The organism is Phreatobacter sp. GW821-FHT04C01 (assembly GCF_059420385.1).
The window spans coordinates 1-225075 of record NZ_JBWKTP010000001.1; the positions used below are offsets into that span (position 1 = coordinate 1).

The 225075-nt window shown below is 67.2% G+C and carries 219 protein-coding genes, 1 tRNA gene and 1 pseudogene; 91 read left to right on the forward strand and 130 right to left on the reverse strand.

Annotated features, from left to right (window positions below; translation table 11 throughout):
* Together AC07WJ_RS00005 and AC07WJ_RS00010 are read right to left on the reverse strand one after the other, a co-directional pair.
* A partial coding sequence (locus AC07WJ_RS00005) for an ABC transporter permease (protein WP_494932474.1) occupies positions 1 to 887 on the reverse strand: 887 nt, incomplete at its 3' end.
* Between the two features lie 85 nt (positions 888 to 972).
* Positions 973 to 2574, reverse strand: coding sequence for an ABC transporter substrate-binding protein (locus tag AC07WJ_RS00010; protein WP_494932475.1), 1602 nt, complete (start codon positions 2572 to 2574; stop codon positions 973 to 975).
* Between the two features lie 474 nt (positions 2575 to 3048).
* Here AC07WJ_RS00010 and AC07WJ_RS00015 point away from each other — a divergent pair, with 474 nt between their 5' ends.
* From AC07WJ_RS00015 to pcaG, 5 genes are all read left to right on the forward strand, one after another.
* Positions 3049 to 3909 carry a CoA transferase subunit A gene (locus AC07WJ_RS00015; protein ID WP_494932476.1) on the forward strand — a complete coding sequence of 287 codons (861 nt, stop codon included), beginning with the start codon at positions 3049 to 3051 and terminating at the stop codon, positions 3907 to 3909.
* An 11-nt stretch (positions 3910 to 3920) separates the two neighbouring features.
* On the forward strand, positions 3921 to 4688 hold the full coding sequence (locus tag AC07WJ_RS00020) for a CoA-transferase subunit beta (RefSeq protein WP_494932477.1): 768 nt from the start codon (positions 3921 to 3923) through the stop codon (positions 4686 to 4688).
* Positions 4689 to 4734: 46 nt separating this feature from the next.
* Positions 4735 to 5940, forward strand: coding sequence for a 3-oxoadipyl-CoA thiolase (pcaF, locus tag AC07WJ_RS00025; RefSeq protein WP_494932478.1), 1206 nt, complete (start codon positions 4735 to 4737; stop codon positions 5938 to 5940).
* 96 nt (positions 5941 to 6036) lie between these two features.
* Entirely contained in the window at positions 6037 to 6747 is a 711-nt protein-coding gene (pcaH, locus tag AC07WJ_RS00030; protein ID WP_494932479.1) for a protocatechuate 3,4-dioxygenase subunit beta, read from the forward strand.
* Complete coding sequence (gene pcaG, locus AC07WJ_RS00035; RefSeq protein ID WP_494932480.1) at positions 6737 to 7348, forward strand: protocatechuate 3,4-dioxygenase subunit alpha; 612 nt, start codon at positions 6737 to 6739, stop codon at positions 7346 to 7348. Before pcaH ends, pcaG begins: the two co-directional genes overlap by 11 nt.
* Positions 7349 to 7614: 266 nt before the next feature.
* Here the strand turns inward: pcaG and AC07WJ_RS00040 are convergent, their stop codons facing one another.
* Both AC07WJ_RS00040 and mutY read right to left on the reverse strand, forming a co-directional pair.
* Entirely contained in the window at positions 7615 to 8229 is a 615-nt protein-coding gene (locus AC07WJ_RS00040; protein ID WP_494932481.1) for a LysE family translocator, read from the reverse strand.
* Between the two features lie 78 nt (positions 8230 to 8307).
* Positions 8308 to 9396, reverse strand: coding sequence for an A/G-specific adenine glycosylase (gene mutY / locus AC07WJ_RS00045; RefSeq protein WP_494932482.1), 1089 nt, complete (start codon positions 9394 to 9396; stop codon positions 8308 to 8310).
* A 61-nt stretch (positions 9397 to 9457) separates the two neighbouring features.
* Here mutY and AC07WJ_RS00050 point away from each other — a divergent pair, with 61 nt between their 5' ends.
* Together AC07WJ_RS00050 and AC07WJ_RS00055 are read left to right on the forward strand one after the other, a co-directional pair.
* Positions 9458 to 9955: a DUF721 domain-containing protein gene (locus AC07WJ_RS00050; RefSeq protein WP_494932483.1), complete on the forward strand. Its 498-nt coding sequence runs from the start codon at positions 9458 to 9460 to the stop codon at positions 9953 to 9955.
* A 194-nt stretch (positions 9956 to 10149) separates the two neighbouring features.
* Positions 10150 to 10440 carry a hypothetical protein gene (locus tag AC07WJ_RS00055; protein ID WP_494932484.1) on the forward strand — a complete coding sequence of 97 codons (291 nt, stop codon included), beginning with the start codon at positions 10150 to 10152 and terminating at the stop codon, positions 10438 to 10440.
* 21 nt (positions 10441 to 10461) lie between these two features.
* Here AC07WJ_RS00055 and AC07WJ_RS00060 read toward each other — a convergent pair whose 3' ends face one another.
* A complete protein-coding gene (locus AC07WJ_RS00060) occupies positions 10462 to 11046 on the reverse strand; it encodes a histidine phosphatase family protein (protein ID WP_494933796.1) in 585 nt (194 codons plus the stop codon).
* A gap of 154 nt (positions 11047 to 11200) precedes the next feature.
* Between AC07WJ_RS00060 and lspA the strand changes: the two genes are divergently transcribed.
* The 3 genes from lspA to AC07WJ_RS00075 all read left to right on the forward strand — a co-directional run bounded on the left by lspA (position 11201) and on the right by AC07WJ_RS00075 (position 12741).
* Positions 11201 to 11710 carry a signal peptidase II gene (gene lspA, locus AC07WJ_RS00065; RefSeq protein WP_494932485.1) on the forward strand — a complete coding sequence of 170 codons (510 nt, stop codon included), beginning with the start codon at positions 11201 to 11203 and terminating at the stop codon, positions 11708 to 11710.
* A 64-nt stretch (positions 11711 to 11774) separates the two neighbouring features.
* Complete coding sequence (locus tag AC07WJ_RS00070) at positions 11775 to 12479, forward strand: hypothetical protein (protein WP_494932486.1); 705 nt, start codon at positions 11775 to 11777, stop codon at positions 12477 to 12479.
* Positions 12480 to 12501: 22 nt separating this feature from the next.
* Positions 12502 to 12741 (forward strand): DUF2093 domain-containing protein, encoded by a 240-nt coding sequence (locus tag AC07WJ_RS00075; RefSeq protein ID WP_494932487.1) that lies wholly within the window; start codon positions 12502 to 12504, stop codon positions 12739 to 12741.
* On the opposite strand, the gene lpxK is transcribed toward AC07WJ_RS00075, so the two are convergent.
* From lpxK to AC07WJ_RS00105, 6 genes are read right to left on the reverse strand one after another with little or no spacing between them, the layout of a single operon-like run.
* Positions 12719 to 13726: a tetraacyldisaccharide 4'-kinase gene (gene lpxK / locus AC07WJ_RS00080; protein ID WP_494932488.1), complete on the reverse strand. Its 1008-nt coding sequence runs from the start codon at positions 13724 to 13726 to the stop codon at positions 12719 to 12721. The two genes, AC07WJ_RS00075 and lpxK, sit on opposite strands and share 23 nt — an antisense overlap.
* A gap of 38 nt (positions 13727 to 13764) precedes the next feature.
* Complete coding sequence (locus AC07WJ_RS00085) at positions 13765 to 15072, reverse strand: 3-deoxy-D-manno-octulosonic acid transferase (RefSeq protein ID WP_494932489.1); 1308 nt, start codon at positions 15070 to 15072, stop codon at positions 13765 to 13767.
* Complete coding sequence (locus tag AC07WJ_RS00090; RefSeq protein WP_494932490.1) at positions 15065 to 15892, reverse strand: lysophospholipid acyltransferase family protein; 828 nt, start codon at positions 15890 to 15892, stop codon at positions 15065 to 15067. Before AC07WJ_RS00090 ends, AC07WJ_RS00085 begins: the two co-directional genes overlap by 8 nt.
* Before the next feature lie 20 nt (positions 15893 to 15912).
* Positions 15913 to 16149 carry a DUF4170 domain-containing protein gene (locus AC07WJ_RS00095; protein ID WP_494932491.1) on the reverse strand — a complete coding sequence of 79 codons (237 nt, stop codon included), beginning with the start codon at positions 16147 to 16149 and terminating at the stop codon, positions 15913 to 15915.
* 53 nt (positions 16150 to 16202) lie between these two features.
* Positions 16203 to 16976 carry a 3'(2'),5'-bisphosphate nucleotidase CysQ gene (locus AC07WJ_RS00100; protein WP_494932492.1) on the reverse strand — a complete coding sequence of 258 codons (774 nt, stop codon included), beginning with the start codon at positions 16974 to 16976 and terminating at the stop codon, positions 16203 to 16205.
* A complete protein-coding gene (locus AC07WJ_RS00105; RefSeq protein ID WP_494933797.1) occupies positions 16963 to 18312 on the reverse strand; it encodes a TldD/PmbA family protein in 1350 nt (449 codons plus the stop codon). The genes AC07WJ_RS00100 and AC07WJ_RS00105 overlap by 14 nt, the downstream gene beginning before the upstream one ends.
* 371 nt (positions 18313 to 18683) lie before the next feature.
* On the opposite strand from AC07WJ_RS00105, the gene AC07WJ_RS00110 reads away from it, so the two are divergent.
* The 3 genes from AC07WJ_RS00110 to AC07WJ_RS00120 all read left to right on the forward strand — a co-directional run bounded on the left by AC07WJ_RS00110 (position 18684) and on the right by AC07WJ_RS00120 (position 20907).
* Positions 18684 to 19268 carry a DUF6101 family protein gene (locus tag AC07WJ_RS00110; protein WP_494932493.1) on the forward strand — a complete coding sequence of 195 codons (585 nt, stop codon included), beginning with the start codon at positions 18684 to 18686 and terminating at the stop codon, positions 19266 to 19268.
* Positions 19269 to 19376: 108 nt separating this feature from the next.
* The gene (locus tag AC07WJ_RS00115; protein WP_494932494.1) at positions 19377 to 20069 is read left to right on the forward strand and encodes a thioredoxin domain-containing protein; all 693 of its coding nucleotides are present in this window, start codon (positions 19377 to 19379) and stop codon (positions 20067 to 20069) included.
* Between the two features lie 136 nt (positions 20070 to 20205).
* Positions 20206 to 20907, forward strand: coding sequence for a DsbA family protein (locus tag AC07WJ_RS00120; RefSeq protein WP_494932495.1), 702 nt, complete (start codon positions 20206 to 20208; stop codon positions 20905 to 20907).
* A gap of 87 nt (positions 20908 to 20994) precedes the next feature.
* On the opposite strand, the gene AC07WJ_RS00125 is transcribed toward AC07WJ_RS00120, so the two are convergent.
* From AC07WJ_RS00125 to smc, 8 genes are all read right to left on the reverse strand, one after another.
* Complete coding sequence (locus AC07WJ_RS00125) at positions 20995 to 21480, reverse strand: F0F1 ATP synthase subunit B family protein (RefSeq protein WP_494932496.1); 486 nt, start codon at positions 21478 to 21480, stop codon at positions 20995 to 20997.
* 10 nt (positions 21481 to 21490) lie between these two features.
* The gene (locus AC07WJ_RS00130) at positions 21491 to 22051 is read right to left on the reverse strand and encodes a F0F1 ATP synthase subunit B (protein WP_494932497.1); all 561 of its coding nucleotides are present in this window, start codon (positions 22049 to 22051) and stop codon (positions 21491 to 21493) included.
* A 105-nt stretch (positions 22052 to 22156) separates the two neighbouring features.
* The gene (locus AC07WJ_RS00135; protein WP_136960505.1) at positions 22157 to 22384 is read right to left on the reverse strand and encodes a F0F1 ATP synthase subunit C; all 228 of its coding nucleotides are present in this window, start codon (positions 22382 to 22384) and stop codon (positions 22157 to 22159) included.
* 68 nt (positions 22385 to 22452) lie between these two features.
* Complete coding sequence (locus AC07WJ_RS00140) at positions 22453 to 23199, reverse strand: F0F1 ATP synthase subunit A (protein ID WP_494932498.1); 747 nt, start codon at positions 23197 to 23199, stop codon at positions 22453 to 22455.
* Between the two features lie 72 nt (positions 23200 to 23271).
* Entirely contained in the window at positions 23272 to 23628 is a 357-nt protein-coding gene (locus AC07WJ_RS00145) for an AtpZ/AtpI family protein (RefSeq protein WP_494932499.1), read from the reverse strand.
* A 300-nt stretch (positions 23629 to 23928) separates the two neighbouring features.
* On the reverse strand, positions 23929 to 24327 hold the full coding sequence (locus AC07WJ_RS00150) for a BrnA antitoxin family protein (RefSeq protein WP_494932500.1): 399 nt from the start codon (positions 24325 to 24327) through the stop codon (positions 23929 to 23931).
* Complete coding sequence (locus AC07WJ_RS00155; protein ID WP_494932501.1) at positions 24260 to 24559, reverse strand: BrnT family toxin; 300 nt, start codon at positions 24557 to 24559, stop codon at positions 24260 to 24262. The genes AC07WJ_RS00150 and AC07WJ_RS00155 overlap by 68 nt, the downstream gene beginning before the upstream one ends.
* A gap of 155 nt (positions 24560 to 24714) precedes the next feature.
* The gene (smc, locus tag AC07WJ_RS00160; protein ID WP_494932502.1) at positions 24715 to 28170 is read right to left on the reverse strand and encodes a chromosome segregation protein SMC; all 3456 of its coding nucleotides are present in this window, start codon (positions 28168 to 28170) and stop codon (positions 24715 to 24717) included.
* A 270-nt stretch (positions 28171 to 28440) separates the two neighbouring features.
* Between smc and AC07WJ_RS00165 the strand changes: the two genes are divergently transcribed.
* Positions 28441 to 28569, forward strand: a complete 129-nt coding sequence (locus AC07WJ_RS00165; protein WP_494932503.1) for a hypothetical protein — start codon at positions 28441 to 28443, stop codon at positions 28567 to 28569.
* Between the two features lie 96 nt (positions 28570 to 28665).
* On the opposite strand, the gene AC07WJ_RS00170 is transcribed toward AC07WJ_RS00165, so the two are convergent.
* The gene (locus tag AC07WJ_RS00170; RefSeq protein ID WP_494932504.1) at positions 28666 to 29250 is read right to left on the reverse strand and encodes a L,D-transpeptidase; all 585 of its coding nucleotides are present in this window, start codon (positions 29248 to 29250) and stop codon (positions 28666 to 28668) included.
* A 326-nt stretch (positions 29251 to 29576) separates the two neighbouring features.
* Between AC07WJ_RS00170 and AC07WJ_RS00175 the strand changes: the two genes are divergently transcribed.
* Positions 29577 to 29756, forward strand: coding sequence for a hypothetical protein (locus tag AC07WJ_RS00175; RefSeq protein ID WP_494932505.1), 180 nt, complete (start codon positions 29577 to 29579; stop codon positions 29754 to 29756).
* 108 nt (positions 29757 to 29864) lie between these two features.
* Here the strand turns inward: AC07WJ_RS00175 and AC07WJ_RS00180 are convergent, their stop codons facing one another.
* Positions 29865 to 30497 carry a LysE/ArgO family amino acid transporter gene (locus AC07WJ_RS00180; RefSeq protein WP_494932506.1) on the reverse strand — a complete coding sequence of 211 codons (633 nt, stop codon included), beginning with the start codon at positions 30495 to 30497 and terminating at the stop codon, positions 29865 to 29867.
* Between the two features lie 175 nt (positions 30498 to 30672).
* On the opposite strand from AC07WJ_RS00180, the gene corA reads away from it, so the two are divergent.
* Positions 30673 to 31650 (forward strand): magnesium/cobalt transporter CorA, encoded by a 978-nt coding sequence (corA, locus tag AC07WJ_RS00185; RefSeq protein WP_494932507.1) that lies wholly within the window; start codon positions 30673 to 30675, stop codon positions 31648 to 31650.
* A gap of 68 nt (positions 31651 to 31718) precedes the next feature.
* Here corA and AC07WJ_RS00190 read toward each other — a convergent pair whose 3' ends face one another.
* On the reverse strand, positions 31719 to 32153 hold the full coding sequence (locus AC07WJ_RS00190) for a hypothetical protein (RefSeq protein ID WP_494932508.1): 435 nt from the start codon (positions 32151 to 32153) through the stop codon (positions 31719 to 31721).
* Between the two features lie 136 nt (positions 32154 to 32289).
* Here AC07WJ_RS00190 and AC07WJ_RS00195 point away from each other — a divergent pair, with 136 nt between their 5' ends.
* A complete protein-coding gene (locus AC07WJ_RS00195; RefSeq protein WP_494932509.1) occupies positions 32290 to 33102 on the forward strand; it encodes a helix-turn-helix domain-containing protein in 813 nt (270 codons plus the stop codon).
* A gap of 286 nt (positions 33103 to 33388) precedes the next feature.
* Here AC07WJ_RS00195 and AC07WJ_RS00200 read toward each other — a convergent pair whose 3' ends face one another.
* Positions 33389 to 34126, reverse strand: a complete 738-nt coding sequence (locus AC07WJ_RS00200; RefSeq protein WP_494932510.1) for an SDR family NAD(P)-dependent oxidoreductase — start codon at positions 34124 to 34126, stop codon at positions 33389 to 33391.
* A gap of 100 nt (positions 34127 to 34226) precedes the next feature.
* Here AC07WJ_RS00200 and AC07WJ_RS00205 point away from each other — a divergent pair, with 100 nt between their 5' ends.
* Positions 34227 to 35600 (forward strand): ethanolamine ammonia-lyase subunit EutB, encoded by a 1374-nt coding sequence (locus AC07WJ_RS00205; RefSeq protein ID WP_494932511.1) that lies wholly within the window; start codon positions 34227 to 34229, stop codon positions 35598 to 35600.
* 5 nt (positions 35601 to 35605) lie between these two features.
* Positions 35606 to 36376 (forward strand): ethanolamine ammonia-lyase subunit EutC, encoded by a 771-nt coding sequence (gene eutC, locus AC07WJ_RS00210; protein ID WP_494932512.1) that lies wholly within the window; start codon positions 35606 to 35608, stop codon positions 36374 to 36376.
* Positions 36377 to 36385: 9 nt separating this feature from the next.
* On the opposite strand, the gene pdxH is transcribed toward eutC, so the two are convergent.
* On the reverse strand, positions 36386 to 37003 hold the full coding sequence (pdxH, locus tag AC07WJ_RS00215) for a pyridoxamine 5'-phosphate oxidase (protein WP_494932513.1): 618 nt from the start codon (positions 37001 to 37003) through the stop codon (positions 36386 to 36388).
* 125 nt (positions 37004 to 37128) lie between these two features.
* Between pdxH and AC07WJ_RS00220 the strand changes: the two genes are divergently transcribed.
* Entirely contained in the window at positions 37129 to 37719 is a 591-nt protein-coding gene (locus AC07WJ_RS00220; protein WP_494932514.1) for an RT0821/Lpp0805 family surface protein, read from the forward strand.
* A gap of 116 nt (positions 37720 to 37835) precedes the next feature.
* On the forward strand, positions 37836 to 38813 hold the full coding sequence (locus AC07WJ_RS00225) for a DnaJ C-terminal domain-containing protein (RefSeq protein WP_494932515.1): 978 nt from the start codon (positions 37836 to 37838) through the stop codon (positions 38811 to 38813).
* A gap of 51 nt (positions 38814 to 38864) precedes the next feature.
* On the opposite strand, the gene AC07WJ_RS00230 is transcribed toward AC07WJ_RS00225, so the two are convergent.
* Together AC07WJ_RS00230 and AC07WJ_RS00235 are read right to left on the reverse strand one after the other, a co-directional pair.
* Positions 38865 to 40097 carry a hypothetical protein gene (locus AC07WJ_RS00230; RefSeq protein WP_494932516.1) on the reverse strand — a complete coding sequence of 411 codons (1233 nt, stop codon included), beginning with the start codon at positions 40095 to 40097 and terminating at the stop codon, positions 38865 to 38867.
* Between the two features lie 106 nt (positions 40098 to 40203).
* The gene (locus AC07WJ_RS00235) at positions 40204 to 40935 is read right to left on the reverse strand and encodes an autoinducer binding domain-containing protein (protein WP_494932517.1); all 732 of its coding nucleotides are present in this window, start codon (positions 40933 to 40935) and stop codon (positions 40204 to 40206) included.
* 234 nt (positions 40936 to 41169) lie between these two features.
* Between AC07WJ_RS00235 and fabI the strand changes: the two genes are divergently transcribed.
* From fabI to AC07WJ_RS00265, 6 genes are all read left to right on the forward strand, one after another.
* A complete protein-coding gene (gene fabI, locus AC07WJ_RS00240) occupies positions 41170 to 41979 on the forward strand; it encodes an enoyl-ACP reductase FabI (RefSeq protein WP_494932518.1) in 810 nt (269 codons plus the stop codon).
* Between the two features lie 115 nt (positions 41980 to 42094).
* A complete protein-coding gene (locus tag AC07WJ_RS00245; RefSeq protein WP_494932519.1) occupies positions 42095 to 43180 on the forward strand; it encodes a BMP family ABC transporter substrate-binding protein in 1086 nt (361 codons plus the stop codon).
* 166 nt (positions 43181 to 43346) lie between these two features.
* Complete coding sequence (gene proB, locus AC07WJ_RS00250; protein ID WP_494932520.1) at positions 43347 to 44474, forward strand: glutamate 5-kinase; 1128 nt, start codon at positions 43347 to 43349, stop codon at positions 44472 to 44474.
* A gap of 141 nt (positions 44475 to 44615) precedes the next feature.
* On the forward strand, positions 44616 to 45377 hold the full coding sequence (locus AC07WJ_RS00255; protein WP_494932521.1) for an SDR family NAD(P)-dependent oxidoreductase: 762 nt from the start codon (positions 44616 to 44618) through the stop codon (positions 45375 to 45377).
* Positions 45378 to 45403: 26 nt separating this feature from the next.
* Positions 45404 to 46570: an acyl-CoA dehydrogenase family protein gene (locus AC07WJ_RS00260; RefSeq protein ID WP_494932522.1), complete on the forward strand. Its 1167-nt coding sequence runs from the start codon at positions 45404 to 45406 to the stop codon at positions 46568 to 46570.
* A gap of 144 nt (positions 46571 to 46714) precedes the next feature.
* Entirely contained in the window at positions 46715 to 48760 is a 2046-nt protein-coding gene (locus AC07WJ_RS00265) for a hypothetical protein (protein WP_494932523.1), read from the forward strand.
* 39 nt (positions 48761 to 48799) lie between these two features.
* On the opposite strand, the gene rpoN is transcribed toward AC07WJ_RS00265, so the two are convergent.
* The 5 genes from rpoN to AC07WJ_RS00290 form a co-directional block, all read right to left on the reverse strand.
* Entirely contained in the window at positions 48800 to 50326 is a 1527-nt protein-coding gene (gene rpoN / locus AC07WJ_RS00270) for an RNA polymerase factor sigma-54 (RefSeq protein ID WP_494932524.1), read from the reverse strand.
* Between the two features lie 126 nt (positions 50327 to 50452).
* Complete coding sequence (gene lptB / locus AC07WJ_RS00275) at positions 50453 to 51346, reverse strand: LPS export ABC transporter ATP-binding protein (RefSeq protein WP_494932525.1); 894 nt, start codon at positions 51344 to 51346, stop codon at positions 50453 to 50455.
* 22 nt (positions 51347 to 51368) lie between these two features.
* The gene (locus AC07WJ_RS00280; protein WP_494932527.1) at positions 51369 to 52061 is read right to left on the reverse strand and encodes an LptA/OstA family protein; all 693 of its coding nucleotides are present in this window, start codon (positions 52059 to 52061) and stop codon (positions 51369 to 51371) included.
* 17 nt (positions 52062 to 52078) lie between these two features.
* Positions 52079 to 52825, reverse strand: a complete 747-nt coding sequence (gene lptC, locus AC07WJ_RS00285) for an LPS export ABC transporter periplasmic protein LptC (protein WP_494932528.1) — start codon at positions 52823 to 52825, stop codon at positions 52079 to 52081.
* A gap of 149 nt (positions 52826 to 52974) precedes the next feature.
* Positions 52975 to 53592 carry a ribonuclease D gene (locus tag AC07WJ_RS00290; RefSeq protein ID WP_494932529.1) on the reverse strand — a complete coding sequence of 206 codons (618 nt, stop codon included), beginning with the start codon at positions 53590 to 53592 and terminating at the stop codon, positions 52975 to 52977.
* A gap of 95 nt (positions 53593 to 53687) precedes the next feature.
* Between AC07WJ_RS00290 and AC07WJ_RS00295 the strand changes: the two genes are divergently transcribed.
* On the forward strand, positions 53688 to 54113 hold the full coding sequence (locus AC07WJ_RS00295) for a DUF2948 family protein (protein ID WP_494932530.1): 426 nt from the start codon (positions 53688 to 53690) through the stop codon (positions 54111 to 54113).
* A gap of 7 nt (positions 54114 to 54120) precedes the next feature.
* Here the strand turns inward: AC07WJ_RS00295 and AC07WJ_RS00300 are convergent, their stop codons facing one another.
* Positions 54121 to 55005 carry a LysR family transcriptional regulator gene (locus tag AC07WJ_RS00300; protein WP_494932531.1) on the reverse strand — a complete coding sequence of 295 codons (885 nt, stop codon included), beginning with the start codon at positions 55003 to 55005 and terminating at the stop codon, positions 54121 to 54123.
* 119 nt (positions 55006 to 55124) lie between these two features.
* Here AC07WJ_RS00300 and AC07WJ_RS00305 point away from each other — a divergent pair, with 119 nt between their 5' ends.
* The 9 genes from AC07WJ_RS00305 to AC07WJ_RS00345 all read left to right on the forward strand — a co-directional run bounded on the left by AC07WJ_RS00305 (position 55125) and on the right by AC07WJ_RS00345 (position 65520).
* Complete coding sequence (locus tag AC07WJ_RS00305) at positions 55125 to 55940, forward strand: putative hydro-lyase (RefSeq protein WP_494932532.1); 816 nt, start codon at positions 55125 to 55127, stop codon at positions 55938 to 55940.
* Complete coding sequence (locus AC07WJ_RS00310; RefSeq protein WP_494932533.1) at positions 55937 to 56353, forward strand: cupin domain-containing protein; 417 nt, start codon at positions 55937 to 55939, stop codon at positions 56351 to 56353. The genes AC07WJ_RS00305 and AC07WJ_RS00310 overlap by 4 nt, the downstream gene beginning before the upstream one ends.
* A 20-nt stretch (positions 56354 to 56373) precedes the next feature.
* Positions 56374 to 57453, forward strand: coding sequence for a TRAP transporter substrate-binding protein (locus AC07WJ_RS00315; RefSeq protein ID WP_494932534.1), 1080 nt, complete (start codon positions 56374 to 56376; stop codon positions 57451 to 57453).
* Positions 57454 to 57488: 35 nt separating this feature from the next.
* Positions 57489 to 58109, forward strand: a complete 621-nt coding sequence (locus AC07WJ_RS00320; RefSeq protein ID WP_494932535.1) for a TRAP transporter small permease subunit — start codon at positions 57489 to 57491, stop codon at positions 58107 to 58109.
* Complete coding sequence (locus AC07WJ_RS00325; RefSeq protein ID WP_494932536.1) at positions 58106 to 59482, forward strand: TRAP transporter large permease; 1377 nt, start codon at positions 58106 to 58108, stop codon at positions 59480 to 59482. The genes AC07WJ_RS00320 and AC07WJ_RS00325 overlap by 4 nt, the downstream gene beginning before the upstream one ends.
* 312 nt (positions 59483 to 59794) lie before the next feature.
* On the forward strand, positions 59795 to 61957 hold the full coding sequence (locus AC07WJ_RS00330) for an FAD-dependent oxidoreductase (RefSeq protein WP_494932537.1): 2163 nt from the start codon (positions 59795 to 59797) through the stop codon (positions 61955 to 61957).
* Positions 61958 to 62165: 208 nt separating this feature from the next.
* On the forward strand, positions 62166 to 64001 hold the full coding sequence (locus tag AC07WJ_RS00335; protein WP_494932538.1) for an ABC transporter ATP-binding protein: 1836 nt from the start codon (positions 62166 to 62168) through the stop codon (positions 63999 to 64001).
* Entirely contained in the window at positions 64001 to 65065 is a 1065-nt protein-coding gene (locus tag AC07WJ_RS00340; RefSeq protein WP_494932539.1) for an MBL fold metallo-hydrolase, read from the forward strand. Before AC07WJ_RS00335 ends, AC07WJ_RS00340 begins: the two co-directional genes overlap by 1 nt.
* Positions 65066 to 65199: 134 nt before the next feature.
* Positions 65200 to 65520 (forward strand): hypothetical protein, encoded by a 321-nt coding sequence (locus AC07WJ_RS00345; protein WP_494932540.1) that lies wholly within the window; start codon positions 65200 to 65202, stop codon positions 65518 to 65520.
* 2 nt (positions 65521 to 65522) lie between these two features.
* Here the strand turns inward: AC07WJ_RS00345 and AC07WJ_RS00350 are convergent, their stop codons facing one another.
* Positions 65523 to 66566 carry a YeiH family protein gene (locus AC07WJ_RS00350; RefSeq protein WP_494932541.1) on the reverse strand — a complete coding sequence of 348 codons (1044 nt, stop codon included), beginning with the start codon at positions 66564 to 66566 and terminating at the stop codon, positions 65523 to 65525.
* A gap of 69 nt (positions 66567 to 66635) precedes the next feature.
* On the opposite strand from AC07WJ_RS00350, the gene AC07WJ_RS00355 reads away from it, so the two are divergent.
* Complete coding sequence (locus AC07WJ_RS00355) at positions 66636 to 67523, forward strand: LysR family transcriptional regulator (protein WP_494932542.1); 888 nt, start codon at positions 66636 to 66638, stop codon at positions 67521 to 67523.
* Positions 67524 to 67541: 18 nt separating this feature from the next.
* Here the strand turns inward: AC07WJ_RS00355 and cysN are convergent, their stop codons facing one another.
* The 11 genes from cysN to AC07WJ_RS00410 are packed head-to-tail and all read right to left on the reverse strand — an operon-like array spanning position 67542 to position 79012.
* A complete protein-coding gene (cysN, locus tag AC07WJ_RS00360) occupies positions 67542 to 69479 on the reverse strand; it encodes a sulfate adenylyltransferase subunit CysN (RefSeq protein WP_494932543.1) in 1938 nt (645 codons plus the stop codon).
* A complete protein-coding gene (gene cysD / locus AC07WJ_RS00365; protein ID WP_494933798.1) occupies positions 69479 to 70420 on the reverse strand; it encodes a sulfate adenylyltransferase subunit CysD in 942 nt (313 codons plus the stop codon). Before cysD ends, cysN begins: the two co-directional genes overlap by 1 nt.
* A gap of 20 nt (positions 70421 to 70440) precedes the next feature.
* Positions 70441 to 70968, reverse strand: a complete 528-nt coding sequence (locus AC07WJ_RS00370; protein ID WP_494932544.1) for a DUF934 domain-containing protein — start codon at positions 70966 to 70968, stop codon at positions 70441 to 70443.
* 4 nt (positions 70969 to 70972) lie between these two features.
* The gene (locus AC07WJ_RS00375) at positions 70973 to 71734 is read right to left on the reverse strand and encodes a phosphoadenylyl-sulfate reductase (RefSeq protein ID WP_494932545.1); all 762 of its coding nucleotides are present in this window, start codon (positions 71732 to 71734) and stop codon (positions 70973 to 70975) included.
* Positions 71721 to 73379 carry a nitrite/sulfite reductase gene (locus tag AC07WJ_RS00380; protein ID WP_494932546.1) on the reverse strand — a complete coding sequence of 553 codons (1659 nt, stop codon included), beginning with the start codon at positions 73377 to 73379 and terminating at the stop codon, positions 71721 to 71723. The genes AC07WJ_RS00375 and AC07WJ_RS00380 overlap by 14 nt, the downstream gene beginning before the upstream one ends.
* A 13-nt stretch (positions 73380 to 73392) precedes the next feature.
* Complete coding sequence (locus AC07WJ_RS00385) at positions 73393 to 73719, reverse strand: DUF2849 domain-containing protein (protein WP_494932547.1); 327 nt, start codon at positions 73717 to 73719, stop codon at positions 73393 to 73395.
* A gap of 9 nt (positions 73720 to 73728) precedes the next feature.
* Positions 73729 to 75147 carry a siroheme synthase CysG gene (cysG, locus tag AC07WJ_RS00390; protein ID WP_494932548.1) on the reverse strand — a complete coding sequence of 473 codons (1419 nt, stop codon included), beginning with the start codon at positions 75145 to 75147 and terminating at the stop codon, positions 73729 to 73731.
* Between the two features lie 9 nt (positions 75148 to 75156).
* A complete protein-coding gene (locus AC07WJ_RS00395) occupies positions 75157 to 76293 on the reverse strand; it encodes a sulfate/molybdate ABC transporter ATP-binding protein (RefSeq protein WP_494932549.1) in 1137 nt (378 codons plus the stop codon).
* Complete coding sequence (gene cysW / locus AC07WJ_RS00400; RefSeq protein WP_494932550.1) at positions 76220 to 77098, reverse strand: sulfate ABC transporter permease subunit CysW; 879 nt, start codon at positions 77096 to 77098, stop codon at positions 76220 to 76222. The genes AC07WJ_RS00395 and cysW overlap by 74 nt, the downstream gene beginning before the upstream one ends.
* A complete protein-coding gene (gene cysT, locus AC07WJ_RS00405; RefSeq protein WP_494932551.1) occupies positions 77091 to 77951 on the reverse strand; it encodes a sulfate ABC transporter permease subunit CysT in 861 nt (286 codons plus the stop codon). Before cysT ends, cysW begins: the two co-directional genes overlap by 8 nt.
* On the reverse strand, positions 77948 to 79012 hold the full coding sequence (locus AC07WJ_RS00410) for a sulfate ABC transporter substrate-binding protein (protein ID WP_494932552.1): 1065 nt from the start codon (positions 79010 to 79012) through the stop codon (positions 77948 to 77950). The genes cysT and AC07WJ_RS00410 overlap by 4 nt, the downstream gene beginning before the upstream one ends.
* A gap of 929 nt (positions 79013 to 79941) precedes the next feature.
* Between AC07WJ_RS00410 and AC07WJ_RS00415 the strand changes: the two genes are divergently transcribed.
* Together AC07WJ_RS00415 and AC07WJ_RS00420 are read left to right on the forward strand one after the other, a co-directional pair.
* Positions 79942 to 80616 (forward strand): response regulator transcription factor, encoded by a 675-nt coding sequence (locus AC07WJ_RS00415; RefSeq protein ID WP_494932553.1) that lies wholly within the window; start codon positions 79942 to 79944, stop codon positions 80614 to 80616.
* Positions 80613 to 81965 carry an ATP-binding protein gene (locus AC07WJ_RS00420; RefSeq protein WP_494932554.1) on the forward strand — a complete coding sequence of 451 codons (1353 nt, stop codon included), beginning with the start codon at positions 80613 to 80615 and terminating at the stop codon, positions 81963 to 81965. The genes AC07WJ_RS00415 and AC07WJ_RS00420 overlap by 4 nt, the downstream gene beginning before the upstream one ends.
* A gap of 6 nt (positions 81966 to 81971) precedes the next feature.
* Here the strand turns inward: AC07WJ_RS00420 and AC07WJ_RS00425 are convergent, their stop codons facing one another.
* The 6 genes from AC07WJ_RS00425 to AC07WJ_RS00450 all read right to left on the reverse strand — a co-directional run bounded on the left by AC07WJ_RS00425 (position 81972) and on the right by AC07WJ_RS00450 (position 86970).
* Positions 81972 to 82469: a flavin reductase family protein gene (locus tag AC07WJ_RS00425; RefSeq protein ID WP_494933799.1), complete on the reverse strand. Its 498-nt coding sequence runs from the start codon at positions 82467 to 82469 to the stop codon at positions 81972 to 81974.
* 115 nt (positions 82470 to 82584) lie between these two features.
* Positions 82585 to 83445 carry an ATP-binding cassette domain-containing protein gene (locus tag AC07WJ_RS00430; RefSeq protein WP_494932555.1) on the reverse strand — a complete coding sequence of 287 codons (861 nt, stop codon included), beginning with the start codon at positions 83443 to 83445 and terminating at the stop codon, positions 82585 to 82587.
* Positions 83442 to 84296: an ABC transporter permease subunit gene (locus AC07WJ_RS00435; RefSeq protein WP_494932556.1), complete on the reverse strand. Its 855-nt coding sequence runs from the start codon at positions 84294 to 84296 to the stop codon at positions 83442 to 83444. Before AC07WJ_RS00435 ends, AC07WJ_RS00430 begins: the two co-directional genes overlap by 4 nt.
* 8 nt (positions 84297 to 84304) lie before the next feature.
* Positions 84305 to 85477: an FMNH2-dependent alkanesulfonate monooxygenase gene (ssuD, locus tag AC07WJ_RS00440; RefSeq protein WP_494932557.1), complete on the reverse strand. Its 1173-nt coding sequence runs from the start codon at positions 85475 to 85477 to the stop codon at positions 84305 to 84307.
* A gap of 74 nt (positions 85478 to 85551) precedes the next feature.
* Complete coding sequence (locus AC07WJ_RS00445) at positions 85552 to 86508, reverse strand: aliphatic sulfonate ABC transporter substrate-binding protein (RefSeq protein ID WP_494932558.1); 957 nt, start codon at positions 86506 to 86508, stop codon at positions 85552 to 85554.
* A gap of 276 nt (positions 86509 to 86784) precedes the next feature.
* Positions 86785 to 86970: a hypothetical protein gene (locus AC07WJ_RS00450; protein ID WP_494932559.1), complete on the reverse strand. Its 186-nt coding sequence runs from the start codon at positions 86968 to 86970 to the stop codon at positions 86785 to 86787.
* Positions 86971 to 87394: 424 nt separating this feature from the next.
* Between AC07WJ_RS00450 and cysE the strand changes: the two genes are divergently transcribed.
* The 3 genes from cysE (at position 87395) to AC07WJ_RS00465 (ending at position 90081) form a co-directional block, all read left to right on the forward strand.
* A complete protein-coding gene (gene cysE, locus AC07WJ_RS00455) occupies positions 87395 to 88252 on the forward strand; it encodes a serine O-acetyltransferase (RefSeq protein WP_494932560.1) in 858 nt (285 codons plus the stop codon).
* Between the two features lie 81 nt (positions 88253 to 88333).
* On the forward strand, positions 88334 to 88873 hold the full coding sequence (locus AC07WJ_RS00460; protein ID WP_494932561.1) for a cupin domain-containing protein: 540 nt from the start codon (positions 88334 to 88336) through the stop codon (positions 88871 to 88873).
* A 107-nt stretch (positions 88874 to 88980) separates the two neighbouring features.
* Positions 88981 to 90081, forward strand: coding sequence for an alkene reductase (locus tag AC07WJ_RS00465; protein ID WP_494932562.1), 1101 nt, complete (start codon positions 88981 to 88983; stop codon positions 90079 to 90081).
* 56 nt (positions 90082 to 90137) lie between these two features.
* On the opposite strand, the gene AC07WJ_RS00470 is transcribed toward AC07WJ_RS00465, so the two are convergent.
* The 5 genes from AC07WJ_RS00470 to AC07WJ_RS00490 all read right to left on the reverse strand — a co-directional run bounded on the left by AC07WJ_RS00470 (position 90138) and on the right by AC07WJ_RS00490 (position 94164).
* Positions 90138 to 91238: a DUF2218 domain-containing protein gene (locus tag AC07WJ_RS00470; RefSeq protein ID WP_494932563.1), complete on the reverse strand. Its 1101-nt coding sequence runs from the start codon at positions 91236 to 91238 to the stop codon at positions 90138 to 90140.
* A 254-nt stretch (positions 91239 to 91492) separates the two neighbouring features.
* Complete coding sequence (rnk, locus tag AC07WJ_RS00475) at positions 91493 to 91924, reverse strand: nucleoside diphosphate kinase regulator (RefSeq protein ID WP_494932564.1); 432 nt, start codon at positions 91922 to 91924, stop codon at positions 91493 to 91495.
* Between the two features lie 443 nt (positions 91925 to 92367).
* Positions 92368 to 92625, reverse strand: coding sequence for a hypothetical protein (locus AC07WJ_RS00480; protein ID WP_494932565.1), 258 nt, complete (start codon positions 92623 to 92625; stop codon positions 92368 to 92370).
* Between the two features lie 271 nt (positions 92626 to 92896).
* On the reverse strand, positions 92897 to 93526 hold the full coding sequence (locus tag AC07WJ_RS00485; protein ID WP_494932566.1) for a response regulator: 630 nt from the start codon (positions 93524 to 93526) through the stop codon (positions 92897 to 92899).
* Positions 93527 to 93906: 380 nt separating this feature from the next.
* On the reverse strand, positions 93907 to 94164 hold the full coding sequence (locus tag AC07WJ_RS00490; RefSeq protein WP_494932567.1) for a hypothetical protein: 258 nt from the start codon (positions 94162 to 94164) through the stop codon (positions 93907 to 93909).
* Between the two features lie 253 nt (positions 94165 to 94417).
* Between AC07WJ_RS00490 and AC07WJ_RS00495 the strand changes: the two genes are divergently transcribed.
* The 4 genes from AC07WJ_RS00495 (at position 94418) to AC07WJ_RS00510 (ending at position 100083) form a co-directional block, all read left to right on the forward strand.
* Positions 94418 to 94954 (forward strand): RNA polymerase sigma factor, encoded by a 537-nt coding sequence (locus tag AC07WJ_RS00495; protein ID WP_494932568.1) that lies wholly within the window; start codon positions 94418 to 94420, stop codon positions 94952 to 94954.
* A 63-nt stretch (positions 94955 to 95017) separates the two neighbouring features.
* Positions 95018 to 95962: a FecR family protein gene (locus AC07WJ_RS00500; protein WP_494932569.1), complete on the forward strand. Its 945-nt coding sequence runs from the start codon at positions 95018 to 95020 to the stop codon at positions 95960 to 95962.
* Between the two features lie 129 nt (positions 95963 to 96091).
* The gene (locus AC07WJ_RS00505; protein ID WP_494932570.1) at positions 96092 to 98665 is read left to right on the forward strand and encodes a TonB-dependent receptor; all 2574 of its coding nucleotides are present in this window, start codon (positions 96092 to 96094) and stop codon (positions 98663 to 98665) included.
* 371 nt (positions 98666 to 99036) lie between these two features.
* Entirely contained in the window at positions 99037 to 100083 is a 1047-nt protein-coding gene (locus AC07WJ_RS00510; RefSeq protein WP_494932571.1) for an MBL fold metallo-hydrolase, read from the forward strand.
* Between the two features lie 11 nt (positions 100084 to 100094).
* Here AC07WJ_RS00510 and AC07WJ_RS00515 read toward each other — a convergent pair whose 3' ends face one another.
* The 9 genes from AC07WJ_RS00515 to AC07WJ_RS00555 form a co-directional block, all read right to left on the reverse strand.
* Positions 100095 to 101237 (reverse strand): ABC transporter ATP-binding protein, encoded by a 1143-nt coding sequence (locus tag AC07WJ_RS00515; protein WP_494932572.1) that lies wholly within the window; start codon positions 101235 to 101237, stop codon positions 100095 to 100097.
* A 19-nt stretch (positions 101238 to 101256) separates the two neighbouring features.
* Positions 101257 to 102048: an ABC transporter permease gene (locus tag AC07WJ_RS00520; RefSeq protein WP_494932573.1), complete on the reverse strand. Its 792-nt coding sequence runs from the start codon at positions 102046 to 102048 to the stop codon at positions 101257 to 101259.
* Between the two features lie 13 nt (positions 102049 to 102061).
* Positions 102062 to 102916 carry an ABC transporter permease gene (locus tag AC07WJ_RS00525; protein ID WP_494932574.1) on the reverse strand — a complete coding sequence of 285 codons (855 nt, stop codon included), beginning with the start codon at positions 102914 to 102916 and terminating at the stop codon, positions 102062 to 102064.
* Positions 102917 to 102988: 72 nt separating this feature from the next.
* Entirely contained in the window at positions 102989 to 104020 is a 1032-nt protein-coding gene (locus AC07WJ_RS00530; protein ID WP_494932575.1) for an ABC transporter substrate-binding protein, read from the reverse strand.
* 527 nt (positions 104021 to 104547) lie between these two features.
* On the reverse strand, positions 104548 to 105309 hold the full coding sequence (locus AC07WJ_RS00535) for an amino acid ABC transporter ATP-binding protein (RefSeq protein ID WP_494933800.1): 762 nt from the start codon (positions 105307 to 105309) through the stop codon (positions 104548 to 104550).
* 65 nt (positions 105310 to 105374) lie between these two features.
* Positions 105375 to 106064 carry an ABC transporter permease subunit gene (locus AC07WJ_RS00540; protein ID WP_494932576.1) on the reverse strand — a complete coding sequence of 230 codons (690 nt, stop codon included), beginning with the start codon at positions 106062 to 106064 and terminating at the stop codon, positions 105375 to 105377.
* The gene (locus AC07WJ_RS00545; protein WP_494932577.1) at positions 106054 to 106767 is read right to left on the reverse strand and encodes an ABC transporter permease; all 714 of its coding nucleotides are present in this window, start codon (positions 106765 to 106767) and stop codon (positions 106054 to 106056) included. The genes AC07WJ_RS00540 and AC07WJ_RS00545 overlap by 11 nt, the downstream gene beginning before the upstream one ends.
* An 87-nt stretch (positions 106768 to 106854) precedes the next feature.
* Entirely contained in the window at positions 106855 to 107652 is a 798-nt protein-coding gene (locus AC07WJ_RS00550; protein WP_494932578.1) for a transporter substrate-binding domain-containing protein, read from the reverse strand.
* 350 nt (positions 107653 to 108002) lie between these two features.
* A complete protein-coding gene (locus AC07WJ_RS00555) occupies positions 108003 to 108944 on the reverse strand; it encodes a LysR substrate-binding domain-containing protein (RefSeq protein ID WP_494932579.1) in 942 nt (313 codons plus the stop codon).
* 185 nt (positions 108945 to 109129) lie between these two features.
* Here AC07WJ_RS00555 and AC07WJ_RS00560 point away from each other — a divergent pair, with 185 nt between their 5' ends.
* Together AC07WJ_RS00560 and AC07WJ_RS00565 are read left to right on the forward strand one after the other, a co-directional pair.
* A complete protein-coding gene (locus AC07WJ_RS00560; protein WP_494932580.1) occupies positions 109130 to 109918 on the forward strand; it encodes a maleate cis-trans isomerase family protein in 789 nt (262 codons plus the stop codon).
* A 61-nt stretch (positions 109919 to 109979) separates the two neighbouring features.
* Positions 109980 to 110984, forward strand: a complete 1005-nt coding sequence (locus tag AC07WJ_RS00565) for a 2-hydroxyacid dehydrogenase (protein ID WP_494932581.1) — start codon at positions 109980 to 109982, stop codon at positions 110982 to 110984.
* 419 nt (positions 110985 to 111403) lie between these two features.
* Here the strand turns inward: AC07WJ_RS00565 and AC07WJ_RS00570 are convergent, their stop codons facing one another.
* Positions 111404 to 112030: an SRPBCC family protein gene (locus AC07WJ_RS00570; RefSeq protein ID WP_494932582.1), complete on the reverse strand. Its 627-nt coding sequence runs from the start codon at positions 112028 to 112030 to the stop codon at positions 111404 to 111406.
* A 75-nt stretch (positions 112031 to 112105) separates the two neighbouring features.
* On the reverse strand, positions 112106 to 113377 hold the full coding sequence (locus tag AC07WJ_RS00575) for an ArgE/DapE family deacylase (RefSeq protein WP_494932583.1): 1272 nt from the start codon (positions 113375 to 113377) through the stop codon (positions 112106 to 112108).
* A 450-nt stretch (positions 113378 to 113827) separates the two neighbouring features.
* On the opposite strand from AC07WJ_RS00575, the gene AC07WJ_RS00580 reads away from it, so the two are divergent.
* Genes AC07WJ_RS00580 through AC07WJ_RS00590 form a run of 3 tightly spaced genes read left to right on the forward strand, consistent with a single transcriptional unit; the run spans position 113828 to position 117533 of the window.
* Positions 113828 to 114694 (forward strand): FAD binding domain-containing protein, encoded by an 867-nt coding sequence (locus tag AC07WJ_RS00580; protein WP_494932584.1) that lies wholly within the window; start codon positions 113828 to 113830, stop codon positions 114692 to 114694.
* Entirely contained in the window at positions 114694 to 115185 is a 492-nt protein-coding gene (locus AC07WJ_RS00585; RefSeq protein WP_494932585.1) for a (2Fe-2S)-binding protein, read from the forward strand. The genes AC07WJ_RS00580 and AC07WJ_RS00585 overlap by 1 nt, the downstream gene beginning before the upstream one ends.
* Positions 115182 to 117533, forward strand: a complete 2352-nt coding sequence (locus AC07WJ_RS00590; protein ID WP_494932586.1) for a xanthine dehydrogenase family protein molybdopterin-binding subunit — start codon at positions 115182 to 115184, stop codon at positions 117531 to 117533. The genes AC07WJ_RS00585 and AC07WJ_RS00590 overlap by 4 nt, the downstream gene beginning before the upstream one ends.
* A gap of 218 nt (positions 117534 to 117751) precedes the next feature.
* On the opposite strand, the gene AC07WJ_RS00595 is transcribed toward AC07WJ_RS00590, so the two are convergent.
* The 5 genes from AC07WJ_RS00595 to AC07WJ_RS00615 all read right to left on the reverse strand — a co-directional run bounded on the left by AC07WJ_RS00595 (position 117752) and on the right by AC07WJ_RS00615 (position 122962).
* Positions 117752 to 119230 carry a pyridoxal-phosphate dependent enzyme gene (locus AC07WJ_RS00595; protein ID WP_494932587.1) on the reverse strand — a complete coding sequence of 493 codons (1479 nt, stop codon included), beginning with the start codon at positions 119228 to 119230 and terminating at the stop codon, positions 117752 to 117754.
* A 161-nt stretch (positions 119231 to 119391) separates the two neighbouring features.
* The gene (locus AC07WJ_RS00600) at positions 119392 to 120078 is read right to left on the reverse strand and encodes a GntR family transcriptional regulator (RefSeq protein ID WP_494932588.1); all 687 of its coding nucleotides are present in this window, start codon (positions 120076 to 120078) and stop codon (positions 119392 to 119394) included.
* A gap of 92 nt (positions 120079 to 120170) precedes the next feature.
* Positions 120171 to 120503, reverse strand: coding sequence for a cupin domain-containing protein (locus tag AC07WJ_RS00605; protein WP_494932589.1), 333 nt, complete (start codon positions 120501 to 120503; stop codon positions 120171 to 120173).
* Positions 120504 to 120540: 37 nt separating this feature from the next.
* Entirely contained in the window at positions 120541 to 122181 is a 1641-nt protein-coding gene (locus tag AC07WJ_RS00610; RefSeq protein ID WP_494932590.1) for a thiamine pyrophosphate-binding protein, read from the reverse strand.
* 25 nt (positions 122182 to 122206) lie between these two features.
* Entirely contained in the window at positions 122207 to 122962 is a 756-nt protein-coding gene (locus tag AC07WJ_RS00615) for an SDR family oxidoreductase (RefSeq protein WP_494932591.1), read from the reverse strand.
* Between the two features lie 207 nt (positions 122963 to 123169).
* Between AC07WJ_RS00615 and AC07WJ_RS00620 the strand changes: the two genes are divergently transcribed.
* Positions 123170 to 124636 (forward strand): aldehyde dehydrogenase family protein, encoded by a 1467-nt coding sequence (locus AC07WJ_RS00620; protein WP_494932592.1) that lies wholly within the window; start codon positions 123170 to 123172, stop codon positions 124634 to 124636.
* 181 nt (positions 124637 to 124817) lie between these two features.
* Here AC07WJ_RS00620 and fdhD read toward each other — a convergent pair whose 3' ends face one another.
* Positions 124818 to 125615 carry a formate dehydrogenase accessory sulfurtransferase FdhD gene (gene fdhD, locus AC07WJ_RS00625; protein WP_494932593.1) on the reverse strand — a complete coding sequence of 266 codons (798 nt, stop codon included), beginning with the start codon at positions 125613 to 125615 and terminating at the stop codon, positions 124818 to 124820.
* 98 nt (positions 125616 to 125713) lie between these two features.
* The gene (locus AC07WJ_RS00630) at positions 125714 to 126094 is read right to left on the reverse strand and encodes a YidH family protein (protein WP_494932594.1); all 381 of its coding nucleotides are present in this window, start codon (positions 126092 to 126094) and stop codon (positions 125714 to 125716) included.
* A gap of 524 nt (positions 126095 to 126618) precedes the next feature.
* On the opposite strand from AC07WJ_RS00630, the gene AC07WJ_RS00635 reads away from it, so the two are divergent.
* The 9 genes from AC07WJ_RS00635 (at position 126619) to AC07WJ_RS00675 (ending at position 137630) form a co-directional block, all read left to right on the forward strand.
* On the forward strand, positions 126619 to 127296 hold the full coding sequence (locus AC07WJ_RS00635; RefSeq protein ID WP_494932595.1) for a response regulator transcription factor: 678 nt from the start codon (positions 126619 to 126621) through the stop codon (positions 127294 to 127296).
* Positions 127283 to 128638 carry a sensor histidine kinase gene (locus AC07WJ_RS00640; RefSeq protein WP_494932596.1) on the forward strand — a complete coding sequence of 452 codons (1356 nt, stop codon included), beginning with the start codon at positions 127283 to 127285 and terminating at the stop codon, positions 128636 to 128638. Before AC07WJ_RS00635 ends, AC07WJ_RS00640 begins: the two co-directional genes overlap by 14 nt.
* Positions 128639 to 128762: 124 nt before the next feature.
* The gene (locus AC07WJ_RS00645) at positions 128763 to 128981 is read left to right on the forward strand and encodes a hypothetical protein (protein WP_494932597.1); all 219 of its coding nucleotides are present in this window, start codon (positions 128763 to 128765) and stop codon (positions 128979 to 128981) included.
* A gap of 439 nt (positions 128982 to 129420) precedes the next feature.
* Positions 129421 to 129885 (forward strand): hypothetical protein, encoded by a 465-nt coding sequence (locus tag AC07WJ_RS00650; protein WP_494932598.1) that lies wholly within the window; start codon positions 129421 to 129423, stop codon positions 129883 to 129885.
* A 270-nt stretch (positions 129886 to 130155) separates the two neighbouring features.
* Positions 130156 to 131103 (forward strand): RNA polymerase sigma factor RpoH, encoded by a 948-nt coding sequence (gene rpoH / locus AC07WJ_RS00655; RefSeq protein ID WP_494932599.1) that lies wholly within the window; start codon positions 130156 to 130158, stop codon positions 131101 to 131103.
* Between the two features lie 188 nt (positions 131104 to 131291).
* Positions 131292 to 132659 (forward strand): sensor histidine kinase, encoded by a 1368-nt coding sequence (locus tag AC07WJ_RS00660; RefSeq protein ID WP_494932600.1) that lies wholly within the window; start codon positions 131292 to 131294, stop codon positions 132657 to 132659.
* 545 nt (positions 132660 to 133204) lie between these two features.
* A complete protein-coding gene (locus AC07WJ_RS00665) occupies positions 133205 to 134542 on the forward strand; it encodes an HlyD family secretion protein (protein ID WP_494932601.1) in 1338 nt (445 codons plus the stop codon).
* The gene (locus AC07WJ_RS00670) at positions 134539 to 136125 is read left to right on the forward strand and encodes a DHA2 family efflux MFS transporter permease subunit (protein WP_494932602.1); all 1587 of its coding nucleotides are present in this window, start codon (positions 134539 to 134541) and stop codon (positions 136123 to 136125) included. Before AC07WJ_RS00665 ends, AC07WJ_RS00670 begins: the two co-directional genes overlap by 4 nt.
* Before the next feature lie 2 nt (positions 136126 to 136127).
* On the forward strand, positions 136128 to 137630 hold the full coding sequence (locus AC07WJ_RS00675) for an efflux transporter outer membrane subunit (protein ID WP_494932603.1): 1503 nt from the start codon (positions 136128 to 136130) through the stop codon (positions 137628 to 137630).
* Positions 137631 to 137791: 161 nt separating this feature from the next.
* Here AC07WJ_RS00675 and AC07WJ_RS00680 read toward each other — a convergent pair whose 3' ends face one another.
* Both AC07WJ_RS00680 and AC07WJ_RS00685 read right to left on the reverse strand, forming a co-directional pair.
* Entirely contained in the window at positions 137792 to 138781 is a 990-nt protein-coding gene (locus AC07WJ_RS00680) for an MBL fold metallo-hydrolase (RefSeq protein ID WP_494932604.1), read from the reverse strand.
* A 377-nt stretch (positions 138782 to 139158) separates the two neighbouring features.
* A complete protein-coding gene (locus tag AC07WJ_RS00685) occupies positions 139159 to 141456 on the reverse strand; it encodes an FdhF/YdeP family oxidoreductase (protein WP_494932605.1) in 2298 nt (765 codons plus the stop codon).
* Positions 141457 to 141919: 463 nt separating this feature from the next.
* On the opposite strand from AC07WJ_RS00685, the gene AC07WJ_RS00690 reads away from it, so the two are divergent.
* From AC07WJ_RS00690 to AC07WJ_RS00720, 7 genes are all read left to right on the forward strand, one after another.
* Positions 141920 to 142786, forward strand: a complete 867-nt coding sequence (locus tag AC07WJ_RS00690) for a formate/nitrite transporter family protein (RefSeq protein ID WP_494932606.1) — start codon at positions 141920 to 141922, stop codon at positions 142784 to 142786.
* A 65-nt stretch (positions 142787 to 142851) separates the two neighbouring features.
* Positions 142852 to 143448 carry a hypothetical protein gene (locus tag AC07WJ_RS00695; RefSeq protein WP_494932607.1) on the forward strand — a complete coding sequence of 199 codons (597 nt, stop codon included), beginning with the start codon at positions 142852 to 142854 and terminating at the stop codon, positions 143446 to 143448.
* A 29-nt stretch (positions 143449 to 143477) separates the two neighbouring features.
* Complete coding sequence (locus AC07WJ_RS00700; RefSeq protein WP_494932608.1) at positions 143478 to 144662, forward strand: efflux RND transporter periplasmic adaptor subunit; 1185 nt, start codon at positions 143478 to 143480, stop codon at positions 144660 to 144662.
* Positions 144659 to 147769: a multidrug efflux RND transporter permease subunit gene (locus AC07WJ_RS00705; RefSeq protein WP_494932609.1), complete on the forward strand. Its 3111-nt coding sequence runs from the start codon at positions 144659 to 144661 to the stop codon at positions 147767 to 147769. The genes AC07WJ_RS00700 and AC07WJ_RS00705 overlap by 4 nt, the downstream gene beginning before the upstream one ends.
* Before the next feature lie 167 nt (positions 147770 to 147936).
* Positions 147937 to 149163 carry an oxalate decarboxylase family bicupin gene (locus tag AC07WJ_RS00710; RefSeq protein WP_494932610.1) on the forward strand — a complete coding sequence of 409 codons (1227 nt, stop codon included), beginning with the start codon at positions 147937 to 147939 and terminating at the stop codon, positions 149161 to 149163.
* Between the two features lie 364 nt (positions 149164 to 149527).
* Positions 149528 to 149779 carry a hypothetical protein gene (locus AC07WJ_RS00715; RefSeq protein ID WP_494932611.1) on the forward strand — a complete coding sequence of 84 codons (252 nt, stop codon included), beginning with the start codon at positions 149528 to 149530 and terminating at the stop codon, positions 149777 to 149779.
* A gap of 256 nt (positions 149780 to 150035) precedes the next feature.
* Complete coding sequence (locus AC07WJ_RS00720; protein WP_494932612.1) at positions 150036 to 150284, forward strand: hypothetical protein; 249 nt, start codon at positions 150036 to 150038, stop codon at positions 150282 to 150284.
* A 654-nt stretch (positions 150285 to 150938) separates the two neighbouring features.
* Here AC07WJ_RS00720 and AC07WJ_RS00725 read toward each other — a convergent pair.
* From AC07WJ_RS00725 to AC07WJ_RS00780, 12 genes are all read right to left on the reverse strand, one after another.
* The gene (locus AC07WJ_RS00725) at positions 150939 to 152357 is read right to left on the reverse strand and encodes an LLM class flavin-dependent oxidoreductase (protein WP_494932613.1); all 1419 of its coding nucleotides are present in this window, start codon (positions 152355 to 152357) and stop codon (positions 150939 to 150941) included.
* Positions 152358 to 152365: 8 nt separating this feature from the next.
* Positions 152366 to 153592, reverse strand: coding sequence for an acyl-CoA dehydrogenase family protein (locus tag AC07WJ_RS00730; protein ID WP_494932614.1), 1227 nt, complete (start codon positions 153590 to 153592; stop codon positions 152366 to 152368).
* Between the two features lie 65 nt (positions 153593 to 153657).
* A complete protein-coding gene (locus tag AC07WJ_RS00735; RefSeq protein ID WP_494932615.1) occupies positions 153658 to 155037 on the reverse strand; it encodes an LLM class flavin-dependent oxidoreductase in 1380 nt (459 codons plus the stop codon).
* An 89-nt stretch (positions 155038 to 155126) separates the two neighbouring features.
* Positions 155127 to 156134, reverse strand: coding sequence for a PhnD/SsuA/transferrin family substrate-binding protein (locus AC07WJ_RS00740; RefSeq protein WP_494932616.1), 1008 nt, complete (start codon positions 156132 to 156134; stop codon positions 155127 to 155129).
* A 31-nt stretch (positions 156135 to 156165) separates the two neighbouring features.
* Positions 156166 to 156912: an ABC transporter ATP-binding protein gene (locus AC07WJ_RS00745; protein WP_494932617.1), complete on the reverse strand. Its 747-nt coding sequence runs from the start codon at positions 156910 to 156912 to the stop codon at positions 156166 to 156168.
* Positions 156899 to 157798, reverse strand: coding sequence for an ABC transporter permease (locus AC07WJ_RS00750; protein WP_494932618.1), 900 nt, complete (start codon positions 157796 to 157798; stop codon positions 156899 to 156901). Before AC07WJ_RS00750 ends, AC07WJ_RS00745 begins: the two co-directional genes overlap by 14 nt.
* 33 nt (positions 157799 to 157831) lie before the next feature.
* A complete protein-coding gene (locus tag AC07WJ_RS00755; RefSeq protein ID WP_494932619.1) occupies positions 157832 to 159520 on the reverse strand; it encodes a rhodanese-like domain-containing protein in 1689 nt (562 codons plus the stop codon).
* A 94-nt stretch (positions 159521 to 159614) separates the two neighbouring features.
* Positions 159615 to 160457 carry an ABC transporter permease gene (locus AC07WJ_RS00760; protein ID WP_494932620.1) on the reverse strand — a complete coding sequence of 281 codons (843 nt, stop codon included), beginning with the start codon at positions 160455 to 160457 and terminating at the stop codon, positions 159615 to 159617.
* Positions 160454 to 161497 (reverse strand): ABC transporter permease, encoded by a 1044-nt coding sequence (locus tag AC07WJ_RS00765; protein ID WP_494932621.1) that lies wholly within the window; start codon positions 161495 to 161497, stop codon positions 160454 to 160456. The genes AC07WJ_RS00760 and AC07WJ_RS00765 overlap by 4 nt, the downstream gene beginning before the upstream one ends.
* Positions 161498 to 161502: 5 nt before the next feature.
* A complete protein-coding gene (locus AC07WJ_RS00770; protein WP_494932622.1) occupies positions 161503 to 163092 on the reverse strand; it encodes an ABC transporter substrate-binding protein in 1590 nt (529 codons plus the stop codon).
* A gap of 891 nt (positions 163093 to 163983) precedes the next feature.
* Positions 163984 to 164691, reverse strand: coding sequence for an outer membrane protein (locus AC07WJ_RS00775; protein ID WP_494932623.1), 708 nt, complete (start codon positions 164689 to 164691; stop codon positions 163984 to 163986).
* Positions 164692 to 164875: 184 nt separating this feature from the next.
* Positions 164876 to 165427 carry a TetR/AcrR family transcriptional regulator gene (locus tag AC07WJ_RS00780; RefSeq protein ID WP_494932624.1) on the reverse strand — a complete coding sequence of 184 codons (552 nt, stop codon included), beginning with the start codon at positions 165425 to 165427 and terminating at the stop codon, positions 164876 to 164878.
* A 62-nt stretch (positions 165428 to 165489) separates the two neighbouring features.
* Between AC07WJ_RS00780 and AC07WJ_RS00785 the strand changes: the two genes are divergently transcribed.
* Entirely contained in the window at positions 165490 to 166227 is a 738-nt protein-coding gene (locus tag AC07WJ_RS00785) for a hypothetical protein (RefSeq protein WP_494932625.1), read from the forward strand.
* Positions 166228 to 166333: 106 nt separating this feature from the next.
* On the opposite strand, the gene AC07WJ_RS00790 is transcribed toward AC07WJ_RS00785, so the two are convergent.
* The 10 genes from AC07WJ_RS00790 to AC07WJ_RS00835 all read right to left on the reverse strand — a co-directional run bounded on the left by AC07WJ_RS00790 (position 166334) and on the right by AC07WJ_RS00835 (position 175507).
* Positions 166334 to 166873, reverse strand: a complete 540-nt coding sequence (locus AC07WJ_RS00790) for an NADPH-dependent FMN reductase (protein ID WP_494932626.1) — start codon at positions 166871 to 166873, stop codon at positions 166334 to 166336.
* Between the two features lie 47 nt (positions 166874 to 166920).
* Positions 166921 to 167577, reverse strand: a complete 657-nt coding sequence (locus AC07WJ_RS00795; protein WP_494933801.1) for a flavin reductase family protein — start codon at positions 167575 to 167577, stop codon at positions 166921 to 166923.
* A gap of 124 nt (positions 167578 to 167701) precedes the next feature.
* The gene (locus AC07WJ_RS00800) at positions 167702 to 168613 is read right to left on the reverse strand and encodes a fumarylacetoacetate hydrolase family protein (protein ID WP_494932627.1); all 912 of its coding nucleotides are present in this window, start codon (positions 168611 to 168613) and stop codon (positions 167702 to 167704) included.
* Positions 168614 to 168625: 12 nt separating this feature from the next.
* On the reverse strand, positions 168626 to 169759 hold the full coding sequence (locus AC07WJ_RS00805; RefSeq protein ID WP_494932628.1) for a cupin domain-containing protein: 1134 nt from the start codon (positions 169757 to 169759) through the stop codon (positions 168626 to 168628).
* A gap of 51 nt (positions 169760 to 169810) precedes the next feature.
* The gene (gene kynU, locus AC07WJ_RS00810; RefSeq protein WP_494932629.1) at positions 169811 to 171100 is read right to left on the reverse strand and encodes a kynureninase; all 1290 of its coding nucleotides are present in this window, start codon (positions 171098 to 171100) and stop codon (positions 169811 to 169813) included.
* Positions 171097 to 171867, reverse strand: a complete 771-nt coding sequence (locus tag AC07WJ_RS00815; protein ID WP_494932630.1) for a tryptophan 2,3-dioxygenase family protein — start codon at positions 171865 to 171867, stop codon at positions 171097 to 171099. The genes kynU and AC07WJ_RS00815 overlap by 4 nt, the downstream gene beginning before the upstream one ends.
* Before the next feature lie 167 nt (positions 171868 to 172034).
* Positions 172035 to 173309, reverse strand: coding sequence for an ABC transporter substrate-binding protein (locus AC07WJ_RS00820; protein ID WP_494932631.1), 1275 nt, complete (start codon positions 173307 to 173309; stop codon positions 172035 to 172037).
* 73 nt (positions 173310 to 173382) lie between these two features.
* Entirely contained in the window at positions 173383 to 174432 is a 1050-nt protein-coding gene (locus AC07WJ_RS00825; protein WP_494932632.1) for an aldo/keto reductase, read from the reverse strand.
* Positions 174429 to 174791: a TIGR04076 family protein gene (locus AC07WJ_RS00830; protein WP_494932633.1), complete on the reverse strand. Its 363-nt coding sequence runs from the start codon at positions 174789 to 174791 to the stop codon at positions 174429 to 174431. The genes AC07WJ_RS00825 and AC07WJ_RS00830 overlap by 4 nt, the downstream gene beginning before the upstream one ends.
* Positions 174788 to 175507: a GntR family transcriptional regulator gene (locus tag AC07WJ_RS00835; protein WP_494932634.1), complete on the reverse strand. Its 720-nt coding sequence runs from the start codon at positions 175505 to 175507 to the stop codon at positions 174788 to 174790. Before AC07WJ_RS00835 ends, AC07WJ_RS00830 begins: the two co-directional genes overlap by 4 nt.
* 80 nt (positions 175508 to 175587) lie before the next feature.
* Between AC07WJ_RS00835 and AC07WJ_RS00840 the strand changes: the two genes are divergently transcribed.
* The 5 genes from AC07WJ_RS00840 to kynB are packed head-to-tail and all read left to right on the forward strand — an operon-like array spanning position 175588 to position 179531.
* Complete coding sequence (locus AC07WJ_RS00840; protein WP_494932636.1) at positions 175588 to 176343, forward strand: ABC transporter ATP-binding protein; 756 nt, start codon at positions 175588 to 175590, stop codon at positions 176341 to 176343.
* On the forward strand, positions 176340 to 177077 hold the full coding sequence (locus tag AC07WJ_RS00845) for an ABC transporter ATP-binding protein (protein WP_494932637.1): 738 nt from the start codon (positions 176340 to 176342) through the stop codon (positions 177075 to 177077). The genes AC07WJ_RS00840 and AC07WJ_RS00845 overlap by 4 nt, the downstream gene beginning before the upstream one ends.
* Positions 177074 to 177964, forward strand: coding sequence for a branched-chain amino acid ABC transporter permease (locus AC07WJ_RS00850; RefSeq protein WP_494932638.1), 891 nt, complete (start codon positions 177074 to 177076; stop codon positions 177962 to 177964). The genes AC07WJ_RS00845 and AC07WJ_RS00850 overlap by 4 nt, the downstream gene beginning before the upstream one ends.
* A complete protein-coding gene (locus tag AC07WJ_RS00855; RefSeq protein ID WP_494932639.1) occupies positions 177964 to 178914 on the forward strand; it encodes a branched-chain amino acid ABC transporter permease in 951 nt (316 codons plus the stop codon). The genes AC07WJ_RS00850 and AC07WJ_RS00855 overlap by 1 nt, the downstream gene beginning before the upstream one ends.
* Positions 178911 to 179531: an arylformamidase gene (gene kynB / locus AC07WJ_RS00860; RefSeq protein WP_494932640.1), complete on the forward strand. Its 621-nt coding sequence runs from the start codon at positions 178911 to 178913 to the stop codon at positions 179529 to 179531. Before AC07WJ_RS00855 ends, kynB begins: the two co-directional genes overlap by 4 nt.
* 258 nt (positions 179532 to 179789) lie before the next feature.
* Here kynB and AC07WJ_RS00865 read toward each other — a convergent pair whose 3' ends face one another.
* From AC07WJ_RS00865 to AC07WJ_RS00875, 3 genes are all read right to left on the reverse strand, one after another.
* Complete coding sequence (locus AC07WJ_RS00865) at positions 179790 to 180620, reverse strand: phosphotransferase family protein (RefSeq protein ID WP_494932641.1); 831 nt, start codon at positions 180618 to 180620, stop codon at positions 179790 to 179792.
* A 235-nt stretch (positions 180621 to 180855) separates the two neighbouring features.
* Positions 180856 to 180945: transfer RNA gene (locus tag AC07WJ_RS00870), tRNA-Ser, on the reverse strand.
* 149 nt (positions 180946 to 181094) lie between these two features.
* Positions 181095 to 181799 carry a L,D-transpeptidase family protein gene (locus AC07WJ_RS00875; protein ID WP_494932642.1) on the reverse strand — a complete coding sequence of 235 codons (705 nt, stop codon included), beginning with the start codon at positions 181797 to 181799 and terminating at the stop codon, positions 181095 to 181097.
* Positions 181800 to 182139: 340 nt separating this feature from the next.
* Here AC07WJ_RS00875 and mepA point away from each other — a divergent pair, with 340 nt between their 5' ends.
* Positions 182140 to 183072, forward strand: a complete 933-nt coding sequence (gene mepA / locus AC07WJ_RS00880; protein ID WP_494932643.1) for a penicillin-insensitive murein endopeptidase — start codon at positions 182140 to 182142, stop codon at positions 183070 to 183072.
* A gap of 16 nt (positions 183073 to 183088) precedes the next feature.
* On the opposite strand, the gene AC07WJ_RS00885 is transcribed toward mepA, so the two are convergent.
* The 6 genes from AC07WJ_RS00885 to ppdK all read right to left on the reverse strand — a co-directional run bounded on the left by AC07WJ_RS00885 (position 183089) and on the right by ppdK (position 190583).
* Positions 183089 to 184330 carry an MFS transporter gene (locus AC07WJ_RS00885; protein WP_494932644.1) on the reverse strand — a complete coding sequence of 414 codons (1242 nt, stop codon included), beginning with the start codon at positions 184328 to 184330 and terminating at the stop codon, positions 183089 to 183091.
* A gap of 180 nt (positions 184331 to 184510) precedes the next feature.
* Positions 184511 to 184753, reverse strand: a complete 243-nt coding sequence (locus AC07WJ_RS00890; protein ID WP_494932645.1) for a hypothetical protein — start codon at positions 184751 to 184753, stop codon at positions 184511 to 184513.
* A 168-nt stretch (positions 184754 to 184921) separates the two neighbouring features.
* Positions 184922 to 186445 carry a cell wall hydrolase gene (locus AC07WJ_RS00895; protein ID WP_494932646.1) on the reverse strand — a complete coding sequence of 508 codons (1524 nt, stop codon included), beginning with the start codon at positions 186443 to 186445 and terminating at the stop codon, positions 184922 to 184924.
* 101 nt (positions 186446 to 186546) lie between these two features.
* A complete protein-coding gene (locus AC07WJ_RS00900) occupies positions 186547 to 187488 on the reverse strand; it encodes an ArgK/MeaB family GTPase (protein ID WP_494932647.1) in 942 nt (313 codons plus the stop codon).
* Between the two features lie 39 nt (positions 187489 to 187527).
* On the reverse strand, positions 187528 to 187812 hold the full coding sequence (locus AC07WJ_RS00905; protein ID WP_494932648.1) for a hypothetical protein: 285 nt from the start codon (positions 187810 to 187812) through the stop codon (positions 187528 to 187530).
* A 92-nt stretch (positions 187813 to 187904) separates the two neighbouring features.
* Positions 187905 to 190583 carry a pyruvate, phosphate dikinase gene (gene ppdK, locus AC07WJ_RS00910; protein ID WP_494932649.1) on the reverse strand — a complete coding sequence of 893 codons (2679 nt, stop codon included), beginning with the start codon at positions 190581 to 190583 and terminating at the stop codon, positions 187905 to 187907.
* 193 nt (positions 190584 to 190776) lie between these two features.
* Between ppdK and AC07WJ_RS00915 the strand changes: the two genes are divergently transcribed.
* Positions 190777 to 191361: a glycosyltransferase gene (locus tag AC07WJ_RS00915; protein WP_494932650.1), complete on the forward strand. Its 585-nt coding sequence runs from the start codon at positions 190777 to 190779 to the stop codon at positions 191359 to 191361.
* Positions 191362 to 191690: 329 nt separating this feature from the next.
* On the forward strand, positions 191691 to 192647 hold the full coding sequence (locus AC07WJ_RS00920) for a DUF2336 domain-containing protein (RefSeq protein ID WP_494932651.1): 957 nt from the start codon (positions 191691 to 191693) through the stop codon (positions 192645 to 192647).
* Positions 192648 to 192651: 4 nt separating this feature from the next.
* On the opposite strand, the gene hemA is transcribed toward AC07WJ_RS00920, so the two are convergent.
* The 4 genes from hemA to AC07WJ_RS00940 all read right to left on the reverse strand — a co-directional run bounded on the left by hemA (position 192652) and on the right by AC07WJ_RS00940 (position 196825).
* Positions 192652 to 193881, reverse strand: coding sequence for a 5-aminolevulinate synthase (gene hemA, locus AC07WJ_RS00925; RefSeq protein WP_494932652.1), 1230 nt, complete (start codon positions 193879 to 193881; stop codon positions 192652 to 192654).
* 175 nt (positions 193882 to 194056) lie between these two features.
* Positions 194057 to 194773 (reverse strand): aldolase, encoded by a 717-nt coding sequence (locus AC07WJ_RS00930; protein WP_494932653.1) that lies wholly within the window; start codon positions 194771 to 194773, stop codon positions 194057 to 194059.
* Between the two features lie 162 nt (positions 194774 to 194935).
* Positions 194936 to 195475 carry a translation initiation factor IF-3 gene (infC, locus tag AC07WJ_RS00935; RefSeq protein ID WP_246088796.1) on the reverse strand — a complete coding sequence of 180 codons (540 nt, stop codon included), beginning with the start codon at positions 195473 to 195475 and terminating at the stop codon, positions 194936 to 194938.
* A 126-nt stretch (positions 195476 to 195601) separates the two neighbouring features.
* Positions 195602 to 196825, reverse strand: a complete 1224-nt coding sequence (locus AC07WJ_RS00940) for a glycosyltransferase (protein ID WP_494932654.1) — start codon at positions 196823 to 196825, stop codon at positions 195602 to 195604.
* 62 nt (positions 196826 to 196887) lie between these two features.
* Here AC07WJ_RS00940 and AC07WJ_RS00945 point away from each other — a divergent pair, with 62 nt between their 5' ends.
* The 4 genes and pseudogenes from AC07WJ_RS00945 to AC07WJ_RS00960 all read left to right on the forward strand — a co-directional run bounded on the left by AC07WJ_RS00945 (position 196888) and on the right by AC07WJ_RS00960 (position 199298).
* Complete coding sequence (locus AC07WJ_RS00945; protein WP_494932655.1) at positions 196888 to 197652, forward strand: alpha/beta hydrolase; 765 nt, start codon at positions 196888 to 196890, stop codon at positions 197650 to 197652.
* 27 nt (positions 197653 to 197679) lie between these two features.
* Entirely contained in the window at positions 197680 to 198270 is a 591-nt protein-coding gene (locus tag AC07WJ_RS00950) for a helix-turn-helix domain-containing protein (protein ID WP_494932656.1), read from the forward strand.
* Positions 198267 to 198776, forward strand: a pseudogene (locus AC07WJ_RS00955) (GNAT family N-acetyltransferase); the annotation flags it as partial. The gene AC07WJ_RS00950 and the pseudogene AC07WJ_RS00955, both read left to right, overlap by 4 nt.
* On the forward strand, positions 198771 to 199298 hold the full coding sequence (locus AC07WJ_RS00960) for a GNAT family N-acetyltransferase (protein WP_494933802.1): 528 nt from the start codon (positions 198771 to 198773) through the stop codon (positions 199296 to 199298). The pseudogene AC07WJ_RS00955 and the gene AC07WJ_RS00960, both read left to right, overlap by 6 nt.
* A gap of 2 nt (positions 199299 to 199300) precedes the next feature.
* On the opposite strand, the gene AC07WJ_RS00965 is transcribed toward AC07WJ_RS00960, so the two are convergent.
* The 5 genes from AC07WJ_RS00965 to AC07WJ_RS00985 form a co-directional block, all read right to left on the reverse strand.
* Entirely contained in the window at positions 199301 to 200038 is a 738-nt protein-coding gene (locus AC07WJ_RS00965; protein WP_494932657.1) for a M48 family metallopeptidase, read from the reverse strand.
* A gap of 123 nt (positions 200039 to 200161) precedes the next feature.
* Positions 200162 to 201514 (reverse strand): polyhydroxyalkanoate depolymerase, encoded by a 1353-nt coding sequence (locus AC07WJ_RS00970; RefSeq protein ID WP_494932658.1) that lies wholly within the window; start codon positions 201512 to 201514, stop codon positions 200162 to 200164.
* A gap of 240 nt (positions 201515 to 201754) precedes the next feature.
* Positions 201755 to 202552: an ABC transporter permease gene (locus tag AC07WJ_RS00975; protein WP_494932659.1), complete on the reverse strand. Its 798-nt coding sequence runs from the start codon at positions 202550 to 202552 to the stop codon at positions 201755 to 201757.
* Positions 202553 to 202562: 10 nt separating this feature from the next.
* On the reverse strand, positions 202563 to 203240 hold the full coding sequence (locus AC07WJ_RS00980) for a phosphoribosylanthranilate isomerase (RefSeq protein WP_494932660.1): 678 nt from the start codon (positions 203238 to 203240) through the stop codon (positions 202563 to 202565).
* Positions 203237 to 203980, reverse strand: coding sequence for an ABC transporter ATP-binding protein (locus tag AC07WJ_RS00985; RefSeq protein WP_494932661.1), 744 nt, complete (start codon positions 203978 to 203980; stop codon positions 203237 to 203239). The genes AC07WJ_RS00980 and AC07WJ_RS00985 overlap by 4 nt, the downstream gene beginning before the upstream one ends.
* Before the next feature lie 137 nt (positions 203981 to 204117).
* On the opposite strand from AC07WJ_RS00985, the gene AC07WJ_RS00990 reads away from it, so the two are divergent.
* Entirely contained in the window at positions 204118 to 205080 is a 963-nt protein-coding gene (locus AC07WJ_RS00990) for a ribokinase (protein ID WP_494932662.1), read from the forward strand.
* Positions 205080 to 205862, forward strand: coding sequence for an HpcH/HpaI aldolase family protein (locus AC07WJ_RS00995; protein ID WP_494932663.1), 783 nt, complete (start codon positions 205080 to 205082; stop codon positions 205860 to 205862). Before AC07WJ_RS00990 ends, AC07WJ_RS00995 begins: the two co-directional genes overlap by 1 nt.
* On the opposite strand, the gene AC07WJ_RS01000 is transcribed toward AC07WJ_RS00995, so the two are convergent.
* Entirely contained in the window at positions 205863 to 206399 is a 537-nt protein-coding gene (locus AC07WJ_RS01000) for a gluconokinase (protein WP_494932664.1), read from the reverse strand.
* The gene (gnd, locus tag AC07WJ_RS01005) at positions 206396 to 207379 is read right to left on the reverse strand and encodes a phosphogluconate dehydrogenase (NAD(+)-dependent, decarboxylating) (protein WP_494932665.1); all 984 of its coding nucleotides are present in this window, start codon (positions 207377 to 207379) and stop codon (positions 206396 to 206398) included. The genes AC07WJ_RS01000 and gnd overlap by 4 nt, the downstream gene beginning before the upstream one ends.
* A gap of 153 nt (positions 207380 to 207532) precedes the next feature.
* Here gnd and AC07WJ_RS01010 point away from each other — a divergent pair, with 153 nt between their 5' ends.
* On the forward strand, positions 207533 to 208534 hold the full coding sequence (locus AC07WJ_RS01010) for an adenosine kinase (RefSeq protein ID WP_494932666.1): 1002 nt from the start codon (positions 207533 to 207535) through the stop codon (positions 208532 to 208534).
* 15 nt (positions 208535 to 208549) lie between these two features.
* On the opposite strand, the gene AC07WJ_RS01015 is transcribed toward AC07WJ_RS01010, so the two are convergent.
* From AC07WJ_RS01015 to hisB, 6 genes are read right to left on the reverse strand one after another with little or no spacing between them, the layout of a single operon-like run.
* The gene (locus AC07WJ_RS01015; RefSeq protein WP_494932667.1) at positions 208550 to 209173 is read right to left on the reverse strand and encodes a LysE family translocator; all 624 of its coding nucleotides are present in this window, start codon (positions 209171 to 209173) and stop codon (positions 208550 to 208552) included.
* A 19-nt stretch (positions 209174 to 209192) separates the two neighbouring features.
* A complete protein-coding gene (hisF, locus tag AC07WJ_RS01020; protein WP_494932668.1) occupies positions 209193 to 209990 on the reverse strand; it encodes an imidazole glycerol phosphate synthase subunit HisF in 798 nt (265 codons plus the stop codon).
* A complete protein-coding gene (gene hisA, locus AC07WJ_RS01025; RefSeq protein WP_494932669.1) occupies positions 209987 to 210733 on the reverse strand; it encodes a 1-(5-phosphoribosyl)-5-[(5-phosphoribosylamino)methylideneamino]imidazole-4-carboxamide isomerase in 747 nt (248 codons plus the stop codon). The genes hisF and hisA overlap by 4 nt, the downstream gene beginning before the upstream one ends.
* Positions 210721 to 211371 (reverse strand): imidazole glycerol phosphate synthase subunit HisH, encoded by a 651-nt coding sequence (gene hisH / locus AC07WJ_RS01030; protein WP_494932670.1) that lies wholly within the window; start codon positions 211369 to 211371, stop codon positions 210721 to 210723. Before hisH ends, hisA begins: the two co-directional genes overlap by 13 nt.
* Entirely contained in the window at positions 211368 to 211880 is a 513-nt protein-coding gene (locus tag AC07WJ_RS01035; protein WP_494932671.1) for a DUF2628 domain-containing protein, read from the reverse strand. Before AC07WJ_RS01035 ends, hisH begins: the two co-directional genes overlap by 4 nt.
* Positions 211880 to 212467, reverse strand: coding sequence for an imidazoleglycerol-phosphate dehydratase HisB (gene hisB / locus AC07WJ_RS01040; protein WP_494932672.1), 588 nt, complete (start codon positions 212465 to 212467; stop codon positions 211880 to 211882). The genes AC07WJ_RS01035 and hisB overlap by 1 nt, the downstream gene beginning before the upstream one ends.
* Positions 212468 to 212603: 136 nt before the next feature.
* Here hisB and AC07WJ_RS01045 point away from each other — a divergent pair, with 136 nt between their 5' ends.
* Genes AC07WJ_RS01045 through hslU form a run of 3 tightly spaced genes read left to right on the forward strand, consistent with a single transcriptional unit; the run spans position 212604 to position 214869 of the window.
* Positions 212604 to 212948, forward strand: coding sequence for an MmcQ/YjbR family DNA-binding protein (locus tag AC07WJ_RS01045; protein ID WP_494932673.1), 345 nt, complete (start codon positions 212604 to 212606; stop codon positions 212946 to 212948).
* Positions 212949 to 213007: 59 nt separating this feature from the next.
* Positions 213008 to 213562: an ATP-dependent protease subunit HslV gene (hslV, locus tag AC07WJ_RS01050; protein ID WP_494932674.1), complete on the forward strand. Its 555-nt coding sequence runs from the start codon at positions 213008 to 213010 to the stop codon at positions 213560 to 213562.
* Complete coding sequence (hslU, locus tag AC07WJ_RS01055; protein WP_494932675.1) at positions 213559 to 214869, forward strand: ATP-dependent protease ATPase subunit HslU; 1311 nt, start codon at positions 213559 to 213561, stop codon at positions 214867 to 214869. Before hslV ends, hslU begins: the two co-directional genes overlap by 4 nt.
* A gap of 216 nt (positions 214870 to 215085) precedes the next feature.
* Here hslU and AC07WJ_RS01060 read toward each other — a convergent pair whose 3' ends face one another.
* The 3 genes from AC07WJ_RS01060 to AC07WJ_RS01070 all read right to left on the reverse strand — a co-directional run bounded on the left by AC07WJ_RS01060 (position 215086) and on the right by AC07WJ_RS01070 (position 216927).
* A complete protein-coding gene (locus AC07WJ_RS01060; protein WP_494932676.1) occupies positions 215086 to 215859 on the reverse strand; it encodes a M15 family metallopeptidase in 774 nt (257 codons plus the stop codon).
* 6 nt (positions 215860 to 215865) lie between these two features.
* Positions 215866 to 216156: a YARHG domain-containing protein gene (locus tag AC07WJ_RS01065; RefSeq protein ID WP_494932677.1), complete on the reverse strand. Its 291-nt coding sequence runs from the start codon at positions 216154 to 216156 to the stop codon at positions 215866 to 215868.
* Between the two features lie 108 nt (positions 216157 to 216264).
* Positions 216265 to 216927, reverse strand: a complete 663-nt coding sequence (locus AC07WJ_RS01070) for a response regulator transcription factor (protein WP_494932678.1) — start codon at positions 216925 to 216927, stop codon at positions 216265 to 216267.
* 184 nt (positions 216928 to 217111) lie between these two features.
* On the opposite strand from AC07WJ_RS01070, the gene AC07WJ_RS01075 reads away from it, so the two are divergent.
* The gene (locus AC07WJ_RS01075) at positions 217112 to 218539 is read left to right on the forward strand and encodes a helix-turn-helix domain-containing protein (protein ID WP_494932679.1); all 1428 of its coding nucleotides are present in this window, start codon (positions 217112 to 217114) and stop codon (positions 218537 to 218539) included.
* Here the strand turns inward: AC07WJ_RS01075 and glpK are convergent.
* On the reverse strand, positions 218536 to 220038 hold the full coding sequence (gene glpK / locus AC07WJ_RS01080; RefSeq protein ID WP_494932680.1) for a glycerol kinase GlpK: 1503 nt from the start codon (positions 220036 to 220038) through the stop codon (positions 218536 to 218538). The two genes, AC07WJ_RS01075 and glpK, sit on opposite strands and share 4 nt — an antisense overlap.
* A 125-nt stretch (positions 220039 to 220163) precedes the next feature.
* Here glpK and glpD point away from each other — a divergent pair, with 125 nt between their 5' ends.
* Together glpD and AC07WJ_RS01090 are read left to right on the forward strand one after the other, a co-directional pair.
* Positions 220164 to 221660, forward strand: a complete 1497-nt coding sequence (gene glpD / locus AC07WJ_RS01085; RefSeq protein WP_494932681.1) for a glycerol-3-phosphate dehydrogenase — start codon at positions 220164 to 220166, stop codon at positions 221658 to 221660.
* A complete protein-coding gene (locus tag AC07WJ_RS01090) occupies positions 221657 to 222901 on the forward strand; it encodes a BaiN/RdsA family NAD(P)/FAD-dependent oxidoreductase (RefSeq protein ID WP_494932682.1) in 1245 nt (414 codons plus the stop codon). The genes glpD and AC07WJ_RS01090 overlap by 4 nt, the downstream gene beginning before the upstream one ends.
* On the opposite strand, the gene AC07WJ_RS01095 is transcribed toward AC07WJ_RS01090, so the two are convergent.
* The 3 genes from AC07WJ_RS01095 to AC07WJ_RS01105 all read right to left on the reverse strand — a co-directional run bounded on the left by AC07WJ_RS01095 (position 222902) and on the right by AC07WJ_RS01105 (position 224812).
* Positions 222902 to 223519: a TadE/TadG family type IV pilus assembly protein gene (locus tag AC07WJ_RS01095; protein ID WP_494932683.1), complete on the reverse strand. Its 618-nt coding sequence runs from the start codon at positions 223517 to 223519 to the stop codon at positions 222902 to 222904.
* 25 nt (positions 223520 to 223544) lie between these two features.
* Positions 223545 to 224165: a TadE/TadG family type IV pilus assembly protein gene (locus AC07WJ_RS01100; protein ID WP_494932684.1), complete on the reverse strand. Its 621-nt coding sequence runs from the start codon at positions 224163 to 224165 to the stop codon at positions 223545 to 223547.
* A 116-nt stretch (positions 224166 to 224281) separates the two neighbouring features.
* Positions 224282 to 224812 (reverse strand): pilus assembly protein N-terminal domain-containing protein, encoded by a 531-nt coding sequence (locus AC07WJ_RS01105; RefSeq protein WP_494932685.1) that lies wholly within the window; start codon positions 224810 to 224812, stop codon positions 224282 to 224284.
* Positions 224813 to 225075: the final 263 nt, after the last annotated feature.

Consider the following 225075-nt stretch of genomic DNA (forward strand, 5'->3'; position numbering starts at 1 on the left):
ACCAGCACGTAGACGAAGGAAAACAGCAGCACCAGGCCCTGGATCACCGGATAGTCGCGCCTGAGAATGGCATCGACGGTGAGCCGGCCGAGGCCCGGAATGGCGAAGACGCTCTCGGTGACCACGGCGCCGCCGATCAAGAGCGCGATGCCGATGCCGATGACGGTGACGATCGGCACCGCCGCGTTCTTCAGGGCATGCAGGAACAGGATGCCGCCCTGGCTGACGCCCTTGGCCCGCGCCGTGCGCACATAGTCCTGCTGCAGCACTTCCAGCATGGTCGCACGCGTGATGCGGGCGATCAGCGCGATATAGACGCAGCCGAGCGCGATCGAGGGCAGGATCAGGTTCTCGAACCACGGCCACAGCCCCTGCGCGATCGGCGTATAGCCCTGTACCGGCAGCCATTCGAGCTCGAGCGCGAAGAAATAGGCCAGGAGATAACCGACCACGAAGACCGGCACCGAGAACCCGAACACCGCAAACGCCATGATCGCCCGGTCGATCCAGGTGCCGACCTTCCAGGCCGCCATGACGCCCAGCGGCACCGCGATCGACACCGCAAGGATCAGCGTCACGATCATCAGGGACAAGGTCGGCTCGATCCGCTGCGCGATCAGCTGGGTCACCGGCAGCCCGGTGAAGATCGACGTGCCCAGGTCGAAATGAACCAGCCGCCAGACCCATTCGCCGAACTGGACCAGGAACGGCCGGTCGAGCCCCAGGCTCTGGCGGATCTTCTCCACATCCGCCGGAGACGCCTGGTCCCCGGCGATCACCGCCGCGGGATCCCCCGGCGCGATATAAAGCAGCGAGAACACGAACAGGGCGACAACCGCCATCACGGGGATGGTCGAGAGAATGCGCCGGGTGACGTAGACAAACATCAGGACCGTCTTTTCATGAAGCGCTCGAAGCGCGACGGATCAAGGTCCGCCGCGCCCAAGCTGATGCCGATCAACTCTATGCCGGTCAACTCTTGGAAACACCCCAAAAGAACGGCAGCGGCCCCTTGACGATGCCGCTGACATTGCTGCGCCAGGCGGTGTAGCCGAGAAAGAAGCCGGGCGGGACGAAAACGACGTTGTCCAGCGCGGCCTTGTTGAGCGCGCGCATCGCCACCTTTTCCTCATCCAGATTCTTGGCGTCGAACCAGTTGGTCACCTGCTGTTCGACCGCCGGTATGTTGGGCCAGCCGAACCAGGCGCCGTCGCCATTGGCCCGGATGGCGGTGTAGCTCGCCGGATTGATGCAATCGGCACCGGCATGCCAGGAGAAGAAGATGTTCCAGCCGCCCTGGGCGGGCGGCGCCTTCACCGCGCGGCGCTGGCCGGTGGTGCCCCAGTCGGTGGCGACGAAATCGACGTTCATGCCGAGCTTTTTCAGGAGATCGGCGGCGACGTCGCCCTGCGCCTTGGTGATCGGCTGGTCCTGGGCCACCACCATGGTGACCGGCTGGCCCGCATAGCCGCTCTCGGCCAGCAGCTTCTTGGCGCCCTCGATATCGCGCGGGCCTTTCAGGATCTCGCCGCCCTCTTCGTTGTAGAGCGGCGTGCCCGGCGTGAAATAGCCGGGCAGCGGCTTCCACAGATTGTCGTCCGAGCCGACGATCGCCCGCATGAAGTCTTCCTGGTTCAGCGCCATCAGCAGCGCGCGGCGCGCCCTGACGTCGTTGAACGGCGGATGCAGGTGATTCAGGCGGAAAGCGCCGATATTGCCCAGGGGATCGCCAATATCGACCTTGATATTGCGGTTGCGCTTGAGCACCGGCACGAGATCGGCGATCGGGTTCTCCCACCAGTCGACCTCGCCGTTCTGCAGCGCGGCGGAAGCGGTGGCCGGATCCGGCATGATCAGCCATTCGATCCGGTCGACCAGCATCTTCTTGCCGCCGGCGAGCCAGGAGGCCGGCTCGGCGCGCGGCACATAGTCGGCGAAGCGCTCGAACACCGCCTTGGCGCCGGGCACCCAGTCGCCACGGACGAATTTCATCGGGCCGGAGCCGATATATTCGGTGATCTGGGTGAACGGATCGGTCTTGGCGATGCGCTCGGGCATGATGAAGGTGCAGGGCGCGTTGTTCTTGCCCAGCGCCAGCAGCATTTTCGGATAGGGCTTCTTCAGCTTCCAGCGGAACGTGGTGTCGTCGACCGCGACCAGTTCCTCCTGGATCGCCTTGAGCATCAGCCCCATCGGATCGCGCGCCGACCAGCGCGCGAGGCTCGCCACGCAGTCGCGGGCGAGCACCGGCGTGCCGTCATGGAATTTCAATCCGGAGCGCAGCTTGAAGGTCCAGGTCAGGCCGTCGGAGGAAACCTCCTCGGATTCGGTCATCTGGCGTTGCGGCACCAGCTTGTCGTCGACGCCGTAAAGCGTGTCCCAGACCATGGCCGCGGCATTGCGGACCACATATTGGGTGCCCCAGATGGGGTCGAAATTGGCGAGGTTGGCCTGCGGCACGAAACGGAGCGTCTTGGCGGCGGCGCCCTGGCCGAGCGCCGGCGCCGACAGGCCGCCGCTCGCGGCGAGCGCGCCCATGCCGGCGCCCGCCTTGATGAAGTCTCTGCGATCCATAATCAATTCTCCCCTCGAACTGCGCGCCGTCGGTGTCCCACTCTGCCTAAAGCCTGGGCTGTTGCCGCCCTTTGAACAGGCCTTTCGGATCAATCCAGCCTTCGCCGGACCGCCCACGGTAACGCTTGGCAAGGCCTGTGCCATAAGGGGTTTTCCGGATACGGCGGCGGCGCCGGGACGGTTCGGCCTTCCCTGGCAAGGCAGGCGACAACAAACGGCTGCAAAAGCCGCCGGTCGGAGAATGATCAACCACGCGCCGTGCCTGCGATGTGGGCGGGCCATCACTGTGCCTGGCACGGCGGACATCCCTGGCCGCGCGCGCAGGCAAGGCCGTCGCACCGGCAGCAAGGGAGCTATGCCTCGCTCTATTGTGCGCTTATCGCCCCAATGTCTGAATATCGCCCTTGACAGGATCAGCGGGCGGCGCGAGGACAGTGACCCTCACGGAAGCGCAAACCCCCGGAAGGATGGACCATGGCGACATTCATGTCCCTGTCCGACGCCATCGCCGCCAATGTCCACGACGGCGACACCATTGCGATGGAAGGCTTCACCCATCTCATTCCCTATGCGGCGGGCCATGAGGTGATCCGGCAGAAACGCCAGGATCTCACCTTGATCCGCATGACCCCGGACATTCTCTACGATCAGCTGATCGGCATGGGCCAGGTGAAGAAGCTGATCTTTTCCTGGGCCGGCAATCCCGGCGTCGGCTCGCTGCACCGGATGCGCGAAGCGGTCGAGAGCGGCTGGCCGCGCAAGCTCGAGATCGAGGAACATTCCCACGCGGCCATGGCCAATGCCTTCGAGGCCGGCGCCGCCAACCTGCCCTTCGCGGTGTTTCGCGGCTACAAGGGCGTCGACCTGCCGAAGGTCAATCCGCGCATCAAATCGGTGACCTGTCCCTATACCGGCGAAGTGCTGGCCACCGTGCCGGCCGTGCGTCCCGACGTGTCGATCATCCATGCGCTGAGGGCCGACCGCGAAGGCAATGTGCTGCTCGAAGGCATTGTCGGCGTGCAGAAGGAGGCGGTGCTGGCCGCCAAGCGCTCGGTGATCACGGTGGAAGAGATCGTCGACGATTTCGGCCCGCGCAACGCCAATGCGGTGATCCTGCCGGCCTGGACGGTCGGCGCGGTGGTCAAGGTGCCGGGCGGCGCCCACCCGTCCTATGCCCAGGGCTATTACAAGCGCGACAACGCCTTCTATATCGCCTGGGACGCGATTGCCCGCGACCGCGCGACCTTCCTGAAATGGATGGAGGAGCACGTCCTGTCGAAAGGCCCGGAGGCCTTCGCCGCCCATGCCCAGCGCTTCGCGATCGCGGCCGAGTGAAGGAGCCGATCATGACCGACTATACCCCCTCCGAGATCATGACCATCGGCGCGGCGCGGCTGCTCGGCAATGACGATGTCTGTTTCGTCGGCATCGGCGCGCCCTCGGCCGCCTGCAATCTCGCCCGCCTGACCCATGCCCCCAAGATCACCCTGATCTACGAATCCGGCACGCTGTCGACCCGGCCGACGGTGCTGCCCTTGTCGATCGGCGACGGCGAATTGTGCGACACGGCGCTGACCACCGTGCCGGTGCCGGAAATGTTCCGCTACTGGCTGCAGGGCGGCCGGATCACCGTCGGGTTTCTGGGCGGCGCGCAGATCGACCGCTTCGCCAATCTGAACACCACGGTGGTCGGCCCTTATGACAATCCCAAGGTGCGCCTGCCCGGCGGCGGCGGCGCCCCGGAAATCGCCATTCATTGCGGCCAGATCTTCATCATCATGGCCATGGGCCAGCGCGCCTTCATGGACAAGCTGCCCTTCATCACCTCGCTCGGGCACGGCACCGGCAAGGGCTCGCGCGAGGCGCTCGGCGTCAAGACCCGCGGGCCGACCCAGCTGATCACCGATCTCTGCATCTTCGAGCCGGATGAAGCGACCAGCGAACTGACCGTCACCCGGATCCACCCGGGCGTCACCCGCGAGCAGATTCAGGCCAATTGCGGCTGGCCGGTGAAATATGCTGATAAAGTCGGTGAGACGCCGGCGCCGACGGCTACCGAGCTCGCGGTACTGCGCGACCTGCATGCCCGCACCAAGGCGGCGCATGCGGCCTGAGGCCGCGACCGGCCGACGACATCTGGTTTGTGACGAGGAAACGACCATGGCTGATGTGTTCATCTGCGACGCCGTGCGCACCCCGATCGGTCGCTATGGCGGCGCGCTCGCCAAGGTCCGCGCCGACGACCTCGCCGCGGTGCCGCTGAAGGCGCTGCTGGCCCGCCACCCGGCCATCCGGGACGCCATCGACGAGGTGATCTTCGGCTGCGCCAACCAGGCCGGCGAGGACAATCGCAACGTCGCGCGCATGGCGAGCCTGCTCGCCGGGCTGCCCGAGGCGACGCCGGCACTGACCGTCAACCGGCTCTGCGCCTCCGGCCTCGACGCGGTCGGCGCCGCCGCCCGCGCGGTGAAGGCCGGCGACATCGACCTGGCCATCGCCGGCGGCGTCGAAAGCATGACGCGCGCGCCCTTCGTGATGGGCAAATCGGCCGAGCCGTTCCAGCGCACCTCGGAAATCTTCGACACGACGATCGGCTGGCGTTTCATCAATCCGCTGATGAAGGCGCAATATGGCGTCGATTCCATGCCGGAGACCGGCGAGAACGTCGCCGACGAGTTCCAGGTCTCGCGCGACGCGCAGGACGCCTTCGCCTTGCGCTCGCAGCACCGCGCCGGCAGGGCGATCGCATCCGGCTATTTCGCCGAGGAGATCGTGCCGGTCGAGATCGCCGGCGGCAAGGCCGGCCCGACCATCGTCGACAAGGACGAGCATCCTCGCCCCGAGACCACGGCGGAAGGCCTCGCCAAGCTGAAGGCCTTCGTGCGCCAGCCGGGCACGGTGACCGCCGGCAATGCCTCGGGCGTCAATGACGGCGCCGCCGCCATGATCATCGCTTCGGAAGCGGCGGTGAAGAAATACGGCCTGACCCCGCGCGCCCGGATCCTCGGCCTGGCGTCGGCCGGCGTGCCGCCCAGGATCATGGGCATCGGGCCGATTCCGGCGGTGAAGAAACTGGTCGAGCGGCTCGGCATCAAGGTGTCCGATTTCGACGTGATCGAGCTCAACGAGGCCTTCGCCAGCCAGGGCATCGCGGTGCTGCGCGGCATCGGCGTGCCCGAGGACGCCGACCACGTGAACCCCAATGGCGGCGCCATCGCGCTCGGCCATCCGCTCGGCATGTCGGGCGCCCGGATCGCGGCGACCGCGGTGCATCAGCTGGAAAAGACCGGCGGCCGCTACGGCCTCGCCACCATGTGCGTCGGCGTCGGCCAGGGCGTGGCGCTGGCGGTCGAACGGATCAGCTGAACCGGCGGGACTTGATCGACATCAAACCGGCCGGGCCAAAAGCCCGGCACACCGACAAGAAGCCTCGAAGCTTCAGGCAACCAAGGGAGCGAGCCGATGTCGTTGGAGTTTCCACGCAAGTCGACGCTGGCGCATCCGCCGAGCCTGCATCCGGCCTATACCAGCACGGTGCTGCGCGCGCCGAAGAAGCCGCTGATCATCGTGCCGCATACGCTGTCCGAGCTCACCGGACCGGTCTATGGCCACGACAAGGTGAGCGAGGCCGACAGCGACCTGACCCGCCAGCATGACGGCGAGCCGCAGGGCGAACGCATCATCGTCACCGGCCGGGTGCTCGACGAGGACGGCCGGCCGGTGCCGAACGCGCTGGTCGAGCTCTGGCAGGCCAACGCCGCCGGGCGTTATGTCCACACCCGCGACCAGCACCCAGCCCCGCTCGACCCGAACTTCACCGGCGCCGGCCGCTATGTCACCGGCGAGGACGGGCGCTACCGCTTCACCACCGTGAAGCCGGGTGCCTATCCCTGGCGCAACCACCACAATGCCTGGCGGCCGGCGCATATCCATTTTTCGGTGTTCGGCCCGTCCTTCCTGTCGCGCCTGGTGACCCAGATGTATTTTCCGGGTGACCCGCTGTTCCCGTTCGACCCGATCTTCAACGGCATTCACGACGCCAGGGCGCGCGAGCGGCTGATCTCGCGCTTCGACCTCGACACGACAGTGCCCGAATGGGCGCTCGGCTATCAGTTCGACATCGTGCTGCGCGGCCGCGAGGCCACTCCCATGGAAGAGCCCCATGACCACTGATCGTCTGACCACTGATCGTCCGGACGGCATTTCACCCTCGCAGACCGTCGGGCCGTTTTTCCACTACGGCCTGACGCCCGGCAGCGCCTATGCGCAGGTGCCCGTCACGGTCGACGGCCAGGTCGCCGCACCCGGCACGCCGGGCGAGCGCATCGTCGTCACCGGCCGCGTCTTCGACGGCGAGGGCGCGCCGGTGCCCGATGCCATGATCGAGATCTGGCAGGCCGATAGCGAGGGCCGCTACGCCCATCCCGCCGATGGCCGGGCGCGCGCCAGCAACACCTTCATGGGTTTTGGCCGCTCCGACACGCTGGCCGACGGAACCTACCGGTTCGAAACGGTCAAGCCCGGCCGCGCGCCCGGCCTGAACGGCGCCGAACAGGCGCCGCATCTGCTGGTCGCGGTGTTCGGCCGCGGCATGCTGAAACACCTCTATACGCGGATCTATTTCGACGGCGAGGCGTCGAACGCGACCGACGCCATCCTCAACCTGGTGCCGGCCGAGCGTCGGCAGACCCTGATCGCCAGGCGCGAGGGCGCGACCTACCGGCTCGACATCCGCCTGCAGGGCGACGACGAGACGGTGTTCTTCGAGATCTGAGACGAGTATCGCGGCGCAGTGATTATGACTCTTTGACTGGGTCGGCGCGGCGACGTTTTTCGCTGGCCTGAAGTCGTGGATGGCCGGGACAAGCCCGGCCAAGACGAGAATTGCCCTTGAGCGACGGATCCTGGATCGACTGCGCAGGACCGGCACCGGGGCCCATGATACCGTGAGCTCAACATATCGTCCTGCCCGGGCTTGTCCCGGGCATCCACGAATTGCTTGCACCAAAATCAACCGGTCATAATCACTGAGCAGCGGCACTACCCCCGGGCGGCAACCGCCAGCGCCGCGCCGGCCATGACCGCGCCGGTGCCGCGATTGACCAGCTTCATCGCCCGGGGGCTGGTGATGAACCGGCGCGCCCGGGCGGCGGCGAGCGCATAGGTCCACATCGCCACCGACAGGATCGTCATCATCACCAGGCCGAGCTCGACCGCCATGACCGGGCCGAGGCTCGCCAGATCGACCACCAGCGGCAGGATGGACACGAAGAAGACCATGACCTTGGCATTGCCCATGGTCAGCGCCAGGCCGCCGAGAAACAGCTTGAAGCCCTCGCCATTGGCCTGTTCGGCCGCCCGCGGCGCCTCGGCCGGGGCGGTCCACAGCTTGTAGGCGAGAAAAAGCAGGTAGGCGGCGCCGGCATATTTGATGATCAGGAACAGCGTGTGGAAATTCTGCGCCAGCGCCGCAAGCCCGAGCGCCACCAGCGCGAACCAGACGAGATCGCCGGCGACGATGCCCCAGATGAACGGCGCCGTGCGCCTGAGGCCGGTGCCGAGCACCCGCGCGACGACCGCGGCGACCGCCGGACCCGGCGAAAAGGTCGCCATGGCATAGACGCCGCAGAACAGCAGGAAGCCGGAGAGATCCATGGGCGCGGTCCTCACGCGAAGGGCCGGCCATGAAACATCCGGCCGGGGCCCGTGTCGAGCCCAGGCTGCGCCTCGCCGTCACAGCGCGTGATCGATCACCTTGCGCATGACGGTTGGAAAGGCCTCGCCGGCGATCTCGTCGAGCCCGATCCAGCGCATGCCCGACGGCGCCGCCGTACCGGCCGGGGCGCGCCCGCGGAAAACCGCGAGCTCGAGCGGGAAATGGGTGAAGACATGGGTCACCACCCCGGGCACACGGCTGAAATCGAGCGCCAGCGGGGCATCCGCCTCGGCGGTCGCGACGGCGAAATCGGCACTCCAGGCGCCGCCGGGGATTTCGGTCATGCCGCCGAGCAGGCCCCGGGGCGGCCGGGTCCTGACCAGGAGATGGCCGTCGGCCCTGAGCACCACGAAGGCCGCGCCGCGCCTGAGCTTGCCGGTCGCCTTCGGGACTTTGCGTGGATAGCTCTCCTGGGTCCCGGCCTTGCGGGCGAGGCAGAACCGCTCCCAGGGGCAGAGCGAGCAGGCCGGCCGTTTCGGCGTGCAGATGGTCGCGCCGAGATCCATCATGGCCTGGGCGAAATCGCCCGGCCGGTCCGGATCGAGCAAGGCCGCGACCCGCGCCTTGATCGCCGGCTTGGCGCCCGGCAGTTCCGCCTCCATGGCATCGAGACGCGTCACCACCCGCTCGACATTGCCGTCGACCACAGCCTCCGGCTGATCGAAGGCGATGGCGGCAATGGCCGCCGCCGTATAGTCGCCGATGCCGGGCAGGCTCCTGAGGCCGTCGACGGTCGCCGGAAACCGGCCGCCATGCCGCTCGGCGACGACGAGCGCGCAGGCGTGCAGGTTGCGCGCCCGCGAATAATAGCCGAGCCCGGCCCAGGCCTTCATCACCTCCTCGATCGGGCTTCGCGCCAGGGCCTCGACGGTCGGCCAGCGTTCGGTGAAGCGGGCGAAATAGGGCCCGACCGCCTTGACGGTCGTCTGCTGCAGCATGATTTCCGACAGCCACACCCGGTAGGGGTCGACGCCAGCGCCGGGCAGCGCGCGCCAGGCCAGCCGGCGGCGATGCCGGTCATACCAGGCGAGCAGTTCAAAAGCCTGATCGGGCGGCGCATCGGCCTCACGCCGGCGGGCCGGGCGTGCTAAGGTCCCTGACGTCATGGTGCGACTCGCATGGATCGACCCTGACGCGAGGCGAGCGCGCTTTCAACGGTCAACGATCATGAACACACAGCCGTTCCGCCGCAGGGGGCCGCGTCCGCTGGCCGACCTGGTCTCCGCCCAGATCGCCGAGACCCTTCAGAAGGCCGGCTTTGCCGCCACCGAGGTGGTCACGCGCTGGGACGAAATCGTCGGCGAGGATCTCGCCCGGCGCTGTTCGCCGATCAAGATCGCCTGGCCGAAGCGGACCCAGGCGACGGCCGAGCCGGAGCCCGGCACCCTGCACGTGCGGGTCGAAGCGCCGTTCGCGCTGGAGGTCCAGCACATGGCCCCTGTGGTGATCGAGCGGGTCAATGCCTTTTTCGGCTGGCGCTGCGTCGCCGCGATGCGGCTGACCCAGGTGCCGATGGCACCGAAGCGGCGCCCGGCCGGCCCGAAACCGGCTCCGGCCGACGAGCGGCGGCTCGCCGAGGCGCTGGCCGGCTTCGAGGACGAAGGGCTGCGCCAGGCGGTCGCCCGTTTCGGCCGGGCGGTCGGACGCAAGACCGCGGCGCGATGAGGCGCTAGCGTCACGATAACCCTCTTCGTCGGCGCGCGATGACGAGGGCGGCGATTGCTGATAGTTTCACATGAATCAAGCTCGGGCATATTTCCGCCTCACGTGGCGCGGAACATGGCTCGTCTCGCAGTTGCATTTTCGCCGCGCGAAGCGCTTTTCACGTCGCCTGGAAATGCCGTCATTCAGGAAGTGCCATGATCCGCTCGACCGTGATCCGCTCGACCGCCTTCGCCGCCTTGCTCGCCCTGGCCGCGGCCATGCCGGCCCATGCGCAATCGGGCCTGGACGACGAAACCCGCGACCGGGTCCTGCTCATTCACCAGAGCCGCGGCACGCTGGCGCCGGGCACCCGGCCGAAATGCTTCCCGGCGCGCATGGATGAAACCGTCGCCTCGGCGCAGTTCCAATGTCCCTGGGGCCGGCCGAACGGCCAGCCCAATCTGCCCACCGCCCGCAGCTTCTGGGGCCTGGTCGGCAATTACTGAGCTGGCCGGCCTCTTCGGATCTTAGGGCGTCTCCAGCCGGAAGCCGCCACCCTCGAAGACATAGATGACGCCCTGACGGACAAAGGTTTCCGCCGCGTCCGGCTTGGAGAGGCCGCCGGCCAGCGCCATCAGCGCACGGCCGACGCCGCCATGGGCGACCACCACGCTGTCGCGCTCGATCAGCCGCAGGAACGCCTTCAGCCGGTCGGCGACCGCTTCGTAATTCTCACCCGACGGCGGCGTCACATGCCATTTGTCGGCGATCCGCGCCGCGGCGAGCTCGGGGTTCGTCTGCTCGACATTGGACCAGGTCAGGCCTTCCCACTGGCCGAACGCGATCTCCTTCAAGCGGTCGTCGGTGCGATAGGCGCGCGCGGCGAGACCGAGCTTGATGCGCATCAGCTCCATGGTCTCGCGCGCCCGCGACAGCGGGCTCGCCCAATAGGCCAGATCCTCGAAGCGGCCATCGAGCCTGGCCAGCACGCCGGCGACCTCCTCGGCCTGCACCCGGCCGAGATCATTCAACGGAATGTCACGCTGGCCTTGCAGGCGGCCCTCGGCGTTCCAGTCGGTTTCGCCATGGCGGATGAAGTAGATGACGGGCATCATGTCGGACATTTCGGCTGGCGTGTCGACGGCGGATATGACCCGTCGCGCATGGCTTGTCGAGGCGAAATCCGGGCGAGCGTCGAAATGAAAAGGGCTTGACCCGGACGGCGCGGCACGCCAACTGCGCCTGAGCTCGACTGGAACCACGCCCGTGACCGCATCGCCCTACCTTCGGCTCGGCCTCATCGCCGTCGTCGCGACACTTGCCATCGACCAGGCCTTCAAGGTCTTCATGCTGCAGGTCGTCGATATCGAAGCCCGCCAGTCGATCACCGTCGCGCCGGTGCTCGACCTGGTCATGGCCTGGAACTACGGCGTCTCGTTCGGCCTGTTCCAGCAGGAAAGCGCCTGGGGCCAATGGGCCCTCGTCGCGTTCAAGATCGGCGCCGTCGCGCTGATCGGCTGGTGGCTCTACCGCGCCGAAAGCCGCCTGACGGCCTTGTCTCTCGGCCTGATCGCCGGCGGCGCGCTCGGCAACGGCCTCGACCGCATCCTCTATGGCGCGGTCGCCGACTTCTTCGCCTTCCACATCATCACGCCGACCTGGCAGTTCCGCTGGTACATCTTCAACCTGGCCGATGTCGCCATCGTTGCGGGGGTTGGCCTGCTTCTGTATGAGTCCCTCTTCGGTGGCCGGCCGCACGCCTCGAAATCGGCGTGATTGGGCTGAATAAGGCCGCAACGACGATGCCCACGGGCGTCGCCGACAACACAAGGTGACGATCATGACGCGCTTCCATGTCGCGCTCCTCGCCACGGCGTTCGGCCTGTCCGCCTCGGCCGCCCTGGCGCAACAGGCTCCGCCGCCCGCACAAGGCGAAGGCGCGCTCGAACGCAACATGTTCCAGGGGCTGCTCAGCGGCCTCGGCATCGTCGACGGCGAGCGTCCGGTGATCGATTATCGCGAGCGGGCGCCCCTGGTGCTGCCGCGCAACAGCGCCTTGCCGGCGCCGCAGGATTCCGCCGCCTCGCGCAATCCCGCCTGGCCGAACGACCCCGATGTCGCCCGCGCCCGGGCGCTCGGCCTGTCCGACAACACCCCGATCGTGCGCGACGACCTCGGCCGCACCCTGACCAATGGCGAGCTCAGGGCGCGCCAGGGCGGCGGCTGGTTCGGCGGCGGTCCGGTCGACACCACCCGCCAGCAGTCGCAGCAGGAGATCTCGGGCCCCGCCGGCGCCGCCGCCATGGGCGTCCGTCCGATCTGGCAGCAGGTCGGCTCGCTGTTCGGGCCGGCCCAGCAGGACGCCGTCGTGCCGTTCCCCGGCGAGCCGACCCGCCGCCGGCTGGTCGAGCCGCCGCCTGGCTATCGCACCGCCTCGCCGGACGCCCCCTACGGGCCGGTCGGACGGCGGCCGGAAGATCCGAGCGCGGCCTATAACCGCCAGACCAGCGGACAGGATCCCGCGCGCACCGGCGGCTCGCAGTGATCCAGCAGGATGTGAACCGGCCATGCTCAACCGCCTGACCCCGGGCCGTCCAGCCGATGGCGAAGCCGAGCTTCGCTATCTCGACGGCGACTATCGCATCGTCAGGCCCGGCGCCTTCGTGCGCTGCGCCGTGACCGGCCAGGCGATCGTTCTGGACGACCTGAAATATTGGAGCGTCCAGCTTCAGGAAGCCTATGCGAGCCCGGAAGCGGTGCTCGCGCGGCAGCATCCCGCCCGCTTCAAGATGCTGTCGGGCGGCTGAACGGCCGAAGCAGCCGGTCGAGCGCGGCCGGCTCGTCCGGCGTCAGCCGGACCGGCACGACGGTGGCCGCCGCGCCGAGCGCGGCAAGTGCGGCCGAGCCATGCAATTTGACCGCGTCCTTTTCGGTGGTGACCAGCGGCAGGCCGGTGCGTGAGGCCTCGTCGAGCAGCCGCCGCGCATCGCCGTCCCCATAGGCGTGATGATCCGGAAACGGGCGGAGCACGGCATTGCGCGCGCCCGCCTCACCCAGCGTCTCGATGAATTTCGCCGGCCGTCCGATGCCGCAGAAGGCCAGGACGTCACGCCCCGCGAGCCAGGCGGCAACGGCCGGATCCGGTACCAGCCGGGCCGTGATGACGACGTGCCCCTGTTCCGCCGCGCGAGCCGCGAGATCCTCACCAGCCGGGCCCGAACCGACGACCAGCAGCGCCTGCGCCCGGGCCAGCTGGGGCGCGAAAGGCGCCCTGAGCGGACCCGCCGGGATGATCCGGCCATTGCCGAGGCCAGCGGCGGCATCGACGACGAGAACCGCGAGATCCTTGATCAGGGAGGGATTCTGGAAACCGTCATCCATCACCACGATGGTCGCGCCCTGGCTTGCCGCGCATGCGGCGCCGGCGACCCGGTCACGCGCGACGACGGTGAGGAAGTTTCGGGCGTGAACCAGCGCCTCGTCGCCTACCGCCGGGGCGTCGTGCCGGCCTGGATCGACTTGCAGCGGGCCGGAAAGCCGGCCGCCATAACCACGGGTCAGGATCGCCGGCCGATGGCCGAGCGTCGCCAGCCGGCTCGCGACCATCAGCGTCGCGGGGCTCTTGCCCGAGCCGCCGACGGTCGGATTGCCGATACAGATCACCGGTAGGGCGGCGCGCGCACCCGGCCCTGCCATGCGCCTGAGCGTCACCGCCCCGACAATGGATCCCAGCGGCGAAAGAAGACGCCCGGCAATGTCGGCCGGATCGGACCAGAAGCCCGGCGCCTTCACGCGCAGGTCCTCACGACGCGTTTCTCACGATGCATTTTTCACGACGCATTTTTCATGGCCAACGCCAGGAAATAGGGCTCGATGGCGGCAAGCGTCCGCTCCAGGGCGCCGCCGAGCGATGCCACGGTCTCGCCGGCGGCCTGCCGCTGGGCGGCCCGCTGCCCCGGGTCGGTCAGCAGCAGGGTCACGGTCGCGGCCAGGCTCTCCGCGGTGTCGACCTGCCTGACGCCGCCCTTTTCAGCAAGCGCCGCATAGACGGCGGCGAAATTATGCACATGCGGCCCGTGCAGGATGGCGGCGCCGAGCTTGGCCGGCTCGATCGGGTTCTGGCCGCCGTGCCGGATCAACGAGCCGCCGAGCAGGGCCACCGGCGCCATGCGGTAGAACAGCCCCATCTCGCCCAAGGTGTCGGCGACATAGACGGCGGTCCCGACATCGGGAAGCCCGCCGGCCGAACGCTGGGCCGTTACCAGCCCCTCGCTCTCCGCGAGCCCGGCGATGGCGCCGCCGCGCTCGGGATGGCGGGGCGCGATGATGGTCAAGAGATTTGGCAGGCGCGGCGCCATCAGCCGGTGCGCCTTCAGCACGATCTCGTCCTCGCCCTCATGGGTCGAGGCGGCCAGGAAGACCGGCCGGCTGCCGATCGCCTGGGTCAGGGCGGTGGCGGCCGCCGGCTCCGCCGCCGGCGCCGGTACGTCGAATTTCAGGTTGCCGGTGGTCGACACCCGCGGCGCGCCGAGCGCCTCGACGCGGCGGGCGTCATCGACCGTCTGCATCAGGCACAGCTCGAAACGCGACAGAAGCGATCCGATCGAGCGCGGCACGCGCATCCAGCCCTTGAACGATCGCTCCGACATGCGCCCGTTGACCTGGATCAGCGGCGTGCCGCGCGCGGTGGTGCGCATGATCAGGTTCGGCCAGAGCTCGGATTCGGCGAAGATCGCCAGATCCGGCTGCCAATGGTTGAGAAAGCGGTCGACGAAGGACGGCACGTCCCAGGGCATGAACTGGTGAATGGCGCCCGGCGGCAGGCGCTTGGCGGCCAGTGCCGCCGCGGTCCGCGTCACCGTGGTGACCAGCACCGTGACGCCGCGCGCCTGCAAGCGCTGAACGAGCGGCACGATCGACAGGAATTCGCCGACGCTCGCGCCATGGAGCCAGACCAGCCGGCCCGGCGGGCGGGCCACGGTCGCCGTGCCACGGCGTTCCTGGACCCGGGCCGGGTCTTCCTTGCCCTGGCCGAGACGCCGGCGGGCCAGGAGATCGGCGGCTGGTGCCAGCAGCGCCGTGGCCCGCGCGTAACTGCGCAACAATGCGGTCGTGCGATAGCGCTGCCACTCAGCCATTGCCGGCCCCGGCGCGGTTTTGCGGTTCCTGCGGCGCGCCGGCTTCGGAGCCCCGCCGCGAGGCGTCCGACCGGTCGCGGGCACTGATCAGCGCGGCGACCTCGTCATCCGACCACAGCGCCGGCGCGGCACGACCCTCGGCAATCTCATAGGCCCTGGCCGTTGCCCGGTTCATCTCGTCTTCCACCGCTTGCCGCCAGATTTCCAGCGCCGCGTCGTCGACATCGGCAGGCACCCAGATCGGCTTGCCGGCGACCACTGCACCCCGGGACAATGGCAGATTGATGCTCGCCTTGTCCCAGGACTTCAAGTCGATGCGCCGCGCGGTGGCGATGGCGATCGGCAGGATCGGCCGGCCCGAATGCTTGGCCAGCATGACGATGCCCAGCCCGGCTTTCCTGGCAACCTTCGGCACGTCGGCGGTGACCGCCACCGTGGTGCCGGATTTCAGCGTCTCGAGCATTTCGAAGAAAGCGCCGACACCGCCCTTGCGGGCGAACTGGCCGCGATGGTCGCCCGAGCCGCGGATCGTCCTGATGCCGAGCTTCTCGGCGGCGATGGCGTTCATTTCACCGTCGGCCGAGCGCGAGATCAGCACCGCCGCCTCGATCTCCGGCTTGCGCACGAAGGGGGTCAGGAAATGCTGACCGTGCCACATGGCGAAGATCACCGGCAGGTTGGCATCGGCATAATCGTAGAGATTGGGCGGGTCGAAGGCGAACCGGCCGGTGTTCCAGACCAGCTTGAGATAGCCGGCCAGGAAGGAGCCCGCGGCCGAGCGCACGCGCGCCGACCGGCCGAGGCGTTTCAGGAAGGACATGGGACGAGCGGTCGCCGGCGTCAGGCCGCGTCCGGATCGAGCAGGCGATGCAGATGGACGATGAAGAAGCGCATATGCGCATTGTCCACGGTCTGCTGGGCCTTGCCCTTCCAGGCGGCGTGCGCGGTGGCGTAATTGGGGAAGATGCCGACGACCTCGAGCTTGGACAGGTCCTTGAACTCGGTGCCGTCGAGACGCGTCAGCTCGCCGCCGAAGACGAGATGCAGAAGCTGCTTGGTTTCGCTGGTGCCGGACATGGCGACAGTCACTCCGTCAATTCGTGACCGTTCGCGGCGGCCGATCGAGCACGCTACCGGATTGTGCTGGTCAACAGCCCGTGCAGCGGAAAACCGGCGCAAACGAGCGGAACATGCACGGGAGCGGGCCGGTTATAGATGGGCACGGCACCGTCGAAGCCGGTCAATGATGCGCCTGCTTCGTGCACCAAAAGATCGGCCGCCGCAAGGTCCCAGTCATGGCTGCGGCCACCGGCGAAGCCGGCATCGATCTCGCCGGCCGCGACCTTGGCGAAGCGCAGGGCCAGGGAATGGATCTTCGGCAGCAGGATGGCGCCTTGCGCCTGGGCCCTTTCCAGCATCGGCTTCGGCCCGGCGAGACGGGCGCCGCTGAGGCTGCCGCGCGTGCCCGCGGCGATCCGCCGGCCGCCAATGGTCGCGCCGTGGCCGAGAGCGGCGGCAAAGACGCGCCGGGCTTCCGGTTCGGCCAGGGCCGCGGCCACCGGCCGGCCGTCGCGCACGACCGCCAGCGACACCGTCCAGTCCGGCAGGCCGCCGGCGAAGGCGCGGGTGCCGTCGATCGGATCGACGATGAACACATGCCGCTTGCCGAGCCTGGCGGGGTCGTCGGCGGTTTCTTCGGAGAGCCAGCCGAACTCGGGCCGCGCGGCGCCCAGGCGCTCCTTCAGGAAGGTGTCGATGGCGATATCGGCCTCGGTGACCGGCGAGGAATGTTCCTTCGTCCAGGTCTTCATGCCGCGCTTGGCGAAGTCGACCGCGATCGCGCCCGCTTCCGTCGCGAGCGCGACCAGCAGATCGCGCAGCACCAGATCGTCAGCGTCCGGCAATGGTCAGGCCTTCGACCAGCACGGTCGGTGCGTTGGTGCCATATTTGAAGCTGAGATCGTTGGCCGGCGTCAGATTCAGGAACATGTCGACCAGGTTGCCGGCAATGGTGATCTCGGCCACCGCGAAAGCCAGCTCGCCATTCTCGATCCAGAAGCCGGAACAGCCGCGGGAATAGTCGCCGGTGACCATGTTGACGCCGCTGCCGATCATGTCGGTGACATAGAGCCCGTCCTTGATCGACCGGATCATCGCCTCCGGCGTCTCGGTGCCGGCGGCAAGGTGAAGATTGGTGCTGCCGGGCGCCGGCGGACCGCCGACGCCGCGGCTGGCATGGCCGGTGGTCTTCAGGCCGAGCTCACGGGCCGTCGCCGTGTCCAGGAACCAGCTGGTCAGGATGCCGTCCTCGATCACCGCCAGGCGGCTGGCGGCAACGCCCTCGCCGTCGAACGGCCGGGAGCCGAGGCCGCGCGGCCGCAGGGGATCGTCGATGATGGCGACGCCCGGCTTGAAGACGCGCTGGCCGAGCTTGTCGCGCAGGAATGAGGTCTTGCGCGCCACGGCCTGGCCGTTGACGGCCCCCGCCAGATGGCCCGGGAAACTCGCCGCGGTGCGTGGATCGAAAATGACGGGCACCTTGCGGGTATCGACCTTGCGCGGATTCAGGCGGCGCACCGCCCGCTCGCCGGCGCTGATGCCGATGGCCTCGGGCGAGTCCAGGTCGGCGCGATGACGCACCGAGGAATAATCATAGTCGCGTTCCATGCCGGTGCCCTCGCCGGCGATCGCGGTGACCTGGAACGAGGTCCAGGAGCCGAGCGAGGCGCCCTCGAAACCGGTCGAGGTGACCAGCGCGAAACCGCCGAGACCGGCGCTTGCCCCCGCCCCACCGGATTTGCTGACACCGGTCACGGCCAGCGCCGCGGCTTCCGTGCGGCGGGCGAGCTCCTCGAGTTCGGCGACATCGGCCAGCATCGGATCGAGCAGATCGAGATCGGGCCAGCGCTTGGCGAGCTCGGCCGGATCGGCGAGGCCGGCCACCGGATCCTCGGGGGCGACGCGGGCGATGGCGATCGCCCGCTCGGCGAGCGCCGCGACATCCTCGCGCGGGTCATTGGACGAGACCGAAGCGCTGCGCCGGCCGACAAAGACGCGCAGGCCCACGTCGTCGCCTTCGGCCCGGTCGGTAGCCTCGACCTTGCCGTCGCGCAGCTGGATGCCGACCGACATGCCGCGTACCGCCACCACGTCGGCGGCATCGGCACCGGCCTTGCGCGCGGCCGCCGCCAGGCGGCGCGCCCGATCGATGAGAATCTCGGTATCGAGCAGATCGGACATGAGCATGCCTGTGGCCATCGGAAGGGTTGTCCCGGTGTAGGGGGCGGAACGGCCGGTTTCAAGGCGCCATGGCCGATTCATCCGGTGGCCCGCCGCACGATCGCGCGAGCAGAGCTTCGGTCGAATCGCAGCGAATTCCGTAATGATTGATTCATCCTGCCTCTGAAGCTTTGCGAAAGCACGTCTCCCAAGCATTCCGAAAGCAAGCACGCCAAGCCTTTCTCAAGCATAGCCAAACAACCGCATATGTCCGGATTGGATTGAGCTCCGCTTAACCGTTCCGCTTAAGCTCGCAGACAAGAAATGCTGCGACAGTCGGGATAACGACGGGGCGAGAGCTGCTCATGAAGCGGCCGAAGACCCCAGGGAGCATGCAAGTGTCGCGTCAAACGGAATCCGGCGGAGCCTCCGCCGGGATCGAGGCCCTGCGCCTCGATCCCACCCGCCTTCCGGCCCGCTTCTCCGTCCCCGACGCCGGGGCGGACGGCGGTGCCCGGTCGATCGACCTCTTCGACGATCGCCTGGTCATCCGCAGGACCGCCGGCGGCGCCAAGATGAAGCTGCAATTGCCCGTTGCCGCCTATCGCGGCGTCGCGGTGCGGGTCGGCGACGGTGCCATCCATGGCACGGACAGGGTCGAGGTCGTGCTGGTTCACGCCGATCCGGACCTCAACGTGCCGCTCTTCGTTGCCGCCGACGGCGACGAGGTTGTCGCCGAATGGCAGTTCTGGGCGCGCGCCTTCGCCTTGCCGCTGCTGGTGATCGAACAGGACGGCCTGATCCGCGAGGCTTTCGACCGGCTCGGCCAGGTTACTCTCGGCCGGCCCGGACCGCGCCGGCGGCGCCATTCCGCGCTGCGCGCCCGCCGCCCGATGGCGCTGATGCGCCGCAAGGCCGGCGGAGCGGTCGCCGGACGGCCGGTCCATCGCGAACGGGAAATCATCGCGCGGTCGTGACCGGGCTTTGCGCGACCATGGCGGACTGACGCATTGCATCTTCGCCGAGCCCTGGCGCAAAGTCCGGCCATTCCCGCGGCAAGGATCGCGGGGCCGGAGAGCACTGTCATGCCGATATCGCGACGCGGCATCCTCGCCTCGAGCGCGCTGGCCGGATCGGCCGCCGCCTTCGGCGCCGCGCCGGCGCGCGCCCAGATGACGCTGCGGGCACAGGCGCCCGACGCGGCGACGACGAGTGTCGACATCGTCCAGCTGATGGTTCCCGGCCCGCTCGGCGACTGCACGCTCGGCGCGCCCGACGCCGCCGTCACCCTGGTGGAATATGCCTCGGCGACCTGCCCGCACTGCGCGCAGTTCCACATCGCCACGCTGCCCGGACTGAAGCAGAAATTCATCGACCGCGGCCATATGCGGCTGGTGTTCCGCGAATATCCGCTGAACCAGCTCGACCTCGCCGCCTATATCTTCGCCCGCTGCACGCTCGGCTCGCAGGGCCGGGCACTCGGCGACCAGGAGCGCTATTTCGTCTATCTCGACGCCCTGTTCCGCCAGCAGCGGCAGTGGATGGGCGCCGACAACCCGATCGTCGCGCTGGCCAGGATCGCCACCAGCGTCGGCTATGCGCAGGAGGATCTCGAGCGGTGCCTGCGCGATCAGGCGATCCTCGACGCGGTCCTGCACAGCCGCGACCGCGCGGCCGGCCGCTTCGGGGTCAATTCGACGCCGACCTTCTTCGTCAACGGCCGCAAGGCAACCGGCAGCGATGCCGATCTCGAGGCCTTGATCGGCACATTGCTCTAACGTCACCCGGCCGCGCGGTTTCTCGCGGAACCGTGACTATCGCGGCCAGGTCAAGTGATCGTCGCGATGTTGCCATGCTGGAACGCGACGGGTATTGGCGTTGACATGCTTTGACTGGGCACAAGGAAAAATCGACATGTCATTGTCGCGTAGAGAACTTCTCGAGGGGACGGCCGGCCTGGCACTGACCGGCGCGCTGGCGCTGGCATCGACCGGCCCCGCGCTCGCCCAGGGCCCGCGGCGCAGCGCGGCCGAAACCGTCGACGTCAAGGAGCTGATGACGCCCGGCCCGCTCGGCGATTGCGTCCTCGGCAATGCCGATGCACCGGTGACGCTCGTCGAATATGCCTCGTTGACCTGCGGCCACTGCGCGCATTTCCACACTGCCATCCTGCCGGGACTGAAGGAAAAATATATCGATACCGGCAAGGTGAAGCTGGTGTTCCGCGAGTTCCCGCTGAACCAGCTCGATACCGCCGTCTATATGCTGACGCGTTGCGCGCTCGGTGCCGACGGCATGTCCAGCGGCGACCAGTCGCGCTATTTCGCGATGATCAACGTGTTCTTCCGGGAACAGCGCAACTGGGCCTTCACCAATGACCCGCTGACCGCCGTCACCGGCATCGCTCGGCAGGCCGGCATCACCCAGGCGGCCTTCGAGGCCTGCCTGAACAACCAGGCGATCCTGGACGCGCTGAACGCGGTGCGCGATCGCGCCACCAGCGTGTTCGGCGTCGATTCGACCCCGACCTTCTTCGTCAATGGCCGCCGGGTTCTCGGTGCCCAGCCGTTGGAGGAATTCGAGAAGGTCATCCTGCCGCTGCTGCCGCCGGCCTGACCGGCGCCCCCCTCGGAGACTCAAGAAAAAGGCCGCCGGGAGCGATCCCGGCGGCCTTTTTGATCGTCTTGAAGGGCCTGGCGCCGATCAGTTCAGCTTTGCCTTGACCTCGGCGATGCCGGCCTTGATCAGGTCGTTGCCACCGGCGCCCCTGGCGATATCGGCGAGCACCGCGCCGGCAGCAGCGGTCGCGACATCGGCCGCGGCAGCCCGCACATCGGCAACCGCCTGCGCTTCGGCCTGGGAGATCTTGGCTTCGGCCATCTTGGTGCGACGGGCGACGAAGTCCTCGACCTTGGTCTTGGCTTCGGCCGCGAGCCGCTCGGCGTCGGCCTTGGCCGCCGCGACGATGGCGACCGCTTCCTTCTCGGCCGCGACCTGCTTGGCCTTGTAATCGGCGACGATGGCCTGGGCTTCCTCACGCAGGCGCTTGGCCTCGGCGAGTTCGCCCTGGATCTTGCGACCACGGTCGTCGATGGCGTTCAGCACCAGCTTGTGGACACCGAAATAGCCGAGGATCCCGACAAAGATCAGAAAGGCGACGGCGACCCAGGTTTCAGCTTCGAAGAACATGGTGCTTTCCTCAGCTCTTCAGGGCCGCGTCGACGGCCTTCTCGACATCGTCAGCGGCCGGCGCCTTGCCGGTCAGCTGCAACACGATGCTCGGGGCCGTCTCGATGGCGATACCGCGGACATTGGTCATCGCCTGGGTCTTGGCGGCGGCGATCTGTGCTTCGGCCTTCTGCAGCTTGGCGGTCAGATCGGCCTCCAGGGCCTTGCGGGTGGTCTCCGCCTCGGCCGCGACCTTGGCATGGGTTTCGGCGGCGATCGCCTGGGCATTGCCGCGGGCATCGGCCAGAGACTTCTCGTAGGCCGCACCGGCGGCTTCCGACTCGGCCTTCAGCCGCTGCGCTTCCTCGAGATCGCGGGCGATCCGCTCGCTGCGGTCCTGCAGGATGCCGCCAATGCGCGGCAAAGCCACCTTGGACAGCAGCCAGTAGAGCAGGCCGAATGCGATCACCAGCCACAGGATCTGCGACAGGAAGGTATCGCCCTGGAAGGGCGGGAACCCTACGCTACCGTGTGCATCATGCGGCACGGAGGTTCCGGCGGAATGCGCGCCGGTTGTCGTGGGAGAAGCCATGACCGATCCTCAGGATCCTAAAGCAAGCCGAGAAGGGCCCGGCGCCATTGGCGCCGAAGCCCCGGGATATCGGGGGCGGCGCGATGGCCGCCCGGCCGGCTCGTATCAGACCGCGAAGAGCAGCAGGAGCGCGATCAGGAGCGAGAAGATCCCGAGCGCTTCGGTCACGGCGAAGCCGAAAATCAGACGCGGGAACTGGCCGTCAGCGGCGCTCGGGTTGCGCAGGGCGCCCGAAAGGAACTGACCGAAGATGTTGCCCACGCCAATGGCGGCGCCGGCCATGCCGATGCAGGCCAGGCCCGCGCCGAGATACTTCGCTGCAACCGGATCCATGATGAACTCCTTGGAGGTGTCGATGAAGGGGAATGATGGTTTGGAAGGGTGACGCGCGACGACCGGGATCAGTGACCCGGATGCAGCGCGTCGTTGAGGTAGATGCAGGTCAGGATGGTGAAGACATAGGCCTGCAGGAAAGCGACCAGCAGTTCCAGCGCGGTCAGGCCGACGGCCAGCGCCAGCGGCAGCGGCGCGAAGATCGCCCAGATGCCGGCACCCAGCATTGAGGCGACGAAACCGGCGAAGATCTTCAGCGCGATGTGTCCGGCCAGCATGTTGGCGAACAGACGAACCGAGAGCGAGATCGGCCGCGACAGGAACGAGATGACCTCGATGACGACGACCAGCGGCAGCACGTAGCCCGGCACGCCCGACGGCACGAAGAGGCGGAAGAAATGCATGCCGTGCGCGGCGAAGCCGTAGACCACCACGGTCAGGAACACCAGCATGGCCAGCAGGAAGGTGACGATGATGTGGCTGGTGACGGTGAACGTGTAGGGGATCAAGCCAACCAGGTTGGCGATCAGCACGAACATGAACAGCGAAAACACCAGCGGGAAGAACTTCATGCCTTCATGGCCGGCCGATTGTCGCACCGTATTGGCGACAAATTCGTAGGACATCTCCGCCAGCGACTGCCACCTGGACGGCACCAGCGCGCGACCGCGCGTCGAGAGCAGCAGGAAGCCGATGATGATCGCCACCGCGACAAACATGAAGGCGGCGGAATTGGTGAATGCGATCGGCGACTGACCGATCTTGCCGAGTGCAATGAGCGGCTTGATCTCGAATTGTGCGATCGGGCTCGCCATCGGACGGCTGCTCCAGTTCTCTTTATGCCACAGTCGCGGGGCCAAGGCCTCGCGGCGAACCGCCATCGCGTCCTATTGGTCGCGCTGCCGGCGTTCGCGTTCGGCGAGCCTGAGGAGGTTGAAAACCCCCGCGACGAAGCCGAGCACGACGAAAATCATCAGACCCCAGGGCCGCGTGCCGAGCAGGCGATCGAACAACCATCCGATGCCGCAACCGACAAGAACCGCCGAAACGAAATCGGCCGAGTAGCGGAAGCCGCTCCCCATGCCCGACTTATCGCCCGACTGGTTGGCAGAACCGCGCGTCTCGGCTCGTTTTTGCTCGAGGGCTTCGAGCTTCGATCCGAGAGCGCGACGACGCGCGTCGAGGTCGGCTTCTTCGGACGACCGCCCGCCTTCCGTCCCGTCGTTCCGCCTGTCTTTCGCCATGACCCGCCTTTTCGGCCGGCCCGGTCAGATCTTGCGAAACCACGGAAGGACGCCGGTCTGCCACCCCCCGTAAGCCGGGCACACCTATAGTGACGGGGCGAAACTGTGTCAAGGACGCCCGATTTTAGTTTAACCTACTGATTTTTTGAATGATTTTCGAAAGATAATCCGATTGTCCTATCACCCCTGCATGGCCGAGCGACAGTCGGCCGCATGGGTTCGGGCGCGGATCGGCCACCCAACGGGAATGATCGGAGTGCCAAGCGCCGCAAGGGCGCCCGTCCGGCGCGCGGCGACGGCTTACTCGGCGGCGGATTTCGGCATGGATTTGCGCCGCGCCGGGCGGCTCTTGACCATGGCCTTGCCGCCGCGCGCCTTGGTCACCGACGTCATGTAGGATCGCAGCACCGCGTTGATATGGGTCTGATAGGGGCCCTTCGCCGCCTTGAAGAAGGCCAGGACGTCCTCGTCGAGGCGGATCGAAATAGCGGCCTTGCGCGGCGGCGGCGTCCAGTCGGCGACGATCCCGACATAGATTTCGGTGGGGTCGTCGACCATCGTATCGGCGTCGGGATCCTCGGCGATCGCCCGCTCGACATCTTCGTCGGTCATGGCCCGCACGCGTGCCCAGTCAGTCTGGTCCGGTAACTTGCCGGATCGGATCTCGTCCATGGTGACGCGCGTAATTTTCTCTTTCATCGGGTCTAGCCCTTCGCGCGGAGATAATCCGAATCGCCGCCCCTCTCGTCGTCCAGGCCACCGCGACAAGTTGGCCGTTCACCGATCCGACGGACGTCCAACGTTCCTCGTCAGATCTGTCCGAACGATAGGAAATCGACGATCCTTCAAAAAGCGTCGCGGCAATTCGAAAGTCGATGCCATGCTTCGCCATATTCGACAGACGCTTATTCTCGTCCCATTCGAATTCCATGCTGGCACCCAACTTGATTGGCCAGCCTCGCTCGCGCGGAAATCGCAATCAAGCCAGGGACTATCGCCCATGGTAGCAGTGGCCCCTTCAATACGGAGGCCTTTGCCGCAGATATGTATATACTGATGTAGCTACCGCGCCAAGCATGTATCTGGCTATTCCGCCGCGATCAGGTGCTCGGCGCGGTCGAGATCAACGCTGACCAGGGTCGAGATGCCGCGTTCGGCCATGGTGACGCCGAACAGCCGGTTCATCCGGCTCATGGTGATCGGATTGTGGGTGATCACCACGAAGCGGGTCTGGGTGGTGCGCGTCATGTCCTGCAGCAGGTCGCAATAGCGCTCGACATTGGCGTCGTCGAGGGGCGCGTCGACCTCGTCGAGCACGCAGATCGGCGCCGGATTGGTCAGGAACACCGCAAAGATCAGGGCGATCGCGGTCAGCGCCTGCTCGCCGCCCGACAGGAGCGACAGGGTCTGCGGCTTCTTACCCGGGGGTTTCGCCAGAATGTCGAGGCCGGCCTCCAGCGGATCGTCCGATTCGACCAGCTGCAGCTCGGCGGTGCCGCCGCCGAACAGGGTGGAGAACAGCCGCTGGAAGTTTTCGTTGACGATGGCGAAGGAGGCGAGCAGCCGCTCCCGGCCTTCCCGGTTCAGCGAGCCGATGCCGGCCCTGAGCTTCTTGATCGCCTCGACCAGATCGTCGCGCTCGGCGATCATGCCGTCGAACTGCGCCTGGATCTCGGTCAGTTCATCATCGGCGCGCAGATTGACGCCGCCGAGCTTTTCACGCTCGCGCTTCAGCCGGTCCAGCGCCTCTTCGAGGTCGCGGGCGGCAGGCATTTCGGCGTCCGCCGCGAGACCGGCGATCTTGAGCAGCGCGAGCGGCTGCACCTCGAACTTCTCGGTGATCTCCAGCTCGATCTCGCGCTTGCGCCCCTGGGTCGCCTCGAGCCTCGCTTCGGCCCGGACCAGCGCTTCGCGCGCGCCCGACATGGCCTCCAGCGCCGAGCGCGCCGAGCGGTCGGCATCGGCCAGCGCGGTCTCGCCGATCGACAAGGTATCGGCGGCCTCCTTCTGGGCGGCCTCGGCGTCATGGATCCGGCTGATCAGCGCGCGGCGCTGCTCGATGAGGGTGTCCGGGGCGTCGGCCAGCCCCTGAGCTTCGGTCCGGGCTTCGGCCAGGCGGCGTTCGAGATCGGCGATCTGCCGGCCGGCATTGGCCTGGCGGGTCAGCCAGGCCCTGCGGTCATTGCCGATCTCGGTGACCCGGCGGCCGCGCATCTCGGCCTCGCGGGCGAGCCCCTGGGCATTGGCGCGTGCCTCGGCGAGCACGGCGCGATGCTGGGCAACCTCCATGCGGCTCTCGGCCAGGACCGCTTCGAGCTGGGCCGTCTTGCCCATGTTGTCCAGCGCGCGCAGGGCGTCGGCCTTGACCCCCGCCGCCTCCTCGATGCTGGCGGTCAGCCGCGAGCGCGCCTCGACCAGCGCCGCGAGCCTGGTGATGACGCTCGCCGCCGCGCGTTCGGCGCTCGCCAACTGGTCGCGCAGGCCGTCGCCGGCGCGCTGGGCGGCACGCCAGCCGTCGCGAGCGGTCTGCTCGCGGGCCGCCGCCACTCTGGCCGCGGTGGTCGCGGCTTCCGCCTTCGCCTTCAGCCCGGCGACCTTGGCCTGGGCGAGCACCAGATCCTTTTCGATGTCGCCGAGCCGGTTGCGCTCGGCCAGGCGGCGGGCGGCGGCGGTCGGCGCATTGGCGGCCACCACGAAGCCGTCCCAGCGCCACAGGTCGCCTTGCTTGGACACCAGCCGCTGGCCGGGCTTCAGGTCGGCGGCGAGGCGGGCGCCGTCGGCGCGCGCGACGATGCCGATCTGGGCCAGGCGCCGGCTGAGCTCGGCCGGCGCCGTCACATGAGCGGACAGCGGCTCGGCGCCATCAGGCAAGGCCGCGTCACCGCTGGCGTCGGCGCCGCCCCAGTGCTGGGGCGAAGCGGTCGCGGTCGGCACGTCGAGATCGTCGCCCAGTGCCGCGCCCAGCGCGGTCTCGTAACCCTTGCCGACCCGGATCGCCTCGACCACCGGCGGCCATGCCGACTTGTGCGAGACATTCAGCACCTTGGCGAGCGTACGGGCCTCGGTGTCGAGATGCTGCACCTGGCGTTCGGCGTCGGCGAGCGGCCGGCGCGCCTCGGCCTCCTGGTCGCGGGCACTGGCATGGGCCTCCTCGGCGGCCACCGCCTCGATCTCCGCCTCCTCGAGCGCCGCGGCGGCCTCCTCGAGCTGCAGCTTCAGGCCTTCGAGCCGGGCGGCATGATCGGAGCTTGCCTCCAGCTTCGCCGTCTCGGCGACAATCTCGGCCAATTGGCCTTCCAGCCGCTGCAGCCGCTCGGCGACGTCGCGGATCGCGCGATCGAGCTGATTGCGCCGGGCAACCGCCTCGGCCAGCGCCGAGGTCGCCTCCGAAAAGGCTTTTTCGCTGCCCGCGAGCGTCGTTTCGGCCGCGGCCACCTTAGCGCCGGCCTCGACTTCGGCGCCCTTGGCGCCGTCGATGGCCTCGCGCAGCTCGTATTCTTCGGCGCCGAGACGTTCCAGGACGCCTTCGGCATCGGCGCCGAGCGCTTTTTCGCGCTCGACGTCGCCGTCGAGCTGGGCGACGCGGCGGGTCAGCTCGGCGATCCGCTCGCGGGCGCGCCGCTCCTCGCCGTCGAGCTGCTCGCGGGCAACCACCAGGCGCTGCAGCACGGCACCGGCCTTCGCCGCCGCGTCACGCAGAGCCGGCAGCTGATGGGCCGCGATCGCCTGGTTCTTGGCGGCCTCGGCCTGGCCCGTCGTGCGCTCCGCGACCACCCGCGTTTCCAGCTCGACCAGGCGTTCGGCCTCGCGCACCGCCTCTCCGGCCTCACGGAACTTCAGGAAGACCAGCGTCGCCTCGGCCTTGCGGATATCGGCGGAGAGGCCGCGATAGCGCACCGCCTGGCGCGCCTGGCGCTTCAGGTTGTCGAGCTGGCCCTCGATCTGGGCGAGCACCACTTCGAGCCGCTCGAGATTGGTCTCGGCCGCCCTGAGCCTGGTCTCGGCCTCGTGCCGGCGGGCATAGAGGCCGGCAATGCCGGCGGCCTCTTCCAGGATGCGGCGGCGCGCCTGCGGCTTGGCGTTGATGATCTCGCTGATCTGGCCCTGGCGGACCAGCGCCGGCGAGCGGGCGCCGGTGGACGCGTCGGCGAACAGCATCTGCACGTCGCGGGCACGAACTTCCCGGCCGTTGATCTTGTAGACAGAACCGGCCTCGCGCTCGATCCGGCGCGAAACCTCGAGCACGTCGTGATCGTTGAACTGGGCCGGCGCCAGGCGCTGGCTGTTGTCGACGGTCAGCGTCACTTCCGCCGTGTTGCGCGCCGGCCGGCTGCCCGAGCCGGAAAAAATGACGTCGTCCATGCCCGACGCGCGCATGTTCTTGAACGAATTCTCGCCCATGACCCAGCGCAGCGCCTCGACGAGGTTCGATTTGCCGCAGCCATTCGGCCCGACCACGCCGGTCAGACCCGGCTCGATCAGGAACTCCATCGGCTCCACGAAGGTCTTGAAGCCGAGAATGCGCAGACGGGAGAACTTCATGGTCCCAGGGCTTCGAGCGGGTCGGGTTTGGCGAGGCGTTCAAACTGCCACGAATTATACGCCAATGCCACATCTAGCGTGACAAACCTGTGGAGCCCTCAAGATGTTGGATCGCTCGACGGCTTGACCAAGGGCCGCCGGCACCCTCTCTCGCCGCGCCGCACGCGCCGAATGTTGCGTCGCACGACTGCCCCCTTCGGCTCGGCGGCACGAACGTGTTACATTGGCCGGACAAACACAGGGACGGGAAAAACCGTTCAGGAGGAAGCAATGGTTTCGAAGACCCCACGGGCGCAGCCGAACGGCGGTGTTCGCCTGGAAGACCGCTACGGCAAGGTGGCCATCAAGGCGGTCGCCGGCGCGCTCGGAACCCCGAAACCACCCAAGGCCGGACAATAAAGGACGACCGGCGGACAAAGAAAAAGGCGGCCAAGGGCCGCCTTCGTCATGTCAGCCCGGTCGCGATCGCTCGATCCCGCCGGCCTGGGCTTCGTGTCAGCGCACGATCACCTTGGTTCCCACCGGCACGCGGTTGAACAGGTCGACCGCATGTTCGTTGTGCATGCGGATGCAGCCCGACGACACCGCCTCGCCGATCTGCAGCGGCGAATTGGTGCCATGGATGCGATAAAGCGTGTCGCGGCCGTTCTGGTAGAGGTAGAGCGCGCGCGATCCCATCGGGTTTTGCGGGCCACCTTCCATGAAGGCGGGCAATTGCGGCCAGCGGCGGCGCATCTCGGCCGGCGGCGTCCAGCTCGGCCATTCGGCCTTGCGCTGAATGATCGCCGCACCAGTCCAGCCAAAGGCTTCGTTGCCGACAGCCACCTGATAGCGAATGGCGGAACCGCCCTCCTCGACCAGGAACAAATGCTTCGACGCGGTCTCGACGATGATCGTGCCGGGCGCTTCGGTGGTGCGATAGGGCACCCGGAGCGGCATGCGCCAGTAGTCCATCTCGACCTGCGGCCCTTGCGCCATCAAGGTCGCGTCACGCTCGGAAATCGGCCGGACGGCGTTGACCGTCTGGTTGTTGCAGCCCGCCAACGCCAACGCAGCCAATGCGAGGAAGCCCCACCGCATGCCGATGTCCTTTCAAAATGCAACAGGACGCGAGGCGGCGACCGGGCCAGCGCGCGAATTCATGGTGAGCAGTCTGTAATTCTTGTGGCGAAGACGTGACTTTTGGTCAACGGGCCAGATTACGAAAGGCCGGCTAATGCCCGGCTCTGTTGCATTTCTGCCATGCCGCGCCACGTCAAGCATGCGCCCGTTGCCGCGAAGAGAGCCTTGGGCCGCCACGATCCCTCCATGATCGGAACCAATGGCCGCCTCATCGCCCTCCTAGAACTCGGCCCGTCGGCGCTGCCCCATGCAAGCACGTGCCGCGCAAATGGAGATCGGACCCGATGACTTCCGCCCCGACGGCCGTTGTTGCCGCTGCCGAGGCCTCAGGCGACAAGCTCGCCGCGCACTATCGTCGGATCGGCATATCGGCCGTTTCCGCCGCCACTTCTTCGGCGAAAGCTTCGAAACCTGCAGCACCGGTGACGCCGGCGCCGCGTAAATTCGAAGACTTCGTCGACTGATTGGGATTGATCTTCGAAGACCCGGTTTCGGCCGGCCGCAGTGCCTACCTCCCATATCTCTCCTGAACCACTCCCAAGGCCGGTCGCAAGACCGGCCTTTTTTTTCGCTCAGGCCCCGCGCCAGCTCGCGACGAGGCTCAGGGCGATCGCCCACATCACCAGCGCGATCAATCCGTCGAGCACGCGCCAGGCGCCGGGACGGGCGAAGACCGGGGCGACCAGGCGGGCGCCGAAGCCGAGGCCGTAGAACCAGAGCGCCGAGGCGATCATCGCGCCGGCGGCGAAGGCCCATCTGGCGGCTCCGGAAAACTGGCCCGACAGGCTGCCGACCAGAACCACCGTGTCGAGATAGACATGCGGGTTCAGGAAGGTGAAGGCGAGGGCGGCGGCGAGCGTCGCCTTCAGCCCCTTGCCGGATCCGTCGCCAGCCGCGACCAGCACACCGGGATGAAGCGCGCGGCGCGCGGCAAGCAGGCCATAGACGGCGAGGAAGGCCGCACCGCCGAGCGTCGCAACCGTCAGCAGCCTGGGCGAGGATTGCACCAGCGTGCCGAGGCCGGCGACGCCCGCGACGATCAACAGGGCGTCCGACAGCGCGCAGACCGTGGTCACCGCCAGGACATGCCGGTGCATCAACCCCTGGCGCAGGACGAAAGCGTTCTGGGCGCCAATGGCGACGATTAGCCCGAGGCCGATCAGGAAACCGGTCAGGGCCGCTTCGAGAAGAGGGTATGCCTGCATGATCCGCCCCGATTACGGGCCGGGAGCGGGGCTTGCAACCCAGCGCGCGCCGGATCGATTTGCCGGCGCGGCTGTCATGGTGGCGTCATCGTCACGCTTTCTTGTCCCGCGCGGGTTCCCAGGCCGGCGCGAAGTGCGCTAGGCAAGCCCAGCCGACGCCTTCGGAGCTTGAGCCATGTTTAATGCCTATGGAGTGGAGAACGAGGCTCTCGTTCGGATCGAGGCCACCGCCGACGCGGTGCCGCCCAATGTCAAATGGGTCGACCTGCTGCAGCCGGTGCAGGGCGAAGACAAGCTTTTGGAAAAGTGCCTGGGCATCGAGATCCCGACACGCGAGGAGATGCTGGAGATCGAGCCGTCGAGCCGGCTCTATGTCGATCACGGCGTGCGCTACATGACGGCGACGCTCCTGTGCAATACCGAGCTCGGCGCCCCCAAGCTGACCCAGATCTCCTTCGTGCTGTCGCCGACACGGCTGATCACGGTGCGCTACGATACGCCGAAGCCGATCAACCTGTTCCTCAACCGGGCGCAGAAGCAGGGCGCGGTGCAGGCCACGCCCGAAGCGATCATGACCGGCTTGCTCGACACCATCGTCGACCGCATCGCCGACATCCTGGAGCGGGTCGGCGAGGAGATCGAACAGGCCTCGGGCCGGATCTTCACCGGCCGCCAGGCTCACACGCGGGCGGCTTCCGAAACCTTCCAGGACGTGCTGCAGACACTGGGCACCAAGGGAGAGCTGGTCTCGAAGGCGCGTGAAAGCCTGGTCTCGATCAACCGGCTGCTGCTGTTCCTGGCGACCGAGATCGAAGGCAACAAGGTCTCGAAGGACGTCCGGGCGCTGTTGAAGAGCCAGAGTCGCGACGTCGAATCGCTGACCCAGCATTGCGATTCGCTGGCCAACAAGATCACCTTCCTGCTCGATGCCGTGCTCGGCCTGATCGGCATCGAGCAGAACAACATCGTCAAGATCTTCGCCGTGCTGTCGGTGGTGTTCATGCCGCCGACACTGGTCGGCACGATCTACGGCATGAACTTCAAGCAGATGCCGGAGCTCGGCTGGGACCTGGGCTATCCGATGGCCATGGTGCTGATGGTGGTCTCCGGCGTGCTGCCCTATATGTGGTTCCGCAAGAAGGGCTGGCTCTAGCCCGGAACGGGCAAGACCGGGTCCGCCGCGGAACCGGCCCGGCGCCGGCTCCGCGGGATCGGCCGGCATCAGCCTCGGGCGTGGAGCTTCAGGCCCATCACCTGGAGTTCGGCCATCACGGCGACGAACACCGCCTGCGCGGTGACGAAGGCCATGCCCAGGAGGTTCGGGCTGATCGCGCCGGCAAACATGAGCGCGAAGCTCTCGATCACCCACAAGGCGTTGATCGCGACGATCGCCCAGATCGCCTTGCGGCTGAGTTCGGCGCGAGCGGCGACGAAGCCGACACCCAGCGCGAACGGCACGAGGATCGCGCCCGCCACCATCAGGTGGAGCTTCGGAATGGCGAGCAAGGACTCGAGCAGGCCGGCGCCGAGGATGAGCATGACGCCCATGGCGCCGCTGCTGACGGCATCGACCGCGAGCACCCGGCGCAGCAGGGTCACCGGGTTGCCGGTGCGGAAGATCGAATTGAGGACCGAGGCATTGGCGACGGACGACATCGTGGTCTCCTGAGGTTTTCTGTTGCGGACCGGCCCGCCGATCCGTTGACCAGGCCATCCTCGGGACAAAGCCGCCGCAGGTCGATTACCTCCGGGGTCATTGGTTCGGCCGGACCGGCGCGGCTATGGTGGCGCCATGAACGTACAAAGCTCCGCCGCCCGCCCCATCGGTGATCACCTGCGCGAATGGCGCCAGCGTCGTCGCCTGAGCCAGCTCGATCTCGCCTCGGAGGCCGACATCTCCACCCGCCATCTCAGTTTCGTCGAGACCGGACGCGCCGCGCCGAGCCGCGAGATGATCCTGCATCTGGCCGAGCAGCTCGAGATTCCCCTGCGCGAGCGCAACGTGCTGCTGGTGGCGGCGGGTTTCGCGCCGATCTTCCCGGAGCGCCGGCTCGACGACCCCGCGATCGCCGCCGCGCGCCGGGCGATCGATATCGTGCTGGCCGGCCACGAGCCCTATCCGGCGGTCGCCATCGACCGGCACTGGACCCTGGTCGCCAGCAACAATGCCATCGCCCCCTTCCTCGAAGGCTGCGACGAGGCCTTGATCACGCCGCCGATCAACGTGCTGCGGCTCGGCCTGCATCCGCGCGGGTTGGCGCCGCGAATCGAGAATTTCGCGGAATGGCGGGCCCATCTCCTGGCGCGCCTCAGGCGCCAGATCGAGATCACCGCCGATCCGGTGCTGGAGGAGCTGAACCGTGAGGCCTCGGCCTATCCGGTGCCGCTGGCGCCGCCGCGCCCGGGCCGCGGCCAGGAGGCGCACGAGCTGTTCGTGCCGCTGCGGCTGAAGACCTCGGCCGGCACGCTCAGCTTCGTCAGCACCACTACGGTGTTCGGCACGCCGATCGACGTGACGCTGGCGGAACTGGCGATCGAGGCCTTCCTGCCGGCCGACGCGGCCACCGGCGAGGCCCTGCGCCGGCTCGCCGAGGAGGCGGCTTAGTACTGCTGCACATTGATTGTGAGCGGTCGATTTCGGTGCGAACAAGTCGTGGATATCAGGGACAAGCCCGGGCAAGACGATGGGTGGGCCTCACACCGTCCCAGACCAAGCCATGCCTGTTGTAACGGTCGGTCCAGCCCCCCTCGAATGCACTTCTCGTCTCGGCCGGGCTTGTCCCTGATATCCACGACGTCAGCCCGGCTGCGCATAAAGAACGGCCATTCGGCATGCATGCAACTTCAATTGGCGATTCCCCCCAAGGCCCATCGGCGCAGCGCCGACCCGGTCAGACGTGCTGGCCGCCATTGATGTGGATCTCGGCGCCGTTGAGATAGCTCGAGGTCTCGGTGCACAGGACATAGATGATCTTGGCCACCTCGTCGGGCGTGCCGAGCCGGCGCATCGGGATCTGTTCGACGATCTTGTCGGTGCCCGGCGACAGGATGGAGGTGTCGATCTCACCCGGCGCGATGGCATTGACCCGGATGCCGTGCGGCGCGAAATCGGCCGCCATTTCGCGGGTCAGGCCGGCCAAGGCGGCTTTCGAGGTGGCGTAAGCCGCGCCGGCGAAGGGATGCACCCGGGAACCGGCGATCGAGGTGACGTTGACGATCGAGCCCTTGGCTTCCTTCAGCTCGGCCAGCAGGCCGCGCGCCAAAAGGATCGACGAGAAGAAGTTCACCTGGAACACCTGCTGCCAGACGGTCAGCGGCGTGTGCAGCGAATCGAGCCGGCCACCGGCCTCGGCCTTCGGCGAAATGCCGGCATTGTTGACCAGGGCCTCCAGCCGGCCGCCGGTCAGCCGCGCCCGGATATCGTCGATGGCGCGCTCGGTATCGGCGGGATCGGCGAGATCGACCTGGATGTGATCCTCCGGACCCATTTCCCAGGGGCAGTTTTCCGGAAAGGCCTGGCGTGAACAGGTGATCACCCGCCATCCCGCGGAGGAAAAGCGCTTGACGGTCGCGTGGCCGATGCCGCGGCTGGCACCGGTCAGGAGAAGGGTTCGACGAGGCTGGTTCAAGGTCGCGTTCCCTGAGCATTCTGGAATGGACCGAGGCGGTCGGTCGGCTACACTCCATAGAGCATATTGGCGACAGGTGGATACACGATCAGGAGATGCAATGGCGTTTCGCGCGACCATCGGCGGCACCGGCCATGTCTTCGCCGATCTGCGGGATCTCATGGCCAAGGCGACGCCGATCCGCTCGGGCGATCAGCTCGCCGGCATCGCCGCGGCGAACCAGGAGGAATGTGTCGCGGCCAAGCTGGCGCTCGCCGACGTGCCGCTGAAGGCGATCCTGGCGGAACCGCTGATCCCCTATGACGACGACGAGGTGACCCGGCTGATCCTCGACAGCCATGACGGCCGCGCCTTCGCCCCGGTTGCCAGCCTGACGGTGGGCGCATTCCGCGACTGGCTTCTGTCCGACCAGGCGACATCCGCCGTGCTGGCCGACCTTGCCCCCGGCATCACGCCCGAGGTGGCGGCGGCCGTATCGAAGCTGATGCGCAACCAGGACCTGATCCTGGCCGCCCGGAAATGCCGGGTGGTGACCCGCTTCCGCAACACCATCGGGCTTGCCGGCACCATGGCGGTGCGCCTGCAGCCGAACCATCCGTCGGACGATGTCGACGGCATCGCCGCCTCGATCGTCGACGGCCTGATGTATGGCGCCGGCGACGCCACCATCGGCATCAATCCGGCCTCCGATTCGCTGCCGGTCATCGGCGATCTCCTGAAACTCATCGACGACATCATCCAGCGCCACGCCATCCCGACCCAGGGCTGCGTGCTGACCCACGTCACCTCGTCGATCGAACTGATCAATCGCGGCGTGCCCGTCGACCTGGTGTTCCAGTCGGTCGCCGGCACCGAGCGCGCCAATGCGACCTTCGGCGTCACGCTGGCGGTGCTGAAGGAGGGGCTGGAGGCGGCACGCTCGCTGAAACGCGGCACGCTCGGCGACAATGTCATGTATTTCGAGACCGGCCAGGGCACCGCGCTGTCGGCGGGCGCCCATCACGGCGTCGACCAGCAGACCCTGGAGGCCCGCGCGCAGGCGGTGGCGCGCGCCTTCTCGCCCTTGCTGGTCAATACCGTGGTCGGCTTCATCGGCCCGGAATATCTCTATGACGGCAAGCAGATCCTGCGGGCCGGGCTGGAGGACCATTTCTGCGGCAAGCTGATGGGCGTGCCGCTCGGCTGCGACGTCTGCTACACCAACCATGCCGAGGCCGACCAGGACGACATGGACACGCTCCTGACCTGCCTCGCGGCCGCCGGCGTCTCCTATATCATGGGCGTTCCGGGCGCCGACGACGTCATGCTGAACTATCAGTCGACCTCGTTCCACGACGCGCTTTATGTCCGCGAGGTGTTCGGGCTGAAACGCGCTCCGGAATTCGAAGCCTGGCTGCAATCGCTCGACCTGACCGATGCGGCCGGCCATCTGCTGCCGGCCCGCCCCGGCCATCGGCTGATCGCCGCGGAGTAACCGGCATGGCACGCGATCCCTGGTCGCATCTGTCCGCCCGCACGCCGGCGCGCATCGCCATCGGCCGGACCGGCGGCTCGCTGCCGACCAGCGAAGTGCTGGCTTTCGCGCTGGCCCATGCCAAGGCGCGCGATGCCGTGCATGCGCCGTTCGAGCCGCAGCGGATCGTTTCCGGCCTCACGGCTCTCGGCCTGACGGCCATCGTGGTGGAAAGCCTGGCGCGCGACCGCGCAGCCTATCTCCGGCGTCCGGACTGGGGTCGCCAACTCGCCGCCGCGTCGGGGCTGGCGCTCGATGCCGCGGCCGCGGCGCCGGCGGATCTCGCCCTCGTCATCGCCGACGGCCTGTCGGCGACCGCCGTCGAGGCCAACGCGCTGGCGCTGGTCGCCGCGCTGCTGCCGCGCCTGGCATCCGCCGGCATCAGCCTGGCGCCGGCGGTGGTGGCGGCGGGTGCACGGGTGGCGCTCGGCGACGTCATCGCCGCGCGGCTCCGCGCCAAGGCGGTGCTCGTGCTGATCGGCGAGCGGCCGGGATTGTCGGCACCCGACAGTCTCGGCGCCTACCTCACCTTCGACGCCAGGGCTGGCCGCCACGATGCCGAACGCAATTGCGTCTCGAACATCCGGGCCGGCGGATTGCCGGCGGACAACGCCGCCTTCAAGCTCACCTGGCTCATTGCCGAGGCGCTCAGGCGGAAACTCACCGGCATCCGCCTGAAGGACGAGAGCGATCTCCTGCTCTCGCCGGGCGGCACGCCGCCGGCGCTCATCGGCTGAGCCGCCGGGTCAGGGATAGAGCCGCTCTTTGGTCGTCCACGGCCCTGCCGGCCGATCGCGGCGGAACACCACGCGGTCGTGCAGGCGGAACGGCCGGTCGTGCCAGAACTCCAGATAGGTCGGCAGAATGCGGAAACCGGTCCAGTGCGGCGGGCGCGGCACCTCGCCAATGGCATATTTGGCGGTGTAGAGCGCCACGGCCTTTTCTAGGGCGAAGCGGGTTTCCAGCGGCCGCGACTGCTGGCTCGCCCAGGCGCCGATCCGGCTGGCGCGCGCCCGCGATGCGAAATAGGCATCGGCCTCGGCGTCGGAAACCCGTTCGACCGGGCCACGCACCCGGACCTGGCGGTGCAGGGACTTCCAGTGAAACACCACCGCCGCCTTGCCGGCGCCCAGGAGCTCGACGCCCTTCTGGCTTTCGGTGTTGGTGTAGAAGACGAAGCCGCTGGAATCGACGCCCTTCAGCAGCACCATGCGGACATTGGGCAGGCCGTCGGCATCGACGGTCGAGAGAGCCATGGCATTGGGATCATTGGGCTCGGACCTGACGGCGTCGGCCATCCATCGGGCGAACAGGTCGAAGGGTTCATCGGCCTCGCTGAATTCCGCTTGATCCGAACCTGACATTAACCAACTCCGTTGTTCACTCCGCCCAGAGCGGTATGGGGCTCCGGAGTCGAAAGCGTATGGGCGAGACGTTTGGCGTTCGCCAAGCATATAGCGTCAGGGAAGGGGCTTGCCCAAGCCCCCGCATGCGCTCCCTCCTATGCGAAAGCCGCCTCGCGCGCCTCGCGGCGATCGCCGTTGCCCTGATGGCCTTGCCGGGTTGCGCGATGACCTTGCCTTCGCTGTGGGAGCGCACGCAGACCCCGCCGCCGGCAGCCGCCCAGGCGCCCGAATCGAGCCAGGCCACCGGGACCCAGACCGCCGGCGCCCCGGCCGCGGCGCCGGAAACCGCCGCGACCCAGGCCGCCGCCGCGGCCCAAGCGACCGACCCGGTCACGACGGGCTCTATCCGCCGCGGCACCGAACCCGCACCGGCGAACGCCGCCGCCGGTGCCCTGCCGATCCCCGAGGCCGACTGGCAGGCCGCCAAGCGCGTGCTGCTGGAGGCGCTCGCCGACCGCGCCGACACGCCGAGCATTCCCTGGGAGAACAGCCAGAGCGGCATGCGCGGTACGGTGACGGCGCTGCAGCGTTCGACCGGCACGTCCGGCCACACTTGCCGGGATTTCCTCGGCAGCGCCATCAAGGACGGCAAGGAAGTCTGGTTCGACGGGCGGGCCTGCCGCACGACGGGACCCTGGGCGGTGCTCGAACTCAGGCCGTGGCGGCGAAGCTGAACCGGCAAAGCCTCGGCGCGCATTGTCATCATCAGCCGCAATCCCCACATTGAGGCCAACTGAAACCATCGACGGATCGCATGGCCTCACCGGCGTGCCGATCTTCAAGGACCATCATGGCACGCGATCCCTATGACGTGATCGGCGTCGCGCGCACCGCGGGCGCCGACGACATCAAGAAAGCCTTCCGCAAAAAGGCCAAGGCCCTGCATCCGGATGCCAATCCGAAAGACCCGAAGGCGCAGGACCGTTTCGCCGAGCTGAACAACGCCTATGAGCTGTTGTCGGACGAGGCGAAGCGCAAATCGTTCGACCGCGGCGAGATCGACGCCGAGGGCAAGCAGCGCTTTACCGGCTTCGAAGGCTTCGGCGGCAGGCCCGGCGGCGGCGCACCCGGCGGCGACACGATCTTCGAAACCTTCAGCTTCGGGCAGGAGGGTTTCCGGCGGTCCGGCGGCCGCAAGGCCGGCGGCGGACCGAGCTCCGACGACTTCTTCGACATCCTCTCCGGCATGACCGGACGTGGCCGGCAGCAGCGCGGCGCCGACCCGTTCGGGCCGGAACCGCAACCGGCGGGCGAAGACCTGACGCTGACCGTGCGCGTGCCGTTTCTCGACGCGGCGCGCGGCGCGACCCAGCGCGTGCTGCTGCCGTCGGGCGAAACGGTCGACATCAAGATCCCGCCCGGAACCCGCGAGGGCCACCGCATGCGGCTGCGCGGCAAGGGCAAGCCGGCCAGTCTCGGCCGGCCGGCCGGGGACGCCTATGTGGTGGTGACGGTCGAGCCGCACCCGGCGTTCCGCGCCGAGGGCAAGGATGTCCGCCTCGAGCTGCCGATCGCGCTCGACGAGGCGATCCTGGGCGGCAAGGTGCGGGCGCCGACGCTCGACGGCGAGGTGGAGCTGACCCTGCCGGCCATGACCCCGTCGGGCAAGAGCTTCCGGCTGCGCGGCAAGGGGCTGGCCAGCGCCGACGGGCCGGGCGATCTCTATGTCACCACCCGCATCGTGCTGCCGGAACCGAGCGCCGACCTCGAGGGTTTCGCGCGCGTCCTGAAGGAGCGGCGCAAGACCGATCCGCGCGACGGATTGTGACGGCGGATCAGGCCGGCGAACTGGCCGACCCTTGCCGGGCCGGCCAGGCGGTCACCACGTCAGGTAGAAGGCGCCGCGATCACCGGCGCCGAAGACAATGGCATTGCCGCCGTCGAGCGCGGCCTTGACCGCGCCGGTAGGCCTCATGTCCCAGGAACCGGTCGTGCCGCCGCCGCCCGCATCGGCGAAATGGACGGTCTCGTAGCGCAGATTGAGATCGGCGACCTCGGTGGATTTCCTGATATTGATCGTGCCGCCGTCGAAGGCCGATCGCAGCGCCTGCGCGTCGGCGGTCCGGCCGCTGTCCTCCAGGCTGATGACCTGGCCGGCGATCTGCAGGTTCACCGCCTGCTGAAAGCTCTCGTCGTCGCTCGGGACCCGGCCCGGCGAGAGGAAAACCTCCTGCCCGGCCTGCATCTGCCTGGCGAAGCCGACCCATTTGTCGATGTCGCCGAAACCGGATTGCAGCAGCCCGATATTGTCGGCGCGTGCCTGGGCCGCCCATGTCTCGGCCAGCGGCAGGTTGCCATATTTGCGCAGGATCGCCGCGCCGGGATCATCGGGCGCGCTCCTGGCCGCCGCCTTCGACGCCGCCCGGTCGGCCTGGGCCTTGACCGCCTCGGCCTGCGCGGCGCGATCGCTGCGCGGGTCGGAGGCGATCACATAGTCCATCGCGGCCGACGAGAGCTTGCCCTGTTTCAGACTGAAGCTGCCCGACAGCTTCTGGATGGCCTGCGAACGGGTCGCGTGGCGATCGAAGGCGGCACTTTGCTCATCCTTGTTGCGCGCCGCCTTCTGCTCCTCGTTATAGAGCTCGAGCGCCTTCTGCGTCGCGCGCAAGGCGTTCAGCGACGCGATCGCCTTGAATTCCTTGGCGGCCTCGGGATTGTCCTCGAAATATTTCGCGATCGCCTTCTTGTAGGGACTGTCCGTGGTGATCCGCCCGGACTTGTCGACCTGCAGCGAGATCGCGTCGTCGAGCGGGATCTGCAGGGCGGCGAAGGCCTTGTTGAGCGTCGCGGCGAAAGCGTCGGTGCGTTTCTGCACCATCGCGTCGAGAGAGACCGGCAGGTCCTGCGCCACCTGCAGGCCCGCCTGCAGCTGTTTGAGCCGCGCCTTCGCCTGATCGGACAGAACGATGCTGACGGCAGGGTCGTTGCCGCCTTTGGCGGCAGCGGAGGTGTCGGACGCGGCGCTCTTGGATGGCGAGACGGCATCCGCGGCGGAACCGGAGCGGAGCCAGGCCGAAGCATCGGCCGTCGTATTCGCCGCGATCGTACTCATGAGCTCCCTCGCCCCTTGCCGAAGACGCCAGCCAAGATCATGCCGGATTGCCCGGGATTCGAGCAATCTGTCGAAACGAAATGTTACGAAGGACTTTTCTTAACGATCAGTTAATCCCGTTATATTCGATCAACTCGAGCACGGTGGCCCTGACCGCGCTTTGCTCGACTGTGGCGCAGCCCAGTTTGCGGCAGGCCGACTTGAGATAAAGCCGGACGGCGCTCGCGGAGACCTTCAGATCATGGGCGATCTCGCCGGGTGTCCGGCCCAGCGCCACCTGCCGCAGGCATTGCCGCTCGCGGCGCGACAGCGGACGCATCGCCGGATCGGCGCGCAGGCCGGCGATCTCCATGGCCCGATCATGCAGATAATGCGCGATGAGATGGAAATCGCGCAGGTAGGCATGGCGCCACCTGTGCCAATGCCGGTCGGTCTCGTTCGACGTGACGGTGAACAGCGCGCGCTCGCCGCGCGGCCCCCGGATCGGCGAGGTGAAGCCGTGCCGGCCGACACCGTGGCTTTCGGCCTCGGCGAAGAAATGCCGCGCCGCCGAGGTCTCGTGATCGACGCTCAGCCAGTCGACCGGCAAGAAGCCGGCCCGACCGGCGGCGACGACCGGATCGATCCGGAAATAGTCCTCCGCCAGGTAGCGCTTCACCCATGCCTCGTCATAGGTCAGCAACAATACCGGATTGGGTCGGTCCGCGGCCGGGACATGGGTGGCGTGATAGACGATATGGGCCAGCCCGCTGCCGTCGCGCCATTCGACGAGAAGCGCCGACAGCTGCGCAAGCGTCCTGGCGCGCTCGATTGCGACGATCGCCGGCTCGAACTCCATGCGGCCCCCCGATCCCGACACTATCGGAGGACGTGGCGATCGCAAGGCATCCCGCGCAGGCCAGCCGGGACGGCTTGCCCGCCGGGATGAGTTGCCTGCTTGTCTGGCCCGATGTCTTGCCGGCTCGCTGAATTTCAGCCGGAGGCGCCGCCGGACGGGGCCGCGCCTTGCACCGCCCGGCTGGCAATGGCATAGCTCCCGGCTCATTTTCTGGAAATGCCGGGCGAGGATCACATGGCGGGCATCATGCAGGGCAAGCGCGGCCTCATTCTCGGGGTGGCGAACAACCGATCTATTGCCTGGGGCATCGCCAAGGCCTGCCGCGCCCAGGGCGCCGAGCTCGCCTTCACCTATCAGGGCGAAGCGCTGGAGAAGCGGGTCAGGCCGCTCGCCGCCGAACTGGGCGGCCACGTGGTCGGCCATTGCGACGTCACCGACAATGCTTCGGTCGACGCGGTCTTCGCCGAAACCCAGAGGGTGCTCGGCGGCCTCGACTTCGTGCTGCACGCCATCGCCTTTTCCGACAAGGACGAGCTGACCGGCCGCTATGTCGACACCACCGAAGGCAATTTCACCAAGTCGCTGCTGATCTCCTGCTATTCCTTCACGGCGATCGCCCAGCGCGCCGAGAAGCTGATGACCGATGGCGGCTCGCTGTTGACGCTGACCTATTACGGCGCCGAGAAATGGATGCCGCATTACAACGTCATGGGCGTCGCCAAGGCGGCGCTGGAGGCCAGCGTGCGCTATCTCGCCGCCGATCTCGGCGAGAAGAACATCCGCGTCAACGCCATCTCGGCCGGCCCGATCAAGACGCTCGCGGCCTCCGGCATCGGCGACTTCCGCTATATCCTGAAGTGGAACGAGTACAATTCGCCGCTGCGCCGCACCGTCACCATCGACGAGGTCGGTGACGCCGGCATGTATTTCCTGTCGAATCTTTCGCGCGGCGTCACCGGCGAGATCCACCATGTCGACGCCGGCTATCACGTCGTCGGCATGAAGAACCCGAACGCGCCCGACATCACCGTCGCCAAGGACTGACGCCGGTTCGGCCGCACATGACGCAGCCGATGGCGCTTGATCATCGTGCGCGGCCGCGCCACGATCCCGTCCGACGACCGGGCAGCAACCGGCCGCACGAGACGGGACAGGACCCATGAAGCTCAGGACACTTCTCGCAGCGGCCGTGGCCGCGGTCGGCGTCACCGTCGGCCTTGCCGCGGCCTATGCCCAGGACAAGCTCAAGATCGGCTTCGTCTATGTCGGCCCGGTCGGCGACCATGGCTGGACCTACCAGCACGACGTCGCGCGGCGCCAGCTCGAACAGACCTATGGCAACCGGATCGAAACCACCTTCGTCGAGAAGGTCGCCGAAGGGCCGGATGCCGAACGGGTGATCGAGCAGCTCGCCCGTACCGGCCACCGGCTGATCTTCACCACGTCCTTCGGTTTCATGGACCCGACCGTCCGGGTCGCCCAGCGCCATCCCAATGTCCGGTTCGAACATGCCACCGGCTTCAAGCGCTCGGCCAATCTCGCCACCTATGCCGGCCGGTTCTACGAAGGCCGCTACATTCTCGGCCAGATCGCCGCGCGCATGTCGAAGACCGGCACGGTCGGCTATATCGGCTCCTTCGCCATTCCCGAGGTGGTCTCCGGCATCAATGCCTTCATGCTCGGCGCCCAATCGGTGCGGCCCGACCTGAAGATCAAGATCGTCTGGGTCAATTCCTGGTACGATCCGGGCAAGGAAGCCGACGCCGCCAAGGCGCTGGCCGACCAGGGCGCCGACATCATTTCGCAGCACACCGATTCGCCCGCCGCGATCCAGATCGCCGAGCAGCGCGGCATCTTCGCCTTCGGCCAGGATTCCGACATGATCCGCTTCGGTCCAAAGGCCCAGCTCACCTCCATCGTCAACGACTGGGTGCCCTATTACACCGCCCGGGTGAAGGCCATGCTCGACGGCACCTGGACCTCGGGCGACGTCTGGGGCGGGTTGAATACCGGCCTCGTGCACATGGCGCCCTATACCAACATGCCGGCCGAGGTGAGGGCGCAGGCGGAGGCGACCGAAGCCGCCATCAAGGCCGGCACGCTGCAGCCGTTCCGCTGTCCGGTCGTCCGCGCCGACGGCCAGACCGTCGAATGCAAGGGCAATGGCGTGCTGTCGGACGAGCAGATCCTGGGCATGAATTTCTACGTGCGCGGCATCGACGAACGGATGCCCGCCGCCAACTGAGCCGGGCCGCGCCGGCGCGGCGCCGATGTTGCGGCGGGCATCCGCCGCAACGGCGAGCGCGGCCATGGCCGCCCGGCGAAATCCGGGCTAAGACCACCCAGCCGCATGCGCGGCATCCCTTGTCCTGCCGCCGCGCCGCCGCGCCGCGGGCTTCGTGTTTCAGGCCGTGACCGCAACGCCCATCCTTTCTGGTTTCCGCCGCATCGTCGTGAAGATCGGCTCATCGCTCCTGGTCGACGCGGCGAAGGGCGAGCTGAAGCGCGCCTGGCTGGAGACGCTCGCCGCCGACGTCGCCCGCCATGCCGCGCGCGGCGCCGACATGCTGATCGTGTCGTCCGGGTCGATCGCGCTCGGCCGCACCATCCTGAAACTGCCGAAAGGCCCGCTCGATCTGGAGCAAAGCCAGGCCGCGGCGTCGGTCGGGCAGATCGCGCTGGCGCGGGCCTGGTCGGAGGTGCTCGGCGCCCACGCGATCATCGCCGGCCAGATCCTGCTGACCCTGCACGACACCGAGGAGCGGCGGCGCTACCTCAACGCCCGCAACACCATTCAGACCCTGCTCGGCTTCAAGGCCGTGCCGGTGGTCAACGAAAACGACACGGTGGCAACCGACGAGATCCGCTACGGCGACAATGACCGGCTGGCGGCCCGCGTCGCCACCATGATCGGCGCGGACTGCCTGGTGCTGCTCTCCGATATCGACGGGCTCTATACGGCGCCGCCGCATCTCGACCCCAAGGCGACCCTGATCCCGGTCGTGCCGCGCATCACGCGCGAGATCGAGAGCGTGGCCGGTGGTGCCGCCTCCGAACTGTCGCGCGGCGGCATGACCACCAAGGTCGAGGCCGGCAAGATCGCCACCACGGCCGGCACCACCATGGTGATCGCCTCGGGCAAGTTCGACAATCCGCTCGGGCGGGTCGAAGCCGGTGGGCCCTGCACCTGGTTCCTGACGCCGACCCAGCCGATCACCAGTCGCAAGAAATGGATCGCCGGTTCGCTCGAGCCACGCGGCGTGCTCTGGCTCGACGCCGGCGCGGTGGAGGCGCTGCGCGCGGGAAAAAGCCTGCTGCCCGCCGGCGTGCGCAAGGTCGAGGGCACTTTCGAGCGCGGCGACGCCGTGGTCATCCGCGGCGCCGACGGCGCCGAGATCGGCCGTGGCCTGGTCGCCTTCGACGGCATCGAGGCGGCCCAGATCATGGGCCGCAACTCGCATGCCATCGAGGAGATCCTCGGCTACAAGGGCCGCGCCGCCATGGTGCACCGGGACGATCTGGTGCTCGGCGCCGAATAGCCGGACGCCACCGCCATCCGCCGCTCGGTGGGATTGACCGCCGGCCCGGGCTGCGGGCACCCTGCCCGGCAGTAGACACACTCAAAGATGGTTCTGTCGTCGTCCCTCTCGATGCGGCCGGCGCATGCGAGGACATAAGCGATGGATGCAAAGGGTATTGCCGCGATCGTCACGGGCGGCGCTTCGGGGCTCGGCGGCGCGACCGCCTCACGGCTCGCCAAGGCCGGCGCCAAGGTGACGATCTTCGACCTGAACGAGGAGCTCGGCCGCGAGAAGGCGCGCGAGACCGGCGGTCATTTCGTCAAGGTGAACGTGGTCGACGAGGCGGCCGTAGACGCCGCCCTCGCCGAGGCCGAAGGGCTGCACGGCAAGGCCCGCATCCTGGTCAACTGCGCCGGCATCGGGCCGCCGGCCAAGGTCATCAACCGTGACGGCTCGGCCCTGCCGCTCGGCGACTTCACCAAGATCATCACCATCAACCTCTCGGGCACGTTCAACGTGCTGTCCAAGTTCGCTGCCCGCCTCGCCACCGCCGAGCCGGTCGGAGAGGAACGCGGCGTCGTCGTCAACACGGCGAGCGTCGCGGCTTTCGACGGTCAGATCGGACAGGCGGCCTATGCCGCCTCCAAGGGCGGCATTGTCGGCATGACGCTGCCGATCGCGCGGGAACTGGCCCGCTACGGCATTCGCGTGGTCACCATTGCCCCCGGCCTGTTCCTCACGCCCCTGCTGGCGTCCTTGCCGCAGGAGGCCCAGGATTCGCTCGGCCGGCAGGTGCCCTTCCCCGCCCGCCTCGGCCATCCCGACGAATATGCCCAGATGGTCGAATCGATCATCACCAACCCGATGCTGAACGGCGAGACCATTCGCCTCGACGGCGCCATCCGCATGGCGCCGAAATGAGCCCCGCTCCGGGGCACGGGGCCGGCATGATATCCGAGCGCGCGACGGCCATCGCCGCCAGGGTCGAAGCTTTCGTACGCGAGGTCGTGGCGCCCTACGAGCGCGACGGCCGCTGCGGCCCGCATGGCCCATCCGAGGGCCTGGTCGAGGAATTACGCGGCAAGGCGCGGGCGGCGGACGTGCTGACGCCGCATATCCTGGCGGATGGCGACCACCTCAGCCAACGCGAGACGGCGCTGGTGCTGCGGATGAGCGGCCTCTCGCCGCTCGGGCCGATCGCCTGCAACACCGCGGCGCCCGACGAGGGCAACATGTATCTGCTCGGCAAGGTCGGCAGCGAGGCGCAGAAGCAGCGTTTCCTCCAGCCCCTGGTCGAGGGACGGGCGCGGTCCGCCTTCTTCATGACCGAACCGGCGCTCGAGGGTGGCGCCGGCTCCGACCCTTCGATGATGAAGACGCGCTGCCGGCTCGATGGCAATCATTGGGTCATCGACGGCCGCAAGGCCTTCATCACCGGTGCGGAGGGCGCCAAGGTCGGCATCGTCATGGCGAAGTCGGATGACGGCGCCTGCATGTTCCTGGTCGATCTGCCGGACCCGGCGATCCGCATCGAACGGGTGCTCGACACCATCGACAACTCGATGCCCGGCGGCCATGCGGTGGTCGCGATCGAGGGCTTGCGGGTGGCCGCGGACCAGATGCTCGGCGCCAGCGGCGAGGGTTTCAAATATGCCCAGGTGCGCCTGTCGCCGGCGCGGCTGTCGCACTGCATGCGCTGGCTCGGCGCCTGCATTCGCGCCAACGAGATCGCCACCGATTATGCCTGCCGCCGCGAGGCCTTCGGCAAGGTTCTCGTCGACCACGAGGGTGTCGGCTTCATGCTGGCGGAGAACCTGATCGACCTGAAACAGGCCGAGCTGATGATCGACTGGTGCGCCGGCGTGCTCGACGGCGGCTCGCTCGGCACCGCCGAGAGCTCCATGGCCAAGGTGGCGGTGTCGGAGGCGCTGATGCGGATCGCCGACCGCTGCGTCCAGGTGATGGGCGGCGCCGGCGTCTCCGGCGACACGATCGTCGAGCAGGTGTTCCGCGAAGTCCGCGCCTTCCGCATCTATGACGGCCCGACCGAAGTGCACAAATGGTCGCTGGCCAAGAAGATCAAGCGCGACTTCAGATCGTCGCCACCATCGTGATCGCTCGACGCGATCCGGTGCGAGCGCGGGATGCCGGACGGGTTTTTCGCGCGTCACGGACGGATTGAGGCAGGGATTTACGTCTTCGGATCAGAAAGCCGGGTAATGTGCCGGAAGCCTTGACCTGACACGCCGAGGGATGGTTTGGCCGACCTGGTGAGACTTGCCGCCGAACTCCGAGACTGTCTCGACGCCGTTGACCCGGATCAGGCGCTGGTGGCGTTCGCCGGGCAACCACGCGAGCTGGACGTGCTCGAACCGGCGCAGACACCACCCCCGCTGGTCGGCCTCGCGGCGATGCTGAGCGCGGGCGCATTGCTGCGTCGAGGGATGCCGGATCGCGTCGCCGCCTTGTTCAATGAGCTGAGCGACGCCCTGGCTCCCGCCGGCCGCAAGGGCGAGGGCAACTGGCGCATGCTGGTCGCCTTTCATTGTCTGTACGGACCGCTGATCGACGCCGCGCTGGCGTTGAAGGACCAAGCCCAGGCCGTGCGCCTGTTGAACCAGTGCCGCGCGGACATGCGCACCCGCGGCGAAGACGGATCGACGGCCGAACCGGCGGTGGCCGCCCTGATGGCGCATCCCGGGACCGGCGATTACGGGCCGTTCCGCATCGGCCCGGCCTGGCTGCTCAGCCGTTACGAGCAAACGTCGGCGCTCGGACCGCTCGATCATCGCCTGGCCGAAGTGCAGACATTCCATGCCGGTCTTGTCGAAAGCGCGCTGCTGGCGGAAGCGCCGCGGCGGGCGATGCCGCTGATCGAGCAAGAGCTGCACTGGTACCTGGCCAGCGCCGCGATCGACACCAGCCATTTCGAATTCAATGCCATCTGCGTCCTGGCGGTGCTGGGGCGCTTCGACGAAGCGCTGGCGGCGGCAAGGCAGCTGGTCCGCCGCGGCTATCACCTGATGTGGCGTTTCAGCCTGGAATCTGCCCGGCAAATGGCCTGGACGCAGGAGATGCGGCAGAATGAATGGCTGGAGGCATTGGCGCGGACACCGGACTATCGGCGCTTTCTCATGGAGGATTTGCCGGGCCCGCTCCTGGGAGATGATCCCGCCATCAATCCGCTCTGCATGGTGAAGGACGGCGTCTGGACCGGCAAGGCCAACAAGCGCTGCTGCATTTCTCGCCAGCCGATCAGGCCGGGCGCTCCGGTGGTGCGGTTCCGGCGGCTGTTCAACCGCGCTTCGGACGGCGACCTGGAAATGGCCGCCAGCGAAGCCTTCGGCGGGTCCCCGTGGCAAGCGGCGCGCTTGCAGTTCGAAACCGATGCCATTCCCGTCGCGCTGTTGTTTCCGCGCAATTTCACCCGCGACGCTCAGCTGAACGATGCGCCGCATATCCACGCCTTCGCCTATGATGTCGCGCGCGATCCCGAGGCCTTCGATATCGCCCGGGCGGTCGAACTGATCGCGGACCATGCGCCACCGCCCATCGAATATACCTGGGACAAGGGCAGCCGCGACAACCGCTGGGAGCCGGCATTTCCCCGGTTCGGCGGGGCGGACGGGCATGGCGATGCCGTCAGTCTGGCCTGGCGCGCGGTCAAGGCCGGTTTCCGCGATGCGATGCTGAAACAGGTTTCGGCCTTGCCGGACGCCAAGGCCGACAAGGTGTTCGCGATGCTGGGCACATTCGAGGACCTGCGCTTGCGCGGGGCCGCCGCCGCGCATTTCGAGCTGCCCGATCTGCCGCCGGCGATGGCCGTGGTCTTCAAGGATCGCCTGTCTCTCGAGGATCACGAAGCACTGGCGGCTTTCGGCAGCCGCAACAGCCGCTATCGCGCCGGGCTCGCGGCGGCGATGCAGGCCTATGGTCTGCACCTCTATTCCAACTATCGGCCGAAGGCGGACTGGTTCCTGGCCGGGCTGGAGCGCTACGCGATGGCCGGCGGTTCGGCGCTGTTATATCTGCTGATCGATCATCCTGAAGACGATGCGGTCCTGAAGACGGTCGTCGAACAGAGCTGGCTGCCCGACAAGTCCAGCGGCAGCATCGTCGACTATGGCAATGCGCGGCCATTTTATGCGCGCACGACGCTTTTCCACCTCGCCCGCAACCAGCCGGCCCGGCTGGACTCCTGGCTGACGCCGCAGGTCGCGGCGCGCTGGAACGACTCGTCTTATGGTCGCGAGACGCTGCGGCTGATCAACAAGCATCGGACCGGAAAGGCGCGCCCGACCTGAACCGCCGCGGACGAGCGGGAGACGATCAGGCGCCGTGATCTAGCTCGCCATGGCCTGTTTCTCGCGCCGGCGCTGCACCGACGAGGGGATGCGCAGGGCCTCGCGGTATTTGGCGACCGTGCGGCGGGCGATGTCGATGCCGGATTCGCGCAGCTTGTCCATGATCGCATCGTCGGACAGCACGTCGGCGATGTCTTCCTGGTCGATCATCTGCTTGATGCGGAAGCGCACCGCCTCGGCCGAATGGCTCTCGCCGCCCTCGGAACTGGCGATTGCCGAGGTGAAGAAATACTTCATCTCGAAAATGCCGCGGCTGGTGGCGATCGACTTGTTGGAGGTGACCCGCGACACGGTCGATTCGTGCATGCTGATGGCGTCGGCAATGGTCTTCAGGTTGAGCGGCCGGAGATATTGGACGCCGAGCGCGAAGAAGGCGTCCTGCTGGCGGACGATTTCGGTCGCGACCTTCAGAATGGTGCGGGCGCGCTGGTCGAGCGCGCGGGTCAGCCAGGTCGCCGTCTGCATGGCGTCGGCCAGGAACGTCTTGTCGGTCTCGGACTTGGCGGTCTTCGAGATGCGCGCGTAATAGGTCTGGTTGACCAGCACCTTGGGCAGCGTCTCGGTGTTGAGCTCGACCAGCCAGCCGCCATCCGGGCCGGCCCGCACCATGACGTCGGGGACCAGGGCCTGGACCGGTGCGAAACCGAAGGCGAGGCCGGGTTTCGGATTGAGCCGGCGGATCTCGGCGACCATGTCGGCGATATCCTCGTCGTCGATCGCGCAAAGCCGTTTCAGCGCCTGAAAGTCGCGCTTGGCGAGCAGGTCGAGATGGCCGACCAGGATCTGCATCGCCGGGTCGTAGCGGTTCTTGTCGCGGAGCTGGATCGCCAGGCATTCGGCGAGATTGCGCGCCGCCACCCCTGACGGTTCGAAGCCCTGGATCAGGCCGAGAATGCGCTCGACCTCGGCCAGGTCGGCATCGAGCCGCTCGGCGACCTCCTCGGTGGAGATCGTCAGGTAGCCGGCATCGTCGACCGCATCGATCAGCATCTGGCCGATCAGCCGCTCCTGCGGTGTCTCCACCGCCAGCGCCAGCTGGTTCGACAGATGGTCGGCCAGCGACAGGTCGGCCGAAACGAAGGCCTCGAGATTGTAATCGTCCTCGTCGCGCCCGCCGGAGCCGACATTCGACCAGGACGAGGTCATCGGGTCGGAGGCCGCGTCGGCATGCTTGATCTCCGGACCCTTGTCGTCCGGAAAGACATTCTCCATGTCGGTGCCGAGCCGCTCCTCGATCGCGGTCCGGCTGCTGTCGAGATTGTCGCCGAGCCAGTCGCCGGCCTGGGCATCGCCGTCGGACGGCGGCGGCGGGAGCGGTTCGCCGTCGGTGATCGGCTCCGCCGCCGGTTCCGCCCGCTCGAGCAGCGGATTCTTCTCGAGTTCGGCCTCGACATAGGCGACCAGGTCGAGATTGGACAATTGCAGGAGCTTGATGGCCTGCATGAGCTGAGGCGTCATGACCAGCGACTGGCCGACGCGAAGCTCTAATCGTGCAGACAGGGCCATCGGGATCCTTGGCACCGCAGGGTTGAACCACCCTGTTCAATAGAGCGGGGTGCGGCGGTTAGCAAGGTTCATGCCATAGCTTGGATGACCGATCCGTTAAAGCCATTCCGCAACGTCAGGCCCGGATCAGAGGCGGAACTCCTCGCCCAGATAGAGCCTGCGGACGTCCGGATTGGAGACGATCTCATCCGGCGTGCCCTCCATCAGGACCTGGCCGGAATGGATGATATAGGCCCGGTCGATCAGGCCGAGAGTCTCGCGCACGTTGTGATCGGTGATCAGCACGCCGATGCCGCGTTCCTTCAGATGGCGCACCAGGTTCTGGATGTCGCCGACCGCGATCGGATCGATGCCGGCAAAGGGTTCGTCCAGCAGCATGAAGGACGGCCTCGTCGCCAGTGCACGGGCGATTTCGAGGCGCCGCCGCTCGCCGCCCGACAGCGCGATCGCCGGGCTCTTGCGCAACCGGGCGATGTTGAACTCGTCGAGCAGTTCGTCGAGTTCGTATTCGCGCTTCTTCTTGTCGCGCTCGGTCACTTCGAGCACGGCGCGGATATTGTCCTCGACATTGAGGCCGCGAAAGATCGAGGCTTCCTGCGGCAGGTAGCCGATGCCGAGGCGCGCGCGGCGATACATCGGCAGCGAGGTGATGTCGTGGCCGTCGAGCTCGGTCCGGCCCTTGTCGGCCTCCACCAGGCCGGTGATCATGTAGAACACGGTGGTCTTGCCGGCGCCGTTGGGGCCGAGCAGGCCGACGGCCTCGCCGCGGCGCACGTCGAGGCTGACACCGCGCACCACGGCGCGGCCCTTATAGCTCTTCCAGACGCCGTGAACGCCCAGAACGCCGTCGCCGGAGCGCGGCTCGTGCTGATCCTGAACCACCGGCTCGGGCGGCGGAGGCTCGAGTGCCGCCACCTCGTCGGCCATCTGCCGCACCAGCCAGTCGGCGTCGATCGCCGGCGCCGGCTGAGCCGGGGCGCGACGCCCGAAAAGTCCTGCCATGCGATCGAGCACCGTCATGCCTCGTCCTGCGACCAGCGCGTCAGCCACGCGGCGTGCGCGGCGGAGCAGCGCGCGCCGGAGCCGTCGGCGCGCAGTCGGGATTGTTGACGCCGCTGCCGCCCGACGCGCCGCCGCTGGAATTGGACAGCACGCCGGAGACCCGGCCGGCCGTCGACGGGCCACCGTCGAGGCGAACCCTGTTGGCGGTCAGGTCGGCCTGCAGCCGGCTGCCGCGCAGCACGTTGTCGCACTGGGTCAGCACGACATTGCCCTCCAGGATCGCCTCGTTGCGGCGGGCGTCGAAGGAGCCGCGCTCGGCGGTGGCGTTCTGGTTCTTGGACTGAACCGTGACGCCGCCCTGCATCTCGAAACGACGGACGTTCTGCTGGCCGGGCTGGCCCGAGGCGCCGGGCACCGAGGCGGGCCGGCCCTGGGCCGGACGGCCGGCGGCCGAATTGTCTTCGTAGAGAATGACCAGGCGACCGGTGGCCAGCCGCGACTCGCCCTGGCGAATGCGGACATTGCCGGTCAGCACGGCCTTTTTCTCATTGTCGAAGACCTCCGCCCGGTCGGCCTCGAAATTGATCGGCTGATCGCGGTTCTGCGAAAAGCCGACAAAGGGGCTGCCGGCCTGCTGGGCCAGGGCGGGAAGGCCCGTGAGGCTGACGACGAACGCAGCCTGGAGAAGCACCGCCAGGCGGCGCGGGGGCAGGACAAGGCCGGCCAGCGTCATGAAAGTCGATCTCCGGATCAGCGTGGTGTGGGGTCGGCGCGGGGAGCCGCGGGCGGGGATGGGGTGTCGGCGGTCGAGCCGGTGACCGAGGGATCGGGCGGCTCGGGCATGAAATTACCACGAACCGAGCCTTCGAGCAGGATGACTTTGCCGTTGTCCTGAACTTCCATCCGGTCGCCGGCGATCTGGCCGCGCGGCGACGACAGCTCGACGGGCCCCTGGGCGGTGATCTTGCCGGTACGGGTGTCGACCACGGCGCTGCCGAGCCGGCCGGCCTGGCCGTTGGAGGTGGTGATCGACACCGCGGAGGTCAGTTCGATGACACCGCTCTTGGTATCGAGCACGCCGCTCGAAGAAATCACCCGGGCGGTGCCGCCGCCTTCGAGCTCCATCTCGGCGTCGATGGCGGAAAGGCCGACGACATTGGAATGGGCGATGTCGTGCTCGGCGCGGGTCGCGGTAACCCGGTAGAACCGGTTGTCATTGGTATAGCCGGTGAGGCGCGGCGCCTCCATGGTCACCTTCGACCCGGACAGCGACAGGGCACCGATGGACACCGGCAGATTGAGCACTTTCAGCGGATCCCACCAGCTGACGAAGCCGACCACGGCGACGATCAGGCCGGCCGCGACAGGCACGACGACACGCAGGCGGCGGACCCGCCGCGAGTGCCGGAAGGCCGCCTTGAAGGCTTCGTCGCGCGCGACGACGCCGAATGCGCCACCGGCGGCGCTTCCGAAATCGTCGAGGGGACGTGCGGCCATTGTCGTTCCTTTACGGGAGAGTAGCGCCGACCTGGCGGGTCGGCCACCTCAAGCGGGCGCACTCTACCTTATTCTATGGCCCGAGCATGGCGAGGGCCGGGCGACCGGCCAACCCGCATGTATGAACCCGATCTGTTTCCCGCCAGGGTTTACGAATGCGCAAAAATATCGGTTTCCGGCCAGCCGGCAAGGTCGAGTTCGGCACGGACGGGCAGAAACCGGAAACAGGCCTCGGCCAATGCCGTGCGGCCCTCGCGGGCGAGCATGAAATCCAGCCGCTCTTTCAGGGCATGCAGGTGCAGCACGTCGGAGGCGGCATATTCGAGCTGTGCCGGGCTCAGCGTCTCGGCCGCCCAGTCGGAACTCTGCTGCGCCTTGGACATGTCGAGACCCAGGAGGTCCCGCGACAGATCCTTCAGGCCATGCCGGTCGGTATAGGTGCGCACCAGCCTGGAAGCGATCTTGGTGCAATAGACCGGCGCCGTCATCACGCCGAAGGCATGTTGCATCACGGTGATGTCGAAGCGGGCGAAGTGGAACAGCTTGACGATGCCGGGATCGGCCAGCAGCGCCATGAGATTGGCCGGTTTCGGCTGGCCCGGGCGGATCTGCACGACGTCGGCGCTGCCGTCGCCCGGCGACAGCTGGACCACGCAGAGCCGGTCACGTTGCGGAATCAGGCCGAGCGTCTCGGTATCGATCGCCACCACGCCGACGCGGTAATGATCGAGATCGGGCAGGTCGCCCACATGCGAACGGATGGTCATCGGTTTCGGATCTCGAAATCTGGACGGGTGCGCAACGCACATATGGACGACGCGGCGGTTCTCCCGTCCTATAGGACCAACGCATGAGAAATCCAATGACCGCGACACCGCTCAAACTCTTCGCCTTCGATGCCGACGATCTCGGCATCGTCTCCGCCCATCTCCAGGATGCCGTCGTCAAGGCCTCCGACCTGGCCTTCATCGCCAAGACCCGGCAATTCGCCTTCATCTGCAACCGGTTCGACTGGTCGGCCGCGGAAGACGGCGCGCGCCAGCGGCGACGCACCGGCGTCCGTTTCGAACGGGTCAGCGCGGTCGCCGCCAAGGGCGTGCCGAAGGGCGCCGATACCGTGCTGAACCTGCTGGCGCTGCGCTTCCAGCCGAGCGACGAGCCGGCCGGCACCATCGAACTGGTGTTTGCCGGCGGCGCCGGCCTGAAACTGACGGTGGAGTGCATCGAGGCCGCCATGGACGACCTCGGGCCGATGTGGGCGACCGAGCAGAAGCCTGATCACGGCTGAAAACGGGTCAGCCGTCGGCCGCGACCGTCCCGGCGAGATCGGCGACCGCCTCGATGGTCGCCGTGTCGGGCGTCGACCGCCAGGCCGCGACGAAGTCGAGATCCGGCAGCAGAACCATGGTGTCGACACGCTTGAGCTGGCCGGCGGTGAGCCGGTCGGCGGCGATCGGGCTTGGAATGGCGGCGACCCCGAGCCCGTCCTCGGCCATGCGCAGAATGGTGGCGAGCGAGGCCGAAGCGTGAATGTGGATCGGCGGCAGGCCAGGCGCCGAAAACAGTTCGCGGATCGCAAGATAGGGCCGGGTATCGCGCGAGAAGGTGACGACCGGATGCGCGGCGAGCGCGGCAAGCGTCACGCCCGCCGGCGGCAGGCCGAGCGCGTCGCTGGCGAAAAAGCCGAGCGGATAGGTGCAGAGCGGCCGGTTCTTCAGGCTCGGCGCGACCAGCGGGCCGAGCATGAAGGCCAAATCGATCTCCTGGGCCACCAGCCGGTCGCGCAGGTTCGGCGAAATGTCCACCTCGATCTCGAGGGCGAGCTTCGGATAGGCCTTGGCCATGCGCTCGACGAAACGCGACAGCCAGGTGTGGACGATGGTCTCGGCCACGCCCAGCCGCAGCGTGCCGCGAATCGCCGAGCGGTCGGCAATGCCGTGCAGCATCTCGGCGCGCAGCCGAAGCAGGCGCTCGGCATAATCGAGCACGTGGCGGCCGGCCTCCGTCGGGATGACGTTGCGCTTCTCGCGCTCGAGCAGGCGCGCGCCGATTTCGGTTTCCAATTGGGCAATGCGCTGCGACACCGCCGGCTGGGTGGTGTTCAGTTTCACCGCTGCCCGGTGAAAGCTGCGGAGCGTCGCCACCCAGACCAGGGTTTCGAGCGCCTTGAAATCAATCATTCTCCCATCGCTTCGATAAGTAGAATTTATCACTCCCGATCCAAACTTCGTATTGGACCCAATGCAAGAGGAATGTTGCACTTGGCTGACTTTTGGGAATTCGTGCTTGGGGGAGCTCGATGGCTGTCGCTGCGATGAAGGCGTTCGATGCCGCTGGTCCGGCCGATCCGGTGGCTGTCAGGCATGCCGCCAGGGACGGCCGCCTGACCGGCCAGACGGCGGGGCTGGCGCGCGGCCACGTCCAGGGCAATCTGGCCATCCTGCCTCGCGATCTCGCCGCCGATTTCCTGCGTTTCTGTACGCTCAATCCCAAGCCCTGCCCGGTCATCGGCATGTCCGAACCGGGAAATCCGGCCATTCCGGCGCTCGGCGCCGATCTCGACATCCGCACCGATCTTCCACGCTACCGGGTCTGGCGCCGGGGCGAACTCGTCGACGAACCGACTGACATCCGCTCGGTCTGGCGCGACGATCTCGTCGCCTTCGTGCTCGGCTGCTCGTTTTCCTTCGAAGAGGCGCTGCTCGACGACGGCCTGCCGCTGCGTCACATCAGCTGCAATCTCGGCGTGCCGGTCTACCGCACCTCGATCGCCTGCGCCCCGGCCGGGCCCTTTGCCGGGCCGCTGGTCGTCTCGATGCGGTCGTTCAAGCCGGCCGACGCGATCCGCGCCGTGCAGATCACCTCGCGCTTTCCCTCGGTACACGGCGCACCCGTGCATATCGGGCTGCCCGAGGCGATCGGCATCCGCGATATCGGCCGGCCGGACTATGGCGACGCCGTCGAGGTCAAGGCCGACGAATTGCCGGTGTTCTGGGCCTGCGGCGTCACCCCGCAGGCGGTGATCGCCGCCAGCAGGCCGGAATTCGCCATCACCCACGCGCCCGGCGCCATGCTGGTGACCGATCTCAGGAACAGCCGGCTCGCCGCGCTGTGACCGGGACAGAGGGGGTTGCCGATCCGGGTTTCGGCGCTTTCGCCAAGCGGCACCGGGAATTCTTCGACGCACTGGACGAGACGGGCTGGACCCCGGTCGCCGGCTATGCCGGCGTCGAGGAGAAGATCCTGTCCGGCCGGCTCGACCAGGCCGCGGGGACCGGCGCGGTCACCCGGCTCGCCCGCTGGGCCGCCGGCGCGACCGTCGACCACCCGGTCAGGCACGACTGGTGCGAGGAGGTGTTCATCGTCTCCGGTTCGCTGTCGATTGGCACGCCGGATGCAAAGCAGGACGCCGTCGTGCTGCCGGCGGGCACCTATGCCTGCCGGCCGGCCGATGTCGTGCACGGCCCCTTCTTCAGCGAGGCGGGCTGCCTCCTGATCGAGTTCATGTACTACCCGCCACCGCTTTGACCGCCCAAGGAGGGCCCCGCATGACCCTGTTCCGATCCGCCGCCGCGACGGTCATCGCGCTTTGCTTCGGCGGTGCCGCCCCCGCGCTTGCCCAGGCCCTGCCGCCGGGACCGCCGGTGAGCGTCCAGATGGTGACCCAGCCCGGCCCGGCCTTGCCGCAATATTCGCGCGTCGACATTCCCATGCTGCGCGACGGCCTGCCGCAACGTTCGGGCGGCCGCATCTCGGTGACCCTGGCCAGCTGGCCGGAACGCAATCTCAACGGGCCGGAGATCCTGCGTCTGGTCCGCTCTGGCCAGGTCGATATCGGCGCGGTGCCGCTCAACACCGCTTCCGGCGACGTGCCGCTGGCCGATGTCGTCGATCTCGCCGGCCTCAACCCGACGCTGCGCCAATCGCGCCGGGTCGCCCAGGCCATGCTGCCCGAGCTGAACAAGGAACTCGAGCGGTTCGGCGTCAAGATCGTGGCCATGTACCCGTTCCCGGCCCAGGTGTTCTTCTGCCGCGACCGCATCACCAGCCTCGCCGACCTGCGCGGCAAGCGCATCCGCACCGGCGGCGGCTCATCCAACGACTTCGTCTCGACCATCGGCGGCCAGCCGACCGCGATCGGTTTCCCTGAGGTCTATGCCGCGCTCGAGCGCGGCGTCGTCGATTGCGCCATTACCGGCACGGCTTCGGGCAATGGCGCGCGCTGGTACGAGGTCACCCAGAGCCTCTATACGCTGCCGCTTTTCTGGTCGATCTCGGCCTATGTGGTGAACATCGCCTGGTGGAACCGGCTCGATCCGGCGGTCAGGACCATGCTCGAAACCACCATCACCGAGGTCGAAGAGGCGCAATGGCAGCTCGGCCGCGTCGCGACCGAGGACGGCATCGCCTGCAATACCGGCAAGCGCGAGGGCTGCAATCTCGGCCGGCTCGTCGATGCGAAGCCGATGACCGCCTTCGAGCCGACGCCGGCCGATAGCGAGGCGCTGCGCACCGTGCTGACCTCGACGGTCCTGCCGGCCTGGGTGAAGCGTTGCGGCGCACGCTGCGGCGAGATCTACAACCGCGTGGTCGCACCGATCACCGGTGTCCAGCTCGCCACCAACTGACAAGTCGCCGACGTTTCGAACCGAGGACCGGCCCCATGCTCAATACGACGATCGAGGCGGCGGCGACCTGCCGCCGCGGGCTGGCCGCGGTCGGCCGGTGGATGGGTTATGCCGCCGGCTGGGGGTTCATCGCCATTTCGGCGCTGATCACCTTCGACGTGCTGGCCCGGCGCTTTCTCGGCTTCTCATCCCAGGCGACCACCGAATTGTCGGGTTATGCGCTCGCCTTCGGCATTGCCTGGGGCCTGGCCCATACCCTGTCGATGCGCGCCCATGTGCGCATCGACCTCCTGGTCAACCGGTTCCCCGAGGCGATCCGCTACTGGCTGCACGTGGCGAGCCTCGCCTTTCTCTGCGTGTTCGTCGGCTACATGTTCTACGGCGCCTGGCTGCTGGTCGACGAATCCGTGCTGTTCGGCGCGACCGATATCTCGATCCTGCGCACGCCGCTGGCCATTCCCCAGGGGCTCTGGGCCTTCGGCATCGGCGTCATGCTGCTCCTGATCGTCGCCATGCTCCTGGAGACGACCTGCCTGGTGCTGGCCGGCCGCGGCGCCGAGGCCGAGGCCATGCTGCACACCCGCACCTACGAAGAAGAGGCCGCCGAAGCGCTCGAAGCCGTCGGCGATACGCCCGCCAAGGAGTTCCGGTCATGATCGCGATCGTCTTTCTCCTGATCCTCGCCGGGACCATGCTGGGCCTGAGCTTCACCGGATCCGGCCCGGCCAGCGGCCTGGTCGGCGAGATCCTGCTGCTCGTCGGCCTGTTCGCGGTGTTTTTCGGCATGGGCATCTATGTCGGCGCGGCGCTCGGCGTGCTCGGCCTGATCGTCGGCTATGCTTTTTCCGACCGGCCGTTCTGGCTGTTCCTCGGCCAGACGATCTGGAACCCCTCGTCCAGCTTCGTGCTCGTCGCGGTGCCGCTGTTCCTGCTGATGGGCGAGATCCTGCTGCGCGCCGGCCTGTCCGACCGACTCTACCGGACCTTGAACATCTGGCTGAACCGCATGCCCGGCGGGCTCCTGCACACCAATATCGCTTCGTCGGCGATCTTTTCGGCGATCTCCGGCTCGTCGGTCGCCACCGCCGCCACCATGGGCTCGGTGGCGCTGCCCTTCTTCAAGGGCAAACCCTACGACCCGCGCATGGTGCTGGGCTCGCTCGCCGCCGGCGGCGCGCTCGGCAATCTCATCCCGCCAGGCATCACCTTCATCATCTACGGGCTGATCACCGAGACCTCGGTCGGCGCGCTCTATATCGCCGCCGTCGGCCCGAGCATCCTGGTGGTCGTGCTGTTCACCCTGGTGATCCTGTTGAGCGCCAAGCGGGCGGCGCCGCGCGATCCCAACGCCCCGCGCATCCCGATGCGCGAAAAACTGGCGAGCCTGGTCGACCTGACGCCGACCGCGGCGCTGATCCTGATCGTGCTCGGCACCATCTATGGCGGGCTGGCGACACCGACCGAATCGGCCGCGCTCGGTGTCATCGCGGCCATCGTGTTCGCCGCGATCGGCGGCAAGCTGACCTGGAAAATGCTCAACGACTCGGCGGAAGCAACCGCCCGCAACACCGCGATGATCGGCCTCATCCTGTTCGGCGCCTATGTGCTGAACTTCGTGTTCACCGCGCTCGGCGTGCCGCAGGCGCTGGCCAAGCTCGTCTCGGAAATGCCGCTGCCGCCCTGGGCGATCATGATGATGATCATCGGCTTCTACCTGGCGCTGGGGACCTTCATGGAAGGTTTCTCGATGATCGTCACCACCATCCCCGTGATCTTTCCCGTGGTCACCGCGCTCGGCTACGACCCGATCTGGTTCGGCGTGATCGTGGTCATGCTGGTCGAGATCGCGCTCATCTCGCCGCCAGACGGCACCGTGCTCTATGTGCTGCAGGGCATGCGCAAGGACGGCGGCCCGATATCGGATGTGTTCTCCGGGGTGATGCCGTTCATGGGGGTCTATATCCTGGCCATCGCCATCCTGATGGCCTGGCCCGGCATCGCGCTCTGGCTGCCCTCCGTCATGAAGTAAGCCGGCTCGCAAATATCGCCCGTCGCGGCGCCACCCGGGCTGACGTTGCGCGTCAGCTCGCGAAAGCGAAAAGCCGAGCGCAACCAAGCGGTTCACATTGCGTTCAGATGGTGGCATGCATTGAGGCAGCCACACTCCTTTTGGGGTGGTGCGAGCGGAGCCGTCCGGCAATTGTTTCGCCAGTTTTCCGGCGGGTGTGTCTTTATTAACCGGCGTGGCCTCGCTATAGCACCAACCCAAAGCTCACCCGATGATTGCCGGGGATCGCAGCGCCTGCGCTGATGGTTCCGGCCAAGAGACGAAAGCTCGGATATGACGCGTGTCGCGATCGTGGGTGGCGGGCCGGGCGGCCTGTTCACCAATTATCTCCTCGACCGGTTCTGCGATGGCCTGTTTACCGCGACGCTGTTCGAAGCGTCCGACCGCCTCGGCGGCAAGGTCGTCACCGACCGGTTCGAAAAGGGCAATTCGCTGTTCGAGCGTGGTGTCGCCGAATATTACGACTATTCGCATTTCGGGCCGGACCCGCTGAAGCGCATCATCACCGAGGTGATGGAACTCGATGTCGTGCCGATGGACGGCAAGGGCGTCATCCTCGGCGACGCGATCCTCAACACCAAACGCGACATCAAGAAGCACTTCGGCGAAGCGACCGTGAAGGCGCTCGACGCCTTCATCGCGGAATGCCACGAGCTGTGCTCGCCCGATGAATATTACGAAGGCTATTCCGGCGACGACAACAAGCACCCCTGGGCCGGCAAGAGCTTCCGCGACGTGCTCGACGCCATCCCGGACGAAACCGCCCGGCGCTATATCGAGGTCGCCGCGCGGTCCGACGTCGCCACCGAGGCGCAGCTGACCAATGCGCTGAACGGCTTGAAGAACATCCTGATGGATGACCCGAAATATCTCAGGCTCTATTCGATCGTCGGCGGCAATGACCGGCTGATCGAAGGCCTGAAGAAGCGCATCTCGGCCAAGGTGATGCTGCAGAGCCGGGTCGCCAAGATCGCCCGCAACGAGGACGGCACCTACAGGCTCTCGGTCCGCCGCAACGGCAAGACCGAGATCCACGAGTTCGACCATGTCGTGGTGGCGCTGCCGAACTATTGGGTCAGCCAGATCGAGTTCGAGGGCCGCGAGGCCCGCATGGCGATCCAGAAGCATCAGTCGCGCTACGACAATCCCGCCCATTACCTGCGCGTCACGGCGCTGTTCAAGAAGCCGTTCTGGAACGAGCACTTCCAGGGCAGCTACATCATGTCGGACGCGTTCGGCGGCTGCTGCATCTATGACGAAAGCGCGCGCCATCCCTCCAAGCACGGCGTGCTCGGCTGGCTGATCACCGCCACCGAAGCCCTGGCCCTGTCCAATCTCGACGACGAGACGCTGATCCAAAGGGCGCTCGACTCGCTGCCGTCGGAACTCCTGCCGCTGGCCAAGAAGCAATTTGTCGAGGCCAAGGTGCAGCGCTGGGTCGGCACGATTTCCGGCCTGCCGGGCGGCAATCCGGCGCCCGAACTGCGCGATCGCCACCAGCCGGACGGCAAGGTGCTGCCCAACCTCTACCTGGTCGGCGACTACCTGTTCGATTCCACCGTCAACGGCGCCTATGACTCGGCCAATTTCGTCGTCGACATGATGATGGGCAAGTTGCGCGGCGCCGCCTATTCGGGCGCCCAGAAGAAGGCCGACGCCAGCAAGCTGAAGGGCGTGGTCGAAGAGGGCTTCGTCGAATCGACGCTGACCAACGACTATCACGACGAATATGCGGTCGGGCTGTCCTACGAGGAATCGTTCCGCGAATATTTCGACGAACAGTACAATGCCGATCTCTATGAGTGCATTTTCGGCATCAAGGCGCCCTACAACCTGCTCGACGTCGGCTCGGCCAGCGGCCTGACGCTGGAGTGCTTCGCCAATATCGGCATCGACGCCTGGGGCATCGAGAACAACCGTCACGTGCACGCCCAGACGCCGAAGAACTGGCTGCACCGCAACCTGCTCGGCGACGTCACCAAGCTGCCCTTCGAGGACCAGTCGTTCGACGTCATCTACGACACGTGCCTGTGCTACGTGCCCGAGGACCTGATCGACGAGGCGATCAAGGAACTCTACCGGGTCACCCGCATCGGCATCTTCTTCGGCGGCATCACCGCCGACATGACCCGCGAAGTCATCGAATATCACGACGTCTTCGACGGCGTGCTGACGCTGGAGACGACCTGGCAGTGGTCCGAGCGCTTCCAGCGCCACGGCTGGCGGCCGGCGGTGCACGACCAGAAGATCCTCAAGAAAGCCTGGAAGATCGAGTGCGACGCCAATGAGGGCGACTTCCCCTGGTATCCCGACATGGAGACCATGCGCTACTGCTTCTACGCCAAGCCGGATGCGGCCCAGTGGGTCGCCAAGCTGATGGCCGGCCGTGAAAAGGGCCCGACCAGCAAGATCCGGACGGCGGCGGCGGCGCGCTGATCGCCAAGGCCCTGTCGAGGGCCGAGCGGCGGCTCGCCTATTCTGACGATTGCGTTACCATGGCCGGGACGGTATCGCCTCCCGGCCATTCGCTTGGGTTCCAGCGCGCGGCCGGCGCCGGGCGCGCCTTGGGTGAACAACAGTCTGCCGCGAGGCGTTCAGTGAAACCACGATATCGACGCGTCTCGAGCCGGCCGTTGCTGACACCATGATCAGCGACAAAACGATGATCGATCCGGACGACGAGCTGGACGAGGAAGAGGAGGACGTCAGCGCCGACGACGTCAAGGCGATCATCGCCTTCCTCGCGCCCTTCGGCAAACCCTACAAGGCGCTGTTCGTCCTGCTCGGGCTCCTGGTGCTGGTTGAGGCCGCGCTCAACTTCTCGTTTCCGCTGGTCACCCAATATCTGATCGACGAAGGCCTCATCAAGAAAGAGTGGGAGGCCCTGGTCAAATCGTTGATCTTCATGGGCGCCGCCGCGGTGACCGTGTCAATGGTCGCGCTGCTCGCCGACTATATCTACACCCGGGTCTTTTCCGACATCGTCCGCGACATTCGTCAACACATGTTCAGCCACGTGCAGACCATGTCCATGCCGTTCTTTCACACCACCCCGACCGGCACCGTGCTGTCGCGCTTTTCCGGCGACCTGGTGGCGATCGAAACCGGCATCGTCGGCGTCGTGCCGCTGTTCATCATGCCGTTCCTGGAGGTGATCTACGCCACCATCCTGATGTTCATGTTCGACGTCTGGCTCGGCATGATCGGCGCGCTGATCTTCCCGCTGATCCTGTGGTGGCCACGCATCTTCGCCCGGCGCGCCTTCACCTATGCTTATGACAAGCGGCTGACCGAGGGACGACTGCTCGGCGCCGTGCAGGAGAACGTCGCGGCCCAGCCGGTCATCAAGGCCTTTGGCCTCGCCGGCCGGGCCCGTTCCGATTTCGGCATCCTGAACACGTCCTGGCAGACCATTGCCCGGCGCACCAATTTCACCAGCGCGCTGGTCGAGCGCACCGCGCAGACCGGCCTCTACGTCATCCATATCGGCGTGTTCGCGCTCGGCGCCTACTGGGCCTATACCGAGCGGATCACGGTCGGCACCATCATCGCCTTCGAGGGCGTCTTCCTGTCGATGGGCTACGCGCTGACCAACGTCACCCAATATGTGCCGACCATGGCGCAGGCGGCCGGCTCGATCCGCCATCTCAACGACCTGCTGGCGATCAAGCCGACCATGGTCGACCCGCCCGATGCGCCGCCCTTGAAGCCGTTCGAGCGCGACATCGTGTTCGACAACGTGGCGTTCAATTATCCCGGCTCCAGCTTCCGGACCGAGGGTTTGGCGGTGACCCTGCCGAAGGGGTCCTTCCTCGGCATTGTCGGGCCGAGCGGCTCGGGCAAGAGCACCTTTCTCAACCTGCTGATGCGCTTCTACGATCCGGTCGAGGGCGCCGTGCTGATCGACGGCGTCGACATCCGCACCGTCGCGCAGGAATCGCTGCGCGCCCAGATGGCGGTGGTGTTCCAGGAGAGCTTCCTGTTCAACGCCTCGATCGCCGACAATATCCGCATGGGCAATCCGAAGGCGACCATGGAGGAGATCCACGACGCGGCGCGCCAGGCCGAAGTGCACGACTTCATCCTGTCGCTGCCTGAGGGCTACGATACGCCGGTCGGCGAGCGCGGCGGCCAGCTGTCCGGCGGCCAGCGCCAGCGGGTCGCCATCGCCCGGGCAATCGTGCGCAATCCGGCCGTGCTGATCCTCGACGAAGCCACCAGCGCGCTCGATGCCGGCACCGAATCGAAGCTCAACGACACGCTGCGCAAGATCGCCGAGACCCGCACCGTGGTCAGCGTCACCCACCGGCTCGGCAGCGTCACCACCGCCGACCGCATCATCGTGCTGGAGCATGGCCGGATCGCCGAGACCGGCAAGCATCAGGACCTGGTGGCGCTCGGCGGCCTCTACGCCTCCATGTGGGCACGCCAGCGGGCGGTGCGCCAGAGCGACATGGAAGACGAAGAAGCAGAAGAGTGATGGCCGAAACCCGCGCCGAGAACCCCGCGGTTTCGCGCCCGCCGAGCCCCTTGCAGTTCACCACCGAGCCGACGCCGCAGCCGGGCGAGGTCACCGAACTGGCGACCGGCCTGCGTTGGGCGCGCCTGCCGCTGCCGTTCATTCTCAACCACGTCAATGTCTGGTTTCTCGACGAAGGACAGGCCTGGACAGCGATCGATGCCGGCATCGAATCGCCCGCGATGCGCGCCGTCTGGGAGGCCATGCTGGCCGGCCCGCTCGGCGGCCGGCCGCTGGCCCGGCTGGTCGCCACCCATGGCCATACCGACCATATCGGGCTCGCCGGCCATCTGGTCGAGCGCCACGGCATTCCCTTCGCCTCGACATTGATCGAATGGCTGTGGGCACGCATTCGCCATGCCGACAGTCACGAACCGCCAAAGCCGCATGTCGCCAAATACATGGCGCGCAACGGCTGCGACGCGGCGCTGATCAAGCGCTTTGCCACCGACCGGGGCAGCTTCGCGGCGGCGCTCGGGCCGCCCCCGCGCCAGATCGAGCGCCTGCATGACGGCGCGACCCTGGCGATGGGCGGGCGCGACTGGCGGATCATGACGGCCGGCGGCCATACCGAGGAACACGCCTCGTTCTACAGCGAAGCCGACCATATCCTGATCGCCGGCGACCAGGTGCTGTCGCATATCACGCCGGTCATCGGGGTCTATCCGGGCGAGCCGGACGCCGATCCGCTGGCCGAGTATCTGGCCTCTCTCGATCGCTTCGCCGCCTTGCCGGAGGATACCCTGGTGCTGCCGTCGCACGGCCTGCCGTTCCACAGCCTGCATCTCAGGCTGAAGGCGCTGCGCGACCATCACGTCAAGCGGCTCGACCGGCTGCATCAGGCGCTGGACCGGCCGATGTCGGCCTATGAGGCGGCGGTCGTGCTGTTTCCCCGCGCCATGGGCGACGGCCATGCCTATCTGGCCATCTCCGAGACGCTGGCGCATCTGCACCGGCTGCGTGGCGACGGGCTGGTCGATGTCGAGACCGATGCCGCCGGCGTCCGGCTGTTCGCCCGGCATTAGCGGGTTTCGCTCGTCCCCATGGACGCGGCGGAGATCGTTTGTTCTGCCAAGGCGTCTCAAAAGGCAAGACCGTTCCCTTCCTGAGTTAGGACCAAGTCCTTACAATTCCTCATCTTTCACGGGGATGTCGGGCCATGGCGACGGTTGGCGGCAAGACGGGCGAAGCGACGGGCAACGCCTTCGGACGCATGGTCGCGACGATCCGCCGGTCGTTTGCCGCCGAAGACCATTGCCGCCTGTGGACGCTGACGGTCGACGGCGCGGTCGCCGGCGCCTTGTTTCGCGAGGGCGACCGGCTGGAGCTGGCGCTGTTCGAAGGCGCCGACCCGCGCCTGTCCGGCTTCAACGGGCCGGTGGACGAACCGGCCGTGCTCGAACGAGCGCTTGCCGCCCGGCTCGGTGACGCCGGCGACGCGCCGCGTGTCAAGCTGAGCCAGGTTCCGGCCTGGGTCTAGGTTCAGGCGAGCCCCAGGCAGCGGATCAGCAGCAGGCTGATGCCGCCGAGCACCACCAGCGACATGACCGCCGCCGCCGTGACCCGTCCGCCGGCCGCGCCGAGCACGCGGACGTCGACACCGAGGCCGAGCGCGGCCATGGCGACGACGGTCAGCGCGGTGGAAATCCGGCTCAGCGACGCCACCGCCATGTCCGGCACCAGGTCGAAGGACCGCAGCGTCATCAGCGTGAGAAAGCCCAGGATGAACCAGGGCACCAGGTGGTGCGCCGGCTGATGCCGGCGACCGCCGGTGCGGAGCGCCAGGGTCAGGATGACCGGGCCGAGCATGAGCACGCGAACGAGCTTGACCAGCGTGCCGACCTGGACGCTGATGAGCCCGACCGGCGCGGTGGCCGCCAGCACCTGCGGCACGGCATAGACGGTCAGCCCGGCGAAGACACCATATTGCAGGGCTGAGAGGCCGAGCACCGGCGCCAGCAACGGCAGGCAGAGCACCACGACCACGCCCAGCGCCGCGGTGAAGGCGATCGACGCGGCGACATCATTGCCGTCGGCGCCGATGACCGGCGCGGTCGCGGCAATGGCCGAGTTGCCGCAAATGGAATTGCCGCAGGCGACCAGGACGGCCAGACGATGCGACAGGCCGAAGGCCCGTCCGATGCCGTAGCTCGCCAGGATCGCCATCACCACCACGGCGGCGATGCCGGCGATCAGCAGCGGACCGGCGGCGGCCAGGGCGGCGGCCGACACGGTCGCGCCAAGCAGCACCACCGCCCATTCCAGCACCGTCCTGGCGGCGAATTCGATGCCACGATCGTAGCGGGGACCCAGCGGGCGCCAGGTCCTGAGCGCCATGCCGAGCAGGATGGCCAGCACCAGCGCCTCGAGCCAGGCTCGCCCGAACAGCCAGGCTTGGCCCTGTTCGAGCAGAACCGCGACCCCGGCTATGGCGATGCTGAGGCCGAGGCCGGGCAGGACGGCCTTGCTTCTGGCGATGGCGATGGCGGGCATGTCGATCACTCCGGTCTTGTCACCGGCAGGCATGCGCCCTCATGACCGTTCGTTCCATCGCGAAGTCATGCATGTTATATTCGATCAGATCGAACGATTATCATGACCCTGGAACAGCTTCGTATTTTCGTCGCGGTGGCCGAGCGCGAACATCTGACCCAGGCCGCCGCGGCGCTTCACCTGACGCCATCGGCGGTCAGCTCGGCGGTGCGCGCGCTCGAAGACCGCCACGGCACCACCTTGTTCCACCGCGTCGGACGTCGGATCGAGCTGACCGAGGCGGGTGCGATCTTCCTGGGCGAGGCCCGCGCCACGCTCGGCCGCGCGCGCGCCGCCGAGCTGACCCTGTCCGAACTCGGCGGACTGAGCCGTGGCGCCATCCATATCGAGGCGAGCCAGACCATCGGCAGCTATTGGCTGCCGCCGCTCATTGCCCGCTTCCACGACGCCCACCCGGCCATCGCCTTGCACCTGACGCCGGGCAATACCCGCAGCGTCGCCGAGGCGGTGCTGAGCGGCGCCGCCGAGCTCGGCTTCATCGAGGGCGCGGTCGACGAGCCTGCCCTGTCGACCAAGGTCGTCGCCATGGATCACCTGATCCTGGTGGCGGCACCCGGGCATGCCTGGAGCAACGGCGCGCCGGTCCGGCCGGACCAGCTCGCGGCGGCGCGCTGGGTCATGCGCGAGGCCGGTTCCGGCACGCGCTCGGCGCTCGAAACGGCGCTGGCCGCCCACGGCATCGCCCCAGCCGGACTGAACGTGGCGCTGGAACTGCCGTCGAACGAGGCGCTGTGCTCAGCGGTCGAGGCCGGCACCCTGGTCGCCGTCGTTTCCGAATTGGTCGCCGCGCCGCGGCTCGCCGCCGGCCGGCTCAGGCATATCGCCTTCGCCTTGCCGCCACGCGCCTTCAGCCTGGTCCGGCACCGGGAGCGGCACCGGACCAAGGCCTCGCTGGCCTTCGAAGCGATGATCCCGGCGGTTCGGGCCTGATGGCCCGGCGCAGGCGGATCAGAGCTGGGCGGCGTCGAGACCACTGAGCGGCGGCTCGATGCGCGCGAGAATCAGCTCGACCACGCGCTCGGCCGCCTGCTCGGCGCTCAGCTCCTCGCTGCTGACGACCAGCGCCGGCGCCAGCGGCGCTTCATACGGCTGGTCGCGGCCGGTGAAATTGACGATCCGGCCGGCTTCCGCCTTGGCATAGAGGCCTTTCGGGTCGCGCGCCCGGCAGGTCTCTGGCGAAGCGTCGACAAAGACCTCGACGAACTGTTCCGGCGGGAACAGCGCCGCGACCTGGTCGCGGTCGGCGCGGAACGGCGACACCAGCGCCACCACGGCGATCAGGCCGGCTTCGGTCATCAGCTTCGCCACCTCGCCGACACGCCGGACATTTTCCACGCGCGCCGCCGTATCGAAACCGAGGTCGGCATTCAGGCCCTGGCGCAGGTTGTCGCCGTCGAGCAGCATGGTATGGCGGCCGAGCGCGACGAGGCGCCGCTCGACCAGATTGGCGATGGTCGATTTGCCCGAACCGGGCAAGCCGGTCAGCCAGACCGTCAGCGGCGCCTGGCTCTTCAACGCGGCGCGCACCGCCGTGGTGACGTCGCCCGGGTGGCGATGAACCTCGCGCGCCCGGTCGAGGCCCTCGACCACCAGGCCGGCGGCGACGGTGAGATGGGTCGCCCGGTCGATCAGGATGAAGGCGCCGGTCTCGCGGTTGGCGGCATAGGGATCGAAGGCAAGCCGGCTCGCCGCCTCGATCTCGACCCGGCCAATGGTGTTGAGCGCGAAGGCGAGCGGATCGCCCTGGCGGGCAAGGGTCGCGACATCGAGCGTGTCGACCAGCCGCGTGACCGTGGCCGGAACGGTGGCGCTGCCGAGCTTCAGCAGATAACGGTCGCCGGCGGCACCCGGCGTCTCGCCCATCCAGACGAGATCGGCGGCGATCCGCCGGGCGGTCGCCGGCCGCTGGCGCGGATCGGCGATCAGGTCGCCGCGCGAGATGTCGACCTCGTCGGCAAAGGTCAGCGTGACCGCGCGCCCGGCTTCGGCCGAGCCGAGATCGCCGTCCTGGGTGACGATGCGCCTGACCCGGGTGGTCTGGCCCGATGCGGCAACGACCACGCTGTCGCCGACCGAAACCCGGCCGCTCGCCACCGTGCCGGCGACGCCGCGGAAATCGATATTGGCCCGGTTGACCCATTGCACCGCCATGCGGAACGCCGCCTGGTCGACATCCTCGATGGTCTCGACCGCTTCGAGGTGGCGAATGAGCGTCGGCCCGTCATACCAGGGCGTGTGCTTGCTGCGCGTCGTGACATTGTCGCCGAAGCGCGCCGACAGCGGGATGGCCGCGACCGAACGGAACTTCAGCGGCGCGGCGAAGGCGTCGAAATCGGCGACGATGGCGTCGAAGCGCTCCTGTGAGAAATCGACCAGGTCGATCTTGTTGACCGCCAGCACGACGTGCCGGATGCCGAGCAGCGAGACGATGGCGGCATGGCGGCGGGTCTGCTCCAGCAATCCCTTGCGGGCATCGACCAGCAGCACCGCCAGCTCGGCGGTGGAGGCGCCGGTCGCCATGTTGCGGGTATATTGGGCGTGGCCCGGCGTGTCGGCGACGATGAAGGCCCGCCTGGCGGTCGAGAAGAACCGGTAGGCGACGTCGATGGTGATGCCCTGCTCGCGCTCGGCTTCCAGGCCGTCGAGCAGCAAGGCGAGGTCGAGCTCCTCGCCGGTCGTGCCGAAACGCCGGCTGTCATCCTTCAGGCCGGCGATCTGATCCTCCAGGAGCCCAATGGAATCATGCAGCAGGCGGCCGATCAGGGTCGACTTGCCGTCATCCACCGAGCCGCAGGTGATGAAGCGCAGGGCGCCGCGATCGCGCACCGGCAGCGTGTCATTGGCCGGGTCGAGGCCGGCGGGCCGCGTGGCGAGCGATGTGGTCATCAGAAATAGCCCTCGCGCTTCTTGCGTTCCATCGAGGCCTGCAGGGCGCCGTCGACCAGGCGCCCCTCGCGTTCCGAGGTGCGCGAGGCGACGATCTCGGAGACGATGTCCTCGACGGTGCCGGCCTCGGACGCCACCGCCCCGGTCAGCGGCCAGCAGCCGAGCGTGCGGAAGCGGACGCGGCGCGTCACGGTCTGCTCGCCCGGGCGAAAGCGCATGCGCTGGTCGTCGACCATGATCAGCGCGCCGTCACGCTCGACCACCTGGCGGTCGGCGGCGAGATAGATCGGCACGATCGGGATCTGCTCGGCACGGATATAGTCCCAGACGTCGAGCTCGGTCCAATTGGACAAGGGAAATACCCGCATGGTGTCGCCGGCGCTCAGCCGGGTGTTGAACAGCCGCCAGAGCTCCGGGCGCTGGTTGCGCGGGTCCCAGACATGGCCGGACGAGCGATGCGAGAAGATCCGCTCCTTGGCGCGCGCCTTCTCTTCGTCGCGACGGCCACCGCCGAAGGCGGCATCGAAGCCGTGCTGGTCGAGCGCGCTCTTCAGCACCTCGGTCAGCATCAGGCGGGAATATTCGCCGGTCTCGGTGTCGAACGGGTTCACCCCGGCGGCGGCCGCGGCCTCGTTGGAATGGACCAGCAGGTTCAGGCCATAGTCGCGCGCCATGCGGTCGCGGTGATCGAGCAGCGCCTGGAAATCCCAGCCCGACGCGATGTGCAGGAAGGGAAAGGGCGGGTTCGCCGGAAAGAAGGCCTTGCGCGCGATATGCAGCATCACGCTCGAATCCTTGCCGACCGAATAGAGCATGACCGGATTGCGGAATTCGGCGACGACCTCGCGCATGATGAAGATCGCCTCGTCCTCGAGGCGCTGCAAATGCGGCGACAGCGGGCTCCTGACGTCCCGCGTGTCGGTCGTATCGTCGGATTTCAAAACACGAACTGCGGACGCGGTCACTGGGCAACTCCCGGCACGGACGACAGGCGCAGCCAGGGCCGGGGCCCCGGCCTGGTTTCGGCGACCTCGTGGGAGGCCGGCTGGTAGTGGTGATGGACCGCGACGATGGTGCCGTCGCGCAGCGCGCGCAGCGTGCCTTCGTGGCTCACCTCGAAGGCATTGATGCCGGAGCGGGCGAGCAGCACGATCTGGTCGCGCAACACGTCGCCGGCGGCACGCACCTCGCCGGTGAAGCCATGCCGGTCGCGCAGCAGGCGGGCGATCGAATAGAGCCGGCCGTCGGCGTAGCGGGGAATGACCAGCCGGACCAAGGCCAGCCGCGGGATGATATCCGCCAGTCCGTCGAGATTTTCGCCCGATTTGAGCACCAGGCCGACCGGATCGGCGCGACCGGCGAGCTCGGCCCACGCGGCGATCAGGCGGTCCCTGGGCAACGCGACCTTGCCCGCCGCCGGCACGGGATCGGCATCCTCGGGGAAGATCCAGTCATCGGCGACGAAATCGCCGTCCCGGTACAAGGCCATGGTCTCAGATTCCTGTTCTTGCCGGGACCGGCGTCGTGGCCGGCCGGTGAATGCCGCATTCGATCTTGCTGAAATTGCGCCAGCGGCCGGCGCGGGCGTCCTCGCCGGCCGCGACCGGCGACGTGCAGGGCGCGCAGCCGATGGAGGGATAGCCCTCGGCGACCAGGGGATGGGCCGGCAGGTCATGCGCCCGGGCATAGGCCGCGAGATCGGCGGCCGCCCAGGCGGCCAGCGGATTGACCTTGATCAGCCCGCCCTCCGCCTCGAACACCGAAAGCCCGGCGCGGGTCGCTGCCTGATGGCGCTTGCGGCCGGAGATCGACGCGGCGAAGGGCTGCAGCGCGCGCGCCAGCGGGCCGACCTTGCGAAAGCCGCAGCAGGCGTCCGGATCCCGCTCGGCCAGTGCCAGGGTCGGGTCGTTGGCGGCGATCTCGTCGTCGGTCGGGCCGACATTGCGGATATCGGTCAGGCCGAGATGGGTGGCGAGCCGGTCGCGATAGGCGAGCGTCTGGGGAAAATGCCGTGCCGTATCGATGAAGATCACCGGCACGGCCGGATCAACCGCCGCCGCCAGATGCAGGAGCACCGCGGAATCGGCGCCGAACGAGGTGACGAGCGCGGCCCGGCCGGGAAACAGCTCGACGAGCGCCGCGGCCAGGATCTCCGCGGGGTGCCTTGCGCCATAGGCACGGTCGAGCGCGGCGGCCTTCGCCACCAAGGCTTCATCCGTCTTCAGGCCGCCCCGCGCGAGATCAAGCATCGGCATAAAGCGCCTCGCGGAACGGCGCTTCGCCGACGCGCCGATAGGTCGCGAGGAAGTTCTCCGACGGTTCGGTGCGGATCTTCAGATAGGTGCCGATGATGTTTTCCACGGCATCGACGACCTGGTCGGACGAGAAACCCCGGCCGACGATCTCGCCGATCGAGCAGCTTTCATCGGCCGAGCCGCCGAGCGTGATCTGGTAGAATTCCTCGCCTTTGCGGTCGACGCCGAGAATGCCGATATGGCCGACATGGTGGTGGCCGCAGGCATTGATGCAGCCGGAGATCTTCAGCTTCAGCTCGCCGATCTCCTCCTGCAGCTCGATCGCCTGGAAGCGCTCCGAAATGCGCTGCGCCACCGGGATCGAGCGGGCATTGGCAAGCGCGCAATAGTCGAGGCCGGGGCAGGCGATGATATCGGTGACCAGGCCGGCATTGGGGGTGGCGAGGCCGGCCCGCTTGAGCGCCGCGAAAACCGCCGGCAGGTCGTCGAGCCGGACATGCGGCAGGACCAGGTTCTGCTCGTGGCTGACCCGGATCTCATCGGCCGAATAACGCTCGGCGATATCGGCGATGGCGTCCATCTGGCCCGAGGTCGCGTCTCCCGGCGGCAGGCCGACCGGCTTCAGCGACACGGTGACGATGCCGTAGCCGGGCACCTTGTGGGCCGAGACATTGCGCGCGACGAAGCGGGCGAGCGCCGGATCGCCGGCCTTGGCCTTGTCGAGCACCTCGGAACCCGCGGGCAGCCGGGCCAGCGTCGGCGGCGCGAAATAGGCGCCGATGCGCGCGACCTCCTCGGCCGGCAGCGCCAGCGTCTTCTGCCCGATCGCCGCGAATTCAGCCTCGACCGCGCGGGTGATCTCGGCCTCGCCCATCTCATGGACCAGGATCTTGATACGCGCCTTGTATTTGTTGTCGCGCCGGCCTTCCAGGTTGTAGACGCGCAGGATCGCCTCGCAATAGGCCAGGAGATCGGCCTCGGGCAGGAAGTCACGCACCTTCTTGGCGATCATCGGCGTGCGGCCCTGGCCGCCGCCGACCCAGACGGCGAAACCGATCTCACCGGCATCGTTGCGTTTCACCTCCAGCCCGATGTCGTGGACCTGGATCGCCGCGCGGTCGTTCGGCGCGCCGGTCACGGCGAGCTTGAACTTGCGCGGCAGGAAGGTGAATTCCGGGTGCAGCGACGACCATTGCCGGAGCACCTCGGCATAGGGCCGGGGATCGGCGATCTCGTCGGCCGCGGCGCCGGCGAAGTGATCGGCGGTGACGTTGCGGATGCAATTGCCCGAGGTCTGGATGGCATGCATCTCGACTTCAGCGAGTTCCTTCAAGATGGCCGGCACGTCGGCGAGCCGGATCCAGTTGAACTGCAGGTTCTGCCGGGTGGTGAAATGGCCGTAGTCGCGGTCATAGGTGCGGCCGATATGGGCGAGCTTGCGCATCTGGCGCGACGACAGCGTGCCATAGGGAATGGCGATCCTGAGCATATAGGCGTGCAGCTGCAGATAGACGCCGTTCATCAGCCGGAGCGGCTTGAACTGGTCCTCGGTGAGCTCGCCCGAGAGCCGGCGCGCCACCTGGTCGCTGAACTCCGCGACGCGCTCGTCGACAAAGGCCTGGTCGAATTCATCGTAGCGGTACATGGCGGCCTCGACGTCAGAGATGGGCGTAGGCGTCGGCGGGCAGCGCCACCGTCGGCCCGCTGGCGCGGATCAGTTCACGCAACGATGCCGGGCGGACGAAGCCACCCTCGCGGACGATCTCGATCAGGACCGGATCGACGACGAGGCAGCCGTCCTGATCGGCCAGGGCGCGGGCGAGCAGCGCGTCGCCGGCTTCCCGGCTCTCGGCGATCTCGGCCTTGCCGACATCGATCGACCAGAGGCCGTCGGCATGGCGGAACACCACCGCGCCGGAGGCGAGTTCATTGGCGGTGACCACCACCGGCTTGAAGACTTTCGGAGCCTTGACGGGTTGCGACATGATGAGCTCTCAGGCGGCCGCGGCGAGCGGCAGGACAAAGGGTTCGGCAGCGGCGAGATCGCCATGGGCGACCGCCTGGCCGATCAGGATGAGCACCGGGCCGGCGAGATCCTCGCGGGCCGCGAACAAGGCGAGCTCCGCGAGCGTGCCGGCAAACAGGCGGCGGCCGGTCCGGCCGGCATTCTCGACCGCCACCACCGGTGTCGAACCGGCAAGCCCGGCCGCGGCGAGGCGGGCGACGATGCGGTCGGCGACCGATTTGCCCATGTAGACCGCGAGCGTCGCGCCGTCGGCCGCAAGCCTTTCCCAACCCTCCGGTTCGGCGCCCTCGGCGCCATGACCGGTGGCGATGATCAGCTGCGAGGCGGTGCCGCGCAGCGTCAGCGGAATGGCGGCGTCGGCGGCCGCGGCGAGCGAGGCGGTGATGCCGGGCACCACCTCATAGGCGATGCCGGCGGCGCGCAGCGCGGCGATTTCCTCGCCGGCACGGCCGAACACCATGGGATCGCCGGCCTTCAGGCGCACCACCTGCCTGCCCTGCGCCCCCAGACTGACCAGAAGAGCGTCGATCTCGGCCTGCGCCACCGAATGGCGGCCCTTGCGCTTGCCGACCGAAATACGTTCGGCATCACGCCGGCCCATGGCGATGACCGCCTCGGGCACCAGCGCGTCGTGAACGATGACATCGGCGGTCTGCAGCAGCCGGTGGGCACGCAAGGTCAGCAGGTCCTCGGCCCCCGGACCGGCACCGACCAGGAACACCTTGCCGGCCGGAGCGGCGTCGCTGCGCGCGGCGTCCAGCGCGTTCATCGCGATGATGGCGGCGCGCTCGACTTCGCCCGACAGCGCGACCTCGGCGGCGCGGCCGTCGAACAGCCGCGTCCAGAAGCTCCGCCGCCGGGCGGCATCGTGAAGCCGGGCATTGACCGTGTCGCGAATGGCGGCCGCGAGCTCGCCGAGCCGGCCGAAAGCCGGCGGCAGCAGCGCCTCGATGGCGGCGCGCACCTTCTGCGCCAGCACGGGCGCGTGGCCGTCGGTCGAGATCGCAATGGCGATCGGCGCGCGGTCGACGATCGCCGGCACGGCGAAATCGGAAATCTGCGGGCGGTCGACCACGTTCACCGGCACGCCGGCGGCACGGCCGGTCAGGGCGAGGCGCGCATCGTCGACGGCATCGCCGGTCGCGACGAACAGCAGCGCCGCGCTGGCGAGCCGGCGCGCGTCCGGTTCGACCGGGACATGCTCGACGTCGTGGGCCAAGGCGAAGGCCAGGAGCCCGGCCGAGGGCGCCGGCGCGCAAAGCACCAGGCGCGCCTCGGTGCGGGCCAGCAAGCGCAGCTTCTGCAGCGCCTGCTCGCCATTGCCGGCAACGACGACGAAACGCGCGGCGACGTCATAGGAAATCGGGAAGAACTTGAAACGCGACACGGGAAAACCTCACACGCCGGCGACAGGAAAGAGACGCACCGTCTTCAGCGTGACCGAGATCCAGTCACCCTTTTCGACGCGTGTCCCGGCCGCCACCTCGATCTCGACCGGCGGCTGGCCCTCGGCGAGGTGAATGTCGACGCGGCGCACCGGGCCGGTGCGCCGGATGCCGACGACCCGAGCCTTGATCGCCGGGATTCCCGGCGCGGCGATCGCCAGATCATCCGGCCGGACGAACAGCTCGGCCGGGCCCGACGGCGTGCCGATCGGCGCCGACCCCAGGCCGGCCTCGCCGATGCGCAGCGCGCCGTCGCGCACCTCGACGGCGAGCCGCACCGCCTCGCCGATGAAGCCGGCGACGAAGGCGGTGGCCGGGTGGTCATAGATCTCGTCCGGCGTGCCGATCTGCTCGAGCTTGCCCTTGTTGAGAATGGCGACCCGGTCGGCGAGCTCCAGCGCCTCGTCCTGGTCATGGGTGACGAACAGGGTGGTATGGCCGGTGCGGTCATGGATCTCGCGCAGCCAGCGCCGGAGATCGCGGCGGACCTGGGCATCGAGCGCGCCGAACGGCTCGTCCAGCAGCAGCACCTTCGGGTCGACGGCGAGCGCACGGGCCAGCGCCACGCGTTGCCGCTGGCCGCCGGACAGCTGGTTGGGGAAGCGCTTTTCCAGGCCGGAGAGCTGGACCAGGTCGAGCAGTTCGCCGACACGCCTGAGGATCTCGGCCCGGCCCGGCCGGGTCGCCCGCGGCCTGACCCTGAGGCCATAGGCGATGTTGTCGGCGACGTTCAGGTGGCGGAACAGCGCGTAGTGCTGAAACACGAAACCGACCTTGCGCGCCTGGACCGGCAGGGCGGTGGCATCCTCGTCATCGAACAGGATGCGGCCGGCGCTGGCATGTTCCAGGCCCGCCACGACGCGCAGGAGCGTGGTCTTGCCCGAGCCGGACGGCCCGAGCAGCGCCAGCAGTTCGCCGGGCCGGACGTCGAGATCGATGCCGCCGAGCGCCGCCGCGCCACCGCCGAAAGCCTTGACCAGGCCTTGCGCGCGGATCGCGACGGCACGGCCGGCCTCAGTGCCCTCGCGTGCCGGCGAGAGCGTCGCCGTACCGCCATTCGAGGATCGATTTGGCGAGAAGCGTGACAAGGGCAAGTCCCGCGAGTAGCGAAGCGACGGCGAAGGCGGCGACAAAATTGTACTCATTGTAGAGTATCTCCACGTGGAGAGGCATTGTGTTGGTGAGGCCACGGATATGGCCCGACACGACCGAGACGGCGCCGAACTCGCCCATGGCGCGGGCATTGCAGAGCAGCACGCCGTAGAGCAGGGCCCATTTGACGTTCGGCAAGGTGATGGTGAGGAAGGTCCTGAGGCCTGACGCGCCAAGCGTCAGCGCGGCCTCCTCCTCGCTCGTGCCCTGTTCCTGCATCAGCGGGATGAGTTCGCGGGCGATGAACGGGAAGGTGACGAAAATGGTCGCCAGCACGATGCCGGGCACGGCGAAGATGATCTTGAAGTCGTGGGCGTCGAGGGTCTTGCCGAGCAGGCCCTGGGCGCCGAACAGCAGCACATAGATCAGGCCCGAGACGACGGGCGAGACCGAGAAGGGCAGGTCGATCAGCGTCACCAGCAGGCTCTTGCCGGGAAACTCGAACTTGGCCACCGCCCAGGCGGCGGCAATGCCGAAGATCAGATTGGCCGGCACGGCGATCGCCGCGACCGTCAGCGTAAGCTGGATCGCCGACAGCGTGTCCTCATCGGCGAAGGACTCGAAAAAAGCGGTGGCGCCGCGCCGGAACGCCTCGGCGAAGACGGCGAGCAGCGGCAGCACGACGAACAGCACCAGGAAGGCCACGGCGAGCGTGATCAGCACGATCCGCGTCGCCAGGCCTTCACCGGTCGCCGCCGCGGGCCGGGTTTTCGCGGCCCCGAGCTTTACGGCCTCAGACATGGCCGTATCTCCGCCGGCTGAACGATTGCAGCAGATTGATCGCCAGAAGGGCGACGAAGGAGATGGCCAGCATGATGGTGGCGATGGCGGTGGCGCCGGCGTAGTTGAACTCTTCGAGCTGGACGACGATCAGCAGCGGCGCGATTTCCGAGCGGAACGGCATGTTGCCGGCGATGAAGATGACCGAGCCGTATTCGCCGACGGCCCGGGCAAAGGCCAGCGCGAAGCCGGTCAGGACGGAAGGCAGAAGCGGCGGCAGGATGACCCTGAGCACGGTCTGCCGGCGGCTGGCGCCGAGCGTCGCGGAGGCCTCCTCGATCTCGCGGTCGAGATCGGCGAGCACCGGCTGGACGGTGCGGACCACGAAGGGCAGGCCGATGAACACCAGGGCGACGAAAATGCCGAGCGGGGTATAGGCGACCTTGATGCCGAAAGGCGCCAGCCAGGCGCCGACCCAGCCATTGGGCGCGTAGAGGGCGGCGAGCGCGATGCCGGCGACCGCGGTCGGCAGCGCGAAGGGCAGATCGACGATGGCGTCGAGCACGGCGCGACCGGGAAAGGTGTAGCGGGTCAGAACCCAGGCGACGATCAGGCCGAACACCGCGTTGAGCGCGGCGGCGGCAAAGGAAATGACGAAGCTGGTCTCAAGCGCCGCCAGCACCCGCGGCGCGGTGGCCACCGCCCAGATGCCGCCGAGCCCCAATCCGCTGGCGCGCCAGACCAGCACGCCGAGCGGAATGAGGACGATCAGCGAGAGATAGGTGAGCGTGAAGCCGAGCGTCAGGCCGAAACCGGGCAAGGCGCTCGGCTTTCGCAGCTGGAATGCTCCCGCTGGAAGGGCGGTCGCCGTCATCTGGTCGCGGCTCCCGGCCGATAGATCTGGTCGAAGGTGGCGCCGTCGGCGAAATGGTCGGCATGGGCCTTGGCCCAGCCACCGAAGGCCTGGTCGATGGTCACCAGCTTGATCTGGGGGAAGCGCGCGATATCGGCCTGGCTGGCGTGCTGGGGATGGACCGGCCGGTAGAAATTATGCGCGATGATCGCTTGCGCCGCCGGCGTGTAGAGGAATTCGAGATAGGCCTGGGCCACGGCCCGCGTGCCGCGGCGGTCGACGACGTGATCGACCAGCGAGACCGGCGGCTCGGCCAGGATCGACAGGGTCGGGTTGACGATGTCGAACTTGTCGGCGCCGAACTCCTGCAGCGACAGATAGGCCTCGTTCTCCCAGGCGATCAGCACGTCGCCCAGGCCGCGCTGGACGAAGGTGGTGGTCGAGCCGCGCGCACCGGTGTCGAGCACCGGCACGTTGCGGAAGATCGCCTCGACGAAACGCTTGGCCGCGGCCTGGTCGCCATTGCTGCGGGCGAGCTCGTAAGCCCAGGCGGCCAGATAGTTCCAGCGCGCGCCGCCCGAGGTCTTCGGGTTCGGCGTGATCACCGAGACGCCCGGCTTGGCCAGGTCGTCCCAGTCGCGAATGCCCTTCGGATTGCCCTTGCGCACCAGGAATACGATGGTCGAGGTATAGGGCGAGGCATTGTTTGGCAGCCGCGACTGCCAATTGTCGGGCAGGCGGCGCGACTCGCGGGCAATCGCATCGATATCGCCGGCCAGCGCCAGGGTCACCACGTCGGCATCGAGCCCGTCGATCACCGAGCGCGCCTGGCGGCCGGAGCCGCCATGGGAGGTGCGGATGGTCACGCGCTGACCGGTCCTGGCCTGCCAATCCTTGGCGAAGGCCTCGTTGATGGCGCGGTAGAGTTCGCGCGTCGGGTCATAGGAGACATTGACCAGGGTGACCGGAGCCGGGGCCGGCGTCTGGGCGCGCACATAGAGCGTGGTCGCCAGCACGAAGCCGAAGGCCATGGCGACGCCGGCGAGGTCGCGGATACGCGTCGATCGCAAGCTCAAGAGCATGTCAGTCTCCGATGTCGAAATGCTGCAGGCGGCCTAGCCGGGCAGGCCGGCAAGGCCGGTCTCGACGAAGAGAAAGAACGAAGACGACTATCGATTCAAGGCCGTAAACGCAGAAAAGAAGGCGGCTATTGCAGGACAACAGATCCGGAGAAATTCATTGTATCACGGTCGCATGCATGGAGGTCTTTTTACTCGGCTCCTGGCGGCGGACGAAACGCTCGCGGCGGCGCGGGCCGCATCCACGGCTTTTGGTCGACTAAGAATATTATTTTATCGGAATCGGAAATTCTCCACCTCGAAGGAAAAATTCTCCCCATCAGAGCAAAATATGGTCGCGCCGATTTCAATCTCGCACGAAATTCCGGACCACGCTTTCGTCGACCGAAGGCACGCCATTGCTCAAGTATAGATCAACGATCGGCAGTCCTTTCCGGTTCCATGCAAGCATTCCATGGTGCCGAGCCGCCGCTGACGAGCAAGGCCGGCGCCGCTGCGCGAGGTTCCGGCCGGCATGGATGATCGCCCGCCGCCTGCCACGGGCAGACCCCGGTCCGGACGAACCGGCACGGGTCTCGCGCCACGGCGAATGGTGGCAAGATCGAGATCGGCGACGCGGCGGCTGGTCTCGTCTCCGCGAGATCGCCGGCCTCGGTTCCCTATCCGTCACGGCGCGCTTCGACCGCCTTGTCGGCACCATCGTCGCGGCCCTGGGCGCGACAGATCTGGCGACCGCTCGCCGCGGACGCCGTCCCATTGGCCCCTTGGCGGCGGTTTGGCGGCGACAATCCGCACCGCATGGTTGCACGCGCTTGCAAGCCGAGTGAGAGTGCGCCATCGATCCGCCATGAGGGGGAGCGCCTGTCGGCTCGCACCGGCCGCTCCGCCGACATTTCGGATCCGCTTGCCGGCTATCGTGAAGGGCCTCGGAATTGCGCGTACTCGTGATCGAAGATGAACGGCGGATCGCGGCCGACGTGACCGAAGCCCTGTCGGCCGCCGGCTTCGTGGTGGAAACCAGCAGCGACGGCGAGGACGGCTGGTTCCGCGCCGACAGCGAGGATTTCGACATCGTCGTGCTGGATCTCGGCCTGCCGGTCATGGACGGGCTGACCGTGCTGCGCAAATGGCGCGCCGCCGGGCGGCGCATGCCGGTGCTGCTGCTGACCGCGCGCGACGGCTGGCGCGAAAAGGTCGAGGGCATCGATTCGGGCGCCGACGACTACCTGACCAAACCGTTCCACATGGAGGAACTGGTGGCACGGGTGCGGGCGCTGACCCGGCGCGCCAGCGGTCATGCCTCCTCGGTGCTGGCGGTCGGCCCGGTCGAGGTCGACACCCGCAAGAAGGGCGTCACCGTCGATGGCCGCGCGGTGGCCCTGACACCGCTGGAATATCGGCTCCTGACCTATCTGATCCTGCAGAACGGCCGCGTCGTCTCGCAGAGCGAGCTCGGCGCGCATATCTACGATCAGGACAAGGAGCATGACTCCAACGCCATCGAGGTGCTGATCGCCAGGCTGCGCAAGAAACTCGGCACGCCGGTTATCGAAACGCGCCGGGGCCATGGTTATTGCGTCACGCCGAGCGAGGGCGCCGCCTCGTGATCCCGAGCTCGCTGCGCGCGCGGTTCACCATTATCGCGGCTTGCGCGATCCTGGTCGCGCTGGTGCTCGCGGGCTTTGCCCTGACCTTCATTTTCGACGGCAATATCCGCGCCCGAGCCGTCGCCGAGGTGGGCGACGACCTGAGGACGCTCGCCGCCCATGCCCGTATCGCCCAGGACGGCCGGCTGGTCGTCGATATCGAGCTCGGCGATCCACGGTTCCGCACGCCTTACGGCGGCTATTACTGGCAGGCCGGCCGCGGCCAGACGGTCGAGCTGAAATCCCGGTCGCTGCTCGATTTCGTCATCGACTGGCGGCCGCAACCGCCGACCGGCAACGACGTCGCGATCTATGAACGGCCAGCCCCCGAGGGCCGGCGCATGTTCGTGCTGGAGCGGCGCGTGGTGGTGTCGGGCGGCGCGACGCCGACGATCGCCCGGATCGCCGTCGGCCTCGACCAGGGCGAGCTCGACGAGGCCCGCACCGCCTTCATCCAGTTCGCCGCCTCCTCGCTCGCGGCGCTCGGCATCGCGCTCGTCGCCGGCTTGTGGTTCGCCACGCAGACCGGCCTCGCACCGCTCCGGGCGCTGCGCGCGGCCCTGATCGAGGTGCATCACGGTCGCCGCACCACGGTCGAGGGCCGCTTTCCCGACGAGGTCCGGCCGCTGGTCGACGACCTCAATGCGTTGCTCCAGGCGCGCAATGCCGATCTGGTGACCGCGCGGGCCCGCGCCGGCGATCTCGCCCACGGCCTGAAAACGCCACTGGCCGTGCTGAGCTCGACCGCCCGGCATCTGCGCGAAACGGGACAGGCCGAAGCCGCGGCCGAGATCGACGGCGAGATCCAGCGCATGAGCCGCCACGTCACCCGCGAGCTGGTGCGGGCGCGCGCCGGCGTGCGCGCTTTCCGCCGCACCCATCCGACCCCGGTCGAGCCGATGGCGAAGACGCTCACCAAGGCGCTTGGCGCGTTGCCGAGCGCCCAGCCCATCACGTTCGAGATCGCGATCCCCATGAGCGCCACGGCGCCGATGGACGAGACAGACCTGACCGAGGTCCTCGGCAATATCATCGACAATGCGCGCAAATGGTCGCGCGGACATGTACGGATTTCGGCCGAGGAGGTGTCGGGCGGCGGTATCCGCATCAGCGTCGAGGATGATGGCCCGGGCTTGCCGGCCGACGACCACGGTTTCGAGATCGAGCGCGGGCGCCGGCTCGACGAACAGGTCGAGGGCTCCGGCTTCGGCCTCGCCATCGTCAAGGACCTGGTCGAGGCCTATGGCGGCGACCTGACGCTCGGCCGCTCGGCGCTCGGCGGCCTGAAGGTCGATATCACCTTGCCCTGAACGGCCTCAATAGGCGGCAAGGCCGGCCGCGAGCGAGACGCCGGCGGGCGCGGCTTCCAGCGTTTCGTAGTCGCCGCGCCAATAGACCAGGCCCGCCGCCTTGGCGCTGTTGCGGACCGCGACCACGCGGCCCAGCACGATGACGTGGGAATGCCGCTCGATCAGTTCCTCGACCTCGCAGTCGACGGCCGCCAGCGCACCCTCGAGGATCGGCGCCGCGCTTTGCAGCGTCGTCCATTCCGCGCCGCGATAACGCGCCGCGCCGCGCAGGCCGCCCTTGCCGGTGAAATTCTCGGCCACCTCACGCTGATCGGCCGCCAGCAGGTTGACCGCGAAATGGCGATAGCTGGCGATCACGGGAAAGGCCGAGGAGGTGCGGTTGACGCAGATCAGAATGGTCGGCGGATCCATCGACAGCGAGGTCGGCGACGTCGCGGTCAGGCCGGTCCGATCCTCGCCGATACCGGCGGTGATGACGCAGACACCGCCGGCGAGCTGGCGCATGGCATCGCGGAACGGCGCCGCGGCGGTTTCGGGCGGTCCGGCGGGCAGGGGCAGGGGCAGGGGCGAGAAGGCATTGGGCAGAGGCGAAAGGGCATTCATGGCGGACCTCGTCCGATCAGATCGTATATTCGGGTGCAAACGTTTCTTCGCGGATCAGCTTTTTCAGGATCTGCTCCTCGAGCCTGGCGAGCTCGACCGAACCGCGCCGGCGCGGCCGGGGCAGCGCGACCGCGATATCCAGCGCGATGGCGCCGTCCTCGATCAGGACGACCCGATCAGCCAGGGTGAGCGCCTCGGCGACGTCATGGGTGACCAGCACGGCGGTGAAGCCCTGTCGCTGCCAGACCCGTTCCAGCAATTGCTGCATCTCGATGCGGGTCAGCGCGTCGAGCGCGCCGAGCGGTTCGTCGAGCGCCAGGAACCGCGGCCGGCAGGCCAGCGCCCGGGCCAGGGCCACGCGCTGCTTCTGGCCACCGGACAGAACCGCCGGCCAGTCCCCGGCCCGGTCCTCGAGGCCGACGGCGGCGAGCGTTTCCAGCGCGCGCCTGCGCCCGTCGGCATGGTTGCGGTCATCGGCGAGCCCGACCTCGACATTGGCCAGCACCCGCGCCCAGGGCAGAAGCCTCGGCTCCTGGAACATCAGCCGGGCCAGGGCCAGGCCCGCCGGCGCCCCGGCCGGGCGACCGGTCTCCTGATCACCGAAATCGACCCTGCCGCTCGTCGGCGCGTCCAGGCCGGCGAGAATGCGCAACAGCGTGCTCTTGCCGCAGCCGCTCCTGCCGACGATCGCCAGGAACTGGCCGGCGGGGACGGCGAGATCGAGGTCCCGCAGCACCTTGGCCGGCCCGAAGCTCTTGGCCAGCCCGTTGACCGCGATGGCGACGCCGCGCGCCTGCCGGGCCAGCGCCGCCGGATCGGCGAACAGCCCGTCGAAATTCAGCGCCCGGGCCTGGATGGTTTTGGAAGGACCGCTCATGCCGCCGCCTCGACCCGGCGAAAGGCCGGATGCCAGGCCAGGCACCGGCGTTCGAGCAGGCGAACCGTCGCGTCGGCGAGCTTGCCGAGCGCCGCGTAAATGACGATGGCCAGCACGACGACGTCGACCAACATGAATTCGCGGGCGTTCATGGCCATGTAGCCAATGCCGGAACTGGCGGCGATGGTCTCGGCGACGATCAAGGTCAGCCACATGATGCCGAGCCCGTAGCGCAGGCCGACGAAGATCGACGGCAAGGCGCCCGGCAGGACCACGCGGCGGAACAGCTGCCAGCGCGACATGCCATAGGAACGGCCCATTTCGACCAGTTGCGGATCGACTGTGCGAACGCCGTGGAAGGTGTTGATATAGATCGGGAAAAACACCCCGAGCGCGGTCAGGAAGAGTTTTGCCTCCTCCTCGATGCCGAACCACAGGATAACCAGCGGAATCAGCGCGAGGTTCGGGATGTTGCGCAGCATCTGCACCGTCGTGTCGGTGAGTTTTTCCGACAGCGCCGAGAGACCGTTCAAAAGGCCGAGCGCGAAGGCGAGCGTGCCGCCGACCAGGAAGCCCGATGCCGCGCGGCGAAAGCTGACCGCGATATTGACGGCGAGCTCGCCGTTCAGCGTCAGGCGGATAGCGGCATCCAGCACCTCGCTCGGCGCCGGCAGGACATTGGCGGGAATGAGCCCCGCATGGGAGCCGAGCTGCCAGGCGGCCAGGATGACCAGCGGCAGGATCCAGGGGGTGACCGAGGACGCGAGGACGGCCTCCCGCAAACGCCTGCGATCCAGGCGCGGCAGGGCACGGCCAGGCGATCGGGCCGCCACATGACCAATATCGACCATGGCCGGCCTCACGACGCCGCGACGGCGACACGCACGCCGGTGCCGCTGACGCCGAATTCGCCGACCTTGGTATTGTGCAGCCCCTGCGGCGCGGCGCCGATGCCGAGGACCGGGAACAGCAGTTCGGCGACCTGATAGGCCTCTTCCAGGTGCGGGTAGCCGGAGGCGATGATGGTCTCGATGCCGAGCGCCTGGTAGTCGCGAAGCCTGGCCGCCACCGTTTCGGGGCTGCCGACCAGGGCCGTGCCGGCGCCACCGCGCACCAGGCCGATGCCGGCCCACAGGTTGGGTGCGATCTCGAGCTGGTCGCGGCCGCGGATCAATGCGCTCTGGCGCTTCTGGCCGATCGAATCGGATTCCTCGGCGAATTTCTTCTGCGCCGCCGCGATCGCCTCGTCCGGCAGCTTCGAGATCAGCTTGTCGGCTGCCGCCCAGGCCTCGGCATCGGTCTCGCGCACGATCAGATGGATACGCAGGCCGAATTTGACGGAACGGCCGCGCCTCGCCGCGCGGGTCCTGACCTCGTCGAGCTTCAGCTTGACCTGATCCGGCGTCTCGCCCCAGGTCAGGTAGACGTCGGCATGTTCGGCGGCGACGTCGAGCGCCGGATCGGACGAGCCGCCGAACCAGACCGGCGGCGCCGGCTTCTGCACCGGCGGGAATTCGAGCTTGGCGCCCTCGACCTGGATGTAGCGGCCGTCGAGATCGACTTTTTCGCCCTCGAGCAAGCGGCGATAGACCGACAGGAATTCGCTCGTATGGGCATAACGCGCGTCATGGGAAAGGTGAACGCCGTCGGCGGCAAGCTCGGCCGGATTGCCGCCGGTGACGATATTGACGATGAAGCGGCCCTGGCTGATCCGGTCGATGGCGGCCGCCTGGCGCGCGGCGAAGGTCGGCGAGGCGACGGCGGGGCGAAGCGCCACCAGGAATTTCAGGCGCTCGGTATGGGCGGCCAGCGCCGCCGCGGTGATCAGCGGATCGTCGCAGGCCTTGCCGGTCGGGATCAGCACGCCCTTGAAGCCGAGCCGGTCGGCGGCCTGGGTGATTTCCTTGAGATAGCGGAAATCCGCCGGCCGGTGGCCGGCGCTGGTGCCGAGATAGGAGCCGTCGCCACTGACCGGGATGAACCAGAACAGATCCAGCGGCTTCGGCGACGGCACGGCGGCATGAACGGTCATCGGGCTTGTCCTCGGAACGGGGTGGGCGGCGGGCTGGCCTGGGCGGTTGCGGAGCAGGGTCTTGGAGCCCCGGATCAGGTCTTGGGAGCCCAGGTCCAGACGATGTCGCGGACATTGACCGGCCGCGGGATCAGGCCGAGACGGCGAAACCGGTCGGCGACGCGCTGCTGCTCGGCGATGACCGTCTCGGTCACCGGCCCGACGCCGAATTCGGTCCGGTCGATGGCGCGTTGCCAGGAGTCGCGGTCGAGCCCGGTCGCCTGGGCGAGCAAGGTCGCGACCTCGCCGCGATGCCCCTCGGCCCAGGCGGCGACCTTGGCGAGCTCGGCGTTGATCGCGGCGACAACCGTCGGATGGCGATCGGTAAAGCCCCGGTTGGACAGGAAATAGGAGTTCTGCGCGACGATGCCTTTGGACAGGGACAGGATCCGTGTCCCTGGGATCTTCTCGGCAATGGCGAAATAGGGGTCCCAGATGGTCCAGGCGTCGATGGCGCCGCGCTCGAAGGCGGCGCGTGCATCCGCCGGGGCAAGATAGACCGGGGTGAAATCGCCATAGGCGATGCCGGCCTTCTCGATCGCCGCAATCGTCAGGTTGTGCGCGCTGGAGGCCCTGGCGAAGCCGATGCGCTTGCCCTTGAGCTCGCCGAGCGTGCCGATCAGCGAACCCGCCGGCAGCAGGATCGCCGCGCCATTGCCGGTCGATTCATTGGCGGCGGCGTAATAGAGATTGGCGCGGGCCGCCTGGGCGAAGATCGGCGGGGCATCGCCGGTCGGGCCGTAGTCGATCGATCCGACATTCAACGCCTCCAGCAAAGGCGGGCCGAACTGGAACTCGGTCCATTTGACCTCCACGCCCAGAGGTCCGAAGTGCCTCTCGAACAGTCCCTGATGCTTGGCGATCAACAGCACGCCGCTCTTCTGGAAGCCGATGCGCAATTCCCGCGGCAGCGCGGCCTGCCCGGTCTGAGCCAGGGCCGGGGCGGCGACAAGAGCCGATACGGTCGTCGCCAGAAAAGTCCTGCGCTGCATGATCGCGGTTTCCATCGAGCCAATATTCCGGCCCAACGATGGGAATGATCGAGACTTCAAGTCAATTCGTCTGATCTTTCCATTTTTTCGCGACTACGAGAACGTTGATCTTCAATGAAAAGGCCGGGCAATATTTATTTCTACCGAGGGATTTATTGTTCGCGAACCGCAAGGGAGGCGCTGTCGCGATGCTCCAATACGGCCGAGATAGGGAAAGACGGCCTTTCGCCCGATATTCGAAGAGAGGCGGCTCGGCGTTCGGCGCCGACACCCGGATCAAACCGAGGCGATCGACAGCACCTCGTCGCGATCATGCCGAAGCAGCACCAGAGGCAGGTCGGAGCGCGCGCCGATGTCCCGGGCGCTCAGCGCCTCGGGCCTGACATCGTCGGTCGCCGGACGCGCCGGCCGATCCGGATCGGGCTCCGCTTGAAGCGCTGGCGGCCGGGGACCGCCGGTCAATACCAGCCCCAGGGAAAAGGGGGCGAAATCCGGTCCAGATCCGCGAGCCGGCCATAATAGTGATCAAGGGCTTTTCTGATCCAGGCCATGATGGTCGCTCTCCCGGAGGCTGCGCGGCGGAGGGGAACAAAACGTACCCGATGCTCGATGCAACCCGCGCCTCAGTCAATTGGAACCATGTTCCGAATGTTCGGGCGGCGAGAGAACCGCATCGTGCAATTGCCGCCGGATGATGGAAAAACAGTTCTCGGCGATTTTCTCCAGAGATGGATTTTCTTTGACGCGAGATATTCACGATTGCTTTCTTCTGCCATCGGTCGCCCGACGAGATGATTGTTTTACCACCAGGATTTGACTTGATCTCGGCAGCCCCGCGGGTGTTCCCTCCCGGCTGGTGATCACGGCAACAGGCAGCGTTTCGCTCATGGCCAAAACACATCCCGCTTCGGGTTCCGTCATCAGGCTGCCGAGCGACACGGCGGATGCCGCGTGGCATCGGCTGCGCGCCGAGGCCGACCAGATCGCCGCCGGCAATCCCGAGCTCGCGACCTTGATGCTCCGCACCATCGGCCACGCCAAATCCTTCGAGGATGCGGTCGCCCGGCGGATTTCGGCGCGGCTGGCCAATGCCGATATTCCCGCCGACATCCTGCTGGATGCCTTCACCGAGGCCTTCAAACATTCCCACGCCATCGGCACCGCCATGCGGGCGGACGCGGCGGCGGTGATCGATCGCGACCCGGCGGCGAGCCGGCTCGCCGATCCCGTGCTGTTCTTCAAAGGCTTCCATGCCATTCAGACCCATCGTCTGGCCCATTGGCTGTTCGGTCAGGGACGCCGTGACTTCGCGCTCTATCTGCAGAGCCGCTCGTCCGAAGTGTTCCAGGTCGACATCAATCCGGCGGTGCCGATCGGCCGCGGCATCTTTCTCGACCATGCGACCGGCCTGGTGGTCGGCGAGACCGCGGTCATCGAGGACGATGTCTCGATCCTGCAGGACGTGACGCTCGGCGGCACCGGCAAGGAGACCGGCGACCGGCACCCCAAGGTCCGGCGCGGCGTGCTGATCGGCGCCGGCGCCAAGATCCTCGGCAATATCGAGATCGGCCGCTGCGCGCGGGTTGCCGCCGGCTCGGTGGTGCTGCACGCGGTGGCGCCGAACACGACGGTCGCAGGTGTGCCGGCAAAACCGGTCGGATCGGCCGGATGCGCCGAACCGGCCCGCTCGATGGACCAGATTCTCAGCCGCGAGGCCTATGAATCCTTCGTCTATGTGATCTGAGCCGCGCCAAGCGTCACAAGGCCTGGACCCGCGTGACACGCGGGGCTGTCGCCATTGGACATCATCAAGGATCATTCGCCGATGTGCGGCCAAGACCCTCGCCATAGCCATGGCGCCCACCAGCACGAGCAAGAGCACGAGCACGGCCATTCTCACGACCACGGCCACGACGACCGCTGGAAACACGACGGCGTCCGGGTCATTCCGGGCGATCAGCTCGACACCAATGTGCCGTCGACGCCGGGCATGAATCGCGCCGCGGCGATCAATTTCGCCCGGGTCGGCGCTCAGAAGCTGTGGGCCGGCACGGTGACGATCCAGCCGGATGCCAAGACCGGCGCGCATCACCACGGCCACCTGGAGAGCGTCATCTATGTGGTGCGCGGCCGCGCCCGCATGCGCTGGGGCGAAAATCTGCAATTCGTCGCCGAGGCGGGGCCCGGCGATTTCATCTTCGTGCCGCCCTATGTGCCGCACCAGGAGATCAATGCCAGTCCGGACGAGCCGCTCGAATGCGTGCTGGTGCGCTCGGACGGCGAAGCGATCGCGGTCAATCTGGAGATCGAGCCGGTCGAGAAACCCGAAAACGTACTCTGGATCGACCCGATCCATCGGGGCTGACCTGCGCTCCCCGCATTGGTGCGGCGCAATAGCGACCCCTATGTCCCCAGCTCCAGATACCGCCCGGCCGCCTTGGCCGCGGCCTCCAACCGACGACAGGTTTCCCAATGAGTCATGACGCCAGCGCTTTGTTCACGCCGTTCAAGATCGGCGACCTGACCCTGCCGAACCGCCTGGTCATGGCGCCACTGACCCGCAACCGGGCGACGCCCGGGATCGATGCGCCGAACCGGCTCAATGTCGAATATTACGTGCAGCGCGCCTCCGCCGGTCTGATCATCAGCGAGGGAACCCAGGTCTCCCGCCAGGGCCAGGGTTATGTCTGGACCCCCGGCCTCTATAGCGATGAACAGGTCGCGGGCTGGCGCGCCGTGACCGACGCCGTCCACGCCGCCGGCGGCCGGATCTTCGCCCAGCTCTGGCATGTCGGACGCATCTCGCATGTTTCGCTGCAGGCCGGCGAGGCGGCCCCGGTAGCCCCCTCGGCGATCACCGCCAAGTCGAAGACCTATATCGAAACCGGCTTCGCCGAAACGTCGGCGCCGCGCGCGCTGGAAACCGCGGAGATCGCCGATGTCGTCGCCGACTTCGCCAAGGCCGCCGACAATGCGCGGCGCGCCGGCTTCGACGGCATCGAGCTGCACGGCGCCAACGGCTATCTGATCGAACAGTTCATCAAGGACGGCACCAACAAGCGCACCGACCAATATGGCGGCTCGATCGAAAACCGCGTGCGCTTCCCGCTCGAAGTGGTCGACGCCGTGCTGAAGGCCTTTCCTCGGGAGCGCGTCGGCATTCGCCTGTCACCGGTCAGCCCGGCCAATGATGCCTCGACCAGCGATCCGGCCGAAGTCTACGGCCACCTGGTCAAGGAGCTCGGCAAGCGCGGCATCGGCTTCATCCATGTCGTCGAGGGCGCCACCGGCGGCCCGCGCGACAATGCGCCGTTCGACTATGCCGCGCTCCGCAAGGCCTTCCCCGGCGCCTATATTGCCAATAACGGCTATACCCGCGAGCTCGCCATCGAGGCGATCGCCGAGGGCCGGGCCGATGCCATTGCCTTCGGCAAGGCCTTCATCGCCAATCCGGACCTGCCGGAGCGGCTGCGCGTCGGTGCGCCGCTGAACGAGGTCGAACGGGCCACGCTCTATGGCGGCGACGCCAAAGGCTATACCGACTACCCGGCACTGACCGAAGCCGCCGAGTAACTGTCCGGGCGATGAGCGCGGCACGGCCTGCCGCGCTCATCGCAGGCCCGCGGCGCTCAGGTGTCGTCGCCGGCGGGCTCGGCACGCGCCTCGCCTTCGCTCTTGCCCTGACGCCAATAGGCGACGGCCAGATGCTGGCTACGCTCGAGGCCGAGATCCTGGCGCCAATAGCGCCGGATCGCCTTGACGGTGGCGGCCTCGGCGCCGAGCCAGCCGAAACATGTGCCCTGCTGCGGCCATTCGACCGCTTTGACACGCTGCTCCAGCGCCGGCGACTGGCCGGGCGCCACGCCATTGCGGTGCAGCCAGACGATGTCGATCGCCGCCTTGCAGGCGATCGGCTGCTCGTCGCGGCCGTCTTCGACCTCGATGAAGGCGATGCCGCGTGCCGTCCCGGGCAGGCCTTCGAGCAGCCGCGCCATGGCCGGAAGCGCCGTCTCGTCGCCGGCGAAGAGATGCCAGTCGGCGGGCTGCAAGCGGCTGCCGCCCGGCCCGAGCATGCCGACCACCTGGCCCGGCTGCACCCGCGCCGCCCAGGCCGAAGCCACGCCCTCGTCGCCATGCATGACGAAATCGACGTCGAGTTCGCCGGCGGCGGCATCGACGCGGCGCACGGTATAGGTGCGCGAGCTTGGCCTGCGGCCTTCCGGCGGCCAGGCCGGACGACCGTCGCGGCCGGGCACCGGCCATTCCGGCGCCTCCAGTCCGGCCGGCGGGATCAACAGCCGGATATGCAGGCTCGGCGAATCGTACCGGCCGAGATCCGTGCCGGAAAAGGTAATGCGCCTGACATGCGGCGTCACATCGGCCCAGCCCTTCACCCGCATTTCGCGGAAGCTCGGCAGGACCGTGCCGCCGCAGCCGTCGCCGGTCCAGACGATCTCCGGCTTTTCCGCGGCCGCAAGTTCGGTCAGCCGCTCGGCCAGGACGAATTTGAGCGTGGAAAGCGCCTCTTCGTCGCGCGCCTCGGCGCGCATCAGCAGGCTGTCGGCCTCGGCGCGCATGGTGGCGAGGCCCCAGGGCAATTCGGCGCGGCCGGTCCGGGCGTCGCAGGTCGCGGTGAACAGGTCGAACTTGGCGATATCGGCGCAGAGCGCGGCGATATGAGCCTCGGCCGCGAGCGTTCTGACCCGGGCTTCCGAAATGAGAATGGCCATGATGCACTCCGATGTCGCAACCAGTGCGCTGTTCGTCAGGCACTCCCGTTGCTGTCATCAAGGCGCATAGCGAAGTCAAAAACAGCGTTCAACGGCTATCTTCTGGAATGATTTCAATTCGAAATCACCAAGTCATTACTTTGGAATAATACTATTCTGAATGATCGGGTCGATGACATGAAATGACGAGGCCAATTACGATCCGTGCCGGCCGATGCCTGCACGGACCGATGATACCCGGCCCGGCAGCCGGCTCAGGCGGAGACGGGCCGATCGGCGTCGTGCGCGACGCTGATGACCGTCAGCCGGTTGGGGTGGCCGCCCGGCCCGACCCATTCGAAGGACTGTCCCGGCGAAAGGCCGATAAGAGCGGCGCCAAGCGGCGTCATGACCGAAACCTTGCCTTCGGCAATATCGGCCTCGGCCGGAAAGACGAGCTGCACGCGCCGCTGCTGGCCGCCATGGGAGGTGAACTCCACCGTCGAGTGCATGCCGATCGCATCGCGCGGCAGCGCGTCCGGCGCGACGATGCGGGCGCGGTCGAGTTCGGTCAGCAGCGCCTCGGCGACCGCCGGCGAGCGATTGAGCGCATCATTGGCGAGCGCCGACAGCCGCTGATGGTCGAACTCGCTGACGACGATCGGGGGCAGGGCCTGGGTATGGGGGGTCGGTGTGGATGTGTTCATGGTCAAAACCTTTGGGGGGAATATGATTGAGGGCGCCGCGGCGGGACGCCGGCGGCAGTCGACCTCGGCTCGCTTCGCGCAAGGGCGGAATTCGAGCGGATTTGTCGTGCGGGATATGAAACCGCGCCCCGTCTCGGGGCGCACGCACGCCGAGCCGGGGCTAGGCGCCCAGCATGAGCTTCGCCCGAAGGGAAGCGTCTCGGTCAGCGGCGAACAGATGTTTCATGGCGTTGAATCTGGCGTGTCCGCCGCGTTTGTCAAGTCTGGCTGCAATCGGCCCCTGGCCCGGGCCGGACAACCATCGGCGGGGGGCACGGACGGCGCGGCCGGAAACGGCCGCCGGACAGAAGGAAGGCCGCCTTTCGGCGGCCTTCGATAGGCTCTGCGCGGAACAATTGAAGGGAGGTGCGAAATTCGCCACCCGGACCCTCGGAGAGGATCGATCAGCGCCGGCCCGGAATCGAGCCGCCGTTGCGCACACAGGACTGGTACATCGCGGCGCGGGTGCGCGAGATGCCCTGGTCGTTGCGGTCGCCGGGCACCGCGTCGACGACATCGTGCATGCACTTGGAAATCACCTGCGGATTGTTCCGCTGCCTTGCCGAGCGTGACTGGGCGTCGGCAGTGCTGACGAAGATCAGGACGGCGCCGGTCGACAGGGCTGCGATGGTCATCAGGGACTTGAAGGTTGGGCGAGCCATTTGGTCCTCCTCTTGGCGTGGCGACCTCATGAAGCGCTGGAATGGAACGGACTTCGATCAGGCAATACCTGAGCTCCGCTAGCAATAAATACCCAGGCGGCCTCAGGTAATGACCCGAGGACCGGCACCGGAAATTGTCGGGCATCCCATCCGCCATTCGGTCCGGAGCCGGCCATGGAGCCGGGATCGGCAATGACAGGGGGGCGGGGCGGACATGGCGCCGGCGCGCGGCGCGGCCGCGGGGGGCGAATGGCGCCGGGCGGTCGAAAGCCTAGAATTCGACCAGCTTGTTGCGCACCGCATAACGGATGAGATCCGCCATGGATTTCGCGCCAAGCTTGCGCATCGCGGTCGCCCGATGGGTTTCCACCGTCTTGACGCTGACGCCGAGCTGGGTGGCGATGCGCTTGTTGCTGGCGCCCTCGGCGATGAGTTGCACGGTCTCGCGTTCACGGCTGGTCAGGTGCGCCACGGATGCGGGGCCGCCGATGAAGCTCGCCAGCATGGCTTCGGACACACGGTCGGTGAAATAGGGGCGTGACATCGACAGGGCGCTGACCGCCTGGAGCAGATGCTCGTCGGCCTCGCTCTTCAGCAGGAAGCTGCGGACGCCGGCGCGCAGGACGTCGCGCATGAGGTCTTCGCTGTCATGCTGGGTGAACATCAGGATCTGGATCCGCGGCAGGACCTTGCGGACCTGCTTCACCACTTCCAGGCCGTTCAGCCCGGGCAAGGAATAGTCGATGATGGCGATATCGGGCTTTTCCTGGATCGCTAGGCGCACGGCTTCGAGGCCGTCGGCGGCCTCCGCGCAAATGTCCCAGCTGCCGCGCGATTCGAGCAGGCTTCGGATGCCGCGACGAACAATCTCGTGGTCTTCGGCCAAGAGTACCCGCGCCATGACGATGCTCCTACCCGCGACGCAAATGGCTCGTCGTTGCCGACCGGGCTGCCGTTTGCCGGGGCCGCGTCCGCCTCGGCCGGTGTCAGGGGCACGCCACGCGCGCCGATCCGGACAGACCGTGAGAGCCGCGCGCCCTCATCGATGTAGCAACCGCATGGCGGCATCGGGTTCGACGGCGCCCAAGCCCGGCCGCCTGTGTCGCCGGCACTCTGTCATGGCACGAACCCGGCCGGGGCCGGTCCGTGTCCGAAGCCGCCGGTTCGGCCGAACAAGGGGAAGCCGCCTCGTGGCGGCCTCCAGTTGGGAGGTCTCCGATGGCCGGGCACCGCAGGGCTGGACGCCCGTCGGCTCGCAACAGCGATTCCGGCGGCGTCTTGTCAGCGTCGGCCGGGGATCGTGCCGCCATTGGCAACGCAGGATTGGTACAGCATGGTGCGGCTTTCGGCGACGCCGGTATCCTCACGCGAACCGGGAACCGCGTCGACGACGTCATGCATGCATTTGGACTGGATCACGGCATTCGACCGGTTCGGCACCGTTGCCGACTGCGCGTTGGCGCTGCCGGCGAACAGCATGACGGCTCCGACGGATCCGAGCGCGAGCGAAGACAGAGACCTGAGAGCGAGACGAGCCATGTGGTCCTCCTTTGGGGTTGGCACGACCAATGAAGCTCTGAAACCGGTTCGCATCGATCAGGCGATACCCGAGACCGGCTGAGAATATTCCTGAGCAGGCGGCAGGGGATCTCCTGAGAAGCCTTGCGGCGACCGACGCCGCCGCCTGCGGGCGACCGGCTTGCACCGATACTCTAGAAAACCTCTAAGCTATTGATGTTGCGTCCATAATCTTCTCCGGTGTAAATGCCCCGGTCATTCCGGTTCCGAGCTCATGAACGTGGCCGATTCCGTCAGCCTTGCCGACGACGACCTGCTGAACCGTGCGATCGAGGCGCATTATGCCGAGATCAAAGCCGCCGTGCGGCGGCGCGGCCATTCCCGGTCGACCGCGTCGGACGTGGTGCATGACCTCTATATCAAACTGGCCGAACAGCCCGATGTGCTGAAAGGCAAACGATCGATCGGCGCCTTTCTTTGCCGCGCGGCGATCAATCTGGCGATCGACCGGCTGCGCCGGACCCGCTTCGAGGAACGGCTGTTCTCCGGCACGGAAACCGAAGCGCTGACCGTCGCGGCCGATACCGCCGCGCCGGACCATGGCCTTGAGGTCGAAGCGCGCCTGATCGCACTGCGCGACGCCATCGGCGAACTGCCCGCCCGCCGGCGCGCGGTGTTCATCCTTCACCGTCTGCATCGGATGACGCCGGACGAGATCGCCCGGCGCCTCGGCATTTCCCGAAACATGGTCGACCGCCATTTGCGGCGGGCGCTGGCCCATTGCCTCGATCGTCTGTTCCAGATGGATTAGGAGTCCTCCGGCGAGGGGCTCATTCGTCTCCTTGTTGACGAGACATGTCGGTCGGGAGCCGCGATGACGGCCAGGGAAACAGCGCGGACACGGCAGCGGCGCCACAGGCAGGCGGCCGACTGGTTCCTGCGCAACCAGGAATCGGGCCGGACGACCGATGCCGCCTTCCTGGCCTGGCTGAACGGCGATGCCGGCAACAAGGCCGCCTATGAGGCCGCCGAGCGCATGATGGGCGAGGCGCGCGGCGCCATCCTGACCGATCCCGCGCTGCGGGACTTCGAGGTCGAGGCCGGCGGACGGCGGGTCGGCCCGGTGATTCTTTCGGCCCTGGCGATCGGGCTTGCCGGCAGCCTGTTCCTGCTCGCCGACGGCCCCATGCGGCTGCGCGCCGACGCCATGTCGGGCACCGGCGAGATGCCGGTCATCACGCTGGCCGATGGGTCGACCCTGCAGCTCAACGCGTCCTCGGCGGTGGCCTATGACTTCACCGCCACGGCGCGGACCGTGACCTTGCTGCGCGGCGAGGCCTTCTTCCAGGTCGCCCGGGACATCGGCCGGCCATTCGTCGTCGCCGCGCGGGGCGGTCGCATCACCGCGCTCGGCACGGCCTTCGACGTCCGCCTCGGCGATGACGCGACCGATGTCACCGTCACCGAACATGCGGTCACGCTGACCGCATCCGGGCCGATGGTGCGGCTGGAGGAGGGCCAGCGCGCGGCCTACCGGCCCGACGGGACCATCGGCGAGATCCGGCCCGCCGACATGCTCGCGACCCTTGCCTGGCGCCGCGGCCAGCTCGTCGTCGACAACGCGACCGTGGCCGAGGTCGTCGCCGAAATCGGCCGGCATTTCCGCGGCCGCATCGTGATCACCAGCGCCGCGCTGGCCGAACGGCGCGTCAGCGGCAGCTTCGCCATCGTCGATACCGCCGCCGCGCTGGCCTTCCTGGAGCAGAGCCTGGGCATATCGTCGCTCCGGCTCGGCCCGCTGATCCTGCTGCGCGGCTGACCGCCCACATTTTCCGGGCGCCGCGAGTCCTCGACCCGGACCCTCGTTCGTCACCCCAGTGAGCGGCCCATTCAGGGCCGCATCGCGGATCGAGACGCGACGCCTTGAACGTCGCTGCTGGGGGCATTGATGGTGACGAGTGAAGGAGCGATGCGCGGGCGAGCGCATCATACGGGGCATCTGCGTCTCGCCCTGCTGACCGGCACGATGCTGGCGATGTCGGGCCTTGCGCCGGCCGGCGCCCAGACGAGGACGACCGCCCCGATGGCCGCGCGCGCCATTGCCGTGCCCGCCGGCCCGCTGACGCCGGCGCTCAATCGCCTGGCCGTCCAGACCGGCCTGCAGATCCTGTTCGACGCCAGATTGGCGACCGGCAAGGCGACGCGGGGCGCGCAGGGAAACCTGACGCCGGCCCAGGCCCTGTCCGCCGTGCTGGCCGGGACCGGCCTGTCGGCACGCTCGGCCGGCGTCAATGCGGTCACCATTGTCGGCGCGGCCGGCGCGGCCGCCGGCGCCACCCCCGACGGGGCCATCGCCCTGGATACGATCGACGTCTCGGGCGGCCGCGGCCCCTCGGCGGCGGACGAACCGTTTCAGACCCCGGGCTCGTCGGCCCATATCTCGCGCGAGCAGATCCAGCGTGTCCCGCCCACCTCGCTCGGCGACATGTTCCGCGAGACCCCCGGCGTCATCTCCGCCGGCGGCCGGACCGGTTCGGGCCTCAACCTGAACATTCGCGGCCTGCAGGGCATGAACCGGGTGGCGACGCTGGTCGACGGCACGCAGCAGAGCGGCTCGCAATATATCGGCTATCGCGGCCAGACCAGCAGCGTCTATATCGATCCCGACCTGATCGCCGGAATCGACATCATCAAGGGGCCGAGCGACGGCCCCTACGGTTCCGGCGCCATGGGCGGCGTGGTCAATATGCGCACGCTGGAGGCGCGCGACATCGTCCGGCCCGGCCAGACCTATGGCGCCCGCCTGATCGCCGGGCTCGGCACCAATACGGTGGCGCCCGCCATCGGCTCGACCTCGGTGCGCACCGATCGCGACGGCTTCTTCAACGGCGCCTCCTTCAACGGCAGCCTGGCCGCCGCGGTCATGACCGACCGCTACGAGTTCCTGACCGCGGTGTCGCGCCGCCGGTCCGGCAATTATTTCGCCGGCACGACCGGTGCGACGACCTTCACCAGCTATCCGCCGTTTTCGGGACCGACCCAGGTGCCGCTCTCGCCGATCCGGCCGGGCCAAGAGGTGTTCAACACCTCGGAGGATTCGCTGTCGATCCTGACCAAGGCCAAGCTGATCTTCGGCGAGGGCCAGTCCCTGGAATTCGGCTTCACCCATTACGAGAACCGGCGCGGCGAGATCAACGACATCGATCTCGTCTACAGCAACTGGTTCGTCGCCCGGCAATATAACCTCAGCAAGACCGCGACCAACACGTTCACGCTGCGCTACGCCTATGATCCCGGCGACAATCCCTATCTGAACCTGCGCGCCAATCTCTGGTTCACCGATTACAAGAGCGACCGCTATTCCGCCGGCACCGTGCTGAACGACCTGAGCGGCATCCTGCCGATCCAGACGCTTGGCAGCGAGGTCTGGAACCGCTCGCAGTTCCGCACGCCGTTCGGCCGGCTCGACCTCGATTATGGCGTCCAGCTGACGCGCGAGGCCGCCTATGGCCTGGATTTCGGCATGCGCAATTACCCGGGCGTCGGCTGGCTCTATAATGGCGCCGACCCGGGCGGCACGCGCTTCACCGGCGGCCCGTTCAGCCGGGCGAGCCTGAAGCCCACCGACTGGCTGACCCTGGCCGGCGGCCTGCGCTACGACTATTACAGCCTCGACGGCAAGGACCGGCCGCTGTCGCAGATCGAAACCGCCCATCAGAGCGCCGGGCGCCTCAATCCGACCGCCAGCATCACCATCGAGCCCTGGCAGGGGCTGCAGGTCTTCGGCCAATATAGCCAGGGCTGGCGCCCGCCGAGCCTGCGCGAAACGACCTTCCTGCTGGGCGGTCCGGGCGCCATTCTCGGACCCAATCCGAACCTGAAACCCGAAGAGGCGCGCAATGTCGAGTTCGGCGCCAATGTCTCGCGCAACGGGATTTTGACCGACAATGACCGGCTGCGGCTGAAGATCGCCTATTTCAACAACAATTACGACAATTACATCGTCCGGCTGCGCGACCCGCAATTTCGCTTCAGCTATATCTGGGGGAATATCGAAAAGGCGAAATTCGAAGGCTACGAGATCTCCGGCAGCTATGACGCCGGCCTGATCTTCGTGCAGGCTGCCTTCAATCTCTACACCAACATCAAATATTGCGCGGCCGGCCAGCCCTGTACCGGCCTCGGCATCGGCACCGACTATGGCGCCAATTACATTCCGCCGAGATATTCCGGCAGCGTCACGCTGGGCGCGCGCCTGTTCGACGAGGCACTTGTCCTCGGCACCCGGGTCACCTTCGCCGGCGAACGCGCGGGGTCGGCGCCGGGCGCGTTCATCCCGGCGACCGTCTGGCCGGCCAGCACGGTGGTCGATCTGTTCGGCAGCTACAAGATCAGCGAGAATCTCAAGCTGAACGTCAGCGCGTCCAATATTTTCGACCGCTATTACCTCGAACCGCTGACGATCTCGTCCGTCCCGTCGCCGGGGCGCACGGTGAAGGCCGGCATCGAAGCGCGCTTCTGAGCGATCGCGCCGAAGGCCGGGGCCCCATCGCGCGGTCCCGGCGGCTTAAGGACGAGGCGCGCGGCCGCGGCACGCGCCCCGCTCCCTGCCCGGTCGCGCTCTGCTCTCGGGCTCTGTCCAAACGACCGCGAACCATGCCGTGGGCCGGGCGATGCCCGCCGGATGGGGGTCTGGCGGATATGGTCGAATGACATAATCTGCGGCATCGGCCCCTGCCCGCTCCGGCGGCGCGGCCAGGCGAGACTATTAAAAACGACGAACCCCTGGCGCGTGGACATCATCGCCTCGCGCGCCTAGGGAAGAGCCTCGAACCGTCAATTTTTCAATTGATCCGCAAATTCGTCACATAATCCAACCCGAGAGCCTTTCGAATGTCCGCCGCGCCCACCGACAGCGACATGATCTATCCGATCCTGACCCCACCTGAATCGGGCCAGGTCATCGAGGTCGCGCCGGGCATTCTCTGGACGCGGCTGCCCTTGCCGTTCCGGCTCGATCACGTGAACATCTATCTGATCGAGGATGGCGACGGCTGGGCGGTGCTCGACACCGGCATCGACGACGCGGTGACCCGCGCCGCCTGGGAAGCGCTGGTTGCGGGCCCGCTGAAGGGCCGGCGCCTGACCCGCCTGATCGTCACCCATTTCCATCCCGACCATATTGGCCTGGCGGGATGGCTCGCCGAGCGCTTCGAGATCCCGCTGGTCACCAGCCAGACCTCCTATCTCAGCTGCCTCAACATATCGCTCAGCCCCAATGCGCTCGATGCCAAGCTCTACCGGGACTTCTATCTGAGCCACGGGCTCGGCGCCGAACTGACCGAGCTGGTCGCCACCCAGGGCAATGAATATCTCCATATGGTCGCCAATCTGCCCGGCACCTTCCTGCGCATCGTCGGCGGCGACACCATCACCATTGGCGGCCGGACGTTCTCGGTCCTGGTCGGCGACGGCCATGCCGCCGAGCAGGTCATGCTGCATTCGCCGGCCGACAAGATCCTGTTCGTCGCCGACCAGGTGCTGGCCAAGATTTCGCCCAATGTCAGCGTCTGGGCGGTCGACCCGCATGGCGATCCGCTCGGGCTGTTCATCAGGTCGCTGCGGCGGCTGCGCTCAGAGATCCCCGAGGACACGCTGGTGCTGCCGGGCCACCAGCTGCCGTTCTACGGCATTCACGTGCGCAGCACGCAGCTCATCGCGCATCACGAGTCGCGCTGTTCGGCGCTGCTGGAGGCCTGTCGCGAAGCGCCGCGCTCGGCCGCCGACCTGATCCCGATCATCTTTCCGCGCAAGCTCGACGCGCACCAGACGAGCTTCGCCTTCAGCGAAGTGCTGGCGCACGTCAATTACACGCTGAACCAGGGTGAGCTGGTGCGCGACGGCAAGCGTGGCGGCGTCGAATATTTCACCGCCGGCTGAGCCGTGCCCGATCAGGCGGCGGCCTCCAGGCTCGCCTCATTGGCCTTGAGAACCACGGCGTGATCGAGCGACAGCACGATCTCGACCATCGATCCCGCCGGCCGTTCATCGATGATCTGGCCACCGGCGACACGCATTTCGATCGGCCCGAGGCCATCGGCCTCGACCCGGGTGATGGTGTGCGTGCCCTGGTAGATATGCGAGATGACCTTGGCCGGGACCACATTGGCCCGCGGCCTCGACGCGTCGGCGATCGCGATGTTTTCCGGCCGGACGAAGACGCGGACATCCTCGTCGTCGTTGGGCATCACGCCGGACAACCCTTCGGCGGTCAGGGTCAGCGATCCCGGGAAGCCGAATGACATGGACGTGCCCTGGCGCCGCAGCCGGGCCACCGGCAGGCGGTTGATCTCGCCGATGAACGAGGCGACGAAACCGTTTGCCGGCCGGCTGTAGAGCTCCAGCGGCGCCGAGATCTGCTGGATCTCGCCGCGGCTCATGACCACGATGCGATCCGACATGCTGAGCGCCTCGCCCTGGTCATGGGTGACGAAGATCGTCGTCAGCCCGGTCTTTTCGTGCAGTTCCTTCAGTTCGAACTGCATTTGCGTGCGCAGGTTCTTGTCGAGCGCCGACAGGGGCTCGTCGAGCAGCAGCACGCGCGGGCCGAAGGCAATGGCGCGCGCCAGCGCGATGCGCTGCTGCTGGCCGCCCGACAATTGCTTGACCCGGCGTTCGCCCATGCCCGACAGCTTGACCATGTCGAGGGCACGCTCGACATCGCGCGTGATGGTCTGCCGGTCGAGCTTGCGCATGCGCAGGCCGAAGGCGACGTTGTCGAACACGCTCATATGCGGAAACAGCGCGTAGTTCTGAAACACCATGCCGGTGTCGCGCAGGTGCGGCGGCACATTGGTGACGTCGCGGCCGTCAATGTTGATCTGCCCCGAGGACGCCGCCTCGAAACCGGCGATCATGTTGAGCAGCGTGGTCTTGCCGCAACCGCTCGGCCCCAGCAAGGTCAGGAATTCGCCGCGCCGGATCGACAGCGACACCTGCTTGACGGCGGTCACCGCGCCGTAGCGCTTGGCGACATTGTTGATCTCGACGGCGTTTTCGGGTTGCTTCTTCGGCAGGGCGGCCTGATCGGTCACGTTGCTTCTCCCGTCTTCTTCAGTGCGACTCGATCGCAAGAACGCGCTTCAATCCCAGGACCTTGTCGACGAAGAACATCCCGAGCGTCGTCGAAATGATCAGGATCGACGAAATCGCGGCGATGGTCGGGTCGGTATATTCGCGAACATAGGTGTACATCGCCACCGGCAGCGTCTGGGTCGCGTAGCTGGTGACGTAGAGCGATGCGGTGAATTCGGTGAACGACAGGATCGCGGCGACGATCCAGCCGCCGACAATGCCCGGGACCAGCAGCGGCAGCGTGATCTTGCGCAGGACGTTGACGGGCGAAGCCCCCAGATTGGCGGCGGCGCGTTCCAGCGAGGTATCGATATTGGCAAGGCTCACATAGACGCTGCGGGTGACGAAGGGCAGCACCAGGACGGCGTGGGTCAGGATGACGATGGCATAGCCATTGGTCAGGTCGAGCATCGAGCCGAGCAGCAGGAAACCGAAGCCGGTGGTGAAGCGCGGAATGATCAGCGGCGAGGACAGGACGAAATCCAGCAGGTTCCGGCCGATGAAGGCAAAGCGGTTGGTCACATAGGCCGCGGCGATGCCGACCAGCGAAGCCAGCGTCGAGGCGAATACCGTGACGATGATGCCGTTGTAGAACGAGGTCCGGAAATCCTCATAAGCGAAGGCGCGTTCGTACCAGCGCAGGGAAAAGCCCTGCGGCGGGAATTTCAGCACTTCGGTCGGATTGACCGAGGTCATGATGACGACCACCGCCGGCATCGTCAGAAACACCAGGATCGCCGTGACCAGGATCCAGAACAGCGTCTTTTGCACGGCCGATCCCTCCCTATTGCTGCGCCACGCGGCGCTCGAGGCGCGACACGAACGGTTGAATGACGGCCAGGCTGCCGACCGCGGCGATGAAGGCGACCACGCTCAGCACGGCGGCCAGCGGGAAATTGAATGACGACAGGCCCTGCAGGTAGACCAGGTTGGAGATCATCAGGACCTTGCCGCCGCCGATCAGCTGCGGCGTGGCGAAGGCGCTCATCGTCCAGGCGAAGATCACCACCGTTCCCGCGATGATGCCGGGCATGGTGAGCGGCACCGTGACGCGCCAGAACACGGTGAGCGGGGCCGCGCCGAGATTGGCGGCGGCCTTCTCATAGTCGCGGTTGACGTGCCCGATGGCGGTGGCCAGCAGGATGATCATCACCGGCATGGAGAAATGCACCAGCGCGACGACGACGCCGAGCTTGGTGTACATGAACTGGAACGGTTTCGAGATCAGCCCGAGCGCCAGGAGGCCGGAATTGATGAAACCCTCGGTGCCGAGCACCAGCATCCAGGCATAGGTGCGCACGATTTCGCCGGTGAACAGCGGCGTGATCGCCAGGATGACCAGCAGGGTCCGGAGCCATTCCTGCCGCGTGCGGACCAGCGCATAGGCGACCGGATAGCTCAGCAGCAGGCAGAACACCGCGGTCAGGAAGCTGATCAGGAAGGTGTCGAGGATCACCCAGAAATAGAGCGGGCGGCCGATGCGGGCGAAATTGTCCAGGGTGAAGCCGCCGGTATTGAGCGAGCCCGGGACGAATTCGCGGAAGCTGTACTGAAACACGCTGGCAAGCGAGGCGACCACCGCCAGGCCCACGAGAATGCAGGGGGTTACGAAGAACCACCAGATTTGACGATCTGTCATCGAACGGCGCCTTGTCTGCCGCTCCGCCCTCGAGCCGGGCGAAGCGGATCTGCGTTTGGCCGGCAAATCCCGTCAGCGGGTCATGTTTTCGGTGAACCAGGACTTCCATTCGGGCAGCAGCTTGGCGCGAATCTCGTCGTCGACCAGGATATGTTTCTTCAACTGGTCCTCGGTGGTGACGATGCCGGGCAGCGCCGCCAACTCGGCGCTGATATGCGCCTTGCCGGTCATCGGCGAGCACCGGTAGATGTCGCAGAGCTTCGACTGGACGTCGGGATCGAGCGCGGTGTTGATGAATTCATGCGCGGCATCCGCCATGCGCGTGCCGGCATTGATGCCGATCGCGTCGATGCCGACGACGCCGCCTTCCTTGGGCACCACCAGCTTGATCGGAATGCCGAGCTTCATCTGGTGATAGGCATTGATCGACAGGATGACCTGGACCGGGGTCTCGCCGGTCTTCATCAGCTCCTGCGAGGTCGCGTCCGACTGGTAGAAGGCCTTGATGCTGGGTTTCAGCCGCTCCAGGAGCGGCACGCCCTTCTGCCAGTTCCTGGCATCGCCGCCCGACAGCAGGGCCGCGACGATGATGATGTGGCTCGGGTCGAAATCGGGCAGGCCGAGCTTGCCTTTCACCGGCTCGCCCCAGAGGTCGCTCCAGCTGGCCAGCGAGAAGCCGGCCGGCATCAGGTCGGTGCGGAATGCCGGGGTGAAGACGTAGGAATAGAGCCCGACATGGAAGGGGCTGCGCAAGGCGGACCCATAGGCGTCCTTCAGATTGGGAACCTTCTGGGTGTCGAGCGGCTGGAACAGCTTGTCGGCGACGTAGAGATGGGCGACGTGGCTGGTGGTCAGCGTCAGGTCGGCCTCGGGCCGTCCGGCCGCGACCTTCGCCTTGGTCAGCCGGTCCATGGTGCCGCCGGTGATGAAGTCGACCTGCAGGCCCGCGCGCTTGGTGAATTCGGTGGCGATGGCCTCCTTGGCGCCGTCGCGCCAGTTGCCGCCCCAGATGCTGACGACGATCCGGCGCGCCTGCGCCGTCGCAATGTTCGGGCTGGCCAGCACGGCGGCGGCGGCCATCAGGCATTGTCTGCGTGTCGGCATTGTCTTCCCCTGGTGTTGGTTCCGCGCAAGGTCACGGGTTTCCCCTCCCAGCGTCGGCCTCCGCATCTTTTTGGCGCGCCGCCGCGCATTCTCGGCCGGCGGCGTTTCGGCGGCAGCGTCCGCCCTCGGGTGAAACCGTAGCACGGCGCTCTTGTTGTATGCAATATCGTCAAAGATGTATTCTCGATCGAATCTACTGCATACCCAGAAACCATTCGGTCACGCCGAGGCCGCGGCCCGGCCTTCGGCCGTGGCCAGCAGAGGCACCGGTTTGCGGTTGTCGAAAAAGGCCACGCGCTCCCGTCGGCACAGGCAATCCGGGCGGATAGCTCGCGCGCGGGTTCGCGAGACCGGCCTTCGCCACGTCGACGGGAGTAGCGCGCATGGCTGAATGGCAGATCCCCGGAGCTGAGCGGGCTGGCCTGGGCGCACACCGCGGCCGCCGGCCCAAAACCGCGACGCGACGGGCTTGCCGGCCATGGCGTGGTCAGGCCGGCGGAACCGGTGGCGGCCGGGCTGGCCGCAGGCTACAGCACCTGCGCCAGGAAGGCCTGCAGGCGCGGGCTGGCGGGGCTGGCGAAGAACCGCGCCGTCGGCGCCTCTTCGACGATCTCGCCCTTTTCCATGAAGATGCAGCGATGCGAGACGCGGCGCGCGAAGCCGAGTTCATGGGTGACGCAGACCATGGTGATGCCGGTCGATGCCAGGTCCTCCATGATGCGCAGGACCGAGCCGACCGATTCCGGGTCGAGCGCCGAGGTCGGCTCGTCGAACAGCATGATGCGCGGCTGAAGGCAGAGCGCGCGGGCAATCGCCACCCGTTGCTGCTGCCCGCCGGAGAGCTCGCCGGGATATTTCCCGGCCTGATCGAGCACGTTGACCTTCTGGAGATATTCGCGCGCGACCTCGTCGGCCTGCGCGCCGGGCATGCGCAGCGCCAGTTTCAGCGCGAAGGTGCAGTTGGCCAGCACGGTCATGTGCGGAAACAGGTTGAAGTTCTGAAACACCATGCCGAGCTCGCGCCGGACCCGGGCGATGCTCGCCGGCTTGTCGACCAGCGCGATGCCGTTGACGTGGATCGTGCCGGAACTGTGCTGTTCGAGATGGTTGAGGCAGCGGATGAGGCTCGATTTGCCGGAGCCCGAGGGGCCGCAGAGCACCAGGATTTCGCCGTTGGCGACCTCGAAGCTGATATCGCGCAGGGCGTGGAACGGCCCGTAATATTTGTTCAGGGCGCGGACCGAAATGGCCATCGGCGCGGCATCCCCGTCGGTCGTGCCTGATTTCATCAACATGCCTGTATCCATGGGACGGCGACTTTCCACGGCCTGGCCGGTCCGAAGGCGGACGCCGGTCATTGCCTGACGAGATGACGATTGAGCCGGCGGTCGGCGGCGTTGAAGGCCAGCCGCATGACATTGATGATCGACCAGTAGATCGCCGCCGCCGTGACCAGGGGCGTGAAGGGGTCATAGGTGTAGTCGAACACCGTGTTGGCGGCGGCGGTGAGGTCGACAATGGTGATGGCGCTGACCGCCGAGGTGCTCTTGATCATGATCAGCAGCTCGTTCTGATAGGCCCTGAGCACATAGCGGGCGGCCATCGGCAGGCGCAGCCGCAAGAGCGTCTGGCGCGGCGTGAGGCCGAGCGCACCCGCCGCCTCGATGGTGCCGGCCGGCACCGCGGCGAGCCCGCCCCGGACGATTTCGGCCATGTAGCCCGAATGGGTCAAAGTCAGGCCGAGCCAGGCACAGACATAGGCATTGGAGAACAGGACCCACAGGAAGGTGTCGCGGATCACCGAAAACTGCGGCAGGCCGCTATAGATGAGATAGAGCAGGACGAGGCTCGGAACGCCGCGGAAGAACCCGATATAGGCGGCCGCGGCGATGCCGCCGGCGCCCGGCTTCAATCGGGCCAGGGCGATCGGGATCGACAGCAGCAAGCCGAGGACGAGGACCGGCAGCAGGACGATGAAGGTCGTCGCCGTTCCCGCGAGCAGCGTCGGCAGGCTCTGCCAGGCAAGCGCTACATCATAATGCACGGGCTGCCCCCGACGCTGCGACGGGCTTCACGCCGCGGTTCGCCCATTTTTCGATGCGCTGGGCGGTGAAATAGGTCAGCCCGGTCATGGCGAGGAAAAAGGCCGAGGCGAGCATGTAATAGACGAAGGGCTCCTTGGTGACGCCGGAGGCGAGCCGTGCATAGGCCATGATTTCCTTCAGCCCGATCAGCGAGATCAAGGCGGTGTCTTTCAGGACGACGATCCACATGTTGGTCATGCCTGGCAGGGCGAGCCGCAGGACCTGCGGCAGGATCACCTGGAACCAGGTCGACAGGCGCGGGATGCGCAGGGCCTTGGCCGCTTCGAATTGCCCCGGCGGGACATTCAGGATGGCGCTTCTGATGAGATCGGCGAGATAGGCGCCATAGACCAGGCCGAGCGCCACGACCGCGGCCATGAACGGGCTGACCTCGACCTTGACCTGCAGGCCGGCGAGCCCGAACAGGCTGCCGATCATGCCCGACCCCGCGTAATAGAACAGGAAGGCGACCAGCAGCGACGGCACCCCGGTGAAGATCGAGGCATAGACCTGCCAGATGGCTCCGAGCACCAGCCTGCGCTTGAGCGTGGCGAGCGCGAAGAGAGTGCCGATCAGCAGGGCCAGCAAATAGGCGAGCACGGCGACCTGGATGGTCACCAGCGCGCCCATGCCGAGCTGCTGCACGAAGCCCATCAAAGGCATCGGGATCACCATGTTGTGGGGAACTGAAACCTATGGCGTGCCGGCCTTGGCCGGGCCGCGGCCAGCGGTGCCGCGGCCGCCGGCGTCCTACCGGCAGGCGGCCTCTTCCGGCAGCAATTCCACGGTCATGAATTGCCGGCGCAGCCGGGTGAAGGTGCAGTCGGCGATGATCGTGCCGAGCGTCGCGTTCATCCGCTCCATCAGCGCCGTGCTTTCCTTGCGCGCGAGCCAGCTCGAACCCTGCTCGCCGCCGCCGGTCCACAGATCGCCGCCGGCGAATTCCCAGCCCTGGCCGGCGGGTTTGGTCAGGAATTCATTGGTCCAGCTGATCTTGGGCCCGAGCGTCATGTCGAGGCGTCCGGCCTGCAGGTCGAGGCGGATCTGATCGGGATTGTCGTAATAGACGACCTCGACGGCATTGCCGAACTGCTCGGTGACATATTTCGCCTGGGCCGAGCCGCGCTGCAGGCCCATGCGCACGCCCCGCAGTCCTTCGCGGGTAAAGGCATAGGTCCGGCCGGAGCGCACCACATAGGAATCCGGATTGAACAGCACCGGCCGGCCGAACAGCACCTTGGCCAGACGTTCGGGCAAGGGCTTGGTCTGGCTGACCACCGCGTCGAGCTTGCTCTGCAGCAGCGCCGGAATGAGCGCCTTGAAATCCATCACGACGATTTCGCATTCGACATTCATCCGCCGGCACATTTCACGCGCCAGCTCCGGTTCGAGCCCGGTCAATCGCCCGCTGGGATCGACCATGCTGAAGGGCGGGTAGCTGCCCTCATTGCCGAGCACCAGCTTTTCCGCCGAGGCCGACCAGCTCACGCCGGTGGCGAGCGCGACGACGGCCAGTCCTCGCAGAAACCCTCGAACGCCCTGAATCATGTCTCTCCCTCCCTCTGCCTGAAAAACGCACGACGGATCCCGGGCCGCTCGTCGAGCAGCTCCTTCGGGCCTCGTCGGCCTTCGATGCGACATCGTCAGTTGGCGGCATCCGCTGGCCGGAAACCCGACCGGGGTGCACGGCCCCTATGGCCCCGCGACGCCGTCTCACCCAGGCTTTCCCAAGGTCGCGGCATCGTCATTTGTCAGGAGCGTATACCAGGTTATTTTTAATGTCTACAATAGAATTATGATTGCACACAATTTCTGCGAGCAGCGCTTTCGGCTGGTTATGGAAGCGGCAATTATTCCCTCGCACGACGGGAGACGCCATCCGATGCCGGCAAGATGGCTTAAGCCGGCGGCACAGGCCTTCGGAACGGGAGGCCGAAAAGACCGCCCGGCGCGAAAGCCTCAGCCATGAAATCGGCGAACAGCCGGACCGCCGGCCGCATGTTCTGCCGGCGCAGGCGCAGGGCGACCACGTGCACCGGAGCCGGGCGCTCGGAAATGGCCAGCGCGGAAATGCGCCTGCCGTCATAGCTCAGGTCCCGGCCCGGCAGCGCATTATGGATGGTATAGCCCTGGCCATGGGCGACCAGGCCGCGGATCAGCTCGGGCGAGCGCGAGCGATAGGCGATCCGTGGCTCGGCTCCGCAGGCCAGGAACAGATTGAAGAAATAGTCCCGCGAAAACGGCAGGTCGAGCAGGATGAACGGCTCGCCGGCGACCTCCTTGAGGCTGATCTCGGTGCGTCCGGCCAGGCGGTGATCCGCCGACACGAGGATGTGGGGCGGCAATTCGGCCAGCCGTTCGCCAAGGATTTCGTCAGGCACCGCATAGGCATAGGCCAGCGCGAGCTCGAGCCGCCCGCTGGTCAGCCCGTCCATGATCTCCTGCTGGTTGCCTTCTTCCAGGCTGACCGAGATCCCCGGCATGCGGCGCGCGAATTCGGCCAGGAGGCCGGGCATGAAGCGCGCGGCGAGCGTCACGAAACTGCCGATCGCGATATCGCCCGAGAGGTCGGCGCCGAGCGATTCCGCGCTTCGGGTGAAATCGCGCGCATGGCTGAGCAGGAGCCGCGCCTCGTTGACGAAATGCCGGCCGGCCGCCGTCGTCGTCATGCCGCGCGCATGGTGGCGAACGAACAAGGGGACGCCGAGCCGGGCCTCGACCTGGGCGATCGCGGCGGAAATCGACGGCTGGGAAATGTTGAGCAGTTTGGCGCCGCCGCTGATGCTGCCCGCCTCGGCTGTCGTGACGACGTAATGCAGCATGCGCAGCGATATCTGCATCAGCTTTTCCTATTTAGATCCGCAGATAAAATTATTTTACCGATGCAAGCGGCGGGATCAATATCGGCGTTGAAACAGGCTCCCGAAGCTCCGGAACCCGCACGTTCCGGATCGCTTACCGGCGGTTGCATCCATTTGGCGCCACACCACCGGCGCCGACCAAAAACGACAGGGAATTCTCGCTCATGACACCCCAGGCACAAGCAGCCGCGCAGCACGAGGACCGGCCGCGGTTTCGCTATGACGGCAATGGATCGCTCGCCCGCATCGGACTGATCTTCATGGCCTCCAGCGTGGTGATGGAATCCGAGATGTGGGCGATGGCGGCCGAAGGCGTGTCGATCCACACCACCCGCATCAAGCTGCCCAAGGTCACCGTCGAGGGCATCGAGGAGATGATGAACGCGCCGCAGCTCGAGGAGGCGGCGCGCCTGCTCGGCTCGGCGCCGATCGACCTCCTGTGTTTTGGCGGAACCAGTGCGTCGTTCCTGCACGGCACGGCCTATGACCATGCGCTGACCGCGAAGCTGAAGACCTGGGCCCCGGGCAAGAAGATCAATACCGCGTCCACCGCCAGCCTCGCGGCGCTCGCCGAGATCAAGGCCGGACCAGTGGTGCTGGCCACCCCCTATGTCGACGAAATCCACCAGCGCGCCATCCGCTTCCTGGAAGAGAACGGCCACAAGGTGCTGCGCCACCGCAATCTCGGCATCGACAAGGACACGGCGCTCGCCGAGGTCTCGCTCGAACAGGTCTATGACCTCGTCAAATCGGTCGATCATGCCGATGCCAGCGCCGTCTTCGTCAGCTGCACGAATTTCCGCACCGCCGGCGCGATCGAGGCCCTGGAGACCGCGCTCGGCAAGCCGGTGATCTCGGCGATCCAGGCCTCGTTCTGGCACAGCCTGAAACTGACCGGGGTCAAGGGCGCAAGGCCCGGCTTCGGCCGCCTGATGCGCGACGTGACCGCGTGACGCCACGGGCCGGCGCCCGGCAGCCGGCCTCCTCCTTCAAGCCGTGCCGACAGGGTCCGACATGACCGAACAGACAGATGCTGGCGCCGCCCCTGGCGCCAAGGCCGGCGGCGCCGGCGAACCGGCCCGGTCAAACCATGGCGCCGTGCTGTTCTACAGCGAGTTCGACGATCCCGAGACCTGGGGCGAGGCGTTGCGCGCCAATCTTCCGGGGCTCGATTTCCGGGTCTATCCTGATGTCGGCAATCCCGAGGACATCCGGCACGTCCTGGCCTGGAAACCCTTCCCGGGCTTTTTCGCGCCGTTCCGCAACCTGGCCCAGGTGGTCAATCTGGGCGCCGGCATCGATTCGCTGGTCGGGCGGACCGACCTGCCCGACGTTCCGATCTCGAGGCTCTCCGATCCCGGCATGGTCGCCCTGATGCGCAGCTACGTGCTGTTCGCGGTGATCCGTTATGCCCGCGACATCCCGAGCTTCGAGCAGGCGCAGCGCCGTGGCGAGTGGCGTTATATCCATCCCCGTCCGCTCAACCGGATCAAGGTCGGCGTGCTCGGCCTCGGCCATCTCGGCGCGGCCGTCGCGACCGGCCTCGCCGAAGCCGGCTTCGACGTCCGCGGTTACGATCACGCGCCGAAGACGATCCAGGGCGTCGCCTGCCACGATGCCACGACCGACCGGGCGGCGTTCCTGTCCGAGGTCGAAATCCTCGTCAACATGATGCCTCTGACGGCCAAGACCAAAGGCCTGATCGACCGCTCGGTGTTCGACGCCCTGCCGCGCGGCGCCAAATTCGTCAACGCCTCGCGCGGACCGGTGGTCGACGAGCCGGCTCTGGTCGCGGCCCTGCGGTCGGGCCAGGTCGGCGGCGCGACGCTGGATGTCTTCTGGGTCGAGCCACTGCCGGCCGAGCATCCGTTCTGGACCATGGAAAACGTGCTGATCACGCCGCATCTGGCCAGCATCACCGTGCCGGAAGCGGCCGCCCGGGATGTCGCGGAGAGCATCCGGCGCGTCAGCGCCGGCGGCGAGCCGCTCCATCGGGTGGACCCGCAGCGGGGCTATTGAGGCGGGAAGGGCTCAGGCCGATATGGGCCTTCGGTCGTTGACGTTCTCGACGTCACCCCCGGCCAAGCGTAGCGAGGGGAAGGAGGTCCAGGGCTTGCAGGGCCTCTCCTCCGACGTGGCGAAATCGCCTAAACACATGCGCTGAGGGGCCGGTGAAGTGGCCCCTGGACCGCCTTCCCTCGCCTCCGCAGAAGCCAAGGGCTTCTGCTCTGGCTCGCCGGGGGTGACGTCCTGCACTCGGGTAACGCGTTGTGCGAATCGGATAGCTCCCCAATCCCAAGCTGCAAGCGGAGTGAACCTCGAGGGATCATCGAGCGATGCGCCGCTGGCCGGCGCTTCCGTTAAAGACCACGATCACCCGACATGGAAATCGCCAGGCCGGCGAGGCGCCAGCCCCGCCTCGCCCTTTCAGCCCAGCCTCAGGCTCGGCTGAACAGCCCGCTCAGCTTCTTGCGCAGGATCGCGAACAGCAGGGCGATCACGTTCAGTTCGCTCGGCCCGGCCGGCGCCACCGGAGCGGCCGGCCTTTCGATCGCCGGGCCGGGTGCGGCGGAACGCTCGGTCGCCGCCGGCGGTGCGGCCGCCGCACTGGCGGCATTCAGCTGCTGCTCCAGATTGGCCGCAAAGGCCTTGCAGATCTGGTCGGCGACCGCATCGACAATGCCGCCGCGGGCGAATTGCGCGAGCGAGCCGGACAAGGTGTAGTCGACCAGCACCGACACCGTCGTGCCGGCGCCGTCGGCGGTCGGTTCGAGCCCGTAGCGAACGTCGCCCTTGGCCCGCGAGCCGTGGCTCTTGGCGGTTCCGGTGCCGACAATGGTGCCGGTATAGGTCGCCTCATCCGCGGTGATATCCATCTCGCCGTCGAAATCGGCCTTGACCGGACCGAGCTTGACGGTCATCCGGCCCTTGGCCTGCTGGGGCGAGGTCAGCTCGGTCAGCGAGGCGCCGGGCAGGCATTGCACGACCTTCGGCAGGTCCTGGAACTGCGCCCAGACGACCGGGCGCGGATGACGGACGGTGAAGACCTGTTTGATCTGCGGCATGGGTCTCTCTCGGATCGTGGGCCGGCGGGCAAGCCCGGCCCCGCCACGGCGGGCGGAGCCGGGCCGGTCGGTTGGTCAGTCCTCGGCGCCGCACCAGTCGTGAATGCAGAGCGCCATGACCTTGATCGCGGTCATGTAGTCCTCGATCGAGACGTATTCGTCATTGGCATGCATGACCGCGGTCGAGCCGGGGCCGAAGATCACGGTCGGCGTCGCGGCATATTCGTTGAGGAAACGCGTGTCGGCCGCGCCCTGCCGGCCGCTGATTTCCGGAACGCGACCGGTCAGCTCGGTGAAGGTCTTCGACACCAGGTCGACGATCGGGTGGTCGCGCGGGATCTCGGAGGCCTGGGCGTCATAGCCGACGAAACGGACGACAGGGGGATGGTGCTTCATCCATTCGTCGCCCGCCGCGAGCGCGGCGATCTTGTCGACCAGGCTCTGCTTGACGCCTTCGTGGTCCTCGCCCGGCACGGTGCCGATGCTGCCTTTGAGCAGCGCGGTCGCCGGGAAGGCGCTCGGATAATTGCCGGCCTGGAAACTGCCGATCATGCAGGGCAGCGAATCCAGGGCATTGGGATAAAGCGGATGTTTCACCGTCGCGACGCGGTGGTCCTCCAGTTCCTGCACCGCCTGGACGATCTTGTTGCCGAGCGCGATGCCGCTGATGCCTTCGTACCGCTTCTGGATGCCCGCGGGTTTGCCTTCGACGCTGATCTCGAACCAGATGCGGCCAATGCAGGCCGGCTGGACGGCGAGGTCGCTGGTCTCGCCGGAAATGCCGGCATCGGCCTTGTAGCCGCGGATCACGGTGTCGAGCGTGCCGTGGCCGCTGACCTCCTCGTCGATGACGACGTTGATATAGACGTCGCCTTTCAGCGTGACGCCGGCCTCCTTGAGGAATTCGACGGCCAGGATGTGGCTGGCGACGCCGCTCTTCATGTCGCAGGAACCGCGGCCATAGATGCGGCCGTCCCTGATCGCGGCCGACCAGGGATTGTCGCTCCAGCCCTCGCCATTGCCCACGGGAATCACGTCGGTATGGCCGTTGAGCAGCAGCGAACGGCCGCCGCCGCTGCCCTTGCGGGTGCCGACAATATTGGGGCGGCCTTCGTAGCCGCGGTCGACCGGGCGGTAGCCGGGGTGCTTCTTCAGCTCCTCCCAGTCGGTCTCCCAGATGTCGACCTCCAGGCCGAGGCCTTTCATATAGTCCGCGACGAAGGCCTGGATCGCCGCCTCGTCGCCGGTGACGCTGGGAATGGTCACCATCTTCTGCAGGAAGGCGATGGCCTTGTCCCGGTTCCTGTCGATCGTATCGAGAACGGCCTGGCGGCTTCCACGGCTCATGATGAGGCTCCAGAGTCTTGCGTCGGCGCGATGACGGCATCGCGGGAGAGGCCGGAACGGCCCCCGGCCTTGCTTGGCCAGCCGAACCCATCCTGTTCGGCCGGCGGGAACGAGATCGGACAGGCGCTGCCGCCCGGCAGGAACAGGATGTCGGCACGGACGTTCCGGCAGCCCCACGACGTCAGCCGTGCTGGCTCACTCCGGCGCGATCATTTGGACAACCCAGATCCCCACCGCGGGAATTCGCTTCAGATCCGAAGACGAACTGGTCATAATGCGAAAGCGTCATTCTTGTCTACAATCTTTTTATGATTGCATGCAAGATGGAGATCACCTAGGTTTAGCCGGTCGGTACAATCCGCGCTGTCCCGCGGCCAGCCGTGGCGCGCCAGCGGAGCGTTGCCCGGCCGCCGGCCGTCGCCCGCCGGCATCGCTTGTGAGGGAGCCGCCATGAGGCCGTCTTCGTTCGACTATCACCGGGCCGAGAGCCTGGGCCACGCGCTGGAGCTGCTCGCCCGCTTCGGCGAGGACGGACGTCCGGTGGCCGGCGGCCAGAGCCTGGTGCCGATGATGAACCTCAGGCTGGCGCGCCCCGCCCACCTCGTCGACATCAATGCGCTGCCGCTGGACCGGATCGAATTCGATGGCGGGATCATGCGCATCGGCGCCCTGGTGCGGCATGAGCGCTATTTCGGCGAGCCCCGGATCAAGGCCCATTTCCCGGCTTTCCTCGACGCGGTGCACTGGATCGGCCACCCGACCATCCGACGCCATGGCTCGATCGGCGGCAGCATTTCCCATGCCGATCCGACCGCCGAGCTGCCGGCGGTGGCCTTGCTCTATGACGCCATCATCGTCGCCAGTTCGCAGGCCGGCGAACGCCGGATCGCGGCGGCCGATTTCTTCCACAGCGCCTATGTCACGGCGCTCGAACCCGGCGAAATGGTCACATCAGTGGAGTTCGAGATCCCGCCCCCGGCCTCCGCCGGCAGCTTCATCGAGCTCGGCGAGCGGCGCGGCGATTTCGCCACGGCCTCGGTTGGCGTCAGCATCACATTCGAGCGCGGCACGATCACCAAGGCGGCCATTGTCTGCTGCGGCGCCGACCTCGTGCCGGTCCGGGCACGGTCGATCGAGGCCTTTCTCGCGGGGCAGCCGCTGAACGCGCCCGAGGCGACGGAAGCCGGCCGGCGGTTCGCTGCCGAGGTCGATCCCTCGGGCGATCACATTGCCGGCGCCGCCTACAAGAAGGCGCTGATCGGCGAGCTGACGCGGCGCGCCATCGAGACCGCCTGCCACAGAGCATTGGGGAACTGATGAGCGACATCACTCTCGAGGTCAACGGCACCAGGAAGGCCCTTTCGGTAGAGCCGCGCCGCCTGCTCGCCGATGTCCTGCGCCAGGACTTCAACCTTTCAGGCGTCCATATCGGCTGCGCGCATGGCGCCTGCGGCTGCTGCACCGTGCATGTCGACGGCGTGCCGCGCCTGTCCTGCCTGACCTTTGCCGTGCAATGCGAAGGCCGGTCGATCGCAACGGTGGAAAGCGTCGGCGGCCCGACCGCCGCGCATGCGCTGCAGCAGGCCTTCAAGAGCGAGCACGGACTGCAATGCGGCTATTGCACGCCCGGCTTCATCATGACGCTGATCCCCTTCGTCGCGGCCATGGCGGCCGAGCGGCGGATGCCCGATGACGATGAGATCCGCGAGGCGATGAGCGGCAATATCTGCCGCTGCACCGGCTACCAGGGCATTGTTGCCGCTGTCCGCAGGGCGATTTCCGACCAGCTGGAGGGCGCCGGGTCATGACGACGAAACAGGCCGACCGCCCCAAATATATCGGCGCGCGCGTGCAGCGCTTCGAGGATATCCGCCTCCTGTCGGGCGAGGCGCGCTATATCGACGATATCCGCCGGCCGAACATGCTGCACCTGTCGCTGCTGCGCGCGCAGATCGCGCATGCCCGGATCATCGGCATCGACAGTTCGGCGCTCGCCGATATCGGTTTTCCGACCCAGGTCTTCACCGGCGAGGATACCAAGGGCCTGGCGATCAAGGCCCATCAGGACTATCCGGAGATGCAATATTCCGAGCAGCCGATCCTGGCCGAGGGCCGGATGCGCTTCGTCGGCGAACCGGTCGTCGCGGTGCTCGCCGACGATCCCTATCTCGCCGAGGACGCGACCGAGCAGGTGCTGATCGACTATGAGGCCCTGCCTGTCATCGGCACCATGGAGCAGGCGCGCGATCCGTCGCTGCCGACCTTGTTCGACGGCTGGAAGCACAATGTCTTCGTCGAACGGCAAATGAAGGGCGGCGACCTCGACAAGGCGCGGGCCGAGGCCGCCCATGTCATCCGGCGCACTTATAGCAACCAGCGCCAGGCCGGCGTGCCCATGGAAGGGCGTGGCGTGGTCGCCGAATATAATCCCGCCGACCGGGTGCTGACGGTGTGGTCGTCGACCCAGATCCCCCATCTGGTACGCACCTATCTGTCGGAAACGCTCGACTGGCCGGAATCGCGGCTGCGCGTCATCGCCCCCGATGTCGGCGGCGGTTTCGGCGTCAAGGGCCAGGTCTTCGTCGAGGAAGTGCTGGTGGCCTGGCTGGCGCTGAAGACGGGGCGGCCGGTCAAGTGGATCGAGGATCGCCGCGAGCACCTGATGGCCAGCATCCACGCCCGCGACCACGTCCATATCCTGGAGGCCTATGTCTCGGCCGAGGGCAAGCTGCTCGGCCTGAAGGCCGATATCACCGTCGATAACGGCGCCTATTCGACCTTCCCCTTCACCGCCGCCGGCGATCCCGGCATGGCCGGCAAGGTCATGCCCGGCCCCTATGATTTCCAAGCCTATGAGGCGACCTTCCGGGCGGTGGCGACCAATAAGTGCCCGATCGGCACCTATCGTGGCGTCGCGCGGCCCTCCGCGGTGTTTTCGCAGGAGCGGCTGATGGACGACATTGCCGGCGAGCTCGGCCTCGATCCGATCGCCTTCCGGCTGAACAACATCATTCGCACCTTCCCCTACAAGAATGCGCTCGGCTTCCACTATGACGAAGGCTCCTATGCCCAGTCGCTGGAGCAGATGAGGGATCTCATCGCCGCCGACCGGGCCGAAGCCGAGGCGTCGAAAAGCTCGACCACCAAGCGCGTCGGCGTCGGCATTGCCTGTTTCATCGAGCAGACCGCCCATGGCACGCCGGATTTCATTCGCCGGCGGGTGCCGATCGAAACCGGCTATATCGCCGCCCGCGTCGAGATGGCGCCGGATGGCGAGGTGACCATCGATCTCGGCCTGCAGAGCCATGGCCAGGGTCATGAGACCGTGATGGCGCAGGTCGCGGCGGACGCGCTCGGCATCGCCCCGCAGAATGTCTATGTCCGCCACGGCGATACGCTGACGACGCCCTATTCGGTCGGCACCTGGGGCAGCCGCGGCGCGCCGCTCGGCGGCGGTGCCGTGCACAAGGCCGCGACCGAGCTCGCCGACAAGCTCAAGGCGATCGCCGCCCATCTGCTGCAGGCCGAGCCGGGCACCATCAGGCTGCGCAACGGCAAGGCCCATGTCGGCGACGACGAGGGCCGCTTCATCGAGATCCGCAAGCTGGCACGCATCGCGCTGCGCAATGTCGACCAGATGCCGCAAGGCATGGGGCCCGGCCTGGAAGCCGTCTGCAGCCTGGACGGCCCGGCCGACGGCACCTATTCCAACGCGGTGCATGCCGCAGTCGTCGAAATCGACGTGCCGACCGGCAAGATGAAACTGCGCCGCTTTGTGGTGGTCGAGGATTGCGGCACGATCCTCAATCCGATGATCGCCGACGGCCAGGTGCGCGGCGGCGTGGTGCAGGGCATCGGCTCGGCCATGCTCGAGCATTTCGTCTACGACGCCGAATGCCAGCCGCTGACCACCAGCTTCGCCGATTACCTGATGCCGCTCGCACCCGAGATCCCCACGATCGAGGTCCACCACATCGAGACGCCGACGCCGCTGACGCCCTTGGGCGCCAAGGGCCTGGGCGAGGGCGGCGCCATCGGCCCGGCCGCGGCGATCGCCAACGCGGTGTCGAACGCGCTCGATGTCAGCGTCACCTCGACCCCGCTGAATGCCAATGCCATCTGGAAACTATCGGCCGGGCTGCGCGGCGAGAGCTGAGCGAGGCCGGCGTCGGTGCGAGGCTTCAAGGTCCTTTCAATACAAAAGCGGCGGCCCTTCGGCCGCCGCTTTTGTTGATGCCGGCGTCTTGCGCATAATCGACTAAAAAGAAGCATCCTGCACAAAGCGAAGCCGTCCTTCGAGGCTCGAAGGACGACTTCGCTTTGTGCAATACTTCAGTTCGACCGATCACGCTTCAATTTTATATCCAGACGACTTCAAGCCGAGCCGGCACTGAAATCGTCGATCAGCCGGTCCCAGACCGGCACCATGTCCATCAACCCGTCCCAGAACGCCTGATGCCGGCGACGATCGAAATCCTCGAGCGAAACGCCCTGCTGCTCGACCCAGGTGTAATAACCGAGGTTGAAGATGCGCTCGCGTTCCGGACGGGTCAGCTCGATCAGCGCATCCGGGGCAATGCCCAGGAGGTGCTGGCCGAACACCTCGGCCGCCGCCAGCGCGTCGAAGCGACCAGCGAATGCGGTGTCGATGGTCCGCCCGAGCTGCGAGCCATACATGGCCGCGCCATCGGTCGCGACGGTGAGAACCGCGTCATCAGAGCCGAGGCCCTGATATCTGGCGAGCTTGATCGCCGCCGCGATATTGGCAATGGCCGACAGGCCGAGATGGGCGAGTTCATCGATCAGATCGGCCGAGATGCCCTTGCGCTCGCGCAGGTAGCTGCGGCCGGCCTCGCTGTTGAACAGCACCAGCAGGCTGTCCGGCGTACGCTCGGATATGCCGATGACGTAATCGGTGTTGAAGACATTGTGGATCAGCGGCACGTGCTTGTCGCCAATGCCCTGGATATTGTGCTCGCCATAACCGTTGCGCAGCAAGGTCGGGCATTCGGTTGCCTCGACCACGGCAATGTCCAACCCGAGGCGCGCCTTCAGGTGGTCGCCGGCGGCCAGCGTGCCGCCCGAGCCCGAGGCGCAGACAAAGGCGCGCGCCTCGAGCCTGTCTTCGCCCTTCACGGCCCGGAACATGGCCTCGAGCGCCGGCCCGGTGACGGCCCGGTGGACGATATAGTTCCCGAACTCGCTGAACTGGTTGAGAATGACATTCTCGGGGTCCTGCGCCAGCAGGTGGCAGGTATCGTAGATTTCCTTGAGATTGCTCTCGCTGCCCGGCGTCCGCACGATGTCGGCGGGATCGGTGGTCCATTTTTCCAGCCAGCTGAACCGCTCCCGGCTCATGCCTTCGGGCAGGACGGCGACGCTGCGGCATTGCAGGATGCGCGAAATGGCAACCCCGCCCCGACAATAATTGCCGGTCGACGGCCAGACCGCGCGCTGCCTTTCCAGGTCGAACTGGCCGGTGACCAGCCGCGGCACCAGGCAACCATAGGCCGCCAGCACCTTGTGGGCCGCGATCATCGGGAAGCGGTCGCCGGTCGCGACGATGATCTTGGCCTGAACCCCGGTGAGTTCGGTGGGCAGGACGATGTGACCGGGGACCGCCGACTGTCGCCGGCGATCGGGGCCGTTATACCAATGGACCCGATAGAGATTGAGCGGATCGGGCGCGTCCGGGTCGACAGCCTCGAGCGCCGCGAGGATGGCGCTGCCAATAAGCTTGGGCTCGGCGAGCTCCGAGAGCTTGGGCAAGCGGATGCCGGCTTGCCTGAAGCGCGCCAGCGTGCGGGCGTGGATCTCCCGGTCGGTCACCACAGTGCTGAAAAGATCGCTCACGGTCTCACTCCCCGTTCGTCCCAGGTGTCAGGTCGCCTGATGCAGCGCGGCCGGAGCGGCACGCGCAAAGCCTCGCCGTCCAGCGGCGAGGCCGGTCCGTGTTTTCCCAAAGTCTCGAATGCGATCGGTGGCAGCGGAACGCTTGTCCGCCCGGCCCGGCGCTAGGCGCCGTTCTCGGCCTCCAGCGCCAGGACGACGTCGGCCGCCGAACCAGCGAGCAGGTCGACATGCTCGCGCATCAGCCGGTGCGCCGCCTCTTCGTCGCCGGCCTCGATGGCCTCGACGATCTTCTCGTGCTCCGTGATGGACTTCTGCATGCGCCGGGGCTGGAAGGTGATGTGCCGCCGGTAGACATTGACCCGGTTGCGCAGCTTGCGGGTTTCCGAATTGAGGAACTCGTTATGCGCGCCTTTCGAAATCACCTCGTGAAAGGTGTTGTTGGCGGCGAAGAAGCCGTCGCGATCGACCTTCTGGGCCAATGCCGCGCATTCGTCGTGCCAGCGGCGCATCTCGGCCACCTCGTCCGGCGACATGCGGCGGGCGCAAAGCCGCGCCGACAGGCCTTCCAGCTCGGCCACGACCTGGAACATCTCGATCAATTCGCTGGTGGTCAGCCGCCGGACCGTGGCGCCCTGGTTCTTGCGGATCTCGACCAGGCCGCTCGACGCGAGATGGCGCAGCGCCTCGCGCACCGGCGTGCGCGACACCTCGAACCGCCGGGCCAGCGACTGCTCGTCAAGGCGATCGCCGGGTTTGAGCGTGCTGCTCAGGATGTCGTCTTCGAGAATCCTGATCAGGCTGTCGGATGACAGCTTCGCTTCATTCTCAGCTTCAAACGCTGCAGTCACGGCAGACTCCGATTCGAGACCAGCGACACATAATCATGCAGGTGTCGGACTGCACGTGTCTCGCCGGCGGTCCCCGTTCGACCAGGGACGATTCACTGCTTCACGGTGATCACCAGACAGGCGCTCTCCTCCGTGCCCTGGTTGACCGTATAATGCGGATCGCCCGGCTCAAACAGTACGGCCTGCCCCTCGGTCAAGGTAAACTTCTCGCTGCCGGTGTCGAAGGTCATTTGCCCCTTCACGACATAAAAGACCTGCGACCAGTCGTCGTGGTGATGCAGCTCGCCGCCGGCGCCATGCGGCGCCTTGGACAGCTGCACCGAGAAATTGCTGCCGGCGAAGGGCACGATGTCGAGCACATTCAGCCCACCGAAATGGTTGGGTGGCGTCACGCCGGTCGCGGCGCCGTTTTTCCAGATGTTCATGGTGATTTTCCCACGGGATTTTGGGGCAGGGCGGCTTTCAGGAGATATAGGCCATGTAAGGGCTGATGACGCTGCGCACCGGCACCTGGATGATCGCCGGCTTCTTGCTGGCGATGGCATCGCTGACGGCCGCCTTGACCGCCTCGGTGTCGCGGCAGAAATAGCCGCCGCAGCCGAGCCCCTGGGCGACCTTGGCCCAGTCGCGCCGCGGCAGGTCCATCTCGTAGGTCTCGCCGAAGCTCTGCTGCTGCGGCAGCGAGATCGCGCCCCATTTCTCGTCGTCGAGCACGACGATGATGAAGGCGCGGCCGTAGCGCTCCGCCGTGTCGAGTTCGGTGACATGGAAGCCGACGCCGCCATCGCCGACGAACACGATCACCGGCGATTGCGGATCGGCGAAATTGGCGCCGGCGCCGTAAGGCACCTCGGCGCCGAGCGTGCCGGACTGGCCGGCCCTGAGATAGCGGCCGGGCGCCGAGATGCGCAGCCGGGCATCGGCCCAGAAGTCGATATTGCCGTGCGACGACACGAAGATCGTCTCGGCGGGCGCCGCCGCGCTCACCGCGTCGATGGCGGCGACCGGGTGCAGGCCGTCATTGGCATCCTCGCCGCGCTGGGCCTGCCATTCCCTGCTCCAGTCACCGATGACCGAGGAGACCCAGGACTGGTCGGCCGCCATGGCCGGCAGGCCGGCCATGAGGTCGAAGAAGGCGGCGGGCGAGGCCGCGACCGCGACATCGGCGCGCCGGTTGCGATGCAGGAGCTCCGGGTCGGAACAGACCTGGATGACCTTGGCGCCGGGGCCGACGCTGTCGCCGAATTCCAGATCGAATTCGAAGTGATGGCCGACCAGCATGATGCAATCGGCCTCGGCGAGCGCCCGGCGCAGCGCGCCGTTGCAGGCGGTATAGCCGGGCCCGGCGAAGCGCGGATGGGTCTCGTCGACGACGCCGCGCGCCAGCCTGAGCGTCGAGAACGGCAGGCCGTGCCTGTCGACCACGGCCTGGATCCGGTCGGAGCGATCCCAGAAGGTTTCGTCGCCGAGCAGCAGCAGCGGACGCTTCGCGGCGCGGCAGGCCGCGCCGATGGCGTCCGCGGCCGCCGCCGAAACGCCGGGCCGGCCGGGCATGGGCGGCGCTCCGGCGGCGACCTCGCGCAGCGGCGTGGTCACCGGGCTCGACAGGATGTCGGTGGGAACTTCCAGGAAGACCGGGCCGGGACGCCCCGCCCACATCTTGCGCCAGGCGATGTCGAGATATTCGGCCAGGCGATTGGCGTCGGTGCAGCGCGCCGCCCATTTGGTGACGCCCTTCAGCACCGGCAGCACGTCATAGGACATGCCGGCGCCGCGCTCGGCCGTCTTGGTGCCGGACTGCGCGCCGATGATGATCATCGGGGTTCCCGCCAGCATCGAGACCAGCGCCGGCGTCACCGCATTGGTGACGCCGGGCCCGAGGGTGACCACCGCCGCGCCGGCCTTGCCGGTGACGCGCGAGAAGGACTCGGCCATGAAACAGGCGGCGGCCTCGTGCCGGGCATGGATCAGCGGCAGGCCCTGATGCGCGCAGGCCCGGTAGATCGCATTGATCGGCCCACCCGAAACGGAAAAGACATTCGCCACACCGGCCGCCTTGAGCCAGGCGATGATGGCGGCGCCGCCGTCGATTTGCTGTGCCATGTCCGGATCCACTTGTCGTTCGAGGTCAGTAGGCGCGCGACTTGCCGCCATCGAGGGCGATCGCGGTGCCGGTGATGAAACCGGCGCGCTCGGAGGCGAGCGTCGCGACGACGGCGCCGAAATCTCGTGGGTCGCCGAACTTGCCGACCGGCACCTCCTCCAGCCACAAGGCCTCGGCCGCCGCGCGGCTGAGCCCCTCGCGATCCATGCTGGCGCGGATGAGATCTTCCATGCGATCGGTGGCGAAAGGCCCGGGGCACAGGCAATTGACCATGATGCCTTCATGGGCGAATTCGATCGACAGCGACTTGGCGAGGCCGACCACGGCGAGCCGCAGCGAATCCGACAGCACCATGTTGGGCTGAACCACCTTCACGCCGACAGTGGTGACGAAGATGATGCGGCCCCAGCCGCCCGCCTGCATCTTCGGCAGCACCGCGTGAGACAGTTCGACCAGCGGCAGCAGGGTTTCGTTGAGCGCCGTTTCCCAGCCAGCGCGCGGCACGCTGAGGAACGGGCCGGAGGCCGGGCCGCCGGTATTGCCGACAAAGATGTCGAGGCCGCCGAAGGTCGCCGCCACCTCGTCGACGGCGGCACGAAGCGTGTCGGGACGCGACAGATCCATCGCCACCGCGATGGCTTCGGGAGCGCCCGCCGCACGCAGCTCGTCGAGCAGCCCGTTCATCGCCGCGATGCTGCGCCCGGCGACCGCCACACGCACGCCCTCGGCCGCCAAAGCCAGCGCCGAGGCGCGCCCGAGGCCTCGCGACGCGGCGGTCACCAACGCTCTCTTCCCGTTCAGACCGAGGTCCATGGACGCCCCACTATGCAAATCAAGCTGTGCCAGGACGGGTAACAGTCGGCACACACAATGTCAAATGATGTAGACAATAATCTGATGGTTGTATACATCACTGCTGGTCATTGTGCCGGATCCAACGCGCCAACGTGCCGCCCGGCGCCTATCGTCTTGTCCAGGGAGATTGTCGTGACCGACCGCCCGCTCTTCATTCCCAGCATTTACGGCCGTCAGGTTCTCACCGAAGGATCGGACGGCATCGGCCAGAGCACCGACCCTGCGACCGGCGCGGTCATCGCCGAATTTGCCCGCGCCGGGGCGCGCGAGGTCGACCTGGCAGTGGCCGCCGCCCGCGACGCCTTCGACAATGGGCCCTGGCGCAAGATGCGCCCCTTCGAGCGCGGCCGCGTGCTGCAGCGCATTGGCGAGCTGATCCTCGGCAAGCGCGGCGCGATCGCCCGACTGGAGAGCGCCGACAGCGGCAAGCCGCTGCGCGATGCCTATTGGGAGGTCGACTGCTCGGCGCGCTTCTTCGAATTCTACGGCGGCGCCGTCGACAAGCTGCATGGCAGCTCGATCCCGCTCGGGCCGGACTGGTCGGACTGGACCGTCAAGGACGCCATCGGCGTCAGCCTGCACATCATTCCCTGGAACTATCCGTTCCAGCTGATCGCGCGCGGCGTGGCGCCGGCTTTGGCCGCCGGCTGCGCCGTCATCATCAAGCCTTCGGCGGAGACGCCGGTCACGGCCTATGAATTCATGAAAATCTGCCAGGAGGCCGGCCTGCCCGACGGCCTGGTCAACCTGGTCAACGGCCGCGGTTCGCTCGCCGGCGACCTGCTGGCGCGCCACCCCGGCGTCGATCAGATCACCTTCACCGGCTCGGTCGAGACCGGCCAGCGGGTGCTGGTCGCCGCGGCTTCCCACGCCATTCCCTGCAATATGGAACTCGGCGGCAAGTCTCCGCAGATCCTGTTCGCCGATGCCGATCTCGATCGGTCCCTGCCGATCATCGCCGGCGGCTTCCTGACCCATTGCGGCCAGGTCTGCAACGCCGGCACGCGGCTGCTGGTCCACCGCTCGATCCACGACAAGGTGGTCGAGCGCCTGCACGGAAAGATCCAGGCCATGACGCTCGGCGCCGGCATCGACGATCCCGACATGGGCCCGTTGATCAGCAAGGGCCATCAGAGCGATGTCGAGCGCTATTTCGACGTCGCACGCCAGGAAGGGGAATTGCTGCTGGGGGCTGAAACACCGACCGCCGCGGGACTTGCCAAGGGAGCCTTCGTGCGTCCCGCCCTGGTGATCGGCGCCAGCAACCAGGCCCGCGTCGCGCGCGAGGAGATCTTCGGCCCGGTGCTGACCGTCATCCCCTTCGACACGGCCGAGGAGGCGGTGCGGATCGCCAATGATTCCCCCTTCGGCCTGGTCGCCGGCATCCACACCACCCATGTCGGCACCGCGCTCAGCGTCGGCGAGAAGCTGCGCGCCGGCCAGATCTGGATCAACGCCTTCGGCATCGGCCTCGACGTCGAATTCCCGTTCGGCGGCTACAAGCTCTCCGGTTTCGGCCGCGAGAAGGGCATCGAGGCGCTGAGCGCCTATCAGCAGACCAAGAATATCTGCATCCATCACCCGATGCCGGCCAACTGATCGGGGCGAAGAGCCGCGGGTGTTGCCGCGGCATCCCCGGCGAAATCGCCATGCGGGGCTTCTGTCCGGCCGTCAGGCCGGGCATTGGCGCCGTGGCGGTCGACGCCTCACGATCATCTTCCGCCGGTCGCGCGGCGATACGGTTGCTCGCGTCGCGGTCTCGGCGCAGCGCGGGCGATGGTCACGACGTGATCCGGCGCGGATGCGTGAAGACCTCGAAACCGTCGGCGCGCGCGATCGCCGCGAGGGTGATGCCCGCCGCGTCCGCCATGCGAACCGCCAGCGCGGTCGGCGCCGACACCGACACCATCACCGACGCCCCGATGGCAGCGGTTTTCTGGACCATCTCGACGGAGATCCGGCTGGTCAGAAGCACCATTCCATCGCTCGCCGCGACCGCGTAGCGCGCAAGGCCGCCGGCGAGCTTGTCGAGCGCATTGTGGCGGCCGACATCCTCGCGCAAGGCAACGATGCCCTGTGCCGGATTCCAAAAGGCAGCGGCGTGCACCGCGCGGGTCTCGATGTTGATCGCCTGCCGCGGGCCGATCTCGCGCATGGCATCCATGACGTCCTGCTGCGCGAAGATCGGCCCGGGAGCCACGGCAGCGACAGGCCGCAACGCCTCACCGAGGGAATCGATGCCGCAGAGACCGCATCCGGTCGGCCCGGCGAGGTGGCGGCGGCGGGCCGCGAGCGTCCCGGCCTGGGCCGAGGCCAGCCACATTCTGAGCTCGATGCCGCCGTCCAGCATCACGACATCGACCGTCTCGATATTCTCCGCCGCGGCGACAATGCCCTCGGTCAGGCTGAAGCCGATCGCAAAATCCCGCAGATCCCGCGGTGTCGCCATCATCACGGCATAGGTGCCGCCATCATAGGTCAGCGCGATCGCGGTCTCCTCCGGAATCGCGCGCCAGCCGCGGCTGAGGCCGGCCTGGTGCCGGATCTGGCGATGAACCGCCTGGATCGGCTCCGGCATCCGCGGCTCCTGCTCGTGCGGCGTCATGATGCCGGTTCGCGGCGGCGGCTGGTCGAACCGGGCGCGATCGGGCGGGCCGCGGCGATGGACCGGGTTCATCACAGCACCGCCATATGGACGCAGAAGGCCGCGGCAACGAATGCCAGTGCGCCCGAGAGGAACATCTCGATGCGCGGGCCGCCGGCGGCGCGGGTCTCCGGCCGATCGATGTCGCGAGCGTTCCTGAGAAAGCGGATGCCGCCCAGAAGCGTGATCGCGACACCGATGACCGTCATGGCCAATCCATCGTAGCGGCCGAACGATGCGACGAGCGCGGAGAGGGGCCCATGCGCCGCAGCCGGCCCGGAGACCGGCAGTTCGGCGGCCAGAAGGTTCAGCTTCTCGACGAACAGGCCGAACGCCATGGCCGACAGGCCGGTTCGCAGCCAGGCCAGAAAGGTGCGTTCGTTGGCGGAGTGATCAGCGAAATTGGCAATCATCGTGCCTTGCCCGAACATGATGGGTTCGGAGGCAGCATCGTGATGCCGCAGCGGCGATCAATTAAAAACCTGTTCATTTTTCTGAACACGAATTTAGACAATGAAGCAGACCGTGACGGAACATTGCCGCGATTGCTCGAGACGACCTTCGGATTTCTTGAGAACTCCCGTCCGGAGCGGCGCGCTCGCCCGCTTGAATTCCACGGCCCTCGCGTCGGCGGCAAGTCTAAAACGCTATTTAATGGTGTGACTGATCCGGCAGTCCTAACTTTGCCGACACAGCCCGCCGCCCTTCCCCCGAGGCGTCCTGGGGCTGCCGATCGGACGGCGCACGTCGCGCCTTGCGGCCCCTCCCTGAGCGAGGCCGGCGGGTGCCGTCCAGCTCCTCAAGGAGACGGATTCATTGCAACTGTGGCCACGTGAACAATATGACAATAGCTTCGCGCGACGGATCTGAGATCCTCCGGACACGAGCCCAGCGGCATGACCGAGCTTTGGCGATCGTGGCAATGGGGAAGGCGTTGATGACAAAGGTCCTGCTGATCGAAGATGACGGCGAGACCGCGGAAGAGATCGCAGCCGAGCTCGTTCATCGCGGTTTCGAAGTCGAATGGGCCGCGACCGGTATCGAGGGTCTCGACAAGGCGCGCAGCTGTCGACCCGACGCGATGATCGTCGATCGGATGTTGCCGGGAATGGACGGCCTCACGATCATCGAGGCGCTCAGGCAGGAGCAGGTGCGCACGCCCGTGCTGGTGCTGAGCGCGCTTGGCGCGGTCGACGAGCGGGTGCGCGGATTGCGCATGGGGGGCGACGACTATCTCACCAAACCGTTCGCGATCGTCGAGATGGTGGCGCGGGTCGAGGCACTGCTGCGGCGGCCGGTCGAGACGCGCGAGACGACGCTGCGGGTGGGGCCGCTCGAACTCGACCTCATCGAGCGGACGGCCAGGCGCGGCGAACGGCCGATCGACCTGCTGCCGCGCGAGTTCCGCCTGCTCGAATATATGATGCAACGCAACGATCAGCTGCTGACGCGCGCGATGCTGCTCGAAGAGGTCTGGAACTACAAATTCGTTCCGGCGACAAATCTCGTCGACGTGCATATGGGCCGGCTGCGTCACAAGGTCGATGCGCCGGGTGACGCCCCGATGATCCAGAACGTTCGCGGTGCCGGGTTTATTCTCCGTGACCCTTCCTGACTTCGTCCGCACGACGACCTTCCGCTGGGCCGCCATCGCCTTCGCCTGCTGCACCCTGCTGTTCGCGGCCTTCGTCTATCTGGCGGCGGCTCGATACATGCTCGGAAAAATCGATGCGGCGATCACCGAAGAGAGCGTCGCCATCGCCAGCGATCCACCCGAGCGCCGGTTGCATGCCATCGATGACCGCCTGAGCCACGATCCGCGCCGCATCAAGCTCGCCGGATTGTTCAGCGCGGACGGCGATCGGATCGCCGGCAATCTGGCGAGCCTGCCGGCAGGGCTCGGCGTTGACGGGTCGGTTCAAACGGCCGCGATCATCCGGGTCGACCAGCGCGGCCGCCAGGAGATGACGGCCCGCGCCATTGCCCGCGGCTTGCCCGACGGCAAGGTCCTCGTCATCGCGCGCAGCATCGACGAGCTCGATGAACTGGCCGAAGTCATCGCCAAGGCCCTGTTGCTGGGGCTGCCGGTGGCCGGTGCCCTGGGCCTGGCGATCGGCATGATGCTGAGCATTCGCGTCCAGAAGCGCGTCGACGAACTCAACGTGCTGGTCCGCCGCATCGTCGCCGGCGATTTGCGGCAACGCTTGTCCATGCGTGGCCTGGAACACCCGTTCGACAAGCTCGCGGCCATCGCCAACGGCATGTTGGACGAGATCGAGACCCTGCTGCATCAGATCGCCGGCGTCGGCAACGAGATCGCCCACGATCTGCGCACCCCCCTCACCCGCGTGCGGCTGAGCCTCGAGCGCGGCCGGGCCAATGCCAGGACGCCCGATGAATGGCAGACCGTCGCGGATCGGGCGATCACCGGCCTCGACCAGACGCTGACCATCATTACCGCGCTGCTGCGCATCGCCGAAATCGAACATGGCCGGCGCCTCGCCGATTTCGGTGACGTCGCCCTTGCCGGTCTCGTCCGTGAGGTCGCCGATCTCTACGAACCCGTCGCGGAAGACCGGCATATCACGCTGCGTGTCGCCTCGGGCGATGACGCGACGGTGCGAGGCGACCGCGACCTGCTTCTGGAGGCCGTGTCCAACCTGGTCGACAACGCCCTGAAATTCACCCCGGCAGGCGGACAGGTGGAACTCGCCCTGGTCCGTCGTCGCAACGAAGGCGTCGTGCGGATAACCGACACCGGCCCGGGCATCGGAAACCATGAACGGGACGCGGTGATGCGGCGCTTCTACCGTTCGGACAAGAGCCGGAACACGTCGGGCGTCGGCCTTGGGCTGAGCCTGGTCTCGGCCATCGTCAAGCTGCACGGCTTCCAGTTTTCAATCAGTACCGGTCCCGGCTGCATCGCCGAGATCATCTGCGGACTTCCCGTCGCCTGACGACCCGCCGGATCCGGCAGGCTGCCGAAGACGCCTTCGGCGGGTCACCCCTTCCACGGCTCCGGCGCAATCGGCCGGATCAGATCCTCTCTCCCCAACGTCGTCCTGCAGGAAAGGCCGGGCCATGCGGTTCTCCATTCTCGTCTTGATTCTTACGTCAGCGATTAGCTCGGCAGCCCTCGCGCAAGGGGTGGGCGACGCCGGCAGCGGCAATGCCGGCAGCCACGCCGACTATGACTACAGCCATCATTTTCCCGGAGATCTGCCGTTCGGCAGCGATCGCCCATCGCTGAATCATGCGCCGGCGCGGCACCCGCATCGGGCTTCGCACGCGGGGCGCTAGTATCGTTGCACTGTGATTGTGACCGGTTGATTCCGGTGCGACAATTCGTGGCTGCCCGGGACAAGCCCGGGCAAGACGATGTGTTGATCGCGCTGTGTGCAGGGCCACGGCGCGGGTTCTGCGCTCGGCCGATCCAGCACCTGTGCTCCAAGGACAATTCTCGTCGTCCCCGGGCTTGTCCCTGATATCCACGAATTTATCCCTCGCGAAAATCACGCCATCCTAATCACCGTGCAGCAACACCAGCCGGATTTTCCCCGCGGATGACGGCCTCGGACGAGGTTGCGGCGTGATGGTGCCGCAGACAGCGATGCGATCGAAGCTGATCCAGATCCCGGCGGCACCGCGTCAGTCAGCAACCCTGGTTCACAGATTGACATTTCGTAATATCCAGATCGACAGCCAAGAGCTCCGCGCCAATAAATCAACGCGAATTTAATTGCTGTTGCGTGAAGCCAAGGCCATCTTCATTTCATCGCCGCCTTGTTGTTTTGCCTGTCAAAACCACCGACCCTTGATTTGGCTCGGCGGCGGCGGCATCCATGTAAAGGAGACCATCATGATCAAACGAACAGTGATGATCGTGGCAAGTGTCGCGCTTGCCGGGAGCCTGTATGCAACCGCCGCCGAGGCGCGCGCTGGCGGCGGCGGTGGACATATGGGCGGCGGCGGAGCGCAGATGGGAGGCTTCGGCGGAGCGCGCATCGGAGGCTTCGGCGGAGCCCCTGTCGGCTCCGCCGGCCATTACGGCATGAACGGTGCCACGCGCCACACCGTTGGCCATTATGGCGTCAGGGGCGGCTACGGTGGCCGCTATGGTGACGGCTTCTACGACAACGGCCTCGGGTGCCTGAGCGCCCCGTGGTTCAACGCGCCCTATGGCTGGTGGGGCAGTTGCAGCTGAGTGGCGCCCCGATTCCGGAAAGGCCCAAGCGGCCGCCTGGGAGCAATGGCCGGCCGGCCGGCGCACGTCGACAATGGCTGGATGCCGCGCCGGCCGGCATCCGGATCATCTGACGGAACCTCCAGTCACGGCCGCCTCAATTCGAATTGAGTGTCTTAAATCCCAATTTAATAGCCCCCCTCCGCGCCCGCCTTATCGTCTGGTCATTCGCCCTTACCCACTCGCACCGCGTTGATGGCAGGCGTTACTTGAGAAGACTGAGGAGATGACATGCACAGTCATCGCGCCACCACGGACGACCTCGGACCGACCGACATCATCGCCTCGCCGGGCGGACGACAACCAGCCGCCCCCGCGGACGAGGCCGGGGCCCACTATCTCAATGAGATCCGGGGCTTCCCGATGCTGGAACCGGAACAGGAATTCCGGCTCGCCAAACGCTGGCGCGAGCACGGCGATCGCGCCGCCGCCGATCAATTGGTGACCAGCCACTTGCGGCTCGCCGCCAAGCTCGCCATGCGCTACCGCGGTTATGGCCTGCCGGTCTGCGACATCATCGCCGAAGGCAATGTCGGCTTGGTACAGGCGGTCGACCGCTTCGAGCCGGAAAAGGGGTTCCGGTTTGCCACCTACGCGATGTGGTGGATCAGGGCTGCGATACAGGCCTATATCCTGCGCTCGTGGTCTCTGGTCAAAATCGGGCCCAATGCGAGCCAGAAAAAGCTGTTCTTCAAACTGCGTTCGGCGAAGACCAGGATCGCCGCGCTCGAAACCGGCGACATGCGCCCCGACCAGGTCAGGCTGATCGCGACCAGTCTCGGCGTCAGGGAGCGGGAGGTGGTCGACATGAACCGGCGCCTCGGCCGCGACGCCTCGCTGAATACGCTCATTCCCGGCGACGATCAGGCCGGCCAGTGGCAGGACTATCTCGTCGATGAATCGCCGACGCCGGACGTCATTCTCGCCGAACATGAAGAGACCGAATTCCGGCGCGAAGCCTTGGCGCCGGCCATCGGCAGCCTCAACGAACGCGAGCGCCGCATCTTCCTGGCGCGGCACCTCGTCGACAAGCCGCTGAAACTCGGCGAGCTCGCCATCGAATTTGGCCTGTCGCGCGAGCGGGTGCGGCAAATCGAGACGCGCGCCTTCGAAAAGGTGCGTGGCGCGGCCAACCGACAGGTTGCCGATACGAGAACGCCGGCCGCGCTGGACGCCTAGCCATTGCCGTTTCAATGGCGGCTGGCAGACCTGCTGGGCACGCAGAGGCAAAGCCCCGCGTCCCTGTTGCCCCCCGGGTCTCGCACGGCGTATCAACCAGCCGGGCTCAATGTCAGCCCAATGCAAGGTTCGGAGGCAGCCCAGACCGGCAGCGCGCTTCCGCCAGGATCCGTGCTGCGGGGCATGTGATGGATCTCCCTGAATTCGCGCGCTCGACCACGTTCCGCCTCACCCTTGCGGTCGCCGGGGTCTTCGCGGCCTTCATCCTCGTGCTGTTCGGCTATATCTACACGCGCCTGGACGGCTATCTGATCACGCGATCCGACGGCGTGCTCGTTTCGCAAATGGGCGTCCTGGTCGAACTGCCCCCGGAACGACGGCTGGAAGCGATTGCCGAGCGGGTGAAGCAGGATCCCCGAAGGGTGCAGATCGTCGGGCTATTCGGCCGCGATAGCCAGCGGATCGCCGGCAACCTGGCGCGCCAGCCGCCGGATCTCAGGATCGACGCTTCGGTGCAGGACACGACTGTCGTCAGAACCGACGCCGCTGGCGGCGAGCAGCAGGTCGTCCGCGCGGTCGCGCGGGTTCTGCCCGGCGGCGAGGTGCTGGTGATCGGGCGAAATGTCGATGAAGCCGGGGAAATCGCCGGCGTCGTCGGTCAGGCACTCGCACTCGGCCTGCTGCCGGCGCTCGGCCTTTGCCTCCTGGTCGGGGCGCTGTTGAGCCTTCACGCCGAGCGCCGCGTCAAGGAGGTCAACCAGCGGGTTCAGCGCATCATCGCCGGCAATCTGTCCGAAAGGCTGCCGCACCAGCCGATCGCCGACCCGTTCTCCAAGCTGGCTGCGATCGTCAACGGCATGCTCAGCGAAATGGAGACCATGATCGGCGCGCTGGCCGGGGTCGGCAATGACATCGCCCACGACCTGCGCACGCCGCTCACCCGTGCGCGGCTGATCCTCGAGCGTGGCCGCGCCGATGCGACGACGCTCGCGCAGCTGCAGGCCGCCGTGGACAAGGCGATCGGCGGCATCGACCAGTCCCTGACCATCGTCACCGCCCTGTTGCGGCTCGCCGAAATCGAGAACAACCGGCGGACCGCCGGCTTCGGCAAGACCTCGCTGGCGGAACTCGCGAGAGAGGTCGGCGATCTCTACGAGCCGATCGCCGAAGATAAATCCGTGGCGCTGCATGTCCACGCCCCCTTCGAACTCTCGGTCCGAGGCGACCGTGATCTGCTGATCGAGGCGCTGGCAAATCTGGTCGACAATGCCTTGAAGTTCACGCCGCAGGGCGGGCGGGTGGAGATCGCCCTGATCCGCGAAGCAAATGAAACCGTGCTGCGGGTGAAAGATACTGGCCCGGGCATCGGCGAACAGGAGCGTGATGCCGTGCTGAGACGCTTCTATCGTTCCGACAAGCTGAGGCACACGCCCGGCATCGGGCTGGGGCTCAACCTCGTGGCGGCGATCGTCAAGTTGCACGGTTTCCGGTTCACGATCATTCCCGGCCCCGGTTGCGTGGTCGAGATCGGCTGTCCGCACGACCTCCAGAGCTGAACATCGCGGTTGTAACGAGACACCGGCCGGCGCGACCGCGACGTCTTCCGGTCGTCACCGCCCGCCCTGTTGAAGCGGACTATGCCGCCGACGCGCTCCGTTTGCCGACCGTGGCGACAGCTTAGAACCAGGGCCCGCCCGCCAGGGTCCGGCCGGCAAGCACCCATGGCGTCGCCGAGCCGACAGAGACGAGGGCGGAAATAACTGCTTCCAATTGACCGCAAAACGCCCGCTCAAAATAATGAATTCGAATTTAATTGGGAACGCGATGCGTGCCAATTACCGTTCATTTCGACGGCATCTCAGTAACATCCAGACACATTTCGACATCGATGACTTCGCATTACTTGATACCCAAGACAGCGGCGACCACCACCATGCACCCCTATCGCATCGACGCATCGACTTCACATTGAAACGGGCCCCGAGCTGACCCGGACAGTCGGCCTTGCCCGGCGATTCCGGAGGCTCGGTGGCGCGGAGACCGGGGGCGATGCGCCTCGCGTGAGCCTGCTTAAGAGAAACGCACGATGTCACAAGCCGACATGATGAGACCCACGGGCAGTCACGCCGACGGGCAACGCGACGACGGCGGCGGCGAAGGTCTGGTCCGGTCCGCGTCGATCAGTCCGGTGGCGCCCGCCACGGCGGATCCGGCAGCCCTTGCCGCGCATAGGCGCTTCGCCGACCGCGACGTGGCCAAGACCGGTGACGAACGCCCCGGACGGCCCGGTTCCCGTGACGAGCGCCAGCCCGACAATCCGACAGGCCCGGACGAGATCCGCGCCGCGCCAGCCGAAAGCCAAGCCAAGAACGGCGCGCCGGACGATCCGGACACCATTCGCCGGAAGCGCAGGCCGGCCGTCCTGGTCATCGGCAGCCTGGTCCTGCTGGGCGTCGTTCTCGGCGGATCTTACGTCTGGTATGCGGGCCGCAATGTCGAAAGCACGGATGACGCCTTCACCGATGGCCGGGCCGTCACCATCGCGCCGCAGGTCTCCGGCAACGTCGTTTCGCTGGACGTGACTGACAATCAGTTCGTCCACAAGGGTGATCCGCTGATCCATATCGATCCCAGCGCCTACCGGGCGGAACGGGATCAGGCCCAGGGGGCGCTCGACGCGGCCAAGGCGCAAGTCGCCGGCGAACGGCTCTTCGCCGAAATCGCCCGCAAGAATTTTCCCGCCCTGCTGCAGCAGGCCCAGGCGCAGTTGCAGACCGCCAGGGCCAATCTGGCTCGCGCCCAGGCGGACTATAGCCGGCAACATAGTCTGCCGAGGGCGGCGACCACCCAGCAGGATGTCGATGCCGCGCTGGCCACGCTGCGCCAATCCGAGGCGCAGGTCCTGCAGGCGGAAGCCCAGGTGCAGCTGAATTCACCAGTCGCGCAGCATATCGGCCAGTCCGACGCGCAGGTCGCTCAGCAACAGGGGCTGGTCGAGCAGGCCCAGGCGCGGCTCGATCAGGCCGCGCTCAACCTGTCCTGGTCGGTCGTGACCGCACCGCAGGACGGTTGGGTGACCCGGCGCAATGTGGACGTAGGCACCCACGTCACCCCCGGCCAGCAGATCTTCTCGATCGTCTCCCCGGATGTCTGGGTGACCGCCAATTTCAAGGAAAACCAGCTCGACGCGCTGCGGCCGGGCCAGCGTGTGACGATCCAAGTCGATGCCTATCCCGGCCTCGATCTGCGCGGCCATGTCGACAGTATCCAGCTGGGGTCCGGCTCGAAGTTCACGGCCTTCCCGCCCGAGAACGCCACCGGCAATTTCGTCAGGGTGGTTCAGCGCGTGCCGGTCAAGATCGTCATCGACAGCGGGCTCGATCCCGCATTGCCGCTGCCGCTCGGGATATCGGTGGTTCCGACGGTGACGGTGCGATGAGCAGCGCATCGACCGACACCGGCGCGGACTGGACGCCGCGCCACAATCCGTGGCTGATCGCGGTCTCAGTGACGCTCGCGGCTTTCATGGAGGTCCTGGACACCACGATCGTCAACGTCGCCCTGCCGCATATCGCCGGCAGCCTTTCGTCGAGCAGCGACGAGGCGACATGGGCCCTGACCTCCTATCTGGTGGCGAATGGGATCGTGCTGACCATCTCCGGCTGGCTGAGCGATCTCCTGGGGCGCAAGCGCTATTTCCTGATCTGCATCGCGATGTTCACGCTATGCTCGTTCTTTTGCGGGACCGCCACCAGTCTGACCGAGCTGATCTGCTTCCGCCTGCTGCAAGGCTTCTTCGGCGGGGGCCTGCAACCAAGCCAGCAATCGATCATCCTGGATACGTTTCCGCCGACCAGGCGCGCCGCCGCATTCGGTCTCACGGCGATCGCGACCATTGTCGGCCCGATCCTGGGACCGACGCTCGGCGGCATCATCACCGATCAATCGACCTGGCGCTGGATCTTCTTCATCAACGTGCCCATCGGCATCCTCGCGGTCTTCCTGAATTCCATTCTGGTCGAAGACCCGCCATGGCTCAAAACCAGGAAGAGCCGGGGGTTCGACTATATCGGCCTGTCGCTCATCACGCTCGGCCTCGGCTGCCTGCAGATCGTGCTGGACCGCGGCGAAGACGACGACTGGTTCGGTTCGCCCTTCATCGTGACCACCGCGGTTCTCGCCTTCCTCGGCATCCTCGGGGCGATCGGCTGGCTGCTGACGGCGCGCAAACCGATCGTCAATCTGGACGTCTTCAAGGACCGGAACTTCGCCGCTGGCTGCGCGATGATCGCCGCGATGGGCAGCATCCTCTACGCCAGCTCGGTCGTGATCCCGCAGCTCGCGCAGCAGGTTCTCGGCTACACCGCGACCTGGGCGGGGCTCATACTCTCGCCGGGCGGGCTCGTCGTGATCATCCTCATTCCGCTCGTCGGGCGCCTGATGACCGTCGTCCCGCTGCGGTTCATCGTCGCCGCCGGCTTTTTCCTGCTGGGCTGCGCGCTCTTCGTCTCGAGCCATCTGGCGCCGAACATCGATTTCCCGACATTGGTGATGATGCGCAGCCTCCAGTCGGCGGGGCTGGGATTTCTGTTCGTGCCGATCAGCACGATCACCTATCTGTCCTTGCCGCGCGAACTCAGCGGCGACGCGGCGGCGCTGTTCTCGATGGTCCGCAACGTGTCCGGGTCGATCGGGATCTCCACCGCGACCTCGCTGATCACCCAGCGAAGCCAGGTCCGGCAGTCCTATCTGTCCGCTTGGGCCTCGCCCTTTCATGAGCCCTACAATGCGCTGGTGAGCGAATATGAGCGGGCCTTGGCGGCGATGGGGCATGCGCTCGGATCGGTCCATGGCATCGCGGTCGGCAAGGTCTACCAGGCCTTCCAGACCCAGGTCGCCCTGCTCGCCTATTCCGACGTCTTTCTGCTGTTCTCCGTCCTCGCCTTCTTCGCCGTTCCCTTCTGCCTCCTGCTATCGGCCAAGACGGCCGCTGGCGGCGCGGGCGTCAGCCACGAGATTTGATCATGGTCAGGAAGCTCCGTGCCGCAGCGGTGATGACGGGCGCTATCGCGCTGGCTGCATGCAGTGTCGGTCCGAATTTCGTTCCGCCGGATCCGGCCTTGCCGCAAGGCTGGTTTTCGGGTGGAGCGGCCGCGCCGGCCGGCTCCGCGGTCACCAGCACCGAGGTCCTCCAGCCGGTCGACCCCGCCTGGTGGCAAGTTTTCCACGACGCGACGCTCACCTCGCTCGAGCGTCGCGTCGCCGACGCCAATCTCGATGTGAAGACCGCCACCGTACGCCTGGCGCAGAGCCGGTTTCAGCGCGGCGTCGTGGGCGCCGCCCAGCTGCCGGGCCTGGATGTCAGCGGCAAGTATCAGCGCGAACAATATAGCCAGCAGGGCGTTGTCAGCCTGCTCGACGGCCTGCTCGGCCCGTCGGTGCCGCCGATCAGCGACTTCACCGTCAGTTTCGATGCGGCCTGGGAACTCGATCTGTGGGGGCATGTCCGCCGCCAGGTCGAAGCGGCGGATGCCCAGGTCCGGTCCTCCGAGGAACAGCGGCGCGGCGTGCTGGTTTCGAGCCTCGCCGAAACCGCGCGCGACTATATCCAGCTGCGCGGCACGCAGACCCAGATCAGGATCGCCAAGGACAATCTGAAGATCCAGCAGGATATCCTGCAATTGACACAGACCCGCCAGCAGCGGGGGCTGACGACCAGTCTCGATGTCGAGAACGCCGCCGCTCAAGTCGAAGCCATCCGCGCCCAGCTGCCGACCTTGGAACAGCAGGAAGCGCAAGGGATCAACGCCTTGAGCTTGCTGCTCGCCATGCCGCCCAATGCTCTGCGCGGCGAGCTCGCCAGCGCCAGGCCGGTGCCTCCGACGCCGGCGCGGGTGCCGGTCGGCATTCCCTCGGAGCTTGCCCGCCGGCGCCCGGATATTCGCGCCGCGGAGGCGCAACTTCACGCGGCCACCGCCGACATCGGCGTGGCGGTGGCCGCCTTCTATCCAACCGTGCAACTGAACGGCGCGGTCGGTTTCGACGCGCTCGATCTCGGCAATCTCTGGAAGGGCAGCGCGCTCCAATACAATATTGGTCCGAGCATCTCGATGCCGATCTTCCAGGGGGGCCGGCTGAAGGCGACGCTGGAACTGCGCAAGCAGCAGCAGCAGGAGGCGGCGATCGCCTATCGCAGGACGGTGCTGCAAGCCTGGCACGATGTCGTCAATGCGCTTGTCGCCTACCGGACCGAGCAGCAGCGGCGCAGCCGGCTGGCGCGGCAGGTCGAGCACTCGCGCCAAGCCTTGTCGCTGGCCCGTATCCGCTACAGCGACGGCGTCGCCGAGTTCACCATCGTGCTGGACACCGAACGCACATTGCTCCAGGCCGAACAGCAATATGCCGAGAGCACGACCAAGGTCTCGATCGACCTCGTGCAATTGTACAAGGCGCTCGGCGGCGGCTGGGAAATGACGTTTCCGGCGCCGCCGCCCGCACCGGCGACGGTCGCCGACGCCTCGCCGTGAGAACCGGCAGCCTGGATCGGAGCCGGGGCGAGCCCGGCGCAATGTCCCAGATGTCTGGTCCCGGCGCCTGCGCCGCGGATCATTGCCGACGGCCGGCAAGGACGACGGTTGTCGGCATCGGCCGCCGCGCGGCTTCCGGCGCCGGGCCCCGCGGCCGTCCGTCAGATATTGGCATTCCAAGGCACCAGGACTTCGCGATAGCCGTTCGCGGTCCTTTCGACATGGGCGAGAGCCGGGAACGGGTAATGGAAGCCCTGAACCAGCATCTTCTCGGCCACCAGCATGTCGTAGACCTTGCGGCGCGTCGCTTCCGCCATGACCGGGTCCTGGTCGATCGCGGCGTGCCAGCCGGGATTGGCGACGAACAGCACGGGGACATGGGCCACGTCGCCCTGGATGAAGACGCTGCTGGCGCCCGACGACAGAACGAAGGACGTATGCCCGACCGAATGCCCCGGCGTCGCCACGGCGGTGAGCCCGGGCACCACCTCCTTGCCGGCATCGTAAGGCGTGACATTGCCGCCGAGCGCGCCCAGAATCCGGCGCGTATTGCGGAACAGGCCCTCGATCCGGCCCTTCGGCGCCCGGCTCATCTCGCCGTCGTCCATCCAGTACTTCAGCTCGGCCGCCGGCACGAAGATCTGGGCATTGGGGAAGGCCGGCTTGCCGTCCGCGGTGAGCAGGCCGTCGACGTGATCGATGTGGAAATGCGAGATCACCACGGCATCGATCGCCGAGCGGTCGAGGCCCGCGGCTTTCAGGTTGGTCGTGAATTGCCCGATAATGCCTTTGCTGCGCTCGAACGCGGCATCGCCGAGGCCGGTGTCGATCAGGATCAGCTTCGACCCGGTATTGACGACCACAGGTGAAAAGGGAACCGATAACGCATCGGTGCCGCGGAAAGCCGCCGCGAGCGCCGCCTTCACCTGCTCGGTCGGCACATTCGTCACGAAGTTTTCGACCGGGAATGGCAGCGCGCCGTCGGCGATGACGCTGACCTCGAACGCGCCGACCTTGTAGCGATAGAAGCCGGGCGCCTGCTTGCCGACGATGGGCGCGGCCGCCCGAGCCGCCGTTGGCTGCGACAGGGCGGCGCCCGCCGTCATCATCGCTGCACTGCCAGACAATACGGCGCGGCGGGTCAGGGTCATGGGATGTCCAGTGCGACGGCAATAGCGCGGAAACGGCTCCAGACTGTAGGCAAGGCCGCGCCATTTGCAACCGAGGGTGATCCGGCCTGCACGCCGGCGCGACATCCCTGACGCGCCTGGCGTTCCTGGTCCAGCGTCGCTGTTCGGTGATTATGATGGCGCGCTTTCCGCGAGTGGATAAATTCGTGGATATCCGGGACAAGCCCGGGCAAGACGAGAATTGTCTTTGGAATGACAGGTGCCGGGCCGGCCGAGCGCAAAAGCCGCGCCGTGGCCCTGCACACAGCGAGGCCAACGCATCGTCTTGCCCGCGCTCGTCCTGGCATCCACCAATTGTTGCACCAAGATCAACAGGTCACCATCACGGTGCAACGATACTAAGCCAGCGAAGGCCGGAGCAGGACCGGCGTCGACTTATAGGACGGGGTTCCCGACTTCTCGTCATAGTGATCAAGCGCGACCAGGACGTTCGCCTCGGGGTAATAGGCGGCAACCGAACCCTCGGCGATCTTGTAGGCGACCGCCGTCAGGCCGCGCATGACGCGTTCGCCCGATGCCGATCCGGCATCGGGCACGACCGCGATATCGACCCGATCGCCATGCTTCAGCCCGCGGCTGGCGAGATCCCGCTCGTTGACGAACAAGACGTCGCGCCGTCCCGAAATGCCGCGGTAGCGATCGTTCATGCCATAGATCGTCGTGTTGTACTGATCATGGCTACGGATCGTCGTCAGGGTCAGCGCCGCGCCGTCGGCGACCGGCGGGTCCGCGTCGAGCCCCGGGAAAACCAGAAAGTTCGCCCGCTTCGTCGGGGTGAGCCAGTGCCGCTCCGACGCGGCGACATAGAGCCGGAAGCCTCCGGGCTTGCCGATGCGTTCGTTGAAGTCGCGGAAAGCTGGAAAGACATCCTCGATCGCGTCACGGATCTTGCCGTAGTCGGCGACCAGTTCGGCCCATGGCACCCGCGTCGCCGGCAATGTCGCCATCGCCAGTTCGGCAATGATCGCCGGCTCCGATTTCAGGTGTCCGGAAGCGGGTTTCAGGCCGCCGCGCGAGGCATGCACCATCGACATCGAATCCTCCACCGTGATCGACTGCGGACCTGTCGCCTGGACATCGCGCTCGGTCCGGCCGAGGCAAGGCAGAATGAAGGATTGTCTGGCCAGCAGCAGATGCGAGCGATTGAGTTTCGTGGCGATATGAACCGCCAGGTCGAGATTGCGCATCGCCTTGAAGGTGACCTCCGGATCGGACATCGCAACCGCCAGATTGCCGCCGAGACAGACCAGGGCCTTGGAACGTCCGTCCCGGATCGCCTCGACGGCTTCGACGGCGTTGTGGCCCTTGTTGCGTGGCGGCTCGAAGCCGAAGACCCGCGCGATCGCATCGAGCAGTTCGTCGCTCGGGATTTCGGTAATCCCGACCGTCCGGTCGCCCTGCACGTTCGAATGGCCGCGCAGCGGCGAGATGCCGGCGCCCGGGCGCCCGATATTGCCACGCAGCAGCAGCAAATTGGCGATCTGCTGGACATTGCCGGTGCCGTGGCGATGCTGGGTGATGCCCATGCCGTAATTGATGATGACCCGTTCGGCCTTGGCATAGATTTCGCCGGCCTGCTCGATGTCGGCGCGCGACAGGCCGGAGGCCCGTTCGATCGCGCGCCAGGAGGTTGCCTCCAGATCGGCCAGCAGGGCGTCGATGCCGGTCGTATGGCGCGTGATGAATTCGCGATCGAGAACCGCCGGGCCGCCTTCCGCCACGCTCTTCGCGTCGAGCGCGATCAGCGTCTTCATCATGCCCTTGAGAACCGCGACATCGCCGCCGACCTTCACCTGATAATAGGACGACGCGATGGGCGTGGCGCCGAGCGTCAGCATTTCGACCGGGCTCTGCGGCGCGGTGAAGCGCTCCAGCCCGCGTTCGCGCAGCGGGTTGAACACGATGATCGGCACGCCGCGCTTCGAAGCCTCGCTCAGCGTCGTCAGCATGCGCGGATGATTGGTTCCCGGATTGTGGCCGATGCAGAAGATCGCGTCGCTATGGTCGAAGTCTTCGAGGGTGACGGTGCCCTTGCCGACGCCAATTGATTGCGGCAGGCCGACGCTTGTCGCCTCGTGGCACATGTTCGAGCAGTCGGGAAAGTTGTTGGTTCCATATTCGCGCGCGAACAGCTGGTAGAGGAAGGCGGCCTCGTTCGAGGCGCGTCCGGACGTGTAGAACTCCGCCATGTCGGGCTCGGGCAAGGCGCGCAACGCCGCGCCGATCTGGGCGAGGGCCGCATCCCAGGACGTCGGCAGGTACCGATCCGTCGCCCGATCGTAAACCATGGGGTGGGTCAGCCGGCCCTCGTTCTCGAGGTCGAAATCCGGTCGGTTCCAGAGCTCGCCGACCGTGTGGGCCGCGAAGAATTCCGGGGTCGTCCGCTTGCCCGTGGCTTCCCACGACACGGCCTTGGCGCCGTTCTCGCAGAATTCGAACGACGAGGTGTGTTTCGGATCGGGCCAGGCGCATCCTGGGCAATCGAACCCGTGCGGCTGGTTCATGGTCAGAAGACCACGCGTCTCCCGTGCCACGGCCATTTGCCCGCGAACCGCGTCGGCGACCGCCTTGAGCGCGCCCCACCCGGCCGCTGCGCCGTCATAGTCGGCGACCCCTTTGACATCGTCTTCGCTCATCGAACTCTCCTTCGTCAGGGTCCGCGGCTGTCCCGACCGCGCATTCGGAAAGCCCGAACAAGGCCTGGAACGGCGAAGGCAACGCGACCCGGCAAGCTCTCCTTGCGCGATCCTCGACGCGGCGAAGCAACAGAACGCCTCTGCTACGCCATACGGGCTCAAGCAAAAGCATTTATTCGCCACGCGGCAATACCGCGTGCATCAGAATTCATCCTCTGCGATTGGCGTTGGCAATTAAATTGGAATTTAGAAAGCTCAATGCGAGTTGTATTCGAGCATTCCGATCGACGGCGAATGCCAATGCGATCAGCTCCGAACAATAAAAGCGTATTTAATTGGGACATCCGGTCGGGCCCGATAGCTTCCCGGCATCAAGGCCCGAGGCGGCGGGAGCCATCCACAGCGAGATGGTTGGCGGTCCGGGCCCTGTCGCCAGGCGTTCAAGAGCACAGGATCGCGCCCGATGTCCGATAGTCTTGCACCCGATGTCATCGTCGCCAATCTCATCGAGATCGGGACCGCCAAATCGCGGCACGGCGTGCGCGATCTTCTGATCCGCGGCGCTCTCGCAGGGGCCTTGCTCGCATTCGGCACCAGTCTCGCCTTGACGGTGTCGGCGCAAACCGGCCTGCCGTTTGTCGGAGCGTTGGTATTCCCGGTCGGCTTCGCGATGGTGGTCGTGCTCGGGCTGGAACTGCTCACCAGCAATTTCGGCGTCGTGCCGCTGGCCGTGCTGTCGCAGCGCGCGACGACGGGCCAGATGCTGTCGAACTGGGTCTGGGTGTTCGTCGGAAATCTGATCGGCGCGCTGCTCTACGCGGCGCTTCTCTATCTCGTGTTGACCGAGGCGGGACACACGCCGGCCGGGACGCTCGGCGACCAGATCCGCGTCCTGGCGGAGGCCAAGGTCCTGGCCTACGAGCCGAATGGCGATGCCGGCCTGCTGACCGCCTTCGTCAAGGCGATCCTGTGCAATTGCATGGTCTGTCTCGGCATGGTGATGGGCAACGCCTCGACCTCGACGACCGGGCGCATTCTCGGCTGCTGGCTACCGATCTTCGCCTTCTTCGCCATGGGCTTCGAGCACTCGGTGGTCAACCTGTTCGTGATCCCGCTGGGCATGGCTTTCGGCGCCCGGATCAGCCTCTACGACTGGTGGTACTGGAACGAAATCCCGGCGCTCGCCGGCAATCTGGCCGGCGGCTTCGCCATCAGCCTCGCGCTCTATGTCACCTACCGGCCCGGCCGCTCCGATCGACCGGGCTCGGCGGTCGTTCAGCGTCCCGTCCCGTCGTTCGGGGCGGACCCCATGACCGGACAGCTGCCGTGACCGGCGGCGCGAGAACCGGCCCCCACCCCTGATTTGCGGCGAGACCGTCACGGAAGGAGAGCGCCATGAAACGCGCATGGATCGTTGCGATCATCGCCGCCGGCCTCGGCTGCGGCACGGCCTCGGCGCAGGTGCGCGGCGCGAGCAGCGCGCCGGCCGGCATGGGCACGACCTCGCCGCTCGGCGGGCCGGCGGGTTCGCCGGTCCAACCCACGGGCATTCCGATGGGCGCGACCGAACTGGCGACGCCGGGCCTCAGCCCGATCGTATCCCCCTCGCCGTTCGGCCTCACCTCCAGTCCCACGTCGGGAAACTCAGTCTGCGTCAGCGTCCTGAGTTCGACGTCGCAGACCTCGGCCGCGCTGTTCGACGGCGGCATGGCGGCGGGTGGGCCCAGCACTTGCGCGGCGACGACCGGCACGGCGTCGGGTTCGGCCGTCACGACCTCGCCGATCGGACGCTCCGGCGTGCCGCTCGGATCCACCGAAATCGCCAATGCCGGGCTCAGCCCGATGTCGCCGCTGCCGGCTCTCGTCATACCGCCGACCGCGTCGTCGACGCTGAACGCCATCGTGACCTGCCCGAGCACCGGCGCATCGCCGACGCCGACGTCTTCGAACGGCATCTCCATGCCTTCGACGGTCGCCTCGACCGGATGCTGAACCAACGTCCCTCACGCGAGAAGCCGTCCATGACCCGGAAAACCATTGTCACCGCCGCCTTGCTGACCGCCGTCCTGGCGGCCGGCGGCGTCCTGTACGTCACGCATGACCGGCCGTTCCAGGCAGCCGTTGCGGCGACGGCGCCGGCCTTGCCGCCCGCCGTGCCGGTCGTCGCCGGCGCCGTGAAGAGCGCGGACGTCCCGATCTATCTGCGCGGCGTCGGCACGGTCATCGCCTACAACACCGCCATCGTGCGCAGCCAGATCCAGGGCCAGCTGACCCGGATCGCATTCACCGAGGGGCAAACCGTCAAGCCGGGAGATCTCCTCGCCCAGATCGATCCCAGACCCTATCAGGCCCAGCTCGATCAGATGAACGCCAACCGGCTGCGCGATCAGGCCCAGCTGACCAATGCGCTCGCCAATCTCGATCGCTATACCCAGCTGCTGGGCAAGGGCTACGCGACCCAGCAGCTGTCCGACACGCAGAAGGCGCAGGTCGCGCAGCTGCAGAACGCCGTCAAGGCCGACGACGCGCTGATCGAGCAGGCCAGCGTGCAGCTCGACTATACCCGGCTGACCGCGCCGATCCCCGGGATCACCGGCGTGCGCCAGGTCGATGTCGGCAACATCATCCACCCGACCGATCCTAACGGCCTCGTGGTGGTGGCGCAGATCGAGCCGATCTCGCTGATCTTCACGCTGCCGCAGGCCGAGCTGCCGCAAATTCAGGCGCAGATGGCCAAAGGCCCCCTGACGGTCATTGCCTATAGCCAGGACGGCAAGATCAGGCTGGATGAAGGCAGGCTCCTGCTCATCAACAATCAGATCGTCCAGACGACCGGTACGATCCAGCTCAAGGCCGAGTTCTCCAACACCGCGCATCGTCTCTGGCCCGGCCAGTTGGTCAATGTGCAACTGCTCGTCGACACCCGGAAGGACGGACTGACGGTTGCCGCCGCGGCTGTGCAGCAGGGTCCGAACGGCGCCTATGTCTATGTGATCTCGCCAGCGGGAACGGTGGAGCTGCGGCCGATCACGGTCGCCCAGATCAGCCAGGGACAAGCCCTGATCGACCAGGGCCTGCAGGCCAACGAGACCGTCGTGGTCGACGGTCAGTACCGGCTGCAGGAAGGCAGCCGCGTCCAGGAGCTGCACGGCAAGGCCGCCGACCAGGCCGACCTGCAAAGCGCGGTCGAGAGGGCCATCCCGTGAACCTCTCGGCACCGTTCATCCGCCGGCCGATCGCGACGATCCTGCTCATGGTCGGGCTGCTTCTCTGCGGCCTTGCGACCTACCGGCTGCTGCCGGTCGCCGCGCTGCCCAATGTCAATTACCCGACGATCCAGATCTCCGCCCAATTGCCGGGCGCCGATCCGCAAACCATGGCGTCCACCGTCGCGACGCCGCTCGAGCAGCAATTGAGCCAGATCCCCGGCGTCACCCAGCTCACCTCGTCGAGCGCGCTGGGCGTCACCTCGGTGACCGTCCAGTTCGAGCTCGCGCGAACCGTCGACAGCGCCGCGGTCGACGTCTTGTCGGCGATCAATGCCGCAAGTCCCTATCTGCCGCTCAACATGCCCTACCCGCCGACGATCCGGAAGGTGAACCCGGCCGAGACGCCGATCCTGCTGCTCGCGCTGACCTCCACCTCGTTGCCGCTCACCACGATCGACGCCTATGCCGAAAACATTCTCCTGCCGAAGATTTCGCAGATTTCCGGGGTCGGCCTCGTCGGTATCGGCGGCCAGCAAAAGCCGGCGATCCGCATCCAGGTCAATCCGCAGGCACTGGCGGCCCGCGGCATCGGCCTCGAAGACGTTCGCAACGTGATCGGCCAGGCCAATGTCGATCTGCCGAAGGGCACGCTCAACAGCCCGCGCCAGACCTATACGCTCAATACCAACGATCAACTGCTGAAGCCGGAAGCCTATGACGACATGATCGTCGCCTATCGCAGCGGCTCGCCCGTGCGCATTCGCGACATCGGCAAGGCGATCGAAGGCCCGGAGAACAATCTTCTGGCCGGCTGGTACAACCGGCAGCGCGCCGTCATCCTGGCGGTCCAGCGGGTGCCGGGCGCCAACGTGATCGAGACCGTCGATCGCATCAAGGCCCTGCTGCCGCAGCTGGAAGCCTCGCTGCCCCCGGCCATCAAAGTGTCGGTCGTCGCCGACCGGACGCTGACCATCCGCGCCTCGGTCGCCGATGTGCAGTTCACGCTGATGCTGACCATCGCGCTGGTGGTGATGGTGATCTTCCTGTTCCTGCGCAATGTCTGGGCGACCGTCATTCCGGCAGTGACGGTGCCGCTGTCGCTGGTCGGCACGTTCGCGGTGCTCTACGTCCTCGGCTACAGCCTGGACAACCTGTCGCTGATGGCGCTGTCGATCGCGGTCGGCTTCGTCGTCGACGACGCGGTCGTGGTGATCGAGAACATCGTGCGCTATCTCGAGCAGGGCCTCAGCCCGATGGAGGCCGCGCTCAAAGGCTCCCAGGAGATCGGCTTCACCATCGTCTCCATCACGCTGTCGCTGATCGCGGTGTTCATCCCGCTGTTCCTGATGGGCGGCTATGTCGGCAAACTCTTCCAGGAGTTCGCCATTACGATCTCGGTTTCGCTGATCATCTCGCTCGTCGTTTCGCTGACGCTGACGCCGATGATGTGTTCGCGCCTGTTGAAAGACGAAGCGCACAGGCAGCACGGACGGCTCTACCGGCTATGCGAATACGGCTTCGATGGCCTGCTCGCGCTCTATGAGCGCGGCCTGAAGATCGTCCTGCGGCATCGTCTCATCACGCTGACGGTAATGCTCGGCACGATCGGTCTCACCGGCTATCTCTATACGGTCATTCCAAAAGGGTTCTTCCCGCAGCAAGACACCGGCATCATCCAGGGCATTACCGAGGCGGCGCAGGACATCTCGTTTCCAGCCATGGCCCAACGCCAGCAGGCGCTGGTCGAGACCGTGCTGAAAGACCCGGCGGTTGCCGGGGTCACCAGCTATATCGGACCCGGCGGGCCGACCGCGACGCTCAATCAAGGGCGCATGTTCATTATCCTGAAGCCCGAAAGTGAACGGACCGCCAGCGCCGACCAGATCATCACCAGGCTGACGCCGGAACTGGCCAAGACCCAGGGCATCACCCTCTACATGCAGTCCGCGCAGGACATTACGATCGGCGCGCGGCTGTCGAAAACCCAGTTTCAATACACCCTGACCGATGCCGACTCGACCGAACTCGCGCATTGGGCCGCCGTCTTCCTCGAGAGGCTGAAGGCTTCGCCCGTCATCACGGATGTCGCCAGCGACCAGGCCAATGCCGGGCCCATGCTCAACGTGGCGGTCAATCGCGAGGTCGCGTCGAGTTTCGGGATCCTGCCCTCGACCATCGACAACACGCTCGACGACGCCTTCGGCCAGCGCATCGTGTCGACCATCTTCACCGAGCTCAACCAGTACCATGTCGTGCTCGAGGTCGATCCGCGCTTCCAATATGGCCCGGAAGCGTTGCGGGATATCTATGTCGCCTCGTCGAGCGGCCAACAGGTGCCGCTCAGCACGCTGGTGAGCAGCAAGATCCAGGCGGCGCCGATCGTCGTCAATCACCAGGGCATGTTCCCGTCCGTCACGCTCTCGTTCAACCTGAAACCCGGGGCGGCGCTGGGCGACGCGGTCGCCGCCATCCAGAAGATCGAGCAGGAGACCGGCAAGCCCGCTTCACTCGCCACCTCGTTCCAGGGCAATGCCCAGGCGTTCCAGGCCTCGCTGTCCGGCACCCCCTTGCTGATCGGCGCGGCGCTGGTGGTGATCTACCTCATTCTCGGCATCCTCTATGAAAGCACGATCCATCCGCTGACCATCCTTTCGACCTTGCCCTCGGCCGGCATCGGCGCGCTGCTGCTGCTGATGGCCGTGCATATGGACCTGAGCGTGATCGCCATGATCGGCATCATCCTGCTCATCGGTATCGTCAAGAAGAACGGCATCATGCTGGTCGACTTCGCGCTCGAGGTCGAACGGCACGAAGGATTGGCGCCCGAAGAATCGATCTACCGCGCCTGCATCATGCGGTTTCGGCCGATCCTGATGACCACCATGGCGGCGCTGCTCGGCGGTGTGCCGCTGATGCTCGGCAGCGGCACGGGTGCGGAGCTCCGCCAGCCGCTCGGCTACACGATCGTCGGCGGGCTGCTGCTGTCCCAAATCCTGACGCTCTATACGACACCGGTGGTCTATCTCTATCTCGACCGGCTCGGAACATGGCTCAAGCGAAGCAATAAACGCCCAGAGGGGAATGCGACTGCCCCAGCAGAATAGAAACCGTCGTCAATTGGCCGATCGGACCGCGGTCCGGTCGGCCGATTTCGCATCATTTCTTGTGAAATATAGCAGATCCATTTCTGAATATTAATTTAGTGGTCCACGCTTCTGGCGATCCTATACTTTTTGAATTCGCATTCCCGACCTCGCCAGGAACAAGAGCTATGACCCACATTTCGCGTCGTGACATGCTGGCGGCGACCGCCGCCGGCGGTGTTCTCACCGCTGCGACGGCCGCGGGCGCCCAGACCGGTCAGCCGATGCCGCAGCCGCGGCGTCCCGGACACGGCGGCACCGATCCCGGCCCGCGCAACCTCGCCCGAGACGCGCAGAACCCCGATCTGCTCGTGCCCCCTTCCACCGACCACGGCACGCTGCCCAATCTGCGCTTCTCGTTCTCCGACGCTCATATGCGCCAGGAATCCGGTGGCTGGACGCGCCAGGTCACGGTCCGGGAACTCGGCGTTTCCAAGACCATGGCCGGCGTGAACATGCGGCTGAACGCCGGCGGTATTCGCGAGCTGCATTGGCACAAGGCCGGCGAATGGGCCTACATGCTCTACGGGACCGCGCGGATCACAGCCATCGATGCCCAGGGCCGGAACTTCGTGGACGACGTCGGCGTCGGCGATCTCTGGTATTTTCCGTCGGGCATTCCCCATTCCATCCAGGGGCTGGGTCCGGACGGCTGCGAGTTTCTGCTGGTATTCGACGACGGCGAATTCGACGAGGACAATACCTTCCTGCTCAGCGACTGGCTCAAGCATACCCCCAATGAGGTGCTGGCCAAGAATTTCGGTGTTCCCGGTCCTGCCTTCAGCCACCTTCGGGATCCGGAAGAGCTCTACATTTTCGCGGCCCCGGTGCCGGGATCGCTCAGCGCCGACAAGATCGCCGGCGCAACCGCCGTGCCGGAAAGCTTCAGCCACAAGATGCTGGCGCAGGAGCCGATCCGGACCGCGAGCGGAACGGTGCGGATCACCGATACCAGCGTGTTTCCGGCCTCCGCGACGATCTCCGCGGCCCTGGTCGAGGTCGAGCCGGGTGGCATGCGCGAACTCCACTGGCACCCGAATGGCGACGAATGGCAGTACTATATCGAGGGCCAGGCCCGCATGGGTGTGTTCGCCGCGTCGGGCCAGGCGCGGACCTTCGACTTCCTGCCCGGGGATGTCGGTTATGTGCCCTTCGCCATGGGTCACTATGTCGAGAACACCGGCACGACGCCGCTGCGTTTCCTGGAGGTCTTCAAGAGCAGCTACTACGCCGATGTGTCGCTTGACCAATGGCTGGCGCTGATACCGCCGGAGCTGGTCGGCGCCCATCTGAATCTGGACCCGCGGGTGATGGCCGCGCTGCGCAAGCGCAAGGTTCCCGTCGTACCGGCCTGACACGCCCGGGCCGTCGGCCGGACAGGCGCCGATCCGAATGCGCCGCGGGCCGGCGGACCGCGGTCCGTCGCAAGCGCACGCTTCATGGCGACCTGTCTCGCATCACGACCGGCCGCGAGTCTCGCGCCGGCATGCAAGGCGCCCTCGCCGCCGGTCCGGAATCCAGGGCGGGAGGTTGGATCCCGACGCGGCCGCACCTCGATCTCACGACCCTTATGTCATTGTAAAATATCATTTAATTGTCAATTCCGGCGCACCGCCCCATCTTAGACGTGTCGACGGCGGACACCTCCCGACGACACCGAAATCAGCCCCCTCCGGCCCGGCGTGTCCCTTCCCACCGGACTTTCGAATGGAGACCATCATGAAGAAATTGCTCGTAGCCGCGACCATGCTCATGCCGCTCGTCATCGCGGCCCCGGCCTTTGCCCGCGGCATGGACACCACGACCCGCCATGCGCAGACCCATTCGGTCGCCAGCTACGCGAAGAGCCAGCCGCGGGAATTCAGCGCGCATCGCGCCGGCAACGGCTATCCGGGCGGCGAGACCCCGCTCGACCATAGCCTGATCCAGCGCGAAGCGGTGCCGTCCTCGGCCTTCGGTTCATCGAGTTGAAGCCGGCGCCGCCCGGCTCGTCTTATGACAGCGCCCGGGCGCCAGCCCCGGCGCTGTCATAGCCTGGGAGCCCGGCCGATGCGCCGGCATCCTGCAACCCAGGCGTCGTCGTCGCCGAAAACGCAATGGCCGGGTGGTCGCCATTGCCGGGTCGGGATCTTGCCGGCCTCTTCGGCGGACACCTCCCGCCGACACAGGGCAACCGTCCCCAGGGGTCGCCATGCCCTCCCTCGCCGGGGTTTCCACGGAGGATATCATGGAGAAATTCATTCTTGCCGCCGCGTTGCTGGCGCCGCTCGTCGTGGCTGTCCCGGCCTTTGCCCAGGGAGCCGGAGATGCCGCAGCCTTCATCGAGACGCCGCCGGCCACCACCCGCATGCCGAACCGGCCGCGCGAGTTCACCTCGCAAAAGGCGCATGCCGGCCGCCCCGCCGGCGTTACCGATCTCGAGCGCAGCCTGATCCAGCGGGAAGTGGTGGTCGGAACCCCCAGCGGCGCGCAGTGAACCGGGCCGCCGATCCAGGACGAATGCCGGAGCAGAACTCCGGCGTTCCCGCCGCCGAGGTTCAAGCACGCGCGCCAGGAGGATCCCGAGATGGCGGTCTATTCACCACAAGCCCTCAGCATCGTCATGCTCGCTCTCGGAGGCCCGGTTTTCTTTTTCATGGCTGCGCGGGACGCATCCTCGCAAAGGCCAATGGGGCCGAGCGGGCCAGCGCCCAGGACCGCGAGCCATGTCGTTGCGGTGGCGGATGCTCCGACGCCTATCCCCGCGGGCCTGGAAATGCCGGGCGCCGGTCGGGACGGCGCCCAGTTGTTCGACCGGACCTGCCTGCCAGGCCATGCCGCGCCGGGCCTCTCCGCACCGGTCGAGGTCATCGCCACGCCCGGAGACAGCCCGCCGGGCCGGGACCGATGCTCGCTCATCGCCAGCCTGCACCATCCGCGCGGCATTTCGGCCACCGGCTTCGCTGCGCTGCCGGCGGCGAAAGAGGGCTCCGGCCGAGACCCGGCGGAACCCTGACCAGGGGCGCCGATTGCCGGGAACCCAAGGGCCGCCGCGCGACGGATGAGCACCGTCAGAACGAATTCTCGCGAGGCCAGCGACCTGGTCCGCGGTCCCCGGCCACAGGGCGGCGCAAGTTCATCGAGCGCCCTGTCACAGGGCCCGGCTCGCCTCCCCCGTCGCGACAGGCTCGGGGCGTGCGATCTCGCCCGCCACCATCGGCCTGGCCAGTCCGAGATGATCGCGAAGCGTTCTTCCGTCGTAATCCCGGCGAAAAATGCCCCGCGCCTGGAGTTCGGGCACGACGGCATCGACGAAATCCTCCAGGCCGCCGGGAAGATAGGGCGGCAGGATGTTGAACCCGTCCGCGGCGCCGTTCTCGAACCAGGTCTGCAGGCGGTCCGCTATGGCCTGCGGCGTGCCGACGACCGTGTGATGACCCGCGCCATTGCAGACATGTCCGTAGAGCTGCCGGACGGTCAATCCTTCCCGCTTCGCGAGATCCAGCAAGAGCCGCTGCCGGCTTCTGTGGCTGTCGGTCACCGGCAGGTCCGGGACAGGCTCATCGAGGGGATAGATCGACATGTCGACGCCGATCAGCGTCGAGAGAATGCCCAGGCCGGCCTCCGGATGGATCAGGTCCAGCAGCGCCTTGTGCTTGGCACGCGCGTCAGCCTGGGTCTTGCCGACGAACGGCTGAACCCCCGGCAGGATCTTCAAGCTGTCGGGATTCCGGCCGAGCGCGGCCGCGCGTCCCTTCAGCTTGGCATAAAAGGCCTGCGCGTCTTCGATCGTCTGGGCCGCCGAATAGACGACGTCGGCGGTGGCGGCGGCGAGGTCCAGCCCTTCGTCGGAGGCTCCGGCCTGGAACAGGATCGGATGGCCCTGCGGCGAGCGCGGAATGTTGAGCGGCCCCCGCACCGAGAAATGCGCGCCGCGATGGTCCAGGACGTGCAGCTTCGCGGGGTCGAAATAGCGTCCTGTGGTCTTGTCGCGGACAAATGCGTCATCGTCCCAGCTGTCCCACAAGCCCTTGACGACCGTCACGAATTCGCGCGCGCGACCGTAACGGGAGGCATGGGTCGGATTCCTGTCGCGGCTGAAATTGCGCGCCTCGCCGTCGGTGAACGAGGTCACGACGTTCCAGCCGGCACGGCCACCGCTGAGGTGATCGAGCGAGGCGAATTTCCGGGCGACGTGATAGGGCTCGTTATAGGTCGTGGACGCCGTCGCCGCGAGGCCGATGCGCGATGTCGCGGTCGCCAGCGCCGACAGCAGCGTCAGCGGCTCCAGATGGACGGCGATGGGCGACCGGCTGAGCTGGTCGGTCGTCTCCCGGTCGCGCAGCCCGACCTGGTCGGCGAGGAAGAGCACGTCGAACTTGCCCCGCTCGGCCGTTTCCGCGAGACGACGGTAGAACGCGAGGTCGTGATCCCCGCCGAGAATGGCGTCGGGATGGCGCCAGCCGGCCGTGTGATGTCCGTTGGCGTGCAGCAGGGTTCCAAGATGCATCCTCCGGGCCGACGCGGCCGGAGCCTCGGTCTTCCTGGTCGTATCGGCGGGACCGGCCATTTCGGCTCCTAGAAGAACGAAGCGGAGGGAAGCGGGGTGCCATTGACCACATGGTCGCCGAGCGCGCGCGCCTTGTAGGAGATCGGGTTGTGCGACGAGATCGTCCGGATGTTGCGCCAGTGACGGTCGAGGCGCTGGCTTTGCTTGGCCGCCGATGCGCCGCCGACCTCGAAAAGCTGGTTCGCCGCGCCGAGCGCGAGTTCGTCGATGACGACCTTGGATTTCGCGGTGCGCAGCGCGGCCTCGGTGAACAGATCCCGATCGAGGCGGCCGTCGATCGCGGATTGGAACGCCTGGCCCAGCGCATCGGCTGCGCGCAGCACGGTCGCCTCCGCCACGTAGGCGACGCTGGCCAGACGCCCGATCGTCTGCTGCAGCAGGGGATCATCGGCCGGCCGCGACGCAACCGCATGGTAGTAATTGCGGTCACGGCGCTTCACCAGGCCGGAGGCGTCGGTGACGACGCTGCGCAGGATGCCGGCAATGATGGCTGTGAGATAGAGCTGCGCGAACGTCGCCTGGAACGGCAGCGCCACATCCTCCTCGGCGATGAACAACACGTCGTCCTTGTCCACGGCGACGTCGGACAGGGTCGTGGTGCCGCTCGCGGTCAGGCGCTGGCCGATGCCGTCCCAGTCGTCGGCGACATCGACGCCCGCCCGGTCGACCGGAATGAACGCGGAGGCCGACCGGCCATCGGGCGTGCTGGCGTTCACGGCAATGAAATCCGAATAGAAATTGCCGGTGCTGTAATATTTCGTGCCGTTCAGCACGAAGCCCTCGCCTTTCGGGTCGAGCCGGGTGTCGCCGCGGAAATCACCGATGTTCTGGGTCCCGAGCTCGCTCGCCCCAAGCCCGATGAGCCGGCCGTCGCGGACGTGATCGAGCCACCTGCGATATCTGGCATTGCCGGGGGTGCGCAGCGCCTTTTCGACGAAGCCGAAATGATTGCGCAGGATATGCGGAATGTTCGAATCCGCCTCGGCAAGGTCGATCACAAGCCCGAACAGGTCCGGCAGCGAAGCGCCCCCGCCGCCCTGGCTTTGCGGCAGCCTGAAGGCCCCGAGCCGGGCGGAGCGGATGAGATCGATCGCCTGGCGGGCCGGCACGTCCCGCCGCTCGCGGGCCTCGGCATCGACCGCGATCGCCTGGATCAACTGGCGCAGAACCGGCGAACCGACGGTGACGACCGGCGCTTCGGCCTGCGCGGCAATGTTGAGATCGACTTGGCCCATGGGAATTCTCTTTCGGATCGAGGGTACGGCCAGATGCCTCGGCGCCTGGCCCTGCTAAGGAAAAATCAGGCGGAGAGAGGCAGGCGCGCGTCGCCGCCGCGAAAGGCCCGCGCGTCACCGGACGCGGCCGGCCCGGCATGCCTGGGCGGTCGCGCCAGGCCGAAGTGATCCCTGAGAGTGGTTCCGGAATAGCCGCTGCGGAAAATGCCGCGTTGGCGCAGCAAGGGCACGACGTGGTCGACAAAGGCCTCGAGCCCCGAGACGATCACGTCGGGCATGACATTGAACCCGGCAATGGCGCCGGAGGCGAACCATTCGCCGATATCGGCGGCGATCTGCTCCGGCGTGCCCACCACGATCCGATGGCCGGTGCCGCCGCCCTGCGCGCGAATGAGCTGGCGGACGGTCAGCCGCCCCCGCTCCGCCAGCGTCAGGGCGCCCTTGAAGAAGGTCTGCATGCCGTCGACGGGCAGTACCAGATTGTCGGGCAGCGGCTCGTCGAGTGCCAGGGATTGCGGGTCGACCTGAAGGATGCCGGCCAGCCGGCCGAGGCCGTAGTCGATCGGAACGAGGTCCCAGAGCTCCTGCTCGCGGCGGCGCGCCTCCTCCTCGGTGCTGCCGATGACGGTGACGAGGCCGGGAAAGATCAGGATATCGCCGGGGCCGCGGCCATGGGCCGCGGCGCGCGCCCTGAGGTCGGCGGCATAGTCGATCGCGTCCGGCAGCGCATGGGCGACCGAGAAGACCGCATCCGCATGGCGCGCCGCGAAATCCTTGCCGTCGTCCGACCCGCCAGCCTGGACCACGATCGGCCGTCCCTGCGGCGGCCGGGGCACGTTCAGCGCACCCTCGACGGAAAAATGGGGCCCGGCATGCCGTATCGGATGGATCTTGGCGGTATCGAGGAAACGTGCGGAGACCTTGTCGCCGACGAAGGCGTCGTCCTCCCAGCTGTCCCAGAGCGCCTTGACGACATCGGCGAACTCCGCGGCCCGTTCATAGCGCACATGGTGCGCCGGCGGTTTGGATATGCCGAAATTGAGGCCGGCCTGGCGGTCCGCCGTCGTCACGATGTTCAGGCCCGCCCGGCCGCCGCTGGCATGGTCGAGCGAGGCGAACCGGCGCGCGATGTTGTAAGGCTCGTTATAGGTCGACGAAGCAGTGGCGATCAGCCCGATATGACGGGTCGCGGCGGCGATCGTGGCAAGGGTGATCGTCGGCTCGAGCGACTGAAACGGCCGGTATTCCGGCCGGTCGGACAAGGCCGGAAAGTCGGCCAGGAACACCGAATCGAAGGTTCCCCGCTCCGCGAGCTGCGCAACGCGGACGTAGAATTGAACATCGGCATAGTCGCCGGGATTGGAGGCCGGCCAGCGCCAGGCCGAGGCGAAGGTCCCGGCATTGAGGAAGTTCAGGTTGAGATGGAGCTGTCTGGGTTTCGTCATCGATCTGTTCCGCCATTGGCCGACCGTTTCAGGCGCGGCGCATGCATGAGCGCGACGACGCGGCGGGTCGCCGCGTCCTGTCCGGACGCTCAGGCCGAGGGAGAGGTGGCGCCGTTGAATTTCTGGCTGAACTCGACGTCCACCCTGATCTTCTTCGGAATGTCCCCGGACTCCTGCAGGACATCGGCGATGCGCTGCTCGCGACGGATCAGGTCGGCATCCAGGGTGGCGAAACGCGAGGCGGCGTTGGCGGCATAGAATTTCGCATCCTCGGGGGTCTGCTTCAGCTTCTCGATGTAGATGCGCTCAACCGCCGGCAGATTGGTGGCGAACCAGTCCCAGTGCCTGCGGACGCGCGTGAGGAATTCATGGATCGCCGCCGACTTGGCGGGATCGCGAATGACCTCGCCGCGCGCCGTGAAGACATTCAGCGAGGGGATCTCCAGGTCGTCGCTGCGGACCAGGATGCGCGCCTGGCCATTGGCGATCGACCGGTGCACCGGCCCGGGCGACCCCGAATAGACATCGGCGCGACCGGCATTGAAGGCGGCCGCCGCGGCATGCTGGTCGACCAGCTGCACGGGCTCGATGTCGCTGGCCTTCAGGCCCGCCTTCAGCCGCGTCAGCACATATTGCAGGTAGTTGAAGCCGCCGAAATTATAGGCCCATTTGCGCCCGCGCAGATCCTCCAGGCCATTGATCCGGGCATCGGCGCGCACGACCGTGACGATCGGCGGGAAGGCCTTGTCCGGATTGCGCCACCCCGCCACGATCTGCAGCGGCGCATTCTCCTCGGTCCACTCCAGTCGCGAGCGGCCTTGCTCGATGATCAGCGAAGTATCGCCCATGTGGCCGATATCCAGCGCCTTCGAATAGAGGCCGGAGAGCTGCGCCGCCGGTCCGGGCAATACCGCCCATTGCAGGTCGAATGGCAGGCCTTCGAGAACGCCTGACGCCGTGACGGTTTCCTGGATGGAAATATCCTGGAAGCCGACGACGAGCCTGGTCCGGGCATTGGCTCGTCCGAGCGACGGCGTGGCGAGGCTTGCGGCCAGGGTGGACGAGGTCACGATGAACCGGCGTCGGGAAAAGCGCATGGACAGTCTCCGAGAATGGGATGGTTTGGTTTCAGTGGGTGGCCGCGCCGACGCCGAGTTCGCCGAGCAGGCGTTGGCGCAGCGCGACAAAGCGTGGATCGGCGCGATCCCGGGGCCTCGGCAGATCGACGGCGAGGTCGACGCCGATCGCTCCGTCGGACAGCAGCAGCACGCGGTCCGACAAGAGGATGGCCTCGTCGACATCGTGGGTGACCAGCACCACCGCCGGGCTGTGCCGCTGCCAGAGCTGCAGGACGAGCTCATGCATGCGGATGCGGGTCAGCGCGTCGAGCGCGGCGAAGGGTTCATCGAGGAGCAGCAGGCCCGGTTCGCGAACCAGGGCGCGCGCCAGCGCCACGCGTTGCGCCTCGCCGCCCGACAGCGTCAGCGGCCAGGCCTCGACGTGACGGCCGAGACCCACTTCGACCAGCGCCTTTTCGGCCTGCCGGCGCGCGGCCTGGCCGCGGCGGCCGAGCACCACGTTCTGCCACACCGTCTTGGCCGGAACGAGCCGCGGTTCCTGAAACACCACGGAACGGATGGACGGCACGGTCAGCGCGCCCTGGTCGATCCGGTCGAGGCCGGCCAGCAGGCGCAGGAGCGTGGTCTTGCCGGTCCCGGATGGCCCGAGGACTGCCACGAACTCGGCCGGTGCGATCGACAGGTCGATCCGGTCCAGGACGGCGCGCTTGCCGAAGATCCGGCTGACCTTGCTCAACAGGACAGCGGTGGGCGAGGCCGGCGAGACGGATGGCGCGCGTGGATCAGGCGAGGACAATTTTCGGCCTCCACGGCAGGGCGACGCGCTCGACCAGGCGCATGACCAGGTCGGTTCCGATCCCCAGCGCCGCATAGACGATGACGCCGGCAATGATGATGTCCGGCCGCTGGTTCATGTTGGCGTTGTTGAGGATGTAGCCAATGCCGGAACGGGCATTGATCTGCTCGGCGACGACCAGCGCCAGAAGCGAAATGCCGGCCGAATAGCGCAGGCCCACGAGGATCGAGGGCAATGCGGTCGGCAGGATCACGTGCAGCGCGATCTGGCGGTCGTTCAGGCCGAAGATCCTGGCCGCCTCGGTCAGCTTCGGATCGACGCCGCGAACCCCGGCATAGGTGTTGAGATACATCGGGAAAATCGTCGCCGCGATGATCACGATGATCTTGGCGGTTTCGTCGATGCCGAACCACGTGATGAACAGTGGTACGAGGGCGATGAACGGAATGGTCCGCAGCATCTGCAGCGGCGCGTCGAAGATCTCTTCGCCGATCCGCCACAACCCCGCGAAGAGCCCGACCGCCAGGCCGATGCTGCCGCCGATCGCCAGGCCGCTGAGTGAGCGAGAGAGCGAGGCGGGAAGGGCTGCCTGAAGGTCGCCCATCACGATGAGCTCGCGAAAGGCGATGACGATGTCGGTCGGCGGCGGCAGCACCTCCGGCGCCACGATGCCGAACACCGCCACCATCTGCCAGACGGCGAGAATGGCGACCGGGCTGCCGACACGCAGCAGGCGTCCGCGCCATCGCGACCAGATCTCGGCGATCCGCGACGTCCGGGCCCTCGGCGTCAGGTCGACGAGGGCCAGGCTACGGGCCGGCGGACGATGCAGATCCAACGGCGGCGCGAAGCGGACGGAATAGGCGGATGTGGTCAGGGAGTTCATGCCATCTGGCCTCTGTTATGCCCGGCGCCGGCGTCATTCCGCGGCATGGACCGCCGGAGCTTGGTCCGGGCGGAACACCCGGAACCGGGTCGTGCCGTCGCGCTCGAGCTGCGCGACCAGGCCGATCTCCCAATCGAGATATTCGCGGAATGCCGCGAACTGATCGGGAGCCTGGTACGGCGTCAGCCAAAGGTCTTCGAAGGGATGCAGGGGCGGCGCGATGTCGGTTGCCAGCGGCAGGCCCGCCTGCTGCCAGGCCTCGGTGCCACCATCCAGGACGAGGATCTGCCGGTCGCCTCGGCCCGCGAGGTCCCGGGCCGCGAAGGCTGCGAGGATGCCGTCCGAGGACGTCAGGACGATCGGCCCGCTGCCGCCGACCTTGTCCAGGTCGTCGGCGAGGCGGGACCGGATCGCGAAGCGGCTGCCGGCGATGTGGCGCGCCTTGTGCGCCGTGCTGAGGTCGAGATCCAGGACGGTGGCCTCGCCGCTTGCCAGCAGGGCGCCGAGCGTCGGCGGCGTGATGGTCGCCACCGCCGGAGGCTCGGCGATCAGCCGGTGCGGTTCGGGGCCGACATCGACGGCTCCCCGCGCCTCGGCGGCGAGAATGAACACCTCGGCCCAGGCGATCTGCTGAAGCCAGGACGCGGTGATCGACGCCCGCACCAGATCCGGGCCATCGACGAGCACGATCCGGCCGTTCTGCGTCGCCACCCACTCGCCGACCTGCTGGACGAGCTGGCCACCCGCGGCCCAGCGCGCGCCGGGATGATGGCCGGCCTCGAACTCGGCGCGGGTGCGCACGTCGAGAATGTAGAGCGAGCGGGCCCCCTCGGCGGCCTCGCGCTCGAAGCCGGCGAGCCTTTCCCGATCGATGACGGCAAGGTCGAAGCGGTCGACCAGACGCTTGGCCGATGCCTTCGCGGCCTCCAGGGCCGCACCGGTCGGGAGCGGCGCCAGGTTGGCCTCGCCCGACTGCAGCGCATAACCTTCGATGAGCCAGTCCATGGTGCCGTTGGCGAGCGAGACGACCCGGTTCGGCACGCCCGCGTTGATCAGGGCCTGGGCGCCGATGATGCTGCGCGTGCGGCCGGCGCAGTTGACCACCACGAGCGTATTCGGATCCGTTACCGTGGAATGGAAGCGATAGACGAGCTCGGCTCCCGGCAGATCGATGGCACCGGGGATGCTGAAATTAAGAAATTCCGGCTCCGGCCGGCTGTCGAGAACGACGATGTTCTCGCCGCCGTCAATCCGGCGCTTGACGTCGCGGACCGACAGATGCGGCGTGCCATAGACATGCTCGGCGAACTCGCCGAAGGCCTTGCCGATCACATTCGAGCCGGTGAAGACTTCGTAGCCCGCCTCCCGCCAGGCCCGGACCCCGCCGGCCAGAACCGAAACGGAGCCATAGCCGAAATCGGCGAGCCGCCGGGCGGCGCGCCCGGCGAGGACATCGTCGCCGCCGTCATAAACGACGATCTCCGTCGCCAGCCGCGGTATCTGCGTGGCGACGCGCAGTTCGAGCTGGCTGAGCGGCAGCGAAACGCTCAGCAGGATATGGCCGTCGCTCGCGTGGCGACCCGTCTCGCGCACGTCGATGACCGCGAGCTCCGCGCGGCCCTTCAGGCGCTCGCGCAATTGCGGGGCGCTGATCCGGGGCGGCGTGCCGGCCAAAGGCCGGGCGGTGGGCGAGGTGACGGGGAGCGACGTGGCGATGGTCATGACAGGATCCCGTTTCAAAGCTGCTGGTTCAATGCGGAGTGGATGGCGGAGTGGATGGCGGCGATGCCGCCCGACGCCGCGCGCGCCGGGGGCATCACAGCCACCCTCGCGGACGCGGATTGATCAGATCGTTGAGGCCGTTGCTGAGAAGATTGAGCGCGGTCACGGTGATGAGCACCGCGACACCGGGAAGGGCGGTCATGTACCAGGCGGAGCGCAGCACCTCGCGGCCGGCGCCGATCATGTTGCCCCAGGTCATGACGTTGGGATCGCCCATGCCGAGGAAAGACAGGGCCGATTCCGTCAGGATGGCGTTTCCGGCCAGGATCGAGACCATGACCATGGCGGGGGACAGGACATTGGGCACGATGTCCCGGATCAGGATCGCCACGCTGGTCGAGCCCAGGCCGACGCTGGCCAGGACGAATTCGCTGCTTCTCACCCGCAGGGTTTCGGCCCGAACCAGGCGTGCGACCTGCGGCCAGCTGGTGATCACGATGCCCGTCGCGATGACCGTCATGGTCGGGCCGACGATCGCCACCAGCACGATGGTGAACAGCAGCGACGGCATCACCTGGAACAGCTCGGCAAAGCGCATCAGCGCCTGGTCGACCCAACCGCCGAAATAGCCGGCGGCCGAACCCGCCGCCAGGCCGAGCAGTGCCGAGGCAAGGCCGGCGAGCAGGCCGATCTGCAGCGAAACACGAGCCCCGTGGACAATGCCGGCGAGGATGTCGCGCCCCAGCATGTCGGTGCCGAGGATGAAGTCCGCGTCATCGCCGGGCCACAGGAAAGGCGGACCGGCGATGTCGAGCGGATCGGCACCACCGAGCCAGGGCGCGGCGACCGCGACCATCACGATCAGCGACAGCAGCAGCCCTCCCGCCAGCGCGGCGGGCGCGCGCAAGAGCGGGACGATCAACGAGCCGGCGCTCATGATCCGCTCCTCACGCGCGGATCGACGAGCCCGTAGCAGAGGTCGGTCAGGAGATTGACCGCGAGCACGAAGATCGAGCTGACCAGGAGAATGCCGAGCAGCAGGTTGAGATCGCGCGAGGCGACCGCGCTCAGCGCGAGTTGCCCGAGGCCCGACCAGGCGAACACCGTCTCGATCGTGATCGAGCCGCTGAACAGGGCGCCGACCTGCAGGCCGGTGAGCGTGACGATCGACAGCAGCGAATTCGGCAGGATATGCCGCCACACGGTGCCGAGCAGCGAAAGTCCCTTGGCGCGGGCGGTGCGGACGAAATCCTGGCTGGAAACCTCCAGGACGGAAGCCCGCATCAGGCGCGTGTAGATCGCCGTGTAATAGGTGGCGAGGCAAAGCGTCGGCAGCGCCATGTGAGCGGCGAGATCGAGCCAATGCCGCAAACCGGTCGCGGACGAGCCGAGCGTCGACATGCCGCTCGCCGGCAGCCATTCCAGCTTGACCGAGAACAGGACGACGAGCATCAGGCCGAGCCAGAACAGGGGCGTGGCGAAACCGATCGTCGACAGCGCGGAAATGATCAGGTCGAGCGCGCGCCAGCGCGTCAGGCCGGCAATGGCGCCGAGCGTGCAGCCGATCAGAAGGGCAAGCGCCAGGGCCGTGACCATCAAGACCGCGGTGCCGGCCAGGCGCTCGGCGATCAGGGAAGCGACCGTCTGGCTGTTGCGGAACGACCAGCCGAGATCGAAGCGCAGGACCTTGCCGAGATATCCGAGATATTGGCTGACGAGCGGCTGGTCCGTGCCGAATGCGCTGCGCAACTGCGCGATATACTCGGTCGAGACCGCGCCGCCTTCGCCGGCCATCACCTCGGCCATGTCGCCCGGCGCCAGGCGCAGCAGGAAGAAGTTGATGGTCACGACCAGCGCGAGAACCGGGATCGCCTGCAGCAGCCGCCGTGCCCAATAGGGCAGCCGCGGCAGTGCGACATCGCGCAGACGGAAGCCCGGCTTGGCGCGGTCAGGTCGTGATAGGCCGATCTGGCTCATCGCATTCAGGCCTTGAACGACAGGTCCGTGAAGGCGGCGAAGGCGCCGAAGGGCGTGACATTGGCGCCGGTGAGATCGGCCGACAGGATGCGCACGAACTCCAGTTCGAGCAGCGAGATCGACGGCAATTCGCTCTCGACCAGCTTCTGCAGGTCGTGGATGAGGCCGCGTCGCTTCTCCACATCCGCCTCGATCAGGCTCGCCTCGATCAATCGGTCCGCCTCGGCGGAGACATATCCCGAATTGTTGCCGCCGCTGGCGGTCTGTTTCGCCTTCGACCAATAGCGGCGATAGACCCCGATCTGCGGATCGGCGAAGGCCGCCGCGAAGGTCGAAAGCGTGTCGAAATCACGCTCGCGCGCGATCTTGGTGATCCAGGTGCCGACGTCGAAGTTGCGGATCTGCATGTCGATGCCGACACGCTTGAGCTGCTGCTGGATGAGCTGCGCGGTGCGGACGAAGTCTTCGCCATAGGGGATCGGCAGATTGTCGATCTTCAGCCGGATGCCGCGGGCATCCTTCGTGAGGCCCGCGGCCTCGAGAAGGGCCTCGGCTTTCGCCGGGTCATAGGGATAGCGCTCGGTATCTGGGGTGTAGAAATTCGGCTGGTAGCTCGGCACGGGCCCGGTGGCCGGCTTGGCGAAGCCGAAGAACCCGCTGCTCGCCAGCACGCGGCGGTCGATCGCATGGGCAAAGGCCTTGCGCACGCGGGGATCGCGGAACACCGCGCGTTCCAGGTTGAAGTCGAAATAATAGATCGGCGCGTTGGCCGTCCAGCCGCGCGATTCGACAATGAGTTTGCCGGGATTGGACCGGATTCGCCGCGCCTCGACCAAGGGCACGGCCGGCAGGGGCGCATATTGGACGGATCCGGTTTCCAGGGCGATGCCGCGCGCGCCGGCATCCGGAATGATGCGGAAGGTGATCTCCTCCAACAGCGGCTTGCCCTTGTCCCAATAGTCCGGATTCCGGGTCAGGCGGATGTGGCTTCCCCTGACCCATTCCCGGAAAATGAACGCGCCGGTGCCGATCGGACGGCTGTTGACCGGGTTGGTCGCGGCGTTGGTGCCTTCGTAGAGATGGCGCGGCAGGATCTGGGTTTTCGCGCCGTCGAGCACCGACCACAGAGCCTGGGAGGGATAGGCGAAATGGAGCGTGACGGTCAGATCGTCGGGGGTGTCGATCTTGACGAGATGGGCATAGGTCGCCGCCGCGACGGGGCTGGTCTGCTTGGTCAGTTCAACCGAATAGGCGACATCCGCCGAGGTGAAAGGCTTGCCGTCGTGCCATTTCACGCCCGGCCGCAATTTGAAGGTGATGGTTTTGCCATCATTCGACTGCACCCACGATTGCGCGAGCTGCGGCACAGGCTTGAAGTCTTCGTCATAGGCGATGAGACCGTCATTGATATTCAGCGCCAGAACCAGAGACGGATTGTTGGCAAGCAGGTAGATGCCCGAGGGCTCGGGGACCAGGCTGACAATCAGATGCTTCCGGCCATTCGGCTGAGCGAGCACTGTGCCGATCGGATTGGCAAGCAAAGACGCCCCGGCGAACAAAGCCGCGCGCTGAATGAAGTCCCGGCGATCCGCCATTTCATGCCCTCGACAGTATCAATGCAATTCTCGCGTGCCCGTCGAATTTCTTGAAATTACCAGACATCGACGTCGCATTTTCATAAATTATTGCTCGCGTTGCTTTTGTTTTTCGATCGGCGTCCACGGCAATATGCAATCGATAGCGGTTAAATCGTGCCCAGGTCCATGCCAAAGACCGGCGCATCTGGAGAATAAAACGCCCTGAAATGTAGGTCGCTCAACTGGCCCGCCGGCAATTCGAGCCCTCGTCGCCCCTCGTTTCGAGGCATTCGACTTCGCTGACGGGATCGATTGCCCGATGGCGGTCATCACACGCCACGCCGACGGCACATGTATCGGCCAGCCGGGTGATCGCATCGATCCGTCTCCGTAGCCCCGTTTCAAGTCATGAATTCCACTCGAAACGCAGAAGGAATGAGATATTCCTTGTCGTCGGCCCGGACTGAAGATTTGGCGCTCGACGGAAACGGCGCCGTCCCCGCGGGTCGCCAATGGCCGACCATACGCGGCGCAAGGCATCGTCCTGGCGGACGGCCGCGGGTCTTATCGGCATGGGTGTGCTCGAGCACGGGCGCAGGTCGCGACAAGGCGAGCGAAGCGGCAGCCGCGCCCAGAGCGGGGGAGTCGAAGGCCCGGCAACTCCCGAAGCGACGCGAAACTCGCCGCCGCCATTTGGCGGCGGGGCGGCGGGCGCAGCACGATATGGGCGGAAACCGTGCGGACCGTCGTGGCGGTCGTGGCGGTCGTTCGCCGGGCCATCACGCCGGACGGTGACGCGGGACGATCGCTACCGGCGTCGCAACGTCATTCGCCACGCCGTTCGACGCCGGCCACGAAAAAGGGCCGCCCAATGGGCGGCCCTCGTCGATCCGAACCTATCTTCGGCGATCAGTAGCGGGCGACGACGGCCGAGGGGCCGGTCGAGAACAGGTAGTTCACGCCCAGACGGAACTTGTGCGTCTGCAGGCTGACCGAAGGCGTCGGCCCCGTGGGAGTGGAGAATGTCTTGCTGCCGTAATTGGCATAGAGATACTCGCCGCGAACCGTCCAGTTCGGCGTGAACGCATATTCGACGCCGGCACCGAGCGTCCAGCCGACGCGGGTCTGGCTCGACGAAATGTCGGCGACAAGCGGGGCCGACTGGCGCACGCCGAAATCGGCGAAAGCGACGCCGCCGGTGACGTAAAGCAGGGCGCGGTCAATGGCGACGCCGGCGCGGGCGCGCAGCGAACCGTCCCAGCGCGTGCGCCACGTCACCGTGGTGCCGCCGCCGACGAGACCGGAGCGTGACGCTCCGAAATAGCCGAAATCCGCCTCGGCGCCGAGCACGACATTGTTGATCTGGTAGTTGTAGCCGAGCTGAGCGCCGCCGACGAAGCCCGTGTTGCTGCCGGGCACGAGGCCACCGCTGAGGCTGCCCATATTGGTGTTGGCAATGCCGACGCCGGCATTGAGACCGACATAGAAGCCGGTCCAGTTGAACACCGGCGCCAGGATCGCGGCCGGGACGGCGACGCGCTGGACACCGAGGTCGGCCGCCTGGGCGCCGGAGACCAGAGCGGCGACAGCGGCGCCGGCGAGCAGGAACTTCTTCATCGTGACCAATCCCGACAACGGAGGGTTCAAACAGGTTGCCCCGACTACCATAGTTTCGCGGCCGCACAACGCGGCGGAAGCATTCATTTGCCGACAGTTGCCGTCGGGTCACATTCATGGCGGGCTGCTCCGTCCGGCGCCGACGGAAGTCCCGGAATTGGCAGGAGGAGATGACCCCGCGCGTCTAGCCCTTCGAAGGCATGATGGCGAAGCTTCGGACCTGGTCCATGAGCTGCCCGGCCACGAGCTCGAAGGGCTCCAGGCTCTGTTCGGCCCGGCTGAGCACCACGGCCCCCTCGATCGATGCGATCAACAACACCGCGAACTGGGCCGCCTGTGGCGCCGGCAGCCCGCCCTGGTGCAGCAGGCCGGCCAGGAGGTCGCGCCAGTTGCGGAACACAGCCGCCGCCCTGGCCGACAGCTCGGCCGAATCCGTCGCGACCGTGACGGCCACCACGGCGCAGCCGGACCGGCAATGCGACCGTGTGACGACCGTGCGCCATATGGCCAGAAAGCGCGCGACGACATCTTCGGCCTTGGCGCCGCCGACCGGCGCCAAGGCCTCGCGCAGCACCGCGCCGGCCCGGTCCACGGCTTCGGCAACGAGCTGGTCCTTACCCCCGGGGAAGTGGTGATAGAGTGAGCCGCGCGGCACGCCCGTTGCCGACAGCAGCTCCGTGAACGACGTCGCCTGCAGCCCGCGTTGGGCCAGGAGCGCAAGGGCGCCGTCGATCATGCGGTCACGAACCGTGCTTGCCATGGAATTCCGTCTCGTTGCACCGGCGCGCAAGAAATGCCATGACAACCATCATAGTCGATGTCACTATGATGGTTGTCATAGTCAAACAGGCGGCGGCCCACATTATGCCAAATCGTCGACAGATCATTGCCTCTTTGCCCGTCGGCTTGGCCATGGCCGCCGGCGCCGGCCCGGACGCATTCGCCCAGATCCGCGAAGGAACCCCTCCCATGACCATCGAGCAAATCAAGCAATCCCTGGCCGGCGACTGGACCAGTATCGCGCCGGAAATTCGCCCCAGTGCCCTCAAGAACCCGGACGGCACGCTGAAGCCCTTCTATTTGACCCGCGACTTCAAGGCCTTGCCGGGAGACCGTTTCGAGCTGGTCATCCTGAACGCAGCGGATCCCTACGCCAAGGTGCCGCTGACGCGCATCGCCATCAAAGGTCACATGCACTGGCGGGGCGACCACCCGATCGCCGCCGGCGCACAGAAGGTCGATTTCGTTGCCGACGAGGCCTACGAGGTCACGCCATTGCTGCAGGGCTTTGCCGATCTGCTGAACCAGGTGGCGCGCCAGGGATACGAGCCATGGCAGGTCGGCAAGACGCAGAGCGTGTTCGGCAAGGCTTTCGCGCCGTTCGGCCTGACCGCGGACAAGCACTTCATGGAATACGACCTGATCTATCTGGCGCACGGCCTGCTGTTCTGGGGCGCGCGCAATGTCGACGGCCGCGGCTTCGACACCGAGCAGAACCGCCCGACCAACTTGCAGATTCCGCTCGTGCGCAAGTGAGCGGCCTTGGCCATGCCGGTCCCTCGGGAACGGCATGGCCGGGATCGCGGAGCCGGAGCGCATGGTCGCAACGGCCCGGTCCGGCCGGCGGCGCCGGGAGCCGCGGTCAGGACCGCCCCGCGCGATCGACCAGGTTCTGGACGAAGAGCTTGAGCACGTCGCGGGTCACGGCATCGACGAGCATGCCATTGCCATCGAACTTCTCGTGGGCGGATGTGATGAACACCTCCGGTCGATTGAGCACCGTCGCATTGAGATAAACGAAGGACTGGCGGAGATGGTACTGCGCGCGCGCCGTACCGATAATGCCCCTGCTCGCCCCGATCAGCCCGACCAGCTTCTCGTCGAAAGGCTGCGGCGGCCGCGACGCCCAGTCGATCGCGTTCTTCAGCACGCCCGCGACCGAGTAGTTGTATTCGGGCGTGGCGATGATCACCGCATCGGCCTCGGCGATCTCCCGGCGCAGGTCTTCGACGCTGTCCGGAAAGCCCTGCTGGCGCACGTCTTCGTCGTAGGGCGGAATCTCGGCGAGACGGTCGAAGCTTCGGAACTCTATGCCCTCCGGCAGCAATTCCGCGCATGTTCTCAACGCGGCGCTGTTGAAGGAGCCCGACCGGAGGCTTCCGGAAATGCCGAAGATGCGCATGTGCTGTTCCTCTGATGATTGTCGTGGCCGCCTCGAGCCGCGTGGGCTCAGGTGGCGGATTCTCGCCCGGCCGAAGCACTGCGGCGCCAAGCGTCCCAGGTCGGGCGCTCCAGTTGGAACGTGTCGGTCGTGCGCGCGTACCAGCCGCTGCCGTGAAGGCGGGCGATGAGGTCGAGACGCGGCGTGTCGATATGGGCGCGACGCGCGTCCAGCACGTATTCGTCGGCCACATGCGCGGTCAGCACGCGGCCCACCACCAGCACCTGCTCGGGGCCGGTGACCAGGCCGGTCACCACCCGGCATTCGAAGGAAACCGGACTGTCGGCAATGCGCGGCGGCGCGACCGCGATCGACGGCGCGGTCGAAAGGCCGGCCAGCTCGAGCTCGCTGACCTCGGCGGGCGCGTCCATGCAGGTCGTGTTCATGGCTTCCGCCAGGGCCGCGGGAACCAGGTTGATGACGAACTCGGTGGTGTCCAGGATGTTGCGCGCCGTGTCCTTGAAGCCGCGCTTCGGGTCACGCAGGATGCCCAGCACCACCGTTGGCGGCTCGCTGCCGACGACGTTGAAGAAGCTGTAGGGCGCGGCGTTGACGATGCCGGTCCGCGACAGCGTCGTGACCCATGCGATGGGCCGCGGCGTCACGGTCGAGGCCAGCACCTTGTAGGCGAGATCCGGCGCAAGCTCCGTCAGGTCGAAGCGCATCACGCGCCGGCCCCGAAGGCCGGCACGGCTGCGTCGTCGGGCATGGATACCGCCTGGATGGCGGCTGCCTTGTAACTGGTCACGGGGAAATTCCTCCTGGGCCCGAAGGGCAGCGGGTGGACGGCTACACCGCCACGACGGGGTGACGGATGGTGCCGATGCCTTCCACGCAGGCGACGACGACGTCACCCGGCCACAGCCATTCCTGCGGCTCGCGTCCGGCGCCGACGCCCGCGGGCGTGCCGGTGGCGATGATGTCGCCCGGCTCCAGCGTGATGCCGGTGGAAATGTCGGCGATCAGCGCGTCGACCTTGAACAGCATCAGCGCGGTGTTGGAGCGCTGTTTCTCCACGCCGTTGACGGTCAGCCACAGGTCCAGCGTCTGCGGATCGCCGATCTCGTCGGCCGTCACGATGCACGGGCCGAAGGGCGCGAAGGTGTCCTGCCCCTTGGAGTAGATCCATTGGCCGGCGCGGCGGTTGTCGCGGGCCGAGACGTCGATCATCACGCTGTAGCCGAACACATGCGACAGCGCGGTCTCCTTCGAAACCCGCTTGGCGCGCGAGCCGATGACGACGGCGAGCTCGACCTCCCAGTCGAGCTGCTGGGTCAAGGCGCCATTGTGCTCGATCGGCATGCCGGGCCCGACCACCGCGGTCGGCGGCTTCGAGAAGATGACCGGCTGTTTCGGGAGGTCCTTGGCGGTATCGAGCGCACGGCTCGATTCGTCGATATGCTCGACATAGTTGAGACCGATGCCGAAGATGTTTTTGCGCGGGCGTGGAATCGGCGCCAGAAGCTGCATGTCGGCGAGCGGCCGGGACACCCCGACGGGGAACCGGCCGCCATGGTCGTCGAGCAATGCCGAAAGCGTCGCCACGGCCGACGGACCAAGATCGATGAAGCCCTGCATGGAGGCCGGAAGCGACGCGCCGGCAGCTTTGCCGAGGGCTGCGACATCCACCACGCTGTCACCGACGACCGCGCCGAGACGGGCCTCGCTCTCGATCGAGGAGCGGTAGGTTACGAGACGCATGTTGGGCTCTCCTCAGTTGAGCGGCTGGTGGCCGCCATTTTCGCCGAACGCTTCCTCGCGGTAGAGGCCGAGCGCACGGATGGCGGGCAGGTCGTTGAAGCTGAACAGGCAGGCGTCGTCGCTGGCTGAATTGTTGCGATGCTCGTGCCAGGCCCAGGACGGCACGCAGAAGATGTCGCGCTCCTTCCAGTCGAGCCTCCGGCCGGCGACGATGGAATAGCCGCTGCCCTTGCAGCACTGGTAGATGATGCTGCCGGTGTGGCGATGCGCCTTCGTCCGCTCGCCGGGCCGCAACATCTGCATGGCCGCGCCGATGGTCTGCATCACCGGGCCGCCGGTGACCGGATTGACATAGTTCATCATGACGCCGTCGAAAGCCGAGCCGTCGGTCGCCCCGGCGAAGCGCTGCAAGGCCTCGTAGGTCGGCGCCCATTCATACTTGAGCAGGGGAGAATAGGCTTTCGACCAGCTGCCGGTGGACGGCACCAGACCCGGATTGCCCCATGTTCCCGTCATGTCGTCGACGGGGTAGCCGACTTTCTGCTGGAGGTCGGGGTGCACCGCGTAGAAATTCGCTTCGAGCGCGTTGACCAGCGGGATATCCAGGCCATCCTGCCAGATGCAGGTCGAGCCGCTCGCGGCCACGCCGTGCTCGTGCCAGGTGCCGTTCGGCGTCAGCACGAAATCGTTGGCGCCGAGGCTGATCCGGTGCCCGTCGACAACGGTATAGGCGCCGGACCCTTCCATGATGAAGCGCAGGGCGGAAGCCGAATGGGCGTGCGATGAGGCGACCTCGCCGGGGTTCATCACCTGCAGGCCGGAATAGAGCCAGCCGACCGCGGCCGAAACATCGCGGCGGCCAGGATTGGCGAGATAGATCACCCGGCGGCCGGCCTTCTCCGGCGTCACCAGCTCGACCGATTTCAGCACCTTGTCGCGCAGGTCGGCGTAACGCCAGATCATCGGGACCGACGCGGAGACCGGCTGCCACGGCTCGATCTTGTTGGCGACCGTCCACAGCGCCCCGGCCTCGAGGCTCTCCAGTTCCGAATAATAGCGCAGCAGTTCGGGGGTATCGGCAACGTTGGCACGCCCCGCGACATCCTCACGATAGAGATCCTGCCGCTCTTGCGACTGCCGTTCCATGGATCGTCTCCTGTCTTGGAGTGGACTGGATGGGAGTGGACTGACGCGCGGTCAGGTCACCACCGTCGCCTGGTTGAATTCCGCGCGGTCCCAGCTCCGGGTCGCGAGGATGCGATGAAGCGCCTCGACGGCGCGCACGGCGTCGGCGAAGCCGACATAGAGCGGCGCGAAGCCGAAGCGGATTGCGTCCGGCGCCCGGAAATCGCCAATGACGTTTTCGGCCGCCAGAGCGCGCATGACCGGCAGCCCGTGGGCGCAGCGAAAGATCACGTGGCTGCCGCGCTTTGCCGGATCGTCGGGTGAAAGCAGGGCAAGCCCGAATTCCGCGCAGGTGCGCTCGACCAGCGCGACGAAGAAATGCGTGAGGTCCCGCGACTTCTGGAACAGGGCGGCCAGGTCGACCTCGCTCCACAGCTTCAGGCTCTCGTCCAGCGCCGACAGGCTGAGGATCTGCGGCGTGCCGCAGACGAAACGACGGATGCCTTCGGCCGGCTGGTAGTCGAAGTCGAAGGCAAAGGGCGCCTTGTGCCCCATCCAGCCCGACAGCGGCTGCTGCACCTTGGCCAGGTGACGCGCGGCGACCCAGCAGAAGGCGGGCGCGCCCGGACCGCCGTTCAGGTATTTGTAGGTGCAGCCGACGGCGAGGTCGGCGCCGCTGCCGCCGAGGTCGACCGGGACCGCGCCGGTGGAGTGGGACAGATCCCAGATCGTCAGGGCGCCCACCGCCGCCGCGGCCCGGTTGATCGCCGCCATGTCGGTGATCGCCGCGGTGCGATAGTGGACGTGGCTGAGCACGACGGCGGCAACGGATGAATCGATGGCGTCGAGCAGCGCCTGCCCCGTCCCGGCGGCGCGCAGCGTCACGCCGGGCGCCAGTTCGGCCAGTCCCTGGGCGATATAGTTGTCGGTCGGGAAATTGTCGGCTTGGACGACCAGCACCCGCCGGTCCGGTCGCATGGCCAGCGCGGCCGCCATGCACTTGAACAGGTTCACCGACGTGCTGTCGCCGACCACGACCTCGCCGGGCCCGGCACCGATGAGCGGCGCGATACGGTCGCCGACGATCTCCGGCAGTTGGAACCACTCAGCACCGCCCCAGCTGCGGATCAGGCCGTCGGCCCACTCGTGCTTCAGCACGCGCTCCATGCGCGCGGCGACCGCACGCGGCATGGAGCCGAGCGAGTTGCCGTCGAGGTTGACGGTCCCCTCGTCGAGCAGGAAGCGGTCGCGGAAAGGCGCGAGCGGATCGGCGCGGTCGCGTGCTTCCGCTTCGGCGCGCGCGGCGCGGAAAGCTGCGCCGGCTTCGGGGCTGATGGTCATGGCGGCGGGCTCCAGGTTCATGACGGCGTCACCTCTCCGCCGGCATTGGCGGCCATGTCGTGGCGCAGCTCCCAGAGCTCGGGGAAGAACATGTGCGCGGCCGTTCCGGCCAGATAGTCGCCGCCGATGGTGCCGCCGGTGCCGCGCGTGCGCATGCCGATCTGGCGGCGCACCATCAGAATGTGGTTCTGGCGCCAGCCGGCGACCCGGCGATCGAGCTCGATAGCGCCCTCGGCCAGGTTGAAGAGATCGAACGACCGCCAGCGGTCGCGGTAGATCTCGGCCAGAGACAGGCCCGAGCGCGCGATGGCGTCGAAGAAGGCGGCCCGCAGCGTGCGCGACGTGGCCTCGATCAGCCCCGGCCATGCGTCCTCGACACGCCGGACATAGGCCTCGCCGGCGATCTCATGCAGACCGCAAAGCACCTCCAGCTCGCGGAACTGCTGCGACTGAAGCCCGGACGCACCGGTCAGCTTGCGGCGGAACTCCAGGAAATCGGCTGAAGACATCGTCTCCAGCACGACCCAGTGCGCCTCGGCCAGGCGCATGATTTCGCCGATCCGCTTCAGCAGCCAGATCGCCTGCGTCAGTTCGCCCGCATCGAGATGCGCAATGATCCGCTTCATGTCGAAGAGCACCTGCTTGAACCAGATCTCGAGCGAATGATGCGTGGTGATGAAGATATGCTCTTCGGGATGATCGGTGATCTGCTGCAGCGAGGTCAGCAGACGGTCGAGCTGGAGGTGCGCCTGATAGCTGAATTGCTGGGCGTTGAGTGGGTTCGACAAGGGAGGCTCCTCCGCGCGGGCGCGCTCGACGGCTGCAGCAGGCGCCGGGCGGGATTTCCGGGAAAGGCCGACCGGAAAATGCCGGCCGGCGCCGCAACCGCGAATCTGGTGTCCGCGATCGCGCGTCTTGACGGAGCGGGGCGAGAAAGGCCGCCGCTCCCGCGTCGTCAGGTTCCGGTCCTGGCTTTGACCGCAGCCACCTCGTCGGCCGTGATGTCCGCCTTCTGGACGAAGACGCCGTTCTCGACCCGCCAGCCCACGAAGGGCGTGCTGACATCGCCGAATTCGTCATGCCGCAGCGCGCCGCTGGCTCCGACATAGCGAACCGCCTCGCCGGCGCCGAGACGCCGGATCGCCTCGCGGAAGCCCTCAACGGTCGCCGCCACCGGCGTTCCCGCGGGGTCGGTGACGCGCGCGATTCCAGCCGCGATGGCCTTGCCGTCGCCGGAGCTGCCGGCCGCCACCATGGCGAGCGCGATGATGCTGGCGGCGTCGAAGCCGGAGTCGCGGCCAGGCCCCGGCCCTTTGCCGGGTTCGATTCCGAAGCGCCGCTCATAGGTCTCGTAGAACACCGCGCGGCTGTTCGGCTGCGGCGCGCCGGGGGTCAGGTACCAGGCGTTCCTCAGATATTGCTCGCCGACCTGTTCGATCAGCTTCGCGTCATTCATGCCGAGCGGAAAGACGAATTTGTCGGGGCCGCCGAGTGCGATCCAGTCGCGCAGGATCTTCGCGCCGTCGATCGGCGAGGCGGCGATATAGGCGCCTTCCGGGCTGCCTCTCAGCGCCTTGTTGACCTCGGAGCGATAGCTCGGCTGCTCGGCGTTATAGGTGATGTGCTCGGTGATCTGGCCGCCCAGAGCCTTGAAGGTCGCGATGAACTGCTTGGAGAGGTTGTTGCCCCAGTCGTTGTTCAGGTTGACGACGACGAGCTTGCGCAGGCCGTTGTCCCAGGCGAGCTTGGCGGCGGCGACCGCCTGCAGCGCGTCGGACGGCTGCACGCGGTAGAACAGGCCCCGGAGCTTGCCCTCGCGCGCCAGTTCCGTGAAGGTCGGCGAGGACGAGGCCGAGGCCACGACGAGCGCGCCCGCGCCCACCGTGACGGAGGTCAGGATCGGGCCGGTCACGCCCGACGAGACCGGCCCCACCAGCGCCGACACCCGGTCGAGGTCGATGAGGCGGCGCGCGGCGTCGACGCCGACGGAAGGCTGGGTCTGATCGTCGCGAACGACGTAGGTCAGCTCCTTGCAGCCGCCGATATGCCAGCCGGCCTGGTTCATCAGCTCGACCGACAGCGAAGCCGCATCGCTGATCGGCCGGCCGAAGGTCGCGTAGGACCCGGTCAGGGACAGCACGGCACCGATCTTCGCCGGGCAGGCCCGCGCCGCTCCCGGCAGCGCCAGCACGGCGGCCGCGACCAGCAGCAATCGTCTTGCTTTACCCATCACCGTGTTCCCGTGTTCGCCTCTGGTTGACGTTTTCGTCCGTGACGTTCACCGGCCCGGGCAGATCTGCTGCCTATGCCTGCGCCGCCATCTCGTTCTGGTTGTACCGCATGATGCTCCCGTGCCGGCCGGTGCGGTCGGACTCGAGCTCGTAGCAATCCCCCGCCGGACCGGTGCGCCGGGCACAGACGGCCGCGAGCGCCCTGCGGTCCTCATCGGTCAGCGCGATGTCGAAGATCCTGGCGTTGCGCGCGAGGTTGCGTGTCGACGTGGCGCCGACGATGCAGCCGGCGATGCCGGGCCGATCGAGGGTCCAGCGCAGGGCCACCTCGCCCGGCCCGACGCCGAGCCGGTCGCCGATGGCGCTGAGCGTGCGCAGCAGCTCCTGGAACAGGTCCCAGCCGCCGAAGTCCTCGATGATCAGCTTGTATTTGCGCTGGCTGCGGTTGGCGAAAGTATCGAAGGGCTCCGGCTTGCCGATCCAGTCGCTCGAAACGAAGCCTCCGAGCAGGTGTCCATAGGTCACGACGGCAATGCCGTGCCTGCGGCAGAGATCGAGCTGCCGGCGCTCGGGCCGGTTGTCGACCAGCGAATATTGCAGCTGGTTCAGCGCGATGGGAACACCGGCGCCAAGCAGGCCGTCGAGCTGCGCGGTCGAGAAATTGGTGGTGCCGATATGCCGGATCTTGCCTTGGCGCCGCAGGTCGGCGAGCACCTGCGCCGTCTCCACCGCGCCCGGAACCGCCGGGTTCCACCAGAAGAACTGCACGACATCGAGAATGTCGACGCCGAGCCGCTTCAGGGAGCGGTCGATGATCCCGACCGTGTCGGCCCGCCTGAGCCGCGGCAGCGCGTCCCAGTCGGGCACGTATTTGGTGTGAATCTGGATCCGCGTGGCAAGTTCGGGATAGGCGCGGCGGAAGTCGCCGATCAGCTCTTCGACGCCCGTGTAGTGATCCGCGCAGTCGAAGCTGGTGACCCCGGCCTCGACGAAGGCGGCCATGTCGTCGATGGCCCTGGCGCGATCGACTTCGGCATTGTGGCCGGCGGACAGATGCCATCCGCCCTTCAGGATGCGCGAGATGCCGTATCCGGGCGCGATTTCGATGCGTTCGATGGTCATGGGCGCAGGCCTTCCGCCTTCAGCGGCACCGCGGTGGCCGCGGCATGGCTGAACCTGCGCTTGCCGAGACGGGTGATGCGGAACCGGCTGGGGCAGTTGGGGTCCGGACAGGCGACGTCGGTGTCCGTGCTCATCCAGTCGTTGGGATGGGTCTCGCGCTGCTTCGCCGCGAGCATCGGCATGATGGCGGAGAGCGAATAGATCGAGAAACCCTGGCCGGCCGGCAGGTGAAGCACCTCCCCGCGCAGCTCGAAGAAATCGCCGACCGTCGCATTGCACCAGAGCCTGGCGCCCTCGGGCGCGACGACCTCGACCCTGAGGTCGTAAAGCTCGAAGCCGTCGTCGTGCGAAGCGCTCATGACACGGCCTCCTTGCGACCGGCGTCGACATCGACCACGGCAAGCGCGACCTCGAAGAACCGGCCGATGTCGCGTTCGATCGCGGCGCGCACCTCCGCCGGATCGCCGCGGCGCATGGCGGCAATCGCCTCCAGATGGTGCAGTGACGACCCGCCCTGCACATCGAAATATTCGACGGTCCGGCGAATATAGGGCCCGATCTGAAGCCACAGACTGTCGATGATCGGCGGCAGCACGCGCGACCCGGACAAACTGTAGAGCAGCGCGTGGAACGCACGGTTCTGCGCCACGGTCTCCTCGATGCGCTTGGCGCTGTCGGCCTCGACCTCCTGCAGGATGAGGCGCTCCAGCGCGTCAATGTCGGCGGATGTCATGCGCCTGGCGGCGAGTTCGGCCGCCAGCCCCTCGACCGCGAGACGCACCACGCGCACGTCCTCCATCGCCGTCCGGTCGAGGGTCGGCACGACGGCACTGCGGTTCGGCGAGGCCGACAGCGCCTTCTCGGCGACGAGCTGCCGGATGGCATCGCGCACCGGCTGGGCGCTGGTGCCGAAGGCGCCGGCAAGCTCGATGATGGTGAGCTGCTGCCCGGGATTGAAATGCCCGCTCATCAGGAGACCGCGCAATTGCTCATAGACCCGCTGATGAACGGGCTCGCGCTCCACTGGAACCACCCCCAAAGCGACCTTGTCGACCACGCCCGTCTCCGCTGCCATCGCGCTTGCTATCTTTAATATTTGATCATAGATAGAAGATCGTTGATCGTGACGCAATAAAAATCTGCGAGGGGATGCGGATGCTCGAACTGGCCAATGTGGCGAGGCACTTCGGTGGCCTGCGAGCGGTGGACGGCGTCAGCTTCACCCTCCGGCAGGGCACGATCACCGGCCTCATCGGCCCGAACGGCGCCGGAAAGAGCACCCTGTTCAACACGATAGCGGGCGCGCTCAGGCCCACGAGCGGTGCGATCAGCTTTGGCGGCACGCGCATCGACGGGCTTCGCCCCGACCGTATCTACGCCCACGGCATCGCCCGGACATTCCAGATCCCGCGGCCCTTCGGCGCCATGACGGTGCTGGAGAACATGCTGGTGGCGCCGACCGGGCAGAGCGGCGAGACGCTCTGGAATCCGCTCGTCAGGAATGGCCGGGTGCGCGCGGAAGAGGCGGCATCGCGCGCCAAGGCCCGCGAGATCCTGGATTTCGTCAAGCTCGCGCGCCTCGCCGACGAACCGGCCCGCAATCTCTCCGGCGGCCAGCTCAAGCTGCTGGAGCTCGGCCGCTCGCTGATGTCCGACCCGAAGCTGATCCTGCTGGATGAACCGGGAGCCGGGGTGAACCCCACTTTGCTCGGCGACATCATCGACCGCATCGCGCAGCTCAACGCGCGCGGCGTCACCTTCCTGATCATCGAGCACAACATGGATCTGGTGATGAACCTGTGCCGGCCCGTCGTCGTGATGGCGGCCGGCAAGCTGCTGATGCAGGGCGAGCCGCAGGACGTCCGCAGCGATCCCCGCGTTCTCGAAGCCTATCTGGGAGGCGCCGCATGAGCGCGACCGAACCGCATCTCGTCGTGCAGGATCTCGTCGCGGGCTATGTCCCCGACGTGCCGATCCTGCGCGGCGCTTCGCTGCATGTGAACCCCGGCGAGCTGGTCACCGTGCTGGGGCCGAACGGCGCCGGCAAATCGACCCTGATCAAGGCCGTCGCCGGCATGGTGCCGGTCGCCGGCGGCGACGTGCGGGTGTCGGGCAGGAGCATCCGCGGCATCGCCACGCACGCTCTCGTCGGAGCCGGCGTCGCCTATGTGCCGCAGACCAACAACGTCTTCACGCGCCTCTCGGTGGAGGAGAACCTGGAACTCGGCTGCATCTCCGACATTCCGCGGACCAGGGAGCGGATCGCGGAGACCTACGCGCTGTTTCCAGACCTTGCCAGGCTGCGCCGCCTGGCGGCGGGCCGCCTGTCCGGCGGCCAGCGCCAGATGGTGGCGGTCGGGCGGGCGCTGATGGCGCGGCCGGGCCTCATCATGCTCGACGAGCCGTCCGCCGGACTGTCGCCGAAGATGACCGACATGGTCTTCCAGAAGCTGCTGGAGATACGCGCCGGCGGCGTGACGATCCTGCTCGTCGAACAGAACGCCAAGGCGGCGCTGGCCATCTGCGACCGCGGCTACGTGCTGGCCGAAGGCCGCGACCGGTTCACCGGCACCGGCGCGCAACTGCTCGCCAGTCCGGAGGTGGGCGAACTCTATCTGGGCTCAAAGTCGAGGCTGGCGTCATGATGCAGCTCCTGGTCGACGGAATCGTGTCCGCCGCCTTCATCACGCTCGGCGTCATCGGCCTGAGCATGGTGTTCAATCTCCTCAACTTCCCCTCCTTCGCCCAGGGCGACCTGATCACCAGCGGCGGATATATGGCGCTGGGGATCGTCGCGCTGGTGGGAACGGTCGGTTCGATCGGCGGCTTGAGCTTCGGCTGGCCGCTCATCATCGCGCTCCTCTGCGCGGCGGTGCTGAACTCGCTGCTGGCGCTCGTCATCGACCGCGCCATCTACCGGCAGCTGCGGCTCGGCAACGCGTCGCGCATCAGCATGATCATGGCCTCCTTCGGCGTGTCGCTCATGCTGCGCAACGTCATCGTGATGTTTGCCGGCCAGGACCCGCATTTCTTCACCTTCGTCATTCAGCCGGCGCTGCGCATCTGGGGCATCCGCATCACCGTCAACGAACTGATCGTCGTCGGGGTCACGCTCGTCCTGGTCCTCGGCCTGCATCTGTTCCTGTCGCGCACGGTGCTCGGCAAATCCATGCGGGCGGTGGCCGAGAACCCGTCGCTGGCGCGCGTCAACGGCATCGACGTCGATCACGTCATCCGCTGGACATGGATCATCGGAACCGGCCTGGCGACGGTCGCCGGCGTCCTGCTCGGCTTCACCATCCAGGTGCATCCCTTCATGGGTTTCGAGCTGCTGCTGCCCATGTTCGCGGCGCTCATCGTCGGCGGAATGACCAGCATCTACGGCGCCCTGCTCGGCGCGCTGCTGATCGGCCTCGCCGAAGGACTGACGGTCGAATATTTCGCCTCCGAATACCGGCAGGCGGCGGCCTTCGTCCTGATCATCCTGGTGCTTCTGGTCAGGCCGAACGGCATTCTCGGGGAGAAAGCCTAGTGGATATCGCCTCCTATTTCGTCTTCTTCTCGGTCGTCGCCGGCATCTATGCGATCAGCGTTCTCGGCCTGAACCTGCAATGGGGCTTCACCGGCATCATGAATATCGGCGTCGTCGGCTTCTTCGGCGTCGGCGCCTATGCGGCCGCGCTGATCACCGGCCCGGACTATCCGGATTCGCTCGGTGGCCTCGGCCTGCCGCCGTTCATGGGCTATCTCGGCGCCATCCTGGCGTCCGGCATCGTCGCGCTCTTCGTCGGCCTCCTGACCATCCGGCTGCGACATGACTTCCTCGCCGTCGCGACCTTCGGTGTCGCCGTCTGCATCCAGATGCTGGCGATGAACCTGAAACCGCTGACGCGCGGCTTCGACGGCCTGCACAGCCTGCCCCGGCCGTTCGCCTCGATGGCCGCGACGCCATTCCTGTCCAACCTCTATTTCCTGATCATGGTGCTGGTCGTTGTCGGCGCGTTGTTGTGGGCGCTCGAACGGCTGGTGCGCTCGCCGTGGGGGCGCGTGCTGCGCGCCATTCGCGAGGACGAGGAAGCCAGTGCCGCGCTCGGCAAATACGCCGTCTCCTTCCGGCTCCAGACCTTTGTGCTTGGCTCGATGCTCATGGGCCTGTCGGGCGCGCTCTATGCCAGCTTCATGGGCTTCGTCAGTCCGCAGGACCTGCTGCCGATCGTCACCTTCCAGATCTTCGTGATGCTGATCGTCGGCGGCAGCGGCAACAATTTCGGCGCGCTCCTCGGCACGGTGGCCATCTGGGCGCTCTGGACCATGACCGAAACCGTGCTGGGTGCGTTCCTGCCCGCGGACCTGCAGCGCCAGGCATCGGCCATTCGCGTCGTCCTCGTCGGCTTCATTCTGGTGGTCATGCTGCTCTACCGCCCGCAAGGGCTGCTGCCCGAGCGGCGCAACGCATCCGCTTCGAAACAGGAGGAGGCATGACCATCCACGACATCTCGCCCCTGTTCCGCGCGGCCATGCCGTGCTGGCCCGGCGACATGCCCTTCGCGGTCGAACCTGTGGCGCGCATCGCGGACGGCTCGACGGTCAATGTCTCGCGGATCGTGGTTTCAAGCCATGTCGGCTCGCATGCCGACGCTCCCCTGCATTACCGCGCCGACGGCGCCTCGATGGCCGAGATCGCGCTGGAACCCTTCATCGGCCCCTGCCATCTCGTCGACGCGCGCGGCAGCACCGGCGCGACGATCGGCCTGGAGATCCTGGAGCGGCTGCCGGCACGGGTCGAGCGCGTGCTGATCAGGCAATATCACCGGCAACCGGACGGCTGGGACCCCGGCCTGAAGGGCATCGACCCCGCGCTGATCGCCGAACTCGCGCGACGCGGCGCAAGGCTGATCGGAATGGATGCGGCTTCAGTCGACCCCGCCGATTCGAAGACCCTGGAGGCGCATCGTGCCCTGGACGCCCACGATATCCGCATCATCGAAGGCCTGCTGCTCGATGACGTGGCGGCGGGTGAATACGAGCTGGTGGCCCTGCCGCTCAAGCTCGCCGATTGCGACGGCGCGCCGCTGCGCGCCATCCTGCGCTCGCTCTAGACCCCGTTTGACGGCGGCCCGGATCCTGCCGTGGTGCCTGATCTCGCCGCCGCCGCCAATAGCAGCCCCGGCCAAGACCGGAGGCAATGCAGCCCGCGGTCGGACTATCCCATGGTCGCGCCGAGCCATGCGCCCGGGCGAGGCCGGTTTCTGTCCGGCCCGGCCACCGCCATGCGTGAAGCGATCGGCGCGGCGGCAGGGTTCGGCAACAGTCGATACGCCGATTTTGAACGCTGCCTTGGACGAAGCCCGAGGTGGTCAGAGCGACGCAATCTTCCGACTTCGGTCGAGTGCCCACCGCTCGGTTTGTTCATCTCCGTCGGCTCTTGCGTCGGCGGCGACCTGGAGCCCGATGCGCACTTGATAGCGAATCAGACGCTCCTGATCGATCAAGCGATTTGCGCAGTGAAGCTCCAGATACCGGCACTGCGCTTCCATGCATTCGAGCCAGGGGCGCCAGAACAACAGATTGGCGATGTCATAGAGCGGATCGCCAATAAGTGCCTCCGACCAATCGATGACGCCCGTGACTCGTCCATTTTCCGCCAAGACGTTGTTTGAGCCAAAGTCACCGTGAACCAATGCTCGCCTTTCGCCATATTGGTATTCGCAGACCAGCCGCACCAGGTCACTCGGCCCATCAACAGCGACGACGAATGCCTGCCAAGACGGAAAAATTCCGATTCCAGAGGCGCTGAACGGGCCATAACCTGCGATCCGCGAAACATCGCTTGCCGCGATCGAATCCAGAACCAGCAAGACCTCTTGGCCGCATGATTCCGCAGCCCGTCCTAAAGCCTGCAGGGTAACACCGGGCACCCGCTCCGAAATGCAAAGCCACGCATCGGAAAGACGCTCGATAGCCATGACCTTGGGCGCGCATATCGCAGGCCAAAGCTCCGCGACACATGCGTCCTTGTCGAAACCTTCGCGCCGGCTGTTTATTCTGAGAACAATCCGCTGCCCGTCCGCGACCGCAGCATAGGCCTGGGATTCCTCGCCTTCCTCAAGCTGCCACGGCCCCTCGATACGAGAGAACCTGGCGGCAAGTAGGGTGGTGACGGCAATCGGAGACAGCCTGGGTTTCATGGTGCTTCACCATAGGCCGATTTCCGTTCGGCCGCGGTGATCGGGTGGTGAGGCGACCTGCAATAACCGCCATATCCCGACGAGGACGAAGGCAGACCTTATTGCACCGCGCCCATCCGTTGCGCTGGTCCAGGATGGATCGGGACATGGCGCGGAATCAACGGTTCGCCATGCCGCCTGGCCGGGCGCGGCGAAGGTCGGCAATATCGCGCCGCGGAACGTGATCGACGGTGTTTGGCGGACAGGGCGGGATTCGAACCCGCGATACGGTTCCCCGTATACACACTTTCCAGGCGTGCGCCTTCAACCACTCGGCCACCTGTCCGTGGAGGGCGCTGATAAAGGCCCGCGCGGCAATTTGCAAGGACGCCGCCGCAGGCAATCCCTGCGCGCCGGCCGAGCCGTTGGCGTCGACCCCCGTGGCCTTGCCAACGGGCCGAAGCCCGGGCCGGGCCGGCGGTGGCGCGAACGGTGCTACCGCAGCATGAACCAGTTCAGGAAGGGATTGGCGGGAGGCGCCGGCATGGCGACGCGGGGGCGCGGATGGGCGGAGCCATAGGCCACCGGCTGGGCCGTGCGCGGCTGAGCCGCGGCCTCGGTCAGGCGATGCCCGCCCGGCGCCCGGATCATGCGCTGGGAGGCCACGGGAACAGCGGCGCGGGCCTGGCCGGCCGGACGCACCACCTCGCTGCGGGCCGGCTGGGCGAGCCGCATCTGGGCGGTGCGCGGGCGCGCAACCGAGGCCACCCGGGTGCCGGCGCGACGCGAAGCCATGACCGCTGGCTCCGGCCGCGACGTGCCTTCGATCACGATGCGGGTCGAACCGCGCCGTGCCGCGACCATCTCGAACAGGGTGCGGGCATTGCCCGGCGCGAGCCGGATGCAGCCGTGGCTGTCGGTCCGGCCGAGCCGGCCGACCATGTTGGTGCCGTGAATGGCATAACCGCCACGGAAGAAGATCGAATAGGGCATGGGCGCCATGCCGTATTTGCGCGAGCGCCAGTTGCGCTCCAGCCGCTGCGGGCTATAGGTCCCGACCGGCGTGTTATAGCCGATCCGGCCGGTCGACACGTTCCAGACATGGCGCTGCTCGCCGTCGACGATGACGCGCATGGTCTGGCTCGACTTGTCGACCCGGACGACGATCGCCGCATCGGCCCTGGCGATCGTCAAGATCAAGCCGGCAGCCAACGCAACGGCAGATCCAAGAAACCGCGCAAATCCACGAGACCGCATGGAACTTCCCTTCCCGTCGGACCCGCAACCGGGCTCCGTCCACCTCTGTCGAAATCAAGTGATTCCTTGTCTTCATGCCGCTGTAAAGATGACTCGGGGATTCACCTTAAGCATTTAGACATGGCCGGCGCGGCGCGCCGGCCCGAATTCTCGCGGGGCGGGGTTGCGTCATCTTGGGCTCATCGTGCCGTCGGCGACGCGACAAACAATGCCGGCCGCTCGACATGAATGGTTAACGACCCCTGGCTAAACTGAAGCCGATCCGTCTGTTCGTCGCGCCGGAATGTCCATGACCCGCTTTGCTGCCGCCGTCGCGGCGCTTGTTTCCGCCCTGGCCCTGGCCTCGCCCGCATCCGCCCAGGATCGCGGCACGGTCAATCCGCGGCCGCTGGCGCCGCTCGCCAATCCGAACGATCCGAATGTGCCGGCCAAGGAGATTTTCGGCCGCGCCACGGCGGCGGCGCCCATGGAGGCGCGTTCGCTCGGCTTCTATTCGCGTGGCTGCCTCGCCGGCGCCACCGCGCTGTCGGTCAACGGCGATGCCTGGCAGGTAATGCGGCTGTCGCGCAACCGCATGTGGGGCCATCCCGAGATGATCAGCTTCCTCGAGCGCTTCGCGCGCCAGGTGCCGCGCGTCTCCAATTGGCCGGGCATCCTGGTCGGCGACATCTCGCAGCCGCGCGGCGGCCCGATGATCACAGGCCATGCCTCGCATCAGATCGGGCTCGACGCCGATATCTGGCTCACCCCCATGCCGCGCCGCGAGCTCAGCCGCGAGGAGCGCGAGATGACCTCGGCGGTCAACATGGTGCGTGCCGACCGGCGCGATATCGATCCGGCAACCTGGACCGGCGAGCACCTGAAGGTGATCCGCGCCGCCGCCACCGATCCGCGGGTCGAGCGCGTGCTGGTCAATGCCGCGATCAAGAAGGCACTGTGCCGCGAGGCGACCGGCAACCGCTCCTGGCTGTCCAAGGTCAGGCCGGTGCCCGGGCACAATTACCACATGCATGTGCGCATCACCTGCCCGGCCGGCTCGGCCAGCTGCCGGCCGCAGGACCCGCCGCCGACGGCGGAGGGCTGCGGCGCCGAGCTCGACTGGTGGTTTTCCGACGAGGTGCTGCACCCCAGGCCGAACCCGAACTGGCGGCCGCCGCCGCCGATCACCATGGCCGGCCTGCCGGACGGCTGCCGGCAGGTGGTGGTGGCGCGCTGACGCCGCCGTTCCCGTCCTATTCGGCCGGAACCAGGCCGGGGCGCTGGATCGGCTCTTCCTTGATCGGGATATTGATCAGGGCCGAACCGACGCAGAACAGCACGCTCAGCCACCAGACCACGTCATAGGAACCGGTGCGTTCATACAGAACGCCGCCGAGCCAGACGCCGAGGAAACCGCCGACCTGGTGCGAGAAGAAGACGAAACCGTAGAGCATGGCCATGTAGCGGGTGCCGAACATCAAGGCGACCAGGCCCGAGGTCGGCGGCACGGTGGAGAGCCAGAGGAGCCCCATCATGGCGGCGAAGGCGAGTGCCACGGCCGGGCTCGGCGGCAGCACCAGCAGCATGACCACCACCGCCCCGCGGGCGAAATAGATCCAGACCAGCAGCCAGCGCTTCGAGACGCGGCCGGACAGCCAGCCGGCGGTGAGCGAGCCGACGATGTTGAACAGGCCGATGAAGGCGAGCGCCAGGCCGGCGACCCAGGCCGGCATCTTCAGATCGGCGAGATAAGGCGGATAGTGGGTGGTGATGAAGGCGAGCTGGAAGCCGCAGGTGAAGAAGCCGAGCACCAGGTAGACATAGCTGCGGTGACCCAGGGCCTCCTTCATGGTGGCCATGACGCTTTTCTCGGCGCCGGTGCCGGTGCCGATGCCGGCCTTCGGATTGGTGGCGAGCGCCACCGCCAGCGGGAAGATCAGGCCGACCACCGAGGAGAACACCAGAAGCGCGCCCTTCCAGCCCAGAAGGTCGATCAGGAAGGGGGTCAGCGGCGCGAAAACGAACTGGCCGAAGGAGGATGCCGCGGTGCCGAGGCCGAGCGCCATCGGCCGTTTGGCCTCCGGCAGGAGCTTGGTGAAACAGGCGAGCACCAGGTTGAACGACACGCCGGCAAGGCCGAGGCCGACCAGCGAGCCCGACAGCACGTGCATGGCGAGCGGCGGCAGCGGCAAGGTCATGCAGGCGAGACCCGCGCCGTACATGATAGTGCCGACCCAGAACACCTTCAACGTGCCGAAGCGGTCGGCAATAGCGCCGACAAAGGGCTGGCCGACGCCCCACATCAGGTTCTGGATGGCGATCGTCAGCGACAGCACGTCGCGCGTCCAACCGTTCTCGACCGAGATCGGCATCAGGAACATGCCGACCACCGAGCGCGGCCCGAATGACAGGAGGCCGATCAGGCAGCCGCAGACGACGACGACAAAGGGCGTGCGCCAGCCATCTTGCGGCGCGGATGAGGTCGTGCTGGCCATGGGTCTCTCCGGGCTTCGCGTCGTGCTGATACACGCAGCCCGCCAAACTAGGAGCGGTCTCCGCCGGTGCAAAACGAAAAGCCGTGATGACACCCATGCGATGGCGCGATGGTGCGGCGGACCGGTCAAATGCAACGCGCCGGGGACCAGCCCCGGCGCGTTCTGCCATGCAGGATCATATTACTGCTGCGGCGAGGCCGGCATCGGATAGGCCAGGGTATCGGCCGGTCCCCAGCCGCCCGGGGTCGCGGCCATGGACATCGGCGCCGCGCGGCGCAGGCTGAATTCGCGCAAGGCGCCGACATGGGTGCCGTTCATCACCTGACGCTCGGGCGTGCCGTAAAAGTCGGAGCCGGAGCTCTGGGCGAAAGCCGGTGCGATCGAGGCGGCGGCGAGGGCGGCGGCGAGGATGAGCTTCTTCATGGTCGTTCTCCATTTCCGAGGGTTCTGGGTTTCGACTGTGCGGAAGCGCCTCATGCGCCTCTGCTGCCAATACCCAGGGAAACGGCAAATGGTTACGCGGTCACGGCCGATTGATCGCATCGTGACGGGCCGTGATCGGCGAGGCCCGTTCCGCCGGAACGGCGCCGGTCAGCTCTGATGGCCGGGCTGCGGCGCCAGCTGCACCTGCGGCGGCAGCGGACCCCATTGCCGCGGCCGGTAGAACACATGGACGCCGATCTGCTGCAGCCGGTTCATCGAGCGGGCCCACCAGGGGCGGACATAGGTGGCGTGATAATGGGTGGCGTGGCCGACCTCGGCGAGCCAGGTCCGGCCGGCCAGCATGTCCCGGGCGATCCGGCTCGCCAGCGTCCAGGGTTCCGGCTCGGTCGCCACCAGGCTGCGCCGGCCTTCGCAGGCGAAGGTGAACTGGCAGGCGAGATAACGATGGGCGTTCTGGTAGACGACGCCGCAGATGTCGCGCGGGTAGAAACCCGAAACGGCGCGGTTGACCACCACCTGCGCCACCGCCATCTGGCCGCGCTCCGGCTCGCTGCGCGCCTCCCAATAGACTGCTTCGGCCAGGCATTTCTGGGCGCGCGCCAGCGCGGCGCCCGACAGTTCCAAGCTGAGGACCGGGTGGCCGGTGCGGGTCTGGCGCTCCGGCGACGTCTCGTCGAGCGACGACGGAGCCGGGGTGCGGAACACACGCGCCAGCGCCGGATCCGGGCGATCGCCGCGCCGGTCGGTGGCAAAGGCACCGAGGATCGGATCGAAGCCGGCCACCGGCTCATGGGTCGTGGTGACCCGGAACGGCTCGTTTTCGAGCGGCAGTGCCGGGGTGCCGAAACCGACGCCGGCACGGGCCAGCGGGCCCTCGCCCGAGATGGCGATGCCGGCGCGATCCTCGACGAGCTCGGTGGCGAAACGGCGCTCCTCTCCGAACTGCGCCTCGTCCGGCTCGCCGCCGCCCGGCTGCGTCTCGTCCGCCTGGCCATGGGCCTGAGCCGGATCGGCCGGCTGGGCATCGGCCGGCGCGATGGCCGGCCCGGCGAGGCCGAGGCGGGCGACCGGGGTGCGGTCATCGAGCATGGCATCGGGCGCGACCGCGGCGAGCTGGACGCCGCCAAGCGCCAGCGGCGAATGCTCGGTGTCGACACGCGCGATCGTCGGGTCCCGCGCGAGGCGCGCGACCGTCGTCAGGTCGGCGGGCGCCTCGAGCATGGCCGTGGTCGGCCGTGCCGCGGTCAGGCTCGGCCTGAGCCGGGAGCGCTCGACCAGGAGATCACTCTTGGCGTCGCGATTGGCTTGCGGATAGACGACCGCGCGGCCAAGCCCGGCGCCCACCGCCGGGCCGACCAGCCGATCGCCCGAACGCGGATTGGCGCCGCTGGCGGCCGCGGCATCGAAACGGGCCAGGACACGCTGCGGCTCGGCCTCCTCGCGCGGCATGGGACGGGCCAGCGCGAAGCTCGCCATGGTCATTTGCGGCCGGACGAGGCTCGCGACATGCCGGCGCCACGTCTGATCGACGCCGGAACGCTGGGCGAGATAGCTGACCAGGTCCTGATAAGCCACCGACTGGCAGGACAGGACGAGAAAGGACGCGGCCAGGCCCGAAATCAAGGCGGCCGGACGGAATTCGGACGCAGAACGCCGACGCAACGCACGCATACGCAACGCACTCCACGCGAAACACGCGACCCAACACGCCGGCTCCCCAAAACATGGTGACCGGATATCAACCTTATCGCCCGGGTAAGGTTGAGGCCGCGTTAATGATGTCCGGCCGGCGTCAGCAGCCGGTTCAGCGTGGTGGTGATCGCCTGTTCGCGGGCGAAGGGGCCGGCCCCGGCGAGCGCGATGGCGCGCGACGCCGCAAGCCCGGCCGTGCCGAAGCGCGTGCGCACCGCCTCTTCGATCCACTGCGCCTCCTGCGCGTGGCGGCGCAGGGCCAGCCGCTCGGTGCCGAGCCAGCGGCGATGGCTCGCGATGGCCTCGGCGAGGCCGTCCAGGCCGTCGCCCGTCGTGGCCGAGATCAGCACGACCGGCGCCACCCAGGCGCCCGGGTCGCGGGCGACCAGCGTCAGCGCGCCCTCGACATCGGCCTTGGCGCGCCGGGCCGCATGGCCCATGTCGGCCTTGGTGACGACAATGACGTCGGGCAGCTCCATGACGCCGGCCTTCATGAATTGCAGGCTGTCGCCCGAGCCCGGCTGGATGCACAAGACGACGGTGTCGGCGACCATGGCGACATCGGCCTCGGACTGGCCGATGCCGACGCTCTCGATCAGCACCCGGTCGAACACCGCGCGCATGACCACCATGGCGGCGACGGTCTGGTCGGACAGGCCGCCGAGCCGATCGCGCGCCGCCATGGAGCGCACGAAGACGCCACGGTCGGCCGGATCGGTCGAGATGCGGGCCCGGTCGCCGAGCAGGGCGCCGCCGGTCCGGCGCGAGGAGGGATCCACCGCCACGACGCCGACGGTCTCGCCGCACGCGCGCCAGCGCTGGACCAGGACATGGGTCAATGTCGACTTGCCGACCCCGGGCGGCCCGGTCAGGCCGAGCGTCGCCCCCCTCGCCTCGCGGCAGGCCTGGTCGAGAAAGGCGGCGAGCTCGGCCTGGCCGGCCAGCGTTTCGATCGCGGCGAGCGCCTGGGCCAGCGCCCGCTTGCCGCCCGCGCGCAGCGCTTCGAGACTGGCCGGTTTCACGTGGAACGTCCCTTCGAGCGCCGCTCGGCGTCCCGGCCGTCAGATGACATAGGTGGATGTGACATGCTGCACCACGGCGCCGGCGCAATAGCCGCCGACGCGCCAGGGCATGGTCAGGGCCTGGGCGATGCCGCGGCTGACCAGCCCGTTGACGATCACATCGAAGGCCAGCGCCACGAACAGCAGCCACATCAGGCCGGGAACCGTCTCGCCGAGCCCCGGATAGGCCTTGAACAGGACGGCGAGCGCCAGCCCCGCCACCAGCATGACGGCCGTGAAGACGAGGCCGGTGATCGGCAAGGGGCGGCTGGTGGCGTCGGTCACGTCGGTGCTCTGCGTTCAGGGTCGGCTTCCGCCGACCCTGCCACGGAACGCCGGCCCGGACCAGCCATGCCGTCCAGCCGATACCCGGCCGGTCAGGCCTGGCTGGCGGCCGCCTTGCCGAGCGCCGCCTGCGCGGCGGCGAGGCGAGCGATCGGCACCCGGAACGGCGAGCACGAGACATAATCGAGCCCGACCGTCTCGCAGAAATGGATCGAGGCCGGGTCGCCGCCATGTTCGCCGCAGATGCCGAGCTTGATGTCCGGCCGCGTGACGCGGCCGCGCTCGGCGGCGATCTTGACGAGTTCGCCGACGCCCTCCTGGTCGAGCGAAATGAACGGGTCGACCTCCAGGATGCCCTTGGCGAGGTAGGGATTGAGGAAGCTCGCGGCGTCGTCGCGCGAGATGCCGAAGGTGGTCTGGGTCAGGTCATTGGTGCCGAAGGAGAAGAATTCGGCGGTTTCGGCGATCTTGCCGGCCTGCAGCGCCGCGCGCGGCAGTTCGATCATGGTGCCGACGATGTAATCCAGCTTGGCGCCGGTTTCCTTGATCACCGCATCGGCCATAGCGACGATGCGCGCCTTGACCAGGTCGAATTCGGCTGTCGTGGCGACCAGCGGCACCATGACCTCGGGCACGATGGCCGAGCCGCTGCGCCGGGCCGCCTCGACCGCCGCCTCGAAAATGGCGCGCGCCTGCATTTCGGCGATCTCGGGATAGGCCACCGCCAGGCGGCAGCCACGGAAGCCGAGCATCGGATTGACCTCGTGCAGCTCCTCGGCCCGCGCCTTCAGCTTTTTCGGGTCGGCGCCCATGGCCGCCGCGACCTCGGCGATCTCGGCCTCGGTATGCGGCAGGAATTCGTGCAGCGGCGGATCGAGCAGGCGGATCGTCACCGGCAGGCCGGCCATGATCTCGAACAGCTCGACGAAATCGGACCGCTGCATCGGCAGGAGCTTGGCCAGTGCCTGGCGGCGGCCCTTCTCGTCATCGGCGAGGATCATCTCGCGCACCGCGACGATGCGCGCCTCGTCGAAGAACATGTGCTCGGTCCGGCACAGGCCAATGCCCTCGGCGCCGAACTTGACCGCGACGCGGGCATCGGCCGGCGTGTCGGCATTGGTGCGCACCTTCAGGCGGCGCGCGGCATCGGCCCAGCCCATCAAGGTGGCGAATTCGCCCGACAGTTCCGGCTGCAGCATGGCGACCTCGCCGAGCAGAACCTGGCCGGTGGAACCGTCAATGGTGATCACGTCGCCCTTCTTCAGGGTCGTGCCGGCAACCGTCATGGTCTGGGCGGCATAGTCGACGCGCAGCGAGCCGGCGCCCGAGACGCAGGGCTTGCCCATGCCGCGGGCGACCACCGCGGCATGCGAGGTCATGCCGCCGCGGGTGGTGAGGATGCCTTCGGCGGCATGCATGCCGTGAATGTCTTCCGGGCTGGTCTCGACCCGCACCAGGATGACCTTGTGGCCGCTCGCCTTCATGGCCTCGGCTTCGTCCGAATTGAACACGATCTCGCCCTGGGCGGCGCCGGGCGACGCCGGCAGGCCGGAGGCGAGAATGCGCCGCTCGGCCTTCGGATCGATGGTCGGATGCAGCAATTGATCGAGGGAAGCGGGATCGACCCGCGACACCGCCTCGTCCTGGCTGATCAGGCCCTCGGCGGCGAGCTCGACCGCGATCCGCAGGCTCGCCTTGCCGGTGCGCTTGCCGTTGCGGGTCTGCAGCATCCACAGCTTGCCGCGCTCGACGGTGAATTCCAGGTCCTGCATGTCGCGATAGTGCCGCTCCAGCGTGTCGGCGACCGCAATGAACTGGCGATAGACCTCCGGCAGGGCGGTTTCCATCGACGGCTTGTCGGATTTGGCGCCGATGCGGGCGACTTCCGTGATGTTCTGCGGCGTGCGGATGCCGGCCACCACGTCCTCGCCCTGGGCATTGATCAGGAACTCGCCATAGAGCTCCTTGGCGCCGGTCGAGGGATTGCGGGTGAAGGCGACGCCGGTCGCCGAGGTCTCGCCCATATTGCCGAACACCATGGCCTGGACATTGACCGCGGTGCCCCAGCTTTCCGGAATGGCGTGAAGGCGGCGATAGGTGATGGCGCGCTGGTTCATCCAGGACGAGAACACCGCGCCGATCGCGCCCCACAGCTGCTCGTGCGGGTCCTGCGGGAACGGCTTGCCGGTCTCCTGCTCGACCTTGACCTTGTATTCGCCGACCAGGTGCTTCCAGTCGGCCGCCGTGAGCTCGGTGTCGAGCGAATAGCCCTTGCGATCCTTGTAGTGCTCGAGGATCTCTTCGAAATTGTGATGATCGACGTCGAGAACGACGTTGGAATACATCTGGATGAAGCGGCGATAGCTGTCATAGGCGAAGCGCTCGTCGCCGGCGCCGGCCGCCACCGCTTCGACCGTCACGTCGTTCAGGCCGAGATTGAGGATCGTGTCCATCATGCCGGGCATGGAGGCACGCGCGCCCGAGCGCACCGAAACCAGCAGCGGGTTCCTGGCGTCGCCGAAAACCTTCGCGGTCAGCTGGCCGACATGGTCGAGGCCGGCTTCGACCTGCGTCTTGAGTTCGGCGGGATAGCTGCGCCCATGGGCGTAATACCACGTGCAGAGCTCGGTGGTGATGGTGAAGCCGGGCGGGACCGGCAGTCCCATATTGGACATTTCCGCGAGATTTGCGCCCTTGCCGCCCAGCAGGTTGCGCATGCTCGACTGTCCCTCGGCCTTGCCGTCGCCGAAGGTGTAGACCCATGTCGTCATTGTCGACATCCCAGTTCCGATCCTGCGCCGCATGCTCGCCGCCACGGCGCGCCTGTTTAGGCGCTTTCCATGGCGGATTTCAACCTCGGCCGGTGAGGGCCGACACCGGCCAACGCTTTTGACGACCTCCGAATGAAGGCTGGATGAACGCAGTGCGACATCGTTATACTGCGCTGCAAAAGGACCGGCTATCGTGCTGAGCGTTGTGATCCCGACCCTGAACGACGAGCGGCGGCTCGTCCCGACGCTGGCTTCGCTGGTGGCGGGCGCGGCCGACGGCCTGATCGTCGAGGCGATCCTGGTCGACGGCGGCTCCACCGACGAGACCGAGGCGGTCGCCGATATCGCCGGCTGCCGGCTGCTGAAGGGGCCCGCCGACCGGGGCGCGCGGCTTGCCAGCGCGGCCGCCACCGCCAAGGCGCCCTGGCTCCTGTTCATGGCGCCGGGCGTCGTGCTCGACGAAGGCTGGATCCGCGAGGTGCGCAGCTTTCTGGAGGCGGTGTCGCGGCATGGCGAGGCCAGGCGGCGCGCCGCGGTCTTCGCCCATGGCGTCGACGGCTTCGGCATGGCGCCGCGGCTGACCAATTTCAAGGCACGCCTGGGCTTCGCCCTCGGCTTCGGCCCGACCGCGAGCCAGGGATTGCTGATCAACACCGCGCATTATCGCTCGCGCGGCGGCCACCGCCCCGGCCAGAGCAGCGAACGGGCCTTTGCCCGCTCGATCGGCCGGCGCGGCATCAGCGTGCTGCGCGCCCGGGCGACCGATCTCGACATCTGAGCCGGGCGGCGCGGGGTGAGGTCGCGCGCGGCCGGGCCCGCCTGCTCCGCGCCATGTCCGGCCGGCATGTCATGGTTGGAAGGCGCGGGCCGGCATGTGCACGATACCGCATGCCCCGGCCCGATACTTTGTCCGTGCCAGATCAACTATCGCGATGGACTTGGAACCGGCTGATACGACAAGACGACTTTGGCCGATATCTACGAGATCCGTGACAACATTGCTGTAATATACAGCCGTTGAGCGCGAAATCGGCACGCCAGGAGGGCAAAAAACCTTCAGAACTGGTTAAGACATTTGGGTCATGGTGCAAAAAAAGGTCATGACCAATGACATCGAGTATCGCCGCGGCATTGGAACCGATCAACGCGATGATCGGGGAACTTGCACCGAAGCTGCGCGGCGCGCTCGTCGAGGAGCTCGTCGACGAGATCGCCCGTGAACGCCCGAGCGCCGACAGCCGCAAGGCGCTCGTTCTCGATCTCATCGTCGCCCAGGCCTTGCGCGAGGCTCCCCTGCCGAGCCGGGTGCGCGCCTCGCCGAAGCTGGCGCGTTGCGTCGCGGCACTGCCCGAGGCGAGCATGACGCTGGCTTGCGACACGGTCGCGGTCGCCGAGGTCATCCTGATGTCGCCCGACATGAGCGACGAATTGCTGGCCGGCGTCTGCGCCAGCGACCGCCAGGACCATATGCGCATCATCGCCAAGCGCCAGGCCCTGTCCGGCCCGCTCGCCGACACCATCGCGCGGATCGGCGAAAGCACGACGGTCGCCGTGCTGGCGCGCAATCCCGGCGCCCGGTTGTCGGCCGAGGGTTTCGGCGAGATCGTCGCACGGCTCGGCTCGGATCCGGCGATCTGCGCGCTGCTCGGGCAAAGAGCCGATTGCCCGGCCGATATCGCCATGAAATTCAAGATCGCGCCGGACGAGGCGCTGACCGGCGATGCCCTGATCGAGGCCGTCGCGAAGCTCGCCGAGAAGCGCGAGATCATGGAGGCCGTCGACCTGATCATGCGGTCGATCGGACGCGACCCGGAGGCCGGACGCAAACTCATCGAGCGCGATGACGAGAAGGCGCTCGGGGCGGTCTGCCATGTCGCCGGCATCGATGCGCATACCTATGAGGCGCTGGTGCAGTGCTGGCGCGTCACCGCCGGCAAACCGCTGACCGACGTGCACAAGGCGCCCGTGCGGTTCCGCCTGATGCGGCCCGCGGAAATCGACCGCATCGTGTCACGCCTGCCGATGGCACGGGCCCGGCTGGTGCCGGACCTGGCAACCGCCTGACCGGCTATTCGGCCGCTTCGGTCCAGGCCTTGAGCGGCAGCTCGAGTGCCAGCCAGACCTCGAGAAGGGCCGCGGCGAGATCGTCGATCATGGCGTCGGAATGCGCCGGCCCCGGCGTGATCCTGAGCCTTTCGGTGCCTTTCGGCACCGTCGGATAGTTGATCGGCTGGATATAGATGCCGTGACGGTTGAGCAGCCGGTCGCTCGCCGCCTTGCATTTTTCGGCATCCCCCACCAGCACCGGCAGGATATGGGTCTGGCTGTCCATGACCGGCAGGCCGGCCAGCGCCAGCACGCGCTTGGTCCGGGCGGCCTGGCGCTGCTGCGCCGCGCGCTCGCGCGACGAGGCCTTCAGATGGCGGATCGAGGTGACCGCGGCGCTGGCGATCGCCGGCGGCAGGGCGGTGGTGAAGATGAAGCCGGCGGCATGGCTGCGCACCGCGTCGATCAGGACGGCGTCGCCGGTGATATAGCCGCCCATGACACCGAAGGCCTTGCCGAGCGTGCCCTCGATCACGTCGAGCCGATTCATGACGCCGTCGCGCTCGGCAATGCCGGCGCCACGCGGTCCATACATGCCGACCGCGTGAACCTCGTCGATATAGGTCATGGCGCGATAACGCTCGGCGAGATCGCAAATGGCCTCGATCGGCCCGATGTCGCCATCCATCGAATAGATGCTCTCGAACACGATCAGCTTGTTGCGGTCACGGCCGGCGGCGCGCAGCAGCTCTTCCAGATGAGCGAGATCGTTGTGGCGGAACACCTGCTTCTGGCAACCGGCCTGGCGCACGCCCTCGATCATCGAATTGTGGTTCTGCGCATCCGACAGGATCAGGCAGTCGGGGATCAGCCGGGCAATGGTCGAAATGCCGGTCTGGTTCGAGACGTAACCCGAGGTGAAGACCAGGGCCGCCTCTTTGCCGTGCAGATCCGCGAGCTCGCGCTCGAGTTCGACGATCGGATGGGAGGTGCCGGAAATATTGCGGGTGCCGCCGGCGCCGGTGCCCATGCGGCGGGCACATCCAGCCATCGCCTCGATCACATCGGCGTGGTGGCCCATGCCGAGATAGTCGTTGGAGCACCAGATGACGACCTGGCGGGCGCCCTCGGGGCCGTGCCAGGTGGCGCGCGGAAAGCCGCCGACCGAGCGCTCGAGATCGGCGAACACGCGATAGCGCCGCTCGTCCTTCAACCGCGCGACGGCATCTTCGAAAAATCTGGCATAGGTCATGGCAGGTCCGGTCTCGCTCGGGCCCCGGCGACAAGGTGAAGCCCAACAACCATATGACGGCCCTCGGCGGGCCGCCCTGATCAAGATCAAACTGGTCGAAAGCGCTTTAGCACGGTTCTAATCTGCCACTCCATGCGTCAAAATGCACAGGAGCTTTCTTCAAAGCCCATGCAGCTCAAAGCCCATGCAGCCGCATCAGTGCCTCGAAATGCTTGTTGGCCTGATAGTCCAGCACCTGCATCCATTCGCGCGCGGTCTGGCGGGCCTGCTCGTCGGGAATGATCTTCAGCGGCTTGCCGGTCGACATCGCAAGGATCTGCTGCCGGCAGGCGCGTTCGAGGTAGTAGAGGTCGTCGAAGGCGACCGCCACCGACGGCCCGCCAATGCTCACGCCGTGATGGTCGAGGAAGATGACGTCGGCGTGCGGATTGTCCTTCTGTGCCCTGGCGATGCGCTCGCCCTCTTCGGCCGTCAGCGCCACGCCGCCGAAACCCTGATAGGCGGTGCGGTCGAGGAAGCGGCAGGCGGTCTGGTGGGCCATTTCCAGCTTGCCGTCCTCGACCATGGTCAGGGCGGTGGCATGGGGCATGTGCACGTGCAGGATCGCCTGGTGACGCGGATTGGCGCGATGACCGGCAATATGGATGTTGCGCGCGGAGGCCTCGACCTCGCCCCAGCCCTCGTGAATGGCGCCTTCGCCGTCGATCAGCAGGAGGTCGTCCGGGCGCATCTCGGCCCAGTGAATGCCGTAGGGGTTGATCAGGAAGCGCTCGTGCTCGCCGGGAACAACCACCGAGAAATGGTTGCAGACACCTTCGTTGAACTCGAACCTGGCGGCGAGCCGAAGCGCCGCGGCGAGCTCCCGGCGCAATGTCTTCAATTCGGCGGTCATGATCCCGTTCCTGATCCCTGTGGGCTTGGGGCCTGTTGCAAAACAAAAACGCCCGCGGATATCCGCAGGCGTCTTTATGGCGCTCGGGCGCCGTGCCGTCGATGCGCTCTCAGCGCAACTCAGTCCGGCGCGTGGTCTGACGTCTTCACCTCAGACCCGCACTCACTTGGGTGCCAGGATCATGATCATCTGCTTGCCCTCGAGCCGGCTCTCCTGCTCGACCTTGGCAATGGTCAGCGTGTCGGCCTTGACGCGATCGAGGACCTTCACGCCGATATCGACATGGGCCATTTCGCGACCGCGGAAGCGCAGGGTCACCTTGACCTTGTCGCCTTCCTCGAAGAAGCGCTTCATCGCCTTCATCTTGGTATCGTAGTCGTGATCGTCGATGCCGGGGCGCAGCTTGATTTCCTTGACCTCGACCGTCTTCTGGTTCCGGCGGGCCTCGGCGGCCTTTTTCTGTTCCTGGAACTTGAACTTGCCGTAGTCCATGATCTTGCAGACCGGCGGCACGGCGTTCGGCGCGACCTCGACGAGGTCAAGACCCGCTTCAGTAGCCATCTGGACCGCATCGCGCGTCGGGACCACACCGCGGTTTTCACCTTCGGCGTCGATCAGCTGGACGTCACGGACACGGATCATGTCGTTGATGCGCGGGCCGTCACGTTCGACGGGGGCGGCGGCTCTCATTGGTCTGCGAATGGGGACATCTCCTCTGATGTTGCAAGGTGCCGGACGCTGGATCGAACGACATTCCCCGTGCGGGAACGACGCAGGATCAACGGAGCATCCGGAAGGACGGGAAGATCGGTAGAATTGCCGCGGAAGTCAATGGTTCCCGGCGATTTTAGCGCGGCCCCGGACAATCAGCAGCCGGCGATAGACCCCGAGCACGTCCTCATGCATGCGTTCGAGCGAAAATCGCCCGGCATGGGCGCGGGCGCGCCGCGACATCGCCGCGTGCTCGCCGCGGGCCAGCGACAGGCCGGCGCCGATGCCTTCGGCCAGCGCCAGGGGATCGCCGGGCGGGACGCGAAAGCCGACGCGGTCGGCGGCGCCGACGCCCGGCGGCGCCGGCACCACCTCCGGCAAGGCGCCGTCGTCGGAGACGATCGGCGGCAGTCCCATGGCGATGGCTTCGATGGCGTTGCGGCCGACCGCTTCCGGCTCGGTCGACGAGACCACCGCCAGGTCGGCCGCCAGCAATGCGCAAGCGCCGGCATCGGCCGAACCGACCAGGCGCACGATATCGTCCAGGCCCTGCGCCTGGATCCGCTGCTCGAGCTCCGCCCGATAGTCCGATCGCTCGATGCCCTCGCAGGCCAGCACGAAGACGGTTTCGCTGAGACCGCCATTGACCAGCAGGCGTGCGGCGTCGACCAGCACCATCTGGCCCTTGCCCGGATCGAGCCGCGCCTGATGCACCACCACCCGGCCGGTCCCGGTCAGCCCCGCGGCCAGCCGGAAGCCGACGCTCGCCTCGCGCGGCACCCGTGCCGGCTCGAAACCGGAGAGGTCGAGGCCGGGCGAGACCGCGGCCAGGCGCTGGGCGTCGACGCCGTGGGCGGCGCCGATCCGGGTGGCGAGATAGCCGGAAGCCGCCAGCACGGCGTCGCCGCGGGCGAGCGCCCAATTGGCCAAGGCCGGCAGCCGCGAGGCGGCATCCGGCGAGGTGTGGAAGCTGGTGACGAAGGGCCGGCGCGCCAGCCGGGTCGCCACATGGGCGCTCCAGGCCGGACCGCGGGCATGGGCGTGAACGAGATCGACGGTTTCGCGGCCGATCAGTCCCGACAGGGTCGCGGCATTGCGCATCAGGCTGACCGGGCTGCGGGTCCGGGCATCGAGCGGGATCCATTCGCCGCCGGCCGCCTGCAGCTCGCCGATCGCCGGGCCCTTGTCCGCCGCCACGAGGGCGCGCGCGCCGGCACGGGTCAATGCGGCGGCAATGGCCAGCACCTGCCGGGAAACGCGGCCGCCGTCGAGCGCCGGCAGCACCTGCAGCACGGTGCGGCCTTCCAGACCCAGCTCTTGCGGCAGACTGGTGTCGCGCATCGCTCTTTCCCAGCACGGCCCGGACAGGTAGGACCACAAGCGAATCGTAAAGGACGAGTGTGATGCCGAGCTTACCTGATCCGCAATTCCTCAGCGTCGGCCAGGCGGCCGCGGCCCGCCAGATCGCCTATCGGCGGATCGAAGGCAGCGGGCCGACCATCGTCTGGCTCGGCGGCTTCAAGTCCGACATGAAGGGCACCAAGGCGGAGGCGCTGGCCGAATTCGCCGCGGCGACCGGTCGCGCCTATTTGCGCTTCGACTATTCCGGCCACGGCGAATCACCGGGCCGGTTCGAAGACGGCACGATCAGCCGCTGGGCCGAGGAGGCCGCGGCGATCGTGGCGCTGGCCGGCGAGGCGCCGATCCTGGTCGGCTCGTCGATGGGCGGCTGGATCGCGCTGCTGGTGACCCGGCGGCTGGCCCGGCCGGCCGGCGGCATGGTGCTGATCGCGCCGGCGCCCGATTTCACCGAGGCCCTGATGTGGAAGGCGTTCCCCGAAGCGGTGAAGCGGCAGATCGAAACCGAGGGACAATGGATGCGGCCGTCGCCTTATGATGCCGGCGGCTATCCGATCACCCGCGCGCTGATCGAGGACGGCCGCAACAATCTGGTGCTGGGCGGCCTCGTCGAGACCGGCTGCCCGGTGCATGTGCTGCAGGGCATGCAGGATCCCGATGTTCCATGGCAGCATGCCATGGACATGGTGGCGCGAATCGCGCGCGATGACGTCGTGGTGACCCTGATCAAGGACGGCGACCATCGCCTGTCCAGGCCGGAGGACATCACCCGCCTCACCGAGGCGGTTGCGGCCATGGCCGGTGGCTGACAGCCCCTTGATTCTACGATCTGAGAATTGTATTCTCTGATCATGGACAATGTCAGCGACCTTGACCAGGTTGTCGCCTCCCGGGTTCGCGAGCTGCGCGCCGCCAAGGGCTTTACTCTCGACCAGCTCGCCACCATATCCGGTGTGTCGCGCGCCATGATTTCCAGGATCGAGCGCGCCGAAGCCAGCGCCACCGCGGTGCTGCTGGTAAAGCTGGGCGGCGCCCTGGGCGTGACGCTCGCAGCCCTGTTCGAACAGGATGAACCACGCCGGGAGGCGGTGCGCCGCGCCGCCGACAGTCCGGTGCGGGTCGATCCCGAGACGGGATATACGCGGCGCAACGTCGCCCCGCGCGGTGCGTCGAGCACCGATATCGTCGAGGTCATGCTGCCGGCCGGCGCCCGGATTGCCTATGACAACCTCGTCTCCGTGCCGGCCGAGCAATTCGTCTGGGTGTTCGAGGGCGTGCTGACGCTCACGACCGACGGGCTGGCCACCGAGCTTGGCCCGGGCGACTGCCGGGTCATGCGGCTCGACGAACCGCTCGTTTTTGAAAACCGCGGCGACCAGCCGGCGCGCTATGCCGTGGTGCTGGTCCCCGATGGAGGTCGCCGATGATTCGCATCGAAGTTCTCGACGCCGAGGCGGCGCGCCGGCATGTCCCGGCGCTGGCCCGCGTCCTGGTCGATTGCGTCGCCCACGGCGCTTCGGTCAGTTTCATGAACCCTTATGGCCAGGCCGATGCCGAAGCCTTTTTCCAGGGCATAGCCGACAAGGTCGCCGCGGCCGAAACGGTGCTCGTCGCCGCCTTCCTCGACGACCGCATCGTCGGCACGGCGCAGCTCGGCCTCGACATGCCGCCGAACCAGCCGCATCGCGCCGAGGTGCGCAAGATGCTCGTCCATCACGACGGCCGGCGCCAGGGCATTGCAGGCGCCATGCTGCAGCGGCTGGAGGACGAGGCCCGGGCGCTCGGGCGCAGCCTCTTGATCCTCGACACCTCCAACGACCAGGCGATCCGGGTCTATGAGCGCGCCGGCTGGCAGCGCTGCGGCTTCGTCGCCGATTATGCGCTATGGCCCGATGGCGGTTTTTGCGACAGCACCTTCTTCGTCAAGATGCTGGAACCGGAACGGCCGGCACGAGCATCCAGCGCAACCGTTCGCGATGCCCGCGAGGAGGACCTCCCGGCGATCCTCGCCATTCTCAACGACGCCATCGTCAACACCACGGCGGTCTGGACCGACGCCCCGGTCGATCTCGAAAGCCGGCGCGTCTGGTGGCGCGAGCGGGTGGCGGCAGGCCATCCGGTGCTGGTGGCGGTGGACGACGGGCAGGTGGTCGGGTTCGGATCCTATGTCCAGTTCCGCGCCTGGGAGGGTTATCGCGACGCGGTCGAGCATTCCATCTATGTCAGCCCGGATCGGCGCGGCGGCGGGGTCGGGGTCGCCATCGTCGATGCCCTGATCCTGCGCGCGAAAGCCCAGGGCAAACATATGATCATCGGCGGCATCGAGGGCTCGAACCGGGCCTCGCTGAAGCTGCACCGGCGCGCCGGGTTCACCGAAGTCGGCCGCATGTACGAGGTCGGCACCAAGTTCGGCCGCCGGCTCGATCTGGTGTTCATGCAGAAGCGGCTGTCCTGAGATCAGCTCGTGCCGTAGCGATGCAGATGCGCGCCATTGGCACGCAGCCAGGCCTTGGCCGCCTCGAGCCCCGGGCAGAGATCCCTGACGATGCGCCAGAAGCGGGCCGAATGGTTCATCTCGCGCAGATGCGCCACCTCATGCGCCGCCAGGTAGTCGAGCACGAAGGGCGGCGCGAGGATCAGCCGCCAGGAATAGTTGATCGCGCCGGTCGACGAGCATGAGCCCCAGCGGCTCGACTGGTCGCGCATGGTGATGCGCGTCACCTTGACCCCGAGCGCATCGGCATGACGGCGGGTGGCCGCCTCCAGGTCCTTCTTCGCCTCGCGCTTGAGATAGTCCTGCACCCGGCGCGCCACGAAGGCCTCGTCGCCGGCGACATGGATCTCGCCGTTCTCGACCCAGACCGTGCCGCGCCGGTCGGTGCGATGCACCACCTCATGGGCGACGCCCCGGAGCGGCAGGACGGCGCCGGGCGTGAAGTCGAGCGCGTCGGGAATGCGGTTGAGACGGGCGGCGATCCAGCCGCCATGGCGTTCGGCAAAAGCCGAGGCATCGGCGAAGCGGGCGCGCGGCGGCATGGTCAGCACGGCGTCGCGGCTCGCCGCACGCACCCTGAGCGTGAAGCGGCGCGCCTGTGCCATGCGTCGCACCGCGACCCGATAGGCGACCCCCTCGTGATGGACGGTGATCGTCTCGGGATCGGGCTCGCGCTGGAACAGGCGGCGGATGATCGACATGGCCGGGAGATTAGCTGAGTCGGTGGGCCGAACGCCACATGGGACGGCTCGCGCCGACGGCCGGCCGGGACACATTCAGCGGGTCCGCGGCATCAGGTTCGCCGCGGCCCGGGCGCCGTCCGATCAATCCTTCTTGGCCGAATGGACCGCGCCCGAGGCCGTGCGGCCGCCGCGGATGATCTTGAGCGCGCCGGGTTTGGCCACCGGCGTCGCATTTTGCACGGGCTCGGCGGCCTTGGCCTTCCGATAGGCATGGGTGCGCATGAAATCCATCACCCGCGGCGCGATCTCGGCACGGAACCGCGAGCCGTTGAACACGCCGTAATGGCCGACCGCCGGCTGCAGGTAGTGAACCCGCATGTCCTCGGGGATCGAGGTCGCGAGCCCATGGGCGGCGAGCGTCTGGCCGCCGCCGGTAATATCGTCGTTTTCGCCTTCGACCGTCATCAAGGCGACCCGCTTGATCGCCTTGGGATCGACCGGCTGGTCGCGATGCATCATGATGCCGCGCGGCAGGTGATGCTCGACGAACACCCGCTCGATCGTCTGCATGTAGAATTCGGCGGTCAGGTCCATGACCGACAGATATTCGTCGTAGAACTCGCGATGCTTCTGGGCGCCGTCGCCGTCGCCCTTGACCAGGTTGCGGAACAGATCGCGATGGGCATCGACATGCCGGTCGAGATTCATCGTCATGAAGCCGGTCAGCTGCAGGAAGCCCGGATAGACCGGCCGCATCATGCCGGCATGGGGAAACGGCACCGTGGTGATGACATTGCGCCGGAACCAGTCGGTGCCGCGCTCATGGGCGAGCTTGTTGACCGCGGTCGGATTGGAGCGGGTATCGATCGGTCCGCCCATCAAGGTCAGTGTCGTCGGCACATAGGGGTCTTCCTCGGCCTCCATGCGCGCGACCGCCATGAACACCGGCACGGCCGGCTGGCAGACGCCGATCACATGGGTGTCGGGACCCAGCACATGCAGCATCGAGATGACGTAATCGACATAGTCGTCGAGATCGAACGGGCCGTCGCTCATCGGCACCATGCGGGCGTCGATCCAGTCGGTGATGAACACCTCGTGGCTCGGCAGGAACGATTCGACGGTGCCGCGCAGCAGCGTGGCGTAATGGCCCGACATCGGCGCGACGATCAGGACTTTCGGATCGGGCCGGTGGTTGCGCGGGATGGCGCGCTGGAAATGGATCAGATTGCAGAACGGCCGCGACCACACGACCTTCTCGGTGACCGCGACGCGCTCGCCGCCGACCAGCGCGGTCGGCAGGTTGAAGGCCGGCTTGCCATAACGGCGGGTGGTGCGCTCGAACACCTCGCAGGCCGCTGCCATCTGCTTGCCGAACGGCGTATGCGACCATGGGTTGACCGGGTTCGACAGGGCCAGCTTGGTCGCATCGGCCATGGCGCGATAAGGCGACAGCATGGCATGCGTTGCTTCGTACCAATGATAAAGCGGCACTCGATAAGCCTCCGAAAAGAGGGGCTGGGTCCCGATCGGGTTCAAGGATTGAACCGGCCGGCACGGCGCCACGATGGCGGCTTCACGCGGATTAACCCAACTTCTATTGCTGCGCTGCGGTAGTTTGTAATCTCTTTGACACAATGCAGGCAATCAGAGCACGGCTAACAAACTGTTAACTTTCGTCTGTCCGGGTTTATACGGATAATTCGTTCTCCGGATCACCGCGTCGGCAAAATCTCATTCTCCGCCGGACAGAAGCGAGCCGGCGGCCCTGGCCTGGTTCAAGAGGAAAACGAAGGCCCAGGCGGCAGCAGCGGCCCAGAGGACGTTGAGCAGCGCGGCGGCGGCGAGATAGTCGAGCCTGAGGATGCCGTCGGCGAGCACGCCGCGCATGCCCTCGAAGACATAGGTCGGCGGCAGCGCGAGCGCCACCGGCTTCAGCCACCAGGGCAGCACGGAGAGCGGATAATAGACGCAGCACAGCGGCCAGAACACGAACAGGATCGTCCAGGCCAGGCTCTCGGCGCCCAGGCCGTGGCGCAGGATGAGGCCGGCGACCAGCAGCGCGACGGCCCAGCCGGTGATGATCAGCAGCGCGAAAAAGGCCACGAGGCCGATGCCGAGGCGGGCCATGTCGAAGCCGAAAAAGGCCACGGCCAGGATCACCGTCGGCAACAGCCCGACCATCAGCCGGACCAGGCTCATGGCCATCAGCGCCACGACGAATTCGATCGGGCGCAGCGGGCTCATCAGGAGGTTGCCGAGATTGCGCGACCAGATCTCCTCGAGAAAGGAGATCGAAAAGCCGAGCTGGCCGCGGAACAGCACCTCCCAAAGCAACAGGCCCGAAACCAGGGCGCCGGCGGCGAACAGCGTGCCGCTCGCGGTCTTCATCGCATAGGTCTGCAGAAAGCCCCAGGTCAGAAGGTTCAGGACCGGCCAGTAGACCAGTTCGAGCAGCCGCGGCCATGACGATTGCAGGAGGTAGAGATAGCGCAGGCACATCGCACCGACGCGCGCGAAGGAAAAGCTCATTGCGCGACCCTCATTCCGCGCCCCTGACCGCCTGCATGAAGGCGGTCAGCTTGGCCCGGTCGAGATGGCCCTCGGTGCGCACGCCGGAACAGAGATCGAGCCCGAACGGCCTGACGCCGGCGATCGCTTGCCTGGCATTGCCGGCATTCAGCCCGCCGGCCAGGAAGACCGGCTTGGTGGTCTTGGCGACGAACTGGCGGCTGACCGCCCAGTCATGGGTGCGCCCGGTGCCGCCGAGCTCGCGCATGGTGCCGCCGGGTTTGCCGGAATCGAGCAGGAAGGCATGGACATAGGGTTCATAGGCCGGGATCAGGTCGAGCGCCTGCGGCCCCTCGACATGGATGACCTGGACCCGCCGCACCATCGGCAAGGCCACCGCGACGACGGCATGTTCGGCCGGGTCGATATGATCGACGATCTGGACCGTATTGGTGCCGCAGGCGCGGATATGGTCGACGATATCGAGACCACGAACCCGTGAGGTCAAGAGGAAGCTGGCGATCGGCGGCGGCAGGTCGGCGGTCACCGCACGGATCGTCGCATCGTCGACAATGCCGGGACCGGACGGCATGGCCGCAACGAAACCGAGCGCATCGGCGCCGGCGGCGATGGCCATCCGGGCCTCGGCGACCGAGGAGATGCAGCAGATCTTCACGCGCGGACGGCTGTTGGTCATATGGGTGTTCATTCGGCCGCCTCCTTGCGTCCGCGGGCCACATCGAGAAAGACCTCCTCGAGGTTCGAGCGCCCATAACGTGCGATCAGCTCGGCCGGCGAGCCTTCGTCCTCGATGCGCCCGCCCTTCAGCATGATGACCCGGTCGCACAAGCGCTCGACCTCGCCCATATTATGGGAAGCCAGCAGGATCGTCGCGCCACGGCGTGCCCGGTATTGCTCGAGATGGCCACGGATCCAGTCGGCGGTATCGGGGTCGAGGGAAGCGGTCGGCTCGTCCAGCAGCATCACTTCGGGATCGTTGATCAGCGCCTTGGCCAGCGCCACGCGGGTTTTCTGGCCGGCCGACAGCTTGCCGGTGGCGCGATCCAGGAAGTCGCCGAGATCGAGATCGGCGGCGAGCGCGGCGATCCGCTGCTTCAGCGTGCCGACACCGTAGAGCTTGCCGAATACGGTCAGGTTCTGGCGCACGGTCAGCCGGTGGGGCATGTCGACATAGGGGCTCTCGAAATTCATCCGGTGCAGCACGTCGTGCCGGCGGCGCGCCATATCGGTGCCGAGCACGCGGACCTCGCCCGAGGTCGGCAGCGTCAAGCCCATGATCATGCCGATAGTGGTGGTCTTGCCGGCGCCGTTGCCGCCCAGCAGGGCGGTGGTCGAGCCCGGCGCCAGCGCAAAGGACAGGCTGTCCACGGCCCGCACCGTGCCGTAGTCCTTGACCAGAGCCTTGGCTTCTATCGCAGGCTGTTCCATGCCCCCGTGCATCGCGCGTCGCGATCCCCAGGGCAAATCAAAATCCGTGATCGGCGCAATTCGAGACCGGCGGGATCCGGCATTGCATTGCCGCCCTGCTCTTGACCGCGCCTCGCCCGGCAAGCCAGCCTGCCGCCATGATCGTCGTCTTCGGCTCCCTCAATATCGATCTGGTCGCGCGTGTACCGGTGCTGCCGGCGGCAGGTGAAACCGTGCTCGGTCCCGACTATGCCGTGGTGCCCGGCGGCAAGGGCGCCAATCAGGCGCTGGCCGCGCGGCGCGCCGGCGCCGAAGTGGTGATGGTCGGTGCCGTCGGCCGCGACAGTTTCGCGGAAGGCGCGCTCGCCGCCCTCGCGGCGGCCGGGGTCGACGTCACGCGGGTGGCGCGGGTCGAAGCCCCGACGGGCGCTGCCTTCATCGCCGTGGACGCGGCCGGCCGCAACCAGATCGTCGTCGCGGCCGGCGCCAATGCCCACGCATCGGCGGCCTCGCTCGACGGCCTGCCGGCCGGCTCGGGCGACATCATGATGCTGCAATGGGAAGTGCCGGAGGCCGAGATCCTCGCGGCCGCCCGCTGGGCCAGGGCGCGCGGGCTCAAGGTGCTGCTCAACCGGGCGCCGGCGGGGCCCGTGCCGCCGGCGCTGCTGGCGCTGGTCGATGTGATCATCGTCAACGAGCACGAAGTGCTGCCGCTCGCCGACACCCTGGATCTCGCCAGCCGCGACGTCGAAACCATCGCCTCCGAGATCGACCGGCGCCTGAAGGTCACCACCATCGTGACGCTCGGCGCGGCCGGCGCGGTCGCCTGGGGCGGCGGCGTGCGCTGCCCGGTGCCGGCGCTGAAGGTCGACGTCATCGACACCACGGCGGCCGGCGATGCCTTTTGCGGCGCCTTCGCGGCGGCGCTCGCCCAAGGACGCGGCCTGACCAGCGCCGTCGAATATGGCGCGGCGGCCGGATCGCTCGCCTGCACGCGTTTCGGCGCGCAGCCGAGCCTGCCCGAGCGCGCAGCCATCGAACAGGGCGCGGCCTTGCTCGCGACCCGCGATATTCCACTAGCCTCGACAGAGCCGCCCGAACCGGGCCCAGGGAGACCTTGATGATCCGCAACCGCTTGAAGCGCCGCGCGCTCGCCGGCGAAAAGCTGCTTGGCGCCTGGGTCTTTTCCGGCTCTCCGGCGATCAGCGAACTCTATGCCCTGGCCGGCTACGACATCGTGCTGATCGATACCGAACACACGCCGATCGATATCGCGGATGTGCTGGCCTGCGTGCGCGCGGTCGAGGCCGGCGGCGGCGAGGCCATGGTGCGCGTTCCGGGTCATGATCCCAGCCATTTCAAGCGCATGCTGGATGCCGGCATCCACTCCCTGATGGTGCCGATGGTCGATACGGTCGAGCAGGCCAAGGCGATCATCCATGCCTGCCTCTATCCGCCGCGTGGCCGGCGCGGCTATGCCGCTTCGGTGTCCCGCTCCGGGCTCTACGGCTTCGACCCGACCTATGCCGACACGGCGCACGAGGAAACCTTCCTGGCGCTGCAGGTGGAAAGCGCGGCCTGCGCCGCGATCGCCGGCGACATCGCCGCGCTCGGCGGCGCCGATTGCCTGTTCATCGGCGCCAATGACCTGGCCGGATCGCTCGGCAAGCTCGGCCAGCTGACCGATCCCGACGTGCTCGCCAGCATCGACCAGGCGGCGAGCGCGACCAAGGCGGCCGGCAAGGTGCTCGGCACCATCCCGATCCCCGGGCGCGACGCCTCGCAGCTGGCGGCCGAGGGTTACGGCATCGTCATCGGCGAATGCGACATGTGGACGGTCAAGGAAGGCGCGGTCGCCGATCTCGCCCGCCACCGCAAGGCCTTTCCCGGCCGCGCGCGCTGATCAGGCCAGCCGGTCGCGGATCGCCTGGACGATCGCGTCCGGATCGGCGGCGATCGACACGGTCATCGCATGCTCGTCGGCTTCCGGCGGCTCCAGGGTGGCGAACTGGCTCCGGAGCAGGCTCGGCGGCATGAAATGATCGAGGCGGGCGGCCATGCGTGTGTCGATCAGCGAGAAATCGCCGGCCAGATAGACAAAACGCAGGCGCGAGCCGGCGGCACGCAAGCGGTCGCGATAGACCCGCTTGAGGGCGGAGCAAGCGATGACCACGTGGCCGCCGGTCTGCTCCAGCCCGGCCACATGGCTGGCGATGGCGTCGAGCCAGGGCCAGCGGTCGGCATCGGTGAGCGGCGCGCCCGAACGCATCTTCTCGACATTGGCCGGCGGATGGAACGCATCGCCGTCGCGGAAATCCCAGCCGAGCACGCCGGCGAGACGGGCCCCGACCGTCGACTTGCCGCTGCCCGACACACCCATGACGATGATGGCCGTCGGCAGGCCGGCCTGATCCTTGTTGGCGTCGATCGGAGCGTTCATGCCGGTTTCTTCGGCTCCTGGTGGCCACCGAAACCCTTTCGCATGGCCGAGAGGACCTTTTCCGCGAAGGTGTGGTCCTGGCGCGACCGAAACCGGGTGTAGAGCGCCGACGTCAGCACCTCCGCCGGCGTCGCCTGCTCGATGGCCGCCTCGACGGTCCAGCGGCCTTCGCCGGAATCGTCGACATGGCCGGAGAAGCCCTCGAGCGCACCGTCCTCGGCCAGAGCCTCGGCGGTCAGGTCCAGGAGCCAGGAGGTGACGACGCTGCCGCGCCGCCAGACCTCGGCGACGTCGGCGAGATCGAGATCGAGACGCTGCTCGGCCGGAAGCCTCGCCGAGCCAGCATTCTTCAGGATGTCGAAGCCTTCGGCGAAGGCCTGCATCATGCCGTATTCGATGCCGTTATGGATCATTTTAACATAGTGGCCCGCGCCGCTCGGTCCGCAATGGAGATAACCCTGCTCGGCCGTGCCGCCGCGATCATCGCGATGGCGTGTCGCCGGGATGTCGCCGCGCCCCGGCGCCAGCGCGGCGAAGATCGGGTCGAGCCGCGTCGCCGCCGCCTTGTCGCCGCCGATCATCAGGCAATAGCCGCGCTCGAGGCCCCAGACGCCGCCCGATGTGCCGATATCGAGATAGGTGAGCTGCTTTTCGGCCAGGGCCGCGGCGCGGCGGATATCGTCTTTCCAGAAGGTATTGCCGCCATCGATGATGGTGTCGCCGGGGGCGAGCAGCGCCGCCAGCTCGGCAATGGCGCCTTCGGTCACGGCGCCCGCCGGCAGCATGACCCAGACGGCGCGCGGCAGCGCCAGGGCCTGGACCAGCGCCGCCAGGCTCGCCGTGTCGACGGCCCCTTCCGCGGCCAAGGCCTGGCCCGGCCCGGGATTGGCGTCGTGAACCACGCAGGAATGCCCCGCCCGGATCAGGCGGCGGACGATATTCGCCCCCATTCGGCCAAGTCCCACCATGCCGAGCTGCATCGCCGTCTCCTCCGGTCTGCCGAGCCTTCCGTGGTGAAGCACCAAGACTGGCCGGCGATGTCAACCACATCCGCGCCGGCAACGTTGCCGGAATTGCCGCCAAAGTGTAGAGGGCGCGCGACCGTTCCAGAGATTTCGCGGAGAATCCGTCTCATGTCCCAGGCCCGCTACGACGTTGCCGGCATCGGCAACGCCATCGTCGACGTCCTCGCCCGCGTCCAGGACGACCTGCTCGCCAAGCTCGACGTGCCGAAAGGCGCGATGATGCTGATCGACGAGCCGCGCGCCGAGGCGATCTACGCGGCGATGGCGCAGACGGTGGAAATTTCCGGCGGATCGGCGGCCAATACCATTGTCGGCTGCGGCATGCTCGGTCTGAAGCCCGGCTTCATCGGCAAGGTGAAGGACGACCCGCTCGGCCGTACCTTCAGCCATGGCATTCGTGCGGCCGGCGTGCATTTTCCGACCAGCCTCGCCGCCGGCGGCCCGGCGACCGCGCGCTGCTTCATTCTGGTGACGCCCGACGGCGAGCGCACCATGAACACCTATCTCGGCGCCGCCCAGCTGCTGTCATCGGACGATGTCGACGAGGACACCATCGCCAATGCCGGCGTGACCTATCTGGAAGGCTATCTGTGGGATCCGCCGGCCGCCAAGCAGGCCTTCCTGAAGGCCGCCAAGATCGCCCACGGCGCCGGCCGCCAGGTGGCGCTGACCCTGTCGGATTCGTTCTGCGTCGACCGCTACCGTGACGAATTCGTCCAGCTCCTGCGCGACAAGGTGGTCGATATCGTGTTCGCCAACGAGAGCGAGCTGAAGTCGCTCTACCAGACCAGCGATTTCGCCACGGCGCTCGATGCCCTGCGCGCCGATGCGCGGCTCGCGGTGGTGACCCGCGGCGACGAGGGCGCCCTGGCGGCGGAAGGCAACACTCTCGTTTCCGTGCCGGCTTTTCCGGTCAGCCGGGTGGTCGACACGACGGGCGCCGGCGACCTGTTCGCGGCCGGCTTCCTGGCGGGTTTCGCCCGCGACATGGGCCACGAGGCCTCGCTCGGGCTCGGCGCGCTCTGCGCCGCCGAGATCATCAGCCATATGGGCGCCCGGCCGGAAGCCGATCTGAAATCGCTTGCCGCCGAAAACGGCTTCACCCTGTGATGGAACGGGAGCGCGTCAGCGCTCCCAGATCATCTTGCCGCCATAGGCGACCATGACCAGGCCCGCGCCGGCGCCGAGCGCGCGGCCGACGCGGCTCGGACCGCGGGCGATCGGCAGTTTGCGCAGGATCAGCGCGAAAAGCAGGTAATAGGCGGCCGAGATCGAGACCATGATGGCGACGCCGAGGAAACCGATGGCCAGCGGCTGCTCGGCGAGATGGGTCACCGCGAACAGCGACGAGACGAAAACCAGCGACTTGGGATTGCCCAGCGCCGTGACGAGCCCGGTGGCGAAAGCCTTGCGGGTGCCGAGGGCCGGCGCCCGGGCCCGGCCGGTCTCGACCGGCAGCCACAGATTGCGCCGGATCAGCTTGAAGCCCATCCAGGCGAGATAGGCACCGCCCAGCAGTTTCACCGCGATGGCGGCGGCGGGAAACAGCTCGAACAGCCAGAACAGGCCGAACAATCCGGCGAGCCCCCAGCTCAAGGTGCCGATCAGCACCGCGGCGGCAACCGCCAGCATGGAGCGCGTCGGCGAGGACAGGCCGACGGCCACGAACAGCAACGTGTTCGGGCCCGGCGTGATCACGGCGATCAGCCAGAGGCCGGCGAGAACCAAGAGCGTATCGACCGGCATCATCAACCCTGTCCCTGTAGCGCTAGCGCGCCTCGTCGGTGATGCCGTCCATGCGCACGGGCAGGCCGGCGGCCTTCATATGACGCTTCACCTGGGGCACCGTAAAGGTGCCGAAATGGAAGACCGAGGCCGCCAGAACGCCGGTGGCGCCGCCTTTCGACACGCCATCGACGAAATGGTCGAGCGCGCCGACCCCGCCCGAGGCGATCACCGGCACCGGCACGGCATCGGAGACCGCGCGGGTCAAGGCGAGGTCGAAACCGGCTTTGGTGCCGTCGCGGTCCATCGAGGTGAGCAGGATCTCGCCGGCGCCGAGCGCCACGACCTCGCGGGCGTAATCGATCGCGTCGATGCCGGTCGGCCGACGACCGCCATGGGTGAAGATCTCCCAGCGGTCGGCCTCGTCCGTCGCCGACACCTTCTTGGCATCGATCGCCACGACGATGCATTGATTGCCGAATTTGTCGGCGGCCCGGCCGACGAAGGGCCGGTCGGTGACCGCCGCCGTGTTGATCGCCACCTTATCGGCGCCGGACACCAGAAGCGCCCGGATGTCGTCGACGGTGCGGACGCCGCCGCCAACCGTCAGCGGCATGAAGCAGGCTTCCGCCGTGCGCCGGACCACGTCGAACATGGTGGCGCGATTGTCCGAGCTCGCGGTGATGTCGAGAAAGGTCAGTTCGTCGGCGCCGGCCGCGTCATAGGCCTTGGCGGCCTCGACGGGATCGCCGGCATCGATCAGGTCGACGAATTGCACGCCCTTGACGACGCGGCCGTCCTTGACGTCGAGGCAGGGGATGATGCGGACCTTGAAGCTCATGACCGCCTCGCGGCTTTCAGCGCGGCGAGTGCTTCCTGCGGATCGAGCCGGCCGTCATAAAGCGCCTTGCCGGTGATCGCACCTTCGAGCTTGGCCGCGCGCGGCGAAATCAGCGCGCGCACGTCGTCCATCGAGGCGAGGCCGCCGGACGCGACGACGGGGATGGCGACCTGATCGGCCAGCGCGATGGTGCCGTCCCAGTCGATGCCGGAGAGCATGCCGTCACGTGCGATATTGGTATAGACGATGGCCGCGACGCCCGCGTCTTCGAACCGCCGGGCGAGTTCATGGGCGTGGAGGGTCGAGGTTTCGGCCCAACCTTCGACCGCCACCCAGCCGTCACGGGCATCGATGCCGACGGCGACCTGGCCGGGGAAGGCCTTGGCGGCCGTCCGGACGAAATCGGGATCGCGCACCGCGGCCGTGCCGATGATGACGCGGGTGACGCCCTTGGCGAGCCAGCCCTCGACCGTCTTCATGTCGCGAATGCCGCCGCCGAGCTGGACCGGAAAGCGGGTCGCGGCGCGGATCGCCTCGACCGCGGCGGCATTGACCGGCTTGCCGGCAAAGGCGCCGTCGAGATCGACGACATGCAGGTAGTCGAAGCCGAGCGTCTCGAATTCGCGCGCCTGGGCGGCGGGATCGTCGGCATAGACCGTGGCCTGGGCCATGTCGCCCTGCTTCAGGCGGACGCAATGCCCGTCCTTCAGATCGATCGCGGGAAACAGTCTCACGGCCGCCACTCCAGGAAATTGCCGATCAGCGTCAGTCCGAGCTTCTGGCTCTTTTCCGGATGGAACTGGGTGCCGACCATGGTGTCGCGCGCGATCATCGCGGTGACCGGGCCGCCGTAATCAGCCTCGGCCAGCACCACGTCGCCGGCCGTCGCCGTCAGGTGATAGGAATGGACGAAATAGGCGTGCAAACCGTCCGGCCCGGTGGGAATGCCGGCCAGCACCGGGTGATCGCGTTTCACCTCGAGGGTATTCCACCCCATATGCGGGATCTTCAGATTGGCGCCGGTCGGGCGGATCAGGTCGATGTCGCCGGGCACCCAGCCGAGCCCGGCGGTGATGTCCTTTTCCAGCCCGCGCCCGGCCATCAGCTGCATGCCGACGCAAATGCCGAGAAACGGCCGGCCGCGGCCACGCACCGCTTCGGTCATGGCCTCGACCATGCCGGGCACGCCGACCAGCCCCTTCTTGCAGTCGGCAAAGGCGCCGACGCCCGGCAGCACGATGCGGTCGGCCTTGCGCACCTGGTCCGGATCGGCGGTGACCAGCACCGGCACGTTCAGGCCGCGCTCGCGCGCCATCCGTTCGAAGGCCTTCTGCGCCGAATGCAGATTGCCCGAACCGTAGTCGACAATGGCAACGCTCATCTGGCGCCCCTGGGCCGGCTTTCGGCCTCCGGGAACAGTCCGACCACGTGCTGGCCGGCCGGCGGGCTCGGCGCCGGATAGACCGAGGGCGGACCGCCGAGCGTGGATGGCAGCGGGGCGAGCGCCGAGGCGCGCTCGGAGAAATAGCGCCGCTCGGCATCGTCCCGCGTCGGCGCAACGACGACGCCTTCCTCACGGAAGCCACGGCGGCCGAGCGTCCAGCGCCTCAGGTTGGTCGCCTCCAGGCCGATCAGCAGGTTGAAGACGAAGCCGATGCCCAGTCGCACCGGCGCGGAAAACCCGGCGGCCAGCAGCGCGGCGATCAGCAGCCCGACCAGGACGACATAGGCCAGTGTCACCAGCCACATGCGGTGCCACAGGAAATAGGCCCAGGGAGCCACGAAGGCGACGACCGAAAAACTGTCCGGCACGAAGCGGATGGCGCCGTCGGGATCACGCCCGGCCTGTTCGGGCGCGGAATGGACGGTAAAGCTCTTCAGGCCGGCCATCACAGCACGCCCTTGGTCGAGGGCACCTCGTGAGCGCGGCGCGGATCGATGGCGAAAGCGGCACGCAGGGCGCGCGCCAGCCCCTTGAAGCAGCTCTCGGCAATGTGGTGGGCATTGTCGCCGTAAAGCGTCTCGACATGCAGCGTGATGCCGGAATTCATGGCGAAGGCCTGGAAGAACTCACGCACCAGCTCGGTATCGAAGGTGCCGATCTTGTCGCGCGGAAAGCTGGTGCGGAACACCAGGAAAGGCCGGCCGGAGATATCGAGCACGACGCGGCTCAACGTTTCGTCCATGGCCAGGTGGACATCGGCGTAGCGGGTAATGCCCTTCATGTCGCCGAGCGCCTTGCGCACCGCCTGGCCGAGCGCGATGCCGACATCCTCGACCGTGTGATGGTCGTCGATATGCAGGTCGCCCTTGGCCTTGACGGTCAGGTCGATCATGCCGTGACGGGCGATCTGATCGAGCATGTGGTCGAAGAAGCCGACACCGGTCGCGACGTCGGCCGTACCGGCGCCGTCCAGGTCGACCGAGACGGAAATATCCGTCTCCTTGGTGGTGCGGGTCACCGAGGCCGTGCGCATAGCGATCTCCAAGCGGATTGCCGGGTCTTCTATCAGCGGGCGGCCCGCGTGAAAACCCAAACACTCCCGGATGGTTGTCGGACGCGCTAGGATGGCGCGTGGCGCCGGAGCCTTGTCCCATGAGGGAGGACCGAACATGACCCGCGACGAAACGCTGGCTCTCGCGCTCAGCCTGCCGGAAACCTCGTCGGCGCCGCATTTCGAGCGGACCGCGGTGAAGGTCGCCAAGGGCCGGATCTTCGCGACGCTCGCGCCCGACGGCGCGAGCCTGAACGTCAAGCTGACGCCGGACCAGCAGCCGGTCTATGTCGACAGCGCCCCGGAGGTGTTTTCGGCCATTCCCAACGCCTGGGGCCGGCAAGGCTGGACCAGCATCGACCTGACGCGGGCCGATCGCGACACGGTGGCGGCGGCGCTGACCGCCGGCTGGCGCAACGCCGCGCCGAAGCAGCTCCTGTCGCTGCATGTCAGGGCCGGCTAGCGGCGTGGCTTGCGTCGCGGCACATTCGGCCTAAATGACGGGCTTGCCTCGGAGTTCCCATGACGACCAATGACAATGCCTTTCCCGGCTGGCACGCCACCACCATCTGTTCGGTCCGCAAGGACGGCAAGGTGGTGATCGGCGGCGACGGCCAGGTGAGCCTCGGCCAGACCGTGATCAAAGCCAATGCCAGGAAGGTGCGCCGGCTCGCCAAGGGCGATGTCATCGCCGGCTTTGCCGGCGCGACCGCCGATGCCTTCACGCTGTTCGAAAGGCTGGAGGCCAAGCTCGAGCAATATCCGGGGCAATTGACGCGCGCCGCGGTCGAACTCGCCAAGGACTGGCGCACCGACCGCTATCTGCGGCGCCTGGAAGCGATGATGATCGTCGCCGACAAGGACGTCTCGCTGATCCTCACCGGCACCGGCGACGTGCTGGAACCGGAGGGCGGCGTGATGGCCATCGGCTCCGGCGGCAATTATGCTCTGTCGGCGGCGCGCGCGCTGGCCGATACCGACCTGGACGCGGAAGCGATCGTGCGCAAGGCGATGAAGATCGCCGCCGAGATCTGCGTCTATACCAACGACAATGTGGTGATCGAGACCATCGGATGACCGATTTTTCCCCCCGCGAGATCGTTTCCGAACTCGATCGTCACATCATCGGCCAGAACGACGCCAAGCGCGCGGTGGCGATCGCGCTGCGCAACCGCTGGCGCCGGCTGCAGCTCGACGAGACGCTGCGTGAAGAGGTCCTGCCGAAGAACATCCTGATGATCGGACCGACCGGCGTCGGCAAGACCGAGATCTCGCGCCGGCTCGCCCGGCTCGCCAATGCGCCTTTCCTGAAGGTCGAGGCGACCAAGTTCACCGAGGTCGGCTATGTCGGCCGCGACGTCGAGCAGATCATCCGCGACCTCGTCGAGGTCGGCATTTCCATCGTGCGCGAAACCAAGCGCAAGGAGGTGCAGGCCAAGGCCCATGTCGCCGCCGAGGAACGGGTGCTCGACGCGCTGGTCGGCGCGACCGCGTCGCCGGCGACCCGTGACAGCTTCCGCAAGAAGCTGCGCGACGGCGAGATGGACGACAAGGAAATCGACATCGAGGTGTCGGCCACCCCGTCCAACCTGCCGATGATGGACATTCCCGGCATGCCCGGTGGCCAGATCGGCATCGCCAACCTCTCGGACATGCTCGGCAAGATGATGGGCGGCAAGACCAAGCAGCGCCGCACCACCGTCAAGGAAGCCTATCAGCCGCTGGTCCAGGAAGAGGCCGACAAGCTGGTCGACCAGGACACGCTGGTGCAGGACGCCATCAAGGTGGTCGAGAACAACGGCATCGTGTTCATCGACGAGATCGACAAGATCTGCGCCCGCGACGGCGCCCGGGTCGGCGGCGACGTGTCGCGCGAGGGCGTGCAGCGCGACCTGCTGCCGCTGATCGAAGGCACGACGGTGTCGACCAAGCACGGGCCGGTGAAATCCGACCACATCCTGTTCATCGCATCCGGCGCCTTCCATGTCGCCAAGCCCTCCGATCTGCTGCCGGAATTGCAGGGCCGCCTGCCGATCCGGGTCGAGCTCAGCGCACTGACCCGCGAGGACCTGCGCCGGATCCTGACCGAGACCGAGGCGAGCCTGATCAAGCAGTCGATCGCCATGATGGGCACCGAAGGCATCACCCTGGTGATGACGGACGATGCCATCGACGCCATCGCCGATCTCGCCGTCGGGGTGAATGCCTCGGTGGAGAATATCGGGGCGCGGCGGTTGCAGACCATCATGGAGCGGGTGCTCGACGACATCTCGTTCAGCGCGCCCGACCGCTCGGGCGAAACCGTCACCATCGACGGCGCCTATGTGATGAAGACGGTGGGCGATCTCGCCAAGAATTCCGATCTCAGCCGGTTCATTCTGTAAACTGACGGCCTTGGAGGCGATGTGAGAGCTCGTTCCAGCGAGGTTTCACGTCGTCTTGGCCGGGCTCGTCCCGGCCATCCACCACCTGTTCTGCTTTGAATGCGTGGGTCCCCGGGCCAAACCCGGGAATGACGGGTGGCGGCAAACCGCGCGAATGGCGGTCTCAAACGGTCTCTTCGACGCGGCGAGACGATCGCCGCGGCCGGCAATGGCCCGTCAACCGAACATTTCCGGGCGATATTCGAAATGCATGGTGTCGAAATGATACCATTTGCCGCCCCAGATGAAGTCGGCCGCCTCGAAAATCTCGACGATCTCGAAGGGGATGCGGTTGCGATAGGCGATGGCGCCGCGCCGGCTCGCCCAGGCCCAATAGTCGGAATGGGCGACGTTGATGTCGATGGCGGCGCCATAGCCATGCATGCTGGCGACGCCGGTATCGGCCACGGCCCGGCAGTTATAGGTGCCGGCGGAAGGCACCAGGAAAGCCTTCAGCCGGTCCGGCAAGCGGTCGAGCTCGGCGACGATGGCCTCCATGCGGGTCGCCACGCCGTTGACCCCGGTCAGCTGAACCATCTGCCGCGTGGTCTTCGGCAGCCAGGCGACCGGCCGCATGCGCGGGGTCACGGCCCCCTTGGTGCAATCGCCGTACATCTTGACGAAAAAGGCGGTGTTGCGCAGGCGCCCGGGGCTCTGGTCGCGCGCCGGCGCACCGGCGGGCGGGCCGCGCTCATAGGTCTGGCGCAGCTGGTCGGCAATGGTCGCCGAGCGCAGCATCTCCTCGAAGCCGCGCGGCGGACGATCCGCGCCGATGGCCATCCTGGCGCCGTCGCGCCAGACCAGCATGCCCTCGGTGACCTCAGCCAGATGATCGGGATAGCTTGCCACCAGCTTGCCGAGCCGCCCCTCGGGCAAGGCCGCGCGGGCGGCACCGGCCATCGGCAGCGTCACAATGCCGGCCAGCAGCGCCCGGCGATCGAGCGGAACCATCGCCGCTCAGTCCGTGCAGCCCATATAGCGCTCGACCCGGGTGACCTCGGCGATGACGCGCCGCTGGTTCTGCGACAGCGGCACATCGGCCTGGCGGTCATACATGCAGCCGCCATTGCCGAAATAGGAGATCGCCCGCGGTGTCCTGAAGCAGAAGCCGGCATCCTTGTAGATCCGGTTGCGCTCGACCCAGAGGTCGCGGCACGACCAGCCGCGATAATCCTGCGCCATGGCGCCGCCGGCCGAGCCGGCCAGGATCGCCGCCACGACAATGATCCGGCCCATTTTCGGCTTCATCCGCGCCTCCCTCTGGCAAACCGACGGCGGCGCACGGCGCCGCCAACGGCCCCACCTTAGCGCAAGGCGCGCGCGTCCGGCAGCTGCGGACAGAGTTGCGTCAGGCGCTCAGCGGGCGGCGTGGGTCGCGCGCGACAGATGCGCTGCGCCAGGCCCGATGGCGGGGCGGCCGATGCCGCGGGTGACGTCGCCGGCGGTGATGAAGGTCGCGATCGCCTGGGTGCGCCGCTCGACGCCGAGCTTGCGCAGGATCGAGGAGACATGGGATTTCACCGTTCCCTCGGAAATCCCGAGATCATAGGCGATCTGCTTGTTGAGCCGGCCGCGGCTCATCAGGTCGAGCACCTTGAACTGCTGGCCTGACAGGGCATCGAGCCGGCGCGAGGCCGGCGCCTGGCCTTCCGGATCGACATTGATCACCACCGGCCACCAGTTGCGGCCGGCGAGCACGGCGCCGAGCGCGGCGCGCAAATGATCGGCCGGCAGGTCGAGCGGCAAGGCGGCAATCGCGCCGCGGCCGCGAGCGTCCTGAACCGGGCGGCGGTCGGCATGGTCGATCAGCACCGCGACCCGGGTCCCCGGCGTCAATTCGAGATTATCGAGGGCCTCGAGCGTGGTGATGACCAGCTCGGCCTTGGCGTAGTCGACGGCGCTGGCGCCGGGCTGATTGGCGCGGACCAGGGCATCGAGCGTTTCGGCGACGATGGGGAAAGGATGATGCACCGCGAAAGTAAGCGTGTCGCGAGGCGCGGACTGAGCGAGGTTCGTCATGTGAAATCCCTCGTGTCGGATTGGCTGTCATCACGTGAGACAAAGGCTAGCACCGGCCCTCGCGCCATCAAAATGCGAAAGATCATGCTGCAAAATTGCAAAAATTTTGCATTTCTATCCTTCGGCCAATATGCTTCGATCTAGGCCGAACGGATCGGCGGCAAAATGATCCAGGAGGCGCGCCATGTCCCGCAAGGTTTTCGTCGGTCCGGCGCTGCGTCGCCTGCGGGAGGGCACGCGCCTGACCCAGACGGCTTTCGCCCAGCGCCTCGGCCTTTCCGTGAGCTATCTCAACCAGATCGAGAACAACCAGCGGCCGGTGACGGCCGGTGTCCTGGTGGCGCTCGGCCAGACCTTCGGGGTCGATCTCGCAACCTTCGCGGTCGACGACACCGACCGCCTGGTCACCGACCTGCGCGAGGCGGCGGCCGATCCGATGCTGGCCGAGGGCGCCCCGGGCCTGCAGGATCTCAAACGGGTCGCCTCCGACAGTCCGGCTTTCGCCCGGGCCTTCCTGCGCATGCATCAGACCGCGAGGCGCCTGCGCGAGCGGCTGCAGGCCGCCGGCGACGCGCCGCTTTTGCCGCCGTCAGGTGAAGAAGGCGAGGCGGCCTTGCTGCCCTATGAGGAGGTGCGCGACTATTTCCACTATGTCGACAATTATGTCGACGATCTCGACCGGGCCGCCGAGGACCTGGCCGAGCGGCTCGGGCTGGCGGCGGCGAGCGACCGGCTGCAGGTGCTGACCGGCTATCTCGCCAGCCGCCACGGCGTCACCGTCGATGCGACGGCCAATCTCGGCGACGACCTGATGGAGCGCTACGAGGCCGGCCCCAGGCTGGTGGTGCTCGACGGCGCGCTCGATGCGGCCACCCGCACCTTTCTGCTCGCCAACCGCATCGCCAGGCTCGAGCAGGCCGACACGCTGGCGGCCCTGGCCGAAGGCGGCCGGTTCCGCTCGCGCGCCGCCGGCGACATCGCGCGCGTGGCGCTCGCCAATTATTTCGCCGGTGCACTGATGCTGCCCTATCGCCGCTTCCTGGCCGCGGCCAAGGAGACCCGTCACGACGTCGACCTGCTCGGCCGCATTTTCGGCGCCAGCCTGGAACAGGTCTGCCACCGGCTCTCGACCCTGCAGCGGCCCGGCCAGAAGGGCATTCCCTTCTATTTCCTGAAGGTCGATCGCGCCGGCAATGTCATCAAGCGGCATTCCGCGACGCGTTTCCAGTTCGCCCGTTTTGGCGGCGCCTGCCCGCTGTGGAATGTTCACGAGGCCTTCGAACAGACCGGCCGGACATTCGTGCAGGTGGCGGAAATGCCCGACGGCGTGCGCTACCTGTCGCTGGCGCGGGCGGTGACCAAGGGCGCGGCGCATTGGCGCGCGCCGGTCCGGCGTTATGCCTTCGGGCTCGGCTGCGAGGTCTCCTATGCCGGCGACATCATCTATTCCGAGGGCATCGACCTGAAGGCCGAGGCCAATGTCGCCAAGATCGGCGTGTCCTGCCGCATCTGTGAGCGCACCGCCTGCCACCAGCGCGCGGTGCCGCCGGTCGATCGCGAGATCCGCGTGCCCTCCGACAGCCGCAAGGTCGTGCCGTTCGACCTGAGCTAACCGGCCGGGCGCGACAAGGTGCGCGCCACGGCGTCGCGCCAGCGCACCAGCTTGGCACCCCGCGTCGCCTCGTCCATCACCGGCTCGAAGCGCCGTTCCAACCGCCAGCGGCCGGCAAATTGTTCAGGCTCGGGATAGACGCCGCGCGAGAGGCCGGCGAGATAGGCCGCCCCCAGCGCCGTCGTCTCCAGCACCTCGGGCCGGTCGACCGGCGCATCGAGCAGATCGGCGAGCCGCTGCATGGTCCAGTCCGAGGCGACCATGCCGCCGTCGACGCGCAGCACGGTGCCGGCGCTGCCGGCGCCCGGCCAGTCGGCCCGCATGGCCTGCAGCAGGTCGGCGGTCTGGAAACAGACACTCTCGAGCGCCGCCTGGGCCATTTCGCGCGGACCGGTGCCGCGGGTCAGGCCGAAGATGGCGCCGCGGCATTCGGCGTCCCAATAGGGCGCGCCGAGCCCGACAAAGGCCGGCACCAGGACCACGTCCTGCTGCGGGTCGGCGGCCTCCGCGAGCGCGCCGGTCTCGCCCGCCGTCTTGATGATGCCGAGACCGTCGCGCAGCCATTGCACCGCGGCACCGGCGACGAAGATCGAACCTTCGAGCGCATAGGTCCGCTTGCCGTCCAGCTGATAGGCAATGGTGGTGAGCAGCCGCGAGCGCGACGCCACGGCTTCGGGGCCGGTGTTCAAAAGGGCGAAACAGCCGGTGCCATAGGTGGATTTCATCATGCCCGGCGCAAAACAGGCCTGGCCGACGGTTGCCGCCTGCTGATCGCCGGCAATGCCGCCAATGGCGATCGGCCCGCCGAACAGGGCAGGATCGGTGAGGCCATAGTCGCTCGCGCAGTCCCTGACCTCGGGCATCAGCGCGCGCGGCACCCTGAGCAAATGCAGCAGGTCCGGATTCCAGTCGCCCTGATGAATGTCGAACAGCATGGTGCGCGAGGCATTGGTTGCATCCGTCGCGTGGACCCTGCCGCCGGTCAGCCGCCAGAGCAGGAAGCTGTCGATGGTGCCGAAGGCGAGTTCTCCGCGCTCGGCGCGTTCACGTGCGCCTTCGACATGATCGAGCAGCCAGGCGACCTTGGTACCCGAGAAATAGGGGTCGAGCAGCAGGCCCGAGCGCGCCGCGATCAAGGGTTCATGACCCTCGGCTTTGAGCCTGGCGCATTCGGCGGCGGTGCGCCGGTCCTGCCAGACGATCGCCCGGTGGATCGGCCGGCCGGTGGCCCTGTCCCAGATGACGGTGGTCTCGCGCTGATTGGTGATGCCGAGGCCGGCAACGTCGCCTGCCGTGACGCCGGCCTTGGCCATGGCCGCCCGGGCGGTTTCCACGACCGTCGTCCAGATCTCCTCGGCATCGTGCTCGACCCAGCCCGAGGCCGGGTAGTGCTGGGCGAATTCCCGCTGCGACACGGCGCGGATCGACAGGTCCGGGCCGAACACGATGGCCCGCGAGGATGTGGTTCCCTGGTCGATGGCAATGACGACCGGCGCCATGGATTTCTCCTTCCCCAATGCCCCGCTTGCCGCGGGCGGCCGCCATCCTCGCACCGGAACCCCTTGCGGCGGAAGGCGAAAGACGTCAGACGAACATCAAACTGTTGACCTCGGCGGGGCAAGGCATGACGGATCGCGTGGTCGACCTTCTGGTGGTCGGCGGGGGCATCAACGGCACCGGCATCGCGCGCGACGCGGCCGGCCGTGGCTTGAGCGTCACCCTGGTCGAGCAGGACGACCTCGCCAGCGGCACCTCGTCATGGTCGACCAAGCTGATCCATGGCGGCCTGCGCTATCTCGAACATTACGAATTCCGGCTGGTCCGCGAGGCGCTGATCGAGCGCGAAGTGCTCTGGGCCATCGCACCGCATGTGATCGGCCCGCTGCGCTTCGTGCTGCCCCACCATCAGGGCCTGAGACCGGCCTGGATGCTGCGGCTCGGATTGTTCCTCTACGACCATCTCGGTGGCCGCAAGCGGCTGCCGGCGACCCGGACGCTGGACCTGCGGACCGATCCGGCCGGCAAGCCGCTGAAGCCGGGATATTCCCGGGCTTTCGAATATTCCGACTGCCGGGTCGACGACAGCCGGCTGGTGGTGCTGAACGCCCGTGACGCCGCCGAGCGCGGCGCGACCATCCTGACGCGCACCCGTGCCGTGTCGGCGCAGCGCGCCGATGGCGTGTGGCTGGTCGGTGTCGAGGACCGCAGGACGGGCACCCGGACACGCCTCGCGGCCCGCGCGCTGGTCAACGCGGCCGGCCCCTGGGTCGACCGGTTCCTGGCCGACACGGTCGGCATGTCCTCCGCCAAGGTCCGGCTGGTGCAGGGATCCCATATTGTGGTGCGCAGGCTCTACGAGCACGACCGGGCCTACATCTTCCAGAACGCCGACAACCGGATTATCTTCGCCATTCCCTACGAGGACGACTTCACCCTGATCGGCACGACCGACCGCGACTATGACGGCGATCCCGCCGCGGTCAGCGCCGGCGAGGCGGAGATCGCCTATCTCTGCGCCGCGGCGAGCGAATATTTCGCCGCGCCGATCGGGCGGGACGACGTGGTCTGGACCTATTCCGGGGTTCGACCGCTGTTCGATGACGGCGCCTCGGCGGCCCAGGAGGCGACCCGCGACTATGTGCTGCAACGCGACGGCAAGGCCGGCGAGGCGCCGCTCCTGTCGGTGTTCGGCGGCAAGATCACCACCTATCGCCGGCTCGCCATGAGCGCGCTGGAGGCGCTTGCCGACGACCTGCCGGCGCTTTCCACCAATCGCGGCTGGACCGCCGGCGCGGCATTGCCGGGCGGCGATTTCGCCATGGGCGGCGTGACCCGGCTCGCCACCGAGCTGAAGCGCGACCATGCCTTTCTGAGCGAACCCCATGCGCTTCGCCTGGCCCGTGCCTATGGCACGCGTGCCCGCCTTATCCTGAACAACGCCCGGAGCGCCACCGATCTCGGCCGCGATTTCGGCGCCACCCTGACGGAAGCCGAGATTGCCTATCTCAAGGCCGAGGAATGGGCGGTGACGTCAGATGATGTTCTGTGGCGCCGCTCCAAACGCGGCCTGCACATGACCGCCGCCGAACGGGAGGCCGTCCAGGCCCATGTGGGAGCATGATCTCGCGCTCCTGCCAGGTCGCCATTGTCGGCGCCGGACCGGCCGGCCTGTTTGCCGCCGAACAGCTCGCCCGGGCCGGCCTCTCGGTGACCATTTTCGAGCGCATGGCATCGCCGGCCCGGAAATTCCTGCTGGCGGGACGGGGCGGCCTGAACCTGACCCATTCCGAACCGCGCGAACCGTTTCTTGGCCGCTATGGCGCAGACGCGGACTGGCTGAAGCCGGCGCTCGATGCCTTCCCGCCGTCGGCCTTGCGCGCCTGGGCCGAAGGCCTCGGCCAGAAGACCTTTGTCGGCTCCAGCGGGCGGGTGTTCCCGGAGAGCTTCAAGGCCTCGCCGCTGGTGCGCGCCTGGCTCGGCCGGCTGGACGGGCTCGGCGTAACCTTGATCAGCCGCCGCCGCTTCACCGATTTCGGGCGCGGCGGCACGCTCTTGTTCGACGGGCCTGACAGCGCCGAAACGGTCAAGGCGGCGGCAACCCTCCTGGCGCTCGGCGGCGCCAGTTGGCCGCGCATGGGTTCGGACGGCGCCTGGATGCCGGTGCTGGAACGAAAGGGCGTCGCGGTGTCACCGCTCGAACCGGCCAATATGGGTGTCGATATCGCCTGGTCGTCCCGATTTGCCGCAAGCTTTGCCGGCCAGCCGCTGAAACGCATGACCATCGCCATAGCCGGCCAGCGCAGCGCCGGCGAGGCGATCATCACCGAGACTGGCCTCGAGGGCGGCGCGATCTATGCTTTGTCCCGGCCGATCCGCGGCGCGCTCGGCAATGGTGCCGCACGGATTGCGATCGATCTGAAACCGGATCTTGGCGCGGAGGTCATCGCCGCCCGGATCGCCGGTGCGCGTGCCAAGGATTCGCTGTCCAGCACACTGAAGAAGCGCCTGGGCCTGGCACCCCAGGCGATCGGCCTCCTGCACGAAGCCGCGGGCGGCCCGCTGCCGCGCGCGCCGGAGCGCCTCGCCAGCCTGATCAAGGCGGCTCCGCTCGACATCGTGGCGGTGCGCCCGATCGCCCGCGCCATTTCGAGCGCCGGCGGGGTCAGGCGCGACGCGATCGATGCGGCCGGCGCGCTCGCGGCACTGCCAGGGGTGTTCGTCGCCGGCGAAATGCTCGACTGGGAGGCGCCGACCGGCGGCTATCTGCTGCAGGCGACATTCGCCACCGCGGCAGCCGCGGCCAGGGCGATCGCGGCCCATCTCGGCGCCGAGATCACGGGGCCGGCCGCCACCAGCTGGTGATCAGGGGCAGATCGCCCCCGAGCCGGTGCGGGTGACCGATGCGCCGATGCGCGGCCCGGCATAGAGCCGGTCGGAGAGAACGATCGACGCCGGCATGAACCAGGGTACCGCGGGCCGGTAGGTGTAGGTCACCTCGGCCAGAACCAGGAAGCCGGTCTTGCCGAGCGCGGGCATGAGATCCGCCGGCACGGTCATCGTCGCGCCGCAGGTGTAGCCGGGCAGATCCGTGGCACCGTTGCGGGTCTCGCTCCAGCCGACCGTCGCCTTGCCCTTGTCGTCGATCTTGATGCCGGTCAGCGTGATCCGTGCATTGGCGACGGGAAACGGCGCGAGCACATCGCTCGCGGCATCCTTGATGTTTTTCATGTCGGCATCGGCAAGGGTCGCCGTCTGCGAGGCGAGATCGGCGAGCGCCCGCGCGGCAATCGACACCTTGCGGTTGACCTGCAGCCCCTGCGTCGTCTCGGCAAGGCCGAAGAGCATCGGCACCATCAAGGTGACGACGATGCCGAACTCGATCGCGGACACGCCGCGGGTATCCCTGCGGGCCCGCGCCACGAAGGCCCGGCCGGCCGTCGCGAGCGCCGAAATACCGCTGAACAAATCTCTGCGCACCATGCGGGTCACCACTCGGAAAAGGCCGTCAGGACCCCGACGACGTCGAGAAAGGCTCGTTGCGGAACGCCGCCGTCGACATGATCAGGCGCTTGCCATTGGGCAGGTCGCCGACCGAAAGTCCGAAGGTCGGCATCAGCACCGGCCATTCGTAGAGCACCTTGACGACGACGATGTCGCCGCCGGCACCCTGGTTGTAGCCGAGGCTCGAATAATTGACCGCACCCGTCGTGGTCCGCGCCGGCGCCGACGTGCTGGCGGAGCTGAAACTGGCGGCGGTCTGCACGTCGACATTGAGATTGGCGCAGCTCATCAGCACCTTGACCTTGTCGCAGACGGCGTTCTTGAAGGCGACCTTGTCGAAATTGGCTGCCTGGGCCTGGCCGGTCAGGATCAGCCGCGCCGCATCGGCGGTCGCGGTCTCGAGCAGCTGGCTGGCGAAAAACACCATCGCCACCTCGATGGTCGCGAAGATCAGGAAGAGGAACGGGCCGGCGACAAAGGCGAACTCGATCGCAGTGGCGCCCTTGTCGTCACCCCTGAAACGCCGGACGATCCGGGGCCGCACAAAACCACGCGAGGCGGCGCGCCGACGGAACCGGCTGGCTGAGAGCCACGCGGCCAAGCGATGCAAACGCGAAATGGTCATGCCTCTCTCGCCTCTTGACCCGAGGCGGCAGCCAACGGGCGAACAAGTGCCCTGTCTTAGGGTAAACCTGTTGACGAACCGTTGCCCGGGACGCCCAAAACCGAACGTCCTCGGTTTCAGCGCGGTGTCGCGCCGGCAGCGCCGCCGCCGCGCGCGGACGCCGCGGCGTCCCGGCTGCGGGCCTGGCCCAGCGCGGTTTCGAAGAAGGCCTTGGAGTCACCCACCGCCATGGTCCGCTCGCAGGTCGGCGTACAGGAATAGGTTTCGCGCTCGACCCCGCGATAGACCTGCACCACGGCATCGTTCTGCGGCCGAACCCGGATCTGCACCGCCATCAGCTGCTCGCCGCGCGCATCGAGAGCGATCAGATTGGTCGAGCCGATGCCTTTGCCGGTGAGCACCATCAGTCCGCCGGTCTGAACCGTGGCATCGGCGATCAGCGGATTGCCGATCACCAGCGTCGCCACGCGCGGGGGCAGGCGCACGATGCGCGCCTGATCCATGGTCACGGTGAGGCCATGGGTCATGAGCTCGGTCTGATCCTGGGCGCGTTCATTGCCGAACGAGGCGCCCGGCATCGCCGCGAGGAGGCTCATGGCCAGGATAAGCACGATGGCCGGAAGGTGGCCCTGGGGCGTGACCGCCATGGTGTTCAAAGCTCCGGACAGCGGACCGATATCATTCACGCCGCCGAACTAACCAGAAATTGGTGAACGATTTGCCAATGCCCCTGCGTGAAGAGGAGAAATCCGGCACGTTGCCACCAAGGCCGCCCGAAGAACGACCAAGATACGCCCTTTGACATCGTCTACATCGGATCTAATCGTGTATTGACGATTGAATAAATTGGCTATTAAGAATTAGTACCGGCATTTTTACTTATGATAAACCCAATAATATCGCTGTCCAC

Coding starts and splice junctions, on each gene's coding strand:
- AC07WJ_RS00010 (WP_494932475.1), bottom strand. CDS start 2,574: ATGGATCGCAGAGACTTCATCAAGGCGGGCGCCGGCATGGGCGCGCTC.
- AC07WJ_RS00015 (WP_494932476.1), top strand. CDS start 3,049: ATGGCGACATTCATGTCCCTGTCCGACGCCATCGCCGCCAATGTCCAC.
- AC07WJ_RS00020 (WP_494932477.1), top strand. CDS start 3,921: ATGACCGACTATACCCCCTCCGAGATCATGACCATCGGCGCGGCGCGG.
- pcaF (WP_494932478.1), top strand. CDS start 4,735: ATGGCTGATGTGTTCATCTGCGACGCCGTGCGCACCCCGATCGGTCGC.
- pcaH (WP_494932479.1), top strand. CDS start 6,037: ATGTCGTTGGAGTTTCCACGCAAGTCGACGCTGGCGCATCCGCCGAGC.
- pcaG (WP_494932480.1), top strand. CDS start 6,737: ATGACCACTGATCGTCTGACCACTGATCGTCCGGACGGCATTTCACCC.
- AC07WJ_RS00040 (WP_494932481.1), bottom strand. CDS start 8,229: ATGGATCTCTCCGGCTTCCTGCTGTTCTGCGGCGTCTATGCCATGGCG.
- mutY (WP_494932482.1), bottom strand. CDS start 9,396: ATGACGTCAGGGACCTTAGCACGCCCGGCCCGCCGGCGTGAGGCCGAT.
- AC07WJ_RS00050 (WP_494932483.1), top strand. CDS start 9,458: ATGAACACACAGCCGTTCCGCCGCAGGGGGCCGCGTCCGCTGGCCGAC.
- AC07WJ_RS00055 (WP_494932484.1), top strand. CDS start 10,150: ATGATCCGCTCGACCGTGATCCGCTCGACCGCCTTCGCCGCCTTGCTC.
- AC07WJ_RS00060 (WP_494933796.1), bottom strand. CDS start 11,046: ATGCCCGTCATCTACTTCATCCGCCATGGCGAAACCGACTGGAACGCC.
- AC07WJ_RS00070 (WP_494932486.1), top strand. CDS start 11,775: ATGACGCGCTTCCATGTCGCGCTCCTCGCCACGGCGTTCGGCCTGTCC.
- AC07WJ_RS00075 (WP_494932487.1), top strand. CDS start 12,502: ATGCTCAACCGCCTGACCCCGGGCCGTCCAGCCGATGGCGAAGCCGAG.
- AC07WJ_RS00085 (WP_494932489.1), bottom strand. CDS start 15,072: ATGGCTGAGTGGCAGCGCTATCGCACGACCGCATTGTTGCGCAGTTAC.
- AC07WJ_RS00090 (WP_494932490.1), bottom strand. CDS start 15,892: ATGTCCTTCCTGAAACGCCTCGGCCGGTCGGCGCGCGTGCGCTCGGCC.
- AC07WJ_RS00095 (WP_494932491.1), bottom strand. CDS start 16,149: ATGTCCGGCACCAGCGAAACCAAGCAGCTTCTGCATCTCGTCTTCGGC.
- AC07WJ_RS00105 (WP_494933797.1), bottom strand. CDS start 18,312: ATGTCCGATCTGCTCGATACCGAGATTCTCATCGATCGGGCGCGCCGC.
- AC07WJ_RS00110 (WP_494932493.1), top strand. CDS start 18,684: ATGCAAGTGTCGCGTCAAACGGAATCCGGCGGAGCCTCCGCCGGGATC.
- AC07WJ_RS00115 (WP_494932494.1), top strand. CDS start 19,377: ATGCCGATATCGCGACGCGGCATCCTCGCCTCGAGCGCGCTGGCCGGA.
- AC07WJ_RS00120 (WP_494932495.1), top strand. CDS start 20,206: ATGTCATTGTCGCGTAGAGAACTTCTCGAGGGGACGGCCGGCCTGGCA.
- AC07WJ_RS00125 (WP_494932496.1), bottom strand. CDS start 21,480: ATGTTCTTCGAAGCTGAAACCTGGGTCGCCGTCGCCTTTCTGATCTTT.
- AC07WJ_RS00130 (WP_494932497.1), bottom strand. CDS start 22,051: ATGGCTTCTCCCACGACAACCGGCGCGCATTCCGCCGGAACCTCCGTG.
- AC07WJ_RS00135 (WP_136960505.1), bottom strand. CDS start 22,384: ATGGATCCGGTTGCAGCGAAGTATCTCGGCGCGGGCCTGGCCTGCATC.
- AC07WJ_RS00140 (WP_494932498.1), bottom strand. CDS start 23,199: ATGGCGAGCCCGATCGCACAATTCGAGATCAAGCCGCTCATTGCACTC.
- AC07WJ_RS00145 (WP_494932499.1), bottom strand. CDS start 23,628: ATGGCGAAAGACAGGCGGAACGACGGGACGGAAGGCGGGCGGTCGTCC.
- AC07WJ_RS00150 (WP_494932500.1), bottom strand. CDS start 24,327: ATGAAAGAGAAAATTACGCGCGTCACCATGGACGAGATCCGATCCGGC.
- AC07WJ_RS00155 (WP_494932501.1), bottom strand. CDS start 24,559: ATGGAATTCGAATGGGACGAGAATAAGCGTCTGTCGAATATGGCGAAG.
- smc (WP_494932502.1), bottom strand. CDS start 28,170: ATGAAGTTCTCCCGTCTGCGCATTCTCGGCTTCAAGACCTTCGTGGAG.
- AC07WJ_RS00165 (WP_494932503.1), top strand. CDS start 28,441: ATGGTTTCGAAGACCCCACGGGCGCAGCCGAACGGCGGTGTTCGCCTG.
- AC07WJ_RS00170 (WP_494932504.1), bottom strand. CDS start 29,250: ATGCGGTGGGGCTTCCTCGCATTGGCTGCGTTGGCGTTGGCGGGCTGC.
- AC07WJ_RS00175 (WP_494932505.1), top strand. CDS start 29,577: ATGACTTCCGCCCCGACGGCCGTTGTTGCCGCTGCCGAGGCCTCAGGC.
- AC07WJ_RS00180 (WP_494932506.1), bottom strand. CDS start 30,497: ATGCAGGCATACCCTCTTCTCGAAGCGGCCCTGACCGGTTTCCTGATC.
- corA (WP_494932507.1), top strand. CDS start 30,673: ATGTTTAATGCCTATGGAGTGGAGAACGAGGCTCTCGTTCGGATCGAG.
- AC07WJ_RS00190 (WP_494932508.1), bottom strand. CDS start 32,153: ATGTCGTCCGTCGCCAATGCCTCGGTCCTCAATTCGATCTTCCGCACC.
- AC07WJ_RS00195 (WP_494932509.1), top strand. CDS start 32,290: ATGAACGTACAAAGCTCCGCCGCCCGCCCCATCGGTGATCACCTGCGC.
- AC07WJ_RS00205 (WP_494932511.1), top strand. CDS start 34,227: ATGGCGTTTCGCGCGACCATCGGCGGCACCGGCCATGTCTTCGCCGAT.
- eutC (WP_494932512.1), top strand. CDS start 35,606: ATGGCACGCGATCCCTGGTCGCATCTGTCCGCCCGCACGCCGGCGCGC.
- pdxH (WP_494932513.1), bottom strand. CDS start 37,003: ATGTCAGGTTCGGATCAAGCGGAATTCAGCGAGGCCGATGAACCCTTC.
- AC07WJ_RS00220 (WP_494932514.1), top strand. CDS start 37,129: ATGCGCTCCCTCCTATGCGAAAGCCGCCTCGCGCGCCTCGCGGCGATC.
- AC07WJ_RS00225 (WP_494932515.1), top strand. CDS start 37,836: ATGGCACGCGATCCCTATGACGTGATCGGCGTCGCGCGCACCGCGGGC.
- AC07WJ_RS00230 (WP_494932516.1), bottom strand. CDS start 40,097: ATGAGTACGATCGCGGCGAATACGACGGCCGATGCTTCGGCCTGGCTC.
- AC07WJ_RS00235 (WP_494932517.1), bottom strand. CDS start 40,935: ATGGAGTTCGAGCCGGCGATCGTCGCAATCGAGCGCGCCAGGACGCTT.
- fabI (WP_494932518.1), top strand. CDS start 41,170: ATGGCGGGCATCATGCAGGGCAAGCGCGGCCTCATTCTCGGGGTGGCG.
- AC07WJ_RS00245 (WP_494932519.1), top strand. CDS start 42,095: ATGAAGCTCAGGACACTTCTCGCAGCGGCCGTGGCCGCGGTCGGCGTC.
- AC07WJ_RS00255 (WP_494932521.1), top strand. CDS start 44,616: ATGGATGCAAAGGGTATTGCCGCGATCGTCACGGGCGGCGCTTCGGGG.
- AC07WJ_RS00260 (WP_494932522.1), top strand. CDS start 45,404: ATGATATCCGAGCGCGCGACGGCCATCGCCGCCAGGGTCGAAGCTTTC.
- rpoN (WP_494932524.1), bottom strand. CDS start 50,326: ATGGCCCTGTCTGCACGATTAGAGCTTCGCGTCGGCCAGTCGCTGGTC.
- lptB (WP_494932525.1), bottom strand. CDS start 51,346: ATGACGGTGCTCGATCGCATGGCAGGACTTTTCGGGCGTCGCGCCCCG.
- AC07WJ_RS00280 (WP_494932527.1), bottom strand. CDS start 52,061: ATGACGCTGGCCGGCCTTGTCCTGCCCCCGCGCCGCCTGGCGGTGCTT.
- lptC (WP_494932528.1), bottom strand. CDS start 52,825: ATGGCCGCACGTCCCCTCGACGATTTCGGAAGCGCCGCCGGTGGCGCA.
- AC07WJ_RS00290 (WP_494932529.1), bottom strand. CDS start 53,592: ATGACCATCCGTTCGCATGTGGGCGACCTGCCCGATCTCGATCATTAC.
- AC07WJ_RS00295 (WP_494932530.1), top strand. CDS start 53,688: ATGACCGCGACACCGCTCAAACTCTTCGCCTTCGATGCCGACGATCTC.
- AC07WJ_RS00300 (WP_494932531.1), bottom strand. CDS start 55,005: ATGATTGATTTCAAGGCGCTCGAAACCCTGGTCTGGGTGGCGACGCTC.
- AC07WJ_RS00305 (WP_494932532.1), top strand. CDS start 55,125: ATGGCTGTCGCTGCGATGAAGGCGTTCGATGCCGCTGGTCCGGCCGAT.
- AC07WJ_RS00315 (WP_494932534.1), top strand. CDS start 56,374: ATGACCCTGTTCCGATCCGCCGCCGCGACGGTCATCGCGCTTTGCTTC.
- AC07WJ_RS00320 (WP_494932535.1), top strand. CDS start 57,489: ATGCTCAATACGACGATCGAGGCGGCGGCGACCTGCCGCCGCGGGCTG.
- AC07WJ_RS00325 (WP_494932536.1), top strand. CDS start 58,106: ATGATCGCGATCGTCTTTCTCCTGATCCTCGCCGGGACCATGCTGGGC.
- AC07WJ_RS00330 (WP_494932537.1), top strand. CDS start 59,795: ATGACGCGTGTCGCGATCGTGGGTGGCGGGCCGGGCGGCCTGTTCACC.
- AC07WJ_RS00335 (WP_494932538.1), top strand. CDS start 62,166: ATGATCAGCGACAAAACGATGATCGATCCGGACGACGAGCTGGACGAG.
- AC07WJ_RS00340 (WP_494932539.1), top strand. CDS start 64,001: ATGGCCGAAACCCGCGCCGAGAACCCCGCGGTTTCGCGCCCGCCGAGC.
- AC07WJ_RS00345 (WP_494932540.1), top strand. CDS start 65,200: ATGGCGACGGTTGGCGGCAAGACGGGCGAAGCGACGGGCAACGCCTTC.
- AC07WJ_RS00350 (WP_494932541.1), bottom strand. CDS start 66,566: ATGCCTGCCGGTGACAAGACCGGAGTGATCGACATGCCCGCCATCGCC.
- AC07WJ_RS00355 (WP_494932542.1), top strand. CDS start 66,636: ATGACCCTGGAACAGCTTCGTATTTTCGTCGCGGTGGCCGAGCGCGAA.
- cysN (WP_494932543.1), bottom strand. CDS start 69,479: ATGACCACATCGCTCGCCACGCGGCCCGCCGGCCTCGACCCGGCCAAT.
- AC07WJ_RS00370 (WP_494932544.1), bottom strand. CDS start 70,968: ATGGCCTTGTACCGGGACGGCGATTTCGTCGCCGATGACTGGATCTTC.
- AC07WJ_RS00375 (WP_494932545.1), bottom strand. CDS start 71,734: ATGCCGATGCTTGATCTCGCGCGGGGCGGCCTGAAGACGGATGAAGCC.
- AC07WJ_RS00380 (WP_494932546.1), bottom strand. CDS start 73,379: ATGTACCGCTACGATGAATTCGACCAGGCCTTTGTCGACGAGCGCGTC.
- AC07WJ_RS00385 (WP_494932547.1), bottom strand. CDS start 73,719: ATGTCGCAACCCGTCAAGGCTCCGAAAGTCTTCAAGCCGGTGGTGGTC.
- cysW (WP_494932550.1), bottom strand. CDS start 77,098: ATGTCTGAGGCCGTAAAGCTCGGGGCCGCGAAAACCCGGCCCGCGGCG.
- cysT (WP_494932551.1), bottom strand. CDS start 77,951: ATGACGGCGACCGCCCTTCCAGCGGGAGCATTCCAGCTGCGAAAGCCG.
- AC07WJ_RS00410 (WP_494932552.1), bottom strand. CDS start 79,012: ATGCTCTTGAGCTTGCGATCGACGCGTATCCGCGACCTCGCCGGCGTC.
- AC07WJ_RS00425 (WP_494933799.1), bottom strand. CDS start 82,469: ATGCGCCAGCTCGCCGGCGGTGTCTGCGTCATCACCGCCGGTATCGGC.
- AC07WJ_RS00430 (WP_494932555.1), bottom strand. CDS start 83,445: ATGAGCGGTCCTTCCAAAACCATCCAGGCCCGGGCGCTGAATTTCGAC.
- AC07WJ_RS00435 (WP_494932556.1), bottom strand. CDS start 84,296: ATGGTCGATATTGGTCATGTGGCGGCCCGATCGCCTGGCCGTGCCCTG.
- ssuD (WP_494932557.1), bottom strand. CDS start 85,477: ATGACCGTTCATGCCGCCGTGCCGTCGCCGAAGCCGCTGGATCTGTTC.
- AC07WJ_RS00445 (WP_494932558.1), bottom strand. CDS start 86,508: ATGCAGCGCAGGACTTTTCTGGCGACGACCGTATCGGCTCTTGTCGCC.
- cysE (WP_494932560.1), top strand. CDS start 87,395: ATGGCCAAAACACATCCCGCTTCGGGTTCCGTCATCAGGCTGCCGAGC.
- AC07WJ_RS00460 (WP_494932561.1), top strand. CDS start 88,334: ATGTGCGGCCAAGACCCTCGCCATAGCCATGGCGCCCACCAGCACGAG.
- AC07WJ_RS00465 (WP_494932562.1), top strand. CDS start 88,981: ATGAGTCATGACGCCAGCGCTTTGTTCACGCCGTTCAAGATCGGCGAC.
- AC07WJ_RS00470 (WP_494932563.1), bottom strand. CDS start 91,238: ATGGCCATTCTCATTTCGGAAGCCCGGGTCAGAACGCTCGCGGCCGAG.
- rnk (WP_494932564.1), bottom strand. CDS start 91,924: ATGAACACATCCACACCGACCCCCCATACCCAGGCCCTGCCCCCGATC.
- AC07WJ_RS00480 (WP_494932565.1), bottom strand. CDS start 92,625: ATGGCTCGCCCAACCTTCAAGTCCCTGATGACCATCGCAGCCCTGTCG.
- AC07WJ_RS00485 (WP_494932566.1), bottom strand. CDS start 93,526: ATGGCGCGGGTACTCTTGGCCGAAGACCACGAGATTGTTCGTCGCGGC.
- AC07WJ_RS00490 (WP_494932567.1), bottom strand. CDS start 94,164: ATGGCTCGTCTCGCTCTCAGGTCTCTGTCTTCGCTCGCGCTCGGATCC.
- AC07WJ_RS00495 (WP_494932568.1), top strand. CDS start 94,418: ATGAACGTGGCCGATTCCGTCAGCCTTGCCGACGACGACCTGCTGAAC.
- AC07WJ_RS00500 (WP_494932569.1), top strand. CDS start 95,018: ATGACGGCCAGGGAAACAGCGCGGACACGGCAGCGGCGCCACAGGCAG.
- AC07WJ_RS00505 (WP_494932570.1), top strand. CDS start 96,092: ATGGTGACGAGTGAAGGAGCGATGCGCGGGCGAGCGCATCATACGGGG.
- AC07WJ_RS00510 (WP_494932571.1), top strand. CDS start 99,037: ATGTCCGCCGCGCCCACCGACAGCGACATGATCTATCCGATCCTGACC.
- AC07WJ_RS00525 (WP_494932574.1), bottom strand. CDS start 102,916: ATGACAGATCGTCAAATCTGGTGGTTCTTCGTAACCCCCTGCATTCTC.
- AC07WJ_RS00530 (WP_494932575.1), bottom strand. CDS start 104,020: ATGCCGACACGCAGACAATGCCTGATGGCCGCCGCCGCCGTGCTGGCC.
- AC07WJ_RS00535 (WP_494933800.1), bottom strand. CDS start 105,309: ATGAAATCAGGCACGACCGACGGGGATGCCGCGCCGATGGCCATTTCG.
- AC07WJ_RS00545 (WP_494932577.1), bottom strand. CDS start 106,767: ATGCCTTTGATGGGCTTCGTGCAGCAGCTCGGCATGGGCGCGCTGGTG.
- AC07WJ_RS00550 (WP_494932578.1), bottom strand. CDS start 107,652: ATGATTCAGGGCGTTCGAGGGTTTCTGCGAGGACTGGCCGTCGTCGCG.
- AC07WJ_RS00555 (WP_494932579.1), bottom strand. CDS start 108,944: ATGCAGATATCGCTGCGCATGCTGCATTACGTCGTCACGACAGCCGAG.
- AC07WJ_RS00560 (WP_494932580.1), top strand. CDS start 109,130: ATGACACCCCAGGCACAAGCAGCCGCGCAGCACGAGGACCGGCCGCGG.
- AC07WJ_RS00565 (WP_494932581.1), top strand. CDS start 109,980: ATGACCGAACAGACAGATGCTGGCGCCGCCCCTGGCGCCAAGGCCGGC.
- AC07WJ_RS00570 (WP_494932582.1), bottom strand. CDS start 112,030: ATGCCGCAGATCAAACAGGTCTTCACCGTCCGTCATCCGCGCCCGGTC.
- AC07WJ_RS00575 (WP_494932583.1), bottom strand. CDS start 113,377: ATGAGCCGTGGAAGCCGCCAGGCCGTTCTCGATACGATCGACAGGAAC.
- AC07WJ_RS00580 (WP_494932584.1), top strand. CDS start 113,828: ATGAGGCCGTCTTCGTTCGACTATCACCGGGCCGAGAGCCTGGGCCAC.
- AC07WJ_RS00585 (WP_494932585.1), top strand. CDS start 114,694: ATGAGCGACATCACTCTCGAGGTCAACGGCACCAGGAAGGCCCTTTCG.
- AC07WJ_RS00590 (WP_494932586.1), top strand. CDS start 115,182: ATGACGACGAAACAGGCCGACCGCCCCAAATATATCGGCGCGCGCGTG.
- AC07WJ_RS00605 (WP_494932589.1), bottom strand. CDS start 120,503: ATGAACATCTGGAAAAACGGCGCCGCGACCGGCGTGACGCCACCCAAC.
- AC07WJ_RS00610 (WP_494932590.1), bottom strand. CDS start 122,181: ATGGCACAGCAAATCGACGGCGGCGCCGCCATCATCGCCTGGCTCAAG.
- fdhD (WP_494932593.1), bottom strand. CDS start 125,615: ATGCCGGAGCCGATCCAGGCGGTTCATCGCCAGATCCGGCACCAGGCC.
- AC07WJ_RS00630 (WP_494932594.1), bottom strand. CDS start 126,094: ATGATTGCCAATTTCGCTGATCACTCCGCCAACGAACGCACCTTTCTG.
- AC07WJ_RS00635 (WP_494932595.1), top strand. CDS start 126,619: ATGACAAAGGTCCTGCTGATCGAAGATGACGGCGAGACCGCGGAAGAG.
- AC07WJ_RS00645 (WP_494932597.1), top strand. CDS start 128,763: ATGCGGTTCTCCATTCTCGTCTTGATTCTTACGTCAGCGATTAGCTCG.
- rpoH (WP_494932599.1), top strand. CDS start 130,156: ATGCACAGTCATCGCGCCACCACGGACGACCTCGGACCGACCGACATC.
- AC07WJ_RS00660 (WP_494932600.1), top strand. CDS start 131,292: ATGGATCTCCCTGAATTCGCGCGCTCGACCACGTTCCGCCTCACCCTT.
- AC07WJ_RS00665 (WP_494932601.1), top strand. CDS start 133,205: ATGATGAGACCCACGGGCAGTCACGCCGACGGGCAACGCGACGACGGC.
- AC07WJ_RS00670 (WP_494932602.1), top strand. CDS start 134,539: ATGAGCAGCGCATCGACCGACACCGGCGCGGACTGGACGCCGCGCCAC.
- AC07WJ_RS00675 (WP_494932603.1), top strand. CDS start 136,128: ATGGTCAGGAAGCTCCGTGCCGCAGCGGTGATGACGGGCGCTATCGCG.
- AC07WJ_RS00680 (WP_494932604.1), bottom strand. CDS start 138,781: ATGACCCTGACCCGCCGCGCCGTATTGTCTGGCAGTGCAGCGATGATG.
- AC07WJ_RS00685 (WP_494932605.1), bottom strand. CDS start 141,456: ATGAGCGAAGACGATGTCAAAGGGGTCGCCGACTATGACGGCGCAGCG.
- AC07WJ_RS00690 (WP_494932606.1), top strand. CDS start 141,920: ATGTCCGATAGTCTTGCACCCGATGTCATCGTCGCCAATCTCATCGAG.
- AC07WJ_RS00695 (WP_494932607.1), top strand. CDS start 142,852: ATGAAACGCGCATGGATCGTTGCGATCATCGCCGCCGGCCTCGGCTGC.
- AC07WJ_RS00700 (WP_494932608.1), top strand. CDS start 143,478: ATGACCCGGAAAACCATTGTCACCGCCGCCTTGCTGACCGCCGTCCTG.
- AC07WJ_RS00710 (WP_494932610.1), top strand. CDS start 147,937: ATGACCCACATTTCGCGTCGTGACATGCTGGCGGCGACCGCCGCCGGC.
- AC07WJ_RS00715 (WP_494932611.1), top strand. CDS start 149,528: ATGAAGAAATTGCTCGTAGCCGCGACCATGCTCATGCCGCTCGTCATC.
- AC07WJ_RS00720 (WP_494932612.1), top strand. CDS start 150,036: ATGGAGAAATTCATTCTTGCCGCCGCGTTGCTGGCGCCGCTCGTCGTG.
- AC07WJ_RS00725 (WP_494932613.1), bottom strand. CDS start 152,357: ATGGCCGGTCCCGCCGATACGACCAGGAAGACCGAGGCTCCGGCCGCG.
- AC07WJ_RS00730 (WP_494932614.1), bottom strand. CDS start 153,592: ATGGGCCAAGTCGATCTCAACATTGCCGCGCAGGCCGAAGCGCCGGTC.
- AC07WJ_RS00735 (WP_494932615.1), bottom strand. CDS start 155,037: ATGACGAAACCCAGACAGCTCCATCTCAACCTGAACTTCCTCAATGCC.
- AC07WJ_RS00740 (WP_494932616.1), bottom strand. CDS start 156,134: ATGCGCTTTTCCCGACGCCGGTTCATCGTGACCTCGTCCACCCTGGCC.
- AC07WJ_RS00750 (WP_494932618.1), bottom strand. CDS start 157,798: ATGAACTCCCTGACCACATCCGCCTATTCCGTCCGCTTCGCGCCGCCG.
- AC07WJ_RS00755 (WP_494932619.1), bottom strand. CDS start 159,520: ATGACCATCGCCACGTCGCTCCCCGTCACCTCGCCCACCGCCCGGCCT.
- AC07WJ_RS00760 (WP_494932620.1), bottom strand. CDS start 160,457: ATGAGCGCCGGCTCGTTGATCGTCCCGCTCTTGCGCGCGCCCGCCGCG.
- AC07WJ_RS00765 (WP_494932621.1), bottom strand. CDS start 161,497: ATGAGCCAGATCGGCCTATCACGACCTGACCGCGCCAAGCCGGGCTTC.
- AC07WJ_RS00770 (WP_494932622.1), bottom strand. CDS start 163,092: ATGGCGGATCGCCGGGACTTCATTCAGCGCGCGGCTTTGTTCGCCGGG.
- AC07WJ_RS00775 (WP_494932623.1), bottom strand. CDS start 164,691: ATGAAGAAGTTCCTGCTCGCCGGCGCCGCTGTCGCCGCTCTGGTCTCC.
- AC07WJ_RS00780 (WP_494932624.1), bottom strand. CDS start 165,427: ATGATCGACGGCGCCCTTGCGCTCCTGGCCCAACGCGGGCTGCAGGCG.
- AC07WJ_RS00785 (WP_494932625.1), top strand. CDS start 165,490: ATGACAACCATCATAGTCGATGTCACTATGATGGTTGTCATAGTCAAA.
- AC07WJ_RS00790 (WP_494932626.1), bottom strand. CDS start 166,873: ATGCGCATCTTCGGCATTTCCGGAAGCCTCCGGTCGGGCTCCTTCAAC.
- AC07WJ_RS00795 (WP_494933801.1), bottom strand. CDS start 167,577: ATGCGCTTCGACCTGACGGAGCTTGCGCCGGATCTCGCCTACAAGGTG.
- AC07WJ_RS00800 (WP_494932627.1), bottom strand. CDS start 168,613: ATGCGTCTCGTAACCTACCGCTCCTCGATCGAGAGCGAGGCCCGTCTC.
- AC07WJ_RS00805 (WP_494932628.1), bottom strand. CDS start 169,759: ATGGAACGGCAGTCGCAAGAGCGGCAGGATCTCTATCGTGAGGATGTC.
- kynU (WP_494932629.1), bottom strand. CDS start 171,100: ATGAACCTGGAGCCCGCCGCCATGACCATCAGCCCCGAAGCCGGCGCA.
- AC07WJ_RS00820 (WP_494932631.1), bottom strand. CDS start 173,309: ATGGGTAAAGCAAGACGATTGCTGCTGGTCGCGGCCGCCGTGCTGGCG.
- AC07WJ_RS00825 (WP_494932632.1), bottom strand. CDS start 174,432: ATGACCATCGAACGCATCGAAATCGCGCCCGGATACGGCATCTCGCGC.
- AC07WJ_RS00830 (WP_494932633.1), bottom strand. CDS start 174,791: ATGAGCGCTTCGCACGACGACGGCTTCGAGCTTTACGACCTCAGGGTC.
- AC07WJ_RS00835 (WP_494932634.1), bottom strand. CDS start 175,507: ATGGCAGCGGAGACGGGCGTGGTCGACAAGGTCGCTTTGGGGGTGGTT.
- AC07WJ_RS00840 (WP_494932636.1), top strand. CDS start 175,588: ATGCTCGAACTGGCCAATGTGGCGAGGCACTTCGGTGGCCTGCGAGCG.
- AC07WJ_RS00845 (WP_494932637.1), top strand. CDS start 176,340: ATGAGCGCGACCGAACCGCATCTCGTCGTGCAGGATCTCGTCGCGGGC.
- AC07WJ_RS00850 (WP_494932638.1), top strand. CDS start 177,074: ATGATGCAGCTCCTGGTCGACGGAATCGTGTCCGCCGCCTTCATCACG.
- kynB (WP_494932640.1), top strand. CDS start 178,911: ATGACCATCCACGACATCTCGCCCCTGTTCCGCGCGGCCATGCCGTGC.
- AC07WJ_RS00865 (WP_494932641.1), bottom strand. CDS start 180,620: ATGAAACCCAGGCTGTCTCCGATTGCCGTCACCACCCTACTTGCCGCC.
- mepA (WP_494932643.1), top strand. CDS start 182,140: ATGTCCATGACCCGCTTTGCTGCCGCCGTCGCGGCGCTTGTTTCCGCC.
- AC07WJ_RS00885 (WP_494932644.1), bottom strand. CDS start 184,330: ATGGCCAGCACGACCTCATCCGCGCCGCAAGATGGCTGGCGCACGCCC.
- AC07WJ_RS00890 (WP_494932645.1), bottom strand. CDS start 184,753: ATGAAGAAGCTCATCCTCGCCGCCGCCCTCGCCGCCGCCTCGATCGCA.
- AC07WJ_RS00895 (WP_494932646.1), bottom strand. CDS start 186,445: ATGCGTGCGTTGCGTCGGCGTTCTGCGTCCGAATTCCGTCCGGCCGCC.
- ppdK (WP_494932649.1), bottom strand. CDS start 190,583: ATGACGACATGGGTCTACACCTTCGGCGACGGCAAGGCCGAGGGACAG.
- AC07WJ_RS00920 (WP_494932651.1), top strand. CDS start 191,691: ATGACATCGAGTATCGCCGCGGCATTGGAACCGATCAACGCGATGATC.
- hemA (WP_494932652.1), bottom strand. CDS start 193,881: ATGACCTATGCCAGATTTTTCGAAGATGCCGTCGCGCGGTTGAAGGAC.
- AC07WJ_RS00930 (WP_494932653.1), bottom strand. CDS start 194,773: ATGACCGCCGAATTGAAGACATTGCGCCGGGAGCTCGCCGCGGCGCTT.
- AC07WJ_RS00940 (WP_494932654.1), bottom strand. CDS start 196,825: ATGCGCGACACCAGTCTGCCGCAAGAGCTGGGTCTGGAAGGCCGCACC.
- AC07WJ_RS00945 (WP_494932655.1), top strand. CDS start 196,888: ATGCCGAGCTTACCTGATCCGCAATTCCTCAGCGTCGGCCAGGCGGCC.
- AC07WJ_RS00960 (WP_494933802.1), top strand. CDS start 198,771: ATGCTGGAACCGGAACGGCCGGCACGAGCATCCAGCGCAACCGTTCGC.
- AC07WJ_RS00965 (WP_494932657.1), bottom strand. CDS start 200,038: ATGTCGATCATCCGCCGCCTGTTCCAGCGCGAGCCCGATCCCGAGACG.
- AC07WJ_RS00975 (WP_494932659.1), bottom strand. CDS start 202,552: ATGAGCTTTTCCTTCGCGCGCGTCGGTGCGATGTGCCTGCGCTATCTC.
- AC07WJ_RS00980 (WP_494932660.1), bottom strand. CDS start 203,240: ATGAACACCCATATGACCAACAGCCGTCCGCGCGTGAAGATCTGCTGC.
- AC07WJ_RS00985 (WP_494932661.1), bottom strand. CDS start 203,980: ATGGAACAGCCTGCGATAGAAGCCAAGGCTCTGGTCAAGGACTACGGC.
- AC07WJ_RS00990 (WP_494932662.1), top strand. CDS start 204,118: ATGATCGTCGTCTTCGGCTCCCTCAATATCGATCTGGTCGCGCGTGTA.
- AC07WJ_RS00995 (WP_494932663.1), top strand. CDS start 205,080: ATGATCCGCAACCGCTTGAAGCGCCGCGCGCTCGCCGGCGAAAAGCTG.
- AC07WJ_RS01000 (WP_494932664.1), bottom strand. CDS start 206,399: ATGAACGCTCCGATCGACGCCAACAAGGATCAGGCCGGCCTGCCGACG.
- gnd (WP_494932665.1), bottom strand. CDS start 207,379: ATGCAGCTCGGCATGGTGGGACTTGGCCGAATGGGGGCGAATATCGTC.
- AC07WJ_RS01010 (WP_494932666.1), top strand. CDS start 207,533: ATGTCCCAGGCCCGCTACGACGTTGCCGGCATCGGCAACGCCATCGTC.
- AC07WJ_RS01015 (WP_494932667.1), bottom strand. CDS start 209,173: ATGATGCCGGTCGATACGCTCTTGGTTCTCGCCGGCCTCTGGCTGATC.
- hisF (WP_494932668.1), bottom strand. CDS start 209,990: ATGAGCTTCAAGGTCCGCATCATCCCCTGCCTCGACGTCAAGGACGGC.
- hisH (WP_494932670.1), bottom strand. CDS start 211,371: ATGAGCGTTGCCATTGTCGACTACGGTTCGGGCAATCTGCATTCGGCG.
- AC07WJ_RS01035 (WP_494932671.1), bottom strand. CDS start 211,880: ATGGCCGGCCTGAAGAGCTTTACCGTCCATTCCGCGCCCGAACAGGCC.
- hisB (WP_494932672.1), bottom strand. CDS start 212,467: ATGCGCACGGCCTCGGTGACCCGCACCACCAAGGAGACGGATATTTCC.
- AC07WJ_RS01045 (WP_494932673.1), top strand. CDS start 212,604: ATGACCCGCGACGAAACGCTGGCTCTCGCGCTCAGCCTGCCGGAAACC.
- hslV (WP_494932674.1), top strand. CDS start 213,008: ATGACGACCAATGACAATGCCTTTCCCGGCTGGCACGCCACCACCATC.
- hslU (WP_494932675.1), top strand. CDS start 213,559: ATGACCGATTTTTCCCCCCGCGAGATCGTTTCCGAACTCGATCGTCAC.
- AC07WJ_RS01060 (WP_494932676.1), bottom strand. CDS start 215,859: ATGGTTCCGCTCGATCGCCGGGCGCTGCTGGCCGGCATTGTGACGCTG.
- AC07WJ_RS01065 (WP_494932677.1), bottom strand. CDS start 216,156: ATGAAGCCGAAAATGGGCCGGATCATTGTCGTGGCGGCGATCCTGGCC.
- AC07WJ_RS01070 (WP_494932678.1), bottom strand. CDS start 216,927: ATGACGAACCTCGCTCAGTCCGCGCCTCGCGACACGCTTACTTTCGCG.
- AC07WJ_RS01075 (WP_494932679.1), top strand. CDS start 217,112: ATGTCCCGCAAGGTTTTCGTCGGTCCGGCGCTGCGTCGCCTGCGGGAG.
- glpK (WP_494932680.1), bottom strand. CDS start 220,038: ATGGCGCCGGTCGTCATTGCCATCGACCAGGGAACCACATCCTCGCGG.
- glpD (WP_494932681.1), top strand. CDS start 220,164: ATGACGGATCGCGTGGTCGACCTTCTGGTGGTCGGCGGGGGCATCAAC.
- AC07WJ_RS01090 (WP_494932682.1), top strand. CDS start 221,657: ATGATCTCGCGCTCCTGCCAGGTCGCCATTGTCGGCGCCGGACCGGCC.
- AC07WJ_RS01095 (WP_494932683.1), bottom strand. CDS start 223,519: ATGGTGCGCAGAGATTTGTTCAGCGGTATTTCGGCGCTCGCGACGGCC.
- AC07WJ_RS01100 (WP_494932684.1), bottom strand. CDS start 224,165: ATGACCATTTCGCGTTTGCATCGCTTGGCCGCGTGGCTCTCAGCCAGC.
- AC07WJ_RS01105 (WP_494932685.1), bottom strand. CDS start 224,812: ATGGCGGTCACGCCCCAGGGCCACCTTCCGGCCATCGTGCTTATCCTG.